219 protein-coding genes, 2 pseudogenes, 2 CRISPR repeat arrays, 2 riboswitches and 2 other annotated features (2 of these 227 running past the window's edge) are annotated in these 230686 nt (G+C 30.1%); of the genes and pseudogenes, 197 read left to right on the top strand and 24 right to left on the bottom strand.

Translation table 11 applies throughout. The features are described 5' to 3' along the window. From P3X86_RS05525 to P3X86_RS05470, 12 genes are all read left to right on the top strand, one after another. On the top strand, window positions 1-1182 hold the 3' portion of the coding sequence (locus P3X86_RS05525; RefSeq protein WP_483291631.1) for a hypothetical protein. The gene continues 456 nt to the left of window position 1, outside the view; only the last 1182 of its 1638 coding nucleotides appear in the window; its start codon lies beyond the left edge, outside the window; its stop codon occupies window positions 1180-1182. A gap of 1 nt (window position 1183) precedes the next feature. Next, window positions 1184-1432: a hypothetical protein gene (locus P3X86_RS05520; protein ID WP_483291630.1), complete on the top strand. Its 249-nt coding sequence runs from the start codon at window positions 1184-1186 to the stop codon at window positions 1430-1432. 2 nt (window positions 1433-1434) lie between these two features. After that, on the top strand, window positions 1435-1590 hold the full coding sequence (locus P3X86_RS05515) for a CD1375 family protein (protein WP_483291629.1): 156 nt from the start codon (window positions 1435-1437) through the stop codon (window positions 1588-1590). Window positions 1591-1809: 219 nt separating this feature from the next. Continuing rightward, entirely contained in the window at window positions 1810-2127 is a 318-nt protein-coding gene (locus P3X86_RS05510) for a DUF898 family protein (protein ID WP_483291628.1), read from the top strand. A gap of 601 nt (window positions 2128-2728) precedes the next feature. Then, window positions 2729-4084, top strand: coding sequence for a hypothetical protein (locus P3X86_RS05505; protein WP_483291627.1), 1356 nt, complete (start codon window positions 2729-2731; stop codon window positions 4082-4084). Between the two features lie 199 nt (window positions 4085-4283). Next, window positions 4284-5699 carry a hypothetical protein gene (locus P3X86_RS05500; protein ID WP_483291626.1) on the top strand — a complete coding sequence of 472 codons (1416 nt, stop codon included), beginning with the start codon at window positions 4284-4286 and terminating at the stop codon, window positions 5697-5699. A 2-nt stretch (window positions 5700-5701) separates the two neighbouring features. Then, window positions 5702-6358, top strand: a complete 657-nt coding sequence (locus P3X86_RS05495) for an ABC transporter ATP-binding protein (protein ID WP_483291625.1) — start codon at window positions 5702-5704, stop codon at window positions 6356-6358. Then, window positions 6348-7553 carry an ABC transporter permease gene (locus P3X86_RS05490; protein ID WP_483291624.1) on the top strand — a complete coding sequence of 402 codons (1206 nt, stop codon included), beginning with the start codon at window positions 6348-6350 and terminating at the stop codon, window positions 7551-7553. The genes P3X86_RS05495 and P3X86_RS05490 overlap by 11 nt, the downstream gene beginning before the upstream one ends. Beyond that, window positions 7546-8577, top strand: coding sequence for an ABC transporter permease (locus tag P3X86_RS05485; RefSeq protein ID WP_483291623.1), 1032 nt, complete (start codon window positions 7546-7548; stop codon window positions 8575-8577). The genes P3X86_RS05490 and P3X86_RS05485 overlap by 8 nt, the downstream gene beginning before the upstream one ends. 318 nt (window positions 8578-8895) lie before the next feature. Next, a complete protein-coding gene (locus tag P3X86_RS05480; RefSeq protein WP_483291622.1) occupies window positions 8896-9303 on the top strand; it encodes a BlaI/MecI/CopY family transcriptional regulator in 408 nt (135 codons plus the stop codon). Further along, window positions 9296-10720 carry a M56 family metallopeptidase gene (locus tag P3X86_RS05475; RefSeq protein ID WP_483291621.1) on the top strand — a complete coding sequence of 475 codons (1425 nt, stop codon included), beginning with the start codon at window positions 9296-9298 and terminating at the stop codon, window positions 10718-10720. The genes P3X86_RS05480 and P3X86_RS05475 overlap by 8 nt, the downstream gene beginning before the upstream one ends. Beyond that, window positions 10713-11594, top strand: coding sequence for a hypothetical protein (locus tag P3X86_RS05470; protein ID WP_483291620.1), 882 nt, complete (start codon window positions 10713-10715; stop codon window positions 11592-11594). Before P3X86_RS05475 ends, P3X86_RS05470 begins: the two co-directional genes overlap by 8 nt. Window positions 11595-11646: 52 nt before the next feature. Here the strand turns inward: P3X86_RS05470 and P3X86_RS05465 are convergent, their stop codons facing one another. Then, entirely contained in the window at window positions 11647-12558 is a 912-nt protein-coding gene (locus P3X86_RS05465; protein ID WP_483291619.1) for a pseudouridine-5'-phosphate glycosidase, read from the bottom strand. Then, window positions 12552-13646 (bottom strand): carbohydrate kinase, encoded by a 1095-nt coding sequence (locus P3X86_RS05460; RefSeq protein WP_483291618.1) that lies wholly within the window; start codon window positions 13644-13646, stop codon window positions 12552-12554. The genes P3X86_RS05465 and P3X86_RS05460 overlap by 7 nt, the downstream gene beginning before the upstream one ends. A gap of 527 nt (window positions 13647-14173) precedes the next feature. Here P3X86_RS05460 and lepB (P3X86_RS05455) point away from each other — a divergent pair. The 10 genes and pseudogenes from lepB (P3X86_RS05455) (at window position 14174) to P3X86_RS05410 (ending at window position 23085) form a co-directional block, all read left to right on the top strand. Next, entirely contained in the window at window positions 14174-14491 is a 318-nt protein-coding gene (gene lepB, locus P3X86_RS05455) for a signal peptidase I (protein ID WP_483291617.1), read from the top strand. A gap of 102 nt (window positions 14492-14593) precedes the next feature. Beyond that, the gene (gene lepB / locus P3X86_RS05450; RefSeq protein WP_483291616.1) at window positions 14594-15190 is read left to right on the top strand and encodes a signal peptidase I; all 597 of its coding nucleotides are present in this window, start codon (window positions 14594-14596) and stop codon (window positions 15188-15190) included. Window positions 15191-15205: 15 nt separating this feature from the next. Continuing rightward, the gene (locus P3X86_RS05445; RefSeq protein WP_483291615.1) at window positions 15206-15781 is read left to right on the top strand and encodes a metal-dependent hydrolase; all 576 of its coding nucleotides are present in this window, start codon (window positions 15206-15208) and stop codon (window positions 15779-15781) included. A gap of 65 nt (window positions 15782-15846) precedes the next feature. Next, window positions 15847-15972: a hypothetical protein gene (locus P3X86_RS05440; protein WP_483291614.1), complete on the top strand. Its 126-nt coding sequence runs from the start codon at window positions 15847-15849 to the stop codon at window positions 15970-15972. Window positions 15973-16137: 165 nt separating this feature from the next. After that, window positions 16138-18015, top strand: coding sequence for a ribosomal protection-like ABC-F family protein (abc-f, locus tag P3X86_RS05435; RefSeq protein ID WP_483291613.1), 1878 nt, complete (start codon window positions 16138-16140; stop codon window positions 18013-18015). Between the two features lie 22 nt (window positions 18016-18037). After that, window positions 18038-18541: a GNAT family N-acetyltransferase gene (locus tag P3X86_RS05430; protein WP_483291612.1), complete on the top strand. Its 504-nt coding sequence runs from the start codon at window positions 18038-18040 to the stop codon at window positions 18539-18541. 235 nt (window positions 18542-18776) lie between these two features. Next, window positions 18777-21380, top strand: a complete 2604-nt coding sequence (gene clpB, locus P3X86_RS05425; protein WP_483291611.1) for an ATP-dependent chaperone ClpB — start codon at window positions 18777-18779, stop codon at window positions 21378-21380. 127 nt (window positions 21381-21507) lie between these two features. After that, window positions 21508-21759: pseudogene (locus P3X86_RS05420) on the top strand (S41 family peptidase); the annotation flags it as partial. A 141-nt stretch (window positions 21760-21900) separates the two neighbouring features. Then, window positions 21901-22044 carry a hypothetical protein gene (locus P3X86_RS05415; protein WP_483291610.1) on the top strand — a complete coding sequence of 48 codons (144 nt, stop codon included), beginning with the start codon at window positions 21901-21903 and terminating at the stop codon, window positions 22042-22044. A 354-nt stretch (window positions 22045-22398) separates the two neighbouring features. After that, on the top strand, window positions 22399-23085 hold the full coding sequence (locus P3X86_RS05410) for a hypothetical protein (RefSeq protein WP_483291609.1): 687 nt from the start codon (window positions 22399-22401) through the stop codon (window positions 23083-23085). A 1440-nt stretch (window positions 23086-24525) separates the two neighbouring features. On the opposite strand, the gene P3X86_RS05405 is transcribed toward P3X86_RS05410, so the two are convergent. Next, window positions 24526-25932: a [Fe-Fe] hydrogenase large subunit C-terminal domain-containing protein gene (locus P3X86_RS05405; protein WP_483291608.1), complete on the bottom strand. Its 1407-nt coding sequence runs from the start codon at window positions 25930-25932 to the stop codon at window positions 24526-24528. 190 nt (window positions 25933-26122) lie between these two features. On the opposite strand from P3X86_RS05405, the gene P3X86_RS05400 reads away from it, so the two are divergent. The 5 genes from P3X86_RS05400 to P3X86_RS05380 all read left to right on the top strand — a co-directional run bounded on the left by P3X86_RS05400 (window position 26123) and on the right by P3X86_RS05380 (window position 31335). Continuing rightward, on the top strand, window positions 26123-26848 hold the full coding sequence (locus tag P3X86_RS05400; protein WP_483291607.1) for an NAD-dependent protein deacylase: 726 nt from the start codon (window positions 26123-26125) through the stop codon (window positions 26846-26848). A 22-nt stretch (window positions 26849-26870) separates the two neighbouring features. Continuing rightward, window positions 26871-27776, top strand: coding sequence for a DMT family transporter (locus tag P3X86_RS05395; RefSeq protein ID WP_483291606.1), 906 nt, complete (start codon window positions 26871-26873; stop codon window positions 27774-27776). Between the two features lie 25 nt (window positions 27777-27801). Further along, window positions 27802-29292 carry a DUF92 domain-containing protein gene (locus P3X86_RS05390; RefSeq protein WP_483291605.1) on the top strand — a complete coding sequence of 497 codons (1491 nt, stop codon included), beginning with the start codon at window positions 27802-27804 and terminating at the stop codon, window positions 29290-29292. A 151-nt stretch (window positions 29293-29443) separates the two neighbouring features. Then, window positions 29444-30481: an endonuclease/exonuclease/phosphatase family protein gene (locus P3X86_RS05385; RefSeq protein ID WP_483291604.1), complete on the top strand. Its 1038-nt coding sequence runs from the start codon at window positions 29444-29446 to the stop codon at window positions 30479-30481. Between the two features lie 164 nt (window positions 30482-30645). Continuing rightward, window positions 30646-31335 carry an L-2-amino-thiazoline-4-carboxylic acid hydrolase gene (locus P3X86_RS05380; protein ID WP_483291603.1) on the top strand — a complete coding sequence of 230 codons (690 nt, stop codon included), beginning with the start codon at window positions 30646-30648 and terminating at the stop codon, window positions 31333-31335. 149 nt (window positions 31336-31484) lie between these two features. Here the strand turns inward: P3X86_RS05380 and asnA are convergent, their stop codons facing one another. From asnA to P3X86_RS05365, 3 genes are all read right to left on the bottom strand, one after another. Then, window positions 31485-32495: an aspartate--ammonia ligase gene (asnA, locus tag P3X86_RS05375; RefSeq protein ID WP_483291602.1), complete on the bottom strand. Its 1011-nt coding sequence runs from the start codon at window positions 32493-32495 to the stop codon at window positions 31485-31487. A 57-nt stretch (window positions 32496-32552) separates the two neighbouring features. Continuing rightward, window positions 32553-32801 (bottom strand) — a binding site (T-box leader). 91 nt (window positions 32802-32892) lie between these two features. Further along, on the bottom strand, window positions 32893-33207 hold the full coding sequence (locus tag P3X86_RS05370; RefSeq protein ID WP_483291601.1) for a YbjQ family protein: 315 nt from the start codon (window positions 33205-33207) through the stop codon (window positions 32893-32895). Continuing rightward, complete coding sequence (locus P3X86_RS05365; protein WP_483291600.1) at window positions 33188-33406, bottom strand: hypothetical protein; 219 nt, start codon at window positions 33404-33406, stop codon at window positions 33188-33190. The genes P3X86_RS05370 and P3X86_RS05365 overlap by 20 nt, the downstream gene beginning before the upstream one ends. 189 nt (window positions 33407-33595) lie before the next feature. Between P3X86_RS05365 and spoIIAA the strand changes: the two genes are divergently transcribed. The 10 genes from spoIIAA (at window position 33596) to spoVAEA (ending at window position 38907) form a co-directional block, all read left to right on the top strand. After that, window positions 33596-33937 carry an anti-sigma F factor antagonist gene (spoIIAA, locus tag P3X86_RS05360; protein ID WP_483291599.1) on the top strand — a complete coding sequence of 114 codons (342 nt, stop codon included), beginning with the start codon at window positions 33596-33598 and terminating at the stop codon, window positions 33935-33937. 4 nt (window positions 33938-33941) lie between these two features. Next, window positions 33942-34379 carry an anti-sigma F factor gene (gene spoIIAB, locus P3X86_RS05355; RefSeq protein WP_483291598.1) on the top strand — a complete coding sequence of 146 codons (438 nt, stop codon included), beginning with the start codon at window positions 33942-33944 and terminating at the stop codon, window positions 34377-34379. Between the two features lie 4 nt (window positions 34380-34383). Then, window positions 34384-35139 carry an RNA polymerase sporulation sigma factor SigF gene (sigF, locus tag P3X86_RS05350; RefSeq protein ID WP_483291597.1) on the top strand — a complete coding sequence of 252 codons (756 nt, stop codon included), beginning with the start codon at window positions 34384-34386 and terminating at the stop codon, window positions 35137-35139. A gap of 88 nt (window positions 35140-35227) precedes the next feature. Further along, a complete protein-coding gene (locus P3X86_RS05345; RefSeq protein ID WP_483291596.1) occupies window positions 35228-35386 on the top strand; it encodes a hypothetical protein in 159 nt (52 codons plus the stop codon). Next, a complete protein-coding gene (locus P3X86_RS05340) occupies window positions 35371-36021 on the top strand; it encodes a stage V sporulation protein AA (protein ID WP_483291595.1) in 651 nt (216 codons plus the stop codon). The genes P3X86_RS05345 and P3X86_RS05340 overlap by 16 nt, the downstream gene beginning before the upstream one ends. Beyond that, complete coding sequence (locus tag P3X86_RS05335; protein WP_483291594.1) at window positions 36018-36437, top strand: stage V sporulation protein AB; 420 nt, start codon at window positions 36018-36020, stop codon at window positions 36435-36437. The genes P3X86_RS05340 and P3X86_RS05335 overlap by 4 nt, the downstream gene beginning before the upstream one ends. Window positions 36438-36451: 14 nt before the next feature. Next, complete coding sequence (spoVAC, locus tag P3X86_RS05330; RefSeq protein WP_483291593.1) at window positions 36452-36895, top strand: stage V sporulation protein AC; 444 nt, start codon at window positions 36452-36454, stop codon at window positions 36893-36895. Between the two features lie 18 nt (window positions 36896-36913). Next, entirely contained in the window at window positions 36914-37942 is a 1029-nt protein-coding gene (gene spoVAD, locus P3X86_RS05325; protein ID WP_483291592.1) for a stage V sporulation protein AD, read from the top strand. Continuing rightward, entirely contained in the window at window positions 37942-38298 is a 357-nt protein-coding gene (gene spoVAE / locus P3X86_RS05320; protein WP_483291591.1) for a stage V sporulation protein AE, read from the top strand. The genes spoVAD and spoVAE overlap by 1 nt, the downstream gene beginning before the upstream one ends. A 12-nt stretch (window positions 38299-38310) precedes the next feature. Continuing rightward, window positions 38311-38907 (top strand): stage V sporulation protein SpoVABEA, encoded by a 597-nt coding sequence (spoVAEA, locus tag P3X86_RS05315; protein WP_483291590.1) that lies wholly within the window; start codon window positions 38311-38313, stop codon window positions 38905-38907. 415 nt (window positions 38908-39322) lie between these two features. Here the strand turns inward: spoVAEA and P3X86_RS05310 are convergent, their stop codons facing one another. Next, entirely contained in the window at window positions 39323-42502 is a 3180-nt protein-coding gene (locus P3X86_RS05310) for a transglycosylase domain-containing protein (RefSeq protein WP_483291589.1), read from the bottom strand. A 405-nt stretch (window positions 42503-42907) separates the two neighbouring features. Between P3X86_RS05310 and P3X86_RS05305 the strand changes: the two genes are divergently transcribed. The 6 genes from P3X86_RS05305 to P3X86_RS05280 all read left to right on the top strand — a co-directional run bounded on the left by P3X86_RS05305 (window position 42908) and on the right by P3X86_RS05280 (window position 49171). After that, window positions 42908-44683: an aminopeptidase P family protein gene (locus P3X86_RS05305; protein ID WP_483291588.1), complete on the top strand. Its 1776-nt coding sequence runs from the start codon at window positions 42908-42910 to the stop codon at window positions 44681-44683. A gap of 60 nt (window positions 44684-44743) precedes the next feature. Next, a complete protein-coding gene (gene yunB / locus P3X86_RS05300) occupies window positions 44744-45427 on the top strand; it encodes a sporulation protein YunB (RefSeq protein WP_483291587.1) in 684 nt (227 codons plus the stop codon). 60 nt (window positions 45428-45487) lie between these two features. Then, entirely contained in the window at window positions 45488-46759 is a 1272-nt protein-coding gene (hflX, locus tag P3X86_RS05295; RefSeq protein WP_483291586.1) for a GTPase HflX, read from the top strand. A 13-nt stretch (window positions 46760-46772) separates the two neighbouring features. Further along, window positions 46773-47420: a HEAT repeat domain-containing protein gene (locus tag P3X86_RS05290; protein WP_483291585.1), complete on the top strand. Its 648-nt coding sequence runs from the start codon at window positions 46773-46775 to the stop codon at window positions 47418-47420. A gap of 532 nt (window positions 47421-47952) precedes the next feature. Next, the gene (locus P3X86_RS05285) at window positions 47953-48384 is read left to right on the top strand and encodes an NUDIX hydrolase (protein WP_483291584.1); all 432 of its coding nucleotides are present in this window, start codon (window positions 47953-47955) and stop codon (window positions 48382-48384) included. A 139-nt stretch (window positions 48385-48523) separates the two neighbouring features. Continuing rightward, complete coding sequence (locus P3X86_RS05280) at window positions 48524-49171, top strand: YigZ family protein (RefSeq protein ID WP_483291583.1); 648 nt, start codon at window positions 48524-48526, stop codon at window positions 49169-49171. A 3-nt stretch (window positions 49172-49174) separates the two neighbouring features. Here P3X86_RS05280 and P3X86_RS05275 read toward each other — a convergent pair whose 3' ends face one another. Together P3X86_RS05275 and P3X86_RS05270 are read right to left on the bottom strand one after the other, a co-directional pair. Next, window positions 49175-49525 carry a TSUP family transporter gene (locus P3X86_RS05275; RefSeq protein WP_483291582.1) on the bottom strand — a complete coding sequence of 117 codons (351 nt, stop codon included), beginning with the start codon at window positions 49523-49525 and terminating at the stop codon, window positions 49175-49177. Beyond that, window positions 49513-49884 (bottom strand): sulfite exporter TauE/SafE family protein, encoded by a 372-nt coding sequence (locus tag P3X86_RS05270; protein ID WP_483291581.1) that lies wholly within the window; start codon window positions 49882-49884, stop codon window positions 49513-49515. The genes P3X86_RS05275 and P3X86_RS05270 overlap by 13 nt, the downstream gene beginning before the upstream one ends. Before the next feature lie 81 nt (window positions 49885-49965). Between P3X86_RS05270 and nadE the strand changes: the two genes are divergently transcribed. Next, on the top strand, window positions 49966-50697 hold the full coding sequence (gene nadE, locus P3X86_RS05265; protein WP_483291580.1) for an NAD(+) synthase: 732 nt from the start codon (window positions 49966-49968) through the stop codon (window positions 50695-50697). A 253-nt stretch (window positions 50698-50950) separates the two neighbouring features. Here the strand turns inward: nadE and P3X86_RS05260 are convergent, their stop codons facing one another. Continuing rightward, window positions 50951-51337: a hypothetical protein gene (locus P3X86_RS05260; RefSeq protein WP_483291579.1), complete on the bottom strand. Its 387-nt coding sequence runs from the start codon at window positions 51335-51337 to the stop codon at window positions 50951-50953. A gap of 252 nt (window positions 51338-51589) precedes the next feature. Here P3X86_RS05260 and P3X86_RS05255 point away from each other — a divergent pair, with 252 nt between their 5' ends. The 4 genes from P3X86_RS05255 (at window position 51590) to P3X86_RS05240 (ending at window position 56986) form a co-directional block, all read left to right on the top strand. Continuing rightward, on the top strand, window positions 51590-52723 hold the full coding sequence (locus P3X86_RS05255; RefSeq protein ID WP_483291578.1) for a DUF3798 domain-containing protein: 1134 nt from the start codon (window positions 51590-51592) through the stop codon (window positions 52721-52723). 64 nt (window positions 52724-52787) lie between these two features. Then, window positions 52788-54386: a sugar ABC transporter ATP-binding protein gene (locus tag P3X86_RS05250; RefSeq protein WP_483291577.1), complete on the top strand. Its 1599-nt coding sequence runs from the start codon at window positions 52788-52790 to the stop codon at window positions 54384-54386. After that, window positions 54383-55420: an ABC transporter permease subunit gene (locus P3X86_RS05245; protein WP_483291576.1), complete on the top strand. Its 1038-nt coding sequence runs from the start codon at window positions 54383-54385 to the stop codon at window positions 55418-55420. Before P3X86_RS05250 ends, P3X86_RS05245 begins: the two co-directional genes overlap by 4 nt. Before the next feature lie 3 nt (window positions 55421-55423). Continuing rightward, the gene (locus P3X86_RS05240; RefSeq protein WP_483291575.1) at window positions 55424-56986 is read left to right on the top strand and encodes an ABC transporter permease; all 1563 of its coding nucleotides are present in this window, start codon (window positions 55424-55426) and stop codon (window positions 56984-56986) included. A 65-nt stretch (window positions 56987-57051) separates the two neighbouring features. On the opposite strand, the gene P3X86_RS05235 is transcribed toward P3X86_RS05240, so the two are convergent. Beyond that, on the bottom strand, window positions 57052-57702 hold the full coding sequence (locus P3X86_RS05235; protein ID WP_483291574.1) for a hypothetical protein: 651 nt from the start codon (window positions 57700-57702) through the stop codon (window positions 57052-57054). 292 nt (window positions 57703-57994) lie between these two features. Between P3X86_RS05235 and P3X86_RS05230 the strand changes: the two genes are divergently transcribed. After that, entirely contained in the window at window positions 57995-58720 is a 726-nt protein-coding gene (locus tag P3X86_RS05230; RefSeq protein WP_483291573.1) for a YebC/PmpR family DNA-binding transcriptional regulator, read from the top strand. A 327-nt stretch (window positions 58721-59047) separates the two neighbouring features. Here P3X86_RS05230 and argH read toward each other — a convergent pair whose 3' ends face one another. Both argH and P3X86_RS05220 read right to left on the bottom strand, forming a co-directional pair. Beyond that, window positions 59048-60424, bottom strand: a complete 1377-nt coding sequence (gene argH / locus P3X86_RS05225) for an argininosuccinate lyase (protein ID WP_483291572.1) — start codon at window positions 60422-60424, stop codon at window positions 59048-59050. Window positions 60425-60489: 65 nt separating this feature from the next. Beyond that, the gene (locus P3X86_RS05220; protein WP_483291571.1) at window positions 60490-61752 is read right to left on the bottom strand and encodes an argininosuccinate synthase; all 1263 of its coding nucleotides are present in this window, start codon (window positions 61750-61752) and stop codon (window positions 60490-60492) included. A gap of 381 nt (window positions 61753-62133) precedes the next feature. Between P3X86_RS05220 and P3X86_RS05215 the strand changes: the two genes are divergently transcribed. After that, window positions 62134-62283, top strand: coding sequence for a hypothetical protein (locus P3X86_RS05215; protein WP_483291570.1), 150 nt, complete (start codon window positions 62134-62136; stop codon window positions 62281-62283). Window positions 62284-63065: 782 nt separating this feature from the next. On the opposite strand, the gene P3X86_RS05210 is transcribed toward P3X86_RS05215, so the two are convergent. After that, entirely contained in the window at window positions 63066-63233 is a 168-nt protein-coding gene (locus P3X86_RS05210; RefSeq protein WP_483291569.1) for a CDIF630_02480 family spore surface protein, read from the bottom strand. A gap of 514 nt (window positions 63234-63747) precedes the next feature. Here P3X86_RS05210 and P3X86_RS05205 point away from each other — a divergent pair. From P3X86_RS05205 to P3X86_RS05125, 17 genes are all read left to right on the top strand, one after another. Continuing rightward, window positions 63748-64479: a hypothetical protein gene (locus P3X86_RS05205; protein ID WP_483291568.1), complete on the top strand. Its 732-nt coding sequence runs from the start codon at window positions 63748-63750 to the stop codon at window positions 64477-64479. Window positions 64480-64624: 145 nt separating this feature from the next. Beyond that, the gene (locus P3X86_RS05200; RefSeq protein WP_483291567.1) at window positions 64625-65206 is read left to right on the top strand and encodes a BofC C-terminal domain-containing protein; all 582 of its coding nucleotides are present in this window, start codon (window positions 64625-64627) and stop codon (window positions 65204-65206) included. Between the two features lie 502 nt (window positions 65207-65708). Then, a complete protein-coding gene (locus P3X86_RS05195; RefSeq protein ID WP_483291566.1) occupies window positions 65709-66260 on the top strand; it encodes a flavodoxin family protein in 552 nt (183 codons plus the stop codon). Window positions 66261-66705: 445 nt separating this feature from the next. Continuing rightward, complete coding sequence (ruvC, locus tag P3X86_RS05190; protein WP_483291565.1) at window positions 66706-67200, top strand: crossover junction endodeoxyribonuclease RuvC; 495 nt, start codon at window positions 66706-66708, stop codon at window positions 67198-67200. An 11-nt stretch (window positions 67201-67211) separates the two neighbouring features. Further along, window positions 67212-67805, top strand: coding sequence for a Holliday junction branch migration protein RuvA (gene ruvA, locus P3X86_RS05185; protein WP_483291564.1), 594 nt, complete (start codon window positions 67212-67214; stop codon window positions 67803-67805). An 11-nt stretch (window positions 67806-67816) separates the two neighbouring features. Next, on the top strand, window positions 67817-68818 hold the full coding sequence (ruvB, locus tag P3X86_RS05180) for a Holliday junction branch migration DNA helicase RuvB (protein ID WP_483291563.1): 1002 nt from the start codon (window positions 67817-67819) through the stop codon (window positions 68816-68818). A gap of 24 nt (window positions 68819-68842) precedes the next feature. Continuing rightward, window positions 68843-70378 carry a SpoIID/LytB domain-containing protein gene (locus P3X86_RS05175; protein ID WP_483291562.1) on the top strand — a complete coding sequence of 512 codons (1536 nt, stop codon included), beginning with the start codon at window positions 68843-68845 and terminating at the stop codon, window positions 70376-70378. Between the two features lie 12 nt (window positions 70379-70390). Beyond that, window positions 70391-71422, top strand: coding sequence for a tRNA preQ1(34) S-adenosylmethionine ribosyltransferase-isomerase QueA (queA, locus tag P3X86_RS05170; RefSeq protein ID WP_483291561.1), 1032 nt, complete (start codon window positions 70391-70393; stop codon window positions 71420-71422). Window positions 71423-71443: 21 nt separating this feature from the next. Beyond that, window positions 71444-72559, top strand: a complete 1116-nt coding sequence (gene tgt, locus P3X86_RS05165; protein ID WP_483291560.1) for a tRNA guanosine(34) transglycosylase Tgt — start codon at window positions 71444-71446, stop codon at window positions 72557-72559. A 76-nt stretch (window positions 72560-72635) separates the two neighbouring features. Next, window positions 72636-72920: a preprotein translocase subunit YajC gene (yajC, locus tag P3X86_RS05160; protein ID WP_483291559.1), complete on the top strand. Its 285-nt coding sequence runs from the start codon at window positions 72636-72638 to the stop codon at window positions 72918-72920. A gap of 354 nt (window positions 72921-73274) precedes the next feature. After that, entirely contained in the window at window positions 73275-73655 is a 381-nt protein-coding gene (locus tag P3X86_RS05155) for a TIGR04086 family membrane protein (RefSeq protein ID WP_483291558.1), read from the top strand. 67 nt (window positions 73656-73722) lie between these two features. Next, window positions 73723-73866 carry a six-cysteine ranthipeptide SCIFF gene (gene scfA / locus P3X86_RS05150; RefSeq protein ID WP_483291557.1) on the top strand — a complete coding sequence of 48 codons (144 nt, stop codon included), beginning with the start codon at window positions 73723-73725 and terminating at the stop codon, window positions 73864-73866. A gap of 146 nt (window positions 73867-74012) precedes the next feature. Then, on the top strand, window positions 74013-75365 hold the full coding sequence (gene scfB / locus P3X86_RS05145; RefSeq protein WP_483291556.1) for a thioether cross-link-forming SCIFF peptide maturase: 1353 nt from the start codon (window positions 74013-74015) through the stop codon (window positions 75363-75365). Between the two features lie 11 nt (window positions 75366-75376). Beyond that, window positions 75377-75880 (top strand): gamma carbonic anhydrase family protein, encoded by a 504-nt coding sequence (locus P3X86_RS05140; RefSeq protein ID WP_483291555.1) that lies wholly within the window; start codon window positions 75377-75379, stop codon window positions 75878-75880. 25 nt (window positions 75881-75905) lie between these two features. Further along, on the top strand, window positions 75906-77165 hold the full coding sequence (gene secD, locus P3X86_RS05135) for a protein translocase subunit SecD (protein ID WP_483291554.1): 1260 nt from the start codon (window positions 75906-75908) through the stop codon (window positions 77163-77165). 11 nt (window positions 77166-77176) lie between these two features. Further along, window positions 77177-78052, top strand: coding sequence for a protein translocase subunit SecF (gene secF, locus P3X86_RS05130; RefSeq protein ID WP_483291553.1), 876 nt, complete (start codon window positions 77177-77179; stop codon window positions 78050-78052). A gap of 183 nt (window positions 78053-78235) precedes the next feature. Then, entirely contained in the window at window positions 78236-78655 is a 420-nt protein-coding gene (locus P3X86_RS05125; protein WP_483291552.1) for a LapA family protein, read from the top strand. Window positions 78656-78723: 68 nt separating this feature from the next. On the opposite strand, the gene P3X86_RS05120 is transcribed toward P3X86_RS05125, so the two are convergent. After that, window positions 78724-79815, bottom strand: coding sequence for a hypothetical protein (locus P3X86_RS05120; RefSeq protein WP_483291551.1), 1092 nt, complete (start codon window positions 79813-79815; stop codon window positions 78724-78726). Beyond that, entirely contained in the window at window positions 79805-80425 is a 621-nt protein-coding gene (locus P3X86_RS05115; protein WP_483291550.1) for a YiiX/YebB-like N1pC/P60 family cysteine hydrolase, read from the bottom strand. Before P3X86_RS05115 ends, P3X86_RS05120 begins: the two co-directional genes overlap by 11 nt. Window positions 80426-80728: 303 nt before the next feature. Here P3X86_RS05115 and P3X86_RS05110 point away from each other — a divergent pair, with 303 nt between their 5' ends. The 19 genes from P3X86_RS05110 to nadA all read left to right on the top strand — a co-directional run bounded on the left by P3X86_RS05110 (window position 80729) and on the right by nadA (window position 105598). Further along, on the top strand, window positions 80729-81340 hold the full coding sequence (locus P3X86_RS05110; RefSeq protein ID WP_483291549.1) for a hypothetical protein: 612 nt from the start codon (window positions 80729-80731) through the stop codon (window positions 81338-81340). A 224-nt stretch (window positions 81341-81564) separates the two neighbouring features. Further along, complete coding sequence (locus P3X86_RS05105; RefSeq protein ID WP_483291548.1) at window positions 81565-82425, top strand: ABC transporter ATP-binding protein; 861 nt, start codon at window positions 81565-81567, stop codon at window positions 82423-82425. After that, the gene (locus P3X86_RS05100; RefSeq protein ID WP_483291547.1) at window positions 82406-83044 is read left to right on the top strand and encodes a hypothetical protein; all 639 of its coding nucleotides are present in this window, start codon (window positions 82406-82408) and stop codon (window positions 83042-83044) included. The genes P3X86_RS05105 and P3X86_RS05100 overlap by 20 nt, the downstream gene beginning before the upstream one ends. 1 nt (window position 83045) lies before the next feature. Further along, complete coding sequence (locus P3X86_RS05095) at window positions 83046-83411, top strand: GntR family transcriptional regulator (RefSeq protein ID WP_483291546.1); 366 nt, start codon at window positions 83046-83048, stop codon at window positions 83409-83411. 267 nt (window positions 83412-83678) lie between these two features. Beyond that, window positions 83679-84524: a hypothetical protein gene (locus tag P3X86_RS05090; protein ID WP_483291545.1), complete on the top strand. Its 846-nt coding sequence runs from the start codon at window positions 83679-83681 to the stop codon at window positions 84522-84524. A 306-nt stretch (window positions 84525-84830) separates the two neighbouring features. Beyond that, complete coding sequence (recJ, locus tag P3X86_RS05085; RefSeq protein WP_483291544.1) at window positions 84831-87284, top strand: single-stranded-DNA-specific exonuclease RecJ; 2454 nt, start codon at window positions 84831-84833, stop codon at window positions 87282-87284. 79 nt (window positions 87285-87363) lie between these two features. Beyond that, window positions 87364-87876: an adenine phosphoribosyltransferase gene (locus tag P3X86_RS05080; protein ID WP_483291543.1), complete on the top strand. Its 513-nt coding sequence runs from the start codon at window positions 87364-87366 to the stop codon at window positions 87874-87876. A gap of 324 nt (window positions 87877-88200) precedes the next feature. Next, window positions 88201-90357 carry a RelA/SpoT family protein gene (locus P3X86_RS05075; RefSeq protein ID WP_483291542.1) on the top strand — a complete coding sequence of 719 codons (2157 nt, stop codon included), beginning with the start codon at window positions 88201-88203 and terminating at the stop codon, window positions 90355-90357. 14 nt (window positions 90358-90371) lie between these two features. Continuing rightward, the gene (gene dtd, locus P3X86_RS05070; protein WP_483291541.1) at window positions 90372-90821 is read left to right on the top strand and encodes a D-aminoacyl-tRNA deacylase; all 450 of its coding nucleotides are present in this window, start codon (window positions 90372-90374) and stop codon (window positions 90819-90821) included. A gap of 28 nt (window positions 90822-90849) precedes the next feature. Further along, window positions 90850-92067, top strand: a complete 1218-nt coding sequence (locus tag P3X86_RS05065; protein ID WP_483291540.1) for a MerR family transcriptional regulator — start codon at window positions 90850-90852, stop codon at window positions 92065-92067. 285 nt (window positions 92068-92352) lie between these two features. Next, window positions 92353-93615 (top strand): MFS transporter, encoded by a 1263-nt coding sequence (locus tag P3X86_RS05060; protein ID WP_483291539.1) that lies wholly within the window; start codon window positions 92353-92355, stop codon window positions 93613-93615. 41 nt (window positions 93616-93656) lie between these two features. After that, a complete protein-coding gene (locus P3X86_RS05055) occupies window positions 93657-94277 on the top strand; it encodes an MBL fold metallo-hydrolase (protein WP_483291538.1) in 621 nt (206 codons plus the stop codon). 14 nt (window positions 94278-94291) lie between these two features. Then, a complete protein-coding gene (hemZ, locus tag P3X86_RS05050) occupies window positions 94292-95755 on the top strand; it encodes a coproporphyrinogen dehydrogenase HemZ (RefSeq protein ID WP_483291537.1) in 1464 nt (487 codons plus the stop codon). A gap of 183 nt (window positions 95756-95938) precedes the next feature. Beyond that, window positions 95939-96156 (top strand) — a binding site (T-box leader). Between the two features lie 45 nt (window positions 96157-96201). After that, entirely contained in the window at window positions 96202-98004 is a 1803-nt protein-coding gene (gene aspS / locus P3X86_RS05045) for an aspartate--tRNA ligase (RefSeq protein WP_483291536.1), read from the top strand. A 188-nt stretch (window positions 98005-98192) separates the two neighbouring features. Next, window positions 98193-98708, top strand: a complete 516-nt coding sequence (locus tag P3X86_RS05040; protein ID WP_483291535.1) for a hypothetical protein — start codon at window positions 98193-98195, stop codon at window positions 98706-98708. Between the two features lie 232 nt (window positions 98709-98940). Further along, window positions 98941-100047, top strand: a complete 1107-nt coding sequence (locus P3X86_RS05035; RefSeq protein ID WP_483291534.1) for an S-layer homology domain-containing protein — start codon at window positions 98941-98943, stop codon at window positions 100045-100047. After that, the gene (locus tag P3X86_RS05030) at window positions 100041-103505 is read left to right on the top strand and encodes a DUF5704 domain-containing protein (RefSeq protein WP_483291533.1); all 3465 of its coding nucleotides are present in this window, start codon (window positions 100041-100043) and stop codon (window positions 103503-103505) included. Before P3X86_RS05035 ends, P3X86_RS05030 begins: the two co-directional genes overlap by 7 nt. Window positions 103506-103855: 350 nt before the next feature. Continuing rightward, the gene (locus P3X86_RS05025) at window positions 103856-104251 is read left to right on the top strand and encodes a hypothetical protein (RefSeq protein WP_483291532.1); all 396 of its coding nucleotides are present in this window, start codon (window positions 103856-103858) and stop codon (window positions 104249-104251) included. 255 nt (window positions 104252-104506) lie between these two features. Next, window positions 104507-105598, top strand: coding sequence for a quinolinate synthase NadA (gene nadA / locus P3X86_RS05020; protein WP_483291531.1), 1092 nt, complete (start codon window positions 104507-104509; stop codon window positions 105596-105598). Between the two features lie 49 nt (window positions 105599-105647). Here the strand turns inward: nadA and P3X86_RS05015 are convergent, their stop codons facing one another. Then, window positions 105648-106373, bottom strand: coding sequence for a Crp/Fnr family transcriptional regulator (locus P3X86_RS05015; protein ID WP_483291530.1), 726 nt, complete (start codon window positions 106371-106373; stop codon window positions 105648-105650). A 255-nt stretch (window positions 106374-106628) separates the two neighbouring features. Between P3X86_RS05015 and tsaA the strand changes: the two genes are divergently transcribed. The 20 genes and pseudogenes from tsaA (at window position 106629) to P3X86_RS04915 (ending at window position 128173) form a co-directional block, all read left to right on the top strand. Then, on the top strand, window positions 106629-107042 hold the full coding sequence (tsaA, locus tag P3X86_RS05010) for a tRNA (N6-threonylcarbamoyladenosine(37)-N6)-methyltransferase TrmO (RefSeq protein ID WP_483291529.1): 414 nt from the start codon (window positions 106629-106631) through the stop codon (window positions 107040-107042). Window positions 107043-107242: 200 nt separating this feature from the next. Next, complete coding sequence (locus P3X86_RS05005; protein ID WP_483291528.1) at window positions 107243-107950, top strand: tRNA threonylcarbamoyladenosine dehydratase; 708 nt, start codon at window positions 107243-107245, stop codon at window positions 107948-107950. A gap of 11 nt (window positions 107951-107961) precedes the next feature. Further along, window positions 107962-108384: a SoxR reducing system RseC family protein gene (locus P3X86_RS05000; RefSeq protein WP_483291527.1), complete on the top strand. Its 423-nt coding sequence runs from the start codon at window positions 107962-107964 to the stop codon at window positions 108382-108384. 14 nt (window positions 108385-108398) lie between these two features. Continuing rightward, the gene (locus P3X86_RS04995; protein WP_483291526.1) at window positions 108399-108719 is read left to right on the top strand and encodes a thioredoxin family protein; all 321 of its coding nucleotides are present in this window, start codon (window positions 108399-108401) and stop codon (window positions 108717-108719) included. A 107-nt stretch (window positions 108720-108826) separates the two neighbouring features. Then, entirely contained in the window at window positions 108827-110056 is a 1230-nt protein-coding gene (locus tag P3X86_RS04990; RefSeq protein WP_483291525.1) for a serine hydroxymethyltransferase, read from the top strand. An 11-nt stretch (window positions 110057-110067) separates the two neighbouring features. After that, window positions 110068-110244, top strand: a riboswitch (cobalamin riboswitch). An 83-nt stretch (window positions 110245-110327) separates the two neighbouring features. Then, a complete protein-coding gene (gene cobT, locus P3X86_RS04985; RefSeq protein ID WP_483291524.1) occupies window positions 110328-111374 on the top strand; it encodes a nicotinate-nucleotide--dimethylbenzimidazole phosphoribosyltransferase in 1047 nt (348 codons plus the stop codon). A gap of 278 nt (window positions 111375-111652) precedes the next feature. Beyond that, entirely contained in the window at window positions 111653-112546 is an 894-nt protein-coding gene (locus tag P3X86_RS04980) for a deaminase domain-containing protein (protein WP_483291523.1), read from the top strand. Between the two features lie 33 nt (window positions 112547-112579). Then, window positions 112580-114679: a binary toxin-like calcium binding domain-containing protein gene (locus P3X86_RS04975; protein WP_483291522.1), complete on the top strand. Its 2100-nt coding sequence runs from the start codon at window positions 112580-112582 to the stop codon at window positions 114677-114679. A gap of 86 nt (window positions 114680-114765) precedes the next feature. Next, window positions 114766-115233: a hypothetical protein gene (locus tag P3X86_RS04970; protein ID WP_483291521.1), complete on the top strand. Its 468-nt coding sequence runs from the start codon at window positions 114766-114768 to the stop codon at window positions 115231-115233. 229 nt (window positions 115234-115462) lie between these two features. Then, window positions 115463-116572, top strand: a complete 1110-nt coding sequence (locus tag P3X86_RS04965; protein ID WP_483291520.1) for a C45 family autoproteolytic acyltransferase/hydrolase — start codon at window positions 115463-115465, stop codon at window positions 116570-116572. A 69-nt stretch (window positions 116573-116641) separates the two neighbouring features. Beyond that, window positions 116642-117511: an AraC family transcriptional regulator gene (locus tag P3X86_RS04960; protein ID WP_483291519.1), complete on the top strand. Its 870-nt coding sequence runs from the start codon at window positions 116642-116644 to the stop codon at window positions 117509-117511. Between the two features lie 277 nt (window positions 117512-117788). Continuing rightward, window positions 117789-118724 (top strand): GNAT family N-acetyltransferase, encoded by a 936-nt coding sequence (locus P3X86_RS04955; RefSeq protein ID WP_483291518.1) that lies wholly within the window; start codon window positions 117789-117791, stop codon window positions 118722-118724. A gap of 134 nt (window positions 118725-118858) precedes the next feature. Beyond that, on the top strand, window positions 118859-120634 hold the full coding sequence (locus tag P3X86_RS04950) for an ABC transporter ATP-binding protein (protein WP_483291517.1): 1776 nt from the start codon (window positions 118859-118861) through the stop codon (window positions 120632-120634). Continuing rightward, window positions 120631-122433, top strand: a complete 1803-nt coding sequence (locus P3X86_RS04945) for an ATP-binding cassette domain-containing protein (RefSeq protein ID WP_483291516.1) — start codon at window positions 120631-120633, stop codon at window positions 122431-122433. The genes P3X86_RS04950 and P3X86_RS04945 overlap by 4 nt, the downstream gene beginning before the upstream one ends. 193 nt (window positions 122434-122626) lie before the next feature. Continuing rightward, window positions 122627-122902, top strand: a pseudogene (locus tag P3X86_RS04940) (CoA-binding protein); the annotation flags it as partial. Between the two features lie 75 nt (window positions 122903-122977). Next, window positions 122978-123463: a hypothetical protein gene (locus P3X86_RS04935; RefSeq protein ID WP_483291515.1), complete on the top strand. Its 486-nt coding sequence runs from the start codon at window positions 122978-122980 to the stop codon at window positions 123461-123463. Window positions 123464-123715: 252 nt separating this feature from the next. Further along, complete coding sequence (locus P3X86_RS04930) at window positions 123716-125062, top strand: DUF512 domain-containing protein (protein ID WP_483291514.1); 1347 nt, start codon at window positions 123716-123718, stop codon at window positions 125060-125062. Then, window positions 125055-126374, top strand: coding sequence for a ribosome biogenesis GTPase Der (der, locus tag P3X86_RS04925; RefSeq protein WP_483291513.1), 1320 nt, complete (start codon window positions 125055-125057; stop codon window positions 126372-126374). The genes P3X86_RS04930 and der overlap by 8 nt, the downstream gene beginning before the upstream one ends. Continuing rightward, complete coding sequence (gene plsY / locus P3X86_RS04920; protein ID WP_483291743.1) at window positions 126344-126982, top strand: glycerol-3-phosphate 1-O-acyltransferase PlsY; 639 nt, start codon at window positions 126344-126346, stop codon at window positions 126980-126982. Before der ends, plsY begins: the two co-directional genes overlap by 31 nt. A gap of 180 nt (window positions 126983-127162) precedes the next feature. Further along, on the top strand, window positions 127163-128173 hold the full coding sequence (locus tag P3X86_RS04915) for an NAD(P)H-dependent glycerol-3-phosphate dehydrogenase (protein WP_483291512.1): 1011 nt from the start codon (window positions 127163-127165) through the stop codon (window positions 128171-128173). A gap of 146 nt (window positions 128174-128319) precedes the next feature. Here the strand turns inward: P3X86_RS04915 and P3X86_RS04910 are convergent, their stop codons facing one another. Next, window positions 128320-128586, bottom strand: coding sequence for a YkoF family thiamine/hydroxymethylpyrimidine-binding protein (locus P3X86_RS04910; protein WP_483291511.1), 267 nt, complete (start codon window positions 128584-128586; stop codon window positions 128320-128322). Further along, entirely contained in the window at window positions 128565-129254 is a 690-nt protein-coding gene (locus P3X86_RS04905; protein WP_483291742.1) for a class I SAM-dependent methyltransferase, read from the bottom strand. The genes P3X86_RS04910 and P3X86_RS04905 overlap by 22 nt, the downstream gene beginning before the upstream one ends. Window positions 129255-129457: 203 nt before the next feature. On the opposite strand from P3X86_RS04905, the gene spoIVA reads away from it, so the two are divergent. The 56 genes from spoIVA (at window position 129458) to P3X86_RS04625 (ending at window position 190943) form a co-directional block, all read left to right on the top strand. Continuing rightward, window positions 129458-130936, top strand: coding sequence for a stage IV sporulation protein A (gene spoIVA / locus P3X86_RS04900; RefSeq protein ID WP_483291510.1), 1479 nt, complete (start codon window positions 129458-129460; stop codon window positions 130934-130936). Between the two features lie 583 nt (window positions 130937-131519). Further along, window positions 131520-131894, top strand: coding sequence for a hypothetical protein (locus tag P3X86_RS04895; protein ID WP_483291509.1), 375 nt, complete (start codon window positions 131520-131522; stop codon window positions 131892-131894). Window positions 131895-132042: 148 nt separating this feature from the next. Beyond that, window positions 132043-133350, top strand: a complete 1308-nt coding sequence (locus tag P3X86_RS04890) for a biotin/lipoyl attachment domain-containing protein (protein WP_483291508.1) — start codon at window positions 132043-132045, stop codon at window positions 133348-133350. Further along, the gene (locus P3X86_RS04885; protein WP_483291507.1) at window positions 133337-134032 is read left to right on the top strand and encodes a YggS family pyridoxal phosphate-dependent enzyme; all 696 of its coding nucleotides are present in this window, start codon (window positions 133337-133339) and stop codon (window positions 134030-134032) included. The genes P3X86_RS04890 and P3X86_RS04885 overlap by 14 nt, the downstream gene beginning before the upstream one ends. Window positions 134033-134048: 16 nt before the next feature. Continuing rightward, window positions 134049-134492, top strand: a complete 444-nt coding sequence (locus P3X86_RS04880; protein ID WP_483291506.1) for a cell division protein SepF — start codon at window positions 134049-134051, stop codon at window positions 134490-134492. A gap of 16 nt (window positions 134493-134508) precedes the next feature. Beyond that, complete coding sequence (locus P3X86_RS04875; protein WP_483291505.1) at window positions 134509-134778, top strand: YggT family protein; 270 nt, start codon at window positions 134509-134511, stop codon at window positions 134776-134778. A gap of 3 nt (window positions 134779-134781) precedes the next feature. Continuing rightward, window positions 134782-135582 (top strand): YlmH family RNA-binding protein, encoded by an 801-nt coding sequence (locus P3X86_RS04870; protein WP_483291504.1) that lies wholly within the window; start codon window positions 134782-134784, stop codon window positions 135580-135582. A gap of 13 nt (window positions 135583-135595) precedes the next feature. Next, window positions 135596-136075 (top strand): DivIVA domain-containing protein, encoded by a 480-nt coding sequence (locus P3X86_RS04865; RefSeq protein ID WP_483291503.1) that lies wholly within the window; start codon window positions 135596-135598, stop codon window positions 136073-136075. Window positions 136076-136231: 156 nt separating this feature from the next. Next, a complete protein-coding gene (aroF, locus tag P3X86_RS04860) occupies window positions 136232-137038 on the top strand; it encodes a 3-deoxy-7-phosphoheptulonate synthase (RefSeq protein WP_483291502.1) in 807 nt (268 codons plus the stop codon). 77 nt (window positions 137039-137115) lie between these two features. Beyond that, on the top strand, window positions 137116-137412 hold the full coding sequence (locus P3X86_RS04855) for a DUF5665 domain-containing protein (RefSeq protein WP_483291501.1): 297 nt from the start codon (window positions 137116-137118) through the stop codon (window positions 137410-137412). Continuing rightward, window positions 137412-138011, top strand: a complete 600-nt coding sequence (locus P3X86_RS04850; protein ID WP_483291500.1) for a TraR/DksA C4-type zinc finger protein — start codon at window positions 137412-137414, stop codon at window positions 138009-138011. The genes P3X86_RS04855 and P3X86_RS04850 overlap by 1 nt, the downstream gene beginning before the upstream one ends. Before the next feature lie 388 nt (window positions 138012-138399). Further along, complete coding sequence (gene lspA / locus P3X86_RS04845) at window positions 138400-138855, top strand: signal peptidase II (RefSeq protein WP_483291499.1); 456 nt, start codon at window positions 138400-138402, stop codon at window positions 138853-138855. A 4-nt stretch (window positions 138856-138859) separates the two neighbouring features. After that, window positions 138860-139777, top strand: a complete 918-nt coding sequence (locus P3X86_RS04840; RefSeq protein WP_483291498.1) for an RluA family pseudouridine synthase — start codon at window positions 138860-138862, stop codon at window positions 139775-139777. Window positions 139778-139883: 106 nt separating this feature from the next. Beyond that, the gene (gene pyrR, locus P3X86_RS04835) at window positions 139884-140420 is read left to right on the top strand and encodes a bifunctional pyr operon transcriptional regulator/uracil phosphoribosyltransferase PyrR (RefSeq protein ID WP_483291497.1); all 537 of its coding nucleotides are present in this window, start codon (window positions 139884-139886) and stop codon (window positions 140418-140420) included. A gap of 230 nt (window positions 140421-140650) precedes the next feature. Continuing rightward, complete coding sequence (locus P3X86_RS04830) at window positions 140651-141922, top strand: dihydroorotase (RefSeq protein ID WP_483291496.1); 1272 nt, start codon at window positions 140651-140653, stop codon at window positions 141920-141922. Window positions 141923-141924: 2 nt separating this feature from the next. Beyond that, a complete protein-coding gene (gene pyrF / locus P3X86_RS04825; protein ID WP_483291495.1) occupies window positions 141925-142833 on the top strand; it encodes an orotidine-5'-phosphate decarboxylase in 909 nt (302 codons plus the stop codon). Window positions 142834-142843: 10 nt separating this feature from the next. Then, window positions 142844-143602: a dihydroorotate dehydrogenase electron transfer subunit gene (locus P3X86_RS04820; RefSeq protein WP_483291494.1), complete on the top strand. Its 759-nt coding sequence runs from the start codon at window positions 142844-142846 to the stop codon at window positions 143600-143602. Then, window positions 143602-144519 (top strand): dihydroorotate dehydrogenase, encoded by a 918-nt coding sequence (locus P3X86_RS04815; RefSeq protein ID WP_483291493.1) that lies wholly within the window; start codon window positions 143602-143604, stop codon window positions 144517-144519. Before P3X86_RS04820 ends, P3X86_RS04815 begins: the two co-directional genes overlap by 1 nt. Window positions 144520-144532: 13 nt before the next feature. After that, entirely contained in the window at window positions 144533-145111 is a 579-nt protein-coding gene (gene pyrE / locus P3X86_RS04810; RefSeq protein ID WP_483291492.1) for an orotate phosphoribosyltransferase, read from the top strand. Window positions 145112-145261: 150 nt separating this feature from the next. After that, window positions 145262-146119, top strand: a complete 858-nt coding sequence (locus P3X86_RS04805; protein ID WP_483291491.1) for a phosphatase PAP2 family protein — start codon at window positions 145262-145264, stop codon at window positions 146117-146119. 28 nt (window positions 146120-146147) lie between these two features. After that, a complete protein-coding gene (locus P3X86_RS04800; protein WP_483291490.1) occupies window positions 146148-146966 on the top strand; it encodes a hypothetical protein in 819 nt (272 codons plus the stop codon). Between the two features lie 130 nt (window positions 146967-147096). After that, on the top strand, window positions 147097-147441 hold the full coding sequence (locus P3X86_RS04795) for a PadR family transcriptional regulator (protein WP_483291489.1): 345 nt from the start codon (window positions 147097-147099) through the stop codon (window positions 147439-147441). After that, window positions 147428-148147, top strand: coding sequence for a permease prefix domain 1-containing protein (locus P3X86_RS04790; RefSeq protein WP_483291488.1), 720 nt, complete (start codon window positions 147428-147430; stop codon window positions 148145-148147). The genes P3X86_RS04795 and P3X86_RS04790 overlap by 14 nt, the downstream gene beginning before the upstream one ends. After that, the gene (locus P3X86_RS04785) at window positions 148140-148658 is read left to right on the top strand and encodes a hypothetical protein (protein WP_483291487.1); all 519 of its coding nucleotides are present in this window, start codon (window positions 148140-148142) and stop codon (window positions 148656-148658) included. Before P3X86_RS04790 ends, P3X86_RS04785 begins: the two co-directional genes overlap by 8 nt. 117 nt (window positions 148659-148775) lie before the next feature. Then, entirely contained in the window at window positions 148776-149651 is an 876-nt protein-coding gene (locus tag P3X86_RS04780; protein ID WP_483291486.1) for a PAS domain S-box protein, read from the top strand. Between the two features lie 314 nt (window positions 149652-149965). Beyond that, window positions 149966-150649 (top strand): hypothetical protein, encoded by a 684-nt coding sequence (locus P3X86_RS04775; RefSeq protein WP_483291485.1) that lies wholly within the window; start codon window positions 149966-149968, stop codon window positions 150647-150649. 746 nt (window positions 150650-151395) lie between these two features. Then, window positions 151396-152031: a class I SAM-dependent methyltransferase gene (locus P3X86_RS04770; protein WP_483291484.1), complete on the top strand. Its 636-nt coding sequence runs from the start codon at window positions 151396-151398 to the stop codon at window positions 152029-152031. A gap of 473 nt (window positions 152032-152504) precedes the next feature. After that, window positions 152505-156293: a CRISPR direct-repeat array (repeat unit 30 nt; unit sequence GTTTAACCAGAACATTGGATGTATTGAAAT). A 150-nt stretch (window positions 156294-156443) separates the two neighbouring features. Then, window positions 156444-157394 carry a helix-turn-helix transcriptional regulator gene (locus P3X86_RS04765; RefSeq protein WP_483291483.1) on the top strand — a complete coding sequence of 317 codons (951 nt, stop codon included), beginning with the start codon at window positions 156444-156446 and terminating at the stop codon, window positions 157392-157394. 99 nt (window positions 157395-157493) lie between these two features. Continuing rightward, window positions 157494-158192, top strand: a complete 699-nt coding sequence (locus P3X86_RS04760; protein WP_483291482.1) for a hypothetical protein — start codon at window positions 157494-157496, stop codon at window positions 158190-158192. Window positions 158193-158197: 5 nt separating this feature from the next. Then, window positions 158198-159946: a hypothetical protein gene (locus tag P3X86_RS04755; protein ID WP_483291481.1), complete on the top strand. Its 1749-nt coding sequence runs from the start codon at window positions 158198-158200 to the stop codon at window positions 159944-159946. Next, entirely contained in the window at window positions 159930-160859 is a 930-nt protein-coding gene (locus tag P3X86_RS04750) for a type I CRISPR-associated protein Cas7 (protein ID WP_483291480.1), read from the top strand. Before P3X86_RS04755 ends, P3X86_RS04750 begins: the two co-directional genes overlap by 17 nt. Before the next feature lie 6 nt (window positions 160860-160865). Then, a complete protein-coding gene (cas5b, locus tag P3X86_RS04745) occupies window positions 160866-161603 on the top strand; it encodes a type I-B CRISPR-associated protein Cas5b (RefSeq protein WP_483291741.1) in 738 nt (245 codons plus the stop codon). 60 nt (window positions 161604-161663) lie between these two features. After that, window positions 161664-164180 (top strand): CRISPR-associated helicase Cas3', encoded by a 2517-nt coding sequence (gene cas3 / locus P3X86_RS04740; RefSeq protein WP_483291479.1) that lies wholly within the window; start codon window positions 161664-161666, stop codon window positions 164178-164180. Next, window positions 164164-164670, top strand: coding sequence for a CRISPR-associated protein Cas4 (locus P3X86_RS04735; RefSeq protein ID WP_483291478.1), 507 nt, complete (start codon window positions 164164-164166; stop codon window positions 164668-164670). Before cas3 ends, P3X86_RS04735 begins: the two co-directional genes overlap by 17 nt. 13 nt (window positions 164671-164683) lie before the next feature. Further along, window positions 164684-165685, top strand: a complete 1002-nt coding sequence (gene cas1b / locus P3X86_RS04730; RefSeq protein ID WP_483291477.1) for a type I-B CRISPR-associated endonuclease Cas1b — start codon at window positions 164684-164686, stop codon at window positions 165683-165685. Further along, on the top strand, window positions 165686-165973 hold the full coding sequence (gene cas2 / locus P3X86_RS04725; protein WP_483291476.1) for a CRISPR-associated endonuclease Cas2: 288 nt from the start codon (window positions 165686-165688) through the stop codon (window positions 165971-165973). A gap of 284 nt (window positions 165974-166257) precedes the next feature. Then, a complete protein-coding gene (gene cmr1 / locus P3X86_RS04720) occupies window positions 166258-167238 on the top strand; it encodes a type III-B CRISPR module RAMP protein Cmr1 (RefSeq protein WP_483291475.1) in 981 nt (326 codons plus the stop codon). 24 nt (window positions 167239-167262) lie between these two features. Beyond that, window positions 167263-168942, top strand: a complete 1680-nt coding sequence (locus tag P3X86_RS04715) for a Cas10/Cmr2 second palm domain-containing protein (RefSeq protein ID WP_483291474.1) — start codon at window positions 167263-167265, stop codon at window positions 168940-168942. Then, window positions 168911-170047, top strand: a complete 1137-nt coding sequence (cmr3, locus tag P3X86_RS04710; RefSeq protein WP_483291473.1) for a type III-B CRISPR module-associated protein Cmr3 — start codon at window positions 168911-168913, stop codon at window positions 170045-170047. Before P3X86_RS04715 ends, cmr3 begins: the two co-directional genes overlap by 32 nt. A 2-nt stretch (window positions 170048-170049) precedes the next feature. Beyond that, entirely contained in the window at window positions 170050-171366 is a 1317-nt protein-coding gene (locus tag P3X86_RS04705; protein ID WP_483291472.1) for a Card1-like endonuclease domain-containing protein, read from the top strand. Window positions 171367-171373: 7 nt separating this feature from the next. Then, window positions 171374-172195, top strand: coding sequence for a type III-B CRISPR module RAMP protein Cmr4 (cmr4, locus tag P3X86_RS04700; protein WP_483291471.1), 822 nt, complete (start codon window positions 171374-171376; stop codon window positions 172193-172195). A gap of 18 nt (window positions 172196-172213) precedes the next feature. Further along, window positions 172214-172603 carry a type III-B CRISPR module-associated protein Cmr5 gene (cmr5, locus tag P3X86_RS04695; RefSeq protein ID WP_483291470.1) on the top strand — a complete coding sequence of 130 codons (390 nt, stop codon included), beginning with the start codon at window positions 172214-172216 and terminating at the stop codon, window positions 172601-172603. 3 nt (window positions 172604-172606) lie between these two features. Continuing rightward, complete coding sequence (cmr6, locus tag P3X86_RS04690; protein WP_483291469.1) at window positions 172607-173806, top strand: type III-B CRISPR module RAMP protein Cmr6; 1200 nt, start codon at window positions 172607-172609, stop codon at window positions 173804-173806. A 41-nt stretch (window positions 173807-173847) separates the two neighbouring features. Next, entirely contained in the window at window positions 173848-174054 is a 207-nt protein-coding gene (locus tag P3X86_RS04685) for a hypothetical protein (RefSeq protein ID WP_483291468.1), read from the top strand. 462 nt (window positions 174055-174516) lie between these two features. Continuing rightward, window positions 174517-176059: a CRISPR direct-repeat array (repeat unit 30 nt; unit sequence GTTTAACCAGAACATTGGATGTATTGAAAT). A 262-nt stretch (window positions 176060-176321) separates the two neighbouring features. Beyond that, the gene (locus P3X86_RS04680; RefSeq protein ID WP_483291467.1) at window positions 176322-177362 is read left to right on the top strand and encodes a 4Fe-4S dicluster domain-containing protein; all 1041 of its coding nucleotides are present in this window, start codon (window positions 176322-176324) and stop codon (window positions 177360-177362) included. A gap of 315 nt (window positions 177363-177677) precedes the next feature. Further along, window positions 177678-177860, top strand: a riboswitch (cobalamin riboswitch). A 152-nt stretch (window positions 177861-178012) separates the two neighbouring features. Then, window positions 178013-178486 carry an ECF transporter S component gene (locus P3X86_RS04675; protein ID WP_483291466.1) on the top strand — a complete coding sequence of 158 codons (474 nt, stop codon included), beginning with the start codon at window positions 178013-178015 and terminating at the stop codon, window positions 178484-178486. Further along, window positions 178479-179180: a hypothetical protein gene (locus P3X86_RS04670; protein ID WP_483291465.1), complete on the top strand. Its 702-nt coding sequence runs from the start codon at window positions 178479-178481 to the stop codon at window positions 179178-179180. Before P3X86_RS04675 ends, P3X86_RS04670 begins: the two co-directional genes overlap by 8 nt. 283 nt (window positions 179181-179463) lie before the next feature. After that, window positions 179464-182568, top strand: coding sequence for a lantibiotic dehydratase (locus P3X86_RS04665; protein WP_483291464.1), 3105 nt, complete (start codon window positions 179464-179466; stop codon window positions 182566-182568). Window positions 182569-182635: 67 nt separating this feature from the next. Then, window positions 182636-182812 (top strand): hypothetical protein, encoded by a 177-nt coding sequence (locus P3X86_RS04660; protein WP_483291463.1) that lies wholly within the window; start codon window positions 182636-182638, stop codon window positions 182810-182812. Between the two features lie 390 nt (window positions 182813-183202). Beyond that, a complete protein-coding gene (locus P3X86_RS04655) occupies window positions 183203-183406 on the top strand; it encodes a hypothetical protein (RefSeq protein ID WP_483291462.1) in 204 nt (67 codons plus the stop codon). Between the two features lie 114 nt (window positions 183407-183520). Further along, the gene (locus P3X86_RS04650; protein WP_483291461.1) at window positions 183521-184285 is read left to right on the top strand and encodes a flavodoxin family protein; all 765 of its coding nucleotides are present in this window, start codon (window positions 183521-183523) and stop codon (window positions 184283-184285) included. Continuing rightward, on the top strand, window positions 184278-185591 hold the full coding sequence (locus P3X86_RS04645; RefSeq protein ID WP_483291460.1) for a lanthionine synthetase LanC family protein: 1314 nt from the start codon (window positions 184278-184280) through the stop codon (window positions 185589-185591). The genes P3X86_RS04650 and P3X86_RS04645 overlap by 8 nt, the downstream gene beginning before the upstream one ends. 16 nt (window positions 185592-185607) lie before the next feature. Beyond that, window positions 185608-187425, top strand: coding sequence for an ABC transporter ATP-binding protein (locus P3X86_RS04640; RefSeq protein WP_483291459.1), 1818 nt, complete (start codon window positions 185608-185610; stop codon window positions 187423-187425). A 213-nt stretch (window positions 187426-187638) separates the two neighbouring features. Continuing rightward, window positions 187639-188685, top strand: a complete 1047-nt coding sequence (locus P3X86_RS04635) for a nucleotidyltransferase family protein (RefSeq protein ID WP_483291458.1) — start codon at window positions 187639-187641, stop codon at window positions 188683-188685. Between the two features lie 113 nt (window positions 188686-188798). After that, window positions 188799-189494: an acylneuraminate cytidylyltransferase family protein gene (locus P3X86_RS04630; RefSeq protein ID WP_483291457.1), complete on the top strand. Its 696-nt coding sequence runs from the start codon at window positions 188799-188801 to the stop codon at window positions 189492-189494. 567 nt (window positions 189495-190061) lie between these two features. After that, window positions 190062-190943, top strand: coding sequence for a PilZ domain-containing protein (locus tag P3X86_RS04625; RefSeq protein WP_483291456.1), 882 nt, complete (start codon window positions 190062-190064; stop codon window positions 190941-190943). Between the two features lie 58 nt (window positions 190944-191001). On the opposite strand, the gene P3X86_RS04620 is transcribed toward P3X86_RS04625, so the two are convergent. Continuing rightward, a complete protein-coding gene (locus P3X86_RS04620) occupies window positions 191002-192774 on the bottom strand; it encodes an Rqc2 family fibronectin-binding protein (RefSeq protein ID WP_483291455.1) in 1773 nt (590 codons plus the stop codon). Window positions 192775-192798: 24 nt separating this feature from the next. Next, window positions 192799-193932, bottom strand: coding sequence for a M20 metallopeptidase family protein (locus tag P3X86_RS04615; RefSeq protein ID WP_483291454.1), 1134 nt, complete (start codon window positions 193930-193932; stop codon window positions 192799-192801). A 190-nt stretch (window positions 193933-194122) separates the two neighbouring features. Here P3X86_RS04615 and P3X86_RS04610 point away from each other — a divergent pair, with 190 nt between their 5' ends. From P3X86_RS04610 to P3X86_RS04520, 19 genes are all read left to right on the top strand, one after another. Next, window positions 194123-195004, top strand: a complete 882-nt coding sequence (locus P3X86_RS04610; protein ID WP_483291453.1) for a YicC/YloC family endoribonuclease — start codon at window positions 194123-194125, stop codon at window positions 195002-195004. A 13-nt stretch (window positions 195005-195017) separates the two neighbouring features. After that, the gene (gene remA / locus P3X86_RS04605; RefSeq protein ID WP_483291452.1) at window positions 195018-195287 is read left to right on the top strand and encodes an extracellular matrix/biofilm regulator RemA; all 270 of its coding nucleotides are present in this window, start codon (window positions 195018-195020) and stop codon (window positions 195285-195287) included. Between the two features lie 13 nt (window positions 195288-195300). After that, window positions 195301-195873 carry a guanylate kinase gene (gene gmk / locus P3X86_RS04600; RefSeq protein ID WP_483291451.1) on the top strand — a complete coding sequence of 191 codons (573 nt, stop codon included), beginning with the start codon at window positions 195301-195303 and terminating at the stop codon, window positions 195871-195873. A 26-nt stretch (window positions 195874-195899) separates the two neighbouring features. Further along, a complete protein-coding gene (gene rpoZ, locus P3X86_RS04595) occupies window positions 195900-196112 on the top strand; it encodes a DNA-directed RNA polymerase subunit omega (protein WP_483291450.1) in 213 nt (70 codons plus the stop codon). An 8-nt stretch (window positions 196113-196120) separates the two neighbouring features. Next, window positions 196121-197332, top strand: a complete 1212-nt coding sequence (coaBC, locus tag P3X86_RS04590; protein WP_483291449.1) for a bifunctional phosphopantothenoylcysteine decarboxylase/phosphopantothenate--cysteine ligase CoaBC — start codon at window positions 196121-196123, stop codon at window positions 197330-197332. 78 nt (window positions 197333-197410) lie between these two features. Next, window positions 197411-199885, top strand: coding sequence for a primosomal protein N' (gene priA / locus P3X86_RS04585; RefSeq protein WP_483291448.1), 2475 nt, complete (start codon window positions 197411-197413; stop codon window positions 199883-199885). Between the two features lie 9 nt (window positions 199886-199894). Continuing rightward, entirely contained in the window at window positions 199895-200338 is a 444-nt protein-coding gene (def, locus tag P3X86_RS04580) for a peptide deformylase (RefSeq protein WP_483291447.1), read from the top strand. Window positions 200339-200362: 24 nt separating this feature from the next. Next, on the top strand, window positions 200363-200806 hold the full coding sequence (gene def / locus P3X86_RS04575; protein WP_483291446.1) for a peptide deformylase: 444 nt from the start codon (window positions 200363-200365) through the stop codon (window positions 200804-200806). 12 nt (window positions 200807-200818) lie between these two features. Next, window positions 200819-201748, top strand: coding sequence for a methionyl-tRNA formyltransferase (gene fmt, locus P3X86_RS04570; protein ID WP_483291445.1), 930 nt, complete (start codon window positions 200819-200821; stop codon window positions 201746-201748). A 17-nt stretch (window positions 201749-201765) separates the two neighbouring features. Further along, on the top strand, window positions 201766-202521 hold the full coding sequence (locus P3X86_RS04565) for a DUF116 domain-containing protein (RefSeq protein WP_483291444.1): 756 nt from the start codon (window positions 201766-201768) through the stop codon (window positions 202519-202521). An 86-nt stretch (window positions 202522-202607) separates the two neighbouring features. After that, window positions 202608-203954: a 16S rRNA (cytosine(967)-C(5))-methyltransferase RsmB gene (gene rsmB / locus P3X86_RS04560; protein ID WP_483291443.1), complete on the top strand. Its 1347-nt coding sequence runs from the start codon at window positions 202608-202610 to the stop codon at window positions 203952-203954. Between the two features lie 144 nt (window positions 203955-204098). After that, window positions 204099-205139, top strand: coding sequence for a dual-specificity RNA methyltransferase RlmN (gene rlmN / locus P3X86_RS04555; protein ID WP_483291442.1), 1041 nt, complete (start codon window positions 204099-204101; stop codon window positions 205137-205139). Window positions 205140-205172: 33 nt separating this feature from the next. Next, on the top strand, window positions 205173-205907 hold the full coding sequence (locus tag P3X86_RS04550; protein WP_483291441.1) for a Stp1/IreP family PP2C-type Ser/Thr phosphatase: 735 nt from the start codon (window positions 205173-205175) through the stop codon (window positions 205905-205907). Window positions 205908-205923: 16 nt separating this feature from the next. Further along, a complete protein-coding gene (pknB, locus tag P3X86_RS04545; protein ID WP_483291440.1) occupies window positions 205924-207951 on the top strand; it encodes a Stk1 family PASTA domain-containing Ser/Thr kinase in 2028 nt (675 codons plus the stop codon). Between the two features lie 11 nt (window positions 207952-207962). After that, the gene (gene rsgA, locus P3X86_RS04540; protein WP_483291439.1) at window positions 207963-208838 is read left to right on the top strand and encodes a ribosome small subunit-dependent GTPase A; all 876 of its coding nucleotides are present in this window, start codon (window positions 207963-207965) and stop codon (window positions 208836-208838) included. A gap of 1 nt (window position 208839) precedes the next feature. Continuing rightward, window positions 208840-209496 (top strand): ribulose-phosphate 3-epimerase, encoded by a 657-nt coding sequence (gene rpe, locus P3X86_RS04535; RefSeq protein WP_483291438.1) that lies wholly within the window; start codon window positions 208840-208842, stop codon window positions 209494-209496. Between the two features lie 14 nt (window positions 209497-209510). Then, window positions 209511-210146 (top strand): thiamine diphosphokinase, encoded by a 636-nt coding sequence (locus P3X86_RS04530; RefSeq protein WP_483291437.1) that lies wholly within the window; start codon window positions 209511-209513, stop codon window positions 210144-210146. 18 nt (window positions 210147-210164) lie between these two features. Next, entirely contained in the window at window positions 210165-210641 is a 477-nt protein-coding gene (locus P3X86_RS04525; RefSeq protein WP_483291436.1) for a hypothetical protein, read from the top strand. Between the two features lie 101 nt (window positions 210642-210742). Next, a complete protein-coding gene (locus tag P3X86_RS04520; RefSeq protein ID WP_483291435.1) occupies window positions 210743-210955 on the top strand; it encodes a hypothetical protein in 213 nt (70 codons plus the stop codon). Between the two features lie 284 nt (window positions 210956-211239). Here P3X86_RS04520 and rpmB read toward each other — a convergent pair whose 3' ends face one another. After that, complete coding sequence (rpmB, locus tag P3X86_RS04515; RefSeq protein ID WP_483291434.1) at window positions 211240-211431, bottom strand: 50S ribosomal protein L28; 192 nt, start codon at window positions 211429-211431, stop codon at window positions 211240-211242. Window positions 211432-211804: 373 nt separating this feature from the next. On the opposite strand from rpmB, the gene P3X86_RS04510 reads away from it, so the two are divergent. The 6 genes from P3X86_RS04510 (at window position 211805) to P3X86_RS04485 (ending at window position 217786) form a co-directional block, all read left to right on the top strand. Beyond that, window positions 211805-212167, top strand: a complete 363-nt coding sequence (locus P3X86_RS04510) for an Asp23/Gls24 family envelope stress response protein (protein ID WP_483291433.1) — start codon at window positions 211805-211807, stop codon at window positions 212165-212167. 13 nt (window positions 212168-212180) lie between these two features. Further along, window positions 212181-213800 carry a DAK2 domain-containing protein gene (locus P3X86_RS04505; protein ID WP_483291432.1) on the top strand — a complete coding sequence of 540 codons (1620 nt, stop codon included), beginning with the start codon at window positions 212181-212183 and terminating at the stop codon, window positions 213798-213800. 374 nt (window positions 213801-214174) lie between these two features. After that, the gene (gene recG, locus P3X86_RS04500) at window positions 214175-216235 is read left to right on the top strand and encodes an ATP-dependent DNA helicase RecG (RefSeq protein ID WP_483291431.1); all 2061 of its coding nucleotides are present in this window, start codon (window positions 214175-214177) and stop codon (window positions 216233-216235) included. A 44-nt stretch (window positions 216236-216279) separates the two neighbouring features. Beyond that, the gene (rsmD, locus tag P3X86_RS04495; RefSeq protein WP_483291430.1) at window positions 216280-216882 is read left to right on the top strand and encodes a 16S rRNA (guanine(966)-N(2))-methyltransferase RsmD; all 603 of its coding nucleotides are present in this window, start codon (window positions 216280-216282) and stop codon (window positions 216880-216882) included. Next, window positions 216860-217339 (top strand): pantetheine-phosphate adenylyltransferase, encoded by a 480-nt coding sequence (gene coaD / locus P3X86_RS04490; RefSeq protein WP_483291429.1) that lies wholly within the window; start codon window positions 216860-216862, stop codon window positions 217337-217339. Before rsmD ends, coaD begins: the two co-directional genes overlap by 23 nt. A gap of 3 nt (window positions 217340-217342) precedes the next feature. Continuing rightward, complete coding sequence (locus P3X86_RS04485; protein ID WP_483291428.1) at window positions 217343-217786, top strand: ATPase; 444 nt, start codon at window positions 217343-217345, stop codon at window positions 217784-217786. Here P3X86_RS04485 and ylbJ read toward each other — a convergent pair whose 3' ends face one another. Next, complete coding sequence (ylbJ, locus tag P3X86_RS04480; protein ID WP_483291427.1) at window positions 217787-219061, bottom strand: sporulation integral membrane protein YlbJ; 1275 nt, start codon at window positions 219059-219061, stop codon at window positions 217787-217789. A 108-nt stretch (window positions 219062-219169) separates the two neighbouring features. Between ylbJ and P3X86_RS04475 the strand changes: the two genes are divergently transcribed. After that, entirely contained in the window at window positions 219170-219781 is a 612-nt protein-coding gene (locus tag P3X86_RS04475; RefSeq protein ID WP_483291426.1) for a hypothetical protein, read from the top strand. 9 nt (window positions 219782-219790) lie between these two features. On the opposite strand, the gene P3X86_RS04470 is transcribed toward P3X86_RS04475, so the two are convergent. Beyond that, window positions 219791-221047, bottom strand: a complete 1257-nt coding sequence (locus tag P3X86_RS04470; RefSeq protein ID WP_483291425.1) for a nucleotidyltransferase — start codon at window positions 221045-221047, stop codon at window positions 219791-219793. Between the two features lie 432 nt (window positions 221048-221479). Here P3X86_RS04470 and P3X86_RS04465 point away from each other — a divergent pair, with 432 nt between their 5' ends. From P3X86_RS04465 to smc, 9 genes are all read left to right on the top strand, one after another. Continuing rightward, complete coding sequence (locus tag P3X86_RS04465; RefSeq protein ID WP_483291424.1) at window positions 221480-222667, top strand: acetate kinase; 1188 nt, start codon at window positions 221480-221482, stop codon at window positions 222665-222667. 181 nt (window positions 222668-222848) lie between these two features. Next, window positions 222849-223355, top strand: a complete 507-nt coding sequence (locus P3X86_RS04460) for a YceD family protein (RefSeq protein ID WP_483291423.1) — start codon at window positions 222849-222851, stop codon at window positions 223353-223355. Between the two features lie 18 nt (window positions 223356-223373). Then, window positions 223374-223553 carry a 50S ribosomal protein L32 gene (gene rpmF / locus P3X86_RS04455; protein WP_483291422.1) on the top strand — a complete coding sequence of 60 codons (180 nt, stop codon included), beginning with the start codon at window positions 223374-223376 and terminating at the stop codon, window positions 223551-223553. A 135-nt stretch (window positions 223554-223688) separates the two neighbouring features. Further along, window positions 223689-224252 (top strand): transcription factor FapR, encoded by a 564-nt coding sequence (fapR, locus tag P3X86_RS04450; RefSeq protein ID WP_483291421.1) that lies wholly within the window; start codon window positions 223689-223691, stop codon window positions 224250-224252. Between the two features lie 101 nt (window positions 224253-224353). Then, the gene (gene plsX, locus P3X86_RS04445; RefSeq protein ID WP_483291420.1) at window positions 224354-225349 is read left to right on the top strand and encodes a phosphate acyltransferase PlsX; all 996 of its coding nucleotides are present in this window, start codon (window positions 224354-224356) and stop codon (window positions 225347-225349) included. Window positions 225350-225397: 48 nt separating this feature from the next. Beyond that, window positions 225398-225625 (top strand): acyl carrier protein, encoded by a 228-nt coding sequence (gene acpP / locus P3X86_RS04440; protein ID WP_483291419.1) that lies wholly within the window; start codon window positions 225398-225400, stop codon window positions 225623-225625. Window positions 225626-225742: 117 nt separating this feature from the next. After that, window positions 225743-226465: a ribonuclease III gene (rnc, locus tag P3X86_RS04435; RefSeq protein WP_483291418.1), complete on the top strand. Its 723-nt coding sequence runs from the start codon at window positions 225743-225745 to the stop codon at window positions 226463-226465. Then, a complete protein-coding gene (locus P3X86_RS04430; protein WP_483291417.1) occupies window positions 226458-227543 on the top strand; it encodes an elongator complex protein 3 in 1086 nt (361 codons plus the stop codon). The genes rnc and P3X86_RS04430 overlap by 8 nt, the downstream gene beginning before the upstream one ends. Before the next feature lie 36 nt (window positions 227544-227579). After that, window positions 227580-230686, top strand: partial view of a chromosome segregation protein SMC gene (smc, locus tag P3X86_RS04425; protein WP_483291416.1) — the 5' portion only. It continues 466 nt past the right edge of the window; the window shows 3107 of its 3573 coding nt (coding positions 1-3107); it begins with the start codon at window positions 227580-227582; the stop codon falls past the right edge of the window.

The raw sequence follows: 230686 nt of genomic DNA, 5'->3' as shown, positions 1-230686 counted from the left end.
ACAGTAGTTCAAAATGGAGGCGCTATTGACATTAAACCAAATAGTATACATTTAGGTGGAGACCAAATAGTTACGGTTGTTAACAGAAAAACTTATGATTTGACTAATGTAGAATATATAGACTTTCATTATAGCGCTAAAAATGAAAAAAATTCTGGTTCACCTATTTTTGGCGTTATATCAAAACCAGATACAGGATGGGCTACTTTTGATCACGAAATACGTTCAACTCACGGTGGAAGTGAATCATCTCCAAATATTGCTCGATTAAATGTAAGAGAATTAAATGGTAATTATCTAATAAAATTTACGAATAATCAAGCTAACGTTGGGATTTACGACGTAAGAATTATTTTCAATTCATCAGTAGGTAAATTACAATGGTTTTCTAAAGGATTAGAGCTAGCAAAGAATATAAATTCTGCTATATTTACATATGATATTATTATGGATAGAGTTTATAATTTTGTTAGTTGGAAATCTATAAATGCTTTAGTAAATACACTGGAAAAAACAGATATAAAATTCGATGTATACGACATCAATGATAATTTATTATTAACTGATTTAAATAGCAATAGTCCTCTTAATAATCTTAAAAATAAAGGAATAAGATTAAAGATTAAATTTTATCGAGAAAACATAAATTCTTCACCAACCCTATCATTGGATTCTTTAAAAGTTAAATATTTATTTAATGTTAACAGTAAATCATGGAGAAAATTAGATGAAATTATAATAGAACAGGATACACATGAATTAGTTATACAAACAAAATACGAATGCTACAATGAATATAGGATAGTCGGAACAAAACTCTCAGCAACAAATTGTAACACATATACTTCATTAAAAGGTTATATAAATAAAGACAATAATGAGTATGGTTATAGATGTTCATATATAGAAGGGACAAATGTTATAAATGAAAGTTGCAATAAATTCATAGTTGGCAAGTATATGATTCCTGAAAATGGACAAGGTTGTTTTGATATGACTATTGTATCACATAAAGATACAAATACAATGATTAGTTATATGTATGCTAGTAATAGCAAATCGGCTGCTATAGGAAGTGGGCAAATACTATGGAAGAAAAAAGATAAAATTGATAGTATAAAATTTATGGCATATAATAGTAAATTACAAACAGGTTCAACTTTCGAGATATGGGGGCGATAATATGAGCAAATATATTCATGATGAAAAAGGAATATGGAAAGTTCAAGGTTGTTGTAAGATGTTAGTGGAACTGTCCGATCAAGAACTAAAAAAAAGAAATATAGAATTTAAAAAAGAAGCACTAGAGTATAAAATAAAGGATGATAAACCCATTAAAATAGAAAAAGATTTTGCAGAATATATACTTGATACAGAAAAAAGAATAGAAAGATTACAAAGTGAGATAAACAATTTAAAAAGGAAGTGTTAATGATGACCAAAGTATTAAATAGATGGAAGATAAGAGCTTATGCAACATTAGTTAAAGCAGAAAAATATATTTTGAGAGAAGAAGATAGAGAGTTCGATAACCAAGAATTAGTGCCAAGAGAATATCAGATTGCAGTTGCTGATTTTTTAGTAGCTTAAAGTATATTGATGCTAATTACAACAGTATTTCAAACACATAGAAATGCTGTTATTACATAACATATAATTTCAAAAAACATAACAAAATTCCATAATTCAAATAAATTCGCTATAAAACAAGATAAAATAATAAAAAATACCAATAAATATATTGAAATTACATATTATCCATGATACTCTTGTATAGGAAATTATAATAAATTGTAGGGGGTTGATGTTATGTCAACAAATAGTATGGCAGAAAGCCAATTCGATGGTAATGTATTAGGTTTTCTGGGAATTCATTTATTAGCAGGCTTGATAGTTATGTGTACGTTAGGAATATGTACCCCTTGGGCTATATGCAAGCTTCAAACATGGTATGCTGAGCATACAATAATTAATGGTAAGAGATTAAAATTTACAGGGACAGCTATGGGGTTATTTGGAATATGGATAAAGATATTCTTACTAACTATAATAACATTAGGTATATATGGCTTCTGGGCTTCATTAACAGTTAAGAAGTGGATAGTTAAGCATACACAATTTGCTTAAATACTGAAGTGAGCAATTAACCCAAATTCTACAACAATGTAGAGTTTGGGTTTTGTTTAACGTATGGGAATATCTATTGATATCCTTCAGACTGTAGACAAAAGTACAATTTCTGCGTTGTTGTTAAAATTTCCGTTGCTCACTTACCTCTAAGTAAGCTGTGCTACTCAATTTTAACACGCCTTGAAATTGAATTTTTACTAAAGTCTGCTATCTTGATGACTTTGTGGAAAATACTACATTTATAATAGTAGTAAGAAAATGTTACAAAAAAATAAGATATCAAGACAACTTGAAAGCTGAGATACATATTACTAAATTTTGAAATCAAAGTTTTTCACTGAACTAGAAAAATAATTGAACTGCAAAACTATTATAATGAAGAGTAACAACACGATTTACAGAGATAACATCATTAAGTAATATTACTTATATACTACACAAAATACACATCAGCGTACTAAAATTAATAGTCTTCTCATATTAATAAGATGTATCACTATAAGGAAATATATGAACACAAATAAATGACTTGACAAAATAATACAACATTTATATGATTGAACTAATAATAATAATCTTTACTGTGGGAGGAAATATAATGAAAAAAAGAAGTTTTGTAGTGTTTTTGTTGGTTTTTGCTTTGATGGTGAGTAATATCAGCTTTGCAGCAATAGAAGATAATAATAAAGCTGCAAATGATTTGTTAAAAGCAAGCATAAATAGAATAAAAGCAAGAAACGTAAGCTCCAACATTGTGATTAAGTTTAGCGTAGACGAAAAAAAGGCTATTGAGAAAGGCGTATTTGAATATTATACAAAAGACCCTAAAGCAATGGTTAAGTATTTGAATACAATACTAAAAAAATTCACATATGAGTACAATGTAAATCTTGTAACCAAAGAAGGATATAAAGATACATTTAAGCTTAATGGTGTAACTGGTGCTTACTATGATAAAAAGGATATAATAGAGGGCAATTTTTACTTTAAGCCTTGGGAGTTTGGTATAGGATCAGATTTATTAGATGGAGTATATGCACTCAACCTTAAAGATATGTTTTCTGACTATTATATAAATAGTAAGATATTTGAAATTGAACTTGATGATTACATAAAAGCGTTGACTAAAACTGACAAAAGTTATACAAAATTAGTTAATAATTTAGATTCATATAAAAATGTATTACTTGATTTTTATAAAGTAAGGATAGAAGATATAAAAAATGATGATATAAGTATTAAAATAGGTAGTAGAAAACGAAATATAGATGTAAAAAAATATAAACTAAAAATAAAAGCGACTGATATGATAGACAATGTTATTAAGTTATTAGAAGTAGCTAGAGATGACGAGAATTTAAAAGCATTTGTTATTGATAAAATGAACGATATAGAAAAGGTTGCAATAAAAAACAAAGACTATGAAAAATTTGGTGTTACATTGGAAGTCTTTAAAAAAGGCATGAATGAAGTTAGAGAGACACTTGATGTATACTGGCCAACTATATGTGATTCGTTAATCAATAAATATTATGACATTTATTATACATTTGATGATACAGAGTATGAAGTATATATAAGCGTAGATAAAAAGAACGTAGTTAGAAGAGTAGAATCAGATATAAATATAGACCATGTTGTAATTAGCGTAGTTCAAGATTTCAATGCTTACGGAAATGATGTAAAAGTAGAAATCGATGAGAAAGACACTAAGCACAATCTAGCAGAAATGTTTAAATCACATTATAGCTCAAACAAAGGTGAGTTTATGTATGAATATGTTAAATGCATTATAAAGATTTTTGAATCAGATGGTTTTGAAAAGTTAATAAAAGATTTGAAATACTATACAAAGATATTACCTTCAGACGAAAGAGAAGAAATCAAAACTCAAATAGATGAAGCTGTAAATGCTATTAAGATGTATTTACCAATGCTTTTAATGAATTATTAGTTGTATAAAGGGTTGGATTTGGGTATTTTGTACTATATTCAACCTTTTTATTTTGTAACGATTTAAGCTAATGAAACATACACTAACAAATATGTATATATTAGTACATCTATATATGCATACTATTAACTTGACAAAAATGTCTGTTGACTATATGATGTTATAGGTCAATATGTATAAAACAAGAGGGGGCAATAAAATGAAAAAAAGAATTTTGATTACAATTCTAGCTATGCTTGTATTAGCTTTTGGAGTTGTTGGTTGTGGTAATGATGACAAAGGAGATGCTAAAGGAGCAAGTTCAGAGGAACTTAAGCCGTCAGAGATATTAGTTGAGGCAATGCTAAATGGTTTTAAATCTAGAAACGTAAATGCAGAAGTATCTATTAAGGCGAAAATTAACGAAGAAAAAGCTGTAGAGAAGAAACTTTTTGAAGGAATGACAAATGATCAAGCAGCAATGGCTAAGTTTGTTAATTCACTCTTAGAAAAAACAGAGTTAAGATATGGTGCAAATATTATAACAAAGGATAATACTGACGATTTATTTAAGTTAGATTTAGGAATAGGATTATACTATGATAAAAAAGACTTGATAAACGGTACAATGTACATGAAACCTTGGGAAGTAGGATTTGCTGTTCCTCAGTTAACAAGTAAAGCGTTAGCATTTGATTTTGGAAAAGTACTAGGGCAAGAAGAAAGTATTAAAAAGCTTGAAGGCATCAAAATAGCTGATTACATAAATTTACTTACTAAAAAAGACAAGTATTATGATGATTTTAAAGCTAATTTTGACAATTATAAAAAAGTAATGGTAGATTACTACGAAGGAAAAGTTGAAAAGCTTAAAGAAGATACTATAACAGTTAATGTTTATGGCAAAGAACAAAAAGTTGATGTTACAAAGTATAAAATGAACTTAGACCTTAAAAATGCAAGTGATGTAAATGTTAAACTTGCAGAAGTAGCTAAAAAAGATAAAGCATTAAAAGCATTTATATTAGCTAGACTTGATGATTTAGAAAAATTAATGCTAGAGAACAAAGATTATGAAAAATTCGATGTTACTGAGAGTGAATTTAAAGATAATATAAAAGAAGCTAAAGAGAGCATAGAAAAAGACTGGGATGAATCCTTGACTGGTATGATAAAAGCATTTAAAGAACAAAACATAGCTAATAAATTTGTAGAAGGAAAAGAAGATTTAGATTTTGAAGCAGAATATATTTGTTCAGTAGATAAAGATGGTAGACTTAGACAACAAGAATGTAATTTAAAAATGGATGTAGTAGATTTATATATGACTATTACAATGAATGCATTTGGAGATGATGTAAAAGTAGACCTACAAGAAGATATCGACAAAATTGATTTAGCTCAAATAGAGACTAATACTGACTTACAAACAGAATTAACTAACGATGTCATTTCAAATCTTGGTAAAGTATTAAGCTCAGAAGCTGTTGAAGAAATATTAAAAGATATAAAAGAAAATTCTAAGATGTTACCAAAAGATGAAAGTGATTCAATTGTGGAGTTTATAGATACACAATTCAATCAAGTTAAAATGATGTTACCTTTTATATTAAGCCAGTATAAATTAGGTAGATAGTTTTGATAAATGTAGAAAATGTATCTAAAAAGATACAAAATAAAAACATCTTAGAAAATATAAATTTTAGATTATTAGATGGAGATGTTTTGGGTATTGTCGGTCCTAATGGGACCGGCAAATCTACATTAATATCCGTAATGTCTTCGGTAATAAAACCAACAACAGGTAATATTTCGTTTTATGAAAATGACAAAGTTATCACTAATAATATTAAGTCTAAGATAGGATATATACCACAAGAAATAGCCTTATATGAGGAGCTAACTATAAAAGATAACTTACTATTATTTGCGCCTTCAAAGTTTACAAAGCATGAAGCTTTAAATAGAGCAAAAGACATATCAAAGAAATTGAGTCTCGTTAGAGATTTTGATACTCGAGTATCTAAGCTCTCGGGAGGAACTAAGAGAAGAGTGAATATAGGAGTTGCACTTATGACAAGTCCTAAATATATTTTTATGGATGAACCAGTAGTAGGAGTAGATTATACTGTCAGAAGAGATATAGAGCAATTCATAAGGAATTTAAAAGATAGTGGTAAGATTATAATCATAGCAAGTCATCTAGTAGAATTCTTGGAAAACACGTGCAATAAGCTTTTAGTCATAAAAGAAGGAAAACAAGAATATTTCGGAGATTTTGAAAATGAATTTTAATATAATTAAAAATCAAAAAAAATTATACATGTTAGTAAAAATGGAACTAAAACGTATTATGGGGCAATTATCTAATCTTGTTTTATTAGGTATAGTGCTGGTCATTTTTATTAACATGTTTATTTTTGTGTTCAACAACAAAGGTTTGAAATTTGATGCTAAAGTAGCATTAGCTATAGAGGATAAATCCTTTGAAGTAGGTACGTTGATTGGAAATATAACAAATAATAAATTAAAAAACATAATCAAGTTTGAAGACACAAGTTTGGATGAAGGATTAAAGCTATTAAGAGAGAACAAAGTGATAGCTATAATAAATGTCAAAAAAGGAACTACAGATACGTTAAATCGTTGTGATAAATCATCGTTTGATTTATATATAAATGATGAATCAAATATACTCGTTAAGTTCCTTGTCGAATATATAGATTCTCTAGTAGAGGTACTCAACGAAGGGCAACGAGGTGCTATGATTTACTGGAACATAATGAAGACAAATGGCTATGACTATAAAGAAAGACTAGGAGAATTAAACAATATCGCTATGAGCTATATTAGTAACTTTTTAAGCAGAAGTAGCGTTTTTGAAGAATCAGAAGACTTGGATAAATACAATGGCTCAGTTATTGATTATTATTACATATCAGCTATATTGATAATAGCTATATTATTGATTAATCTCTATCATGCAGATATAGATGATGATTTTAAAGCAAATAGGATCACTCGGTTGTCTTTTAGTGATATAAAATGGCATGATGTATATATAGCAAAGGCAATAGTAGGTACTATATATTCAACTATAATAATATTACCTTTTATGATAATACGTATGAAATTTCTGGAGCTATTTTCATATTCAAATCTACTTCAAACATTAGCCTTTATAATGCTTGGTAATATAATAATAAACCTTATAGTAATCTCAATGAAGCTAGCATTTAAAAAGAGCAACATCATATCAGTAGTACTGTGGGTTGTAATATCTATTACTAGCGGAATAATCATACCACTTACATCTATGAATAAAATGTTTAGGGTTTTGAGCAGGATAAACATTTTATCAATTAGTCATACAGTTTTAATGAGTTTAAATGTATCTAAGTACGATATAGCAGTATGTATAGCTTATATTTTAACTACAATAGTTATACTTCGCAAAGCATATTATAAAAGGATGTGTAAGTATGATTAGATTATTAAAATACAAGTTTAAAAATAATTTATTAAGTAGAACTAATATATTGACAACAATCATAATGATAATAGTTATAATATCTATATGCGGTATAATAAAAAGCTATCAAACAAGCACGTCATTATACAAGGTGGCTGTAATTGATAATGACAATACACCCACATCTAGTGAATTAATAGATGATATAATAGCTTATAAACAAATAGATGTTACTATTGAAGAAGATAAAGAAAAAAGCATGATTAAACTAAGCAGAGGGAATTACGATGTAGTATACGAAATCAAGGATGGCTTCGAAGATAAAATAAAAAAAGGAAAGTTTGATAATATTTTAGTTGCTAATAAAGAAAGTACATCACTAGGTGTAAAATGGGTTAACGATAAAGTAAGCTTGATTGTCCTTAGACGTTGGATGTTTAGTGATATATATAAAAGAATACAGAAAGTATCAAAGGATTATGACAGAGAGAAACTAGAGCAGAGATTTTTAGAAGATAGCGATAAAACTATACTTGATGTTATTATACACAATGTAAATGATGGTAAAGTAGTAGAGATTAAAAATGATGACAAGAAAATATATAAGATAATATGGGCAAGTGTTATTCTATTTATCATTATTAACATAGGCAAAGAAATTATAGATGACAGGAACAATGGTGTGATTACAAGGCTAGAATTTGCAGGCATCAATAAAATACAATACTATAGCTCATATATAATATATATAGTAATAGATATAATAGTCCCATTCGTAATAACTTACTTTACTTTAGGCTATTTTACTAGCATTAATAGTTTTGTAATAGATATTTTTATTACATTGATGTATATATGCTCTACATGGATTATTTTAATAATCATAACAAAGCTATTTAAAACAAAGAAGGGCTACATTTTGTGTTTACAACTGTATTTTTTAATATCTATTATTTTGGGAACGGGCATATTAAACCAAGCATTTAAATTAGTAGACAATATATCTAAATTTATACCAATGTATTGGTATATACACATATAAATGGAATGTATAAGAGAGAGTATGAAATATACTCTCTTCAGACCGTAGATAAAAGCCCAATTTCTTCGTTGTTGTTAAAATTTCCGTTGCTCACTTACCTTTAAGTAAGCTCTGCTACTCAATTTTAACACGCCTTGAAATTGAACTCTTACTAAAGTCTGCTATCTTGATGACTTTGTCATCAATCTGGAGAGAGTATAAAATATACTCTCTTTTTTTATTGAGGTGATATCTAAGTAAAAAAGTATTGACACTTCCGTGTTACACGTGTAAAATATAGATATGTTACACGCGTAACATGGAGAGGGTGATAATTTGGTGACCAATAATAAAATATCTGATGCAGAAGCAGAGGTAATGCAGGTTTTATGGAAATCAAAAAAAGCGATAACTGCAATAGAAATATTTGAAGAACTAAACAAGACCAAATCGTGGAAAAATTCGACAGTAAGAACACTTGTTAGAAGATTAACAGAAAAAGGATTTTTAAAGAAAGAAAGGCAAATTGGTGTAAAGCAAAATGGAAAAGAACTATTTTATTATAGTCCATTAATTAGCCATGAAAGATACAGACTAGAAAAAACTAGAGATTTTGTTAAAACTACTTTTAATGGTAATGTTAAAAAGTTAGTGGCTAGTTTATTTGATAATAACCTATTGACTGATGAAGATGTGGGAGAATTAAATAGTTTTTGGAATAAAGAAAGAGATAAGTTAAATGAATGATATTCTTAATAGTATATTATCTATGTCAATATCAAGTGGATTAATAGCACTTATTATAGTAGGTTTACTAGCATTATTTAAAAAATATTTTACAAAATCATGGTGTTATTACGTATGGATAATCATATTAATTAGACTGATGATTCCATATGTACCCAAAATAAATATACCAGATAAGCTAGATTACAAAAATTTTATAACGGAAATTACAAATAGCGAAGATAAAACACCCATAAGTTTAATAGATGCACAAGAAATCGAGAAAAGGTCTGTAGAAAAAAGAGTAGATAAAGTATTAATAGCATTTGTGGTTTGGCTTTCAATAGCAATGTACATATTTGTATCAAAAATATTAGACTATATTAGATTTATTAATGATATCAAAGTTGATAGAGAAGAGATAGACGATAGTGATTATGAACAGATAATTAATTCAATAACAAATAAGTTTAATATAAAATCAATAAAAGTTTATGAAAGTAACAATATTAACACACCGATGTTAATAGGTTTATTTAAACCATATATTATACTTCCAAAGGTTCATTTTGACAATGAAAAACTTAAATATATATTAATGCATGAATTGATGCATATGAAAAGAAAAGATATACTATACAAATGGATAATGCAATTAGTAGTATGCATACATTGGTTTAATCCAGTAGTGTATTATATAGCTAAAGAAATAGAAAAATATTGTGAGCTTTCTTGTGATGAAAGAGTATTTGCATATTTAAGTATACATGAAAGAATTGCATATGGAGATACACTTATATATTCAATTAAAGCTACAAAATCTTTACAAAATGAAAAGAAACCCTGCGTATCTTTTAGTAGAGACTATAAAGCTATAAAGATGAGATTAGAAGAAATAACAAAATACAAGCGATTAGATAAGAAGAAATATATAGCTTCTATTTGCATTGCAGTAATTTTAGCGAGCTCGACTAGTTTAATTGGAGTACATACAGCGAAAGCTAGTAAAAACATTATCTCAAATGAAAATATAACTAGATTAAATATAGATAAAATAGCAATAAAAACCGCAAAACTAACTGGGAATGCAAATTACATAAGACCATATTTTAAGTTTATGACAAACGAAGGATTAGATGAAATCCAAGATATTTTGTTAGAAAAGAATAGAAATCAATTTTTTTTCTTACCAACCATTGATAAATATACTGAAATAAATATGACATATACATCATTAGTTGATGAAATAATAACTGAAACTAACGATATATATAGTTGTTTAGTGCTATTTGAGTATCTAGAAAAAAAACAAGTAGAAGATATTGTTGCAAAGTATATGGAAAGAACTAAAGAATATTATAAATTACCAGATTTGTATCATCTATTATCAGATACAGCTATTAAAAAGATAAGCAATGGAGGCGTGAATAATGAATAAGAAAAAATATATCATAATTTTTACAATGATAGTAATGGTGAGCATGTTTATTGTATACTCAGCGGGTAAATCTAATATTACAGATATTAAATATATAAATGTGAGTTTGAATAGTCAGAATTTACCTGAGAGTGAAGCGGTAGTTTTCATTAATGAGAAGGATGAAGAAAAAGTGTATATATCAATTGATGTGTTAAAGGAATTAGGGTACATAATAAACAAAGAAAAAACCAATGTTGATGTTTCAAATATTAAAGTAAATAAAACAAATCTTAAAACTTATAGAAATATAAACAATAGTAATAACATATTGATATTACAAGATAAAGATAAAGAAGCTATAGAAATAATGAAGAAAACAGGTAATTTAAGGTATATAGAACCATATCTACCATATATGACTCAAACGGCAGTTGATGAAGTCTTAAATATATATTTACAAAAAACGGGTAATTTCAATCAAGTAGAGAAGATTAGAGTGAATCTAAAAAAGGCTCAGAATACTGTTGTTAACAGTAAAGAATATAAGCAAAAAAAGATTAAAGAAGTAAAAAGTGGACAAAGTAAGATATCGGATATAATGATTTTTATATCTAAGATGAGCAAAAATGAAGTAGATGATGTGGTAAGAAGCTATATAGAAAATACACAAGATTTCAATTCCATATATTCGGTAAGACAATATATGAGTACAAATGGCATAGACAAAGTCGTAAAAAAATATATTGATGATACATCTGACTTCAATACAGTTGCAGCGATGCTCCAGTTTATGAGTAAAGAAGCAAGTGAATATGTTGCAGAAAAATACTATAGCGAATCAGAAGATTTAAGATTTAGTATGTTCTTTGAAAATTATCGTAATGATAAATAAATAGAGGATAAAAATAGGGAGCTATATCGCTCCCATTATTTTTGCTGGTAACTTACAACTTACATAACTTTTTAGCAATCTTAGCACCTACGCATGCATTATTATATACAAGATGTTTATTAGCATACAAACTCTTACCTTCAGTTAATTCATAGATTGCAGAAAGAATAAATGGAGTTATGTTTTTTCCTCTTATCCCTTGAGATTCAGCATCATCTACAGCTTTATTTATAATACCATTAATAAAATCTTCATCCATTGCATACTCAGATGGTATAGGATTTGCTATTACCATACCACCATTTAATCCAAGGTCTTCTTTGATTTTAATAGCTTTCGCAATAATTTCAGCGGATTCACCATTATAATCAACAGAAAAACCGCTTTTTCTTGTATAAAATGCTGGGAAATCATCAGTCTTATAACCTATTACAGGGACACCATGAGTCTCCAAATATTCTAATGTAAGACCAATATCTAGAATCGACTTTGCACCAGCACATACAACAGCAACATTAGTATTAGCAAGCTCCATCAAATCAGCAGAGATATCAAAAGATTCTTGAGCTTTTCTGTGAACACCACCTATTCCTCCAGTAGCGAATACCTTTATACCTGCAAGGCTTGCAATTAGCATTGTAGTTGCAACAGTAGTAGCTCCATCCATTTTATTTGCAAGTATCATAGCTATATCTCGTCTACTAGCCTTAGGAATGTTTTTAGTTGTACCGAAATAGTTGAGTTCATCTTCTGACAAACCAACTTTCATTTTACCACCTATAATAGCAATAGTAGCTGGTATAGCACCTTCTTTTCTGATCTCTTCTTCACAACGTTTAGCGCTTTCTATATTTTCAGGGTAAGCCATACCATGTGATATAATAGTCGATTCTAAAGCGACTACAGGTTTATTTTCATCAAGAGCTTTTTTAACCTCTGGACTTATATCTAAATATTCTAGCATTCTATCATCTCCTCAATAATTTTGTTTATTTTAGTGTTGCTCATATTTGGGTTAACAGTTTCATGATGTTTTAAAGCCAGTACTGACGCAGCAGTGGCGTATACAGCTATATCTTTAATATTCTTTTCATGAATGCTACCATGTACGATTCCAGCCATAAAAGCATCGCCAGCACCAGTTGCACTTATAACTTTAATCTCAGGTGGTTTTATGATACCAGAAGTTTTGTTATTTGCATAGAAAACACCATTTTTACCTAGTGTGATAAACACATTTACTACACCTTGTGAGATATAGTAATTACCAACACTAACTAAATCGTCGTATTTATTTATGCTCATGTCAGCTAGATACTCAGCTTCAAGTTTATTTAGTTTTATAGTATGGAAACCACCAATTATATCCTTAACTTTCTTTGACTTCTTGATAGATACAGGATCAAGCAGTATTTTCTTATTGCTATAGTTATAAAGAATATATTCAATAACATGTTTAGGCAAGCAAGTATCTAGTATTATCACTTCTGAATTCTTTAAAACATGAGACTTACTTTTTATATAATCTACAGTCATCCTATCCATAATATGCATATCAGATAGTGCTAAAGCCATATCACCGCTTACATCCATAATAGCTAAATATATAGAAGCATTTGCGTCAGGAAGGACAAGTGAGTGATGCATGTCTATACCAAATTGAGAACACTCGCTTATTAGTCGTTTACTATTAGCATCACCACCAGTTACAGTGATAAGCTTAGTCGTAATACCCATACGAGCAGTGTTCTCGGCAATATTTCTACCAACTCCACCTAGGCAAATTTTAATCTCGCCAGGGTTAGAGTCTTTTTCTATAAGAGGTTCCTTAGTAAAGCCCTGTATATCTAAATTTGCTGCGCCTATGACAGTGACATAGTCAGCTTTATTCATGACATAACCACGTCCCTTGATATAACCTTTTTTTATCAAGTTAGTGATGTGGACACCTACAGACGAGCGAGTAATATTAAGAGTACTAGCTATATCCTTTTGTGATATCAATGGGTCTTTTTTAATTAATTCTAATATTTGTTTTTCACGATGTGTCATAAGCTCTCCTTAAACTTTACTTACTATATAAGCTTTTGCTTATAAAATATATTGTATCACCTCTATAGTATTATTTCAAGACTTTAATACGAATATTAATTGTATTTAAAATTTAATAATAAAGGTAAAATAAAGCAAAATACAGTAATTACTAAGTAAGCGTAGATAAAATATAGTAAAATAGCTAACAATGTATTAAGCAAGCTAGTTTACAAATTGTAATTTGGGTGGTATTATGAGTATATTGATGGTTGAAGTTAGGAGGGAAAAATGAAAAAAAGTTTGTTAAGAGAGCTATAGAATGGATAGCGTATTTAGTGTAGTAGTTGTAATAAGAATATTGAACAGTGAAGTTTATAGTATCACACAGGTTAAAAAATGTTCTATGTAGAATACATTAGTGCAATAACATAGACTTTATATAGACAAAATTAAGTATCACTTTACATCCAAAAGTAATAGTGTTTGCAAAATGAAGTAAGAAATGATTTTAAAGACAGATTAGCACTGTAGCTGAAGACTTAAAGATGAAAATTACAAAGAAGGTTAGGAAAAATAGATATGTAAAAAGAGTAATAGCCTTAGCAGGTGATGAGGTGATGATTAAAAACAATAAAGTATACGTTAACGATGTTGCTTTAAATGAATCATATGTAAAAGGAACAACTTATGAAGGGTCATTCGAGTTACCAGCCGTTGCACCAGAAGATAAGATATTTGTTATGGGAGACAATAGAGAGAGAAGTTCAGATAGTAGAGAATTTGGATTTGTTGATTTAGATAGTATAGAAGGAAAGGTCGTATTTAGATTTTGGCCACTAAGCAAGATGAATTCTATAAAGTAACATGGATAAAATATAATAAAATAGCTAATAATCTAATAGGCAAGATGATTTGAAAATTTTATTATGAGTAGTATACCAATGTATCAGATATAGGAGGAAAATATGAAAAGCAAAAGTATATTAAGAGAAGTTATGGAGTGGGTAGTGTATTTAGTAGGAGTAGTTGTAATAGTAATAATATTGAACAGCGAAGTTTATGGTATTACACAAGTTAAACAATGGTCTATGGAGAATACATTAGTGCAAAACGATAGACTTTATATAGACAAAGTTCAGTATCATTTCACAGACCCAAAACCAGGTGATGTAATAGTATTTTTACAAGGTGAAGTAAGAAATGGTTTCAAAGATAGATTGAATGTTGTAATTGATGACTTAAAGATGAAATTTACAAAACAAGTTAGAAGAAATAGATATGTAAAAAGAGTAATAGCCGTAGCAGGTGATGAGGTGATGATTAAAAACAATAAAGTATACGTTAACGATGTTGCTTTAAATGAATCATATGTAAAAGGAACAACTTATGAAGGTTCATTCGAGTTACCAGCCGTTGTACCAGAAGGTAAGATATTTGTTATGGGAGACAATAGAGAGAGAAGTTCAGATAGTAGAGAATTTGGATTTGTTGACCTAAAGAGTGTGGAAGGAAAGGTAGTATTTAGATTCTGGCCACTAAGTAAGATAAGTACTGTAAAATAGACACGGGGGATAGTGATGCAGGGGAAGACACATACAGTAATAGCTACCGCAACAGCGTTACTAGTTTCAAAAAGTTTTTTTACACCTAATACTGCTCTTATATTTTCAGCTGGAGCAGTATTAGGTGCTTTAATACCAGACATAGATCACAATAAGAGTAAGATAAACAATCTTTTACATATTAAGAATAATACATTGAAAAAGCTCATATACGTATTGTTTGGTGCTATATTAATAAGTATAGCCTATTCATATGATTATAAAAATTTGTATTTTGGTGCTATATACATAGGATTACTTGGATTTGCACATCACAGAGGATTCACCCATAGTTTACTGTCGCTAATAATATTTTTGTTAGCAATATATCCGTTGAGAGAAAATAATAATATTTTTTATGATGGGATTGCTTTAGGATATGCCACCCATATAGTTTCAGACATGTTTACAAAACATGGTGTAGAGCTACTTTATCCTTGGAGCAAGAATATAAGGTTTATGTTTACTATGACGACTGGATCAAAAGTAGAGACAATTCTCAATTATTCTTTAAGTGTACTAATTGTTATACTGTTTTGCTATCAAATATAATTATGTTGATTATTTGTGAAATATGTAGTACAATGGTATTGATATTATATAAAGGAGGTGTAGCAGTGAAGACTTATAATTTAGTATATTTAGCAACTGGATTAAGAAGAACAAACTTGATTTTGGCACATATTGGTGTTAACTCCAAGGGAGTAGTCTGTCCAAAACTAAATACACTAAATAATGAGTAATCATCTATACCGATAATAATATAAATATTGCTTTGATATTATCTGGATTTGATGTCCAGATTTTTATATGCGTGTAAAGTTTTATTTTAATATATTTTTTAGAATGTATAAAGCTAGATGAGTAAACTCATCTAGCTTTTTTTAGTTAATTAAGGAGGAGTTAAAATGATAGAATTAAGTTTACAGAATGTTTCAAAAAGTTATGGAGCTACAAAGGTATTAGAGGATATAAGTTTTGAAGTTCATTCAAAAGATAGAATAGGAATGGTAGGTAAAAATGGTACTGGTAAAACTACCATATTAAAAATATTAGCTGAGATAGAAGAGTATAATGGTGGTAATATTTCTATGAGTAAAGGAACTAAAATTGGGTATTTAGATCAAATTCCAAATTACCCTGAAAATTATGTCGTCATGGATGTTTTAAATTTAGCATTTGAAGACGTAATAAATATAAAAGCTCAGATGCAGCAACTTGAGAAGAAAATGTGTGATCCTCAAGATGATTTAGACAAAATAATGAATAAATACAGTGATTTACAAACTGAGTATGAGCATTTGGGTGGATATGATGTAGAAGAGAAGCTAAGTAAAGTGTGCATAGGACTAAAAATAGATGATAAATTTAGAGTAAGAAAATTTAATGATTTAAGCGGTGGCGAGAAGACAACAGTAATACTAGCTAAAATACTACTAGAAAACCCCAATATATTACTACTTGATGAGCCTACAAATCATTTGGATATACAGTCTATTGAGTGGCTCGAGGAATATATAAAAGAATATGATGGATGTGTTATAATAATCTCCCATGATAGATATTTTCTTGATAGAGCAGTTAATAAAATAATAGATATAGAAGAAGGTAAAGCCATAGTATATAAAGGGAATTACACATATTTTATAAACGAGAAAGAAGCAAAGAGACAGTTGCAATTAGATTCATATAAAGTACAACAAAGAAAAATCAAAAGCATGGAAGAAGCAGCGAAAAGATTTAGAGATTGGGCTAATAGAGCTGATAATGAAAGCATGTACAAAAAAGCTAAAAATATGGAACGAAGAATTGAAAAAATGGAAAAGATAGAAAAGCCTAAAGAGTACAAAAAAGCAGACATAAAATTCACTAGTCATAAAAAATCTAGCAAAGATATAGCAAGGATAGAGAATCTAAGTATGAGCTTTGAAGATAAGAAGATATTTAACAACGCTGATTTAATTATAAGAGCAAATGAGAAAATAGCTATATTAGGAAAAAACGGCTGTGGAAAATCAACATTATTTAGACTTATACTAGGGAAACTTAAACCTAATAGTGGAGTTATAACAACAGGCTCTGGGGTAAAGTTTGGATATTTAGAACAAGAAATCAAATTTGAGCAATCAGAAAAGACAGTACTTCAATATATAAGAGAAGAGCTTATACTAAACGAATATGATGCTCGACATCTATTAGTTAAATATAATTTTTATAAAGATGATGTCTACAAGAAAATATCAGTGCTTTCTGGGGGCGAAAAAGTAAGATTAAAGCTTTGTATTATGTTGATGAATAAAGTAAATACACTCATATTAGATGAGCCAACAAACCATTTAGACATAGATTCAAGAGAGATGTTAGAAGAAGCACTTAAAGAGTTTAAAGGTACTATAATATTTATTTCCCATGATAGATATTTTATAAACAAGATGGCTAGTAGAATAGCTGAAATAAATAGAAAGAAAATGATAGTATACGAAGGTAGTTACGATTACTATTTAGAAAAGAAAAAAGACCACAAAGAGGAAGTGTCAAAAAAAGTTAAAGTAAAAAAAGTCATAAATACTAAACCAAATAATGATAACTTAGAGAAAGATAATAGTAAAAAGATACAAAAGCTAGAAGAAGAAATCGCTAAGAAAGAAACTATAATAGGCAGTTTGAAACAAGAATTATTAAAGTATCCAAGTGATTATGAGAAACTTAGTGATATACAAAATGAGATAGAAAAAGTGCAGAAACAGATAGAAGAATTGCTAGAGGAATGGCTACAGTTGTCATAAATAAAAAAAGAGGTGAAGTATAATGAATATTGAAATTGTATCTGTTAAACTTGAAGAAAAAGAAATACTGAAAAATCTTTTAGAAAAATATGATTATGAATTTTCTAGGTATGATAATCGTGATGTAAATGCGTTAGGACTTTATGGTTATGAGTATCTGGATTATTATTGGACAGAAAAAAACAGATGGGCTTTTTTTGTAAAAGTAGATGATAAATTAGCAGGGTTTGTGATGGTTAACGATTATCCAGAGACCGACGAAAAAACTGATTATACAATGTCTGAGTTTTTTATAATGTATAAATATAGACGGTGTGGAGTAGGAAAATACGTGGCAATAAAAGTGTTTGATATGTTTAAAGGTAAGTGGCAACTAAAGAGACATCCAGACAATATTGGCTCAGTATACTTTTGGGATAATGTAGTGTCTAAATATACAGATGGCAACTATAAACTAATAAAGGCACATACAGATGCAGAGTATCCTGAGGGTATTTTAGGAGATGTATTTGTCTTTGAATCATAATAATAGTCTATTTGAACTTATTCTTTAAATATAACTAGGTGTGTATAATCACCTAGTTTTTGTTTGATTATAAATTTCAAGGGTATCAAAATTAAAAAGTATGATAAAAGCGTCATAGGGAGAAACTAGAATAGTGATTATCTATATAGAAATTACGCTTTATGTATGGTATAATTTTGTAATCAAAAGAAAAATAAGAATGCTATAGATAAATAGATAAGAAAGGAGACTTATTATGAATTTAAATGATTTCACTCAAAAATCAATAGGAGCTTTGCAAGAAGCTGAAACTCTAGCAAATACCTTTAACAATCCACAAATATATCCAGAACATTTATTACTTGCATTGTTGTATCAAGATAAAGGTCTTGTTTCTAGATTACTTATGCGAATGAATATAAGTAGTGATGTTTTAGTAAGAGATATAGAAGCTATAATTAACAATAAACCAAAGGTATATAATCAGTCACAGCAGTTAAACAAAATATACGTTAGCAATGAGACTGCAAACATACTACTTAAAGCTAGAGAAGAAGCAAAAAAGATGAAAGATGAATACGTGTCAGTAGAGCATATATTTATGGGGATAGTTGATAGTAGCACAGGAGAATTAAAGAAGGTTCTTAATAGACTTAACATAAATAGAAAGACCATAATTGAAAATCTGATGCAGGTAAGAGGTAACCAGAGAGTTACTAGTGATAACCCAGAGGATTCATATGAGGCATTAGAAAAGTATGGTCTAGACCTTGTAGAGAGGGCTCAAAAGAACGAATTAGACCCTGTAATAGGTAGAGATGAAGAAATAAGACATGTTGTAAGGATACTCTCACGCAAAACTAAAAATAACCCTGTATTGATAGGAGAACCTGGGGTTGGTAAAACTGCTATAGCTGAGGGACTTGCGCACAGAATAGTAAAAGGAGATGTCCCAACTAGCTTAAAAGACAAGAGAATATTCTCATTAGATATGGGTTCATTAGTTGCAGGAGCTAAGTTCAGAGGGGAATTTGAAGAGAGATTGAAAGCTGTCCTCAATGAGATAAAGAGTAGTAACGGTAGAATAATAATGTTTATAGATGAGTTACACTTAATAGTAGGTGCAGGAAAGACCGAAGGGGCAATGGATGCAGGAAATATACTCAAACCAATGTTAGCGAGAGGAGAACTGCACTGTATCGGAGCGACTACACTTGACGAATACAGAAAGTACATTGAGAAAGACCCTGCGTTAGAAAGAAGGTTTCAACCTGTAATGGTAAACGAACCAACAGTAGAAGATACTATATCAATACTTAGAGGGCTAAAAGAGAGATACGAAAATTTTCATGGTGTTAAAATAACTGATGCAGCACTAGTATCCTCAGCTGTATTATCTCACAGATATATAACAGATAGATTTTTGCCTGATAAAGCTATAGACTTGGTAGATGAAGCATGTGCTATGATAAAAACAGAGCTAGAATCTATGCCAGCAGAACTAGACAATATATCTAGAGAAATAATGAGACTTGAGATAGAAGAGGCTGCACTTAAAAAAGAAGATGACAAGTTTAGTAAAGATAGATTAGAGAAACTACAAAAAGAGTTAGCAGAACTTAAACATGACTTTTCATCAATGAAGATGAAATGGGAAAGCGAAAAAAATGCTATATCACAGGTAAATAATATAAGACAAGAGATAGAAAATCTACACAACGAAATCAAAAAAGCAGAAAGAGACTATGATTTAAACAAAGCAGCAGAACTAAAATATGGTAAGCTACCAGAGCTACAAAAGAAACTAGAAGACGAAGAAAAACAGCTTGATAAGATGAAAACAGGCGAAGCTCTTCTAAGAGAAGTAGTAACCAAAGAAGAGATATCAAAGATTATCTCAAGATGGACGGGAATACCACTATCAAAACTTATGGAGAGTGAAAGACATAAACTATTAAACCTAGAGAAAATACTACATCAAAAAGTAATAGGTCAAGATGAGGCAGTACAAAAAGTGTCTGATGCAATAATAAGGTCAAGAGCTGGAATAAAAGATCCAAAAAGACCTATAGGTTCTTTCATATTCCTTGGACCAACAGGAGTAGGGAAAACAGAGCTTGCAAAGACGATAGCTGGAGAATTGTTTGACACAGAGGATAACATGATAAGGATAGATATGAGTGAGTACATGGAAAAGCACTCAGTAGCAAGGCTTATAGGAGCACCTCCAGGATATGTAGGCTATGAAGAAGGTGGACAGCTGACAGAGGCAGTAAGAAGAAAACCTTACTCAGTAATATTATTTGATGAGATAGAGAAAGCACACAGTGATGTTTTCAATATACTTTTGCAAGTGTTAGATGATGGTCGTATAACAGATTCACAAGGAAGATTAGTTGATTTTAAAAATACAATAATAATAATGACATCAAATATAGGGTCACATTTCTTGTTAGCAGGAATAAACGATAAGGGAGAGATAGAAAACACAGCTAGAGACGATGTAATGAGGAGTTTGAGAGCTCATTTTAAGCCAGAGTTCTTAAATAGAGTTGATGAAATAGTGCTTTATAAACCTCTAAGTAAACCAGATTTAATGAAAATATTAGATTTGATTATGAAAGATGTAGCAAGAAGAGTAGAAGAAAAACAGCTTACAATAAGGCTTAGCGAAAAAGCTAAAGAGTACGTACTAGATAGTGCTTACGATCCAGCCTATGGAGCAAGACCACTGAAACGATTCGTGCAAAGCAGGATAGAAACACTACTTGGTAGAAAGATAATTAGTGGAGAAATAGAACCAGGTGATTCTTTAGAAGTGGATGTTGAAAATGATGATTTAGTGATAAATAAGAAGTAAACTTTGAGCAGTTAATTAGAGTCAGTGAATGTGGCTTAGGTTAACTGCTTTTTTTATTATTTGTTAGAAAGAAGTGATGATTTGCTTATTAATGATATAAGCCAAACTAAATTATGCTGTTTTTGCAAAAAATACAGGGTTTGCTACATTGATTGGACAAAGAACTAGTGGAGATGGAATAGGAGCAGATCCGATACTTTGTACTTTGCCAAACAGTGGATTTATATTTAGGTTTCCGAATGGGATGGGATTGACCCAAGATGGTACATGCAATGCAGAAGAAAGAACTACACCAGATATAGAAGTTAATCCTAAAAAGACTGAAAATATGAACAATGATGAAGCTATACAAACAGTGATAAGACTTGAGAGTAAATAAAGTAACCATACATACCTTTCTTATTCACCTAACATGCATAATTTGTAGAACAAAAATTTTTATATAGTACATTGTTTTGCATATTTCTCCTTATTATTTTGATACAATACTTTTAATAAATTTGTTTAAGGAGGAATGTACATGACTTTAAAAAGATTTAATCAATATAAAGGGAGAAATACATTAGGTAATTGTAACAAACCAGTTCCTTATTATTATGAGCATAATTGCAGTGCTTATAAAGATTTAATATGTACAGATTTTGTTAATCCGCTAATGGATTAAGTAATGTTACTACCGTAGGAGGTAAAAGATTTTTATTTAACACCTCCTACTTTGATAAAACAAAGTGCTAGTGCTCATAAGACCTACAGAAATAAGCTATAATAATAAAAGAAAATAAATAAAATAATAAAGAATCAGGATCATGCTTTGTAGTATGGTTCTTTACTTTTGTAAGGAGAGATATCAAAAGCTAATTTGAAGCTGAGGATGTTTTTCGACCACACTTCTAATATGCATAATATGTTGAAAGAAAACATATTCTTAACTGTATTTTCTACATTTTTTTCTTTATGATTTTGATATAATGTATTCACTATATAGAACAATATAAATTGCTAATAAGGAGTGGCTGATTTGCAAACAGATGTGGAAAACATAAGTGATAACACAGTTTTAAACATACAAGAAGTTTTTAATCTCATTCAAAATTATAAGTATGAAGAAGCATTTTTACTATCATCACAAATAATGAAAAGAAGTGAAGATGGAGACCAATTATTTCATGAGTGGGTTAAAGCTTTAGCAGAATTTTATTCATGCGATAAAAAAAAGACAGCAATTAACTTGTTAGAAAAAGTCAAACCAGAAAAATTAATAAATGAAATTCATTTTAGAATAATTAATTCTTTGATGGGATTTTATATAGAAATAGAAGATGAACTAAATTTTCTTAATTATAAAAAAGAGTTGATATCTAATTTATGCAATTTAAATAACAATAAACTTTTGGTTAAGATATTCAGCAATATTGCAAATGGTTATTATGTTTTTAAAAATTATGAAGAGTCATTAAAATATTGCGAAAAAACTATAAAAACTGTACAACACAATAAACATTTTGACATGTCTTTTACAACAACATTAATTTTAAAAATTACAAATATGCACTATCAGGATATGATAGACGAAGCCAAAGTATTACAGAAAGATTTTGAAATCTATCTAAAAATGACGGATGGTTTAAATAATAAGAAGTACTTAGATAAAACTATAGAAAATTATTATAAGGAGGTGGAGAATAATGAAAAAAATATTAGCTAAAGTTTGTAAAAGTCCATTATTTTCGGTTGCTTTAATAGGTTCTATCTATACTAGTAAATATGTTTGTATGTTTATTGATGTACCGATTAATCATTAAATTAGATTTTTTATAGACGCCCCGTGCTGTGCTAGGTTTATCTAGACAGTGAATATATTTGGGCGTCTATCATTATATTACACCTTAAAAAAATGCTACTTTATTTATTTGAAGATGGACTTTTCTAATGATAATAAACGCTTCTATAATAAAATCATTGATAAAAAGGGGCATGAATATCAAGAAACTTGATTGTGTGTCTGAGTAATTTTTTTAAATGTTATAATATTATATTTACCCATCAAGAAAAACAATCGAAAAGCTGAATCAATAAAGCATGGTGTAACTACAAGACCCACAAAGATAATTTAAAACAATAATTAACAATTAAAAAAATTAAGGTCATTCATGCAGTGTGATTCGTTATTTTTTGAGTTGAAGCATTAAAAAACATTATTCTAACTCGGAGAAGCACCTGTTTTTATGATTGTAATAATGATAAAACAGTTACTTCAATGTCGTTTACGAATAATGTTATTTAGCTTTTAGTAGGCTTATTGGTTATTCTCCTTTAGGGTAAGGCTTTGAAGTGTGTAAGAAAAACTCTTTGTAAAGAGAAATTCAATGGTAATGGGAAATCAAAGATAAACTTTGCGGTGCAGTAGAGAAGCTGTTTCTACCATTTAGTAGAAGCTTTGAAGAAACAGCTCCTCAAATTTACCTACAAGTAACATCTTTTGATTTTCCTTGTAACTTTTTTGGTTTTAATTTCTTAGGGTAGGTTAATTTGGGTCAGATTTAGGGTAATTCTACACAATAACTCCGATAACTTCATGTTTTTATCAAAAGCATTACCTTAAAAAGTTAGATATCAAATATCTTGAAGCTGAGATTGTTTATCGTGAGCGACTTTGGAAGTTTGTGATTTAACATTAGTTTAATCAAAAAATAACTATCGAAATGCTGAACTAACAGAGTTATGAGCTACCACAAGACCCACAGAGATAATCTATATTAAAAAAATAACCAATAAAGTAACAAAGAAGCATATCCGTTTTTCTGGAGAAGCGACTTTAGAGGACTTGTTCCTACAAAGCTTTCACATAATAAAGAGGAACAAGTTCTATACGGAGTCCGTAAGAAATTAGGATATGCTTTTACCAATAGGTAATGAATCACTAAAAACTACATGTTTTTACCTCACAAAGCATGACTCTAAAAATGAGATATCAAAAACCAATTAGAAGCTGAGATTGTTTTTTGACCGCGACATTGGAAGGTGTAATTTAACAATAATTAGATTGAAAAATTACAGCTTACGCAGGACAATAAAAACAATCGAATTGCTGAACCAATAAAGTAACGAGTTACACAAGACCTACAAAGATAATCTAAAAATACCACTACAACTTATCAGGTTCAAACTGCTTCTTATTGAGAATATTCGTCACAACCTTATCCTCAAGTATTCCTCCAATATCAGTAACACCAATAGAATCAAATATCTTCATAGCATTCATATTATCAAACGGTGTCATTATAAGCGAATCTTCACTGCTTTCGTTTACAATATCCGTTGCTTTATCCTTGTCTATATTTGTTCTAGGGCCTCCTACACAACCTCCAATACAACCCATACCTTCAATAAAATTATAATCTACAATAGGATTTTTTGATAATTCATCTAATAGCTCTTTACATTGCTTTGCACCAGTTACTTTCTTTGGCTTAAACTGTATAAGTCTGTTTGGAGCAATCCTATTTACAGCTGTTTTAACAGAAAAACTCACACCACCTACTCTAGCATACGCTCTTCCACCAAAAGATGCTTGGTCTTTTTCTTCTGGTTGAAACTCGCTTAGATTAAAATCTAAAGCATCAAAAATTTCTTTCATTTCTCTATAGGTTAACACAAAATCAATAGAACCTTTTACCCTTGGATCTTTAGCTTCTCCTTTTTTAGCTACACATGGGCCTATAAATACCACCTTTGTATTTTCTTCACCGTACAGATATTTAAGTATACGCCCTGAAGCAACCATAGGAGATATAGATAGAGACATGTGTTCATATAACTTAGGATAGTGCTTTTCAGTCAAGTTAGTCCAAATTGGGCAACAACAACTTGTCAAATAAAAATCATCAACTGATTTTACTAGGTGATTAAATTCCAAAGCTTCTTTTATAGTAAGTATATCAGCAAACAAAGCCACTTCAATCATATCTTCAAAACCCATTAACTTAAAGGCTGTTCTAAGTTTACCAAGAGACACATCATCTCCAAATTGACCCACTATTGAAGGAGCAACAGCAGCAAATACTCTGTGAGATTTACCTTTTAGTATATTAACTAGAGGAATGAATTCAATTTTATCTAATATAGCTCCAAATGAACAATCATCAATACACTTGCCACATTGCAAGCACTTATTATGGCTTATCGTAGGGCCAGAGCTTTTTTGATAGATATGAGCTTCATGTTTACATATATTACAATCATTTCTCTGATCGCATTTATCACAAAGTCCAGCAATTTTATTTACAATAGGTGCTTTGATATCTTTAATAGAATTTATATAAGTGATATCATCAGCAAATTCAGAGTTATTGTTTGGTGTAGATCCCATATTAACTCTAATAAAATCTCTGATAAAATTATCGTAACTATCATCTAATTTGTGTTTTTCTTTTATCTCTGATATCAATTCATTTATATAATCATTGTTTAGTTTGCCCTTCCAGTGAGCGCTAGCTAATTTATTAAAGATTTCCATTCTTATTTCTTTAAAGTTAAAAATTTTATTATCCATATTTTACTCCTCTATAAAATATTCACACACATGAATATTTTGAATCTAAAAAACACTAAATATTCATTGATAACGATATATTTTAAATTAATTAAAATATTAGAAAAATATAATAAATAATGTCTTGAAAATATTATGTTAAGATTGTATAGTATAGGTTAGGATGTAAATACATTACGGAAGTGATTATATGAGTATTAGAGAACTTAAAAACATGATTGATAGAAGTAAAAATATAGTTTTCTTTGGAGGGGCAGGAACCTCTACAGAGAGTAATATACCAGATTTCAGAAGCGAAGAAGGTTTATACAGTCAACAATATAAGTACAAATATCCACCAGAAATAATGCTAAGTCATAGCTTTTTTAAAAATCATACAAAAGAATTCTATGATTTCTATATTAATAAAATGATATTTAAAGATGCTAAAGCTAATAAGTGTCATGAAGCACTTGTCAAGCTAGAAGAATTAGGAAAGTTAAAAGCTATTATAACACAAAATATAGATGGGCTTCATCAATTGGCTGGTAGTAAGAACGTAATAGAACTTCATGGTTCAATACACAAGAATTATTGTATGAGTTGTGGAGATTTCTATTCATTAGATTACATACTAAAGAATAAACATAGTGTGCCAAGGTGTGAAAAATGCCAAGGATTAATAAAACCAAAGGTCACACTATATGAGGAAGAATTAGATCAAAAAATGCTATACAAGGCAATCGATTATATATCAAATGCAGATATGTTAATTGTAGCGGGGACATCATTAGTGGTATATCCAGCAGCAGGGCTTATAAATTATTACAATAAGGATAAGTTGGTTTTAATCAATAAAGAATCTACCCCTTATGACAGTCATGCAGATATAGTTATTAATGAAAGTATAGGAAGTGTTTTAGAAAAAGTAATTTAAGTTCAACTTAGGAGATGTTAATATGAAGAACAATAAGACATTAGCAACAATAGGTATAATTTTAGTTATATTAGCGTGGGGTATTTCATTTTTAAGTATTAAAGTTGTAGTTGAGATAGTACAACCTATGACATTAGGTTTTATAAGATTTTTTATAGCTACAATCTTACTATATTTTGTTGTAAAAATAAAGTGTCCTAATGAAAAACTACAAAAAAAAGATTATGTAAATATGATGTTAGCAGGATTTATTGGTGTAACACTATATTTTTACTTTGAAAATAACGGTATAAAAATCCTTCCACCATCTTCTGCATCATTAATTATTGCATTGATACCTATTTTCACATTGATTTTTGATGCAATTATATTTAGGACTAGAATCACAATTATACAGATAATAAGTGTGGTATTATCTTTAGCGGGTATATACTATTTGGTAGGAGTAAATATAACGGATTTATTTGTAAGTGAACATGGAAAAGGTTATCTCATGATGTTTGGAGCAGTTATGGCTTGGGTAGTATATTGTATAACCACAAAGCCATTATTTGATAAATACTCACAGACATTCATAGTTTACTATCAATCACTATTTGGGACTATTTTATTTTTACCATTTGCATTATTTGAAAAGAATTTATGGGCAAGTATCGATTTAAATATATCGTTAAATTTAATATATCTAAGTGTTATATGTTCAGCAGTTGCATTTGTAGTATATGTTTATTCTATGAAAGAGTTAGGAGTGTTTACAACATCATTGTACTTAAATGTTATGCCAATAATTACATGTGTATTTAGCTATATAATATTAGATGATATAATAGAGAAAAATCAGATAATTGGAGGAATAATGATTATAATATCTGTTTATTTGAGTAGTTATCAGGAGTATAAAACAAAAAAAGTGCAGAAATTAAATTAATTAAATTTACAAATGAGGTGTTAGTTTGAAGGATATCATTGGAGTAATTATATCTATTTTTTTCGTTATAATAGTGATAGTATTCTCAGAGATATTAAAAAAATCATGTAACTGGGGAAAAGAAGCTACAAGAAAATTTGTTCACATTGGAGTAGCACATTGGTGGTTAGTTGCTATGTACTGTATTGATAATATATACTATGCTGCTATACCTCCAATGATTTTTATTATATTAAATTATATATCATATGAAAAACAGCTTATCAAAAGCATGGAAAGAGATGGAGGTACATCGGATTTAGGAACAGTATATTTTCCAGTATCACTTTTTATACTGATAATTCTATTTTGGAATAACGGAGTGTTTAATCATGATAACAAGTATATTGGAGCTATAGGTATATTAATAATGGGATATGGAGATGGATTTGCTGCCATAATAGGAAAAAGATTTGGTAAACGAAAATATAAAGTATTCGGTGGAGAAAAGAGTATAGAAGGATCACTTACAGTGTTCTTTTTTGCATTTTTAATAACACTTTGTATGGTATATAATCATACAGATATAGCTTTCAAAATAGCAATAGTTATAGCTACACTTGCAGTATTTATAGAAGCTTTAACACCACACGGACTTGATAATCTTACATTACCAATAATAACTTCATTGTGTGTCTTTAGTTTTATTAACATACCAAAATCAAATATAGATATTTATTATAAAGTAGCATTAGGAATAACCATAAGCTCATTTATAGCAATTCCAGCTTATTATAAAAAATCACTTAAAATGAGTGGATGTTTTGGCGCAATAGTACTGGGGACAGTTATCTACATTACATCATCAAGTTTTGGAATAATAGTTATGCTATCATTTTTTATATCATCAAGTTTACTTAGTCATTTTAAAAAGAGCAAGAAAAATGAATGTGCAAAATTGTTTGATAAAACAGGGAATAGAGATGCACTACAGGTTTTTGCAAATGGTGGAGTAGGACTTATATTTTCCATAGTATACTTTTTTACAGGAAGAGGAATATATCTGATTTGTATGTGTATAGCTTTTGCAGCATCAAATGCAGATACATGGGCTACTGAATTAGGTATCCTAAACAAAAAAGATCCAGTATCTCTTAGGACACTAAGAAGAGTCAAAAAAGGTACATCTGGAGCAATAAGTTTATTGGGTAGTATGTTTAGCATGTTAGGAGCTATATTCATAGCATTAATCTCAGTTGCTCTAATAAAGTATACTCAGGTGAAAATTATAGGTTTTAGTTTATACGAAATATTTATATTTGTTTCAATCGGTGGCTTTTTAGGCTGTTTTATAGACTCTTTACTTGGAGCAACAGTACAAGGTATATATTACAGCGAAGAATTAAATAGAGAAACTGAAAAGAAGGTGCTTGAAGGCAAAAAAACTAAATTAGTAAGAGGATTTGAAATCTTTAACAACGATGTAGTTAATTTTTTGAGTATAGCATTAGCAAGCATTTTGATATTACTTATTTAATAGTAACCAACTGCACTTAAAAGTCCTATTTCTGCGTTGTTCTAAAATTTTCGTTGCTTACTTACCTCTAAGTAAGATTGTCTAATCATATTTTATACAATATATTAATAATATTTAAGTAGGATAATATTAATTCAGGAGGATTAGTATAATGCGAAAGAGTATTATTAATATATTTATTATAATAGGAATAACACTAATATTATTAGTTTCTTTTTTTACATATCATGATTATACTCCAAATTCCGTAGAGAAAATAAATATACGTAGTAAAACTAATATGGTCAAAAAAATAGATAAATCAGTTATAGATATAATGACATGGAATATTGGTTTTGGTGTTCTAAACAGAGATATAGATTATTTCACAGCAGGAGGTAAAATTGCAATAGCAAAAAGTAAAAGTGACGTATATCAAAATCTAGAAGGAATATTGAAAATTATGAATTCAAAGCCAGTAGATTTTTATGTATTGCAAGAAGTAGATATAAAATCTAAAAGAAGTAAATATATCAATGAATATGAGTACATACTAAATTCATTTAGGGAAAGCTGTAGCGCATATGCTATAAACTATAAAGTAAAGTTTGTACCTTACCCAATATTTAATGAACTAGGAAGCGTTAAATCAGGGTTAGTGACAATCGGAAAATACAGTTTTAATAGTGCTTATAGATATAATTTGCCAGGTAATTATATATGGCCAGTAAGAACTCTGATGCCAGATAGATGTATACTAGTTACCGACTGTGATATAGAAGGTAAAAAAGAGAAACTTTACATAATAAATATACACAATTCAGCATTTGATAGAAACGCTAAGAATAGAAAAAAACAAATAGAGTATATAAAAAATTTCATGTTGGAGAAATATAGAGAAGGCAATTACGTAGTAGTCGGCGGAGATTGGAATCTAATATTCAACAGAAATACTAGTACATATAGATCAAATCCAAGTGAGCTAATACCTTATAATTGGAACCCAGAGGGTTGGAAATGGGCAGTAGACTATAAAGTTCCTACAAATAGAAAACTTAGAACAGCATATGATAAAAAACGCACAAGAGTTAAAGTAATAGATGGATTTTTAGTATCTCCAAATATAAACGTAATAAAAGTAAAAGGCATAGACCATGAGTTTAGGTATTCAGACCACAATCCAGTGTTGTTGAGGATAGAATTAAGGTAAAGTTAGTATTGATAGACAGTTTTATATTGTAAAAACATAATATTGACAAATCATACAACAAGAGATATGTTTTAAGTAACAATAAATTATTATAGTTATTTCATAGATATAGTTCCTGTATTCTAACGGTAAAAAATGTTATTATGTTAAAAGGAGGAATAGTTATGGAAGATAGTCAATACTATGTTGCTATGAAGGCTAAACTTATGAAAGAAGCGAAGTCTTATCTAAAGTTTGTAATCCCATTGCTTGAAGATAAATATAGCAAAGAGGATATAAACAAAATACATAATGATACATTAGAAAAATATGAAGAACTAATTCCGAAATTCCCTTATATTGGAGGCAAAGATAATAAGTTAACTTCTACTCTTACTAAAACAAGCGTTATGATAGCGTTATATCGTGCATTATTACCTTACGATGTGACACCTTTAAAGACTGGTGAATATATGACAAAGGCTTTAGAAAATAAAATGGACAGGATACCAAAAGTTATACGTTTACTAATGGGAAGGACGATGTTTTCTAAAAGAAGTATGAAAAAAATTAATAAACGAGCTGAAAAATCACAATTAAGACAATATTCACAGGACTGGGTGTGGAATATTGTAAAAAGCAATGATAATAAATTTGATATTGGGATAGATTATACTGAATGTGGAATTAAAAAATTTGTAGTTGAACAAGAGGTAGAAGAATTATTACCTTATATTTGTAACTTAGACTATGCATTATTCAGGAAGTTTGGATTGGAATTAACACGTACAAAAACTTTAGCTAATAATGATTGTTGTGATTTTCGAATAAAAAAGAAGGGAAATCCACCACCAGCGTGGGCACCAAGAATATAACTCTAATTATGTAACTAGGAGCAAAAATGATTATTAAATTTTGAAAGGCTTATTACTTTAAATTAAAACAATAAGCCTTCATATGATATAAATCTCTTAGCCAGTATATTAATATTGTCATTAGTATTTTTTACACTTGATAAAGCTTACTACAACAATTCAATACTATTCTCAGCACATACATTTCTCATTTCATCAGGCCATATAGATGCTTGAACTTCACCGATATGAGCTTTCTTTAGGAAAAACATGCATATTCTTGATTGACCTATTCCTCCTCCAACAGTGAAAGGAAGTTCATCGTTTAATATCATTTTGTGGAACTTATATTTCAATCTATCTTCGCAATCCTCAGCTTTCAGTTGCTCTTTAAGGGCGTCAGCATCAACACGAATACCCATAGAAGACAGTTCAAGTCCAATTTCAAGAGTATCAAACCAGAATATTATGTCACCATTTAAATTCCAGTCATCATAATCTGGAGATCTTCCATCGTGCTTTTCACCAGATTCTAATTTTCCTCCTATTTGCATAATGAAAACAGCACCTTTTTCCTTAGCAATTGCATGCTCCCTTTGCTTAGTAGTCAAATCTGGGTACATATCTTCTAGTTCTTGAGAAGATACAAAGAATATATCATTTGGTAGAATACATTCTAGTTCTGGATATAACCCATTAATATATTTTTCAGTATTCTTAAACACTTCGTATATACTTGAAACGATAGCTTTTAGTTTTTGCTTATTTCTTTCACTTTTTTGTATCACTTTTTCCCAATCCCATTGATCCACATAAATAGAATGGATATTATCAAGAACTTCTTCAGCTCTGATAGCGTTCATATCGGTGTACAAACCTTCACCAAATGAAAAACCATATCTGTATAATGCCATACGCTTCCATTTAGCTAGAGAATGTACTATTTCAGCACTTTCATTATTGCAGCCTTTTACATTAAAAGAAATAGCTTTTTCAGTGCCATTTAGGGCATCATTAAGGCCTGTTGATTGTTTTACAAAAAGGGGAGCAGAGACTCTTGTTAAAGCTAATTTACTGCTCAATTCCTTCTGAAAACAATCTTTAAGTTTCTTTATAGCTATTTCTGTCTCTTTTAAATCCAACAATTGTTTGTATCCTTTTGGTAATATTAAATCTTTCATCTTTGTAACCTCCATAATATAAAAATTGATAAAATAAAAAAGCCTTCAATCCCAATTACTAGGGACGAAAGACTTATATCTCACGCGGTACCACCCTGATTTGTTTAAAAAACCACTCTAACCAATACAGATTTCTCGATATTGTCCAATTTATAACGGTTTGGCTCCGACTAAGTCTACTCCTTATAGTAAGTTTCGGTTAGTAGCTCTGAGATGTTTTTCAAATTAGATTCCGTATCGAACTTTCACCATCATCGACTCGCTATAACTACCTTCTAATTTTACTCTTCTCTTCGTAGCTTTTATATTTTAATATAGTATATAATTAAAGATGACATATGTCAACAAAAAAATTCAGGAAATTTAAGGGTGACACTCCCTCATGTCACCCAAAGTGTTAATCTAGCTTTACAGCAGTACCATAAACTAATATTTCAGCTGCACCTTGCATAACTGCAGAGGTGGAATATCTTAGATTAATTATAGCATCAGCGCCAAGTTTTTTAGCTTCATCAGCCATTCTGCTTGTTGCTATTTGTCTAGCTTCATTTAGCATATCGGCGTATTCACTCATTTCTCCACCTACTAAATTTCTAAAACCAGAAATTATATCTTTACCTACATGTTTAGCTCTGATAGTGCTACCTTTAACTAAACCAAGAGTCTCTGAAACTTTTTTACCTGCTACATAATCAGTATTTACGATAATCATCTTTATCTTCCTCCTCTTTTCTTTTAATTCTATCTACGATTAAACTAAATATTAAACCGATAGATGAAATTATAATAACATATGTAATAACAGCATAATTATAACTCATATCGTCTAGGTCTATAAAAGGTGAAAGAGCAGCTAATAGTATAATAGATATTATACCTAAAACGACCATCCAACCACAAATTTTAATCATATAATCACACCTCCTCTTATAACTTATGTTATTATACTTATTATAAGTATATGAAGCGAAAAATACAAGTTAAGAATTAATTTTATAAATTTACAAAATAAGACATTTTTCATTGAAGGAAAAACGCTCCTCAGTGAAGAAGTTGAGTTAAAAGGCGCAAGATGAACTATGAGGAGGGATGTTGATAAAATGGAACTTAAATTGAAAAACGTTAGAGATAACTTAGTAGTAAGATTAAATGGAGAACTTGATCATCATACATCTGAAGAAGTCAGAAAAGAAATAGATGATTTTTTCATGACTAAAAGCTTAAAAAATATAATACTAGATTTTAAAGATTTGAATTTCATGGACAGCTCGGGGATAGGCCTTATAATTGGAAGATTCAAATTAGTAAGAGATAGAAAGGGAGAAGTAAAGATAATAAATGTGGATGATAGATTAATGAAAATGATGACCATGTCAGGCATACAAAAAATAGCCAAGTTTTATGATACATTAGAAGATGCGTGTCAAGATGGTAAGGAGTGATTGTATGATTAATAATAGTATGAAATTGGAGATACCAAGTTTATCGCAAAACGAAGCATTTGCCAGAGTGGCAGTAGCAGCATTTGCAGCTCAATTAGATCCTACAATTGAAGAACTATCTGACATAAAAACAGCAGTTTCTGAGGCAGTTACAAACAGCATTATTCATGGTTATGAATCAGGAGAAGGAACAATAACTATTGAGTGTAAAATTATACAAAATAAGATTGAAATTATAATAGCTGATAAAGGTAAAGGAATAACTGATATTAAAGAAGCTATGCAACCCCTTTATACATCAAAACCCGAATTAGAGCGTTCTGGAATGGGATTCACAGTAATGCAGGAATTTATGGACAATATTAAAGTTGACTCGGAGGTTGAATGTGGAACTAGCATAATAATGACCAAAACATTCGATAGTGTTAAAGTAGAGGATTAGCGCTATGAGTTATATAACAAAAAAAAGCGATATATACGAAAATACTATTGGATATATAGTAAAAGCTCAAGAGGGGGACACTGAGGCTCAAACATGGATAGTAGAAAACAATATGGGGTTGGTAAGGAGCGTTGTAAAAAGATTTTTAAATAGAGGATATGAGACTGAAGATTTGATGCAGATAGGTTCAATAGGATTAATAAAAGCAATTAAAAAATTTGATACAAAGTACAATGTAAGATTTTCAACTTATGCTGTGCCAATGATTATAGGTGAGATTAAAAGGTTTATCAGAGATGATGGAATGATTAAAGTTAGTAGATCATTAAAACAAACAGCCGCTAAGGTAAACATAGCAAAAGAAAAACTGTCTAAACAGTTTGGGAGGGATGCTACATTAGAAGAAATATCTAAAGAAATAAAAGTAGATAAAGAAGATATTGTTTTTGCTCTAGAATCATGTCACACACCTGAGTATTTATATGATGTCATACATCAAAACAATGGAAGTCCAATCCATCTTATTGACAGAATTGATTCAAATAGCAAAAAAGAAGAATTAGATATTGTAGACAAAATAACACTAAAAGAAGTTATCGGAAAATTAAAAGCAAGAGAAAGACAAATAATCATCATGAGATATTTCAACGACAAAACTCAAACAGAAATAGCTAGTAAATTAGGTATATCTCAAGTACAAGTATCAAGGATTGAAAAAAAAGTATTAGATAATATGAAAAAAATGTTAAAAAAGGCATAGAATATATGTCTTTTTTTTTGAATTAAATAGAAAACTTCGCAAATAATATTAATATCAATAAATAGCCGATTTGAATGGAGCTGATAATGTGAAAAAACTCAAATTATTAATAATAGTTGTAATAATTTTAAGTGTAGGAGTAACGCTAATTGTGCTAAATAAACAAAAAGCAAACGATACTATAGAAGTACCAAAAAGAGCTAAACTTGTTTATATCAATGAAAATTTCGATTGGGGGGATGCATAATAAAAGCTAAAAAGATATATCTGCAACTTGAAAATAATATATTCGTAGCCAAAGAGCAAAAGATAGAATTAAAAGATATTGCGAAAGTATATAGCGATGATAAGCAAATTGTTAAAGAAGTAGAAAAAATAAAAATCTTTAAAAGCTATAAAAATGAAACAGATTCAATTATTTTAGCAATAGATTTAATAAACAAAATTAATGAATATATCAATGATGCAGATGTGATTATTATAGGAAGTACAGAAGTTCTTTTGAAATATAAAGAAGTTAAAAAACAAAACAAAGTATTAATGTTCTTAAAAATATTCAGTATAAGCATAATTTTATGCTTGGGAGCATCACTAGCTATTATCAATTTTCATGAAGATGCTAACATGGATGCATCGTTCAAATCAATTTATTTTTTGATAACAGGAAAATATGAGGAAAAACCACTTATAATGCATATTCCATATTCGTTAGGTTTATGTAGTGGAGTTTTTGTTTTTTTTAACCATGTATGGAGCAAGAAAAATAAACAAAGAAAAGAGCCAAGTCCGCTAGATATAGAAATACATACATATCAAGAAGACATAAATAAGTACACTATAGATTGTCTTAAAAAGAATAAAAAAGTAGGTAGGACAAAATGAAGGTTCTAATGGTTCTAATGGCATTAAGTATTGGCATAATAGAAGGAACAGGTCTTGCCGCATTTATAACTTTATTGGATATAATTCCTAGACTTGCTCAACTGACAAAAACAAATGATAAAGTTGGAATATACGAAAAGACCATAGGTATATCTATAGGAGTTGTCATATTGGCAAGAGCAATATATATTGATCTTGGCTTAGGAAGACTGATATTAATTCCGATTAGTTTTGTGTTAGGAATTTTTATTGGCTTGTTGGCATCGGCATTAGCTGAAACATTAGATGTAATACCTGTTATGGAGAGTAAACTTAAATTAGGTAAGTATTTAGTAGTGACTGTCATAGCATTAGCTATCGGTAAAGTAGCAGGGTCATTTTTCTATTGGTTAATATTAATGGACGTACCAAAATAGGAGGAGATTATAATATGAGAAATATAAATCCGATTGATTATAATAAATATGCTAACGATAAAGCACCAAAAACTAACTATATTAAAAATTGTATATGGGCTTTTTTGGTTGGAGGAGCTATATGTACAATAGGACAAATAATTATGAATTATTTATTGAAAACAGGATTAAGTAAGCAAGATGCATCAACGAGCGTATCAATAATATTGATATTTATAGGTGCATTGCTCACTGGATTAGGTGTATACGATAAAATTGGGAAAAGAGCTGGAGCGGGGTCAATAGTACCCATCACAGGATTTGCTAATTCAATAGTGTCTCCAGCTATGGAGTTTAAAAGAGAAGGCTATATCTTTGGAGTTTGTGCAAAGATGTTTGTTATAGCAGGTCCAGTATTAGTATATGGGTTTGGTTCATCTGTTGTCGCAGGACTAATATACTTTATACTTAGTAAATAGCAAAAGGAGAGATGAGATTTGACTAGTAAAAGAATTGGAAAACAAACAGTAAGGCTTGAAAACCCACCTTCAATCTTGTCAACAGGCTCTATAGTAGGACCTAAAGAGGGAGAAGGACCACTGGCAAGCTACTTTGATACAATACTAGATGATGATTTGTTTGATGAAAAAAGTTGGGAAAGAAGCGAATCAAAGCTCCAAAGCGAAGCAACAAAAATAGCTCTGAATAAAGGGAAAAAATCAACAGCAGATATAAATTATTTATTTGCGGGAGATTTACTAAACCAATTGATGTCATCTAATTATTCAGCCAGAAAGCTAGCTGTTCCATTTTTTGGGCTATATGGAGCATGTTCAACAATGGCCGAATCCCTAAGCTTAGGAGCTATGACAATAGATGGTGGATTTGCAGATAACGTTCTTTGCGTAACATCAAGTCATTTTAGTTCAGCAGAGAGGCAATTTAGATATCCACTAGAATTCGGAAACCAACGAGCATTGACTACACAGTGGACAGTTACAGGTTCAGGAGCAGCAGTGGTATCTATAGGAAATGAACCACCATATATAACACATATAACAACTGGTAAGGTAATAGATCCAGGTATTAAAGATGTAAACAATATGGGAGCAGCTATGGCACCAGCTGCGGCAGATACTATAATACAACATTTTGAGGATACCAAATTTAAAGTAAAAGATTACGACCTAATAATAACAGGGGATTTAGGTAAAATAGGAAAATCTATAGCATTAGATTTAATAAAGCAAGAAGGATATGATATAGAGAAAATATATCGTGACTGTGGAGTAGAAATATTTGACCATGAAAAACAAGATACTCATGCGGGAGGAAGTGGTTGTGGTTGTTCAGCAGTTGTATTTTGTGGATATATATATAGTAAATTGAAAGAAGGAAGTCTAAATAGAGTGCTTCTTGTATCAACAGGGGCATTACATTCTACAACTAGCATACAGCAGGGTGAATCTATTCCAGGAATAGCACATGCAATAACAGTAACCAATAAGCTAAGGAGAGATGGATAATGGTATATGTAAAAGCATTTATAGTAGGAGGAATAATATGTATGATAGCACAGATTTTGATGGATGGAACTAAACTTACTCCAGCACATGTACTCGTTATATATGTATCTAGTGGTGTCATATTGACTGTATTAGGTATATATAAATATATAGCTGATTTTGGAGGCTCAGGAGCTACAGTCCCATTAATTGGGTTTGGATACTCGCTAGGAAAAGGGGTAATGGAGGCAGTTGATAAAAATGGATTGATTGGAGTTTTTACTGGAGGAATTAGTGCAACAGCTGGTGGTGTTTCAGCGGCAGTAGTATTTGGGTATATAATGGCTGTGATATTTAATCCTAAAACTAAAAAATAGTAGGGAGTAATTATGAATAAAAGAAATGTAATAATTGTTACAGATGGAGATAAAACAGCTAAAAAAGCAGTGGAGTTAGCTACAAAAAACGTTGGAGGTAGGTGTATATCAAGGTCTGCAGGCAATCCTACCCCACTTACTGGTGATGAAATCGTAGATCTTGTATTAACAGCTATACATGATCCAGTAGTTGTAATGGTTGATGATATAGGAAATCCGGGTTATGGAAAGGGAGAACTAGCATTTGATCAAATAATGTCTCATCCAGAGATAAATATACTTGGTGTAGTGGCAGTAGCATCAAATACAGAGAGTGTAATGGGAGTTAAAGTCGATTTTTCAATAACTTGCGATGGCAAGATAGTAAAAGGTTCAGTAGATAAAGAAGGACGCGAAACAGAAGGAAACATAATATATGGAGATACCGTAGATGTACTTAATCAATATAAATTTCCTATAATAATAGGTGTGGGAGATATCGGTAAAATGTGTGGCAAAGATGATTGTCAATTAGGTGCTCCAATAATAAGTATGGCTCTCAAGGAGATTGTCAAATATAATAAAGAAAACAGCAGTAGTGTCAAAGGTGATGAAACTGATTTTGACTAGTTATTTTTAGTTTAGTAATTATGATATAAATAGTACAAATAATATAAGATAAAAAGCGTGATGACTACTATTTGAATCATCACGTTTTTTATGTTAATTAAACATTTTATATCGTTCATTTTGAGTATAACAATTAAAGAGTTTATTCATATAGCTTAAATTGGGATTAAGTACAAATATATTTTAATATGTTTTTTGGATAATACTGAGGTGATTAGGGAGTACCCAATGGAAGTAACTATAGGAATCAAGCTTTCTATTTAATAGATTCTGCCTTCTCATGGTTACAAACATATTATAGTCTCTATAAAATTGTTATATGCACTTTCTTTGATCTTTACTGCAATTTAAAAATGTCATTACTTCTAAAAAAAATAAAAAAATCGACTCACTTTTGAGTCGATTTTTTTCACAACTAATCATCATCATCTGAAGTTACAATATTGTCATTATTAGAGTTGTTACTATTTGTTTCGTTACTATTGTCATTATCTTTGTTCTTTTTACCATTACCGTTTTTGTTCGGCTTTTTATTACCATTATTATTTTCGCTATCTATAATGTTACCATTTTCATCTAAATTATTGTTATCACCATTATTGTTATCTCCATTGTTATTATCACCATTGTTATTATCACCATTGTCATTATCTTCGTTATCATCACCATTATTGTTATCAAAAGGATCTGGTGGAGTTAAGTGCAAATCACATACCTCTGTTGGTACTTGATATTTATAATCCCTAGGGATATAATTCTTATTTTCTTCAGGATTATAAGGCGTTGGCCTTTTTATAAATACTCTGTTTTCAACTAGCTCTGGAGGACAGAACTCCGAGGCAAGTTTATTTGTGGATATATCCACGGCTACCTCAACATGAACATCGTCAAAATCTTTAGGTTCAGTTCCTCTTATGAATTTTTCAGTTCTAACAGTATTTCCTCTAGGATCTTTTCTACTCAATTCAGTAGCAAGTTTACCAGAAGTAGTATCTATAGTTCTTGTTACTAAGCCACCAACAGGATCAAAGTCTTTAGCTGGTAAATTTTTATGGATATCTTTCATAATATGACTCCATAAGATAGTAGCGTATTGACTACCTTTGTCAAGCTTGACACTTTGATTGTCATTACCAATCCATGTTCCAGCTATATAATAAGGTGTATAACCTACAAACCAAGCATCAACTCTATTTTGAGTAGTACCAGTTTTTCCGGCAACAGGTATTTTAGTATTGTAACTATGAAGTTGAGCTCTACTAGCAATACCTCTAGTAACTGTACTTTTTAGTATATCAGTCATCAAATAAGCTACTTGTTCAGATACTACAGTGTTTTTAGTAGATTTGTTTTCTAATATTACATTACCATCTCTGTCTAGAACTTTTGTGTATGCAATAGGCTCTGTATAAACACCATCATTTGCAATAGTTCCAAAAGCAGCAGTCATTTTTAGAGGAGACACACCTCTAGTCATACCACCTAATGCAAGTGCTGACAAGTTTTCATCATAGTTACTACTACCTTTAGCGACAGCTTCTTCCTTAGTTGTAAAGGAATCATTACCTGGTGTATCATAATCAATTATACCCATTTTAGAAAGGTAATCCATAGATGTAGATATACCTATTTTTTTAAGGAACTTAACAGTAGAAACGTTTATAGATTGCTCTACTGAATATCTCAATGTAACAAGACCTCTATAGTCATCTGAAAGATTGTTTCTTTGGGAAGAATTTCTTCTTCCATACCAGTTTCTAGGCCATATATTACCGTTATTATCGTAGTGAGGCACATCATCCACTACACTTGCAGCTGTAAATCCATTGTCTAATGCTGGTAGATATACAGAAATAGGTTTCAAAGATGATCCAGGTTGTCTAGGCCTTAAAGCTCTATTTAATATCTTACTACCTTTGACATTTCTTCCTCCTATAAGCGCTTTAATATGACCGTTATAATCAAGTAGTACAAAAGATGATTGAGGTTGCATAATCCCTTTTTTGTCTTTGTAGAAATATTTACTTTTGATAATCATATCTCCATTAGAGTTTATGCTATAAAAATCCTTATTTTCATCTAAAAAGTTCTTATTAATTATTAATCGTCTGTTTTCTTTATCTGATGTATAACATGTCTTAGGGTCCAAAGACCATGCAGAATGAGTAATCAGATTTTGTTTTTCATCAATAGTATAGAAATCTGTAACATCAGCATTTCTATAATTTAATTTGTTATTTTTGACAGCTATATTTCCATCACTTAAAATTTCAAATGTACCTTTTTCTATTTTTAGATTATAATCTTGATCTAGCAAATTGTCTTTTGCATAAAAAACAATTTTTTTACTTGAGTCAATTATATTTTTTTGTTTATCTAGAGTTCTACTTACTAGCTTTGCACCTCTAATAGTACCAGAATTCGCAGTAAGTATTTTTCCAAAGTTATCATATGCATCTTCAAGCTTACTCTGAATACCAATATCCATAGTAGAATAAATTTTAAGACCCCCAGTTAAGAGAAGATCAGTAGCATCAGCTTTGCTGTAATCATACTTCTTCATCAAGTCTTTTACAACAGAATCTTTAACATAGTCATTGAAGTATGATGTTTCTATTTCTTCGTTTTTCTTTGGATCTGGCTTGATAGCTTTACGCATATCTTCCTTTAACGCATTATCATATTGAACTTTATTGATTTTTCCTAATTCAAGCATCTTCTTAAGTATGATTCTTTGCCTTTCCTCAGCTCTAGGATTGTATATAGGCACATATAAATTGCCTAAAATCTCTATATAATGCATTTCGGTAGGATCATCTACACCAACGACTTTGTGTTTTGTCTTATCAAAATTTTCTGGCTTTATAACCTTATAAAGCTCATAAGCTACTGTTGATTTTGTTGCACCTGCAATCATCGCACTTTCAGCAAGTGTAAGTTCGCTAGCACTTTTAGAGAAATAAGTTTGAGCCGCAGCTTCAACACCATATGCTCCTTGACCAAAAGGACTTGTATTCAAATAAGCCCTCAATATTTGATCCTTAGTTAAGTGCCGTTCAAGTTGCATAGCTATATACATTTCCTTAACTTTTCTTGTTATTGTTTTTTCTTGTGACAGGTACCTATTTTTAGCTAACTGTTGTGTGAGAGTACTAAAACCTTGTTTAAAAGACATACTTTTAAGGTTTGTAAAAACTGCTCTTCCTACACTTCTAAAATCTACTCCATGATGCTCCAAGAATCTTTCATCTTCGATTGCTATAACAGCATCTTTCAAGTATTTAGATATCTGATTAAGTTCAACTTTTGTTCTAAATTCTTGAGTGAGAATCTTTTCAATTACTTCGCCTTTTTGGTCTACAATAACCGAATTTTCATTTAAATAAGCAGTGACTTTAGATGGGTCAATAGGTGGCACGGTCTTGATTATTGCATATAAAATACCACATAAAGATCCTCCAACAATAAAAACAATTAAAGACATAATTATTAATATGAGCTTAAGGGTTTTTCTTTTTTTCTTTGGATTTCTAGCCCTTTTGTTATCTTTATTTTCTTTATTATCATCTGCTTTGTTTGTCCTATTTAGTGCCATAAATAATACCTCCTAGTTATATGAAGTATATGATGAATATAGTCAATGTCCTAGTAATTATACCATAGAAGTTTAGATTTGTTAAATCTAGAGTAAATATTATTATTACATTTGTTAATTTTAACCATAATGCTTCAATAATATAATACAAATTATCAATTTGACTATGTTTTTTGGTATAATAACTATAAGAATATCTTTAATATAGTCTATATCTATGACCAATACATGTAAACAAAGTACAATAAAAAAGAACTTATATGTATTTAAACGTATATTATTTCAGATATTATTTGATGACCTGTAATAAAGATGTAATATAAATGTAATATGTTACAAAAAACATTGTAATTAGTAATAAGATACTATAATATTAAATCAAAGTGATTTTAAGGGGGTTAAAAAGTGGATATTAAAAGTAGAGTTAGTAAACTAAAAAACCTTATGAAAAGTAAAAATATTGATGCAGTGATAATACCAAGCTATGATGCTCATCAAAGTGAGTATTTAGCTGACTATTGGATGAGCCGAAGATGGATATCTGGATTTACAGGATCTGCAGGAACAGCTGTCATTACTGATGACGAATGTGGTCTTTGGACTGATGGCAGGTATTTTATACAAGCAGAAAATGAATTAAGAGATACAGGAATTAAATTGTTTAAAATGAGAGAAAAAGGAGTACCAACATACGAACAGTGGATAGTAGATACATTAGATGACAACTGCACAGTAGCGATTGACGCAAAGGTATTTCCGCTAAAAGTTGTAAATAACTTAAAAGAAAAATTCAAAGACAAAAACATTAAAATTTGTGATTGTGATTTGGTAGATGAAATATGGCAAGATAGACCTTCATTACCAATGTCAAAAGTTTATAATCATGATGTAAAATATTGTGGTAAGTCAAGAAGTGAAAAACTTACTCAATTAAGAGAAGAACTGAAGAAGCTTGGTGCAGATTACAACGTTCTTTCAAGTTTAGATGACATAGCATGGCTTTATAATATAAGAGGAAACGATATACATAACAATCCTTACGTAATATCTTTTGCTCTGATATCAGATGAGGAAGCATATTTATTTGTAGATGATAGGAAACTAGATGACGAAATCAAAAAAGTGCTTACAGGTGATGGTATTATCATAAAAGGGTATGAAGAGATAGGAGAGTATATAAAGAACCTTCCTAAAGATTCATCTATATTCCTTGATCCAATTAAAACTAGTTATTGGTTATACAATTCAATACCAGAAAGTGTAAAGAAAATTGAAGATGTAAATATTACTACTAAATTAAAAGCAGTTAAAAATGAAACTGAAATAGAAAATCTTAAAAATTGCCAAGTAAAAGACGGCGTAGCAATGGTAAGATTTATAAAATGGCTAAAAGAAAATGTTGGGAAAGAACATATGACAGAGATATCTGTAGATGAGAAACTAGAAAGTTTTAGAGCTGAGGGTGATGCATTTGTTTCAAACAGCTTTGATGCAATAGTTGCATACCAAGCCAACGGAGCTATGATGCATTATAGTGCTACCAAAGATAACCACAGTGAAGTCAAGCCAGAGGGATTCTTGTTAGTTGACTCAGGCGGACAATACTATGATGGTACAACTGATATTACTAGAACTATTGTTTTGGGAGAGTTAACAAACGACCAAATCAGGGATTACACATTAACTCTTAGAGGTCATATAAATTTAGCAAAGGCAAAATTCTTATACGGATGTACAGGCGACAATATAGACATATTAGCTAGAAGACCACTATGGGAGCATGGTATTGATTACAAATGCGGTACTGGTCATGGAGTAGGATTCTTTTTAGGAGTACATGAAGGACCTCAAGGCATAAGCATGAGAAAATCTAACGTACCAATAGAGGCAGGTATGGTTACAACTAATGAGCCAGGTGTATATAAAGAAGGAGAGTATGGAATAAGAATAGAAAATACATTATTAGCCAAAGAAGATATAGAAAATGAGTACGGTAAATTTATGAAATTTGAAACAATATCTTATTGCCCAATAGATATAGATGCTATAGATGTGAAACTGATGAATGAAAATGAAAGAAAGTGGCTTAATGACTATCATAAGATGGTTTACGATGTATTATCAGAGCGTTTAAACGAAGAAGAAAAAGCATGGCTTAAAAATGAAACTAGATCAATATAATTAACTATAACAAGAAACATCCCCTAGTAATGTGCATATATTACTATGGGGGTGTATTTTTTGATACTTGATAATGATTATAAAAAAAGAAAATCAAACTATAGTAAAAACAAAACCTTCTTTGTTATAGTTGGTATATTAGTAGTTATAATATATGGTTTTTATTTAGTAGATAAGAGTGTAAAACCAATAGTATTAGCAATGAGTGAAGTAAGAGCCAGAATGATTGCTACACAAGCTATAAACGACGCTGTTAAAGAAAAGATAAAGGGAGATATTAAATATAAAGATCTTATTGATATATCTTATGACAAGGATGGAAAAGTAGCAACTATGCAAGCAAATACTATGCTTATGAATACGATTGCATCAGAAGTTGCACTAGAAGTTCAAAATAAAATGAGAGCAGTATCAGCTAGCAGTATAAGAATACCCATAGGAACAGCATTTAAAAGTCAGATACTATCACAATACGGACCTAAAATAAGCGTTAATATTATGCCACAAGGTTCAGTAAAGGTTGACTTTGAAACAGAGTTTGAACAATCAGGAATAAATCAAACTATACATAGGGTATATTTAACCATACAAGCACAGGTTAGGATAGTAATACCATTAGGTGCAGATACAGCTAAAATAACATCAACAGTGCCTATAGCAGAGACAATTATCATTGGTGATGTGCCACAAAGCTTTATAAATGTACCTAAAGACGATTTTATGAATGTAGTGCCGGGTAGTTAAATATATAAAGATTTGATATAATAGTAGTAAGGCATACAATAAGCAAGATGAGGTGGTATAGTGGAAAACATTAATAGAGAAAGAGTTTTAATAGTTGGAGTTGATTTGGGTAGAAAAGAAGATATAGATATAAAAGTTACATTGGCAGAGCTTAGAGAGCTTGTTTATGCAGCTGATGGAGAGGTTATAGAAGAAGTTTTGCAAAATAGACATAAGATAGACGCTACATACTATATAGGTAAAGGTAAGGCACAGGAGATATCGCTTTATTGTGATGAGTTAAATATAGACACTGTAGTGTTTGACAATCAGTTATCCGGTGCTCAGATAAAAAATCTAGAAAATATCATACAAAGAAAAATAATTGATAGAACTAATCTTATACTAGATATATTTGCAAAGAGAGCAACCTCAAAAGAAGGAAAGTTACAAGTGGAATTAGCACAGCTAAAATATACATTACCTAGATTAATAGGATTAGGTAAAACACTATCTAGAACTGGTGCAGGTATAGGAACAAGAGGACCTGGAGAAAAGAAGCTTGAAACAGATCGTAGACATATACTATCTAGAATAACAGACATAAAGCATCAATTAAAAGAACTTGAAAATGTTAGAGAGATGAAAAGAAAGCAAAGAATAAAATCAGAGATACCATTAGTTGCGTTAGTAGGTTATACAAATGCAGGGAAGTCAACTATATTCAATGAATTAATAAAATCTCACGACGAATATGATGATGAGAAAAGTGTTTTTGCTCATGATATGTTGTTTGCAACACTTGATACTACATTAAGAAAATGCAAATTTCAGGGTGGGAAGAACTATTTATTGATTGATACAGTTGGTTTCGTTAGCAAACTACCAACGGGACTAGTAGAAGCATTTAAAGGGACGTTAGAAGAAGTAATATATGCAGATTTAATAGTACATGTAATAGATGTAACAAGTAAGGATTATGATCTTCAAAAAGAAACTACATTAAAAGTATTAAAACAAATAGGAGTTACAGATAAGCCTATACTCACAGTTTATAACAAAGTAGACGATCTAGAGGAAATAAATACATCTTATAGTAAGGACAATGTTTATATATCAGCTCTAGAAGGGATAAATATTGATATTATGAGAGAGCTTATGGAAGAAAAGCTATTTGGTAGTTACCATAAGGTAAAGCTGGTTATTCCTTTTAATAAAGGAGATATAAGCTCATATTTATACAACAATGTAAACATTCTAGAGTCTTCACATAATGAAAATGGAACAGAATTTATAGTAGAACTCGATGATAAAGATTACAATAGATTTAAGCAATATATTGTAGTTGATTAAAGGAGAAATACTGATGAGCAGAACATATTTTTGTTTTGATAATATAGAAGAACTATCCGAAGAAGAAATAACCTACATGCTATATCAAGAAGGCAAGACAATAAAACAGATAGCTATTATTAGAAGAATGAATGAAAAAGAAGTAAGTGAGCATTTGATAAAGATAAAAGTTAAACGACCTAAAAGTACTAATAATACATTTATAGTTGAATTGTTAAGCATGGTAAAAAATGATAGAATCAAGAAGCTAATGAGTTTAAATGATGAACAAATTAGAGAGTTAAAAATAGAGTTATATAATGATTATACAAAGTACAAAAACTCTGAGGACAGAATGATATTGATATGGCTTATAGGAGAAATTAGAGATATTAAGTTTTTACCATTTTTAAAAATGGAGTTAAGAAGCAAAAAAGTCAACCATAGAAGACTTGCTTGTTCTGCTTTAGGTAAAATAAACGATAAAGAATCAAAAGAGTGGTTAGAAGAAATGCTAAGAGATGAAAATTCTCAGGTAAGGCAATATGCAATAAAAGCACTTAGTAATATTGCTGATGAAAAAACATATAGTTTAATATATAGTATTTACAAAAATGAAAGTGAAAAGCAATATGTTAAAAAGACAGCAAAGGATGTACTAGAAAAATTAAAAATAATATGAAACATGCTTATAATCTATAAAAAATTAGAACATAATAATACCAAAGGAAGTTTAATCTGAAATATTTAAGAAACATCGATGAATATGTTGTAATTAGAAGGATGCAGTATAGTTATTGATTTTCTATGAATAAATTAGGTTTAACCTAAAATGTTCGTGGAACTTTAATGAATATGTTGTAGTTTTCTAAAATACAATGTTTCAGCAGTTTTGAAGGTGTACTCGGTAGTACGGCGAAAAAATGATGAAGTATTGTAATTAGAAGGATGCAGTATAGTTATTGATTTTCTATGAATAATTTAGGTTTAACCTAAAATGTTCGTGGAACTTTAATGAATATGTTGTAGTTTTCAAAATACAATGTTTCAGCAGTTTTGAAGGTGTACTCGGTAGTACGGCGAAAAAATGATGAAGTATTGTAATTAGAAGGATGCAGTATAGTTATTGATTTTCTATGAATAATTTAGGTTTAGTATAGAAAATTTTACTAAATTGAGGTATAATTAAATAAAAAGATAGGGAGGCGGTTATAATGCTTTTTAGAAATTGTGCTGGTGGTGTTGTTTTTTATGGTGAAAAGGTTTTCATATTAAAGAATGAGAAAAGAGAATGGATATTGCCTAAGGGTAGAATTCGTAATGGTTCTTTAGCGACTGAGATTGCTATACAGAGTGTTAAACAAGAGTCAAATTTAACACCTAGAATAGTGTCTACTGCTGGAGAAACTAGTTACGAATTTTTTTCTATGACGAGAAAAAGACCAGTATGCAATGAAATACTGTGGTATATTATGGAAGTTGATGACCCCCAATATAAAATTAACGAAAGTGACGGTTTTATTGATGGGGGATTCTTTTTTATAGATGACGCATTAAAGCTTATAACATACAGCCAAGACAGGGCTTTAGTTAATCTATCATATAAAAAATACAAAAGCTTTAAAGATGAGCAAATAACTGCATAAAACTATATAGTGAATAGAGGATTACTGAGAAACATTAGTAATCCTTTTTTTATGTTTAAATATTAGTATATATATTTAAAAAATAATGTTATACTATAAATAGTTTGCAAGATAAGTTATGTATGCGAGGTGATATAAATTGAAGAATACATATAAAACACTATTTGACTTTGGCAGTGATGAAGTTATAATAAACAAATCTAGGTTTATAGGATATGCTAAGCCTGTAGAAACAGAGGAGGCAGCTATCAAATTTATAGAAAAAATAAAAACAAAGCATAAAGATGCTACGCATAATGTTCATGGATATGTAATAGGGGAAAATAGTAACATACAAAGATTTAGTGATGATGGTGAACCAAGTGGTTCCGCAGGCATACCAGTATTAGAGGTACTAAAGAAAGAAGACTTAAGAAATACAGTAGCGGTAGTTACTAGATACTATGGAGGAATAAAACTAGGCGTAGGGGGATTAATAAGAGCTTATACAAAAGGGGCGAAAATAGCTATAGAAAAAGCTATAGTAGTTGACAAGGTACTGTATCAAAATGTGCTACTAAGAATAAATTATGGATTGTTAGGTAAAGTAAAAAATGAATTATTAAGATTCGATTTTTATATAAAAGACATAATATATGATGACGCAGTGGGTATATATGTTATGTGTGATATGAATAAAGTTCAAAACTTAATTAGCACAATAACAGATATAACAAGCGCACAGGCTGATATCATGGAGCTAGAAGAAGAGTATGTTCATATAAAAGATGGCAAAATACTTGTTTAAACACTAGGTATCTTTTACGAATAATTCGTGTACACCCATTATAAGTAAAAATATTGCAAATATGATTCTAAGAATATCAGAATCAAAATCGACTGCCATTTTAGCACCAACAATAGAGCCAGTAATACCCATCAGTATTATTGGTATGATAGGTTTTAATTTAAGGTTTTTGTTATAAAAATGAGTAATTAATGCAATCGTAGCTGTGGGTAAGTAAATAAATAAATTGATTCCTTGAGCTTGTTTTTGGGTTAAAGAGGTCAATAGTATAAGACCTGGTATTAGTATAGTGCCACCACCAATTCCCATGCCACTAATAATACCGGTAATCAGACCTAAACTTAACAAAAGCATTTTATCAACATCCTTATAGCAACGATAATCATCAAGATTCCAAAGGTTTTTCTTAGCAGTTTCTTAGGAACTTTATTTAGTAGTTTAGCACCAATATATCCGCCTAGAACACTGCCACTTGCAACGATTAAACCTGTTTTTAACTCAACATAATCGTTTTCAAAATATATGAAAGTGCTAATAATAGTTATAGGGAATATTATAGCAATAGCAGTGGCATGAGATTTATGAGGGTCTAAATTAACACAGTATTTTAAAAAAGAGACAATTATGATTCCGCCACCAGAACCAATGAGTCCATTTATTAAACCTGTTATAAGACCTACTATATAAAGCTTATAATTAGATTTTTTATACATATATACACCTCTTTGGTAGTATTAGTATTCCTTATGGATTTATAGATATTCATTAACAAACAAAAGTTAGGAGGAAAAGTTATGAAAGATATAGCAAAACTATGTGATGATTTGACAAACTGGATAAAAGAAAAAGTATTAAGTGATGGGTGTAAAGGAGTCGTATTAGGGATTAGCGGAGGTATAGATTCAGCAGTAGTTGCAGGACTTGCAAAAAGAGCATTTCCAGATGACACACTCGGTATAATAATGCCATGTCATAGCAATGAATTAGATGAAGAGCATGGTATGCTTTTGATAAATAGTTTAAATATAAAGCACGAAAAAGCTGATTTGAGTAGTACATTTGATGTACTGACTAGAGAACTAAAAGATGATAAATCAAATAAGCTAGCAACAGCAAATATAAAACCTAGACTCAGAATGACGACGCTTTATTATTATGCACAAAGAAACAATTACCTTGTAGCTGGAACAGGTAACAAGAGTGAAATAACAGTAGGGTATTTTACTAAACATGGAGATAGTGGAGTAGATATATTACCTATATGTGATTTAGTAAAACACGAAGTTTGGGAATTAGCAAGATATTTAAAAATACCAACAGAGTTAATAGACAAAGCGCCATCAGCAGGTCTTTGGGATAACCAAACAGACGAAACAGAGATGGGATTCTCATACGAAGTATTAGATAAGTATATATTAACAGGAGAAGCTCCTAAAGAGATTAAAGAAAAGATAGATTCAATGAATAGAAAAAGTGAACATAAGAGAGTGTTTCCAGCTAGATATATTAAAGAGGAAAATAAATAGAAAAGATGTGTACGTCTTGAAGGATGTACACATCAGACTGTAGAAAAAAGCCCAGTTTCTGCGCCCGTGTTAAAATTACCGTTGCTCACTTACCTCTAAGTAAGCTCTGCTACTCAATTTTAACACGCCTTGAAATTGAACTCTTACTACAGTCTGCTATCTTGATGACTTTGTCATTAATCTAAGTGTACATCTTGAAGGATGTACACTTTTTTCTTGTGTTTATAATACAAACAGTAGCTATATATAGGATTTATTTTATTTCTACCCAATAAGTTCCAATGACCTCATAAATACTATAAGTGTAGCCACAATGACAATGGTAATAAGTTTCACTTATATACCTTCGCTTTTCCATTTTTTTATAACCAACTATAATACCATCTTCTAATATGGGTCGTGAGCCCTTCTTGATAACTTCATGGCTTATAAATGTGTTACCTTTGTTGCATTTATGGCATCCGTCGGTCCAGTAACTGCAACGGCTACTGCCTCCTCCTTCATCGTCATCATCTTCGTTATCATTTGATAAAATAGTTGTATTTACCATATCAACTTCATTTATTGATTCTGCAAATACAAAGCTACCTAAACTTAAAATTAAAGAACTAATTAATACAAATGCCAATATTCTTTTCATTAAACAACCTCCTATACAATAATATATAAATCATAACATATATTACAAATATTAACAATAAATAATGCGTTATAGGTCTAGTAAATTTTATAATGGTCAACGAAAATTTAAACTAAAAGTAATTTTATACTTATAAAATTAATATAACTAAAGTAAGGAAAAGTTTGTACTATACCATAAAATATTTGAACGAATTTATTTTATGAAAGGAGGAAAAGGTATCAATAAATTTCATTAAAAGGGGATGAAAAAATGATAAAAAGAGTAATAGCTGTTTTATTAATACTAATAATGATATTTAGTTTGTCAGCATGTAAAGATAAGACAAAAATAGAAGGAAAATGGAAGATAGGTATAATGACAGGAACTGTTTCTCAAAATGAAGAGGAATATAGAGCGGCGCAGAGAGTTCAAGAGAAATATGGTGAAGACAGAATACTGTTACAAACTTATCCTGATCAATTCATGAAAGAACAAGAGACTGTTATTCAGAACGTTCTAACACTTGCATCTGACCCAGATGTTAAAGTAATAATCATATGTCAAGGTATTCCAGGTACATCAGCGGCTATAGACAAAGCAAAAGAGATTAGAGATGACATAATGTTCATAGTAGGTGTAGTTGCAGAAGATCCAAAGATGATATCTCCTAAAGCTGATATAATATTCCAAATAGATGAGTTAGGTATGGGACCTGCAGTGCCAAAGCAAGCAAAGAAGATGGGAGCAGAGGTATTTGTACACTATTCTTTCCCAAGACATATGTCATATGCGCTACTTTCAAAGAGAAGAGATATATTTAAAGAAGAATGTGAGAAGTTAGGATTGAAATTCGTAGAAGCAACTGCACCAGATCCAACAGGAGATGCAGGGATTTCAGGAACACAACAATTCATACTTGAAGATGTGCCAAGAAAAGTAGCAGAGTATGGTAAAAACACAAACTTTTTCGCTACTAATTGTGCTATGATGGAACCTCTAATTCGATCAGTACTCAATGAGCAGGCTATATTTGCTCAGCAATGTTGTCCATCACCATATCATGGTTATCCAGGAGCACTTGGTATAGAAATACCTGAAGACAAAAAAGGTAATGTTGAATTTATAATATCAGAAATTGAGAATAAAGTTAAAGACGCTAAAAATAAAGGCAGGATGTCAACGTGGGTAGTGCCAATGGCTATGATGTTTATAGAGGCAGGTACAGAATATGCAATTGACTATATCAATGGAGACACTGATGGTAAGCTTGATGTAGAAAAAATAAACGAGCATTTCAAAGAGTATGCAGATGCAGAAACGAAAATAACACCGTATCACAATGAAGAAACAAATAAAACCTATGATAATTATCTAATGATTATCGCAGATTTTGTAGATTTTTAAATAAATTAAGTTAGGGGCTGGATATATTTATTACAGCCCCAGCTTTAAAGCAGGAGGTGTTTTATTGAGTGAACAATTTGCATTGCAGATGAAAGGGATAGTAAAAGAGTACTTTGGAAATAAAGTTTTAAAAGGAGTTGATTTATGTGTAAAACCAGGAGAGATACACGGACTCTTAGGCGAAAATGGAGCAGGGAAATCTACTTTAATGAACGTTTTATTTGGAATGCCAGTGATATATTCAACAGGTGGATTTAGAGGAGAAATACTAATAGGCTCAAAAAAGCAAAACATAAAATCACCACAAGATGCGATGAATTTAGGAATAGGTATGGTGCATCAAGAATTTATGCTTATAAAAGGTTTTACAATAACAGAAAATATAAAACTTAATAGAGAGATAACAAAAGAGAATATAGTCAGCAGATTCTTTGGAAAAAAATTAGAGACTCTTGATTTTGAAAATATGAATAAAGATTCTAGAAAAGCATTAGATAAGCTTGGACTAGGTGTAGACGAGTATGTTAAGATAGCAGGATTACCTATAGGTTATATGCAGTTTGTTGAAATAGCTAGAGAAATAGATAAACAAAATATTAAACTTTTAATATTTGATGAACCAACAGCAGTATTGACAGAAAGTGAAGCAAGTAAATTGCTTGATTCTATGAAAAAAATAGCAGATAGTGGCATAGCAATATTGTTCATAACACATAGATTAGATGAGGTAATGAGAATAACTGATAATATAACAGTACTAAGAGATGGAGAATTAGTTAAGACTGTTAGGACAAAAGATACAAATATAAAAGAACTTGCTCAAGCTATGGTTGGAAGGAAACTAAAATCATACAAAAAGAATGTAGCTAGAGATATGAAAGACGAAGTAATTATGTCTATTAAGAATTTGAATGTAAATATGCCAGCAGAAATAGTTAATGGAGTAGACATAGACATAAGGAAAGGAGAAATATTAGGGATAGGAGGATTAGCAGGACAGGGCAAGATAGGGATCGCAAATGGTATTATGGGCCTTTATGAGAGCAGTGGAGAAGTAATATATCAAGGAGAAAAGCTAGAACTCAACAATACAAAAGATAGCTTAAAAAAATCAATAGCATTTGTATCAGAAGATAGAAGAGGGGTAGGGCTTTTACTTGATAGTTCAATAGAGCTCAATATAGCTATGACAGCAATGCAGATTCACAAAAGCTTTTTAAGGAATCTAATTTTGATAAGCCAAAAAAATACCGCAAAAATAAGAGCCCATGCACAAGATATGATAAAAAAACTAGACATAAGATGTACAGGGGCTAAACAATTAGTTAAAAGACTAAGTGGTGGCAATCAGCAGAAAATTTGCTTAGCACGTGCATTGACATTGAATCCTAATATTTTGTTTATTTCAGAGCCAACAAGAGGAATAGACATAGGAGCAAAAAAAATAATATTAGAGTTATTATTGAAGCTAAACCAAGAGACTAACATGACAATCATTATAACATCAAGTGAACTAGCAGAGTTAAGGTCTATATGTGATAGAATAGCTATAATTTATGAAGGTCAAGTTGAAGGGATACTAAATCCAGATGATTCTGATGAAGATTTTGGATTAATGATGGCTGGAGAATACAATAAAGTTCATAAGGGGGAGTCAGTATGAATAAAACAAAAAGAATAGTAAGAAATATAGGTTTACCTAGAATAATAATAACTCTATTTTTCTTATTGTTATGTATTTTAGCAGTCATACTAAACCTTCAAACCAAAAGACTCTTTTCAGATGTTTTAGTAAGAATAGGTATGAATGGGATAATGGTATTAGCAATGGTTCCAGCTATTTTAAGTGGTACAGGGCCAAATTTTGGACTTCCACTTGGTATAGTTTGTGGACTTTTGGGAGCAATTTTGAGTATAGAATTAGATTTGACAGGGTTTTATGGTTTTTTTATGGCAATAGCAATAGCAGTACCTATCGCTGTGATAATTGGATGGGTATATGGTAAAATGCAAAACGCTGTAAAAGGCTCAGAGATGATGGTAGCAACTTACACAGGGTTTTCAGTAGTATCTCTGATGTGTATTGTTTGGCTAGTTATACCTCTTAAGAGTGAAGAAATGGTTTGGCCTATAGGTAAAGGGCTAAGAGTTACAATATCACTAAAAGATAGATTTGATAAGATATTAAATAATCTGTGGGATTTTAAGATATTAGGAGTAAAAATTCCAACAGGGCTACTACTGTTTTTCTTGTTAATGTGTATTATTGTATGGCTCTTTTTTAGAAGTAAGAGAGGGTTAGCAATAAAAGCATCTGGCGACAATCCACGATTTGCTAAGGCTTCTGGAATCAGTATAAATAACAATAGAATTATAGGCACTATATTATCTACAGTCTTTGGAGCGATAGGAATAATAGTATATGCGCAGAGTTATGGGTTTATTCAGCTATATCAAGCACCGTTAATGATGGCATTCCCAGCTGTAGCTGCGATACTCATAGGTGGAGCATCAGCAAGCAAAGCAAAAGTATCACATGTGCTAATAGGAACTTTTTTATTTCAAGGATTACTTACAATAGCTCTGCCAGTTGCAAATTCAATAGTAAAACAAGGTCAGCTTTCCGAAATAGCTAGAATGATAGTACAAAACGGTATTATTTTGTATGCATTAACTAAAGTTGGCGGGGGTGAATAATTAATGAACGACAGTAAAAATAGTATAAAAAATGTTCTGACTAACAACATGGTGACTATTATTTTTATAGTAATAGGATTTATAGGTATAAAGCTGTCAAGGTTACCGAGTGCTTTTATATTAAACGAATTAGTTATAAGAATTGGAAGAAATTCCTTTTTAGTATTAGCATTAATTATTCCTGTATTAGCAGGAATGGGACTCAATTTTAGTATAGTAGTAGGTGCTATGGCTGGGCAAATGGCTATAATAGCAGTTACCCATTGGGGAATAACAGGTATACAAGGGCTTTTACTTTGCGCTATACTTGCCACACCTATAGCATTATTAGTAGGAAATTTGACTGGTAGACTTTTAAACAAAACAAGAGGGCAAGAAATGATAGCAAGCATGATAGTTGGTTTTTTTGCAAATGGTATATATCAGCTGATATTTCTATACTTGATAGGAACGGCAATACCGATGAAGAATCCAATGTTAGTATTAGATGGAGGAGTAGGAATAAGAAATTCTATAGACTTATCAGGAGGAGTAAAGCCTACAGGAATAAAATATACACTTGATGGTATATTAAAATACCCATTATTTAAAGCATTATTAATATTAGCATTTATGATGATATTATTCAGTATAATATCCTATTATAAGGAGAATAAGAGATTAAAATTAAAATATTCATATATAGCTTTAGTTATACCTATAGCATTGATTATAACTAGCATTATAAGAGGTATTGGAACATTAGAAGCAGTGATAATGATATATATATATTTTATTTTCATAACTAAAACATACTGGGATAAGAAGCAGTTGATGTTGATAATATTAGCATTGCCACTTTTAGCGGGTTTATCTAATATAAATAACATGCTTTACTATATCATAGTGTCAATAATAGGCTGCTTATTTTTATTCTTTACCTTCTCAAGTAACGTTCGTAAACTAAAGAAAATCAATTTTATTATTTTGATTACGATATGTTTTATTATAAGTGCATTATGTATTTTTAGCTTATTGCAAGAAAATATGCTTAGTAAAGTAAAAATGCCTGTCTTTACATTCATAGTTATAGCGTTACTATGTATATTCAATTTGCTGATTGTTAAAACAAAGATAGGGCAAGACTTTAGAACCGTTGGTCAAAATCTTCATATAGCAAAGGTTTCAGGTATAAACATTGATAAAACAAGGGTATTAGCAATAACAATATCTACACTTTTGGCAGCATGGGGGCAGATAATATTCTTACAAAACATTGGCACGCTAAATACCTATGGAAGTCATGAGCAAATAGGAATGTTTTCTATAGCTGCATTATTAATAGGAGGAGCATCTGTTTCAAAAGCGACTATATCTCAAGCACTGCTAGGAACTACATTGTTCCATATATTATTTATAGTATCACCTCAAGCAGGTAAAAATGTGTTTGGAGATGCACAGATAGGTGAGTTCTTTAGAGCATTTGTAGTATATGGAGTAATAGGGGTTTCATTAGGATTACATGCTTTTAAAAGGAGATTAAACAAAAATCAGATTGCTATAAAAGCTAGCAAAAAAACAGTTTAAAGCAATAGTGAACTAAATCAAAAAAATACCACGATATAGTTAAAACGTGGTATTTTTTAATTATACTATCTAGAATAGGTGAACTGTCTAAAATATAGCCCTATAGGTTTATAGGCTGTTCCAGTACCATCCTTTTTATCGTTTTTGTATACATCAAAAGTATATTTTTTATAGTTACCATAAACTTTTACATTTAGCTTTTTGCCAGCTGATACAGAGGTTCTAAAAGTTTTCTGCTTTGTAGTACTATCTGTTACAGAAAAACCTATACCTGCGCTTATAGAACTTGCACTAATACCAGCATTAGTAGAGAAAGTTGCGCTAACGGATTCACTATATGTTTCTTCAATATCACAAGGACCATCAAACCAATCTGATTGTAGTTCATTATTAGGGAAATAATAATCACCTAAACATTGCTTATTTCTTATAGACCAATTTGTTCCCCAAAAGAATTTAACACTAGAGATGTTTTTGTTTTCAATAAAAGACGGAGTTGATTGACTAGTAGAATAAGTAGTAACTTTGATAAGCTTGTATCCTTCTGGGACATCTAGGTCTTCATTGACAACGATTTTCTTTAACTCGGCTGGATTTGTAATAACTGAGTGAGTATTAATTTCATTTGGATTAAAGTCAGTATTTTGAGCTAAAGTAGTAGTGCTTAGAGTTAAAAGTAATGAAGTTAATAATAAAACAATTAATAATTTTTTCATAAAATGCCTCCAATTATAGTTGTATTTGATTGATCAATCAAGTAATACAATAACATACAAAGTATAAAATAATTGTCAAAACGTGTCAAAAGTGAATAAATTATTAAAAAAATATTAAATTTATTTCATATTTACATTATATTGAAGGAAGCCTAAAATTATTTCAAATCATTACCGTGCAAAATATTTATATGTATTGAACAAATTAGAAACTTTTGTTTTAAAGGCTATTATGGTAGAATAAATAACAGATAATAAATACAAGCAATAATGTAGTTTAGGAGGAGATATAATGGCAGGACATTCGAAATGGGCCAATATAAAACATAGAAAAGGTAGGCAAGATGCTTTAAAAGGCAAGGTATTTACCAAAATTGCACGTATGATCTTTGTAGCTGTTAGAGAAGGTGGTGCAGACCCAGAATATAACTTTAGTTTAAAAAGTGCTATAGATAAAGCAAAGGCTGTAAATATGCCAAATGATAATATAGACAGAGCAATAAAAAAAGGACTAGGATCATCCGATGGAGAAAGCTATGAGGAAATAGTATACGAAGGATATGGCCCAGCTGGAACAGCAGTTATGGTAAAGTGTCTAACAGATAATAAGAACAGAACTGCTTCAGATGTGAGACACTGCTTTAGCAAAAACGGTGGAAATCTTGGAGCAAACGGTTGTGTGTCATTTATGTTTGATAGAAAAGGAATATTGATAATAGATAAAACAGAGAATTTAGACGAAGAAACTGTAATGATGAGTGCATTAGAAGCTGGAGCAGAAGATTTTGAGGCGGAAGATGATTGCTTTGAAATAACATGTTTACCAGAGGACTTTAAAAATGTAAAAGAAACACTAGAAAATGAAAACTATACATTTTCAACATCAGAAGTTGCAATGCTACCACAGAACACAACAAAGCTTGAGAATGAAGATGATATAAAAGCTATGAACAAGCTTATTGATATGCTAGAAGACAATGATGATGTGCAGGAGGTTTATCATAACTGGGAATGTTAATAATGGTATAGATTAAAGGCACAAGTGCTACTTTGTCATCAATCTAAAGCACAAGTGCTTATCTTGTGCCTCAGACTGTAGAAAAAAGCCGAATTTCTGCGTTGTAGTTAAAATTTCCGCTGCTCACTTACCTCTAAGTAAGCTCTGCTACTCAATTTTAACACGCCTTGAACTTGAACTTTTACTACAGCCTGTTATCTTGATAACTTTGTCATCAATCTAAGGCACAGGTGATTATCCTGTGCCTTTAACTATAACAAAAGCGAAATAAAGTACCGAACTTTGGATTAATGATAAGTATTCTATTATTTTAATAGAACATACTATCTAGGAATTTGAGCAATAATCCTCACATGATTCGATAGTTTGCTCAATAGTTTTGATTGCAGGCCCACCAACTATGTTTCTTTTATTCACACATTCCTCTAGCGAAATAATCGTAAAGATATCATCTTCAAAGACATTTGATATAGATTGATATTCTTCTAAAGAAAGATCTTTTAGTTCTAAATTATTATTTATACAATATAGCACGAGTTTGCCAATTATTTCATGAGCATCTCTAAAAGCAAGCCCTTTTTTTACGAGATAATCTGCAGCATCAGTTGCGTTTAAAAATCCATTACTAGCAGCTTTGTACATAGATTTCTTATTTACTTTCATAGTAGTTATCATATCAGTAAAAATAGGAAGACACATTTTAACAGTATCTATAGCATCAAAAGTAGCTTCTTTATCTTCTTGCATATCTTTGTTATAAGCAAGAGGAAGTCCTTTCAAAGTTGTTAACAATCCTAGTAAATCCCCATATACTCTACCTGTTTTCCCTCTAACCAGTTCAGCGATATCAGGATTCTTTTTTTGTGGCATGATGCTACTTCCAGTGCTATAAGCATCATCTAGCTCTATGAATTTGAATTCATAAGAGCACCATAGTACTATTTCTTCACTGAATCTACTTAGATGCATCATTATAAGAGAGAGAGTATTTATTAACTCTATACAAAAATCTCTATCAGATACAGCATCAAGACTATTTATTGATATAGCAGAGAAATTCAAACTTTCCGCTACGAATCCACGATCAATAGGATAAGTAGTGGAGGCTAAGGCACCTGATCCAAGAGGAAGAATATCAGTTCTTTTTAGAGTATCAGACAATCTATCCCTATCACGCTTAAACATCTCAAAATAAGCAAGTAAATGGTGTGCAAAAGTGATAGGCTGAGCTCTTTGTAGATGAGTATAGCCTGGCATTATTGTAATTGTATTCGCTTTAGCAAGTGTTAGTAGTGTTTTTTGCAATGTTTTCAAAAGTTTATCAATATTAACTATTTCTTCTTTCGCATACATTCTCATATCTAGAGCTATTTGATCGTTACGGCTTCTTGCTGTATGAAGTTTTTTACCAATATTACCAATACGATCAATTAGAATTTTTTCTATGTTCATATGAATATCTTCGCTTTGTACATTAAATTGGACATTCCCAGTTTCAATATCATTTAGTATATCTTTTAATGTATTAGATATTAAAACAGAATCATCCTTAGAAATAATATTTTGCTTACCAAGCATAGTAGCATGAGCTATACTTCCTAATATATCTTGTTTGTATAATCTTTGATCAAATGATATCGAAGAATTAAAATCATCTAAAAGTTTATTGGTATTTTTAGAAAAACGGCCACTCCATAATTTCATATATTCACATCCTTCACAAAACTTAAATCAATTTATAGTTTAGATTGCAATAAATTTAGCCTTCCTTAATTTTCCTTTTTCATACTTTGATTCATTAATGCACGAATTTTTAATGGAAGACCGAATAGATTAATAAATCCTTCAGCATCTTTATGGTCGTATAAATCACCAGTTGTAAAACTGGCAATACTTTCATTGTATAATGAATAAGGAGACTGAGTACCCACAGGTATTATATTACCTTTATAAAGTTTTAGTTTAATTTTACCAGTAACAGTTTTTTGAGTAGAATCAACAAAGGCGGACAAAGATTCTCTTAAAGGAGTATACCATTCTCCACTATAGACTAATTCAGCAAACTTAACAGCAAGAGTCTGTTTATAAGCAAATGTTTGTTTATCCAAACATGAACGTTCAAGTTCTTCGTGGGCATAATAAAGTATAGTTCCGCCAGGAGTTTCATAAATTCCACGTGATTTCATTCCAACAACACGGTTTTCTAAAACATCAGCAATACCAATGCCATTTTTACCACCTATATTATTAAGTTCTGCAATTATATCTGCGCCATTAAGAGATTTGTTGTTAAGTTTAATAGGAATACCTTTTTCAAATTCTAATTCAATATAAGTAGGTTCGTTAGGTGCATTTTCAGGTGATACTGACATCTGAAGTAACTTATCATACATAGGTTCAAGACTTGGATTTTCTAGTTCAAGTCCTTCATGACTTAAGTGCCATAAGTTTCTATCACGGCTGTAGCTATTTTCTTCTCTCATAGGTATTTCAATACCTCTATCTTTACAATATTTAATTGCATCTTCGCGTGATTTAATATCCCATATCCTCCATGGAGCTATTATTTTAAGCTCTGGAGCTAGTGCCTTTATTGACAGTTCAAAACGGACTTGATCATTACCTTTACCCGTTGCTCCGTGGCAGATAGCCTCTGCACCTTCCCTAATAGATATTTCAACTAATCTTTTAGCCATAACAGGACGTGCAATAGATGTACCTAGCAAATATTTACCTTCATAAACTGCACCAGCTTTAAGAGTAGGCCAAACATAATCTTCAACGAACTCGTCAATAATATTTTCTACCATAAATTTTGAAGCACCTGATGCTAATGCTCTTTCTTTAAGACCATCTAATTCTTTTCCTTGTCCAACATTGATACATACTGCAATTACTTCATAGTTGTAATTTTCTTGCAGCCAAGGAATAATAACAGTAGTATCCAAACCGCCTGAATAGGCAAGTATAACTTTTTTCTTCACGGTAATTACCTCCTTATAAAACAGAAATATGATTTCATAATTATACATCACAAAATATTAATATTCAACAATTATTTCAAAACAAGCTGTCTTAAGTTTTTTTAAAATGAATAAATATAACCAATATGTTATACGTTATATTGGGAAAAGAGAAAAAGACACGATAAAAAGTAAATTTATATACATTATATTTATATATATAATTTAATATAAGTATCATAAGTTAAATGATTTATTCTTTTGCGTGGGTGGTTAGGGTATGTTTAATCTATTCATATTCTTCTAATGAAGAATCATTATTAAGTAAAACCCTTAGTTAATTATGTAAAAAAGTAAATAGAAAGGGCAGAAAAATATTGACAATATTTACAAAAAATGATATATTGTAATTAATAAAATATAAAAATAAAAATAAAAAGGAGGATTAATATGACATTAAGAAAAAGATTAGCTACTGGTGGCGGAACAGGTACAGAGCCTATTTACATTGCATGTGGATGTATATATGCTGATACTGATAAAAATGATGTACTTTATATGGCAGTACCAGTAGATCCTGATCCAGGATGTGGTGGTTGAACTCCATAGTATGTCAGGTGTACCTGATTAGGACAAACATTGAATTTTAATTATAATACCACATTAGAAAATGGGTTGTTTTATAAACGACCCATTTTCTAATGTGGTATAAAAACAAAACAAGTTTTATTATTTAACACTATAAACCTTTTTTTACACACCTTTTACTAGGCTAGTTCTCTAGATGGGTTTCTCTGCTTTATCTATTCTATATCCGCATATGTTGCAAGTTTATCATTAGCTGTACTTATAGGAGCTTTCTATAAAATTCTTATTTTTTCCATAAAATTAATTACAATTTACTATTGATTGGTTTACCATTTATTTTGTGAACATATCTAAAAGCCAGTTTTTTTAACTCCGTTATTGTAACTTTGTACATAGATTGTTTATTTTTCATAATAGTCATCTGTTTTGCAGGGGATTAATTTTGATCCTGAAACATAAATACAAAAAATAAATGTTGACAATATAGGAAAAATATGTTATATTGGTGATGTATATTTATTTAAAAAAGAGGAGGAAATGATTATGGTATTAAGAAAAAAATTAGTAAGTAGTAACAGAACAGGTCCAGAACCTATTATTAGCGCGTGTAATTGCTCAAGTGGTTTGCATTTCTTTGTATATTTAGATAACTGCGGTGGCTGAGGCAAGTAAGTATATCAGGTGTACCTGATTAGACAAATGAATATTAGTGGTATTTTATAATACTACATTAAAAAATGGGTTGTTTGTAAAACAACCCATTTTCCAAGTTGTATTAAAAAACAAAACAAGTTTTATTTTTCAACATTATCAACCCATTCTTTAGCTTCTTCTACACACCTTTCGCTAGGGATAGGTACTTTAGACGTTTTCTCTGTCTTTTCTATATCCGCCCATGCTGCAAGCTTATCATTAGCTGTAGTCATAGGAGCTTCCTTATAAAAATTTTTATTTTTATCCATAATTTCCTCCTAAATAATATTTATTTACTGTAGTTTATATATATTTTAAGCAAAAACATATTAATTATTTAAATTAATTACAATTTACTATTGATTGATTAGTGATGACTTGTTATAATATGAAATGCGTGTTTTTTATTTTTTAAATTTTTTAGTTATAAAAGTGAGAGGACAAGCATAATATTATATAAGAAAATTTAAAAATAACAGCATTATAATTAATTGTTATAGTTTGTTGTATATGGGATAAGTTTGCAGAAATAATATCAAATATTGTTAATTGTTATTTTAAGGTAATAAGAAAATTTAAATTGACTAAAGTGTGTATTTTAGTTAGGTTTAACAATATTAATAACAAAAGAAATACTTCGATATAATGATTAAGCAGGAATATTAAATTTTACATAGAATGATATATAGAGGCGGTAAAATCTAAATTTATTTGTGCTAGAATTTGTTGAAAAATATACAATTTATAACCATTTGATAATTTTATTTTGAAGGAGAGATTTCTGTGTCACCTTTAACAGATAAGAAAATTGATTTGTATCAAGGTTTAACTGAAAAGTTTTTATATAATTCTGATATAAATTCAATATTTATATTATTATCACTGTATGATTTAGAAGAAAATATGAGCAATATTTACCCCAAATATTTAGGTATGAAAAAAATAAGGACACAGATTATTAGATTCTTAAAAAATAAAAACATAAAAAATGTAAATAAGATCGCTAATTATATTAGCTACATAATACACGAAGATGTAAATAGAATAGAATTGTGTTTTTACATAGAAGGATATAAAAAAGGATTCAATGACATAAAATGGGTAAATGTATTAGAAAAAAAGGCTTTAAACACTCGTACAATGGACGAACTGTATTCAAGTAAGTATTTATTTCATGTAACTAAAAATTACAACATAAAGCAAATAAAAAATCAAATAAAACAAGAACTAGCTTACAAGCAAGCTAGTGAATCTAAATTAGTAGAAATGATGGATTTGTTTGCTGATAAAGTTATTAAGAAGAAGTTATTTAACCTAAATAACCATGCAAATGAACAGCTAAAACTTTGTTTGGAATCATATGATATAGTAGAGGAGAAGTTTGAGCTTGAAAAAGAATATCTAGAAATAATATATAAGAATCTTTATAATATGATAATAAAAAATTTAAAAAATATTTTTAAAGAAGCTTACTGGTTTGGTATAAATGATAGAGTGTTAAAAAGATATATATAAGGTATAATTCTTAAATAATATATAGTGAAAAAGGATGTCTACTAATACAAGACATCTTTTTTAGTTTGCTATACAATATTAAAACAGGTATAAAATATGTAAAAATGGAAAAAATATCTCTCGGAAGGAGTATGGAGGGATATTGATGAAAAATTATAAAAAGGTTTTTGTATTTGTATTTTATATGGTATTCATAATAGTAGGTTTTGCATATGGTTACCATAAAGGAAAGGATATAAGCAAAGATAACCTACAAGCAAAGAAACAACTTACAGAGCAGATAAACCAAGAGAGTGCTGTAATAAAACAGGAAGATAAAATTACTCCTAATACAAAACTAGAGTATGTGTATAACTACACAAAGTGTAATCACACTCTAAAAGAAATCCAAAATCCAACAAGTAATATTATAGGAATGAACAAAGAAGAATATATGTTATATCTTACGAAAAATAATCCACAGTGGGAATTGATAGATTTTTCTAGTGATAGAATAACCATGAGTATAGATAAGAAGCAGTTATGCCCTGAGCACTTTATCATAGGTGTTGAAAATGGATTGATAGCGATACACAAAGTAGATGAAGATGGTAACAAAGTACTCTATAAAATAATTAATAACTCTATAAAACTGCTTAACGAGATAGATCAACAAAAACTTATAGAGGGCATCGTAGTCAATAATGAAGAAGAGATGATAGAAGTATTAGAGAATTTTTCAAGTTAGATTTGTAGATATATAACATACGGATTATAATTGGAAGTTTGTATTATAGTTTGTATCAAATAAAAAAAACAGACATGTTATAAAAAAGACAGGATTTGATTGTAATGATCAAGTCCTGTCTTTTTGGCATGCTCATTGCGGGTTCAAGCCAACAAGATGAAAGCCATGAGAGGAGTATGATACAACATAAAAGCATATATGAGTACGATTTCAAACAAACTGAAGGCACAAACTATTCAGGAGAATGAGATTAAAAATATTTATATAGCATATGTTTTTTATAATAGTGTAGCTAAGGATACATTTAAAACACCGACATGGTATTATAATACATATAAGTAAAAAAATAATTCCGCTATAATATGTATCTTTATTAAATACCGGAGTAAAAGTTAATAGACGATGTTGAGCAGTCCATAATACATTTTAATGTGTAAATTATCAATAAGAGGTTATAGGTTGTTATTATTAACCTAAATATATTATAAAGGAGTATATTAAGATGAAAGTATTAAATGTATTTTACTCGGTTTCAGGTAATACAAAGAAAATAGCTCTACAAATTGAAAAGACAGTTAAAGCTCAAGGTCACGAAGTTGATACCATTGAAGTGACTAAAAATACAGACAAAGATACTATAGACTTTTTAAAATATGATTTCGTATTTGTTGGTACAGGTGTCTATGTTTGGTTACCACCTCAAGATGTGGTTGATTTGTGGAAAAATATTCAAATGAAGTATGTGAAAAGTGGAGACATTAAGATTTATGCACCAAGAAGAGCTAATAAAAAAGCAGTAACATATTGTACATTTGCTGGACCTCATACTGGAAGAAATGAAGCAATTCCTGTACCTAAATATCTTGGTCAATTACTTGATCATTTGGGATTTGAAGTTATTACCGAATGGTTTTTTGAGGGACAATTTAACAATAAAGATAGTTTCTATGACCAGTTTAACACAAAAGGACGCATGGGAAACATTATAGGAAGACCAAATGAAGATGATTTAAAACGAGTTGATAGTATGGTTAGCGGAATATTGCATGTGTAACGAAAGTAAAAAATACAGAGGACTATGTTTATGGCTTTAATAGCCAACTGAAACAATGTTGGGAGCCACTGTTTTGTATTATATCCTACTTCTTTTGATAATAAGAGAAGTAGGATAGTTAGTTTAGGATTAGTTCGATTTTTTATTCTTATCATTTATATAGATATTTAGATTATAGGTTGTTAAAATTAGTATTTATAATTTAATAACATTTTAATTAATTAGATTCTTTAAATAGTATAATTTATTGATTTATATTAATATAATAGATATAATAGTTTGTGTTCAATTAGAAAATGTTCTTTGTTTTATGCACAAATATAAAGGATTATAGATGAATATAACGAATATATGTTTGTATAGAATATATTAATCCAGAAATATTTATAGAATGTTATTAGTTCTATAAATATTCTGGGTTAAGTAAAACAGAGGAGAGTTTATAGTGATCATTTTAGGAATTGACCCAGGTATAGCAATCATAGGATATGGTGTTATAAAATATGAAAAAAGTAAACATAAAGTACTTGATTATGGAGTTATAACAACTCCAGCAGGAATGAGTACGCCGGATAGATTAAAAATGGCTTACGAAGGTATCAGGTTACTTATAGATAAATACAAACCAGATGCAGTTGCAATTGAAGAGCTGTTTTTTAATAAGAACGTTAAAACAGCAATAACAGTAGGACAAGCACGAGGAGTTCTGATATTGGCTGTAGTAAATAGTGGTATAGACTTATACGAATATACTCCACTTCAAGTTAAACAAGGTGTAGTTGGTTACGGTAGAGCTGATAAAAAGCAGGTTCAAGAGATGGTTAAAATGTTACTTAATCTAAAAGAAATACCAAAGCCAGATGATGCTGCTGATGCGTTAGCTATAGCTATCAGCCATATACATTCATCAAATTTTAAAGATATGTTCAAAATGAAATAGGGGGTAGTCGAATGTTTAGGTATATAATAGGAATTATAGATGAATTAGGAGACAGCTATATAGTCCTAAATAACAATAGTATAGGTTATCTGATATTTTCTTCAAAGAATACATTAGATAAGCTCAAAATCGGCGATGAAGCGAAAATATACACATACATGCATGTCAGAGAAGATGAGATGAGTTTATATGGGTTTAATACAATGAACGAACTCGATTTATATAAGCTATTATTGTCAGTCTCTAAAGTAGGCCCTAAGGTCGGGTTGGCGTTATTGTCAGAGTTATCACCAAACGAGTTAAAAAAAGCTATATTAATGGAGGATACAAAACCTCTATCAAGAGCTTCAGGAGTCGGAAGTAAAACAGCAAAGAGAATAATACTTGAATTAAAAGATAAAATTGATAGTGATATACTTACTGGTGAAACATATGAAGAACCTAGTACATCAAATATAAATAATTTTGAAGAAGCTATGATAGCATTACAGACATTAGGATATTCGAAAATAGAGATTAATACAGCATTTAAAAAAATAGATAGTAGCTTAGAAAGAACAGAAGATTTGATTAAATCGGCGTTAAAACAATTAGCAAAAAGATAAAGGGGTAAATTATGGAGAATGAAGATAGAATTATAACCAGTGGCTTTAAATCAGAGGACATTGATATAGAGACAACTCTTAGACCCAAATACTTAAGTGACTATACAGGACAAGATAAGGTCAAGGAGATGCTAAGTATTTTTATTAAAGCAGCAAAGGCAAGAAAAGAACCCTTGGATCACGTATTGTTGTATGGCCCTCCGGGATTAGGAAAGACCACGTTAGCTAGTATTATTTCGAATGAGATGGGAGTAAATCTTAGGATAACTTCTGGACCAGCTATAGAAAGACCTGGTGATTTGGCAGCTATACTTACCAATTTAGGGGATAGTGATGTACTATTTATAGATGAAATACATAGACTTAACAGAAGTGTAGAAGAGATATTGTATCCTGCTATGGAGGATTATGTGCTTGATATAGTTATAGGAAAAGGGCCAAGTGCAAGATCAGTGAGGCTTGATTTAAGCAGATTCACAATGATTGGAGCAACTACAAGAGCGGGATTACTTTCTTCGCCATTAAGAGATAGATTCGGAGTAATATCAAAGCTTAACTACTATAAAATCGAAGATTTACAGAAAATAGTTTCTAGATCAGCAGGGTTACTTAACATTAGTATAACTGAAAAAGGAGCATATGAAATAGCAAGAAGATCAAGAGGTACACCTAGAATTGCCAATAGAATACTAAAGAGAGTAAGAGATTATGCGCAGGTAGTTGAAGATGGTTTTATAGATGAAAAAGTAGCGGATAGTGCTCTTGGTATGTTAGAAATAGATTCCTTAGGACTAGACAATATAGATAGAAAGCTTATGATGACAATAATCAATAATTTTGGCGGAGGGCCAGTAGGTTTAGATACTCTAGCTGCTTCAATAGGAGAAGAAAAAAATACAATAGAAGATGTTTATGAACCTTATTTATTACAAATAGGATTTATTAGTAGAACTCCAAGAGGAAGAATTGTAACACAAAAAGGCTATAAACATTTTAAAATTGAGCGTGACTAAATATGCTTTTAAGGAGAGATTTACTTGAATAAGAGATTTGTTTTTACTTGCCTATTAGTATTTTTGATGGTAACTAGTGTTAGCTATTGTAAAGATATAGATAACAATTATATAAAAGTAGGTTTAAAGAGGGCTACAAATGATAATAATTCTATTAATATAGTCTGTGAAGATATAACTACCGTAGGACAGCTTGATAGTGATGGTAACTTCACAAATATAATTGATAATTTAAATATTAATAATTTTAATGTACAAATCGATAAATATTTACACATTGAAATTAAAAAAGATTTTAGGTCGTATGAAGAAGCAGTTGATTTTGTTAATAGTAACAAAAGAAATGGTATAAACTTATTTATAGTTTATGATGGAAACTTTAAGGTATGGTGTAATAAATTTAATGATATTAGCAATGCAAAAAGTTATGAATCTAAGCTTGATTATATAAATCATAGTAAAAAAGTTGTAAACGGTAGTGGTACAAGAATGATTTTAATAGACAATAATCAAAATATAAGATTTGCATATAATCTAAAGGAAAAATTATATTTAAAAAACACCACTGCAAATAAAATATCAGTAATTGGTGTTACAGGCAAAAAATATAGAGGATATATTTCATTTGGGAATAAAGCAGGATTACTTATACCAATAAATACTTTAAAACTAAATGAATACTTATATGGAGTAGTAGCAAAAGAAATATCAAGTACTTGGCCTATAGAAAGTATAAAAGCACAAGCTGTAGCAGCAAGGAATTATGGCGCTATGTATATAGGAAAAGGTAAAGCGGGAGAATATGATTTAGATGATACACAGAACTCACAATCATATGAAGGATATAGCTTTGAAAAAGCTATAATAAATAAAGCGATAGATGATACAAAGGATGTAGTAATAAAATATAAAGGAGAAATAGTTCCTACTTACTATCATTCAAATAGTGGAGGACATACAGAAGACAGCGAAAATGTATGGGGAGGATATGAAGGATATATAAGAGGAGTAGAAGATGAATTCTCTATAGGTAGCCCGAGTGATACATGGGAGTTAGTACTAAATAAAGAACAAATAAATGAAAAATTGTTAGCAAGTGGCTATGATTTAGGAGCAATAAAAAATATAGAAATAATAGAAGCTTCAAAATATGGAAGAGTACAACAGCTTTTAATAGAAGGATCAAAAGACAAAGCTATATTAATTAAAGGAAAGGCAAGATTAGTATTTGGTACAACCAAGATAAAGAGTGCATGGTTTGAAGTCTCAGGAGGACAGGACTCATATGTATTCGATGTAAACTCAGGTCAAATAACAAAAACTGCAGTAGATAACAAAAAGATATTGAATTCAAAGGGAAATAATGATATTTATATATATGATGGAAATGAAACTATACGCCTTGAAAATGGGAGTGGTAAGTACACTTTTACTGGCAAAGGCTACGGTCATGGTATAGGGATGAGTCAATGGGGTAGTAAAGCTATGGCTGAGCAAGGTTATGATTATAAAGCAATTTTAAGGCACTATTATACAGATATAACTATAGTACAAGAGTAAAGGATGATGAAATTGACATTAAAAAGAACAGACTTCTTTTATGAATTACCAGAAGAGTTAATAGCACAAGTTCCATTAAAACAACGAGAAAAATCTAAACTTATGGTGTTAGATAAAGAAAGTGGAGATGTAAAACATACAGTCTTTGAAAATATTATAGATTATTTAAACGAGGGAGATTGTCTAGTATTAAATAATACTAGAGTGTTGCCAGCAAGGATATTTGGTAAAAGAAAAGAAACAGGCGGAGCAGTAGAGTTCTTACTACTGACAAGATTAGAAGGTGACAAATGGGAAACTTTAGTTAAACCAGGCAGAAAGGCTAAAATAGGAGATATAATAGAGTTTGGAGAAGGTTTGCTAGAAGCTCAGGTAGTGGATATAAAAGAAGACGGTATCAGAATAGTTGAATTTAAGTATGAAGGTATTTTTGAGGAGATACTAGATAAACTAGGAGAGATGCCTTTGCCTCCATATATTAAGGAAAAGTTACAAGATAAAGAACGTTATCAGACAGTGTATTCTAAAAAAGAAGGTTCAGCAGCCGCACCAACGGCAGGTTTGCATTTCACACAGGAACTTATGGATGCTATAAGAAAAAAAGGCGTAAAAATAGTATATATTACTTTACATGTTGGATTAGGAACTTTTAGACCTGTAAAAGAAGATGATCTAAGTGATCACAAGATGCACAGTGAATACTATGAGATAGATCAAGATACAGCAGATATTATAAATATGACCAAACAAAATGGAAATAAAGTTATAGCAGTAGGGACGACTTCTACTAGGACACTAGAATCAGTGTGTGATGATGATGGTCAGGTAGTTTCAAAAAGAGGATGGACAGATATATTTATATATCCGGGATATAAATTTAGAGTTATAGATGCACTGATAACTAATTTTCATTTACCAGAGTCCACGCTAATAATGCTTATAAGTGCACTAACAACTAGAGAAATAATATTAAATGCATATGAGATAGCAGTCAGAGAAAGATACAGATTCTTTAGTTTTGGTGATGCTATGTTAATTATATAAAGACATTAGGAGGAAACATTTATGATAAAATACGAACTAATAAAAGAATGTAGTCAGACGAAAGCAAGACTTGGTAAAATACACACACCACATGGAGTTATTGAGACACCAATATTTATGCCAGTTGGAACAAAAGCGACAGTAAAAACTATGACCCCTGAGGAACTAGAAAAAATAGGTGCTCAAATTATACTTGGAAACACATATCATTTATATCTAAGACCAGGACATAAGTTGGTAGAAGAAGCAGGAGGACTTCACAAATTCATGAACTGGAACAAGCCTATACTTACAGATAGTGGAGGATTCCAAGTATTTTCATTAGGAGATTTGAGAAAAATTACAGAAGAAGGTGTGGAGTTTAGATCTCATATAGATGGTTCAAAACACTTTATAAGTCCTGAAATATCAATAGAGATTCAAAACTCATTAGGTTCTGATATTGCAATGGCATTTGATGAGTGTCCACCTTATCCAGCAGATAGAGAGTATGTTAAAAAATCTCTAGAGAGAACAACAAGATGGGCTAAAAGGTGTAAGGAAGCACACAAAAAGCAAGACACACAGAGTATATTTGGTATTATACAAGGAGGTATGTATGAAGACCTTAGAGCTCAAAGTGCTAAGGAGATTATAGATTTGGATTTCCCAGGATATGCAGTAGGAGGTTTAAGTGTTGGAGAGCCAGCTGATATCATGTACAGGATATTGGACTTTACAGTGCCTTTAATGCCAAAAGATAAGCCTAGATACCTAATGGGAGTAGGAAGCCCTGATTACTTATTTGAAGCAGTTATAAGAGGTATTGATATGGCAGATTGTGTTTTACCAACACGTATAGCTAGAAATGGTACAGCCCTAACTAGTAGTGGTAAAGTGGTAATAAAAAATGCAAAGTACAAGAAAGATTTTTCGCCACTTGATCATGAATGTGATTGCTATGTATGCAAGAACTATAGCAGAGCTTATATCAGACATTTGTTTAAGTGTGAAGAAATACTAGGAGCTAGACTTACGACATATCATAATCTATATTTCTTACTAAAGCTAATGGAAAACATAAGAACAGCTATAAAAGAAGATAGATTACTAGAATATAAAAATGAGTTTTATAAAAAATATGGATATACAAAATAATTTGTTGTTGTATAGAGGATTTTTTGTTGTTATGTTGAATAGTTAATAAGTGATGTATGAAAGGAGGGTAAAGAATATGCAAGGTTTACAAAGTTTATTAATCCCTGTTCTTTTTCTGGGAGTGTTATATTTTCTATTAATAAGACCACAAAAGAAAAGAGAAAAAAATATCAGAGCTATGAGAGATGCAATGAAAATTGGTGATGATATAATTACCATAGGTGGGATTTACGGTAAAGTGACAAAGATAAAAGATGATTCTGTAGTAATAGAAGTAGGAGCAGACAAAGTAAAAATGACTGTTACTAAATGGAGTATAGGTAGTGTAGTTAACCAAGATACATTAAAAGAAACAAAATAGTTAAAACCATATAAAAGATTATGAGAGACTAAATTAACTAATTCTTAATTGGTCTCTTTTTTAATTAAGTATATTTATAAATTACAGCTTTTACAAAAAAACAATCAAGTGGTTAAGTCAATAGAGTAATGTGTACCAAATTCACAGAGATAATTTAAAATAACCAATACTGCCGTAACATAAGCAAGCTTATTATTCAATTTACTTCCTGACATAAAATACTTGATATTTAACCTGAATTAATCATGTAAATATAGTTATTAATTTTTCTATGAGTAATTTAGGTATATTATACAGTAATTAAAAAAGCTCTTGATGCATAAATATTGAGTAAAGACTGTAGGAGGTGGAAAAATGAGAAAATCTAGTCCAGACAGATATATTACAATGCTAACAAAAAGCTTAGTTTTATCCTTTCTTATTACACTAGTTTTCTTTGTAATTTATGCGTTAATATTAACCTATAGTAGTTTGTCAGAAAGTACAATACCAGCAGTAAATACTGCTATAATGATAACTTCAGTTTCAGCAGGGTCTATTAGCATGACAAAGAAAGTACATAATAGAGGTTGGCTAAACGGAGGTTTAGTAGGGATACTGTATATGATAGTAATAGTAATATTCAGTAGTCTTTATAACAGAACATTTTGTATGGACAGCTACGTTTTTATAAAGAGTCTTATAGGTTTATTTTCTGGAGTAATTAGTGGAATTATTGGAATTAATCTAAAATAGCACTTTATAAAGAATATATGTTGTGTTATAATTTTTAAGTAAATTATTTTCTAGGGAGGACTTCAAAATGAAGCATATAAAGACTTTAAACACTAAAAATTTAAATAATACAGCTAAAAACGGAGGTTGCGGAGAGTGCCAAACTTCATGTCAATCAGCTTGTAAGACATCTTGTACAGTTGGAAATCAAAGCTGTGAGAATAAAAACTAGAAAGAAAGTAGTGGAAAACCACTGCTTTTTTAAACTTATAATTAACTAATATAAATAGTATTTTATAAATCCATTTAAATTTCTATTGATTATATAAATAATATGCTGTAGAATGGTAAATGGAATTATAATACAGGAGGAAGCAGATGTTAAAGATACACAAATTTGAGCTTAATGAAAAGAAAATAGTCTTAGACATTAATAGTGGAGCTGTCCATATAGTCGATGATATAATTTGGGATGTATTAGATTTATACGATGAAAAAGATATAAAGGAAATCGAGTCAAAGTTGGAGAATAAGTATAGTAGGCAGTCGATAGACGAAGCGCTAAAAGAAGTGCAGTACTTAGTCAAACAAGGTTCGCTCTATTCTGAAAGCCAATACCCAGAAGACTTGGACTACAACAAAAACAATTTGGTCAAAGCAATGTGTTTACATATAGCACATGACTGTAACTTAAGGTGTAGTTATTGTTTTGCTTCACAAGGAGATTATAATAAAGAAGAAAGATTACTAATGCCTTTAGAAGTTGGTAAAAAGGCACTAGAATATCTTGTGCAAAATTCAGGTTCAAGAAGAAATTTAGAAGTTGATTTCTTTGGTGGAGAGCCTTTAATGAATTTTGATGTTGTAAAAGAATTAGTCTATTATGGTAGAGAACTTGAAAAGAAGCATAACAAGAACTTTAGATTTACCATAACTACTAATGCTGTTTTATTGGACAAACCTAAAATGGAGTTTATCAACGAGCATATGAGCAATGTTGTTATGAGTTTAGACGGCAGAAAAGAAATAAATGATGCTATGAGATTAACTGCAAACAATAAAGGAAGTTATGATTTAATAGTCTCTAATATAGCCGAGATGATAAAGCTAAGAGGAGACAAAGACTATTTTGTTAGAGGAACATTTACATCTAAGAATTTGGATTTTACAGAAGATGTCAAACACTTTTATGATTTAGGTTTCAAAAAAACATCTGTTGAACCAGTAGTTACAGACTTAAAACATGATTATGCAATTAAAGAGGAGCACTTGGAAACAATACTAAATGAGTATGAAAAATTATCTAAATTTTATTTAGATGTAAAGAAAAAGGCTGACAATTTTTCTTTTTTCCATTTTAATATAGACTTAAATCAAGGACCATGTATATATAAAAGACTTGCAGGATGTGGAGCAGGATCTGAATATATGGCAGTAACACCAGAAGGAGATTTATATCCATGTCATCAATTTGTTGGAGACTTAGATTTTAGAATGGGAAATGTATTTGAAGGAATAATAAATAATAATATTAGAGATAATTTTAAAAAAGTAAATGTTCTTAATAAAGAAGAGTGCAAAAAGTGTTGGGCTAGGTATTATTGTAGCGGAGGTTGTCATGCTAATGCATATTATTCCAATGGTGATATAATGAATCCTTATAGTGTTGGCTGTGAAATGGAAAGAAAAAGAATAGAGTGTGCTATATCCGTGCAGGCCAATTTAATATAGAGGGGGATATTATGATTATTGAATTTGATGGTAAGACTCCTCGATATGATGATTCATGTTTTATCGCAGAGTGTGCAGTTTTAATAGGGGATGTCAAATTGGGTGAAAATACAAGCATATGGTATAATTGTGTTCTCAGAGGAGATGCAAATAAAATAATAGTAGGCAAGAATACAAATATACAAGATGGAAGTGTGATTCATGCTAGTGAAGACTTAGCAACAATAATTGGAGATAGTGTAACAGTTGGACACAAAGCAATCCTTCATGCTTGCAAAATAGGAAACAATGTATTAGTAGGTATGGGATCAATTATACTAGATGGTTGTGAGATTGAAGATAATGTACTAATAGGTGCAGGAAGTGTTGTTACACCTGATAAAAAAATTGAGGCAGGAAGTTTAGTATTGGGATCACCAGCAAAAGTAGTTAGAAAACTAACAAAAGAAGAGATATCTCAACTAGAAGCATCTGCTAAAGACTATGTAAATTATGCTAAAAAACACAAAAAATAGTTATAACACTTAAGGAGGAGGAAAAATGAATAAAAGGAATTTAGTAATACTTCTATTGGTATTAGCAGTAGTTGGAGTATTATCATATAGTTCTATTTATGGTTTAAATGTAGGAGATTATGGTTTAAAACCAGTTAGAGATGAAATGAAACTAGGCCTTGACTTAGAAGGTGGAGTATTCGTAGTATTAGAAGCACAAACAGATTTAAAAGGTGAAACACTAAAAACTAAAATGCAAGAAGCTAAAACAATAATATCACAAAGAGTTGATGGTCTTGGAGTTACACAACCAGAGATAGTTTTAGAAGGTACTAATAGAATTAGAATAGAACTTCCAGGAATAAAAAATACTAAAGATGCTTTAGCTATGATAGGTAAAACAGCAAAATTAGAGTTCAAAGATCCAGAAGGAAACGTGATAATAACAGGTGAAGATGTTAGTAAATCAAACTACGGATTAGACAGATATAGAAAACCAGCAGTAGATTTAGAGTTTAGTAAAGAAGGAGCAAAAAAGTTTAAAGATTTAACAGCCAAGTTAAGTCAGAAAGGAACTGCAGAAGAGAGAACAATCCCAATAGTACTAGATGGTAAAATCATATCATCTCCAGTATTACAGCCAGGATTAGTTATATCAGATGGAAAAGCTCAAATAACAGGTAACTTTACACAAGAAACAGCTACAAACTTAGCAACATTGATTAGAGCAGGTGCATTACCTTTAGAAATGAAAGAAGTAGAGTCATCAATAATAGGGCCTACATTAGGTTTAGAATCATTAGATAAAAGTATATATGCAGCTGGTATAGGTTTAGCATGTATTTTCGTTTTCATGGTAATAATGTACAAAATACCTGGATTAATTGCTGATATAGCTTTAACTATATTCATTTTGATAGTACTAGGCTCAATGATAGTAATGAAAGCATCTTTAACATTACCGGGTATAGCAGGTTTAATACTGTCTATAGGTATGGCTGTAGATGCAAATGTAGTAATATTTGAAAGAATAAAAGAAGAACTAAGAGCTGGAAAAACTATACGTACAGCTGTAGATGCAGGATTTAAAAGAGCACTTACAACGGTAATGGACTCAAATATAACAACTCTAATAGCAGGTATAGTGTTGTTCTATTTTGGTACAGGGCCGATAAAAGGATTTGCCGTTACATTAGTAATAGGTATAGTTGCATCATTGTTTACAGCAGTATTTATAACTAAGTTTTTACTTAAAATTATAATAAGTTTAAATATTACTAAAAACAACAAGTTATACGGAGCATAGGAGGGAGAAAAGTGAATATAATTAAGAGAAGAAATATATTTTTCGCATTATCTGGCCTGCTAATAATTGTAGGACTAGTGGTGTTCTTCACAAGCGGATTAAATTTAGCGATAGATTTTACTGGTGGAACATTAATGCAAATAGAATTAGATAAAACAATAGAAGTTCCTGAGATAAGACAGATAACAGATGGATTTGATAAAAGTGCTGAGATAATACATGCAGGTGATAACAAGAGTCAAATAATAATAAAAACAAAAGAAGATTTAAACAATGAAAAGAGACAAAGTGTATTTAATCAGTTTAAAGAAAAATATAAACTAAAAGATGAAGCTTTCTTACAATCAAGAAAAATTGGACCATCTATAGGAGAAGAAATAAAGAGAAGAGCAGTATTGTCAGTAGTAGCAGCTACAATAGGAATGTTAATCTATATAACAATTAGATTCCAGTTCTTATATGGACTATCAGCAGTAATTGCGTTGCTACATGATGTATTGATAGCAATAGCGTTCTATGCGGTATTTAAAGTTCCAGTAAATAGCTCATTTGTTGCAGCGATACTTACAATAGTTGGTTACTCAATAAATGATACAATAGTAGTATTTGATAGAATAAGAGAAAACCTAGGTAAGATGAGAAAAGAAAGTTATGATGATATAATAAACACAAGTATATCTCAAACTATAGTTAGATCAATAAATACATCCTTTACAACACTTATAGCAATATCTTCACTATATATATTTGGTGTTGAAGCAGTAAAAGATTTTGCATTACCACTAATCATAGGTATTGTAGTAGGAACATATTCATCAATATTTATAGCAAGCCCAATATGGTATATCTTTAAAAAAGGTGGACATAGTAAAACTAAAAGAGCATAAATTATAATAAATAAAAGGGACATCTCATTATTTTTGAGATGTCTCTTTTAGAATTGAGGGTAAATTTAAGGATCTTTTTATTAGAGGAAAAAATCAATATTGGTCGAATAATATAAATATATCTGAAATAATTTTGTAAATTCAGATAAAAAATAACACATACATAAATAAAGAGGTGGTTGAATGCAAGCTGGTTTTATAGGTTCGTTGATATTTGCTATATTAATTACAATATTTGCACTGCAAAACGCAACTGCAGTAGATGTAAAAATATTATTTACAACAGTCACAATGTCACAAGCGCTAGTAATACTAGTATCAGCTAGTTTAGGAGCAATCGTAGTTGCAATATTTGGATTGATAAGAGAGTATAAGGCTAATAACAAAATGAAAGAACTTAATAATAATATTAGCGAATTTGAAACTAAAATTAAGCAATATGAGTTAAAAATAAGCGAACTTGAAAGTAAATCTGAAAGTAAAGAAGATACAAACAAAAAACAAAATGTTGAGGAAAAAAAAGACACAATAGGAGAGTCATTAGGAATATTAGCTAAAAAAAATGATGATGAAAATATTAATAGAGGATATGAAAGATTGTAAATTTAAATAACACCCCTCATAGTAGACAATTAAAACAGTTTGATTAGTTTGCTATAAGGGGTGTTTTATTATTTCAAGAAAAATCCTGATACATAGTAATGAAGTGAGTTTGCTTTTTTATTATAAATATCAACTCTCTTTGATAGACTGAAATTTGACCCTTCAATTCCATACACGTACAAATACTTACCATCAGTAGAAAACATCTTATTACCAGATATAATTATTTGTGCAAGGTTATGATTAAAAGTTACTAGTTTATGAGATTTAGATTTCTTATCATATATAGTTAGCTTATTACCAATACCTTGGACAACATTAAAGTGTGAAATATAAAGATTGCCTTGAGTCTGTATAATCTGAAAAGGATAAATTTCCTTGAGTGGTATACTATTTATAGCATATGTTTTTAGATTTAAGATACTAAGGAGATTAGAAGGTACTTCTTTTTCTGAGGTTTTGTTGTATTTCATTGAATTAGTAAAATACATAGAAGTATTATCAAAAACCGCGCCTAATTGGTCATGGCCAAATCTTGACATATTGATATTTTTAATAATAGATAGGTCATTAGTGTTTACTATAAATAGTTTTGATTCAATACCGTTATCAGGTGTATTTCTAAAGCCAAATGCATATAGTTTTTCATCATTAACAGCTAATTTTCCTATAAACATATTTTTAATAGTTAGAGTAGTTAAATTTTGATTTGTTCGATTATATCTGCTAATTATTGAATTTGAATTTAACGTATTTACCGTATATATAAAATCATTGTCAACGCAAAAACTATTCATATTTGATTGCTCAATGTTATGAGTTATGTGTTTACCGTTAACCAGATTAAATTCTAGTACAACGGTCAACTCTTTTATATTACCGATTCCTTTTGGTATAACAAACATAGAGTTTTCATGAATCTGTGGTAAATCAAAATACGAAGACATTGAGCCGTATTCGAGGTTTATAGAGTTTACCTCACTATAGTTATTATCATATAGACTAATAGTGCTTTCGTTGTCTTGAGATGTTGTTTGTATTACACCAACGACGAAATTTGAATTAAATCTATCAGTTTTAAAATGATAAAATACTAATATTACTAACAAAATTAATGTTATAGCTAAAAGCTTATTTTTTATGATTATTTTATTGCTCATAGATAGTATAAGTTTTGTTTGTATTTATAAGCTCAACTGGATGAATTGCAGTCAAATATGAAGCAGTATCAAGATCCAAATCAAATAAATCTTTATAAGCAGCATATACTAATTGAGAGCAATAGAACTTATCACGAGTCCGTTTGTTAAGGAAATTAAAGTTATAAGGTTTGCCTATCTGTTGATAGCACCAATTAGCTGCCTGAGCATCCTCGGAATCATTAGTGTCATATGGAGTAACACCATAGCACGTTTTTCTTGTTACATTCCAATCATTTCTTCCAGTGGAGACACCGCTACTATGAGATTCAACAACGGTAGAAGTAGACCATATAATAGCAGCATGTCCAAGTTTTATTAAACCTTTATACTTATCCTTAGTTACAAGAATAACACCTTTTCTAGTGGGATAGTTACCAAAAGATTTAGTAGATGCACTACAAGCAAAATCATTTAGGTTTTTATGGTCAGCACGAACAGTGGTGGCATCAGCTTTTTCCCAATCTTTTAATAACTCATTTTCATTAAATGTAAATTGATCATTTGCTAAAACAGGTACACATAAAGATAAAACTACTAATAATACTAATAAAAATTTGAATAATTTCATTTAAATTCCTCCTTTAAAAATAATAATAATTGCTAGAAAAATTGCCTCCTTTCTTAAATATTCTATATATATAGATAAACGAATATTTGTTTTTGTTCCAAAAATGTAAAAAAATTATTAAATTAATTTAATAATTATTGGAAATTAATAGTGTATTGACAAATTACTAAGTATAGTGTTATATTGATTATATTGTACATGTTTAATATGCACAATTTTAAATCAATAAGATTGTACTTTACTGAAAAATTATTTTCTTACAACAAATTGAGTATAAAAAATAATCAAATTAGGAGGAATAGTATGAATAATTTAACATTAAGTGAAAAATTCACATTACTTGCAATGAATGAAAAACGTAAAATCAATTATTTTTTAGGATTACAAAATGGAATATACGTAAGCTCTTTGTTAGAGCTATATAAAGAAAAAATTGTTATAAATTATAATTCAGTAAAGGTTGCATCACAGCTACCTGTAAAGCATAGCGAAGTAAGATCCATGTACGAATTTATACAAGAAAACGAAAATGAGCCTCTTGATAAAATCATGAAGAGATTTGTCAGTCCGTTTCGTACGAATCTTCGTAAAGAATTAAAATCTGATGTAATAAACTCAGTAAATAAAAAAGTTTTTGAAAACAATAATTCAAATAAATGTGATGATGTTGTCAAAGAAATAATTGATAATATTCATGAACAGATTTCTAAAACTAATGATGTGGAATCCGTTGTTCTTGCAAAGCTATTAATTGAGTTTAAAATAGCTAAACGATATTTTGATAAAGATAAACGTAAAGAGCTCAAATCGCTACTTAAAAATGAAAGTACATTTAGTAGTGAGATAAAAGAAATGATGAAAGTGATTAAGTCATTGGCAGCTGTAGGTGCTTTAGCAGGTGCAGGAGTAGTATAATTATCACTATCGGAGATATATTATGGTTCTAATAGTCAATTTGACTAAAAAGGGTTTTATTGGATAGGATAGAGCTGATAAAACGGCAACGCTTAAAGCAATAATGAACTTAATAAATGATGACAATGGTTTTATTAAGATATTTGGGAAAGATAATATTATAGATAAAAAAGAGATTTTTAGATTCCAAATATTACTAGAATCATTAAAGATAGGAGGCTGAGATGCTTAAAATCGAGAATCTTTGTAAAAAATACGATAATTTCCAGCTCAAAAATGTTTCATTTGAAGTACCAACTGGCTATATTGTTGGCTTTATAGGTAAAAATGGTGCTGGCAAATCTACAACAATAAAATCAATGCTTAATATAGTTCACCCCGATAGCGGGAGTGTTACTGTATTTGGTAAAGATTATTTTAAAAACGAACTTCAATTAAAACAGCAAATTGGATTATCAATGGGAGGTTTTGATTATTATCGCAGTAAAAAGATAAAAACTCTCACAGAAGTTTATAGACGATTTTTTGAAGAATGGGATGAAGAACAGTATAGGAAGTTAATGGCATATTTTAAACTCAATGAAGATCTTAAAATCAAGGAACTTTCCGAAGGTATGCGTTCTAAATATGCTACTACGCTTGCACTTTCTCATAATGCAAAATTGTTGATTTTTGATGAGCCAACAAGTGGTCTTGACCCAATTGCACGTAACGAATTGCTTGAGTTATTTCAGTCTGTAATTGAAAATGGCGACAAAAGTATTTTATTTTCTACACATATTACATCAGATTTAGATAGATGTGCAGATTATATCGTATTTATTCGTGATGGAGAAATAATTGCAAATATGACGAAGGATGATTTGATTGACAGTCACAGAGTTATTGGAGGGAGCAATAGCCAACTTACAGATGAACTCAGAGCAAAAATGATAGGTGTGCAAAAAAATGCATTTGGATTTAATGGAATGATTCTCACAGAGAATATCCCATCAAATATTAATCTAAAGCAATCAACTCCAAATATTGAAGATATCATACTATACTATAATCTGGAGGATGATCATGAAAAATTTGATTTATAAAGAACTAAAACTTACTATTTCACCGGTTTTATATTTATTCACTGCTTTGACATTGTTTATGTTTATCCCAAGTTTTCCGCCTATTTCAAATATGGCTTATTCTTTAATAGGTCTTATCACTATTTTAAACGTAGCAATAGGCGAGCGTGATTTTGAATTTACAGCTCTTTTGCCAGTGCCACGTAGATACATTGTTGCAAGTAAATGCTTTGATTTGATATATTCACAATTTATACAGCTTTTAGCTGCAATACCATGCTCCATTTTACTAGTACGTGTGATTGCACCAAATGGAAATGCTCTTGGACAAAACACAAATATTTTCTTTTTCGGGATGGTTTTTATTAACTACGCAATATTCAACCTTATCTTTTTACCATGGTTTTTTAAAACTGCCAAAAAAGTTAATAAACCACTATTAACAGGTTTAGGGGCATTTTTAGTAATGTCGATACTATATGCTGTAATAATTAAAATATTTCCCATACTTAACGGTATAAGTGCAACAGGAGCAAAACTAAGAGTTATAATACTTATCATAGCGATAGCCATCTATTTGGGAATAACGTACCTAGCATATAGATTAGCACTTAATAATTTTAAAAAAGTGAGTCTGTAGTATGGATGTATCCATATTAATGTCAGCTGACAAACCTATATATGAGCAAATCTACGAGCAAATAGTCGCACAGATATTAAACGGAACAATGGAGCCAAATTACCGACTTCCTCCAATTAGAAAGATTGCTAAAGAGCTTGGAGTAAGTGTTATAACAATTAAAAAAGCATGGGAAATGCTTGAACAGAGAGGTTTTATTTATACAGTGGTTGGTAGGGGATGTTTTGTGGCAGAAAATATATCACATGAACTAGAAGATAAAAAAATAGCTCTTGCAAAGGAAAAACTCAAAAAAAATCTTAATTACTATCGTGAGCTTGGTATTTCTGTTGATAAGTTATGTGAGTATATCAGGGAGTTATATTGAAAAATATTAAACTCAATAAGATCACTAAGAAAAGACAAAAGCTCCTTCGCAATAGAAAGGAATTTTTTCTTACCATTTACACAGGTAAAAGAAATAACTACTTTGATAATGCAAAGAGAAGAAGCTTAAGTCATATCTAAAAATCAAAGATTAATTTATTAAGATATGGTATAAAACAAAAACTTTCAAAAAACAATATGTCGATGTCATTAAAAGGGGCATCTGCTTGATTGGAAGGTCTATTTTATAAAGAAAGGAAAGATAAGTATGTCAACAAATAAGTTGTTATCAGCAAATCTTTTAAAAGCAGGTCTAATAGGATTACTAGTCATAGTAATAAAACTTATTCCATTAGAAACGATTTGTGGAATAAATGCAACGACAGGAGAAGTCGGTGCAATGCCTAAATTTTATTTTATTCCAATGTTTTTGATCTATGGTGTTATAGCGTTAGAACTTGCTAATATCAAAAGCAATTTAAACATAGGTAAAAAAGGTGCGTTTATCATAATATTTATGTTCTTTTTCGTCATTGATATCTTATTATCAAAATTAGAAGGAAACTTTTTTATAGAAGATTATCCACTTCTATTTAATATCGGTTCTGGATTTTTAGAAAACATATTGATTACAATAGGTATTTTCTATCTATGGAAACAAGAAGATGTTATAAGCAGTGCAAAAGAGAAAGTAAATAATTATTTTAGATCAAGATCACTATTTAGTTGGGTGTGGAGAGTTATAGTAGTTCTTATCTTATCTTTTATAATTTATATGATTATTGGAGCAATGGCGTATCCACTAACAGGCCCGTACATGGAAAAGTTAATTAAAATACCTACTATGTTTGAAAACTTCTTAATTCAAATATTTAGAGGTGTTGCATATCTATTTGTGACAGTACCAATAATAGTTTTTTGGAAGAAAAGCTTAAAGTCGCTTTTACTAAATTTAATTTTTATAAATATATTACTTTATCCAGTTTTAGGTTATGCCTTTGCTTATTTTTTTCCTCCAATGTTCAGATTAATTGATGGAATAGTCTTATCATTACACATGACTGCATTTAGCTGGCTACAAATCAAATTTTTAAAAAAAGGGAACAGTTTCTAATATATAAGTTTTATTTAAGATTTTGTATGTGATAGGATAAAATAAATTATGAAAGATAAATAGAATAAATACAAAAGAGAGAAACATCTGTTGTTTTTATAAAAAAATAGTAGTGTTTTTCTTTTTTTTATAGCCAAAAACCAAACTTTAGTTATAACTGTATTTTACAAGAAATATAAATTTCAGTAAAACATGTTTAACTAGAATTATGAGGAAAAACGTTATAAAAACAATAATAACATTTGAATGAATATAGAATATAAGATATAATTATTATGTGATTTTTAAAGGATAATAGGTGAAGAAATGAATCCATTTTTTATAAACAACAATAAATGTAATGAAGAGCTAGTAAATAAAATTAGCAAGGAATTTGGAATATCTAAGTTAGTTTCTACGGTATTGGTTAAAAGAGGATTAACTGATTTAGAAGATTGCAAGCAGTTTTTGTATGCAAAAATAGAAGATTTGTATGATCCATATTTGCTGAGTGATATGGATAAGGCAGTTGATAGAATAATAAAAGCAATAAAGAATCAAGAAAACATATGGATATATGGAGATTATGATGTTGATGGAGTAACAAGTACATCACTACTAAAAATATATTTACAAGAGTGTGGTGTAGATGCAAATTATTACATACCAAATAGGTTTACAGAAGGATACGGTATAAATAATGAGGCTTTAGATACAATAAAAAAAAGCCAAGGAGATTTAGTCATAAGCGTTGATTGTGGGATAACATCAGTTCTGCAGGCTGAATATTGTAAACAATTAGGTATGGATATAATAATTACAGATCACCATGAATGCCAAGAAGAACTACCTAATTGTATAGCAGTTATCAATCCGAAAAAGACAAACTGTACATATCCATGTAAATATCTAGCAGGAGTAGGGATAGCATTTAAGCTTGTGCAATCATTAGCTATTAAAATGGGGATAGATATAGATTATAAAAAATATCTACCTATAGTTGCATTCGGCACAATAGCAGACATAGTTCCATTAAGAGATGAAAATAGAATCATAGTAAAATACGGTCTGCAAATGATAAATGAGTCACAGAATAAAGGGCTTAGAGAGCTAATAAAAGTATGCGGATTAGAAAACAAGAAAATAACTAGTGGACATATAGGATATATGCTTGCACCTAGGATAAACGCTTGTGGAAGATTAGACTCTGCTTCATATGGTGTAGAACTATTTACATGTGATGACGATGATAAAGCTAAAAAGATTGCAAAGTTACTAAATGATGAAAATATGAAAAGACAAGATATAGAAGCTGATATTTTAAAGAGGGCAAATGAAATAATAGACGAAAAACACAATTTAGACAATGAAAAGGTACTAGTAATTGACTCAGAAAATTGGAATCATGGAGTTATAGGTATAGTTAGCTCTAGAATAACAGAAAAATACTATAGGCCATCAGTGATGCTATCAGTAGAAGGTGAAGAAGCTAGAGGCTCAGCGAGAAGTATAAAAAACTTTGATATGTTCTTGAATCTTAGTAAATGCAAGAATCTATTCATAAAGTTTGGAGGACACGAGCAAGCAGCAGGTTTGTCAATAAAAAAGGAAAATATAGCTGAGTTTAGAAGGTGTATAAATGAAATAGCAAATGAAGTATTGGTTGCTGAAGATTTAACTCCAGAGGTTAGAGTAGATAAAGAGTTAGAATATACTGAGATAAATATAGAAAACATAAATCAATTAAGTCTTTTAGAGCCTTTTGGTATGGGTAATTCTAGTCCGATATTTATGTCTAAAAACGTTAAGATATCATATATAAAAGCAATAGGAAAAGAAGGAAAACATCTAAAGTTATCGCTAGACTTTAATGGAAATTTAATCGATGCAGTATACTTTAACAGAGGACATTTATTAGATGAACTCAGTAATAGGTCAAGCATAGATATCATATACACAATGGATATAAATAGTTATAATGGTGTAGAGAGAACACAGCTTATGATAAAGTATATAGCTTCTACTAATGAAATAATAAATAAATTAAACAACAACTATATTTCTTCTTTTAACCAGTGTTTAATCAATCAACAGCTTATAAAAGAAGACTACACTAATCTTTATCAAACTATAGCTACAAATGAGATCATAGAGCTTCTAAAAGATGAAATACCTACAGTAATAATAACTAATAACTATTTTAGTGCAAAAGCTATTTTAGAAGATATGAGTTATCAGGGTAGAGATTTATATAAAAAGACAGATATACAATATGCAGTAATAAACAATATGAAGAAAGAAAATGCAATATTAATTAACCCAGTGTTTGAGAAAACTATATTTGATAAATTTGATAGAGTTATATTATTTGACGATAATTACAATATAAAATATAAAGATATAGTAGAGAGTAGTAAAATACTAATAGTAGAGCAAGAAGAAAAGTACAAAATAAATGTTCTATTTAATAAAATAACTCCATCTATAGAAGAAATGAGGATTATATACAAATATCTACTTGTCAACAAACAAAAAAAGAAATACAATATAAATTGTGTGACTAAAGAAATAGAAACCAAGTTTAGTTTAAAGATAAATAAATTCAAATTTGAACTAAGTATGTATATATTTGAGGATTGTAACATTATTGATTTACAAAGAGATAAAGAGTGTTTCAGTATAAAGCTCAAACCAGCAAGTAAAATAGATATCTTATCAAATAGATTATATCAGAATTACAAAGCAATAAAAGAAATAAATACTAAAATACTGAGTACGTAGTAATTGGCTCGAATGAAATAATTTAGTAACGTTTTCGAGTAATAAATATATGGTTCAACAGTTCATAAGGAGGTATACAATGGATTTAAAGAAAAAAATAAGAGATTTGAAAGACTACCCAAGAGAAGGAGTGATATTTAGAGATATAACTCCGTTATTGGCAGATAAAGACGCATTTAAATATGCTATAAATGAAATGGCTAATCTATTACAAGACAAAGATTTTGAGTTAATAATTGGCCCAGAGGCAAGAGGATTTATTGTCGGAACACCACTATCATATGAATTAAATAAAGGTTTTATACCTGTTAGGAAGCCTAACAAATTGCCTTATAAGACTATTAAATGTGAATATGAACTAGAATATGGAACAGATATTCTTGAAATGCACGAAGATGCTATTAAACCTGGACAAAAGGTAGTTATAGTAGATGACTTATTAGCCACTGGAGGGACAACTCGCTCTATAATAGAGATGATTGAAAAACTTGGTGGTGAGATAGTAGCAATAGTATATCTTATAGAACTTGAGTTCCTAAACGGAAGAGATAAACTAAAAGGATATGAAGTAAAATCAGTAATTAAATATTAGGATTTTTAACTATGTACTAGGATTAAAAAATATATTTGAACAATTAAGATTGATAACTATGGCAGACTGTAGTAGGAGTTCAAAGCGTGCCAAAATTGAGTAATAGAGCTTACTTAAAGGGAAGTGAGCAACTCAAATTATAGGGTAACGTATAAATTGGGCTTTTGTCTACAGTCTTAATGCATATTGTGCATTTTTGTTTTTTATAATATAATATTAAATTATAAACTTTTATAAAATATAATACTAATATAATTATTAAGTACGTAGATAATAATACCTATACGTATTATTTTGCATTATAAAATAAAAGATGGTGAGCTTATGTTTTTAGAAAAAATGATGGCAAAAATAGGAACATATATAAATCAGCAAGATAAGGATAGAATTGTGAGAGCTTACGAATTTGCTAAAGTTGCTCATGAAGGACAACTTAGAAATTCAGGAGAACAGTTTTTCATACATCCTTGTGAGGTAGCACTCATATTAGCTGATATAAATATGGATGTGGATACAATAATAGCAGGACTATTACATGATGTTATAGAGGATACAGATTTTACTTATGAAGACGTAGCAAAAAATTTTGGTGAAGAAATAGCAGGATTAGTAGATGGAGTTACAAAACTTACAAAAATAGAGTATAGAACCAAAGCAGAAAGAGTCGCAGAAAATATGAGGAAAATGGTTATAGCTATGTCAAAGGACATAAGAGTTATAATCATAAAATTGTCAGACAGATTGCATAATATGAGAACACTTGAATATATGTCAGATGAAAAGAAAAAAGAAAAAGCATTAGAAACATTGGAGATATACGCACCAATAGCGAATAGACTAGGTATATTCACGATGAAATGGGAGCTAGAAGATTTGTCACTAAGATTTATAGACCCTGAAGGATACTATGAATTAGTAGAGAAAGTTTCTAAAAAAAGGAAAGAAAGAGAAGAATATATAAATTTAGTTACAAACAAATTACAAAAAGCACTCGATGAGGTCAATATAGAGCATGAAATAAGTGGTAGACCAAAGCATTTCTATAGTATATATAAAAAGATGGTGTATCAAAACAAGACATTTGATGAAATATTTGATTTAACTGCCGTTAGAGTAGTAGTTGATACAGTCAAGGAATGTTATGGTGTATTAGGAATAGTTCATACGTTGTGGAAGCCAATCCCACGCAGATTCAAAGACTATATAGCAATGCCTAAACCAAATATGTACCAATCACTTCATACTACAGTAATAGGTCCAAAAGGAGAAATATTTGAGATTCAGATAAGGACTATAGACATGCATAGAACAGCAGAGTTTGGTATAGCTGCACACTGGAAGTATAAAGAAGGTAAAGCAAAGAGTGATGATTTTGATAGCAAACTATCATGGTTAAGGCAAATGCTAGAATGGCAAAAGGATATGAACGATCCTGTTGAATTTATGGAATCTCTAAAAATTGACCTTTTTACAAACGAAGTATTTGTATTTACACCAAAGGGAGACGTAATAAGTTTACCAGCAGGTTCAACACCTATAGATTTTGCTTATAGAGTGCATACCGCTGTAGGTAATAAATGTGTAGGAGCAAAAGTCAATGGTCGTATAGTTCCAATAGACTATAAGTTAAAAACAGGTAACATAGTGTCAATACTAACATCAGCTAATAGTAATGGTCCAAGTAGAGACTGGCTAAAGATAGTTAAAAGTTCACAAGCAAAAAGTCGTATAAGACAATGGTTCAAAAAAGAAGGCAGAGATCAAAATATAAATGATGGTAAAGATAGCTTAGAAAAAGAAGTAAAAAAACAAGGTTACAAACTAACAGAGATATTAAAAGACGATTGGCTCAGAAAAATTACTAGAAAATTTAGTCTAAATGAGATAAATGATTTATATGCAGAACTAGGTTATGGAAGTATAACAGTAAAGCAAGTAATGGGTAAATTAAAAGAATTCCATAATGAATATTATAAAAATAAAAAAGAAGAAGAACTGCCAATCAAAAACAATAAAAATAAAAAGAATGCAGAGCCTACTCAAGGTATAGTAATAAAAGGAATTGATAATGTAAAGGTCAGATTTGCAAAATGCTGTAACCCAGTTCCTGGAGATGATATAGTGGGATATATTACAAGGGGAAGAGGTGTATCTGTACACAGACAAGACTGTCCGAATTTAAATGACTTAAGCAAAGAAACTAGATTTATAGATGTGGAGTGGGCATCAGATAAGAAAGTAAGCTATCAAGCCGAAATACAAATAAAAGCAACAGATAGACCGGGATTACTTTCTCAAATAACACAGCTAATAACAGATACTAATTTATTCGTATCATCACTAAATGCACGTACTAGTAAGGATAAGCTAGCGATGATAAATATGATATTAGAGATAAAGAATGTAGAGCAACTAAATAACCTTATGCGAAAAATCAAAAATATGCAAGGAGTAATAGACGTATATAGAGTTGTAACATAGGAGGATTTAAACCAATGAGAGCAGTAGTGCAAAGAGTAAGTAAAGCTAAAGTTACAGTAGATAATGAAGTAACAGGAAGTATAAATAAGGGGCTTATGGTACTATTGGGTGTTGAGGAAGAAGACGAAGACAAAGATACCAAATATTTAGTAGATAAAGTTGTTAATCTCAGGATATTTGAAGATGAAAAAGAAAAAATGAACAAATCACTGTTGGATATAGATGGAGAAATACTAGTAGTTTCGCAATTTACACTTTTAGGAGACTGTAGAAAAGGAAGAAGACCAAACTTCATGCAAGCAGCAAAACCAGACAAAGCAAATAGAATGTATGAAGATTTCATAAAGCACTGCAAAGAATACGGATTAAAAACAGAGGTAGGAGAGTTCGGGGCAGATATGAAGGTTGATTTGACAAATGATGGACCTGTCACAATACTGGTAGATAGCCATAAAGTGTTTTAATGACCTTATGCAAAGGTAGGATATAAAAATGAAAATCGGAAAATTTGCTCAGATTAATAATGTAAGCAAAGATACCATAAGGCACTATATGGACTTAGAACTAATTATACCACAAAAAAAAGGTGCAATATATGATTTTGATAAGCAGTGCCAAAAGAATCTTAAAGAAGTCCTGTATCTCAAAGATATGGGTTTTTCACTGCAAAGCATTAAAAAGATATTAAACTATAATTCTCTTGCAAATCTAACGCCATATGAACAAGATGAGTATTATTTGATTTTATTTCGAGACAGATTAAAACAAATAGAAATAGAAATAGATTTACTTACAACTCAAAAATCTAAATTAGAAACAAAAATAAACGAGATGGCAAATACGCAGGATGAAGAAAGAACAAAAAAAGGAATAGATATTGATTTAATAAAATTGTTCCACTGCACTAAATGTCAAAGCCCTTTGTGCCTAGAAGAAGGTACAGTATCAAATAATCAAGTTATAAATGGAGTGCTGACATGTAGCTGTGGAGAAAGATATACAATACAAGATGGTATATTTATAGTAAGAGACTATAAAAGACAAGAGCCAGTAGAGTATGATTACAAGTACTTATCAGAATACATGCATGTAACAGATTCAACATTTGTTAATAGTTTATTCAAAACTATTCAGTGGGCTAAAAATATGACACATACACAAGATTTTAATAACAAGATAGTTATGGAACTAGGTTCAGGTATTGGTTTCACATTAAGAAATATGATAAATATACTTTCAGATGATACAGTGTACATAGCAGTTGACAATGATATTAATAGGCACAGATTTTTAAAACAATTAATAGAAAAAACAGGTGTAAATAAAAAGGTAATATACATGTGTGCAGATTTCTTAGAGATACCGATAAAAAATAAAACAGTAGACACATTGCTAGATTATACAGGTACTACTAATTATTCATTTGATCATAGTGAATTTCTCTTAAAAGAAATCAATCATTATATTAAAGATACAGCGTCACTTTACTATTCATTTATAGTATTTAGAGATTTTGCAAAAGATAGTCGTATATCACGGAACGTTAGAGAAAATTTTATATACACACATATAAAACAAAATATAGCCTCATTAGGCTATGAAGTTACTGACGAAAAGATATCAGACACAATTGAAAAAGGTGGTAAATACGAAGATTTCTTCGTTGATGGAGAGAAAATAAACGTGATTTTAGGTAGTGCAAAGAGATAGGTTAACCTCATTTCAGACTGTAGAAAAAAGCCCAATTGCTACGCCCGTGTTAAAATTTCCGTTGCTCACTTACCTCTAAGTAAGCTGTGCTACTCAATTTTAACACGCCTAGAAATTGAACTTTTACTAAAGTCTGCTAGATTGATAACTTTGTCATCAATCTAAGATGGGGTTAACCCCATCTTTTTTTATTTTTTGCCATAATCAAGGCATAAATTCCTTATTGATATAGGGTTAAGGCTATTTATTATAATAGTATTACACAGACAATAAGGAGGAATAAACATGCATATTTCAAAAATTAATCAATACTACAAAAAAAGGTCCTCAGAACAAAATTTCTTTTTATTCGTAGTAGGAAGTTTTATTTCATCATTTGGAACAGAGATATATACTTACGCAATAAGCCTTTATGTTCTTAGATTAACAGGGTCGGGTTTAAGCTTTGCTTCCACTTACATAAGTAAGATTATACCTGTGATATTATTTAATCCTATAGGAGGTGTTTTAGCAGATAAGCTAGATAAAAAGAAGTTGATAGTTATTATGGATACATGTAATGGACTGCTTTTTATAACATTAAGTGTGATTGCAATTAAAACTAGATTAACATTACCAATAATATTGGTTAGCATTTTTATATCGTCAACACTGACTACTATTTTTAATATCAGTATAGAATCTGCAAAACCAAACATAGTATCAAAAGACAAACTTTTATCAATTAATTCAGCAAGCAGAATTATAAGTTCAAGTTCCATTATATTAGGACCAGTACTAGGAGGACTCGTTTTTGCATTTATTAAAATTGAATTTTTTATGATTGTAAATGGTGTATCATTTATAATATCAGCTATTATTGAACTTGCTATAGTATTTAAGAGTAGCAAACAAATTAGTAATGATTTAAATATTATAGAAGATATAAAAGAAGGTTTAAATTATATCTACAGCAATAAAGGTATAATAAATCTTTTTATGCTATTTATAATATTGAACTTCTCTCTTACTTTTGGTATATCAATCCCGATGCCTTATATAGTAGATCAAGTATTAGAATTAGGGTCAAAAACATTGGGGATTATTCAAAGTGGTTTTCCAATAGGTATGATTGTAGGCTCTTTTATGATTAAAAAACTATTAAAAGAAAATAATTATACTAAAGTGCTAGTGATAACATCGTTGTTGATAGCAGTAGGTATGATTATATTTGGCTTACCGTTGCTTAGAAGAAATTTGTTCTCAGATATGTTTTATATATCTTTCATTTGGATAATACTATTTTTATTAGGAGTCAGTGTTGCGTGTATAGACATACCGTATTTTTATTTATTGCAAAAACGTATACCAGAGTATATAAGAGGGAGAGTTATAAGTACTGGAATATGCTTTATTAAAACTAGTGTACCATTAGCATCTTTATTAGCAGGGATATGTTTAGATTTTACACCAGAATATATTTTACCAATAAGCTCAGGTACTTTATTGTTGTTTTATAGCATAATATTTTATGTTAAAAAGAAATCATCGACAACATTGAAAATATGATGTAAAATGAGTTAATAGAGATAATAACAAGGAGTGATTTGATGTTAGTAGAGAGAATTCCACTAGGAGTATACGCAGTTAACTGTTACATATATGGAAGTAGAGAGTCAAAAGAAGCTATGGTAGTTGATCCAGGTGGAGATGCTCAGGTTATAGTTGATAAACTAAAAGACTATGGTATGACATGTAAATATATAATATTAACTCATGCTCATGGTGATCACATAGGTGGGCTAAAAAAATTAAAAGCGCTTACAAATGCACCGATATTAATACATAAAGATGATGAAGAACTTCTTATGGATGCATCAAAGAATTTATCAAGCAGGATGTCTATGGAACCTGTTAACATAAAACCTGACAGAGTATTAGAAGATAACGATAAGATAAAAGTAGGAGAATGTACATGTAAGATAATACATACTCCAGGCCATACACAAGGTGGCATATGTATACTAGCAAATGATATACTGTTTACAGGAGATACTCTTTTTGCAGGATCTATAGGAAGAAGTGATTTGTATGGTGGAAATCATAAACAATTGATAAATTCAATAAAAACCAAGCTAATAGATTTAGATGGTGATATAAAAGTTATGCCAGGGCATGGACCATCAAGTACAATAGCAAAAGAAAAACAAAACAATCCATTTTTAAGATAACGGGAGTAGTGTAAATGTTAAAAGTTAGATTAATAGGTCATGACTTTGAGTATGAGATATTTGAGTTGCTAAGATCTTATTATAATACAGAAAATATAAAGTTTGTAGACGAAAAAACAGATAATGATTTATATATAGAAAGTATATTAAAGCAGGACATAGCTCCTGCTATAATAACGTGTGTGTATAAAGATGGTTCTTTAATTTCAAGAGAAACAGCCGATTACAATGAATTTAAACAATTCAAAGATTTAAAGAAGAAGAATAAAACACTCATAAAAAAATCACTACTAAACGCAATATTAAAAGTAAATACCAAAAAAGCACCATGGGGAATACTGACAGGTATTAGGCCAACCAAAATCGTGCATACACTAATGGATGATGAGAAAAAAGATACCGAAATATTAGCTATACTAACTGATGAATACATGATAGCATTAGAAAAAGCAAAGTTACTAGTAGACGTATGTAACCAAGAAAGACAGTACCTCACAGAGGAAAATAGCAAAAAATATAGTCTATACGTCAGTATACCATTTTGTCCAACGAGATGCGTATATTGTTCATTTCCATCAAACAGTATAGATAAATTTAAGGACTATACAGATAGGTATGTTGATTCAGTTATTTATGAACTGTCAAAAACATATGAAATCATGAAGAGTAAAGAATTATATACAGTATATATTGGTGGAGGAACACCAACAGCACTCTCGCATGAACAGCTTGGTAGAATCATAAAATTTATATATAGTAAGTTTGGAGAAGGTATCAAAGAGTTTACAGTAGAAGCAGGTAGACCAGATACGATATCAAAAGAAGTATTAAAAATGTTAAAGCAAAATAAAATAGATAGAATAAGCATAAACCCTCAAACAATGTGTGATGATACATTGTCCATAATTGGCAGAAAACATACAAGCAGTGATATCATCAGGGCGTTTGATATGGCACGTGGATACGGTTTTAATAATATAAATATGGATTTGATAGTTGGTCTTCCGGGTGAAAATATCAGTAATGTAGAAAGAACGATGGACTTAATATATAACTTAAAACCTAGTAATCTGACGGTGCATACTCTAGCTATAAAAAGAGCATCAAAGCTAAAAAGCTATTTAGACAAGTATCCGCTAGCTGACGGTAAGACAATAGAAAAAATGCTAGAGATAACACAAAACTGGACGCACAAGATGGGCATGAAACCATATTATATGTATAGACAAAAGCAAATGCTAGGTAATTTTGAAAACGTAGGATACTCAATAAAAGATAAAGAATGTATCTATAACATAATGATAATGGAAGAAAGACAATCAATAATAGCAGTAGGAGCAGGAGCTGTATCAAAGATAGTAGATATAGAAAAGAATCAAATAACTAGAGTGCCTAATGTGAAAGATTTATATGAATATTTAAATAGAGTAGACGAAATGGTAAAGAGAAAAGAAAAAGCTATAACTAAAGAGTTATAGATATAGATTGATGGCAAAATCATTAAGATAGCCAAGTGCTTGGAACTATAGCATTAGTTTTAATCACTTTATTTATGATTTTTGTTTCTTTGGGCAGAAATAGAAACCTGCTTGTCTTGATAAAAATCAGATTAGACCTTGACAATGTGAAAAAACAAAGCTATAATTAACATTAATTGTATAGCAAATACTTAGATTAGGACATATAAGTCAAATCTTTTTACTTTAGAGAGCTGGGTTAGGTGAAAGCCAGTGTGGAAAATTGATTTATGACACCTATGAGTAGATAATCTGAAAAATCAAACTCTAGTAGGATTATACGCTAGCTGGCGTTAGTAGCTTGAGTGGGAAACATAATCCAATTAGGGTGGCACCACGGGAATAAAACTCTCGTCCCTGTTATTTAGTATAACAGAGGACGAGATTATTTTTTTAGGAGGTTTATTATGGGAGAAAAAATGGGTAACATGAGAAGAACACATATGTGTGGAACTCTTAGAAGACAAAACGAAAATCAAGAAGTAACACTTATGGGATGGGTTCAAAAGAGAAGAAACTTAGGAGGTTTAGTTTTCGTAGACCTTAGAGATACAACAGGGATAGTACAGATAGTATTCGATACAGATATATCAAAAGAGGCATTTGACAAAGCAGAAACTATCAGAAGTGAGTATGTAATAGCAGTAAAAGGGACAGTTAAGATTAGAGAATCAATCAACAAAGACATGGAAACAGGAGATGTAGAAGTTTTTGCTTCAGAGCTTAAAATACTAGACGAAGCACAAACACCACCAATATATATCAAAGATAACGATGATGTATCAGATGCTATGAGATTAAAATATAGATACTTAGACCTTAGAAAGCCATTTATGCAAAAAAATCTAAAGATTAGACATAAAACAATGAAGCTGTTTAGAGATTTCCTAGATGAAAACAATTTCAATGAAATAGAGACACCAATGCTTACAAAACCAACGCCAGAAGGAGCAAGAGACTACTTAGTACCTAGTAGAGTTAACCCAGGCAACTTCTATGCACTACCACAATCACCACAGCTGATGAAACAGCTTTTAATGGTGTCAGGTATGGATAGATATTATCAAATCGTTAAATGCTTTAGAGATGAGGATTTGAGAGCTAATAGGCAACCTGAGTTTACGCAAGTGGACGTTGAGATGTCGTTTGTAGATGTAGAAGACGTTATAAATATAAACGAAAAGCTTATACAAAGAATATTCAAAGAAATAAAGGGGATAGATATAAAGCTACCACTAAAAAGAATGACATACAAAGAGGCTATGGAGAGATTTGGTAGTGACAAGCCAGATTTGAGATTTGGATATGAAATAGTAAATTTATCAGATATATTTACTAATTCAGGATTTAAAGCGTTCGCAGGCACAATTGCAGATGGAGGAAGCGTAAGAGCTATAAAAGTAGAAGATGGAGCCTCGGCTTTCAGCAAAAAGGGAATATCTAAGCTTGAAAAATACGTAAAAACATACAAAGCAAAAGGTTTAGCGTGGATGAAAGTAATAGAAGGTAATATAGAATCTCCAATAGCTAAGTTTCTAAGCGAAGAAGAAATAAAAGCAGTAGCAAGCAAAATGGATGCAAAAGAAGGAGATATCATATTTATCATAGCAGATAAAGATGATGTGGTATTTGATTCTTTAGGTCATTTGAGAATAGAAGTTGCTAAAAAACTAGATGTAATACAAAAAAATGTATACGAAATGCTTTGGATTACAGAGTTCCCATTGTTTGAATATAGCGAAGAAGAAGATAGATACGTAGCAAAGCACCATCCATTTACACATCCGATGGATGAAGATATACACCTATTAGAAACAGAGCCACAAAACGTAAGAGCAAAAGCTTATGATATAGTAATAAATGGTGATGAGATAGGTGGGGGAAGTATAAGAATCAATAACTCTGACTTACAAACAAAGATGTTTAAGGCATTAGGATTTACAGAAGAAGAAGCAAACGATAAGTTTGGATTCTTGCTAGAAGCATTCAAATACGGAGTACCACCACATGGAGGAATAGCATACGGGCTTGGAAGACTAGTAATGATGCTTACAGAGATGGATAACCTAAGAGATGTTATAGCATTCCCTAAAACTCAAAATGCTACATGCTTGATGACACAAGCTCCGACGATGGTTACAGAAAAGCAACTAGAAGAATTGTCAATAGCATTAAATATGAAAGAAGATAAAACAGAAGATAACGAGTAAATATAAATAATAAACACCAATGTATTATAGATAAAGCACTAGTTTCGATTTATTAAAGTAAACTAGTGCTTATTTATCAAAGTGAAGATAACATTGTGATGTGATATTCTATAAGTAAAAAGCAACGGATATGCATAAAGGAATGAAGAAAGGCGAAGCTGTAAAAAGATTAATAAGGAGGATGTAGCATGGTTAGACAAAAGACAAAGCTTTTACTTGAAGAATTTATCGGTAAATTACCAGAAAGCCATAGAAATTTATTTATGGAAGTAGCGCAATACGCAATATCTAAGGGATACACACCTAAAAGAACTAAGTCAAAGAATTTTACATTAGATTATTCTAAAAGTAAAGTAAAAAAGACTATACTAAGAATGGTACTGAACGATGATACTATTGACGAAAATATACCGGGAATAAGATTGAAGTTTTATGCGAGTAGAAAATATTCAGATATATTTAAAAAAGGAGTACAAACTGTTATAGAAGAATTTGATGGTAAATATACAGGGTGTTATGGATGCGGAAGATGTAAAGGAGAGCTTGAAGGGTATACTTTTGTTTATGAAGATGGTAAAAAAGTGTTTAGGTGTGGTAGTGAATTAATACCGATAAAACATATTAGTAAAGACAATATCGAAGAAATAAAAGCCTTAATTAATAATCAAGATAAATATTTTATGAGTAGATTAGAAGATAGTTGATTTGTAGTGTTTGAGAGCACATTTACTGATAGTTCTATAACAACAAATATGGTACTTTAGGATCAGTGTCACGCTTTGTAAGAGTGTGGCTTATTTTTTTGCGCGAAGATATGTAGTAATATAGCACTAATATCCAAAAATATACAAAATTTAAAAGGAAATCGAAGATTTATGAAGAATTATGCATAAATAAGAAAAATATAAAAAATATTCAAAATATAGGGAGGAAACTATGAAAAAAGCAATATATACCATATTAATTGTGTTATTATTCACTCAAACAATACTAGCTGTAGGTTTTAGCGATATAAAAGAAGACCATTGGGCAAGAGAAGCAGTAGAAAAGCTAGTGATAGAAGAAATAGTAAACGGATACCCAGATAACACATTTAAGCCAAATAATAGTGTTACAAGAAGCGAATTTTCAAAGTTAATACAGGAGGTTTTAAAGCTTAAAATTGACACAAGTGAAGAAGTGATATTCAAGGATATAAAAGGAACATGGGCAGAAGGTAGAATAAAAGCACTAGTAAGAGCAGAGATAATAGATACAGAGGACTATAAAGATGGATTTAAACCAAATGAGCCTATCACAAGAGTAGAAATGTCAAAGATGGTGGTAAAAGCCTTGAAACTAGAGATAAAAGATATAGATAAAACAGATTTCACTGACGATGACAAGATAAATGAAAAAGATAAAAAATACATAGTATCAGCTCAAAATACAGAGATAATAAAAGGATACCCAGATGGCTCATTTAAACCAAACAACACAGCAACAAGAGCAGAAACATCAGTAATGATACTGAGAATGATAAACTATCAGAAAAAAGATGGAGTAGAGATAGTAAGTGGTATTAGGTTTGATAGAAAGAATGATGTTATAGTTAGTGATACACAAGACACTAATCAAGCTATGAAGATAGACAAACAACAGGAATTTGTAATGAAGTTTTTTGAAACATTGAAGTTTACAAAAGAAGGCTCTCATAGTTACGTATCTGGGTGTTTGCCAGAAGTGCCTGAAGGATACAGATGGTCATGTGCAATAGAAATATTTTATAAAGATGATACATTTGAATCATTCTATAGTGATAATGGAACAGGTGGAAGAAAAGAAATACTGTTTAAAACAAATGAAAGTTTTAAATTTAAACTAAAACATAATAAAAATAAAATCGAAAAAATAAGTGTAGCGATTAATATAGTTACTAATAAGGGTGCAGAGTACGGATTATTTAAGCTTAAATATCCATTAAAAACTTTGTACAAATATGCAGTTAAAAACTCAGTATATATTAACAATGATATAAAATGGGAGGAAATGTTCGAGTGGTAAAACGAAGGATATTAGCTGTTTGGATTACCATAACTATAGTTGTATCAAATATGACTATAGCTTTAAATGTATATTCAGCAGATAGTCAGAATGTTGAAGATAAAATAGAAGTTCATTTTCTAACCGAAAACGATGATTTGGAGAATTTTGAGATTATAGAAAATATGAATGTAAATAAATCAATAGAGATGTGGCACTACAGTGGCAACTATTGGAAGATTACTATGAGAGGTAGAACCATTAAGCTTAGAGATAACGATATGGCAGACAACTGGGATAAACCTGATTACTTAGGACAAAAACTTATGGAAGAAGATACAGATATACTATTTGAAATAAATTTGCCTCAAAAGGTTAGAGACGAAATTGAAAGGCTCAATGATGGAGAAAAAATACATGTATATATAAATAAGAGCACACTTGATATTGACAGGATATTTCAAAACGAAAAACCTCCTACGTTTGAAATAGAAGGGGACAAGATTATAATACATGCTTATCCTAAGTTAAATTGTTTAAGAAGAAAATACGACTATTATGTATCTGGGTTAGAAAAAAAGATACCTATAGTCATGGATAAATACGGCCATAACGTATACGCAATGTATGGAAGATATGACAACAAAAAACTCGGAATGGCATATGGAACACATAAAGGTGAAGAAGGGAAAATACCATATAATAAAATATTAAATAATAGAGGTTATTTAGAAGATGGATTTATAGTAAATACATTTAAAGACGGCGTTAAAACACCAAAAGAATCATCACAAATAAAAATAGGTATAGATACATTCAAATATGCAGGAGCAGTAGGACTGATGTTTAGGTATCCTATGGAAATAAAGTTCTACAAAAAACCTCTAGGAAAAAAGGTCAACGTCAAACATATAACAGAATCAGGGAGAGCGTTGACTAAATATGACTATAGTAAAGAAGTGACCAATAATAAACCTCTACACATAAAACAAACACTAATAAGTGGATTTGAAATAACTGGGTCAATGATAGCATACGACCAAGTACCAACAAATAAAACTCAGCCAATAGACTATCAAATCACATATAATGAAAGCTATAATGAAGTCAACATAGTGTATATATATCAAAAACATCAAGATGAAGATATGAGCAAAAACAATATGGATCCAGAAGCTTCAGCAGTTATAAAAGCAGATGATAGAGGTATGGAGCTATTTGATGTAGAGAAAGGTATACCAACAACAGAGGATTTATATGTAAACGTACTAGGTAATAAATATCTCATGAAATACACGTTTAAGCAAAAGAGTGATGTAAAAGATTGTGAAGTGACGGCTAGAAAAGAGTATACATTGAGATGGTCAGAGGAAGAAGGAACGGGAAAAGATAAAAAAATAGTTCAAAAAGAAGATGTAGAGGTAGTTACAGAAACAGTAACAGTACCAAGAGAATACTCATATTGGTACATAGATAACCTTGAAGTTTACGAGTTAATAGGATCATCAATAAACAACAAAGCTCTTCCAAGTGGAAAAGTACATCTACAGCCAAATGGTTATAGGTCGCCAATAGTTGAAGTAGAGCAGAGTGATGATTTAGATGATCATATAGAAGAGCCAGAGTTAAATATAGAGATTGAGCCAGAGACTATAACGGGAGGGTTAGGAAATAAACCTTCACCATCAGGAGATTTTCAATTAGAAGCAGATGAAAAGCTAGAGGAACTAAAAGTAAAAAATGACAAACTCGTATTTAATGGTCAAGTCATAATGTCAGATAAACTAGTAGTAAAAGAAGCTCCAAAGCCTATTAGTATAGAAGATAGCAATCAAATATCTAAAGATACATTATACAATAAAAATCTAACAATAGATGCTGTAAAGAGGAACGGAGTTTATGAAAGTACAGGAAACATAAAATATAGAGCGATAACAAGAGTGAATCCTACTTATGGGCAGGAATACACTCATGAGATATTGGATATAAACTCAGTAACAGTTCACACACCAGTAGTATGTTATGCAGATGTATACGATGATAGAAACTTCAATCAAGAGTTAAATCCAATAGATAGCAGAAGGTCACTAATACTAGGAAGACCATCAAGCTTTACACTACCAACAAGTGGAGAGCATAGAAATATAAAGGGTTATAAAAATAGAGACTATAAAAAGTATACTAAATCAAAACAAGTAAGATTTCCATTTGACGTATATATGAATACGACTAAAAGAAATGCAGAGAGTTATCTTAAATCAAATACATGGTTTGATATACCACTAGATAATAATAATGTGGACATATATCTACCGATTTGGGTAGAAGAGGGAAACTATGAGATAGAGGTTAGGGAAATAGCAATAAACTGCAAAAATAATAATTTAACTGAGGTAAATGCAAACTTAGAGCTAGAAAACTACGTAGCAACAAGAAAAATACCAGTAAGAGTAATAGGGCGATTGTATGGTTTTAAAATAACAGATATCACAGATTATCCAACATGGGAGAAGGTTTTTAGAGTAAATACTGGAGATACAAAGCATACAGGAAATCACTATATATCAGGACACAACGATAAAAATGGAGTATTAATAAGAGAAAACAGCAGAGGAATAGTACCAATACTAAGAGGAAGCCATCCATATTATAAAAACGTTGGCCCACTAAATACAGGATACAAATTCAGATATGAGCTAGAGACAGTAGGTGGCTACTTTGGAAAATACGACTGCATAAGAGTTAGACCCCATTTTTATCACGTAACAGAGGATGGTAAGACAAAGACAAAAATAGACTTATGGTATATGAAATGGGACGATGAGAAAAACAAAGAGACGATAATAAAAATAGGTAGTGAAAAGAGTGAAGACAAGAAATATATAGAGCGAATGAAGTTAGGTAACCCGTATAGAAACGTACCCAAAAAAGAGATAGAGTATTCAGCAGGAGTAGAAAGATTAGACGTGAATACAATGAGCTATAGAGAAACTCCAATAGGTTATTTTCACGAATACATACTAGCAAGATTTACGAGAATATTTCTAGGAAACACAGAAAACATACCATATAGAGTAGACTATAATAGAGTCAAGCAGTCTGTTCAGCACTGGCATGGAGATTTTTGTTTACCAAATATGGTATATGCATGTCCGAAAGGATTTGATCTCATGGAGTATGGTAGGACAAACAATGGATTTGATTTCAAAGAATATTTTTGGCTAAAAGAAGGATATATAGTAGTAAATTTTACAATAGAGACGATAAAGAACAAAGACTTTAATAATCCAGTACTATGTTACACATATGCACCAAACTGTAACATGTGGAAAGTAGAAGGATACGATTTAGAGAAATATGGATACAGCTACAAGACAGATTCAAATTCAATAAAGTTTAACTTATACTATGGAGACGTTATGTTTTACAATGCCAGCGGAAGAGCTAGTGATGATTATAGTAGTAATGGGACTCATTAAGGAGATATGAGTAAATTTAAAATACATTGTATATATGTTGTCGATCTCTGGTAATGCAAAAAAACATGGGAGGTCGACAGCACAGATTGGGGGCAGGCTTGAAAACTTGACTTATTTAAGATTAGAAAGCATATTTCTATAACTATTTACGCAGTCTCTAAGGTTAAAAGGACTTTTATGAAGATTATATTTCAAACAGCGTATTTAAGAAGCATATTTTTCCTAAGAGGCTAGATTATATAGTTTAGTTATTAATTACCTTGAAAAACAATCATTCAATACATTCACAAATTTTTATTAGTATTCTATAATGAATGACGAATAGACACTATAATATCTAGCTAGGGGGATTGGTTAATATCAAAATTAAAAGAATTATATTTATTATAAGTTTATTGATGTTTCTTATAATAGGTTGTGGTGGCAAGACATTAGACGAGACATCAGAATGTCAATTTTACAAAAAAGGAATTGATATTGTATTTGAAGGTAGAGAAAACCTTAAATCACCTACTCATGTCATAAGCTTAAAATCTAATTTTTTTACTACATACGACAACTATAAATTAAGCAGTTTACAAAGAGAGTATTATCAATTAATAAAGCGATATTCAATTTCATATAATAATTACAAGGAAAAAAGCTCTATAGACAACTTGGACAGTATTACAGCAAACATGAAAAGAATTAATTCGTTTATGGAGAAAAACAAAGAAGTTGTTACTAAAATTGCCAAGGCACGCTAGCCTTGTTTTTTTTGCTCGAAAATAATACTAAAAAACATAAAAAAATAAAAAGTGTAACATTAGATACTATTTTTGTAAAAAGATTATGCTATAATTGAAATTGTTGACGATTAACCAATTATTGTCAACAAATAAATAATAATCCAACAAATTCATGGAAATATAAAGATTAAAAATATGTAGTGGTAGTGGTCAATTGAATAGAGTCTAGTCGTGATTTTCTATGAAGAATTGGTTAAAAAAGGAGAGGAAGAAATGAACAAAGATTTTTTTAAAATGAGTAGAGAAGCATTGACAGAATTCATATTTGAAAAAAAAGCAGAGCTAGGAGATGAAGTATGCATTTTAGAACATAATTTTCAAATTGATGACTTATTAAAATTTGCAGATATTGTTGGAGATACATCTTCTCTTTTGAAGATGACAATGGAAACAGACGCAGATTATTTATTGTATGCAGGGGCCAAATTTTTCACAGAAGCAGGCTGTATATTATGTCCAGACAAGAGAATTATGCAAGCCAATCTTAAAGCGGATTGTCCATTAACTTATACTATTGATGAAAATGAAACAGAAAGAGTGTTTAATGATATAAGCAAAAAAAATAAAAAAGAGCTAGTACCAGTGTGTTATTTTACAGCAAGTTATAAACTAAAGAGTTTTAGTGGAAGAAATGATGGCACAACATGTACCGCAGCTAATGCGTATAATATAATACTATATTATTTAAACCAAGGAAAATCTATTTTCTTTACACCTATGAGTAATATTGCATTTAACGTAGTTAAAGAGTTACAGTTAGAAGACAAAGACGTAGCATTGATTGATGAAAAAACAGATATAAATTCTATCACAGGAGAAGAAAAGATATATATATGGGATGTAGGATGTTATGTACATTCTAATTTTAAAACACAGGATGTTGACAGATTAAGAAAGAAATATAAAGACATGAAATTCATATCTCATTTAGAATGTTTACCTGATGTTATAGAAAAGTGTGAATTTGCTAGTTTTACAAATGGAATTACTGATATTCTTAGAAACAACCCAAATCAAGATGAGTGGGGATTTGCAACAGTGAGCAATTTTGCCGAAAGATTAGCCAAGCAATATCCAAATAAAACGATATTGCCAGTAAGACCAGACTTAGTCTGTGAGGATATGATACTTACAGATTTACCACACTTAGCTGATAGTTTACAATCTATTGTTGATTATAAGAATGGTAAAGGAGAACTTAGAACAGAATTAAAAGTTCCTGAAGAGCATAGAATCTATGCATTAAAGGCTATAAATAAGATGTATAGCATATTAGCTGGATTGGAAAATGTAAGTACAATATAGATAAAAAAATTAAAACCCGGAATGTTCATGGATTTGTTAGATACATATTCTATGAATCTTTCGGGTTAATTAAGTTAGACAGATTACTATCGTTTAACAATATATTATTTAAAGCATCTATATTTATTATTTTAAAAGAGCGGTTTTTAAAAGATAGAATGTTTTTATCCTGTAAGATTTTAAGCTCTCTAGATAGTGAGGGTCTAGAGACATTAAGGTATTCAGCCAAAGCTTTTTTTGAAAATGGAAGAGTGATTTCTTTAGATTTTTCTTTGTTAAATGAATCTATTAAGTAATGGCTCAGTCTTGCTTGGATAGACCTATGAGATAAGATGCTAATTTTATTTTTTAATGTAATCATTGAATTTGATACAGACTCTAGAAAGTTATGCATAATAGCTGAATCAAGAGTAAATAGTTTTAACAAAGCATTTTTATGTAAAAGGAGAATGGTGCTTTTACCATAGACCGTTACAATAGCATCATAAAATTTAATAGTAGCAAAAATTGAAGGCTCAGCAATCAAAGAATAATCATCTTTTTTTGTTATTATTACAACTTTTCCACAAGGAAGTAATTTTTCAACATGAACACAACCTGAAATTAGTATTCCCATTGTATCAGCTGACTGGTTATAAGAGAAAACTATTTGCTTTTTATCATAACAGTGTATTCTATAGTTTATATTAGATAAAAGGTGTCTAATTTCATCTTTAGTTTTATTTTTAAATAGATTTGACCGTTGTAGAGATAACAATAAATCAGAGTCTTTCATATTAAAAATCCTTTCCCATATTAACAATATATAATAATAGATACTATTTACCCAATTATATTATAGTACAAATAACAATAAATGTAAAACAATAACAAAATTTTTCAGAATATCCCAAATGATTACTATAGTATAAGTTACGAGCAATACTGTTAAAACAATAAATAGACTTTTACTAAAGATGGTCTTTTCATAAGAATCTCTTTGGCATATAATAAAATGGAGATTATAATATAAAAGAATAGGAGAGTGAATATGAATGAATTTATAATTAAACCAATAGGCTATATAGATTCTCCCTATAGAAGATTAAAAGATATACCATCTCAAAGTATATACTCTAAAGAAAAGAGAGCTATAATAAATATAAAAGATGAATACAAAGAAGGGCTGAAAGATTTAGATAAATTTACTTATATAGTAATTCAATTTTATTTTCATGAATCAACAGACTATGATTTGTTAACACCTACACCTTGGAGTGAAGAACTAAAAGGAGTATTTTCAACAAGATCACCTAGAAGACCAAACCCTATAGGGATTACTATTGCTAAACTAATTGAGATAAAAGGAAGTAAACTAATTATAGAAGGAGTAGATATGTTAGATAAAACTCCAATAATTGATATAAAACCATACTTAGAAAATCTTAATCCCAAAATTGATTAGCTTAAGTAGAAGTTAAAAACAGTTTGAGTTGTTTACATAGAACGATTCAAACTGTTTTAGTATTTCAGTATTTTCTATGAAGATGCAAATGATAATTATCGACCAATAGTAGTAGTAAATTCTTAATTAATGTAATATAATAATAAACAGAAAATATAATGATAAATACTATCATATAAATTATAATACGAGGTGTAAATATGAGGGAAAGACTTATGAGAACAGAGTTACTCATAGGCGAAAAAGCACTAGAGAAAATCAATGATTCGACAATAGCAGTATTTGGAATAGGGGGAGTAGGAGGATTTGTAGTAGAAGCGCTAGCTAGAGCAGGAGTTGGAACACTTATATTAGTAGACTTTGATAGAGTGGATGGAACAAATATAAATAGACAAATAATAGCGTTAGATAGTACTATAGATAGATTAAAAGTTGATGTCATGAAAGAAAGAATCAAAGACATCAACAGTGATATAGATGTCAAGACTTATCCAATATTGTTTAATAAAGATAACATGGGTGATATTTTTGATATAAAGATAGATTACGTAATAGATGCAATAGATATGGTATCTTCAAAGCTACTATTAATAGAAAAGTGTAAAGAAAAAAACATACCAATAATAAGTAGTATGGGTACAGGGAACAAGCTAAATCCGACCATGCTTAGAGTAGCAGATATATATAACACTAGCATTTGTCCATTAGCTAGAGTTATGAGAAGAGAACTACGTAAAAGAAATATAAAAGATTTAAAAGTAGTCTACTCAACAGAAGAAGCAATATTGAGAGAAGAAAACAAACCTAAAGATGGCAGTAGGCCAGTGACAGCGAGCATTTCATTTGTTCCATCAAGTGCAGGTCTGATAATAGCATCTGAGGTGGTTAAAGATATAATTAAGAAGTAAGGAGAATGAACATGAAGCAGATAGGCTATGTATTTGGTGTAGAAGGCAAAAGGGCTATAATAGACGTAAAAAGAGTGTCTGCATGTGGCGAAAACTGTGCAGATTGTAGTTCCTCATGTAAGATGCCAACAGTACGAGTAAATGTAGAAAATACACTAGAAGCGAAAAAAGGTGATTATGTAGAAATAAGCTCTGAGAGTAAAACAATCTTAAAATACACATTTTTAATATATGGAATACCATTAATCATAATGTTAGGAGCAATAGCAATAAGCATGGCTTTATTAAAAAAAGTAGGATACACGAATGATTCGCTTAGTCTAGTAATAGGGTTATTGTTTTTAGGACTATCTTACTTTATATTAAAGCGAGTAGATAATAATGCAAAAGGAAAGATAGAGTTTAAGATGACGAGGATTATGAATCAAAAATAATAGGAGGTGTATTTTTGGTAGATGATTTAAATATAAAAGATATAAACAATATCATATTTAAATCAGATAAAATAGTTATAATATGCTTTTATTCTTCAATTTTTAAGCCTAGTTTAACTACTATAGAGTACATATCAGAAGCGGTTAAAAAAGATAACCAATTTGATATATATAAAGTTGATTATTATAAACATAAAGAAATAGTTAAAAATTTCGAGGTAATAACAGTTCCAACCATAATCTTTTTTAAAGAGGGTAAAGAAAAATATCGTACTTCAGGTTCATTTAAAGAAAAACAAATAAAAGATATAATAGGATTTGTTAAAGTTTGTTAACATACTGAAATTTTATGATTGTAACATATTAAAAAATGATATAATCTATAGTGGACAGATACTATAGGAATTATAAAAACTAAACTTTTTAAGGAGGAACTGCTTACATGGAATTTAAAAGAGTAGCTAATTACGACCCTGAAATTATGAAAGCTCTAAACAACGAGATAGATCGTCAAAAAAATGGATTAGAGTTAATAGCTTCTGAGAACCTCGTAACAGAAACGGTTATGGAAGTGATGGGAAGCCATTTAACAAACAAATATGCAGAGGGATATCCAAAAAAGAGATATTATGGTGGATGTGAATTTGTTGATGAGGTTGAAATACTTGCAATAGAGAGATTAAAAAAGCTTTTTGGTGCAGACCATGCTAATGTTCAGCCTCATTCAGGATCAAACGCTAATTTTGGAGTTTATTTTTCAGTTCTAAAACCTGGAGATAAAGTTTTAGGTATGAATCTTAGCCATGGAGGACATTTAACACATGGTAGCCCTGTAAATATGTCAGGAGCATACTTTGATTTTGTAGCTTACGGAGTAGATAAAGATACAGAAGTATTAGACTACGAAGAAGTTAGACAACTGGCATTAAAAGAAAAACCAAAATTAATAGTGGCTGGTACAAGTGCATATCCTAGAATAATAGATTTTGCAAAATTCAGAGAGATAGCAGATGAAGTTGGAGCGTACTTAATGGTAGATATGGCACATATAGCTGGTTTAGTCGCAGCAGGATTACATCCTAGCCCAATACCATATGCTGATTTTGTGACAACTACAACTCATAAAACACTAAGAGGACCAAGAGGTGGAGCAATACTATGTAAAGCTGAGTATGCAAAGATGATAGATAAAGCTATATTCCCAGGAATCCAAGGTGGACCACTAATGCATGTTATAGCAGCTAAAGCAGTAAGCTTCAAAGAAGCATTACAGCCAGATTTTGTAGATTATCAAAAGCAAGTAGTAAAGAATGCCAAAGTTTTAGGGGAAGAGCTAGTAAAAAGAGGATTTAAATTAGTATCAAATGGAACAGACAATCATCTAATATTACTTGACTTAAGAAATAAAAATCTTACAGGTAAAGAAGCAGAGAAAAAGCTAGAAGCTGTAAGAGTTACAACAAATAAGAACACCATACCATTTGATCCACAAAGTCCATTTGTAACAAGTGGCCTTAGAATAGGTACACCAGCAGTTACGACTAGAGGGCTTAAAGAAGAGGATATGGTAGAAATAGCTCAGATAATAGATGATACGTTGACAGAAAAGAGAGATTTAAAAGAAATAGAAAAACAAGTATTAAATTTATGTGACAAATATCCGATTTATTAATATAATAATTATAACCAACAAAGTCTATAGGTGCCTTGAAAAAGGAGAATAGGGAATAGAGTGAAAATCTCTAACGGTCCCACCACTGTAAGGTGGAGCGATATAAAAGATATCACTGGATTCAGTCTGGGAAGATTTATAGAGCAATGAAACCAAGTCAGGAGACCTGCCTATAAGGCTATATATTCATGAGTAATGGTAAAGTTCATGGTTTATTTGATGTACTTCAAATAAGCCGTGAACTTTTTTATTTTACAAAAGGAGGATAAAAATGAAACTACTAAATGAAACATTGAAAAAAATCACATCACTAGATGAAGAGGCAATGAGCATAACAAGAGAAAGAATCGACAATCTAATCAAACCAATAGGTAGCATGGGAAAGCTTGAAGACATAGCAGTAAAATTGTCAGGGATAACAGGAGAACTTCATCCCAAAGTAGATAAAAAAGCTATCATAGTATTAGCAGGAGATCACGGTGTGTGTGAAGAAGGAATCGCAAAAAGTGATCAAATAGTTACAGCTATGCAAACCATAAACTTTACTAAAGGACTGACAGGAGTATGTGCAGTAGGTAAACTAGTGGGTGCAGATATCATATCAGTAAATGTAGGAGTTAAGCATGAGATAGACAACAAAGATGTGATAAATAAAGTCATAAGAAGGGGAACAAACAACATAAAAAAAGGCCCTGCAATGAGCAGAGAAGAAGCAATAAGGTCAATAGAGATAGGAATAGAAGTAGCGATAGAACAGATTAAAAAAGGTAAAAACATACTAGCAACTGGAGAGATGGGCATAGGAAACACAACACCAACAACAGCGATACTAAGTGCTATAGCAGGATATACACCAGAGGAAATAACAGGAATAGGAGCAAATTTGCCTGTAGAGAGATTACAAAACAAAATAGATGTTATTAAGACAGCTATAAAAGTAAACAAACCAAACCCAAGTGATGCAATAGATGTATTAGCTAAAGTAGGAGGATTTGAAATAGGAGCAATGGCAGGAGTGATGATAGCTGGTGCAGCATATAAAACACCGGTAGTGATAGATGGTTACATATCCACAATATCAGCAATATTAGCATGTACATTGGAGCCTAAAGTTAAAGAGTATTTACTACCATCACATAAATCACACGAAAAAGGAGCAAAGTATGCTACTCAGTATCTTGGATTAAATCCAATGCTAGATATGGACATGAGACTAGGAGAAGGTAGTGGTGCAGCTTTAGCGTTTAATATAATAGAGTCAGCAACCTATATGAATAAAGAAATGATCACATTTGCTGAAGCTGGTATCCAGCCCTAATGAGTACACATATTAACAATTTAACTAATAAAAAATCAACTAGAAGTTTTAGTTGATTTTTTTATTTTGCGTTTTATATGAGTTTTTTGATTGTGAATCAAGCCAAGAATTAGAAGTATACAAATTGGAAAATAATGATATCAAATTAATGAAGATATAAAATAAAAAATATTGACAATTTTACAATAAAATATTAAAATATATTTAAATGTAGCAAAAAATGTAATTAGTTACAAGATTTAAGTGATTTAAAACCAAATTAAAAGGAGGAATGTATAATGTCTAAAAAGTTTATATCTATTTTATTATTGGTATTATTACTTATTAACCCAGTAAAACTTCAAGCAACTGATACAAAAGGTATTGATTCAACGCTAGAAAACACACTAAGTAGTACAAGTTCTGGTATTGTTATATCTGATCTTACCAGACCAAGTGTAAATGGTCCAGATCATCCAGATGAAGACAAAAATGATTACGATAAAGGTGAAATAAAAAAGGTAGATGATGTAAGTGTTGCGACTGAGCAAGAAGTTGCAAAGTTACTTGACCAAGAGAACATAACACTTAAAAATGGTCAAAGGATTTCTGTCGCGGATTTGAGAGAAAAATTAGGTGATAATAGAGATCCTGCCTCATTTGAAAGAGCTATCATAGAGTTGAGAATTGAGCAGTTACATGGAGATAATCTCCAACAAAAGGATCAATTAAGTAAAGATGTAGGCGATTTTAAAGCAATGATGAAAGATTATGTAGCTAAAAAAAGTTATACACAAGGTAATTATGCAAGTGCTGAAGTACATGTAGGAGCTTTTAATGGAAACGTTAGAGCATGGAGTCGCTTAAATAATAAAGAATATCTAACAAATAATCCGGGCAAACCACTATCTACACCTGAAAATGTAAAAGTATTTATTGATAAAAATAATATTGCGCTTCTTAGGCCAGAGGAACAACGTGTATTTAAAACACTTTTAGATCCTTACGATCGTGCTGTTGATACAGAGGCTAAAATTTTAGAATTTGTAGCAAATATATTAGGTGATAGTTATAAAGTAGAAGGTACCTTAGATTTATATACAGTGCTTAAGCCTTGTCCTAGTTGTAGCGGGGTGATATCACAGTTTTTAGATAGATATCCAAATATAAAAATTAACGTTTATTATGGGTAATTAAATCAATTTTTAGCCAGAGGAGGAATAAATATGATAAAAAAAATAATAACTATAACGGTTTTGATACTACTAGTGTTTAATACTATGAATGTAAAAGCAACGGTTGAACCAGATACAGATCATGATGGTATATTAGATAAGTTTGAAAAGAATGAATATACGATAAAATGGTTAAAGACCCCTGGTGAAGATGGTAAGCCTTATAAGTTCGAGATTTGGGATGATTCTAAGCATAGTGAACCAAAATTTACTAAGTATAAGACGTCCTATTTAAAACGTAGTACTGATGATGACCCTTATAGTGATTTACAAGAAATAACAGGGCGTGGAATGGATCCATCTGTAACATCAGAAGCACAACATCCTCTTGTTGCTGCTTATCCAGATATAACAGTTAACTTAGAGAAATTTGTTATTTCTAAGAATAATAGTTTCACCGTAGGTAATGGTGGTGCCAATGATATAAGTGTTACGAATGAGAACAGTAACTCCAAAACAGATTCACTTAATTGGCATGTTGACACAACGTTGTCTGTTGGATATAGTGCAGAACAGGGTGTTAATGGTAGTGTTAGCGTGAGTGCTGGTGTAGGTGGAAATAATTCTAAAACAGTTTCCTATAGTAAAGCACATAGCAGTAGTACCTCTAAAAATTGGTCTAAATCCCTAGGTCTCAATACAGCAGAAGCAGCGTATGTAACCTTTAATATACGCTATCAGAATGTAGGGACAGCACCTATACACAATGTAAAGCCAACGAGTACAATGGTTCTTGATAATACAGCTCTTTATACATTACAGGCAAAAGATGGTTTAGTAGCAGTGCAGATGGATCCTAATGCTTATTATCCATCTACAGGACTAGCACCATTAGCAATGGGGCAAAAGGATAATTTTAATTCTGTACCTATTTCCATTAATATTAACCAATTAAATAAGCTACAAAATAATGGAGAATTCCAGATTCAAACACCTCAATTTACAGGTAATATAGAAACTTTTGATGAAGAAGGAACGCCTATAAGTACAACAGAAGCTTGGTCAGAATATATTGATCTAATCAAGGATAATACAGCAGAGATTGTAATTGATTCACAAGAATTAGGTGTTGTAAAACGTAATATAGCGGCTAAAAAGGAAGGAAATGCAGTAGAAAATTCAAAACCTGAAATAACATTAAGAGAAGCGTTGAAAATAGCCTTCAAAACTACAACAGATGCTAATAATAATATATTTTATAACAACAAGAAACTAAATGATAATAACAATATATTGATAATGATGGATCAACCGACAATTGATATATTTAAAAGACAGACTTCTGCAAGCAAATCCATGTGGGATGTGGATTTAAGAGCAGGTATGAAGATTCGTTTTGAAGTTATAGCATCTAATAACCCAGCTAATCCGAACGAAGAACTATTACCTTCTTTCGAGAGAGTTGTTTATGAAAAAGGAAAGGGATTACAAGTAAGAGTAGTTCGACCAAGATATACAAAGCCAGTTGATAAAGTGGAATTATACAATAGTGCAATTAATCAGCCAAAAGTAGAAGGTAATCTATTAACAATTGTACCTTACCTTGATAATAATGTAGAGTTATTCCCAGTAACAGATGAAAAAGGTATGGGATACTATGGTAATCCAAAGAAAGCCTATTTAGCTTATGGTACTACAGGTTATACTGATACTAAGACAAGAGTACAAGTTTCATATAAAATAGGGAATACTGCAAAAACAATTACAAAATATATTACTCCTATTGGAGATCCATCTAAGTATGATACACTAATAGGAAAATCGAATTATGGTTCATGGACTACTGTAAAACCTAATACAGAATATTATTTTTCTGATATAATACAACGATATTCTGGGAACGTGACAATAAGGTTTGCTAATAAAAATGGTATATATAAAACGGGTAAAACGATCAATGTTAAAAATACCATTTCTGATAAATATATTTATATTACTAATTTTTTCACTGATCCTGATACAACCAGTATATCTGTTGTAGCTAATCCGGCTGTTATACCTGCAAAAGGGACTAAACCTTATATAGAATTAAATAGAGTAGGTACTCCATCTAATATTATAGAGTTTGAGTATTCTAATAATTCACAGTAAAACAGACATTTAAGTGATTTTATATCGTAATTTAAACTATTTAATCGTATTAATCAAAAATCATAGATAGATGGTAGGTGACAAATATGTATAGAGAAATACTTCTTTTCTATGAACGAGATACATTAAGAAGAGATTCTTTCATAGATTTAGCTTCATATATGAACATAGACATAGACGATGACTTTATTGATAGAGAAATTTTCTTCAATAGAGATTATGAATATCAAATAGGTAACTATGGTAGGGGAAAAGTGTTCATATTCTATACAGATACGAAGGAAGAATTCATGCTAATCTCAACATATTTATGTGAAACAGATCAATTAGGCTTGATAAGCATTGGCATAAGAAGTAATAGATGCTATGAGATGCTTTTACAGAAATTATGGGCATGTTTTGATGAATCGCAAGGTACTTTTCCACTGAGTAAAAATACGGAAGTTATTGATGATGATAGATTATTATCAATAAGTTCTAATACCTATACCACATTACCATTACTTCATAATTATATAGGAGATGGTAATGAAATTGAGATTGTTAAACCCTAGTGGTGATGGTTTCGACTTACATGCATAGTACCAAAAACTTAAGAAAATCAACTAGAACAGAGATGCTTTAGTTGATTTTTTCTTTTTAATAAGGACCACAGTATGGCTAAAGAATGAGTGAATTACTTGAAAGTGTTCAAGGGTTAAATAAATAGCAGAAAATATCAGGAATAAGTCTTTTAAAAATGATAACTTTATATTACAAAAATAAAGTTAGGAGAATCTATTTATGAAAAATTTAAAGGCTTATTATTATGAATTAGAAGGTACAAATTATGAGGTGGGTAAAGCATTAGGAGAAAAAATGAAAAATGTACCACAGTTTAAGGAGAATAACAGTATACCAAAATCTCCTTTTTCAAGAGAGGAGCAAGAACAAATAATAAATATGTTTGATAAGTATTGTCCAGGAATTAATGAAGAAATAGAAGGCTTTACAGATGCATTAGGATTTAATAAATTTCAAACCATATATTATATAATGTCATTTCTAAGACCAGGTTGTAGTCAAATGGCATTATTACCTGAAAAAACAAAGAACAATCATGTATTATTGGCTAGAAATTATGATTTTAATGATGAAGTCGAGGAACTTATATTGTGTACGACAAAGATTAAAGGCAAATATGCTCATATAGGTACATCTATGGTCCAATTTGGTAGAGGTGATGGGATGAATGAATGTGGTCTTGGAGTTAGTCAGACATCAATGGGCCTACCAGTAGGTAATTTCAAAGGGGCAAGAAAACCTGCAATTATTGGATTACAATTTTGGGCAGTTATAAGATCTATATTAGAAAATTGTAAAGATGTTGATGAAGCTATAAGTTATATGCAAAGTGTGCCAATAGCATATAATATAAATCTTATGGTTGCTGATAAAATGGGAAATGCAGCTTTGATTGAAAGCTTAGATGGAAAAAAAGAAGTTAAACGTATATCAGCTGATTCAAAGGAACAATATTTATGCTCAACAAATCATGTTCATTTGGAGAAATTAAAAAGATATGAGCCTAAGTCTATGAAAAATTCAGTGGTTCGATATAATGTAATTAATGAGTATCTTAATAATAAGGAATTAGTTTCACTGAATAATCTCAAATTATTATTATCTACAATGTATCCAGAAGGATTATGTTGCCATCATTATAAAGAATTTTTTGGAACACTAAGAGGAATGGTGTTTGATTTAAATGATGGTACTGTAGAAGTATGTTTTGGTTCAACAGCTTTAAATGACTGGCATACTTTTGAAATCAATAATCCAAAAAAATATATAGAGTTTGATGTAAAAGTTACTAATGATAAAGCACCAAAAGATTTTTATGAATTAGTATAAAAAAGAGAACAATTAATTTAGTGTCAATGGTATGAAGTGTATGGATTAAGAAAGGATTTGTGATAGGTTATGGATTATACTAGATCGTTAGAAAAAGCAATTATGTATATCGAAGAAAACTTAAAAGAAGATTTCAAAACAGAGGATGTGGCTAAATCTATTGGTTATTCTTACTATCACTTCACACGCTTATTTGAAGGACTATTAGGAGAAAGCATTGGGAACTATATACGTAAAAGGAGAATTACAAAGTCTGCACAGGATTTACTATTTTCAGATAAGAAGGTTGTTGATATAGCATTAGATTTTCAATTCAAATCGCCGGAAGCATATACGAGAGCATTTAAAAAAATATATGAAGTCAGTCCTATGGAATATAGAAAGAATAGAATCGATGTATTAAAAGGAAATAAAAAATATATAGATAATAAGAGATTGAATCACATTTTAAATAATATTACTATAAGACCTGTGATTAAAGTTATACCTGAAGTTAAAGTCATTGGTATAAAGAGAAATATTACTCTTTATAATAATATACTACCTAATCTATGGAGTGATTTTATTACCAGCAGTTCAAAAATAATAAATAGAGCAAAACCACTAAAATATTATGGGATTTGTGAGAATGACAGACCCGATAATCAATTTGGTGAAAATGTAGCATATAGTGAAGTTGTTGGTATAGAAGTTACTTCCTTTGACCATATACCAGCTGGTATGATAACTAAAGTTATTCCTCAGGGGAAATATGTAGTATTTACACATAAGGGGAGTATAGATAAGTTAAAGGAAACTTATGAATATATATGGGGTACATGGATACCTCTGGGGAAGGTTGAGATTGATATGAGAGATGATTTTGAATTATATGATGAGAGGTTTAAAGGAGCAGATAATCCTCTAACAGAAATCGAAATATACATTCCTATAAAATAATAATATCAACATGTCATGGAGATATACTTAATCCAATGAGCCATAAATCAATATTAAATGGGTAAGGGTATTAAGGACTTGTGTTAGTGGTTTGTAAGCAGTATGAGAAAGTTATTATAATACTTAAAAAAGGATGTCTCAAAATTTTGAGATATCCTTTTAGGCACGACTCAATATACATCATATCATAGGCTAAAATATAAGTCTAGTATTTATTTTTATATATGCTAAAATCATAATCAGAAGCTTCTAAAATAAATATACAAGGAGAATCAATATGCTGATTAGATTATTAAAAGAAGAAGATAAAGAAAACTGGATTAGACTTGCAAAAGAACTAGAAGATATTTTTGATGTACCCAATATGTCGATAGATCCTCAATTTCATAAGCACATTAACAATAAAATAAAAAAGCATGAGGCTATAGTAGCAATAGATAGAATATCAGAAAGATGCTTAGGTATCATCAGCTTTTCAAAGACAGATAATTGCATTGCTTGGTTTGGAGTATTTGAAAAATATCGTAAAAAAGGTATAGGAACCAAGTTGCTAAAATGTGCATTAAACCAACTTAATAGAGGTAAAGATATAAAAGTAGATACATTTTTAAAAGATAGTAAAAAAGGTATATCAGCATGGAAGATATACAGTAAATTTGGATTTGTTGAAGGACAGAGATTTCTTGATGAACACAAAAATGAAAGATGTCAAATGATTATACCAAAATCAAACAATAAAAAAGGGAAGAGTTTCCACTTTAATATAGACAGGTTTATAAAATGGGCAGATAAAGAGAATTGTCCAGTATGTTTAAAACAAACTCCACAAATTAAACCTACGCTTATAAAAGAACTTAGTTATTCATGGGTAGAATGTTACAATGGAGCTCAAGGAGGACTTTTTGGTAAATGTCATGTGCTCAGCAAAGTACATTCAGAGCATTTTTATGATATGGATCAACAGGATATGGTCAATTTTATGACAGATGTACAAAATACAGCAAAGGTATTACACCAGATTACAGGAGCAGTAAAGATAAATTATGAAATACACTCAAACTCAATGCCTCATCTACATGTACACCTATTTCCAAGATATCTAGACGATGATTACCCTAGTGCACCAATAGATTATAGAGTGTCCCAGCTATCTCCATATGAATCACAAGAAGAGTATGAGTGGTTTGTGAGTAGCATGAGAAAGTTATTATAATAATAAAAAAGAGACTATCTTGTAATGTCACATTACAAGATAGTTTTTTTATTGCAAAAACCAATAATTTGGCATTAATTTATTTTTCTGTTATAATGAGCTAATATAGCATAGAAGATAAAGGAGAGGTTATATTGGAAAAGAAATATAACATATTTGATTTGTTCAAAATTCCATACAAAGCAAACTCTAAGTTATTTTTAATCAAAATATTTGAGTACATATTGTATAGCGTGTTGCCATTGTTGGAATTTTATGTAATGAGTAATTTTATTAATTTAAGTATAGAAACTGTCAAAGGAAAATCACTTAACAATATAACATTACCATTGATATTATTGATATTAATTGTAGGATTCAAACACTTATCAGAACAGATTTTCAAGTTATCTACATATAAGTTAGAGCTAGAAATTGATAAATATTTAAAAAATATATTTTTAATAAAAAAGGCAAAATTAAACTATACTCATATAGAGAATGATAAAATGTATAACAAAGCAAACAGACTATCTGATAAAGCAGGACAAAGAGTTTTAAATGGTCTAAATGCTTTCTTAAATATAATAATAATATTAATAAAATTAGCGACATCTATTTGTCTAGTAGCTAAATATTTAGGTGCAAAAAGTATAATAATAATTTTGGTTTCTATCCCAATACTTATATTATCTAGTTACAATGGTAGAGCTACATATAAAAACACAAAAAATCTAACCAAGGATAGTAGATTTATGGACTATTTATCTATTGTACTTACTAGCAAAAGATATTGTGAAGAAAGAAGCTTGTTTAACTATTCAGATACAATAAATGATAAGTGGAAAAAATTAAGCAGAAGTAAGATAAAAAAGACATATCGGTTAATTGCAAAGTTATTTTTTAGGATGGATATAAGTGCAATACTTATGATTCTTTTATCAGGAGTTACAATTTATTATTTTGTATTAAAAGCAGTGGAAGGGGTTGTTTCATTAGGAGTAGTAATAGCACTTACAAATCTTCTACGTGATTTATCAGACCAATTCAGATGGGGTATAATGAACAACGTATCAACATTAGCAGAAGACAAAGAATACTTTGGGGACTTTGATGAGTTTATGTCACTTACAGAAAAAAAAGACTCCATTACAGAGCGAGTATACAAAGAAATAGATGTAAAGAAGATAGTACTTACTGATGTTTCTTTTAGTTATCCTACATCAGACAGAAAAATACTTAAAAATATTAATTTTGAGTTCAAAAAAGGAAAGCACTATGCAATCGTAGGTAAAAATGGTTGTGGCAAAACTACTCTAGTCAAATTATTAACAGGTATGTATAGTAATTATGAAGGTGAAATACTTATCGATAATGTGGAACTTAAAAGTTTGGATATAAATACTATTAGAAACATGTACTCTATAGCATTTCAAGACTTTGCAAGATACCCTATAGATATAAAAAGTAATGTTGTTTTTGGAGATATAAACAAAGAAGATAAAGATAAATTAAATCAATGCTTAGAAGCTGTTGATATGTATGAGTATGTAAACAAACTTGATGATAAAGAGAGTACTTTGCTAGGTAAAATAAAAGAAAATTCAACAGAATTATCAGGAGGACAGTGGCAAAAACTAAGTATGGCTAGAGTTCTTTACAATCCATCGAAGATAAGAATATTGGACGAGCCTACTGCAGCTTTAGACCCTATTTCAGAGTCGCAGCTGTATGAAAACTTTAGTATGCTTAGTAAAAATGTTACAAGTATATTTATAAGTCACAGGCTGGGTTCTACAATGCTAGCAGATACTATAATAGTTTTAGATGATGGAGAAATAGTTGAGACTGGATCACATACTGACCTAATGAAAAATAAAGGATTATATTATGAATTATATTCTAAGCAAAGGAGTTGGTATAAAAGATGAGATTAAAATATGACAAAAGTTTACCAATATCCAAAACGATTTTTTATATACTTAAAACCAATCTAAAAGCAAATCCACATATATTGATAACTAGTATGGTCATGAGTTTAATCCAAGGGTTATCATATGGAATAATTGCAAAAAGGCTAAAAATATTTTTCGAATCTGTAAGTCTAAGTATAAGTAAAGGTTATATGATGAGTGATACAAAAGAGGCTCTAATATACCTTATAGCTGTGATTGCTATAGCTATGTTTATTAATGGACTTAATAACGGTTTTCATAATCTTGTAGAAGGAAGAATAAACGAGACAGCACTTTTAAATCTACATCATAAGTCCAAAAAGCTCAGTCCGTATGCGTTTGAAGATATAAAGATATTGGACGATTTAGAAAAAGCAAGAGAAGGAGCAGAGGCTTCGACAGTTTTGTTGTTTGTGATAGTACTTATCTTTACTTTTTATGTTCCTGGCTTACTATACTTAACTCTGTTTTTTTATAGCATATATCCAGCAATAGCATTAATATTGCCTGCTATATTTATACCAACAATTATAAATCAAAGGTTAAGATTAAAAATCTTTAGCCAGCTAGCTAACAAATCTGGGCCTAAGCTTAGAGAACTAAAAAGCTTAGAAGATAGCATAGTAAATAAGGATTTTTACAAAGAAACACGTTTGTTAGGATTGTTCCCTTATTTACATAGAAAATATAAAGTTTGTTTAGACGAAGTATTAGAGCTAAAATGGGATTCAGAGAAAAAAATAGCTATAAAAGAAGGCTTGTTAAGGCTAATATCACTTATTGCATATATAAGCGTTATATTACTGCTTACGTATTTGTTGATTACAGGTAAAATTAGTAGTGGAAGTTTTGCAGCAGTGCTTTCTACTATAGCATTTATGTTTAGTACATTAGAAGAATTAATATTTTATCATATAGAAACAATCTCAAATAACATAGGCTATGTTAATAACTATGTTAAATATATGACGTTACAAGAAAAGAAAACTAAAAGTAAAGCTCAAATAAATATGAAATTTGGGATTAGTTTAAAGGATGTAAGCTTTACTTATCCAAATCAAGAGCAAACAGTATTAAATAATATTAATCTAAATATAAAAAATGGTGAAACTGTAGCAATAGTAGGAACGAACGGAGCTGGAAAATCAACTCTTTCAAAATTAATCATTGGATTATATCCATCTAAAAAGGGAGAGATAAAATATGATGATGTAGTCATTGAAAATGAAAGTCTAGAAGATATATGTCATAATACATCAGGAGTGATGCAAAATTTTAATAGATATAAATTTTCACTTCAAGAGAATATAGCTATTGCAGATATGATTAACGGTATTGATAAAAATAGAGTAATGGATACTATAAATACTTTTGAAATAAATTTAGATAACTACGAAGAAGGTTTAGAAACTATATTATCTACAGAGTTTTCAGGAATAGACCTATCAGGAGGTGAGTGGCAACGTTTAGCATTAGCTAGAGCAGACTATAAAAATAATAGCATAATAGTATTAGATGAACCAACTTCAGCAATAGATCCTGAGATGGAGGCAAGTATATATCAAAGTATAAAGAAAATTATGCAAAATAAAACAGCTATCATAATAACACATAGATTGGGTATAACCCCAGATGTTGATAAAATAGTAGTATTAGATGATGGATGTATAGTAGAAGAAGGCTCACACCAAGAATTGATGGCATTTGATTCAAACTATAAAAAGATGTATACATCTCAGATGAAATGGTTTGATTTTGATGATTATGAAAAATAGATATTGTATAATAATTTAGGCTTATAGGAAAACTAAAATTCTTGACAAAATTAGATTTTTTAAAAGCTATGATTATATTGTGAAGGATGAATAGTATGTTAAGTGATAAAATGTTAAAAATGAAGAAATGGGCTGTTGTAGGAGTGACAGAAGACAAGAGTAAATATGGCTATAAAATTTAGAAAAGCTAAAAGATAAAGGTTATGAGGTTTATCCAATAAGTGTTAAGAACTCAAAAATAAATGGTGAAAAAGCGTATAAAAGATTGTCAGAGTTGCCGATAAAAGTAGATGTTGTTGACTTTGTAGTTAATCCAAGTATAGGTATATCAATTATTTCACAGTGTAAAGAATTAGATATAAAGAACGTGTGGTTACAGCCAGGGACAATCAGCGAAGAGATAATAAAATATGCACAAGAAAATGATATAAACCAATACCAAGGCTGTGTGTTAGTAGCACTCAGTTAACAGCAACAATCTATAAATTATAAGAGGTGTATTTTTGTAGTGAAAAGAGATACTAAACATATAGGAGGGAACATAATGAAACGATTATTATTAGTCATAGTATTTTTTAGTGTTATTAATTTGTTAGTAGCATGTACTTCTGGTAAAAACGAGGCTACATTGAAACTAGGGTTAGATAAAATAGAAAGTAGTAAAGATGCTATAGCATTTATAGTAAATAATCCTACAGAAGAAGAACTTAGCAAAATACGGAATCTCAAAGAGTTTGAATTTGATAAAAGCAATGAATCATTATTAGTAGTACCAGTTAATAATAATTCTAGTGTTAAAGTTATAGAACTTACATTATATAAAGAGGGTATAAAATATGGTAAAGAACTATTTAAAACTGATAGTACATCAAATAATTATGCATTACAAATAAAAGCAACAAGACCAGAAGGAGTACCGGCGATGGAAATCATTGTTGAAAAAGACGGAACAACAGGTGAATATCAAGTGTCTTACAATGGTAAAGAAGGAAACCCAAAAGTAGAAATTATAAAAAAGAACACTAAGTAATGTAAAATAGATTAGAATAATAAGGATTATTATTAAAGAGAGAAGTTGTGTATGATGAATAACGAGAAACTATTAGAAGTATATTGATAGTTTCTTTTTAGTATTGTTAAAGTAGTAAAAAAATAATAAAATAGTACTATAAAAAGTCGGAAAACTATGCTTACTTGATTTTAATGTGATTAAGTGTTAATATTACAAGAGGGTTTAAGGTAAACTAATAACTACAGTATAATAGGTAAAAGAGGAATACATATGGAATTAAAAGATTTTAATACGCAAAATATTATAGAAAATGTAAGAAAGGATAGTATAGCCGAAGAGCTAGGCATAGAAAAAGGAGATATAATACTATCAGTCAATGATAATCAAATCAATGATATCATAGAATACAAATACCATATTTCAGATGATTATGTAAAAATGGAAATATTAAAGCCAAATAATGAAGTGTGGGAGTTAGAAATAGAAAAAGAATATGATGAGGATATAGGAATTGAATTTACAAATCCTCTAATAGATAAAGCAAAGAGTTGTAAGAATAAATGTGTATTTTGTTTTATAGACCAATTACCAAAAGGTATGAGAAAAACACTGTATTTTAAAGACGACGACTCAAGATTATCTTTCTTACAAGGGAATTTTATTACACTTACGAATATGAGTGATGAGGAAATCGATAGGATAGTGAGATATAGAATAAGTCCAATAAATATATCAGTTCATACCACAGATCCAGAATTGAGAATAAAAATGTTAAACAACAAAAATGCAGGTAAATTACATGAACGACTCAAAAAGCTCAACGAAGCAAATATAGATATGAATTGTCAGATAGTACTTTGTCCAGGAATCAATGATGGCAAACATTTAGATAAAACTATAGATGATTTATTTGAGTTTTATCCAAATATATCTAGTGTAGCAATAGTTCCAGTTGGTTTAACAAAGTATAGAGAAGGATTATTTGATTTAGAGATATTTAATAATGAGTCAGCAGGAGAGCTTTTAGATTATATAGAGGAAAAACAAAAAGGATTTATAGAAAAAATAGGAAGTAAATTCGTATTTGCTTCCGATGAATTTTTTATATTAGATGGCAGAGAAATTCCAAGCTATAATGAATACGAAGGTTTTCCTCAGATAGAAAATGGAGTAGGATTAGTTAGGAAATTTAAAGAAGAAATAGAGCGCACGTTAGATGATATAAATATTAAAGGGGAAAAAACCAAAACATATACAATAGCTACAGGAGTATTAGCGTATGAATTTATGAAAGAAGTAGCTGAGCTTGTAACTGACAAAATTGGAGACATAGAGATAAATGTATCAAAAATAAAGAATAAATTTTTTGGTGATAGCATAACTGTAGTGGGGTTAATAACAGGGCAAGATTTGATAGAGCAACTAAAAGATACACATATAGGTGATGGTTTAATAATATCTAGTGCAATGCTCAGAAGTGGAGAAGAAGTGTTTTTAGATGATATGACAGTAAGTGATATAGAAAAAGCTTTAAGTACGAAGATATATATTAGCAATAACGATGGGAAGAAATTCGTAGAGCTATTTTTAAATTTGAGAGGTGAAAAGTTTGAGTAGACCAATTGTTGCAATAGTAGGAAGACCTAATGTTGGGAAATCAACATTATTTAATAGGCTAGCAGGTAGTAGAATAGCCATAGTAGAAGATAAACCTGGAGTAACAAGAGACAGGATATATGCAGAATGTGAATGGCTTAATAAATATTTTACATTAATAGATACAGGAGGAATAGAGCCAGCCTCAGAAGATATAATATTAAAACAGATGAGAAGACAAGCAGAAGTTGCCATAGAAACGGCAGATGTTATATTGTTTATGGTTGACGGAGCACAGGGGCTTACATCAACAGATAGAGAAGTAGCCACTATGCTAAGGAAATCAAAGAAAAAGGTTTTACTAATAACAAATAAAGTAGATACTCACAAGACTCCAGATAGTATATATGAGTTCTATGAGCTTGGGATAGGTGATCCTATAGTAATATCAGCAAGTCATGGATTTGGGATAGGGGATATGCTAGATGTAGTAATAGCATATTTTCCGGATGATAAAGACACAGAGTATGATGATGATGTAATAAAAGTAGCAGTAATAGGAAAACCAAATGCAGGCAAATCTTCACTTATAAATAAAATATTAGGCGAGGAAAGAGTTATAGTAAGTGATATACCGGGTACTACAAGAGATGCAATAGACACACCGTTTGATGTCGGAGATGATAAGTTTGTATTTATAGATACAGCAGGGCTAAGAAGAAAGAGAAGCGTAGATGAAAATGTAGAGAGATACAGTGTAGTTAGATCATTAGCAGCTATAGAGAGGTCGGATGTTTGTCTAATTGTAATCGATGCTTCAGAAGGATTAACAGAGCAAGATAAAAAAGTTGCTGGTTATGCTCATGAAAATGGAAAAGCAGCAATAGTATTAGTTAATAAGTGGGATTTAATAGATAAGGACGATAGAACATATCTTGAATTTGAAAAAGAAGTTGTAAATGGCTTAGCATTTATGAAATACGCGCCTATAATAACAATATCAGCACTTACAGGAAAAAGGGTTAACAGAATCATAGATATGATAAAGACAGTAGCAAATAATCATTCGCTTAGAATAAAAACAGGTATACTCAACGATATCATCGGTGAAGCAGTATTAATGAATCAACCGCCGTCAGATAAAGGAAGAAGATTAAAGATATACTATGGTACACAGGCTAGTGTAAAACCTCCTAAATTCACTATTTTTGTCAATGACAAAGAGTTAATGCATTTTTCTTATACAAGATATTTAGAAAATAAGATTAGAGAAAGTTTTGGTTTTGAGGGAACTCCTATAAGATTCGAGATAAGACAAAAAAGGGGGCGATAGTTATTAAAGACATAATAATAGTAGCTGTTATATCATATTTTTTAGGTAATATCTGTGGTTCTTATATTTTTGGTAAACTTTTTAGACAAAAAGATATTAGAAATCATGGTAGCGGTAATGCAGGAGCAACAAATGCGCTAAGAGTTTTTGGTGTAAAAATAGCCCTTTTAGCGTTTTTATGTGATTTTATTAAAGGAATGATAGCAGTATATTTAGGTAAGTATATTGTTGGCACAGATTTAGGCGTATATATATCAGCTATTGCAGTGGCAGTAGGACATAACTATCCAATTTTATTAAGGTTTAAAGGAGGTAAAGGGATAGCTACTTCATTTGGAATACTAATAATAGTTTGTCCACTAATAGCACTATCATCAGTAGTAGTTTTTGTATCAGTAGTCTACATTACTAGATATGTGTCATTAGGATCAGTAATAAGTGCAATTGCAGTACCAATAAGCGGACTAATTATATACAGACCATTTGATAAACAGTTTTTTATATTTACATTAATAATAGGAGTAATGGCGATATTTAGACATATAGGTAACATTAAAAGGTTACTTAATGGAACAGAAAGAAAGTTAGGTCAAAAAGCAAAAAGCTAAACTAAAGGTATATGTATTTGGCACTTATTGAATACAGACTATTTGACATAAGTTTTTTATATTTACATTGAGAATAGGAGTAATGGCTTTATTTAGACATAAAGGTAATATTAAAAGGTGATTTAATGGAACCGAATCAAAATTAGGCCAAAAGCAAAATAAATTGATTGGGGGATATAAATGAGTGCAAAGATAGGTGTAATAGGAGGAGGAAGCTGGGGAAGTGCATTATGCATATTACTAGCTAACAAAGGATATAAAGTAGATTTTTGGATGAGAAATGAAGAGCAAGTTAATGAAATAAATAGAACAAGGATCAATACTAAATACCTACCAGAGGTCAAAATCCCAGAGACAGTTCAAATATCAAACGATTTAGAGTTAGTCATAAGGGATAAAGATGTGTTAGTGCTTGCAGTACCAACTCACGCAGTTAGAGAAACAGTAAAGAAGATAAAAGACAAAATCAAAGATGGTCAAATAATAGTGAATGTTGCAAAAGGTATTGAAAACGATACACTTATGAGAATATCACAAATAGTTAGAGAAGAAGCTCCAAATTCTAAATATGCAATACTATCAGGACCATCACATGCAGAAGAAGTAGCAAAAAAAATGCCTACAACAGTAGTAGTTGCATCAGAGGATAAAGAAGTCACAAAATATATTCAGGAAATATTCATTACACCGAGTTTTAGAGTTTATGCAGGCTCAGATGTAATAGGAGTAGAACTTGGAGGAGCAGTGAAAAACGTAGTAGCATTAGGAGCAGGAATATCAGATGGATTAGGCTATGGAGATAATACAAAAGCTGCACTAATGAATCGAGGAATAGCTGAAATAACTAGGCTTGGAGTCAAAATGGGAGCAAACAGACATACATTTACAGGACTTTCAGGGATAGGCGATTTAATAGTTACATGTACAAGTATGCACAGTAGAAATAGACGTTGTGGTATAAAAATAGGAGAAGGCATGAGCCTTGACGAAGCAATACAGTCAATAGGAATGGTAGTAGAGGGTGTAAAAACTGCAAAATCAGTACATTATTTATCAGAAGAATATGATGTTGAGCTTCCAATAAGTAATGCTATATATGAAGTTTTATACGAAGGTAAAAACGTCAAGCAAGCAGTAGATGAGTTGATGTTACGTGATAAAAAGAATGAACTAGAAGATGTTGAGTGGTAAATAAAATACAAAGGGCTGGTTTATAAATGTATGAACCAGTCCTTAGATTTTTTTAGGAATTCTTCAACTCTTAAAAGCTGAACCAATAAAATTTGAGTTACCACAAGACCCACAGAGATAATCTAAAAGAAACCTCTTTTGCTTTACTAGCTATCACTACATCCACATAGATTAGAAAGTTTGATATCCATTGAAAAACTACAGACACCATACATATCATTAAATAGTTGGTTTATCAAACTCAATACCACATCTTTGTTTCCATGGACAGTTGTTGACATTAATCCTATAGTGTACTTTACATCATAGGATTTTATAATATCTAAGACCTTGTTTATATCGTCAATATAATCATTGCTAATAATAGGGATAAAGCTGATTTGACAAGTCGCTACTTTTTCCATAGAGCACATAAAAAACCTCCATTATGATTTTGAGAATATTCATTTTCTTTTTCAATAGTTATATTACTTTCATCGATATCAGGTGGCACAAACAAACACTCTTTAATACAAACTAGGTTTTCAGGTTTTATTTTTTCTAAGTCTTCCCTTGATTTTAAGATGGAATGTTTAAAAACTGTATTTTGCTGAAAATAGTCTGATTGATATAAATTACCCCAGTGACTATTTTTATTGATAGTCCCAATTAATATACTCCCTTTGTCTTTTACAACTCTAAATATTTCATCCATTGCTTCTACAGGTTTTTTTACAAACTCAAAAGCAGCAGAGGAAAATACTCCATCAAAAGTACCATCGTCAAAATCGAGATTATAAACATCCATATTATAAAACTCAATATCTAAACCCATCTCTTTTGATTTTTGTCTTGCTATATTTAGCATTTCATCAGATATATCTATAGCTATAACTTTAGCACCTGCCTGAGCGAGTCTGATACTAAAATTACCTGTACCGCATCCAATATCTAGTATAGTATCATTATTGTTAAATTCAAATAAACTCATAGCACAATTGCTTTCTACCTTGTCAACAAATGCTCCAAGTTTTGTATCGTACCATGAATCATAGCTACTTGCCTCTGAATCAAATATTGCCATTAAATCACCCTCTTTAATAATTTCAACTGATATGTACTACTTTATATATCCATTAATAATTTGAGTTTACTATTAAATATAAAAAAAAGCAATATTTCATACTACAAAGATTAAAATTATAGTAATTTTTACTAGTAGCATGTCATATATTTTTATAAAGCAGTATATAAGGTGAAATCAATACATTAAACATTGTATAAAGAATAAAGGAGGGAATTTTTTTGGATAGGTATGATATCTACAATGATATTTCACAGCGTACTCAAGGTGATATATACATGGGAGTAGTAGGTCCAGTACGTACTGGGAAATCTACATTTATAAAAAGATTTATGGATTTACTAGTACTTCCAAATATAAAGAATACGCATAGAAAAACAAGAGCTATAGATTCAATACCTCAAAGTGGAGCAGGAAAGACAATTATGACTACTGAGCCTAAATTCGTACCAAGCGAAGCAGTAGAACTGACAATAAGAGATAATCTAAAATTTAAAATCAGAATGGTTGACTGTGTGGGGTATCTAATCAATGGAGCATTAGGCCATAATGAAGGGGAAATGCCTAGAATGGTGACTACTCCATGGTATGAGAAAGAGATTCCGTTTGAAGAAGCTGCTGAAATCGGTACAAAAAAGGTAGTAACTGATCATTCAACAATAGGCTTAGTGGTTACAACAGATGGTTCAATAACAGATATAGAAAGACATAACTACATACAAGCAGAAGAAAGAGTTATAAATGAGCTAAAAGCGTTAGAAAAGCCTTTTGTAGTGTTACTTAACTCCAAGCATCCAACATTAGACAGTACATTAGCACTAAGAGAAAGCCTAGAGCAAAAATACAACGTTCCAGTAGTGAATTTAGATTGCTTAAATATGTCGATGAGTGATATCAACAATGTATTTGAAAAGATACTATACGAATTCCCTATAAAGCAAATAAATATCAATTTGCCAGGGTGGGTAGACGGTCTTTCAAATAATCACTGGATTAAGAAAAGCATTATAAACACTCTAAAAGATTCCATAGGCGGTCTTCACAGATTAAGCGAAGTTGATAAGTTAAGAGATGAATTAAATGGACTTGATGTATCAGAAAATACAGTTATAGAAGAAGTTAATCTAGGCTTTGGTGACGTAAATATTAAAGTTAATGTAGATAATCAATTACTATACAAAGCTATAGAAGATTATTCAGGTATTAGAATTGATGGAGAGCATCAATTACTAGGTCTCATAGGTAAATTGTCGACAATAAAAAAAGAGTATGATAGAGTAGAGAAGGCACTCAATGATGTAAAAGAATACGGATATGGTCTAGTGCCGCCTTCATTTGATGAATTAGAGTTACTAGAACCTGAAATATTCAAAGAAGGAAAGAGATATGGAGTTAAGCTTAAAGCTAATGCCCCATCACTACATCTAATCAGAGCAGATATAGCAACAGAAGTCTCCCCTATTATAGGAACAGAAAGACAGAGTGAAGACCTTGTTAAATCATTGCTAGACGAATTTGAAAACAATCCTAACAGAATATGGGAATCAAACATGTTTGGCAAATCTCTTCATGATTTAGTACAGGAACAATTACAAATAAAAGTTAATACATTGCCAACAGAGACGAGAGCTAAATTACAAAGGGCATTGCAAAGAGTAATCAATGACGGTGGCGGTGGACTTATCTGTGTTATAATATAAACAAAGAACGAGATGCTTTATGCATCTCGTCAGACCGTAGACAAAAGTCCAATTTCTGCGTTGTTGTTAAAATTTCCGTTGCTCACTTACCTCTAAGTAAGCTCTGCTACTCAATTTTAACACGCCTTTAAATTGAACTTTTACTAAAGTCTGCTATCTTGATGACTTTGTCATCAATCTAACGAGATGCTTTATGCATCTCGTATCTATTTGCAAAATTTGTAAATAGAATAATAACAATAATCCTTTTTATTCATATTATATAGTGACAGTAATAGAAAAGGAGGTATAGTATGTTTAATTTATTAGGTTGTGGTTGGGAAGGTAGTAGTTTATTATTCTTCTTTTTGATACTAGTTGTAATTTTCTGTAGTTGTGGTAAGGGTCACGGTTGCAGTAAAGAATAATTAAATATGTATGAATAAGGGCTGTTTTTCTAACACAGCCCTTTAATAAATGTATTTTTTATTAAGAAATCTTTATAATTTCATTATATTATGATTATAAGATTGACAAGATTTTTACGTATATTTATAATAAACACATAACGTATATACAAAAGAAAGAAAATGAGGACAAAAATATGAATACAATGACAGTTATTTATATATTAGCAATGTTATTATTAGTTAGTGTATGTGGATACGCACTAGTAGTAATAAAAGAAAAAATATATTTGACCAAAAATATAATATTATTAGAAAAAAAATCCGTAACTGAGACACACTTAAACGAAGCAGATATAAAAGAGTTTATGCTTGATGGTGATAAGTATAAAACTGGAGATGAAGTAAAAGTAATGTTTGTGGATAGAAAAAAAGTTTCAGGGATAATAATTGGAGCAATAAAAAAAGAAAATCAAATCTTAATAGTCACACATGATGATCAAATCAAGAAATTTTCAATAGGTGTAATAAAAAGGATACGAGTAGTGAGTAGGTATGGTAAATTTTTCTAACAACTAATATAGGAGTATAAGCCTATATTATAATAAATCATAAAAAATTTATAAAAGTTAGAGGGTATTCGTATTTTTTGAAGAAATATATAATTGGGTTGTTCTAGCCTAAATGCAAAGGATATAAGTAAAAAAACTGGAGATAGATATGGACTTGGATGAAAATAGAAAAAAAAGAAAAAAGAAAAAATTGATGATAAAGATATACTCTGCAGTGGTAATAGCCTTGGTAGTTTTCGTATTGTTCATCACAGTTTATGATTTTGGTTACAAAAAATATGTTGCAAAGCTAGATATACTAGAAGATACAATAAAGTGTGATTCCGTTATTATAGAAAATAGCATAGTTTATAAATCAAACCATACTGGTACAGTTAATTACTTCAAAAACGAAGGGGATAAGATCAGTAAGGGAATATTACTAGCTAGAACATATGCAACTAATGAAGATGATATGCAAAGCAAACTAGATGAGTTAAATAAACAAATAAAAAAAATAGAGTCAAATTCAATAAAAAGTGAAATATTAAGCTCAGATATAAAGAAAAGCGAAAAGATAATTAACTATATAGTAAAAGATTTACAAGAGAGCTTGCTCAACGGAGATTTTAAAAAAGCTAAAGAGATAAAAAGCCAGCTTGTAGAAGGAGTAGACAAACATAACAAGATTACTGGTAATGATTCATACAAAAACGTGACAGTAAGTACTCTAGTAAAACAGAAAGAGAACATAATAAAACAAATGCAGAGTAATACAAAGAACTATTACTCAAAGAATGTTGGAATAATAAGTTACTTAATAGACGGATTAGAAAGTACATTTACATTAGAGAATATACTTAATACTCAGGTAGACAAAATCGAGATAACTGATAGCAAACCAATCAATAATAAAGAAATCGAGAAAGTTAAAATTGGACAACCAGTGCTTAAGGTAGCATACAACAATAAATGGTATATTGGGTGCAAACTGAAAAAAGAGAGTATTAATGGTATAAAGGAAGGCAACAATATAGATATTAGATTTAATGATAAGATAAGACTTAAAGCTGTAGTATATAAAATCAAAGAACAAGGAGACAATGCACTTGTAATTTTTAGTTTTGATGATTATTATTACAAGGTTTACAAAAATAGATTCAATAAAGTTGATATAATAAAGTCTAGCAATAAAGGGTTAAAAATACCTATAGATTCTATTATAGAAAGAGAAGGTAAGAAGGGTGTTTTTGTATCTAATGTTAGTAATATAGTAAAATTTGTGCCTATCAAAATACTATATCAAAACGATGAGTTTGCAATAGTAAAGCAAAAGTATTTCTACGTAAAACAAAAGGAAACAGATAAGGCAGAAAAGATAGATACTATTAGGTTATATGATCAAATAATACAAAGACCAGACAAGGTTAAGGAAAAGGATATACTAAATAGGGGTGGAGACAATGGAGTTAACTAGTAATTTAGCAGATGTAAAAGCAAGAATAGAGAGAGCTGCCCAAAAATCAGGTAGAAAACTGGAAGATATAGACTTAATAGCGGTTACAAAGACAGTTGATGTAGATGTTATAAAGGAAGCTGTTAAGCTTAATCTGACAAAACTTGGAGAAAATAAACCACAAGAGATTAAAAGGAAAAGTGATATACTATCAAAACAAGACATAGATTGGCATATGATAGGTCACTTACAAACAAATAAAGTGAAATATATAATTGATAAAGTTTCACTAATACATTCATTAGACAGACTATCATTAGCTAAAGAAATACAAAAGAAGGCAAATGATAATAATTTGATAGTAGATGTTTTAGTGCAGGTGAATGTTTCAGGAGAAGAAAGCAAGTTTGGTTTAGAGCCAGATAAAGTAGTAGAGTTCATAAAAGAAGTAAGTAAGTTTGATAAAATAAGAATAAAAGGGCTAATGACTATGGCACCATTTTATTCTGAGCCAGAAGAAACGAGATTCGTTTTTAGAGGACTTAAAAAATTATCAGAACAAATAGAAGAGCTTAAATTAGATAATGTAGAGATGAAATATCTATCAATGGGAATGACAAATGATTTTGAAATTGCTATAGAAGAAGGGGCAAACATGGTAAGAGTTGGTACAGGATTGTTTGGAGAAAGAGTATACAAGTAAATAAAGGAGGATTATTATGTCAAGTGAAGGATTATTAAGTAAAGTTAAATATTTTATAGGGTTAGAAGATTATGAAGATGATTATGAGTACGAAGAGGAGTATTTAGAAGAAGAGCAAGAAATACAAACAAGTAAAATAAACATGAACAATAAAGTAGTAAATATACACACAAATAAAAACATCAAATTAGTAGTTCATAAGCCTAGTAAGCTTGAAGATTCAACTACTATAGTTAAAGATTTAAAATCAAGAAAGCCTGTAGTAGTAAATCTTATAGGGTTAGAAGATGAAACAAAAAGAAGTATATTTGACTTTTTAAATGGTGCATTGTATGCGTTAGAGGGAAGCATACAAAAGGTTACAAAAGATATATTTGTATTAGCACCAAACAACGTAGATATAGATGGTAATGTAGAAAAAGAAATAAAAGATAAAAGCACATTTTCTTGGTTAAAATAGATGAGGGAGTAAATTTATGAACTATATGATAATAAGGACTATAGATATTTTTGTGGATGTAGTTAAATACTTGATAATAGCAAGGATATTAGTGGGTCTGTTTTTAAGAGATACTAGACATCCGGTGATGAATTTTTTATATCAAGTTACAGAACCAATATTAGAACCTTTTAGGAGATTATTGTATAAATTGAACATAGATACAGGGATGTTTGATTTTTCACCAATATTGGCTTTTTTGGCATTAGAGCTTATAGAAAAAATAATTATAGGGATACTGTTATAATAGATGAACAGAATAAAAAACAAGACAGAATATTTATCGCATATAAACGATAAGGATCAAATTATTGCTATGCGAAAGATTATAGACAAAATAGATAGTGTATTGATTAAAAGAGATGTCGAATGTACAGAATTTCTAGACCCTTATCAAAGAAGGCTAGCTATATCAATACTCAATAGATTTGATGAGATATCTTATGATGAAGATGGAGGATATAAAGATACTGAAAGAAAAGCTATAATCATATATCCTTCATATTTAGATAAGAGTTATATAGAAGATTTTGTTTGTGCGGTCAAACTAAATATAAAAGGAAATTTTGAAAACATCAGTCATAGAGATTGTTTAGGAGCTCTATTGTCTTTAGGACTAAAAAGAGAAAAAGTTGGAGATATATTTATATTAGATAGTCTTATATATGTGTTTTTGCATAAGGATGTATCATGTTACGTACAATATAATATGAATAAGATAAAACACACTACAGTAGTACCTGAGCTAATAACTAGGGAAGATGTACACATTAAGCAAAGCAATGATTTTGAAATTTCAGTAATAAATATTACATCCTTGAGGTTGGATAACGTTATAAGTTCCTCTTTTAATTTATCTAGATCAGAGAGTGCTAAATACATAAAAGGGGGATACACCAAAGTCAACCACCAGCCTATTGAGCAAGCTTCTCACAATATTGCAGAGGGAGACTTGTTATCCGTTAGGAAAAAAGGAAGAGTATCAGTAGAAGCAATACTTGGACATACAAAAAAGGGAAGATTAAGACTTAAAATAAAAAAATATCTTTAGCGGAGGGAAGATTATGTTAACACCATTGGACATACAAAAAAAAGAGTTTTCTATGGCATTTAGAGGTTACAAAGTATCACAAGTTGAAAGCTTTTTAGATCAAATAATAACAGATTTTGAAAATATAATAAACGACAATATTGAACTAAAAGATAGGATAGAGACATTAGATAAAAGAATAGAGCACTATCAAACAATAGAAGATACATTGCAAAATACATTGGTAGTAGCACAAAAAACAGCTGAAGATGTGAACTTAAATGCGAAACAAAAGCATGATACAATAGTGAAAGAAGCAAAAGAAAAAGCAAGAAAAATAATAGAAGATGCAAACAACGATGTAATAGAAATGCAAAGAAAATACGATAATATGAGAAAAGAAGCACTTATGTTCAAAGCAAAGTTTAGGTCCCTTTTAGCATCGCAAATAGAAGCGACAGATACATACTACAATCTCAATGATATGGACGTAGAGACTACAAGTCTTAAATAACATAGATTTTATCCTTGTGTAAATGCATTGTTCAAAGTATAATGAACAGTGTATTTGTTTTTTATAGCAAATTATGAGATTGATGATTTGTAGATTAATTGGATAAAATATATTTAAAGAAATTATATAATAGAAAGGAACTACAGGAGGAGTATCATGGAGCTTAAACTTATATCATATGATAAAAACAATTTAAAGAGCATAGATTTAGGAGATAATGTAATAATAGATAGAGATAGACTTACAATGATAGCTGGACCTTGCTCAGTAGAAAGCAGAGAGCAGATACTAAGAACAGCAGAGTATTTAAAAAGTCTGGATATTAAGATTATGAGAGGTGGAGCATTTAAACCAAGAAGCTCACCATATTCTTTCCAAGGTTTAGGATTTGAAGGCTTAAAATATCTCAGAGAAGCAGGAGATAAATACAATATAAAAATAGTATCAGAGATAATAGACCCAAGAGACGTAGAAAAAGCGTATGATTATGTTGATATATTTCAAATAGGCTCAAGAAATATGCAAAACTATAGTTTAATAAGAGAGATAGGTAAAGTAGATAAGCCAGTACTTTTAAAGCGTGGTATGAATGCTACAATAAGTGAATGGTTGATGTCGGCAGAATACATAGCATTAGAAGGTAATGATGATATAATACTTTGTGAAAGAGGCATAAGGACATTTGAGAACTATACCAGAAATACACTAGACTTAGCAGGAGTGGCAGTAGCAAAAGAACTGAGTAGATTACCAGTAATAGTAGATCCAAGTCATGGAACAGGCAGGAGAGAGTTAATAGAGCCTATGTCTAGAGCGGCTATAACACTTGCTGACGGGCTGATGATAGAAATGCATGAAAATCCAGACAAAGCTATATCTGATGGTTTTCAGTCATTAAATTTTACTCAAATGAAAGAATTAGTAACAAGAATTAGAAAATTGCACGATTTGTTAGCTAAATAGATAGTTTCATAAATATTTCGTTTTAGATATTTATAATTAACTCTCAAATGGGGGAAAATATAAGTAAGGGGAAGATTATGAATAAAGATGTGGCTAAATCAATTAATAAAAAATTAGATGACATTTCAGACCAACTAGAGAAAGCTAAAATAGCAGAATACGTTGATATGATGCATAATCGAAGAAGATTATTATATGTCAATTTTCTTAGTGGATTAGCAAGAGGTTTTGGTATGGCTATAGGTTTCACAATACTAGGAGCAATAGCGCTTTACATACTAAACAGAATGATAACATGGAATCTTCCGGTAATAGGCGATTTTATAGCTGATATAGTCAAGATCGTTACAGATAATTTGGGAGGACGACGATAATGAACAAATCTATGCTACACAAATACAAAATTAAACTACAGCAAGAAAGGGATAAAATACTGAGCACAATAAATGAAATAAATAAAAATGATTTAGCAGGAGCACTAAAAGAATCTGGCTCAGAACTATCATCATACGACAATCATCCTGCTGATTTAGGAACAGAGACTTTTATGATGGAGCAAAGCATGAATCTAAAAGAAAACGAAGTAAACCTTCTGAGTAACATAGATAATGCACTAGAGAACATAAAAGAGGGCAAATATGGAGTATGTAAAATTTGCGGTAAAGATATAAAAGAAGAAAGACTAGATATATTACCATATGTAGATACATGCACTCATTGTATGGATAAAACATTAGCATCAGAAGTGCAATATAGACCGATAGAAGAATCAGTAATAGGATATCCTTTTTCAAGAATTAGAAGTATGGCAGGAGAAAATGTTGAGGTAGACGGAGAAGATGTCTATCAGGATGTAGAAAAATACAATAAAATGCCACTAGATCCAGATCAAATCGGAGATTTTGATGATTTTAAATCAGGAGTATTAGAAGGAACGCAGAAGATAGAGCAAGAAGAGGATATTTTCAAATAACTAAAGTTATCCCTAATGGCAAATTACTGCGTTATTGAAATCCACATGACTAATCACGTACTTTAGTACGCTCATATCCATCGTATTTCAAAGCCTTGTACTTTACTCATTCTAAAGACAGCTTCAAGCTACCTGAGAATGGCAAATTACTGCGTTATAAAATTTAGAAACATAAAATTGAAATATAGATATAAGAAACGGGTCATAGTTACTTTGTGACCCGTTATTAAGTTACTGAGATTAAAATATAAGGGAAAATCATTATAACATATTAATTAAAGTTGCATGAATATTTAAGGTTAAATATTAAATATTACATATTTGCTTTACAAAGAGATATATTTTATAATACAATTTAACATGGAGATTATATAAAGGAGTGGATTATTTGTTAATTATTTTTTGCATCATAACAGTGTTACTTGATCAAGCATCAAAGTATTATTTTGCAAATTTACTTGCAGATGGAAGGACAATAAAAATATTAGGTGACTTTTTGCAGTTTAACTATGCAGAAAATAAAGGAGCAGCTTTCAGCATACTACAAAACAAGCAGATTTTTTTGATAATAATAACAATTATAGTAATAATCGTGATAGCGTATTATATTAAAAAAGTAAGTTTGACATTTAATGCAAAGCTAATGTTAACATTTATAATAGGCGGTGCAATTGGGAATCTAATAGACCGAATTAGATTCAGATATGTAATAGATTTCATAGATGTGAAATTCGGAACGTTTTATGATTTTCCTATATTTAATATTGCAGATAGCTTTGTTGTAGTGGGAACGATAATATTTACAATTTTAGTGTTTACAGATAACTATATGTTGAAAGAGTGATGAAATGAACCAAGTTGAGATAATAGCATTAGAGGGAGAAAACGGTAGATTAGATAGTTTTCTAGCAAACAAACTAGAAGATGTATCACGCTCGTTTATACAAAAGCTCATAAAAGATGGCAACGTAAAAGTAAATAACATAATAAAAAAGCCTAGATACATGGTAAATGCAGGAGATACAATCATTGTAGAGTTGCCAGAGCCAAAAGAGCTTGAGGTATTGCCTGAAGATATAGAGATAGATATAGTTTATGAAGATGACGATGTAGCAGTAGTATACAAGCCACAAGGCATGGTAGTGCATCCAGCATGTGGGCATCAAACAGGTACATTAGTAAACGCATTGCTTTACAGATTGAAAAATCTATCATCAATAAACGGAGTAATAAGACCGGGAATAGTTCATAGGATAGATAAAGATACTTCGGGATTACTCATGATAGCAAAAAATGATTTTGCTCACAACGAGTTATCAAAGCAACTCAAAGAGCATACAATAACTAGAGTATATTACGCATTAGTAAACAACAATATAAACAGAGAAACAATAGATATAGACAAACCCATAGGAAGGCACCCAGTAGATAGGATGCGAATGGCAGTGACAGATAGAAATTCAAAGAGAGCTGTAACACATATAACAGTAATAGAGAGATTTAAAAACTATACATTAGTAAAAGCACAGCTTGAAACAGGCAGGACACATCAGATAAGAGTACATATGGCTTATTTAAGCCACTCCATAGTAGGAGACCCAGTGTATGGCTCAAAAAAACAAAAATTTAAGCTAGAAGGGCAACTACTTCATGCGAAAGTTTTAGGGTTTAATCATCCGAGAACAGGAGAATACATGGAGTTTGAATGTGACCTGCCGGATTATTTTAAGCATGTACTAGATATATTAAGGAAAAAAAATGCCTAGACAAACGCATTATAATATGCTATCATTATGTAAATTGATGCATTCATCGTTTAAACAAAGTAATAATGATATATAGTTGTTAGGCTTCTTTTGTGGAGGTGTAATATTGAAAACAAAAACTTTAATAATGGATGAGAAGGCTATACAAAGAGCAACAACTAGGATATCTCATGAAATAATTGAAAACAACAAAGGTATAACAGACGTAATAATAATAGGAATTAAAACTAGAGGTATACCATTAGCAAACAGAATAGCAAATAAGATAAAAGATATAGAAGGTCAAGAAGTACAAGTAGAGACACTAGATATTACTCTATATAGAGATGATTTATCAGAGATAGATGAAAAACCAGTAGTGTCAATAGATAAACTCAAATGTGATATAACAAACAAGATAGTAGTACTAGTTGATGATGTGCTTTATACAGGTAGAACAGTAAGAGCAGCATTAGATGCAATAGTGGATAATGGAAGACCAAAAAAAGTACAACTAGCAGTATTAATAGATAGAGGACATAGAGAACTACCGATTAGACCAGATTATATAGGTAAAAACGTACCAACATCAAAAAAAGAAATAGTAAGCGTTAAATTCAAAGAAACAGATGATATGGATAGCGTTCTAATAAAAGAAGTATAAGAAAACATAGCTCTTTTAAAACAGTCCCGTGAGGCTGAAAAAGGGAGAATGATTCTCCCTCCTTAAAAAAGATAGGAGGTTTTATTATGTCTAAATTTAGATATATAAAAGAAAACAAAATAATAATCAAACATGGGTTATATAATAATGTATATGAAGGTGATTGACCTTTAGTATATATTTATTATGTGACCCATTTTTAATGCAAAGAAAAAGTCAGGAGGGATGAAATGATTATACAAAATGGTTATTATATCAATATGAAAGATAAAAAGATTGAGAAAAAAGACATAAGAGTAAAAGACGGGATAATAACAGAAATAGGAGAAAGACTAGAATTAGCAAATGAAGATCAAATAATAAATGCCAAAGAGTTGTATATACTTCCAGGTTTATTTGATATGCATGTTCATTTTAGAGAGCCAGGTTACGAATATAAAGAAACAATAAAGACAGGAGCAAAGGCAGCAGCAAAAGGTGGATACACAGGAGTGCTGACTATGCCCAATACAAACCCAGTAATAGATAGCGTAGAAATACTAAAAGCTCTAAACGAAATAATTAAAAAAGATAGTATGGTAGAGATATTCCCTTCAGTAGCAGTCACAACAGGTCAAAGTGGAGAGGTACTTAGTAACCTTGGTGAGCTAATAGAAAATGGTGCATACGCTATATCAGATGATGGACAGCCAATAATGAATGAAGATTTGATGTATGAGGCACTAAAAGAAAAACACAAACTAAAAATACCTATATTAATCCACAGCGAAGACAAAAGATATGTAAATAATGGTTGCATAAACGAAGGAAAAATTTCTAGAGAGCTTGGAGTAAGAGGAATATCATCAAAATCAGAATATGAAATGATACACAGAGATATAAAGATGGCAGAAGAGCTTGATACGAGTATACACATATGCCATATTAGCACCAAAGAATCAGTCGAGATAATAAGAGAAGCAAAGAGTAAAGGTATAAAAGTTACATGTGAAGTAGCACCACATCATTTCTATGCAGATGAAAGCATAGTACTAAAGAAGAAATCAATAGCAAAAGTAAATCCACCACTTAGAGCAGCTGAGGATGTAGCTGAGATAATTAGAGGGATAAAAGATGGAACAATAGATGCGATAGCAACAGATCACGCACCACATTCAAGCAAGGAAAAACAAAAAGATTTATATGAAGCCCCATTTGGAATATCAGGAATAGAATTAGCACTTCCACTAACACTAACAAAATTTGAAGAAGAAAACATAGATATATTTAGATTAGTGGATATGATGAGCATAAATCCAAGGAAAATATTAGGATTAAAGCCAGAGCTAATAGAAGTAGGAAGTAGAGCAAATATGGTGATAGTAGATTTAACTAGTACACAAGTAATAACAGAAGAATCAATAGTATCAAAAGGCAAGAATACACCATTTATAGGTGAAAAGTTAAAAGGAATAGTAGAGTATACAATATTAGAAGAAAAAATAATATTTAGGAGGAGTTAAACATGTTTGTAGACAGATTGATAGAAAATATAATTTTAAAGAAAAATCATAGTGTAGTAGGATTGGATCCAAGGATTAATTTTGTACCTAAATATATTAGAAAAAATTATGAAACTTCAAAAAAAGGTGAATGTGAAGCAATACTAGAGTTCAATAAGATAATCATAGACAATATCAAAGACATAGTAGCGTGCGTAAAACCACAGATAGCATTTTATGAAAGTTATGGTATTGATGGGTTAAACACATTTATAAAGACAATAGAGTATGCAAAGCAGAACGGATTATCAATAATTGCAGATATCAAGAGAGGAGACATAGGCTCTACTGCAGAAGCTTATGCTAAAGCATACTTTGAAGGAGGATTTGTAGATGTCGATTCAGTAACACTAAATCCTTACCTAGGAATAGATTCAATTAAACCATTCTTAAATTATTGTGATGATAAAAAAGGTGTTTTCATATTAGACAAGACATCAAATAAAAGCTCAAAAGATATACAGGACTTAAAGGTAGACGACAAATATCTATATATGGTAGTAGGAAAGTATATAAATGAATGGGGAGAAGCAAACAAAGGAAGATACGGATATAGCAACGTGGGTGCAGTAGTAGGAGCAACATACCCTAGGGAGATGAAAGTGTTAAGAGAGATAATGAACAGTAGCTATATATTAGTACCGGGATATGGAGCTCAAGGTGGAACAGCGAAGGATATAATCGATTGCTTTAATGAAGATGGACTAGGTGCGGTAATCAACTCATCTAGAGGCATAATAGCAGCTCATACAAAAGAAGAAAACAGCAAATATGGCGAAAAAGATTTTGGTATTTGTATAAGAGAGGCAGCAATAGAAATGAGAGATAGCATTAACAAAGAATTAGAAATAAACAATAAATTAGCTTGGTAGGTGAGCGAAGATGAAATATATAGAGTTATGTGAGATTGTAGAAAACAAAGAAATCATAGATGGCATTTATAAAATGATAATAAAAACAGAAAATATAGCTGGGCAGTCAAAAGCAGGTCAATTTATACAAATAAAAATAAACGATCTTAATGATCCGCTACTGAGAAGACCAATAAGTATAAACGAGATACTAAAAGATGACAGGCTGTGTATCTACTACAAAGTAGTAGGAAAAGGTACAGATTTAATGGCAAGATTAAACAAAGGTGAAAAACTAGATGTGATAGGTCCATTAGGTAATGGGTTTGATGTATCTTTAGGTAACAAAAAAATAGCTATAATTGGTGGAGGAATAGGAGTAGCACCTTTACTAGAGACAGCAAAAGTATTATCAGAAAATAATCAGGTAGATACCTATATAGGATTCAATGATGATATATATCTAGAAGATGAGTTCAGAAAAAATAGTAAAGATGTCTATATAACAACAGTAACAGGAAAAATAGGAGAAAAGGGATATATAACAGAGGTACTAGAAAAGAATATAAAAAGCTACGATTTATTAATATCCTGTGGACCAAATGTAATGCTAAGCGAAGTAAAGAAATTGGCAGATAAGCATGATATAAAGTGTCAACTGTCACTAGAAGAGAGAATGGGCTGTGGCTTTGGAGCATGTGTGGGTTGCTCTATAGAGACAACAGATGGGGTAATGAAAAAGGTATGTGTAGATGGCCCAGTATTCTTAGCAAGTGAGGTGAATATATAATGCATAAAGATATAGATATGAGCTTGAAAATAAAAGACGTAATATTTGAAAATCCAATATTTACAGCATCAGGGACATTTGGGTTTGGATATGAATTTGACGATTTCATAGACATAAGTGAGGTAGGCGGTGTAGTAGTAAAGGGTTTGACATTGGAGCCGAGAAAGGGAAATAAAGTTCCTAGGATAGCAGAGACAGCAGGTGGTATGCTAAACAGTGTAGGACTTGAAAACCCAGGGGTAGAGTATTTTCTATCAGATATACTTCCAAAGCTTAAATCAAAAAATGTCAAGGTTATAGCAAATATAGCAGGTAACAACATTGAGGATTATTGTAAAATGGCAAGTAAAATTAATGATTCTTCATGTGATGCAGTAGAGATGAATATATCATGTCCAAACGTGAAACAAGGTGGAGTAGCTTTTGGAACAAATAAAGATGTAGTATATGAGATAACAAAAGAAGTAAGAGCTTGTTTAGACAAGCCATTGATAGTAAAACTATCACCTAATGTAACAGATATAAAAGAGATAGCAGTGAGCGCACAAAAAGGTGGTGCTGATTGTATAAGCCTAATAAATACACTTATAGGTATGGCAGTAGATACAAAAACACGAAGACCTGTGCTAAGTAATGTGATAGGTGGGCTTTCAGGGCCTGCGATAAAGCCAGTAGCACTTAGATTGGTGTGGGAAGTAAGTAAGGTAGTAGATATACCAATAATAGGAATGGGTGGAATAAGAGATATAGACGACGTATTGCAGTTTATGCTAGTAGGAGCAAGCGGAGTAGCAATAGGAACATCAAACTTTATAGATCCATGTATAACAGTTAAGTTAGCGAACCAACTAAAAGAGTATTTAAAAGAAAATAAATATAAATCAACACAAGATATTATAGGAAAAATTAAATTATAAAGGAGAGGTATAAATGAAAAGAGAAGAGATAATCAATATATTTAAAGAATCAGGAGTATTATTAGAAGGGCACTTTTTACTTACATCAGGAAAACATTCAAAGCAATATTTACAATGTGCTAAGCTATTTCAATATCCAGAGAGCTCACAAATTATATCAAAAGAGCTAGCAAACAAATTTAGAGATACAGAGATAGATGTAGTTATAGGACCAGCAATAGGAGGTATAATATTAGCTTACGAAGTAGCAAAACAGCTTAACGTAAAAAATGTATTTGCAGAGAGAGAAAATGGAGCAATGACACTTAGAAGAGGCTTTTCAATCAACGAAGGAGATAAAGTACTAGTAGTAGAAGATGTAGTGACAACTGGAGGTTCAGTAAAAGAGGTTATAGACATAGTAAAAGAAATGAAAGGTGTTGTAGTAGGGGTAGGAAGTGTAGTGGATAGAAGTTCAAATAATAGAAAATTTGAAGAAGAATTAAGATCAGTAATAAAATTTAACATTGAAACATTTGAAAGTGATGATTGCCCATTATGTAAAGAAGGAATAGAAGTTGTTAAACCAGGAAGTAGAAAAGTATTTAAGTAGAATTGAAAAACATAAAACACACATACATTTGGGGGATGTCTTTAGGGGCAACCCCTCTTTTTTAGAGCATAAAATAAAAGCTCCCTTTATTTGTTGGCTTAAAAATTGTATAATAAAGTGTATTGAAATTTTTATAAATAGGAGGAGAAGATGCAAGTAGACATACTATTATTTTTTCAAAAATACTCAAATGAAATACTGGACAAAACATTTATTGGAATAACAAACTTAGGATCAGAGGCATTTTATTTCTTAATAATGACATTAATATTTTGGTGTATAAGTAAAAGAGATGGTTTAAAAGTTATATTTGTAGTTTTAAGCTCAGAGATACTGAACATATTCTTAAAAGACGTAATAAATACACAAAGACCGTTCCTTGATGACAGAATAAATGGTGTATATATCAAGTCGGCTCCAGGAAATTCTTTTCCAAGTGGTCATACACAGGCTGTGACAGTATTTTGGTATTACTTAATGAGAAATTTTAATCTCAAGTTCTTAAAAGTTATAGGTTGGACGACTATTTTCTTAGTTGGATTATCTAGACTTTACCTCAGAGTACATTGGCCAATAGACGTATTAGGTGGATTTATTATAGCGATAATATTTGTACTACTATTTGAAAAAATTATGGGTTTACTAAAAGGTAAAGAGATAAGTACGTTTTTAAAAGTGACATTATTACTACTCGGTAATATGATATTATTTGTATATAAAGATGTAAATGTAGCAAAAATGCTTGGAGTTTATACAGGAGCAATACTTGGTTATCTAGTAGAGGTTAAGTACTATGACTTTATAGAAAAAACAACTCTTACAAAACAGATAATTAAATTTGCACTTGGTGTAGTATTTGTAGCTTTTACAAAATACTATTTAAAAGCTATATTTCCACAAGAAATGTTATTTGATTATATTAGATATTTTATAACAGGAGCAACAGTTACACTAGTATTACCATTTATATTTGTTAAGGCAAAACTTAGTGATTGTAGGAAGAGTTAGGTAAAAAGCATCATTTTAAGGGGGAGAAATGAGACATAAGAATATTTTAAAGTATATTTTAATCATTATGATTAGTATAATGTTTGCAATGCTTTTACACATAATAACATCAAACTTTAGCACTACACCTAAAAACCCAGAGTGGAGTATAATCGTACAAAATATAGGACTAACAGCTACATTGATACTATGGTATATAATAGCTTTTGGTAGTATTGCGTTGGTGTACAGTATGTTTAGAAGTTCTGTAAGTGGAGTACGCTATGGATTAGGTATAGGTATACTTTGGTTATGGGGTATGCTAGAGGGAGTATCACTATCAGGAAATCCTTATATAAATGAATTCATTACAGGTTTAAGTGATGCCCTACCAATCATATTAATGGGATTGTTACTAGGGAGATTTATCCCAAACTCAGAAAATAAAAAACTGCGAAAAGAACCTATTTTACTTAGGAACAAAATTATATCTTTAGTTAGTTTTTCATTAGTATTTTTAGTAGGTAGAAGTATTTTTTACTATACAGGTGTAATGACCTGTGGATATAAGCAATACCCGTATTTTACAGTTATTTGGACTTTCATAATGGGGACATGTATAGGAATAGCATATATACTGATAGGTCAAACTATGAAGAGAAAGTCAATACTTCATAATGCTATAAAGTTTGGAGTCATAGTATTTGGAGTAAACTGGACAGTGTTTGTCATATTCATGCCATTTGTTTTTAGAGGTAAGGTAGTTGCTAGTATTATAAGAATACTAGTAGATGTAGGTCTTATAATTTGTAGCTGCTACTTATCAGAGAGATTAAGTAAAAAAAGAAAATATAAAATCTTAACATAAAAAGGAGTGTCTATTTAGAGATACTCCTTTTTATGCTAAAATTCATATTTGACATACCTAGAACATCTATGTATAATGATACCTAGATGTTCTAGGTAATAATTCAAGAAAAATAAAGGAGGAACTTTTTATGCAGATAGACAAAGGTTTATTAGGTGGAAGCACTGTACTACTTCTATTAACATTACTTGAAGAAAGCGATAAATACGGGTATGAGATAATAAAAGAGTTAGAAATAAAATCTGACAATACATTTAGTTTTAAAGAGGGTACGTTATATCCAGTATTACATAAACTAGAAAACAAAGGATTTGTCAGCTCTTATATGAACAAAGGTGAGACTGGTAGGATGAGAAAGTACTACAAAATAACTAGGAAAGGAAAAAAACAACTTGCAGAAGAAAAAAAGCAATGGGGAGTATTTTCAAAAACAGTGGACAAGGTAATCGGAGGTGGTTCACATGCCATTGTCTGAAAAGGATAGTTTTATATCAACAGTTCTTAGTCATGTTAAATTCCCTTCTAGTAGAAAAAAAATACAGTTAGAACTAGAGTCACACATATTGGACAAGATAGATTATTATGTAGAACAAGGATACGATGAAAAAGAAGCAGAGCAAATGGCAGTAAAAGATATGGGAGATGCTAACAGTATAGGCAAAGAGCTTAATAAAGAACATAACCCTATATTAGGGTGGATGTGCAAAATAACTATGTACTCAATTATATTGTTGTTAATTTTTATAGTTATATATCTAGAAGGACTACTAATGCCTGTTATTGCTCCTTCGCCAATCGATAGAATATCCAAATCAGACATAGTTTATCATATAAGTGTAGACAAGAAGGTAACGATAGATGATACAGTTATCAAATTTACAGATTTAGCATATAAGAAAGATGGTACTTTAAATTTATTTTATGAATACTATGATAAAAGTATAAGGGGAATTGGATGGAGTACAAATGTAATAAGTAAGATTAAGGATGACAATGGTAATGAATATTTTCACCGACTTATTCAATCAAATAGTGGATATATAAAAAGGGAGCAAGTAGAGATTAAAGACTTTTCACATAAAGCTTCTAGTTTAACAATAAGCTACAATGAATATAATCGCAAATATATAGTTACAATCCCTATAAGCAAAAAGGCCAAGCAAGGAGGCAGTTATGAATAAACAAACAAAAAAACTTATTATAAATACTAGTATTTTGGCTATTATTATTCTTATGTTGTATTTAAGATCAGGATTGTATATATCGCCTATCAAAGCTCACGAGGACTCAGAGAGAGGGTTGCATTACGGGCCATCAAAGATTGTTCATAGTAGAGATTTTAAAGATGGAAAATATTATTTATGTAAATATGACAAATGGATATCAGTAGATGAAATCCTCAAAAGCAAGCTGTTTTTTTGGAGAGCTGGAAGTCCATCATTTGGTCTAGAAAATAAAAAAGATAAATCAGTTGTATTTTCGTGGAGTAGACATGACAGTAGAAGAATCGTATATGGAGCAATTAACGATGCAAGAATAAAGAAAATAGAAGTTCATCTTACTGATGGAACTACTTTGACAGAAACAAAGTTTTACAATAATCTATTTCTAATTAATTGGGAAGCTGTAAACATGAAAAAAATAATAGCACGAGATTCAAGCGATAATATAATATATGAATCCGAGTATTAGAGTATTTGATAGTGAACAAAAAAGCTTTGCAGTATAACTTGTCAATTTAACAATATTATGGTACAATATTGACGAAAATTACTTTGGCAATCAAACTATTATTGTGAGGTGAATAACATGGATACTCTATTAAAGCTAAAAGAGTTGTTAAAATCTGATTCTGTAGGAGTAGCTATCCTGAACATAAAAAATCTCAATAATTGTTTTTATACAATGAATGACACCTTGAAAGAATATTTTAAATACAGCGAAGATGAGATAAACAGGCTAACATTAGCTGATATTACACATTCAGATGATTTGATTAAAACACTTAAAAGTAGCCAAAAAATATTAAACAAAGAGATTCCGAGGATTACATATCAAAAGAGGTATATAAGGAAAGATGGAACTATGTTCTGGGGATCGACAACTCTGTCTAGGATTTCGGATTGTTTTCTTTTGTATATTGTGAAAGATATAACTGTCTTAGAAGAAGTAGAAGAAGAGATAAAACATTTATTAGCTCCATTATCAGATCAAGACAAAAATGAATGTTGCATGAAAGTAAAAAAGCAAACTATTAAAAAAGATGCATCTAAAAAGGATCGTAAATATTACAGAGTAGCATTACGTCAAAGTATTTGTGCTAAGATACATTTACAGCAAAATATGAAAGATTCAGTTATGGGGTTTTCTCCTACAAATGTATGCATAACAAATATCAGTGCAGGAGGATTATGTTTTATTTCAAACGAACGCTTACCAGAATATGAGGAATACGAAATATTGTTTGAATTTAAATTATTAGGTGAACTACTAAATCTAAGAGGAGATATAGTACGTTTTGGTAAAGTGAAAGGTAAGTATGAGTATGGAGTAAGATTTATCATTGATGAAAATGAAAGAGATAAACTCATGAAGATTTTGAATAATGTCACTGTAATCAATAGGAACTTACTAGATTTATACGATACAGATTTATGCACTGAATTATGTAAAAAAGATAATTAAATATTCATAACAAATAAGAGCTGGTTGAGAAGACCAGCTCTTATTTTCTAGGAAATAAAGATATTGTGACACATTTCTATTGTATATTTATTAATAGATATACAAATATCATGAACAAATTAGCTATATAGTGTATTATGTGATGTATATGGTCGAAAGTCAAATTAACTTTTTAATAATTACCTTTTAGGTAATAAAAATTATAACTAAAACTCCATTAATCTACAAAATTTTCTAAAAAATTAATATATTTACAAATAATATTAACCATGATATAATAAAGACAACCAATAATATCACAGGGAGTGACTAATTTGAAAACTAATTTGTCAAATTTAAGTGACAGCAATGTATTGAACATACAAGAAGTTTTCAATCTTATCCAGAGTTACAAATACGAAGAAGCTTTTCTATTATCATCACAAATAATGAAAAGAGGTGAAGACGGAGACCAATTATTCCATGAATGGGTTAAGGCACTAGCAGAATTTTATTCTTGCAAAAAGAAAGAAACAGCAATCAAGCTACTAGAAAAAATTAAACCTGCTAAATTAGAAAATGAAATACATTTTAGGATAGTGAATTCTCTTATGGTATTTTACGTAGAAAATGAGGACAAGCATAACTTCATAAAAAACAAGGAAGAATTAGTATTAAACTTACACATACTTTCTAATATTGATTTAATAGTGAAGATACTAGGCAATATTGGAAATGGTTATTATGAATTTAAAGATTATGTGAAGTCTCTAGATTATTGCGAAAAGACAATAGAAGTTGCACAGAAGTACAAACTGTTTAATTTTTTGTTTTACAAGATTACAATGATAAAAATAATGAATTTGCTATACTTAGGAGAAACCACAAAGGCTATGGAATTAAAAGAAAATTTTGAGTCACTGATAGTAATAACAGATAACTCAAATATTAGAAAATACTTAGATAAAGCTATAAATAATTATTATAAGGAGGTGAATGATAATGAGAAGACTATTTAATAAAGTATATAAAAATCCTTTACTTTCATTAGTTATGTTATTTACACTTAGTACTAGTAGATATATAGTTACCATATTATCAGAATTTCCTTTTGATCATTAATAAAATATAAGTCTTTTTACTCTTTTAGTAATTACTTTAAGTGATATTACGAGGAAGTTGAAGACAATGAAAAGATTAATTAATCAATTTTATAAAAGCCTACATTTATCATTAGTCATGCTACTTACAATAAGTGCTGGTAAATATATATTTTCCTTATCATCAGAATTTTTTTTAAATCATTGAAATAAGCACCCTTGTTTGCTGTTTTATTTTAACAGTAAATTGAGGGTGTTTACAAATATTGTAGGTGAAATAATGATTTGAGCAAGTTAGCTATGGATAAATTTAATGAGGAGGTGGAGGATAATGAAAAAACTGATAAAGAAATTTTATAACCCACTATGTTTAGCTTTTTTTATTACTTTATTTAGTTCTGCTTATAAGTATATTCAACTATTCATAGATATTCCAACTAATCATTAGCTATATTACTTACCCTAAGCACTAGTAGATTGATATACAACATATTATCAAAATTTCCTTTTGATCATTAAATAATATACGATAAAATACCCAGTTTGCTGGTAGGTTACTTACCAGTTAAAACGTGGGTGTTTTTATGTTATCTTATTATAAATCTAGTGTTAAATTATTGTACTCGTGTGATATAATAGAATAAAATTATTTGGGGGAATCATGAATGGAGCAAAAACACTATTGGGACAAAGTAGCTTATGACAAAGAGTTTACAACGGGTTTTAGAATGAATGTTTTTAAACAATATGTTCATATTGATAATAGGATATTGGATTATGGTTGTGGTTATGGGAGAACTTTAAACCAATTATCTGAAGCAGGATATACACATATGATTGGAGTAGATTTTTCTGAACAAATGATTAAGAGAGGACGCTCATTATGGGGTACATTCAAATTTGAAATTATAGAGAGTGGAAGACTGCCATATGAAGATGATAGTTTTGATGCAGTTGTGTTAATTGCAGTGCTGACATGTATACCTGATGATATTGAGCAAATCAAGGTTATAGAAGAAATAAAGCGTGTATTAAAACCTAATGGTGTAATCTATATCAATGATTTTCTGTTAAATGAAGATGAGAGAAATGTTTCAAGGTATCAGAAGTTTAGTGAGAAATATGAAAACTATGGTACATTTGAACTTAAAGAAGGGGTAGTCGTAAGACATCATGATACTAAATGGATAGATAAAATTAGTAGCAGTTTTGAAGATTTGTATTATGAGCCGACTGTATATACTACTATGAATGGAAATCGTTCAAATGGATTTGTGTATATGGGTAGGAATATTGAATAGTTTAGTGGTTTAACAGTAACATTGGATGTATTTAAATTTTTAGAGTTAGGAAAAATAATGCTTATTTAAGCAATAGGACTAAAAAAGATAAAGAGTAGGAATGGGATTTGACAAAAACCGAGAAAGTTGATAGAATACAAATATTAGAGAAATTTAGAAAAATGCATAGATATTGACAAGTTATTAACAAAGATTAGGAGATAAGCAAAAATGCAAGCCAAATATTAAGAAATATCATAGTTATAGCAGCAAGTAAATGTGTATTTAAGACAAGTGCTAAAAAAGACGATGTCAAGAAATTTACATCTCCAAGCTAAAGTGAAACGCTATAAGTGTTGAAATCAGAGATATGGAAGGTAAGAAAATGGACATTGATAAAAAAATATCACTCATGTGTACGAAAATGATATAAATGTGAGTATAAGTGGATTAAAAGGCTCTTTAGCAAAATAAAGAATGTGTATTTTAGGTTGGTTTAACCAGAACATTGGATGTATTGAAATTTGACATCCCATAGCTTTGGTATTGTATGATTAGCGTTTAACCAGAACATTGGATGTATTGAAATGAAGTAGATGAAATTGAGAGCATACACATAGCATGGTTTAACCAGAACATTGGATGTATTGAAATTAGTATATATTATGTTCTCTGCACATACTTTTTAAGTTTAACCAGAACATTGGATGTATTGAAATAAATAAGGAGGAGTTTAAATGTTGGGATTAGAATTAGTTTTAACCAGAACATTGGATGTATTGAAATTTATCTAGTGTTTTATAGGGTTCCTCACTATATAAGTTTAACCAGAACATTGGATGTATTGAAATTACATAATATAGCATCTCCAAATATATGATCGTACTGTTTAACCAGAACATTGGATGTATTGAAATCGCAAGGATCAGCAAGAGTATAGAGAAGCCCTAGAGTTTAACCAGAACATTGGATGTATTGAAATTAAATCAGCTTATGGTTATTTGTGGGAATATGGAGGGTTTAACCAGAACATTGGATGTATTGAAATTTGAATGAAGGGATTAAAAAAAGGTTGGGTACCTTTGTTTAACCAGAACATTGGATGTATTGAAATTTAAATAATGTAACTGTGCCTGTAGATGATATAGCGTTTAACCAGAACATTGGATGTATTGAAATTACAAATGTTTTATATGTGTTCCCTGTGTCTCTATTTGTTTAACCAGAACATTGGATGTATTGAAATTTATTATCTAAGCTAGGACAATTTGTTTTACCATTGGTTTAACCAGAACATTGGATGTATTGAAATTATTCTATTTTGACATCTATTTATAAACTCTTCTTTGTTTAACCAGAACATTGGATGTATTGAAATAAAAAGTTTTGAATTATTTCCATTCTTTTTATCTCCGTTTAACCAGAACATTGGATGTATTGAAATAACTCAAACTTTTGTTTCATTAATTCAAGTTTTTGGGTTTAACCAGAACATTGGATGTATTGAAATTTGTCTGAATTTCCTAAAGTTAATTCTAGCGAACAAGTTTAACCAGAACATTGGATGTATTGAAATTTTAATAAACTTATTATTTTAAATTCTAATTGTATAGTTTAACCAGAACATTGGATGTATTGAAATTCCATTTTATGTCTGTCTCGTGGGAGTCTATTTTGTTTAACCAGAACATTGGATGTATTGAAATTATTTAACCCCTGTTAGTTTTTCTAAATCTCCTATCGTTTAACCAGAACATTGGATGTATTGAAATAGGATTAGAGACGATAGTTCTAAGTGGCGGTGAACCGTTTAACCAGAACATTGGATGTATTGAAATTTAAATCCTGCTACATTTACTATTCCTATTATTGGTTTAACCAGAACATTGGATGTATTGAAATAACTTATCCACATTATACTAATACTTATCCACACTAGTTTAACCAGAACATTGGATGTATTGAAATGTTGATAATAACAAATTTATAAATATTACAAGAGAACGTTTAACCAGAACATTGGATGTATTGAAATGGTATATTATAATCTAAAGGGTCTAGTTGGGTTATGTTTAACCAGAACATTGGATGTATTGAAATCGTGAAACATAAAATTACAATGTTTTTTATAGCAAGTTTAACCAGAACATTGGATGTATTGAAATATTTCTGGGTAATAGATACAGATATCTTGGAAATTCGTTTAACCAGAACATTGGATGTATTGAAATCTAAGATACTTCCCTTTCATTACTAAGCTTGGTATCAGTTTAACCAGAACATTGGATGTATTGAAATAATGTTGATACAGGAATCCATACAGTACCATCACCGTTTAACCAGAACATTGGATGTATTGAAATCCAAAAGAAAAGTCCTCAATGCTAACAGGGATATTGGTTTAACCAGAACATTGGATGTATTGAAATTCTTCAGGGTCCAACAATTCTATTAATGCATCTTCTTGTTTAACCAGAACATTGGATGTATTGAAATCACTTAGAATGACATCCTACATATCGGTCTTCACAGTTTAACCAGAACATTGGATGTATTGAAATCTTAGAGCCTTATTTATACGCAAGAGATATTATTAAGTTTAACCAGAACATTGGATGTATTGAAATCTGAATTGCTGTAATGTTTCTCTTACCTTTGGTATGTTTAACCAGAACATTGGATGTATTGAAATTTACTTCCAATAATGAAAAAAGCACAAGAGTAATAGCGTTTAACCAGAACATTGGATGTATTGAAATTTTAATTCTTCCGATTCTTTACCATAGCTAAACATGTTTAACCAGAACATTGGATGTATTGAAATACAATATGTTGAATGTATTACCACCTTTGAAATGGGTTTAACCAGAACATTGGATGTATTGAAATAGGGGTAGGAAAACAAACTTATGAAATTATAGCTAAGTTTAACCAGAACATTGGATGTATTGAAATAATAATCCTGTGCTACCTGTCTCATGAATCGTAATACGTTTAACTAGAACATTGGATGTATTGAAATGTTTGCGCATTTTTGTATTTTCTTGAATCAGATTAGGTTTAACCAGAACATTGGATGTATTGAAATGAAGCAAATGATTGCACAGGGCTGTTGATGCTTTGGTTTAACCAGAACATTGGATGTATTGAAATTATAAATGTTTTATATGTGGTCCTTGTGTCTCTATTTGTTTAACCAGAACATTGGATGTATTGAAATCCCATATAAAGGTCAATTCTATTTTTCTTAATGAAGCTTTAATTCGAAATCTCGTTTAACCAGAACATTGGATGTATTGAAATGTTGTTTGATTGTTTCAAAAGAATGTCTTAATTCGTTTAACCAGAACATTGGATGTATTGAAATTATAATTTGGGTCAAATGACTAGGAAAGAGGCGCAAGTTTAACCAGAACATTGGATGTATTGAAATATGGTTTCATAATCTTTTAAAAAGTTGTTACTTTGGTTTAACCAGAACATTGGATGTATTGAAATCCCCATGACTCAGAGATGAAATCTTCTTTATATAGTTTAACCAGAACATTGGATGTATTGAAATATCCTTTCTTCTAGGTCTATGTGTTCTTTGTATTCGTTTAACCAGAACATTGGATGTATTGAAATAAACAAAAGAAAATTGTACTTTCAAAACAGGGAGTGTTTAACCAGAACATTGGATGTATTGAAATTTTCTATTTATCCCTAAAATAGTATAGGGACAATTGTTTAACCAGAACATTGGATGTATTGAAATACATGTCTGCCAGTAGTGCTAAATAAAGCTTTTTCGTTTAACCAGAACATTGGATGTATTGAAATGTATTTGGAATATGTCTATCATCTATAGTAATTTGGTTTAACCAGAACATTGGATGTATTGAAATACAGTTGGTTTGTGGTGGGTAGCTTATGGCTGGGTGTTTAACCAGAACATTGGATGTATTGAAATGTTCTTAATGATTCCTTAAATATAATACCTCTTTCAAGTTTAACCAGAACATTGGATGTATTGAAATGTCACTAATCTAAATATTTCCTCCTTGAGCAATTCAGTTTAACCAGAACATTGGATGTATTGAAATTGTAGATGTTTGCCAAGTAGGAGTAAACGTCATATCCGTTTAACCAGAACATTGGATGTATTGAAATTCTAGTTTAAACACAACGTTGTTGTCTCTTGTTAAGTTTAACCAGAACATTGGATGTATTGAAATTGAGCTGTTACTATATCGTCTTTTATTGTTACTAATGTTTAACCAGAACATTAAATATAATCAAAAACCCAAACATTATCCAACAAAATAAAAATATCAATACAATTAACAAAACACTTCAAAAACTTGAGGTGTTTTTAATATGAACAAATAAAACAAGGAGATTTTATTGCTAGCGTCGAAGTCATATTATGACTCAAATTGGAAAAATAAGAGGTGATTGGAATAGGTAAAGTGTATTATTGTATCAAAGTTCTTGAGAATTTGAAATATTATGGGAGGTTAACAGGTAGAGAGCTAGCTGATTTGGTTGGAGTTAGTGAAAGATATGTTAAAGATTTGATTAAAGAACTTGATAGTGGTGATGGTATATATATAGATCATAGCAGAGGTAAGAGGGGATATCAGCTTTTAAGTGATAGTTTTTTGTGTGACTTTGGCTTGGATGATAACGAAATAATGGCACTTGATGCTGGAAAAGTTTTTCTCAAAGAGCAAAATGGATTTCATCTAGAAAAAGAGTATGATTTAGCTGTTGAAAAGATAAGAAATAAAAAACAGATGTGTAAAAGCAATATATTTATGGGGTATTTGAATAATGGTATAAATACAAATGTGAAAAATGAAAAAGAAAAAGTTATAAAGATACAAAAAGCTATTAGAGAACATAAAAAAATAAACATGAAATACTATTCTGTAAATAAAGGGGTGGTTTCATATAGGATAGTGCATCCATATTATGCATATAGTTATGATGGATTTTGGTATATGGCAGCATTTTGTGAAAACAACAATGAATTTAGAGATTTTAAGACTGTTAGAATCGAAGAAGTAAACCTGTGCGATGAGTGCTACCAGCAAAAGGATTTTGATTTTAAAGAGTTCATTAAAGGGTGTTTTGGTATCTTCAAAGATGAACCTATAGATATCAAATTGAAGATAAAAAGCCCTAGAAGTGTATATATCAAAGAGACTGTTTTTATAGAAAATCAAACTATTGAAGAAATTGATGATGGTGGCATTATATTTACAGCTACTATGAAAGGAAAACCAGAAATTAAGTCTTGGATTATGAGTATGGGAGCAGATGTAAGTGTATTAGAACCAATTAGTTTGAGAAATGAAATCATAGAAGAAATCAAAGAAATGAAAAAAATGTATAAATAGGGCATAAATAGTTCCTATGTATACGATATAATTATATTTGAACTGGAAATATTGAAAGAAGTAAAGTTTTATAGTTTAACCACAAGGGAGATGAAAAACATGAACTATTATGAAATCAAAACAACGGTGTATGTAAAAAACGACATACCATTTAGAAGTATAGGACATACGCTTGCTAGACATATAAACTATTGTATGACTAAGAGTGAGTATCTCAGAGACTTACATATAAAAAAGCTACCAAAACTTTATTGTTTTGATTATCTATATCCTTTTGAGAAAAGTAAAGTTTATCAAAAAGGTAAGGTGTATGTTTTTAGGATAAGGACACCAATTGAAAAAATAGCAATGGAACTAAAAAGGACTATAGCTTTTGTAAAAACAGATGAGTTTAACCCTTTAGGGGTAGAGATTAGAGATAAAAAGTTCTACAATGTAGACCAGATGAGTACTGTTACGCCTACGATAGCTACTGTGAACAAAATGAACTGGACTAAAGATGATGGGCTTGATAGTCTGTGGGAAATGATGGACAACAATCTGCACAGAAAAGCTAAAATGATATTTGATGATATAAATGAACTTAAAGAAAGCCCTATAGAGTATCTAGAGCAGAAGAATCATAAAGCTATAGTTATGCAGTATAAGGAAGGTATGGTACTAGGGAATAAGTTTTTGCTTAGATTTAAGCAAGATGATATATCTCAAAAACTAGCTTATATAGCACTAACATGTGGATTACTAGAAAAAACATCATCTGTGGGAGCTGGATTTTGCAATGTAGTAAAGGGGAGGTGAAATGATTGATAAGTAGTTTATTAGATACATTTAAAAAAGCTTATGAAATAAGGGGAGATGATTTAGTTATCGAAAATCATAAGCTTAAAGAAGGGCTGTATATCAAAATATACACAAATCAAGAAATAGAGACAGCTATCATAAAGAAGGATTCTCCAATAAATAATCAGTACAAATGGTTTAGGAAGGCAGATTTTTATTCATCGATAATCAATACAAATAAAAGCATTAAAGATAAGAAAATACATAGTTCAAATTATATGTCTATATTTATTAAAAAAGAAACTATATGTACTGTAAAGAACAAACAGCCACTTTCTATAGATGTGATTAAACAAAAACTAACAGAATACTACGATGTATTAAGAGGGTCAAAATATAACAATGAAGATATGGACAAGGAACTAGGTAAAAAGTTAGATGAAGACAAGTATCAGATTTGTAGAGAGTTTATTTTACAAAAATTTGATATAATCAAAAACTCAATCGATGGATGTGTGGACGACTTTGACAATTATATAAAGATATTCTTTGATTTTAATGATTGGGACTTGTATGTTCAAGAGCTTAATAGATATTTGACTGCTAATGTGTTTTTGAAGAATGATTTTAATATTAAGCTAGATAGAGATTTATATGGACTCTCTAGTATGAATATGGCATTAGACAATAAAAAGACTTTCTTAAAACATAAGACTACAAGGTTCAATGTACCATTTAGAATAAATGCAAAAGATGCGGTAATATTGTTCAAATACTCAAAGTGGCTTAAATCTAATAAGTTGGGAGATAATTTTAAAGCTTATGACTATGATTACAAAGTGCCATTAGAGGATAGAGACATAAAAGATGATGAAGATAAGTACTACATGTTTTTTTCTAATAATCATGACATCATAGAAATACAAGATTTTGATATAATACCAGCTTTTAAATTCCGCAGTGATTTCTTTGTCCAGAACTTTATAGGTGCAAAATACTATGATAAAGATAAAAAGATGAATTTGTTATTTGATTATACAAACTATAATGGGAATGATGCAAAGAGTTTATTAAAAGCATTAGATGAAGGATTGTACAACAAAAGACTTATATACTATTTTAAAAGAAAGCTAAGTGATATCAAACCCTCCAAGTGGGATAGTAAAAGGTTTTGTAATCTGCTGATATTGACTAAACAGTCAGCTTTTGACTTTGTCTATAAAAACGATGTTGTTAGTTTTAAAGAAGCAGTGAGAAAGTATTACTTGCAGTTAGTGTTAGAAAATATAAGTATAAGTTTAAAAAAGGGTAAAAATGCACTGAATGTTTATGTAGCATTGAAGAAATTTTTAGGAATAGGGGGAGAAGTTGTAGTGAAAAAGATTAAAGAGTTGAGAGAGTGTACTGTTGACTATATCAATGAACCTTATACACATGATTTGATAGATATAGACCAATATTCTTTTGTAGCAGGACAGATTGCATATTATTTGATAAATCAATCAGTGTCTGCTAATAAAAACCATGATGTGATAGAGAGGATGATAAATATACAAGCTGTAGCTGGTATAAATGATGAACTAAAATATTGGTTTAAAAGATATGCTCACGCTGTAAGTTTGAACTACAAGAAGTTTAACAAAGCTTTATCTATGGTTCTTGCTTATGATAAGGCACAGAAGATAAACGAAGATATATTCTTAGCTGGATATCTAGGGGACAATATTTTTTATGAGAAAAAGGGGGATGTTGTAAATGAAAATGAACAATAGAGTATATGGAGTAGCTGGTATTAGAGCAAATATGTCGAACTGGAATGCTGATTTTACAGGTAGACCTAAGACCACATCTAAAAATATAATATTTGGTAGTGATAAAGCTTTCAAATACCCTATCAAATACCAATGGAACAATGATGGAGAAAAAGTACTATATTTTAAATCGTACAAACAAGAAAAAGAAAAAGTACAACCAAGATCGTTAAAGGAAAGATATGAATTTGTATTTGATACAAAGATTGATAACAAGACAAAAACATGTGATGTTATGAAAAATCTATTTGATGCAATAGATGTGATGAATTTCGGGGCTACATTTGCAGAGCAAAAGCAAAACATATCTATCACAGGAGCTGTTCAGATAGGGCAAGGTATGAACAAATATGACGATACTAGGGTAGAAGTTCAAGATATACTTTCACCTTTTAGAAATGCTAAGAATGATAATGCAGAAGCGTCATCATTAGGTACAAAAATAATCGTAGATGAGGCACATTATTGTTATCCGTTTACAGTTAATCCTTATGCATATGATGAATATATAGATGTGATAGAAGGATTTGAAGGATATACACAAAAGGCATACGAAAAATTCAAGGATGGAGTATTAAGAGGTGCTACAGCGTTTGCTACAAACAGCAAATTTGGTTGTGATAATGAGTATGCTATATTTATTGCCCTTAAGGAAAACGTTAAACTATCACTGCCTACGTTAGATAGATTTGTTGAGTTTAATAAAGGTGAAGATAAAAAAATACTAGATTGCACTAAACTCAGTAAACTACTTAGTCCTAAAATACTTGAAAATATTGAGAAGATTGAAGTATATATAGATGCATATAATCTTGAGTGTATTGGATTAGAAAATGTAGAAATTTATAATATTTATACGAGAGAAGTGATATAGTTGAGAGTGCTGAAATTTAGGGTATCAGGGAAGACAGCACATTTCAAAAAGCCAGATGTAAATTCTTATGCGTATTATAGTTATAATCACATTCATAAGGTAGCGATTATGGGAATCTTGGGTGCGATAACAGGGCTTAAAGGTTATGCACAGCAAAAAAAAGATGAAGTGTATCCTGAGTTTTATGAGAGGTTAAAAGATATAAAGGTAGGTATAGTTCCACCTATGACTAACAGAGGATATTTTAGTAAAAAGATTATATCGTTTAACAACTCTGTTGGATATGCTAATATAGATGCTAACAAGATGCCTTGCAATTTGATAGTTAGAGAACAATGGCTCGAGGATGTGTATTGGGATATATATATTGATTTGGATAGTATGGATGAGGATATGTCAAACAAGATAGTAGACTATGTGTCAAATTCACTATCAGAGTTTGTTCCATACTTAGGCAAAAACGACCACTATGCAATAATTGAAGATGTCAAGGTTATGGATTGTAGTGAAATATCTGACTTTAAGAAAATCGACAGCTTGTTTTACTGTGATGATATAGAGCTTGGTGATTATGCATATGTAGATGGAGATACACCCTTTTTATTCAAAGACTATTTTCCCTTTAGTCTAGCAAAGATAAACAATATGTATGAGTTTAGAGAGATAGGATTTACTAATAGATGCGTAGATGACGCACATATAAGTGTGATAAGACATGAAAATATGAACATAGCTTTGCTATAAACTTAGATTAAAAGGCTGTCTTCTGATAGTCTTTTATCTTTTCCAAGGAGGATGTGATTGATGGTTTTTGATATAAGTAAAGTACTTAAAAATCATGATAAGTACTTGGCTCACAAAACAAAAGGTAAGAAGGATGAAACTCTTAAAGAGCATCTTGACTGTACATATAGCTATTTTAATAAATTAGATGAATTAAAACGTATAGATAGAACTCTAAATAGTTTACTAGATTCTATGATAATAGATAGAAAAAAGAATATTAATATATCTGTGGATGTAAAGAAATATATAAAGAAGATTTTTCATGGGGCGATATACTATCATGATATAGGCAAGATAAACCCTGCGTTTCAAAAGATAAAAATGAACAACAAAGAATTTGAATCAATAGAGACAAACGACAATTCAAACCATAGCTTGTTATCAGCTTTGTTGTATGTTGATATTTTCTATGATGAGATTTCAGATTTACAAATAAAAAGGTACGATAAAGAGTTTGTCAAAGCAGTAATTTTTTCTTTTTCGTATATTATATCTAGGCATCATGGTTATCTAGTAGATATGAGTGAATTTATGAACAAGTTGAGTGGATTACATAACTCTATAGAGGTAGGGAGTATAGAGATTGAAGATTATGAGTATTTACCAAGGTTGATAGAGAGAAAAAAACTTATAGATAGCTATATATTTAATACAGATAAACTAGTTGTATCGAGTGATGAGTTTTATATATTGAATAAGATGTTGTTTAGTATGATTACTGCATGTGATTTTTATTCAACTAGTGATTATATGAATAAGAGGATAGAAGATTTTGGACATATAGAAGACGTATGGCTGTATAGAGAAGTGTTTGAAAACAATAATATAATTAAAAAAATTAGAAAGCATGAGGAATATAGAAATGGAAACATTAAGAAAGATACAGTAAGTGGTATCAATGTACTTAGGAGTGATATGTTTTTAGAAGCTGAAAAGATAATTAGACAAAATCATGAAAAGAACATATTTTACCTTGAAGCACCTACAGGAAGTGGCAAGACCATCAATTCTATCAATTTAGCATTAAATATGATTGAAAAAAATGAGGATATAAGGAAGGTTTTTTATGTATTTCCATTCAACACTCTTTGCGACCAGACTGCTGGTGTAATAAGTGATTTTTTTGGTAGTGAGAAAGTAGCAGTAATCAATTCGATTACACCTATAAAGACTAGCGAAGAAAGCCTTGACTACGATAAGGTATATTTAGATAAGCTTTTTTTACACTATCCTATAGTGTTGACTAGTCATGTTAATTTTTTTGATATGTTGTTTAGTTGCTCTAGAGAGAAACAATTACCGCTTATGCATCTAATGAATAGTGTGGTAATACTTGATGAAATACAGAGTTATAGAGTAAGTATATGGAAAGAACTCTCAAACATGATAGAAAGCTTTGCGTATTATTTTAACATGAAATTCATAATCATGTCTGCAACTCTTCCTCAGATAAGTGTTTTATCAGATAAAAATATAAAGAATACTAGATTAATAGAAGATTCTAATGTATATTTTTCAAACCCACTGTTTAAAAACAGAGTTAGGCTAGATTTTTCTTTACTTGAAAAAGGCAAGATTAGCCTAGATGTATTGTGTGACTTTGTAGTAGATTATATAAACAAACACAATACAAGGAGAGTGTTGATAGAATTCATAAACAAAAAAACATGTAGAGAGTTCTTTGAGATGATACAAAGTAAATTGAAAGATACACAAAAAATAGTTAAAGAGCTTACAGGTGATGATAGTAGTTTGTATAGAAAACATATCATAAAAAATTTAAAGGAAGATAAAGAAAACGAATATGTGTTAGTTGCTACTCAGGTGATAGAGGCAGGGGTAGATATAGATATGGATGTTGGGTTTAAAGACATATCTACGATAGAGGCAGAGGAACAATTTGCAGGTAGGATAAATAGATCGTGTAACGCTTTAGAATTTGGTGTTATATTTTTCTTTAATTATGATGAAGTGAGTAATGTATATAGAGATGATATCAGGACATCTTATTCTCTAATACAAAAAGAGTTTAAAGATATGTTCATATCTAAGAACTTCACAGAGTATTATCAATATGTGATGAAAGATATAGATGATATGAAAAATGAGTACAACAAAAACTCATACGAAAGATTCATGTACATGCTTAAAAACTTGAAATATGGTGAAGTGCGAAACAGCATGAAACTCATAGATAAACAGAGTCACCAAATATACTTAGAGCATAAACTAAAACTACCTGATGGCAAAGGATATATTGATGGACAAGTAGTATGGAGCGACTTTAAAAGGATATTATTTGATATGGATATACCTTATACTAAAAAGCAAGTACTATTGTCAAAATTAAAAGAAAAAATGAGTTATTTTATATATACGATAGAAAAAGAAATTGAGTCAGATGATGAGGATATCAAAGATATCATATATATTAAAGATGCACACAAATACTTTGACAATGACAAGTTTAATAGAGCAAAATTTCAGGAGGATAGAGTATATCCAAAAAGTAAAGGTGATGATATATATTTATAAGATTAGTGGAACTTTAGTCAATTATTATTTTCACTGTAAGCGTCAATGTTGGCTACATGGCAATAGAATCAACATGGAAGATAACAGTGAACTTGTCAAAATCGGAAAAGAGCTACACATAAATAAGACTATCAATACCAAACAAAAGGAAATAGCTATAGACAGTATAAAGTTAGATAAATTACAAGAAGAGTATCTATATGAATACAAAAAATCGGATGCTGATTTCTTAGCTGCAACATGGCAACTATTGTATTATTTGTATGTATTAAAGCAAAAAGGTATTTATAAAAAAGGTAGGTTAGTCTGCTTTGAAAAGAACAAAAAGACTAAGAAAGTACATGAGGTAAGATTGACTAATGCTTTAGATATGATATTGCGAGATTTGATAGAAGAAATACAGGTGTTTTTAGACTCAAGCCAGCTACCTGAGTTCATATATCAAAACAAGTGTAAAAAATGTGCGTATTATTCGTATTGTATACTATGAAAGGATGTAAGAGATGTCAGAGACTGTTAGATATATCATGTCAGAGGGGGAGTTAAAGAGAAAAGATAACTCTTTATGTTTTAGAAAAAACTCAAAGAATAACTATATTCCTATTAAGGGTATAAAGGAAATATACTGTATGAATGAAGTATCTATAAACACAAAACTTCTAGATTTTTTAGCTTCAAATGGTGTGATAGTACATTTTTTTAATTACTATGGAAGTTATACAGGTACGTTTTTTCCTAGAAGTAAGTATATAAGTGGTAAGTTGACAGTTTTGCAAGCAAAGAAATATATGGAAGATAGAAACAGTATAGCAAAGGCAGTTGTTAGAGGGATTATAGACAATATAGAATCATTACTTAGCCAATACTACAAGCGAGGAAACAAGATACTAAAGGAAAATATCGACTACATTAATACTCAGTCTAAAACAGATATCGAGAAAGCATCAAATATCAAAGAAATACTGGCAGTAGAGGGGCAGGTATGGTTTAGATTTTATGATTGTTTTAAATACATATTAAACAAAGATTTTGAGTTTGACAAAAGGACAAAAAGACCACCAGATAATCCTATCAATGCAATGATATCATTTGGCAATTCCATACTATATACTAAGGTAATTACTCAGATATATCACACACATCTAAATCAAGGTATAAGTTTTTTACATGAGCCATCAGAGGGCAGATTTTCCCTAGCGCTGGATTTAGCTGAGGTATTTAAACCTATTATTGTGTACAAGACCATTTTTCTATTAGCCAACAAAAAAATGATAAGGATTGGAGAGCATTTTGATAGGGATATGGAGTGCTGTTTGCTAAACGAAGAAGGTAAAAAGATATTCATAAGTAATATAAATGCGAAATTTGAAGAGACATTTATTCATACAAAATTAAAGAGAAAAGTATCTTATAATACAGCTATAAAAATAGATGCATATAAACTTGTTAAAACTTTACTTGAGAAAAAGGAATTTAAACCATTTAGTGTAAAGGAGATGGTGTAAATGACGAGAAAAAGATACAACTACAATTATGTATTCTTATTTTACGATGTCGAAGAATGTAGATGTAATAGAGTTTTTAAGATATGCAAGAGATACTTGAGTCATTACCAAAAATCAGTGTTCAGAGGGCAGATATCTCCATCCAAACTAATAAGTCTCAAAAGAGAACTAAAAAATGTTATAGACAAATCTTATGATTATGTGTCTATTATCAAGTTTATGAACCAGAGCTTCGATGAGGAGAACTTAGGGTTAGAACTTCAGATAGGGAATACTTTGATATTGTAGGCTGATGTTTAACCATTTTTTTAAAAGCATTCTTGGGGTAGATAAACTATGGGAGATAAATAGGGTTTTGCAATGATTGTTACTTTTTTAAGAGGAAGTGGTAAAAAACATTTGCCAAACCCTGTGAAGGTAGTGTTTCTTATTAAGATGTAAATACTACTAGATTAGAAAATAAAAAATAAATTCATAAAGAATCCTTAAATTCGACATATTTTGCTTTGGTTTAGTGGTATAACAGAAAAGAGGATTTTTTTGGAGTTTTTGATAATTTGGAGGTGTGTAACATGAACAAGATTATTATACATTGTAAATCTATTACGCCAATATTTATGAAAGGAGCAAGTGAAAAATTTGAATTAAGGGCTTCTTCTATAAAAGGGCTTTTACGTTTTTGGTGGAGAACTTATAATTGCTTTAACGATGATAAAGAACTTAGGAATGCTGAAAATAGAATATTTGGAGGTAAAATTACCGATTCAGATGGTAATGAGAAAAACATAATATCTCCAGTGAGAATTAAAGCATATTTAAAAAATAATTATGAAGTAGATAACTTAGGTAACTTGCTATCAAAACGACAAATAGACAAAGCAAGTATTGGATATATGTTTTATGGTATTAAAGAAAATATGAACGTTATGCTGAAGGAAAATTCAGAATTTTGCATAGAGCTATATTTTAAAAAAGAAGAAAAAATCAAGGAATATATTAAGGCTTTGCAGTATTTTCAAATTTTAGGAGGGATAGGAGCAAGAACAACACGAGGAGCTGGTGCTTTAGAAGTTACAAATATTGAATGTAATAATGAACTAATTAAAAAATATGCTCTAGAAAAATTAATTATAAAAGATTGGGATAACCATATAGAAAAGAAAGATGAGATAAATGTTGAAAGTAAATATATGAATATTATAGGGAACAAATTTGCTATCTATAAGTTGTCGAGTTGTACTGGTTGCCAAAACTGGTATCAAGCACTTAGTAAAATTGGTAGTAAATATAAAGAATTTAGAAATAATCATAAAAAAGATAGTGGGAAAAAAGTTTTTGGGCTTCCTTTAGCGTTTGGAGAAGATAAAGTTAAAGAAAAGGTCAAGGATATAGAAATTGAAAGAATAGTTTCACCTTTAAGATTTAAAGTGATAAAAACAAGAGAACAAAAGTATATAACTGTAGTTATTAGGATGGATGGAGGAATACTGGATGAAGGTTTTAATTATATAGATAAATTTTTAGAACAGGATATATTTGAAAAAATTGTTTAAAAACAAAAATAAGGGGTTGATTAATTGAAAATAATATTATTTAAAATAGGTTCTGTTCAACAGTATATTACAGAGTCAAGAAAACTAAAAGACATTTGTAATAGCAGTAAGTTATTATCTAATATGATGAATTATTTAACGGGCATAGTGAAGCATGATTTTAATGGAGAAATATTATTACCTAAAACGGATAAAAAATTTCAACCAAATTATTTTATTGCTAAGTACGATAGTACAAGTGTTTTTGGTGAGAAAGTAGATGAATATATAGATAATTTTATAAAAGAAAAATTTGAAAATGAGTTAAAAGATATGAATGATTCTAAAGTTATTACTATTATAGAACACTTCAAATCAGCTATAGATATATATTGGGTAGAAAAGACTATTGAAGAAGAGCTAAAAAGTGATAATTACTTAGAAATTTACTTAAATTTGAATAAGACAATGGAATCACTCAAATACTCCAATAAGTTTATTCAAAATCAATACACTTTAAATAATAAGCAACGTTGTAAAATTTGTGGTAAAAGGCATTATGTGATTAAAGATAACGATGAAGGACTGTGTGGAGCATGTTTATTAAAGAGAAAGTATAAGAATGATAATAGTATAAACAATGTTTCTTTAGCGAGGATATGTCTTACATATTGGTTAAGAGAGAATGAAGGTAAAAAAGAATTTGAGGTTATTAAAAATATAACTAAGGATTTAAAGAATAGTAGTAAATATGGTGACGTTGAATTATTATATGAAAACACATTAGTTGCTGAATTAGAACGAATAAAAAATTATAAGGATATAATAACAGTAAAGGATTACTTTAAAACTATAAAAAATAATAAAAAGATAAAACAGGAGAAGTTTTATTGTATTTACAGATTTGACATTGATGATTTAGGGAAATGGATGAGTGAAAAAAATCAAGGTAGTAGTAATTGTAAGGATTCTCAAAACATACTATCAAAAAATATACAAGAATTTTTTGATAATATACAAAAATATTTTGATAGCAACAAAGATAACAATAATATACTTGTATATGCAGGTGGAGATGATTTATTAGCTATAGTACCTGTAAGAGATATATTAAAAGTTTCTAAAAAAATATATGAAGCTTTTGACGAATATGTTAAAAAAGGTGATTACAAAGAAATAACTTTTTCTCAAGGAATATTTATAGCAAATTACAAAGATTTATTTAGTGAATCAATAAGATTATCAAAAGAAAGATTAGATGTAGTTAAAGAAAGATTTAGTAATAATAGTATTTCTAAAAATGGATTAGTAATATCCATACTATCAGAAGGGACAAGCTATAAGGAATTTTATATAAAAAACTCATTAAATAGAGAACCTAGCATTGATATAATAGTTAAAATCCTTGATTATTTTACTAGTTCGTCAACGTATTTTCATTTAGATCTACAGAAAATGTTAAATAAATTAGATCTAGAAACAGACTATAATACAGAATATTTAAAAGATATGATTTTAATTCAGCAAAAAAGATTAATGAAAAGGAAGTTAAAAAAAGAAGCAACTATGTCTGGAATGAAAGAAATGTATGATTATTTTAGAATAATATTATCTGAGAATCGCAGTATTAGCAACTATTTTGATATGTTTCATGTATTAAAGAAGTTCTTAATTGTAGGAGGTGAGACTTATAATGAGTATAATGACGATAAAACCCAAAGATAATTATTACATTGGAGGAGGTATTAAACTTGCAAAGAGGAGTAACAAATGGACTCGTTCTCAACACATGCCTACTCCTACTACTTTTCATGGTGCAATAGCATCGCTAATGCTATGTGCAGATAAAGAAAGAAGAAATAGATATATTATAAAACATGACCTAGAATCTAATCCTAAAAAATATTTAAAAATAAACAACATAATGATTAGAGGAAACGAAGATAGTAATAAATCTAAAGATTATTATGTTCCTGCCCCATTAGATTTGTTCATAGATAGAGGTAAAATTAAATATGGAAAATTCATTAACGAAGATGATTATAAAACATCTATGGATATAGAATTACAATATCTGTTATATCCTGATAGGAATAGGTATGAAAAAATAAATAATGGATTTATTAAGTTACAAAATTATAGAAATAGTTATGTTAAAACAATGAGTGGAATCTCATATTTAGGTAAGGAACAAATATTTGGTTATGAACATAAAGTAAGCATTGAGATAGATAAGCAAACTAAAAATGTTAAAGATGAACATTTATTTAGAGTTGATATGAGTAAATTTAAGAATAACTCATGGGAATTTGTTATTGATTATGAAATAGAAACTAAATGGTGGACTAACAATAATGATTTAGCTAAAAGAGGTTTGTTAAGATTAGGTGGCGAAAATAAACCAGCAATTTATACTATTTTAGATGATAGTATCAAAATCAAAAATATAGAAACTGAAAAAAATGAGACTGAATTTGTAAAATTATATTTTTATACTCCAGCTATATTTAAAAGTAACTCGTATAAGCCAGATTTGTTTTATAAGGAAGATAATAATCTAAGTAGTCTAAAGATAGTGGGGGCATGTACGGGTAAACCTTTATATATTGGCGGTTATGACATGGTTAAACGAGAAGCTAAAAAAATGTATCAGGCTGTGCCAGCTGGGTCTATATATCTTATAAAAGATGAAAGGTTAAAAAATGCTACAATCAAAGACATCGGGGAAAGAATTGTGCAGAATTTTACTATAAAAGAGCATGATGTAGAAGGGTATGGTAAATTTAAGATAATACCTGTAAAAGAAAAACAGTTAAGATGGGATGATTAGATATGGTAAACATAATGGAAATAGATACTATGGTTATTTGCTCTACTTTAAATCAGATAGTAAATTATATACCAATTATGGAACATGAGATAAAGGAAGTTCATAACATATCTGTGAAATATAATAAAAAAAGTGAAAATAAATTTCCTTATGACAAATGGAATGAAAATTTGAAAAATGTTTTGCCCGAAAACATTAATTTTAAAGCTGAAATTTCTTTAACAAGTGAAGAATTAAAAAGCCATAAATGCATATCAAAAAAACTTATGGAAATAGAATTACCTAAAGATAAAAGTGTAGTATGGAATATCACTGGTGGACAAAGACATATTGTAATGGCTATAACAAAATTTGTTAGTGAAAATAGAAAAAGTGACATAATTCTTTATTTTGAAGGGGATGAGGAAAAGTATTATTACTATGGGTCTCAAAATGAAAGGATAGAAGTTAATGGTGTAAGATATAAGGAAATAGAAAATTTAAGCATCAAATTGGTTTTGAATTTAATGGGTTTTTATGATAATAAAAAAACGAATAAAGAAAAAACTAAATACTACTCATTACTTAATAATATAAATAATACTGAACAAAGTGATAGCTTAGTTGAAGAATATAAATATTATAATAAGCTATATGAAACATATAAAGTCAATCTTGATTTGATGAATATTATGATAGCAAATAATTTAATTAACATGAAAAATATTAAGAAAGATAGCAAGAAAAACAGATTAGAGTATTTGATATACATGGTTATCAATAATTTTAAAGATAGTAAAGATATACTCGAACTTTTTACAAGTAATAACGAAAGTATTTTAAAAAAGAGTTTAGGATATAAGAAAAACGGTCAGATATTTGGATATATATTAGAAAAAATGGTGTTCTATAAAATTGTAGATATTATAAATAAAAAATTCTATAAGAACATTGCAGATATAGGGTTAAGTGTTAAAGTTTATGATGATGATTCAACAAAAATGAAAGATGAATTAGATATAGCTATTTTAACTAAAAGAGGAAAGTTAATAATACTTGAATGCAAATCAGGGGGTATGACCGGAGATAATGCAAAAAGCACAAATTATACAACATATTCTTTAGGAGGAGTATACGGGATGCCTTATTTGATATGTCCAAAAACTTATGAGAACCAAGAATTTTCTTTTAAAGAATTTGATGAACTTGATGATTTGAAAGATAAGGAAGATTTATATGAAAATGTTAATAAGGCTAAAAGGAGTGCTACTCGTGCAAATTTAATTGTTTGGGAACTTGATGAATTGGAGAGAAAAATAGAAAAATTATTAGAAAGGTAGTGGGAGAATGTTTAAAGATGTTGAGATATTATTAACTAAAGCAATAACGCCGATACATGCAGGAAGTGGTAGAGAAATAGGATTGATTGATATGCCTATACAGAAAGAAAAGCATACTCAAATACCTAAAATAGAAGCTTCAACATATAAAGGCTCTCTTAGGGCTACAGAGGATAAAGACAAAGCAGATATAATATTTGGAACAGATGATAATAAAAGAGCAGGTTTAATAGGATTTTCAGATGCGAGGTTATTATTATATCCTATAAAAAGTGTACAAGATTTGTTTGTTTATGCTACATGTCCATATCTTCTTGAAAGTTTTATAGAAAATCTAAACATAGTAGAAGAGAAAGACATAGCAAAAATTGATGTAGTTGATGGAAAAGTAATACTATTTAAAAAGGACAATGATGAAGACACAATAAAGAATATAATTATTGATACTTATAAATTTGAAGTAAAAGCTACTGAAACTAATTCAGTTATAGAAAAATTAAAGGATACATTAAAAATAAATAGACATATAGTCATACTATCAAATGATGATTTTAAAGAATTAATGATACTTAATAGAGAAATTATAACAAGAAATCGCATTGGTGATGAAGGAGTAGTAGATGAAAATAGTGGAGGGTTATTTACAGAAGAATATCTTCCAGCAGAAACAGTTTTACATAATCTTATGTTTAGAAATGGTATAGAAGATAATAAAGCTGAAGTTGATACATTTATTAATACTATTGATAAAAAAGTTTGTCAAATTGGCGGTAATTCAAATATAGGAAAAGGAATAGTCAAGATAGTAAAATATAACACAGAAAAATAAGTTAAGGGGTGAAAAATAGTGGCAGTTGCAATAGATTTGAACCGTAAAAAAGCTAGGATAGCATTGGATGTAATTAAAGAAGTGAGACAAGAAGATTACAAAAAAGATTTTGTTTCTCATATAAAAAGTTTACCTATGTACATTTATAATAATGGGTTGATTACGATGTTAGCTTTTATTTTAACTAAAAGCAGAAAAGATGAAAGTTATGAATTAATATGTACAAAGATACTGAAATATTTGAATAGTGATATATGTGCAAATAAGATTGAAACTGAAAACATGGAAGAGTTGATAAGTAAACTTATAGATGAAGATCATAAAAATATAAGAATAGTTTCTGTGGATTTACTTACATATTTAGAATGGTTAATAAAGTTTTCAGATAGTATGCTAAAAGGAGAATAATGTATGGAAACAATAAAAGAAGATACGGGTAAACAGCTGTGTTTTTTACATGGATTACAATATAATGAGTTGTTTAGGGATAATTTCCTAAAGATTAACGATAATTATATAATTAATATAGCTCATTTTATAGAAACTAAGGAAAAAGAACATTTAAAAATTCCAGAAAAAAGTGTAGTAATAAATAATATATATAAAGTGGTAAATAAGAAATATACGGTTTTTAATGCTGATATAGAGCGTATCATTATAGATGATGAGGTGAAAGAATATAATGATTCTATAAATTTATTGTGTAAAAATATGAATTATTATAGTCGATATTATGTCAAAGCTAAAGTAGCAGATAAACTTATTATAGGTTTAGGAGATAATAATGCTAGTGAAACATCAATGACACTACATCATATATATGGTGTACCATATATACCAGGACAAGCTATTAAAGGAGTTTTTAAAAAAGTTATCAAAGATAAAATAAAAGAAGAAAAAGATAAGTATGAAAAAGTTGCAGAATTATTATTCGGTGATAGTTATTTAACTGAACATGAACATGAAAATTATAATGATAATATAATCTTTTTCGATGCATTTCCTAATAAAAAATATACAATAGGTAGAGATGTTATGGCTGTACATTATAAAAATTATTATAATGGGAAAGGATTTCCTAAAGACTATGATAATGTGACACCTATATTTTTTCATGTAGTGAAAAATACTGAGTTTTTTATTAGATTTGCTTTAAAAGAAAGAAGACTAAAAGAAGTAAATAGTAAAGAATTAACTGATGAAGAAGTGAAAAAAGAAATAATAGAATTGTTCAAGATATGTTTTGAAATTCTATTAATAGCACTTGAAGATTATGGATTAGGTGCTAAAAAAACGAGTGGATATGGATATTTTGATGTAATTAATAAAAGAGATGTTAAGAATACTTTATTAAATACCAATGAAAATAATAAAAATAATCAGAGTAAACAATGTAAAATTACCAAGGACAATGAGAAAGAAAAAAGGTTATCAGAGATTTGTAAAATTTTAGAGGAGAGACAAGAAAGTATAGAAAAACTAGAAATGATGGCACGAGAAGGAAAAAATTTATTTGAAGAACTAGGCAAATGGAATTACAAAAAAGCAAATAAGAAAGGGAAGAAAAAAATAGAATTAATATGTAGGTATTCAAAAATAGAATTACCATAATTCTTACTAATAAATATTACTAACCACAGAAAGGACACCCCATGAGAATAAACATAAAACTAACAAACAACAACAAAATAACACTACCACTACAACACAACCACTTAGTACAAGCAGTGATATTAAACCATCTATCAGACGAAAAGTATCAATCATTTTTACATGATGAAGGATATAATTTTGGCAAGAGGAAGTATAAGCTTTATACTTTCTCTCGCTTGTTTGGTAAGTTTGAGCTTGATAGTTAAGGAACAGCCAAGGTTTGTATGTGTACAAGTTAAAAAGCAATAAGTAGATTTAGTAATTCTAATAATTTGAATATATCTAGATATTTTGAGTATAATTTGACAAAAAATGAGAATGTTGATATAATAAAAACATTAGAGAATTTTAGATAAATGCACAGGAATTGACAAAACATTATCAAAAAACTTGATTATAGAATAATAGAACTGCTGATTTAGGATTAGTTGCTTATGACATATTAAATCAAATGTGCATTTTTACAAGATAATCAAATGTTATAAATAAAAAAATCCACATCTCCAAGCTAAAGTGAAGCGTTGAAAGTGTTGGAATCAGAGAGATAGAAGTCAAGAAAATGGACATTGACAGAAAAATATCACTCATGTATACGAAAATAATATAAATGTGAATATAAGCTCATTAAAAGGCTCTTTAGCAAAATAAAGAATGTGTATTTTAGGTTGGTTTAACCAGAACATTGGATGTATTGAAATACGATATTTAGTATTGGGTAAGGTGGTGATATAAATGTTTAACCAGAACATTGGATGTATTGAAATTGAGGTTGTGAATTACTTTCATCAGTTTTAAAATATGTTTAACCAGAACATTGGATGTATTGAAATGGCATACCTTTTGCCTGATAGACCGACCCATGTATGTTTAACCAGAACATTGGATGTATTGAAATTGTATTTCTTGCTTTGTTTGTGTTATTTCTGCTTTTGTTTAACCAGAACATTGGATGTATTGAAATAAAGATAAATTACAAGAAAATACAAGAGTTAGAGACGTTTAACCAGAACATTGGATGTATTGAAATTCCTCACTCTTTGGTCGCTTCAACTCTATATTAAGTTTAACCAGAACATTGGATGTATTGAAATTTTTCTACTTGGTACGTCTGCCAAGCGTTATCCACGTTTAACCAGAACATTGGATGTATTGAAATATATAATTATTCCATTCCTTTCTAAGCGTTAAAGCTGTTTAACCAGAACATTGGATGTATTGAAATGAAGGATTCTGTAATTGAAGTGTATCAAACACTTCTCCGTTTAACCAGAACATTGGATGTATTGAAATTTTTTAATTTTTAACTTTGTCTCTATTTTTGGTATCGTTTAACCAGAACATTGGATGTATTGAAATTGCATTAAATGTATGCTATATATAAGCTTTGTTAAAGTTTAACCAGAACATTGGATGTATTGAAATTTTCTTGTTTTATTCTTCTATAGTTCCAGTTTTTATGTTTAACCAGAACATTGGATGTATTGAAATTTTATGTTTAATGGACATTGGTTTAATGCTTCTTCTGTTTAACCAGAACATTGGATGTATTGAAATACGAAATTAACGGTCAAGTAGTAGCATTTGAATTAGTTTAACCAGAACATTGGATGTATTGAAATAAAGGAATTAAAGCAGCCGAAGCAACAACGTACATGTTTAACCAGAACATTGGATGTATTGAAATTTATTACGGTTATGTCGAAGGACAATTTGCTGAATTAGTTTAACCAGAACATTGGATGTATTGAAATAAACTAAACCGTATGCAAAGAGCACTTGGTAAAATGGTTTAACCAGAACATTGGATGTATTGAAATTGTGGGGTGTAAAGATGAGACTATGGCATAAAGATTGTTTAACCAGAACATTGGATGTATTGAAATAAATAAATGGCTATATATTAGAATTAGCCCAAATAGGTTTAACCAGAACATTGGATGTATTGAAATAGTGTTAATTTAAAGCAGAGTCCTGAACCTCTTTTTTGTTTAACCAGAACATTGGATGTATTGAAATCAATGTTGTCATCTAATTTTAAAAGGTATGTACACGTTTAACCAGAACATTGGATGTATTGAAATATCTCTGGATAATAGATACAGATATCTTGGAAATTGTTTAACCAGAACATTGGATGTATTGAAATTCTATAAGCTTTGTTATACGGAGATACCTAGCTATGTTTAACCAGAACATTGAATGTATAGCTCGTATTTTTGGATAGATGAATTTATTGTATAAAACACCTATTTCTTCGATTGTAAGGAAATAGGTGTTTTTACATATTGTAATCCTACAAAAGCACATTCAATAATATATAAAGTTGAATTGAAGTAAAAAATTATGTCGAATAATAACGAATTTGCAGTTTCATAATTCAAGTATTTTGTTATAATGAATATAAGAACGACGATTAATATAATAGAATAATTAGAATCTATAGTAGTACTACATCATGGAAGGGGACATAAAAATGAAAGTTGCTGATAATAGATTTGAAGAAAAATATATTGAAAGAATAAAAAAATTTCCTAATCAAATTTTAGATGAACATGAATATGCTATTCAGCAAGGATTTTCATATTTTGCTTCTGATAAATATAAAGATAAATTTATTGGTAAACCACCAAAAGGTGTTAAGAAAAAGATGATAAGAGATGCTATTGCTGGGAAAGCACCGCTACTGGGTGTTTTTTCAAATATGTTAGGTACTATAAGAGGTATGATACAAAACTTCAAAGATGCAGAAGAATATGTAGTAGAGCTTGAGAAAACGGGACGTATAGTAGATGAAAGCTCAATATGTAGTGAATCAGTATGGCAGGAGTTACAAAAATATGCTTGGGATAAGCATAATGTCCTTATTGGGTTTACAGAAGTGCCAAGAGAGTATATTTTTAAGAGAAAGGCTTTATTATTTAAATATGCTATCGTTTGTATCCAAGAAATGAAAGAAGAAGCTATTAGTAAAGCACCTTTAATTGAAGCTAGCTATGAGGCATTGCGTGTGTATAACAGTTTAGGCAAAGCCACTAATGATATGACTAGATGGCTAAAAGAAAATTATGGGATTAAATGTATGGCTTGTTCACCTATGGGAGGGCTAGTAGATACTGTACCTTTAGCTCAAAAAGCAGGGCTAGGAGGAGTAGGGCATAATGGATTATTGATAACTCCACAATTTGGACCTAGACAAAGGATATCTGTGATATTTGTAAATAGACCCATATTTGATTTTACAGATAGCAAAGAACATTTATGGATTAATGAGTTTTGTAAAAATTGCAGGACATGTGAAAGAAAATGTGAGGCAAATGCGATTTATACTAATAAAATCAAAAATGATACTACAGGATTTGTTACTTCTATAGATAGAGAAAAGTGCTACCCCTATTTTTCAAAGACTGGAGGTTGTGGAGTGTGTATCAAAGTATGTCCTTTTTCAAAAGGTAATAGTAGCTATGAAAAAATAAAGGATAGATATTTTAGTAAGGAAAAAAAGTATATTAATTAAGGTATATTCTCAAAACAAAATGATTTAGTAAGCTTGTATACAGTCAACCTCCAGCAGTATAAAAAACACAAGAGGTCTACAGCATGAAAGATGGCTTGAGATACCTGTTTCGACAAAGAAATACAAATATTCTATGTATTCACAAAAAATAAGAAGTGTGTTATAATGAAGGTCGAACGTTTTTAGTGTAACTATGAGGAATTTAAATATAAATAAACTTAATGATAAGGTAAATATACTAACAGATAGAGTTGAAAACAAGAGATTAAATTGCAGATATAATAAACTGCTGAGTAATATATGTTATATAAATAAACTGAATATAAATGTATAGGTGCTAATATAATTATTAGATAATAGGGAAGCTAGGTGAAATTCCTACACGGGCCCGCCGCTGTAAATAGCTTATAGTGTTCATATACCACTGCCTTTTTGGTGGGAAGGTTGAATATCTTAGAAAGCTTAAGTCAGAAGACCTGCCTTAACATAGATTGCATGACTCTACGGGATCTAGAGGTAGTATAATCATATTAGATGATGTACATATCCCCACCGTTATTCGTAATGGTGTTTTTTATTTGGTTAAATTCCTAGGACATGCTTTCTAGTAGTATCTATAACATTAATAAATAAAAAATAAGAGGTGGATTATGAACGTCAAAAAAATTAGTATTATAGGGGTATTTATTGCTTTATCAATAGTGGGGTCATTTCTCCCAATACCATCACCAGCAGGGACTGTTGCATTTGATTCAATGCCTGCATTTATTGTTGCTGTTATAATAAATCCAATAATGGGCGGAGTTGTAGGTGTGATGGCACATTTGTTGTCAGCATTATTAAAAGGATTCCCGATGACAGCACTTGTACATTTATTAGTAGCTTGTATGATGTTTTTTACGGTCTTTGTATTTGGAATAATATATAATAAAAATTATAAAGTAGTTTCTGTAATAATAGGAACAGCATTGAATGGGCCTGTGAGTCTAGTACCATTTATATTTATATTTGATGTTAAATTCTTTTACGCAATGTTATTGCCTCTTACGGTAGCTTCATTATTAAACATTGTAGTAGCTGTATTGGTTATACCAAAATTAAAGGAGATAGTTACTAATGAATAGAGATTTAGTTAGTTTTGATATAGGTTTAAATAAAAAACTTGTAGTTACTACAGACTGTAGTGGTAGTTGTGGTATGCTTGAGTTTGATGATGTCAAGGTCAGTAATGAAGTAGTCGCTTACTTTACTGCTAGAGTTGCATTGATGGAACTTATGAGTACAAAGGCTGTCCCGATAGGGTATAGTGTGCTTAATCTCACATCCAAGAGCTATGAGCCTATTCACTTAGGTGTCAAGAGAGCTCTTAGAGAATGTAATATAACAGACCTTAAGAGTATAAGTAGCTCAGAAACTAACTTTATCATGAGACAAACAGCTATAGGGGTAACGTTTTTAGGTATACTAGACTGTTTTCATAAAGAAGATTATAAAGATGATATTGCATATGGTGTTTTTGGTAAGCCTTTAGTGGGCAATGAGGTTCTTGAGCAGATAGATGATGTATTATCTTTAGAAGATTTCAGTAAGATTTTAAAAGATGACGATATATTAGAAATAATACCTGTAGGCTCAAAAGGTATAAAAACAGAGTTTGAAGGGTATTTTGATAAAAAATTGATAGATAATAAAGCTATAGATATAATCAAATCAGCTGGTCCATCTACATGCATTATAGTAAGCTACAAATATGATAGTAATAAATGCTTAAAAGAAAGATATAAAGATTTGTTTTGTGATTTACAAATAATAAAATAGCCACAAATTGAAGTGAGTGTCAATTTACAAATGGACACTCTTTTTATTACAACATTTTGAAAGTTTAATACTTTTTTGTAATGTTTTGCGAATTATTTTTAAGAGAACGTAAAAATATAGTTAAATAAAAATAACTTTTATAGAAAATATTGACATGCAAAAAATCGCTTGGTAAAATTATTAATAACACCAACCAAATAATATACATTCCAATATACAAATCTTTATACTACTTGTACACATATTCAGATATATATCCTATAAAACCAGAGGGGTGATAAATTTGAAATATGAATGTAGTGATATCTTTATGATAAGGACACCGAGCTTACCTATTGAAAAATTTCTATGTTTACAAAATTCCGATAATGATATGAAGAAATTCATTACAGACAATAAGTTATATGATTTTATAAATGAAAGTTTACTATTTTCTAGTAGGTCTTTGCAGAAATCTTTAGACAAAGATATAAAAAAGAAAAAGAAGTTAAATAATTATAATCTTAGTCTTATTAAATATGTTACAAGAGCATCGACTAGACCAACTCCATATGGGTTACTTGCAAGTGTTGGATTGGGTAGATTTATGGATGCTAAAGATACTCAGATAATAATAGATAATGATAAATTTATAAGAGATGCTAATATAGATAATTATTGGATTTGTTGCATTATACAAGAACTAGAAAAGCAAGATGAGATTTTAACGAAATTAAACTTTAAGTTCAATACACTTTGTTATAAATATGGCGATAGGATGAAAAATCCTTACGATTCGAATTATGGTGTTATTAGCGGTAATGAAGAGTTTGTACAAGAGAATAATATTAAGCATTCTGCATTAGTTGATTTAGTTAAAAAATATTCAGAAAATTTTATAAATTTTGAAAAATTAAAACTCATCATTTCTCAAAAATACGAAGGAGTTCCAGATTCTTTGGTAACTAATACTTTAAAAAAGTTAGTTGAAAACGAATATTTACTATCAGATTTGAGAATCCCTGCTTACTGTGATGACTGCTTAGAACATGTTATACAAAAGTTAGAGGAGATAAAATATAATGGCGAGAAAATGTACAAGCTTAAAATATTAAAACAACAGATAGATAAATACATCAAGAGTGATAATTTCAAAGAAGGAGCAGTCGTAATACAGGATATAATTAAAGTCACAGAAAGTATAAGCAAATCAAAAGACTATTTAAAGGTAAATAGGGGATTAGTCTTTAAAGAAAACAATTTACCTTATGAACTAAAAGTGAAAATGGAGAGTTTCGTAGATGTATTAAGCGATATATCTGTAAATCAAAAAGTGTTTTCTAAGCTTGATAAATTCATTGATAAATTCTCAGAAAACTATGGTTTTGGGGTAGAAGTTCCATTAATTGAAATAATTGATGCTAATGGATTTGATGGATTATCATTAATTCAAAGCACTGACAAAAAGACTTTTGAAAAAGAAACAATGGTTAAAGGTATCATTGATAGAAAAATCTTATATGCACTAATGAAGAATGAGGAAGAGATTAACCTAAAAAAGTCTGATTTTGAAGACGTAATAAAAAAATATCCAATAAATAATCATGCTAAATCCTTTGACATCAACTTCTTTATAACGAAGGCAGATGGTGATTACAATATAACTGTTGGACCTAATATCGGAGCATCTAAGGGAGGCAATATGTTCCAAAGATTTGCAAACTGCTTTGATAAAGAAGATTTCAAAGAATACAACAAGATATATGAGAAAGAGAAGATGACCTCAGATGACGAATATGTATTAGTGGAAGCTAGAGAACTCAATGTAAGAGGTAGAGCTAATAATATAACAAATAAGTTCATGAATTATGATTATTATATACCAATAGCGTTAACTGATGAGGATTCATCTAAGCAAATCACAATAGAAGATTTAGTGGTGGGATTATCTCGTAATAGAAAAGTGTATCTAAAAATAAATGGTAAAGATAAGATGTGCAAAATTGTAACAGATAATATGCTAAATACAAGAGCAAATAGTAAGTTATTGAGACTGCTAAAAGAGATATCTTCGAGCTATGAGAGCAATATCATAAATAGATTAGTTTCATTATATGACAACAAGTATACCTATGTACCGAGAATCAAATTAGAGGGAATTACAATACATCTTAGAAGATGGATGCTTTCAGAACATATGGTTGATTTAGAGAACTTTGAGAAATTTAAGAATAGTTTAGAAGGTTTTTGTAGTGAATACTCTGTAGATAAGCTAGTTTATATGTGTGAATATGACAATAGACTGATACTGGATTTAGATAAAGATGAATCTATAAAAATACTTTATTCAACTATAAAAAAACAAAGAGATATTAAACTATGTGAATTAGAGATAGGATTGCTAGATAATGGTATTGTAAAAGATAAAATGGGTAAAAATTATGTGTCTGAAATGATATTTTCATTTACACTTAATAATAATGGGAAGATAGTAACTAATGATAGTAAACAAGGACAAGTTAAGCAAAATCTACTTTTACAAAGCAATAACAGAATATTTGAACCGTTTAAAGATGGATGGGTATATGTAAAACTCTATGGTATAGGAAGTAGAGAAAATGAAATACTTAGCAAGATAGAAGGCGTACTTAAAAGTACCCAGTGTTCTAAGTTCTTTTATCTTAGATATCATGATGAATGTGGAAAACATCTTAGGATTAGATTTAAGTTTAGTAGTGAAAAAAAAGCGATTGAGAAAATCATAGTTATAAATGAGTGGCTTAGAGAGTTAAGACAGAAAGCGCTAATTAATAAATGGGTATATGATACTTATCATAGAGAGTTAAATCGATATGGAGGATTAGAGGTAATAGAAGAAACTGAGAATTTATTCTTCGCTGATAGTATTTTTGCTATAAAAGTATTAGAGTTGGTAGATATCAAGAATGAAAGTGACAGAGAAAAAGCTTATGTGATTGGACTTAGTATGATGCTAAAAGGACTAACAGAGACTGATATGGATATGTTTGCAATCCTAGACACTAATAAGTTTTCTAATTCATATAGACAAGAATTCAATAAAAACAAATCAAAATACGTAAATATGGTTGAAAAAGTTTTATTAAATAATGGAGATTATAAAGATTCAATGTTTGAAAATATGAAAAATAGTGCGCTTTTTAGAGAAAAAGCAGCAAGATTGTTAAAAGCTAAATTATCGAAATATTCAGACAAAAACAATATTACAAATCATAGAGCAAGTATAATACTATCTTTAATGCACATGTATTGCAATAGACTCACTGGTTTTAGAGCATATGAAGAAAGATATCTTTCGATGATTAGGCATTCATTACACATGATTATAGAAAGGAATAAACACTTAAATAAGAGTTTCACAGTTTCATAAGAGTATATTAATCATATAAATAGTTTTTAATTCTTGGGGGGATAAAACTATAGACTAAAAGGAGATGATGCATATAGGAGATTTCAAAGATTTTGAATTAGATCTAAAGCAAGTTAATAATAATGGTGGAGCAACTACGCTATCTACTATTTATCCAACGTATTTTTCATGTGTTTATTCATGTCATTGTACCAAAATTGGATGTAGTGATGATTGCCCTACACAAATTCAATGTATTCCATAGATTAAGCATATAGTGATAGAAAGGTAATAGCTAAGGAGTAGTTCTTTAAAAGATTTTACTCGAGCATACTTTAGATTATTAGCTCAGCTGTTTGCTAAAACGTGTGATGATAATATGAGTATGACTTGAGATTGTAAAATGCATTCATTAACTTCGAGGGAGGTGAAAAATATAGGAACTATAAGGATTTTGACTTAGATCTTAAGAAAGTTAGTGGAAATGGTGCAGAGATTCAAAGTATTTTAACGACTAATGGTCCAGCTTGTCTTGTTCAGCAGTAACAATTGTATATAGCTGTGGAGGTTGCAGTGAAGCTTGCCTACCACCAAATGAATCTCAAGATCAATGTCTGCCATAGTTTGGCATTAGAAATTAATAATTGAAAGGGAGATGATTAAAATAGGAAATTTTAAAGATTTTGATTTAGACATTAAGAAAGTTAGTAATAAAGGTGTAGAAGTAAATGAAGCAACATTAGGTGTTATTTGTACTTATATAATAACTAAAGTAGTAGATTCACTTTTTCAAAGTTGTACAGGTTGTAGTAACGTTTGTCCACCACCGAATGAATCACAAGATCAGTGCCTTCCTTAAACACATAATAAGTTAGTAAGTAATGTTGAGTAGAAGTTGTCCAAGTGCCATTGTTATTTTTTAACATTTAGTTATTCTCCCCAAGAATTATATAAAATTAAATAGGAGTGGACTATGAATAAAAAAAATATAGTTGCAATTATAGGCACTAATAATAAAGATTCAACTACAAAATTGATTACAAACAGATTGTTAGAGAATATAGCAATTAATAACAATGACTATTATTACTCTATATATTGTTTGAGCGATTATGATATAAAATATTGTGAGGGTTGTAATAATTGCTTTAAACAAGGTTTTTGTCCAGTAGATAAAATAGATGATTTAAGAATAATAAAAAATAAATTAAGTAAAGCAAATATAATACTATATTCAAGTCCCGTATATGTTCACAATGTAACAGGTATAATGAAGACATTCATGGATAGAACTGCATTATCATGCCATGTTTTAGATTTTGCAGGTAAATTAGGGTTTACATTAACAACAACATATAGAAGTGGTCATGAAAAAGTAGGAAAATTATTAAGAGAATATCAAGGTTTTGTAGGAATAAAAAGTCTTGATAATTTTACATTCATTCAAAACAAAGATTCAATAGAAGAATTTGTTAAAATAAGCACACAAAAATTTTTAGAAAAAATAGAACAAAATTATGGATATTCTAATAATTTATTGGAACAAATGTTTAACACATTAAAAGATACATATACAAAAATGAGCATAAAAGATATTGAAAACTATGATATAAATAGATACGAATGGAAATATTGGAATCAAAAATGGATAAAAGAATGTAATAGTTTTCAAGAGTTCGCAGTGAAAAACAAAAAGAGATTAAAAGCTGTTAGTAGAAAGGAGAATATACATGGTTGATAAATCATATATAGAGATTCCAAGCGATATTAAATATAAAATGAATGATTTTATTAAAGAGATATATTCTATAATTGAAAAACAGTACGACGAAGAAATACTAAATCCAAAATATTATAATGATATACTTTTACTTATATCAGAAGGATTTTTTATGATAGAAGATAAAGTGAAATTTGAGAAGATAGGATACGACATATGTAAAGCAATAAAATACAACCTAGAAAATTCCATGGTTAATAAAGACCATATAGGAATGATTTCAGGTCTAGGATATACATGTTTTGCTGTGAGAAGATACAATAAAAGCACAGGAAATCTAGAAAACTTTTCTAAAAGTTTAAACAAAGTATTGTTAGAGTTTGCTATAAGTAAAGCAAAATCATTTATGGAGGGTAATTATCAGACCACAATGACTGATTATGATATTATTTTAGGTCTTTCTGGATGTCTTTATTATCTATTGGATTTACCATGGGAAGATGAAGAAAAGGAAGATTTGAAATATCTAGCCAAGTACTTAATTAACCTTACAAATGATTATTCATACAAAGGAAACTCGGTGATGAGATATCACATAATTAGAGAAAAGCAATTTAGAGATGATGAGAAAGAGAGATTTAAAAATGGGAACTTAAACTTTGGATTATCACATGGGATGATTGGGCCCCTTATAGCATTATCAAAGTTTTCCAAGCTAGGATATGATGTTGAAGGATTAGATGAATCAATAAATAAATTATTTAGTGTATATGAACAATTCAAAGTTTATATAGATAATATAGCATACTGGCCAGGGCAGTTACCTTTAGAAGTATATCTGACAGGAAGATGCAGTGAAACTTTAGGATATAAGATTTCAAGTTGGTGCTATGGCAATATCAGTATAGCAAGAGGCTTGCAAAAAGTAGCGCATAATATGGGATGGCCAGACAAAGAGAAGTTATACAAAAACGATTTAATAAATATATTAAATCAACCGCTTGACAAATTTTATTTAAAAAGTCCAGCTGTATGTCATGGATACTCAAGTATACTTTCTTTAAGGACTTTCTCGTATATTAGTGATAAAGATAAAAGATATATAAAAAATATTGAAGAGAATATGAATAAAATACTTGAAGTGTTTAAAGAAAATAATGAATATATAAATGAACACAAAGAAGTGCTGGAAGATAAGGATAATAATATAGAAGGGTATATAGAAGATTTTTCATTATTACAAGGATCATTAGGTATTGCATTAGCTTTTTTAAGTGTGTTATCTGAGGATGTAAAGTATGGTAGATTATTATTAATCGACTAAAAGATAGGTGAAAGATATGAAGAAGATTTACAAAGAAAATAGCAATGTTTTATTTAATTTATTGAAGATAATAAAATATATATTACATGTTGATAAAAAATATATATTTATCGTTGGAGTTTCAACAGTTATCTCAGGTGTTACGCCTGCTATATCTTTAGTTATAATGCAGAATATAATAAACTTTATACAAAAAGCAACGGTAGATATTAGAATCATATTTAAGTATATAGCGTTATACGTTCTTATTGATTTACTTAGTACATTGAAGCAAGGCTTAATAGGGTATTACAATACTAAATTCAGTCTAAAGTTTAATTTATTTATAAAAAACATCATACTCAAAAAAGCTAGTAATCTCAATCTTAAAGATTATGAAAATAGTGAAATTTACGACATGATTAAGAGAGCTCAATACGAGAGTAATGGTAAGTTGCTGTCATTTTTTAACATGTTTGTAGGTGTCATTAGTGTTATTATCACATTGGTTTCATATCTTATAATCTTAATAAGATTTAAAGCATGGATTGTAATAATAGTCATGATTGTGCCAATAATTAAGTATAAGCTATTAAATAAAATCAATACAAAACAGTTTAAAATTAAAAAAGCGAGGACTGATGATGAGAGAAAAGCTTGGTATTACAGCTATCTCATTACAAATGGAGATAATTATAAGGAATTAAAGATATATAAGTTGTTTAAGTATTTTATACACAGGTATGAGACATATATCAAAAAGTTTAATTGCCAAGATATCAAAATAGCAAAAGAAAGAACTATATTTTTATCTATACTGGATCTCGCAGAGCAGATTTTAAATGGAATCATGTTTGCGTATATAGTTTATAATGGTTATCTAGGAATTATACTGATAGGAGATGTAGTTACGTATACAAGGACAGTTATATCTACTAAATCTCAAATACAACAGATACTTCAAACCTTTGCAAATATTCAAAAAGAAAGTCTGTTCATAGATCAATTGTTTTATTTTATAGATTTTAATTCTAAAGAAAATATAAAAACTAAAAAACTAATAAAAATAGACCAAATTAAAGAAATTAGAGTGGAAAATCTATTTTATAGATATAAGCAAAGTCAAGATTATGTGCTTAGAGATATAAACTTAACTATTAACAATAATGAATTAACAGCGATAGTAGGGCGTAATGGAAGTGGGAAAACAACACTTGCTAAGATAATAATGGGTTTTTATGATGATTATGAGGGAAAAATTTATGTCAATGGTATAAATCTAAGAGATATAAGTAAAAAAAGTTACATGAATAGAATAGGGGCACTATTCCAAGATTTTGCTAAATTTGAAGCTACTTTTAGAGAGAATATTGGATATGGAAATCTCCATATCATAAATGATGATGATACTATAATCAATATAGCTAGTAAATTCAACGTAGATAATATAGCTAACAATAATGAGCAGTATTTAGAAACACAGCTAGGTTATTGGTTTGATAAAGGTAAGCAGATATCAATAGGGCAATGGCAAAAGATAGCTTTATCAAGAGCATTTGCAAAAAAAGCCGATTTATATTTTTTAGATGAGCCTAATGCAGCACTTGATGCAATATCAGAATACAACATAGCAAGGCTATATACCGAGTTGTTAGATAATAAACTAGGTGTAATCATAGCACATCGATTTAATAATTTTATTAAGCAAGCCCAGAATATAATTGTAATGGAATCAGGAGAAATTATAGAGAAGGGGACTCATAGAGACTTAATAAGATTTGGTGAATTATACAAAAAATTATATGACCTACAAACACAAGATAGCAAATCAGAGATAGAAATAGCTAGAGCATAAAGCTATCAACCTAGTGATAAGATACTTCCAGTTTATTTAATTAAAATTAGATTGTTTACTTGGAGGTATTTTTTTATGGGTAGAAGTGTAGTTGTAACTAAAGATGTCACCTCACATAAAATAATAAAAGGGATTCCTGCGAAATAAAAGGATATCTCGAAAACTAATACTACAATTAGTGGTATATGTATTATTTAGAGGGGATAACATGCCATGCTTAAATTAGATAATGTATTAATACTTCCAGATACAAAAATAAAAGAGACTATGGAAATAATCGATAAAAACTCTTTGCAGATTGCAGTTGTAGTTGATGAAAACAATAGACTGTTGGGAACGGTAACCGATGGAGACATTCGTAGAGGAATATTAAATGGAGTATCAATAAAAGAAAAAGTAACAAAGATTATGAATGTTACACCAATAGCTACAAATGAAGATGTAACTATAGATGAAATCATAAAAATTCTAAGCGAAAATAAACTGCATCATTTACCTATATTAGATAAAGAAGGTCGTGTTAAGAGGATAGAATTTTTAGATAAATTACTTAAATATCAAAAGAGAGAAAACTGGATTATATTGATGGTGGGGGGATTAGGTAGAAGGTTAAGACCACTCACTGAAAATTGTCCAAAACCTATGCTTAGAATTAAAAACAAACCTTTATTAGAAATCGTTATAAAACATTTTGTGACTCAAGGTTTTTATAAATTTTGTCTATGCATTAATTATAAAGGCAATTGTATAAAAAACTATTTTAAAGATGGTAGTCAATTGGGTATAAAAATCAAGTATATCTGCGAACAGAAAGCTATGGGTACTGCTGGTTCGCTAAGTATGTTTAATGAAAAAATACATGAACCTGTTATTGTCATGAATGGAGATATATTGACCAAAGTAAATTTTAATCTGTTAATAGATTTTCACTTAGAGAACAAAGGCGATGCTACTATAGCGGTTCATAATTATGACTTTCAGATTCCTTATGGAGAAGTGAAAGTGAATAACGGAAAACTTATTGGATTTGAAGAAAAACCTGTGTATACGAGTTATGTAAATGCAGGTATTTATGTTCTTAATCCATATTTATTAAAAAAGATACCAGATTCTTATTTTGATATGAACCAATTGTTCAAAGTAATGTTAGAATCAAATCAAATAATTACAGTATTTCCTATTAGGGAGTATTGGATTGATATTGGTTCTATAAAAGATTTTAATAAAGCTAAATTAGATTACGATGAGGTATTCGAATGAGATGTGTAGAAATAGCTTTGGATCAAAGCAAAAAGACATGTAGATATACGTTATCATGACGAGAGAGATATTGTATAAAAAAGCTATAAAGAATGAAAGGAAATGGATAGAAAATGAAGAGGTTATGCACTATTTGCGCTAGAGGAGGCTCTAAAGGGGTTGAAAATAAGAACATTAGAATAATTGCAGGCAAACCGCTTATTGCGTATAGTATTATACAGGCTAGAGAATCTGGTATGTTTGATGCTATCGTTGTAAGTAGTGATAGTATGGATATTATAGATGTTGCTAGAAAATATGAAGTAAAAAACACTATAAAAAGACCCAATCAATATGCTACCGATGATGCGCCTAAAGTACCTGTAATACAACATGCACTTATTAAGATGGAAGAGGTATTAAGCTGTAGATTTGATGTAGTAGTTGATTTGGATGTCACATCTCCATTGAGAAATATTTCTGATATTAAAAACGTAGTAGAATTGCTTGAAGCAAACAAAGTATCTAATATTATTACTGTAACAAAGGCTAGAAGGAATCCATATTTTAATGTTGTTGAAAAGATAGATGGAAAAGTAAAATTAGTAAAAGAGAATGGTCGTAATATTTATTGTAGACAAAGAGCACCTATTTGCTATGACCTGAATGCTTCTATCTATGCGTGGTATAGAGATGAGCTTCTTAACAGCAATACAGTTTACAATGATAATACTATGATTTATGAAATGCCAGCTCATAGATCTATTGACATAGATAGTGAGTTTGATTTTAAAATCGTCAAATTCCTAATGGAAGATATTAATGAGTAATACCTAAGAATACAAGCCTTGATGTAATATTTTCTGCGAGGTTGTTTATTTTCCAACCTCGTACATATAGTTTAACTGATTAATTTATAGTTTTAATAGATAGTAGATGGAATTACTTGTATTATAATAGAATACTAAGAATATCTAAATTATCTAATATCAATTATGTCGAGTTTTGATTGACAAGTTTTGTAGATAGTTGTAGAATTAATTTAGTTAGATAATGCGTCTAGGTACTAATATATTAATGATAAATGTTAGAAAATAGAGAAATAGGTGAAATTCCTATACAAATCTGCCATTGTGAACTTTAGCATAATTTCTTATTATTTCGTAGGAATATGAAAAATTATGTCTACAAGTCAAAAACAACTGCCCAAACGTTTAGAGGTATACATATTATTTACTATTTCTGTTATTTTCACGTGTTTTTTAAAAGTCTTTGGATTATATTGGTAGCTTTATTTTAATATGAGGCAAGGCATATATAAGTACAAAATGCAAATATCTATGTGTATAGCACTGTTTAGAGGCTTGTATGTCAATATAATTATGAGGTAGTTGCAGATGAAAAATTTAGTTAAATTTGATAAGTTATTAAAGTCAGATACCTTGGGAGTAGCGATATTGAATGTTAAAAATCTGACTAATTTTTTCTTTAAAACAAATGATAAATTTAAAGAATTTTTACAATATGATGAGGATACCCTTAATCAATTAATTTTAACAGATAAAGAATATTCTAATATTATGACTGAAATAATGGAAGATGCAAATGAGATAATAAAAGGTAAAGAATCATATATTACATATCCTAAGGAATATACCAGAAAGGATTTAAGTAAATTTTGGGCGTTAGTAAGTATAACTAGGATTTCTGATAGCTTTTTATTGTACATAATACAAGATAATAGTACAATAAGAAAAATGGAAAAAGATATTAACGAACTAATAGAGCCTCTTTCAGAAGAGGAAGTCAATGAATATTGTCTTAAAATAAAGAAACAAACTATCAAAGAAGGATATTCGGAAAAAGATAGAAGATATTTTAGAGTTGATTTTGGTATTCCTGTATGTGCTAAAATGTATCTATTTCAAAATATAAAAGGTTCAATTATGGGTTTTTCACCTAATAATGTTTGTATTTATAATATCAGTGGAAATGGTTTATGTTTTTATACAAGCTATGAATTACCTAAATATGAAGAATTTAAAATGGTATTTAAATTCTCACTACTTGGTGTAAAACTCAGGCTTATTGGAGAAGTAGTTAGAGTTCGGAGAGTTAAAAACAAAATAGAATATGGAGTTAAGTTTGAAATTAATGAAACTGAGACAGATAAATTAATAGGAGTTTTAAATGAAGTTTCTATAATGAAAAGAAATGGCATGACATTTTATGATACAGATTTATGTACTTCTTGTAAATGTAATGCTAAATTAAAATAGGTTGAGTTATATAGGACTGCTCACCAAGCAAATATAGTTGCTTGGTAGCAGTCCTTTTTTAAACTTCTTTTATTGAGTTAATTATATTTTCATCTGGTGTTACATATATAGTGTAGTTTGTTTTGTAGATTACCATACCAGGTTTAGCACCATTTGGTTTCTTTATATTTTTTTTGTGTGTATAATCAACAGGTACTGTACTGCTTTTACTTGCTTTGCTATGATAGGCTGCTAACATTGCAGCTTCTTCTAATGTTTTATCGGGTATTTCATCATTGTTTAATTTAACAATAACATGTGAACCTGCGATTTCTTTAGTATGAAGCCATAAATCGTTTTTTTGTGCAAGCTTGAGAGTAATGTAATCGTTTTGGTTGTTATTTTTACCTACAAATATATCGTATCCTTCGGATGAAATATAATGCCTTGGTTTAGTAGCTTCATTTGCCTTAGTTTTAGCTTTATTCTTTTTAGTTATAACTTTTTTGATATAATCACCATCAATCAGCTCTTGTTTTATTTCATTAAGCTCGTCAATTTGACTACAGTTGTTTATACTGAATAGTACATTTTCTAGGTATAATATTTCTTCTTTAGTCTTCTTTAATTGCTCAGTTGTATATATAGCAGTGTTTTTGAGTTTGTTATATTTTTTATAATATTTTTGTGCATTTTGAGAGGGATCAAGTCTTTTGTCTAGTTTTATTTCTATAGTTTCTTGATCTTCACTATAATAATTAATACATTCAAAGCTAATATCACCTTTTTCTAATCTATAGATATTAGCAGTGACAAGCTCACCATATATTTTGTACTTATCTCTTTTATGTGATTCTGCAATTTGTTGTTCTTGCTTAACCTTTTTCTTTTTATTTCTATCAAGTTTATTTGTTATAGTTTTCCTTAGTGAATGAGAGCTTTGTTTGATTCTTTCAAGGATGTCTCTTTGTGTGAAAAAATCTTTTAATATATTGCTCATTGAATCACCTTTGATTATAGTTTCAGATGAATACTGTTTAAGGTCTATAGCAGAATAAGCTATTATATCAGTATCATTTCTAGCTATTGTTGGGCTAAAGTTATTATTTACAATATCAGTAAAAATACTTTTAAAGCATGTATTTAATCTATCAACACTATCTACATCCAATTCTGAAACTTTAGATGACATATCTACATTTGCTCTATAGCAGATTTCTTTTGCAACTAGTGGACTTACTCCCATAAAGTGTTTATATATAAATCTAAAGACTTCACTTAGTTTATAATCCTCTGGAATATTAGCAAAAGGATTTGAATCTAAAGCTGTCAGAGGATTTATTTTGTTTTGAGATGGTGGTAGAGCATATGTCATATTAGGAAGCACCTGTCTTATAGTACTAGTATCAGGATATATTCTTTTAATAGAGTCTATAATCTTACCACTGCTTTTTTCTATCAATATGATATTGCTATGTTTGCCCATTATTTCGACAATCAGTCTTTTCTCTGTAAGTTCACCAAGCTCATCTGTACCTTTGACATCGAAGAATACGATTCTTTCGAGTTCATGCTGAGTAATGTTTATTATCTTAGTTCCTTGAAGATGCTTTCTAAGCAACATACAGAACATTGGTGGACTTATAGGGTTTTTCTTTGAAATATCAGTTAGATGCAAACGAGTGTTGTTACTACTAGCTGATATTAGTAATCTATAATTATTCTTATTGCTTCTGATAGTTATGTGAATTTCATCTTTTTCTGGTTGATATACTTTATCTATTTTACCAGTTAAAAGTTTATCATTGAACTCATCTACCAGAGCGTGTATTACTAATCCGTCTAAAGACATTTTTTTTACCTCCGAATTCATTTGTTACTTAAATACATCTAATTCTTTACATATCCTAGTATATACTTCAATACCTTTTTGTAAAATTTCTTCATTAAAATCAAAATAACAACTGTGTAGTGGATAAGTAAAGTTAAGCTTTTCATTTCTTGATCCTAGCATAAAAAACAAACCAGGTACTTTTTCTTGATAGTATGAAAAATCTTCAGATATCATCATTGGTTTTAATTCTAGTTTTTCATTATCAACTAAACATTTATCCATTAATTCATATAGCTTTCTATCATTTATCACAGGAGGATACATATCTGTGAAATCCATATCTATTTCAATACCATACATTTTCATGACACCTTCATTTATTGTATGCATTCTTTGCTTGATTAAATCATATACATCATTATTAAAAGCACGAATAGTACCTTCAAGTCTAACAGTATTAGCGATGATGTTTCTAGCTTCACCACCTTGAATTTTTCCTATAGTTAATACAGAACCTTCATTAGGATCAACATTTCTACTAACAATACTCTGTAAGCTTGAGATTAGCTGTGAAGCTATATATATACCATCAACAGCAGTATGAGGCATAGCTCCATGACCGCTTTTAGCCTTAATAGTTATATCAAACTCACCTGTTCTTGCCATGATAGGGCCATGATTTATTCCTATTAGACCTTCTTTGATAGCTGGTAATATATGAAGACCAAAGATACATGACACATTGTATTTTTCAAGTATACCTTCATCAACTATTACCTTAGCACCACCAGGGCCTTCCTCGGCAGGCTGGAATATTAAAAGTATGTTTTTCTTAGTTTCTTTAGTAGAAATATACTTTGCAAATCCTAGCAAAATAGCCATATGACCATCATGTCCACATGCGTGCATTTTCCCTTTATGTTTAGAACTGTAGTTAGCTCCAGTTTGCTCTAATACATTCAAAGCATCTATATCTGATCTAAAAGCAATAGTCTCAGCTTTAGGGTCAAAATCTTTGTATGCTATTACACCTGTTTTAGCACATATTTCGTATTTAAAACCATATTCGCTTAGTTTATCCTTTATATACCCAGATGTTTTTATTTCGTTAAAACCTGTTTCAGGTATTTGATGTAAGTCACGTCTTATAGTAATTACTTCCTGTAAAATATCCATTTTTATCCCCTCCGATTAAAATAACTATTAACTATTATAGCACGTATAAAGTGATGTGTAAAAATAGTTATCGTAAATATTTATTAAATATTAAGAAAATGTAACAAAAGGTAGATTTATATTTACATTTGGTATATGCTATAAAAGCAAGAACTGTGTTACCAAAGTATAAGATTTTGGAGGAGAGAAAATGATTAAGAGTATGACTGGGTTTGGACGGGGAGAAAGCTGTGATGATAAAAGAAGGTTCACCATAGAAGTGAGAACTATAAATCATAAATACAATGATATTATAGTAAAAAAACCAAAACATCTTAATTACCTTGAAGAGAGAATAAAAAAAGAAGTAAAAGCAAGTTGTAGTAGAGGTAGAATAGAAATATATGTTTCAATGGAAAATATTAACGATCAAGATGTATTCGTAAAACCTGACATGTTGCTAGCAAAATCTTATAAAAGTGCGTTAGACGAATTAGCACAAGAGCTAAAAATTGACAATGATGTTACGATATCTTCTATAATGAGATTTCAAGATATATTTAGAATAGAAAAGGCTCAGATAGATGAAGAGGAAATATGGGTATTATTATCAAAAGCACTTGGTGATGCACTTAAGGAAGTATTACATATGAGAGTTGTCGAAGGAGAAAAGCTTGCTACAGAGATAATTAATAGAAGTAAAATAATCAAATCATATGTCGTAGACATAGAAAAGCTTGCAGATGTAGTGGTAAACGAATATAGAAAGAAACTGAAAGATAGGATAGAAAATATACTAGATCAGACTTATGAACTAGATGAAAGTAAATTAGCCAATGAAGTTGCGTTCTATGCAGATAGAAGCAATATAACAGAAGAAATAGTAAGACTTTATTCTCATATAGATCAACTGCAAGATACTATTACATTAGATAAAGCTGTTGGAAGAAAACTAGATTTCATTATTCAAGAAATGAATAGAGAAACTAATACTATAGGTTCTAAATCTGCCGATATTAGGATTACAAATTTAGTTGTAGAAATAAAAAGCGAATTAGAAAAGATTAGAGAACAAGTACAAAATATAGAGTAGGGAGGTTATCTGATTGGCTATAAAACTAGTTAATATAGGATTTGGAAATATAGTTTCAGCTAACAGAATAGTTGCTATAGTTAGCCCTGAATCAGCTCCGATAAAAAGAATAATACAAGAAGCTAGAGATAGAGGTATGCTTATAGATGCAACTTATGGTAGAAGGACGAGAGCAGTTGTTATTACAGATAGTGATCATATCATATTATCTGCAGTTCAGCCAGAGACAGTTGCACATAGGCTAAATGATAAAGAAATAGCTTCTGAAGCAAATAAGGAGTAAGAAGGGAGTCAATATGAAAGAAGGATTATTAATAGTTGTATCTGGACCATCTGGAGTAGGGAAAGGTACTATATGTAAAAAGCTACTTGCAGGCTTTAAAGGTGTAAACATGTCTATTTCAGCTACTACTAGAAAGCCAAGAGATGGTGAAGTACATGGTAAATCATACTTTTTCCTTAGTGAAGATGAGTTTCAAGAGAAGATAGACAATGATGAATTCATTGAATATGCAAAGGTCTACCAAAACTATTATGGGACACTCAAAAGTGTAGTAATGGATATGATAGAAAAGGGACAAAATGTACTGTTAGAGATAGATGTACAGGGAGCTATTCAGGTTAAAGAAAAGTATGAAAAAGCTATAATGATATTTATATTACCACCGTCGATGAAAGAATTAAAAGAGAGAATTATAGGGCGTGGCTCTGAAAATGATGAAAGTATGAATATTAGATTAGGGCAAGCTCAAAGTGAAATAGATATGATACACAACTACGATTATAGCGTATTAAACGCTGATTTAAAAACAGCATGTAAACAAGTAGAATCAATAATCATAGCAGAAACATGTAAAATAAGAAAGTAAAATAAAAACTAGGAGGTTTTTTGATTATGTTATATCCTTCAATGAGCGATATATTAAAAAAAGTAGATAGTAGATACACATTAGCAATGGCAGTGTCAAAGAGAGCAAGACAAATAATAGATGGTGAAGATGTTCTTACAAAAGTTAAGACAACAAAGCCAGTTACACTAGCACTACATGAAATAGAAGAAGATAAGTTAATCGTATCAGACGTAGTTGATGACATAGAGGACAAGTAGGTGATATAATGCTTAAAGGCAAAAACATAGTGATAGGAGTTACAGGTGGTATAGCTGTATATAAAGCAGTAGATATAGTGAGTAGACTAAAAAAGCTAAATGCTAATATAGACATAATAATGACTGAGTCTGCTACTAAATTTGTTACTCCATTGACATTTCAATCATTAGCACACAATGAAGTCGTTGTAGATATGTTCAAAGAAGTTACAAACTGGAATATAGAACATATAGCACTAGCGAAAAAAGCAGATGTGTTTTTGATAGCCCCAGCTACAGCAAATATCATAGGCAAAATAGCTAATGGTATTGCTGATGATATGCTAAGTACAACTGTTATGGCTACGAGGGCAAAAACTATTATAGCACCTGCTATGAATACTAATATGTACACAAATGTTATAGTTAGGGAAAATATCAGCAAATTAAAAAGTCTAGGATATGAGTTTATTGACCCAGTAGAAGGTAGACTTGCCTGTGGAGACTTAGGAGCTGGCAAATTCCCAAACCCAGAAGATATAGTTAAGCAAGTTTTAGAAATAATGAATAGAGAAGATAAAGATTTAGAAGGTAAAAAAGTATTAGTTACAGCTGGCTCAACAATAGCACCAATAGATCCAGTTAGATTTCTTACTAATCATTCAAGTGGTAAAATGGGCTATGCGATAGCAAGAGAAGCTAAAAGAAGAGGTGCTGATGTAGTATTAGTTAGTGGACATACTACCCAGGAGCAAATAGCCGATATAAAGACAATATATATAGATACAACAGAAGAAATGCTAGATGCAGTAAAGTCAAATTTTGAGGATGCAGATATAGTTATAAAAGCAGCTGCCCCGCTTGATTATAAGCCTAAAACAATAGCACAAAACAAGATTAAAAAGACTACAGGTGATTTATGTGTAGAGTTTGATAGATCACCAGATATATTAAAGACAATAGGTGGAATGAAAAAAGAGCAAGTATTGGTTGGATTTGCAGCAGAAACAGAGAATCTAATTGAGAACGCGAAGAAGAAGCTAGAAAAAAAGAATCTAGACTTCATAGTCGCTAATGATATCTCTAAAAAAGGAGCAGGTTTTAAAGGAGATACAAATGCAGTGACTATGATTAGTAAAGAAGAAATAAAAGAATACGCTCTAATGAAAAAGAGTGAGTTAGCTAAAGAAATAATTAATAATGCAGTAGATTTTATGAACAAAAGGAAACAAAACCACTGAGTTAATATATAAGCAATGTAGTATATCATTGACGGATAACAGTTTATTTATATTATGTATATTATGAGAGGGAATATTATGAATAATAGACTATATGCAGAGATTGTAGTAGACAACAGACACATGAATACAGACGTACTCTATACATATAGAGTGCCATCAGAATTACAAAAAACTATAAATACTGGATATAGAGTATTTGTACCCTTTGGAAAGAGTGGCAAACTTCTTGAAGGTATAATTATTAATATAAAAGATAATTGCGGAGTAGATGATAATAAGATAAAAGAAATACATGATATGGTGGACAATGATAGAGTGTTAAACGATAGCCAAATAAAGTTAGGGCTATGGATGAAAAAACACTATATGTCTAAATATTTAGATGTATTTAGGACTATGATTCCATCAGGAGTTAAAGGGAAAGTTGACTATAATCTTACACTTAACGTTGAGATAGATTATACTAACATAGTTTTATCTAGTAAAGAGAAAAAAATAATTGATTATATTTCTTCAAATAAAACTGTCAAATTGAGTACACTAAAAAAGGAGCTGGATATATCTAATATAAATCCAGCTATAACAAATTTAACAAATAATTTCTTCATTCTAAAGCAGAGAATAGAGAAAGCAGGTATTAAGAAAATAACAGAGAAGATAATAAGTATCAATACCAATACAGAAAATATTGAGGATGTATTATCAAAAAGAGCCAAAAGGCAGATAGATATACTAAAATATCTCAAAACTAACGGGAAAGTAAGACAAAGTATACTAACCAAAGACTTGAATGTAAGTTCTCAAAGTATAAAGGCATTATCTGATAAAGGATTAATCAATATACAAATTATGGACATTACTAGAAATCCTATAAAAGAGGATTATCAGAGAAGCGAGATGCTTAAGCTTACAGCTGAACAAAGAGTATGTCTTAACGAAATAAAGGAGTCTATAAGTCTAGGGGATAGTCAAAGTCGAACATTTCTGTTACATGGGGTTACTGGTAGTGGCAAAACAGAGGTATATTTACAACTAATAGATGATATGCTTAAAGCTAAAAAAGACAGCATAGTCTTAGTTCCAGAGATATCACTTACTCCCCAAACTGTGGAGAGATTTGCAAGTAGATTCGGTGATAATGTTGCAGTAATACACAGTAGGCTTTCACAAGGAGAAAAGTTTGACGAATGGCGAAAAATAAGAGATGGTAAGGTTAAAATTGTAGTAGGAGCAAGATCTGCAGTGTTTTCTCCATTTAAAAATCTAGGATTAATTATAATAGATGAAGAACATGAATCCACATATAAATCAAGCAAAGACCCTAAATACGATACAATAGAAGTAGCAAAAAAGAGATGTGAACTTGAGGATGCATATCTACTACTTGGATCTGCCACACCATCTATAGAAACATACTACAAAAGTAGTATAAATGAAATAAAATTACTAGAGATGAGGAAAAGAGCCAATAAGAGTTTATTGCCAAAAGTGCATGTAATAGATATGAAGAGAGAGCTTGCTAATGGAAACAAATCATTTTTTAGTAGGAAACTATATGATGAGATTAGTGAGAATCTAAAACGTAAAGAACAAACTATAATATTTATGAACAGAAGAGGATTTTCTACATTTGTATCATGTAGGAGTTGTGGCTATGTAGTAAAATGTGATAGCTGTGATATATCTATGACATACCATGCTAATAAAGGTATGCTGATGTGTCACTATTGTGGAAAGGCAGTCAAAGCGCCAAGAATATGTCCAGAGTGTGGCAGTAAGTATATCAAATACTTTGGAGCAGGAACACAAAAGGTAGAAGAAAGTATAAAAAAATACTTTAAAGATGCAAGAGTAATAAGAATGGACAATGATACTACTAGTAAAAAAGGTAGCCATGAAGCAATACTTAAGAAGGTTAAAAATAACGAAATAGATATATTGATAGGAACACAAATGATTACAAAAGGACTCGATTTTCCAAATGTAACTCTAGTAGGAATAATAGCAGCAGATATGTCACTAAATCTTCCTGATTTTAGAGCTAGTGAAAGAACGTTTCAGCTGTTGACGCAAGTATCAGGTAGAGCAGGTAGGGGGACAAGAAAAGGTAGAGTAGTGTTGCAGACATACGAGCCAGAGCATTATGCTATAGAGCTTTCTAAAGAGCATGATTTTATTGAGTTTTATAATAATGAAATAATAATGAGAAGGGAATTTGACTATCCTCCATTTAAAAATATTATAAATATAGTACTCAGAGGTAAAAATGAATCTATCGTAAAAACTGAGATTGAAAAATTCAAACAAAGTATAATAAATAATATAAATTCTAAAGTAAATAGAAATAGATATCAATTAATAGGCCCTATAACAGCTCCAATATACAGAATAAAAGGTTACTACAGATGGCAGTTGATATTAAAAGCCGATAATACAGAGTTAGATAACATTAAAGATAGTATATATGAGGAATACAAAAAATACATAAAGTATAAAATGTGTAGTGAGATACTATTTAATATCAGTATTAATCCCTATACTATAATGTAGGAGGATATAATGGCTTACAGAAAATTGAGATTTGAAGGTGACCCAATATTAAGGAGAAAATCAAGAGAAGTAAGAAAAATAGATAAAAATATATTAAAACTTATAGATGATATGATAGAAGTTATGGCAAAAGAAGATGGTTTGGGATTGGCTGCTGTGCAATTAGGAATATTAAAGAGAGTCATCATAATAGATACTAAAGATGAAATTGTAAAATTAATTAACCCAGTTTTAATACATCAAGAGGGTGAAGATATAGATGTAGAAGGCTGTTTAAGCGTGCCAGGCAGACAAGGTAAAGTTAAAAGACCTTACAAAGTAAGAGTTAGATATACTGATATTGATGGAAACAGAAAAATAATTAAAGGAAAAGGTCTATTTGCTAGAGCGTTGTGTCATGAGATAGATCATCTCAACGGGATACTATATATTGATAAAATAATTGAAGAATAACAAAGTGATATAGGAGGTAATGAAGTGGCATTAAGACAATTGAGATTTGAAGGAGACCCAATACTAAGGAAAAAATCTAGAGAAGTTACTAAAATAGATAAGAGGATACTCTTACTCTTAGAAGATATGGCAGAAACTATGAGAAAAGAAGAGGGAGCAGGACTGGCGGCACCTCAAATTGGTGTATTAAAGAGAATGGCAACAGTAGTAATAGATGATAACATTCTCAAATTGATTAACCCTGTTATATTACATCAAGAAGGAGAAGAAATCGACTATGAGGCTTGCTTAAGTGTACCTAATAGAAGTGAACAAGTAAAAAGACCGAGTAAAGTAAAAGTAAAGTATAAAGATATAAATGGTAATGAGCAAATTATAGATGCAGAGGGTTGGAATGCACGATTATTATGCCACGAAATAGATCATCTTGATGGAATACTTTATATAGACAAATCAATTAAGGGTTAAGGAGTTGAAAACATGAGAGTAGTATTTATGGGTACACCTGATTTTGCAGTATCTACATTAGATAGATTGCATGAAAATGGACATGATGTAGTACTTGTAATAACTCAGCCTGATAAAAAAAGAGGTAGAGGTAAAAAGGTTTCATTTCCTCCAGTGAAAGAAAGAGCATTAGAGCTAGGTATAGAGGTTTTTCAGCCAAGTAAAATAAATAAAGAAGAAAGTGTAGAAAAACTAAGAGAGGCTAATCCAGATGTAATAGTAGTGACAGCTTTCGGACAATTAGTATCACAGCAGATATTAGATTTGCCTAAGTATGGATGTATAAATGTTCATGCTTCTTTGCTACCATACTATAGAGGAGCAGCTCCTATCAACTGGGCTATAATAAATGGGGAGAAAGAATCTGGAGTTACAACTATGATGATGGCTAGAGGACTTGACTCTGGAGATATGCTCTTAAAAGCTAAAGTAAATATTGGAGAAGAGGAGACTGCTGGGGAACTTTATGATAGACTTAAAGAACTAGGAGCTAATCTTTTAGTAGAGACTCTAAATAAACTAGAAAATGGAGCATTACTGGCAGAAGAGCAAAACCATGATATAGCTACATATGCACCTATAATGGATAAATCGCTTGGGCATATTGATTTTAGTAAGTCTTGCAAAGAGATTAAGAACCTAGTGAGAGGTACTCAGCCTTGGCCTGGTTGTTACTGTGAATACAAAGATAATAAAATTAAAATATACAAGGTTGACTATGAGACTGGTCAGTTTAATGGTGAAGTAGGACAAATCCTAAGCGCTAATAGTGATGGAATAAAGGTGAAATGTAATGATGGAATTATAGCTATAAAGGAGCTACAAATGCCAGGTAAAAGAAGAATGAATATAAAAGAATTTTTAGCAGGTAATACAGTAGAAATAGGATCTAAACTAAAATAATGCTTGGAAGTGTTGTCATGAAAAATGATAGAAAAAAATTTTTTGGTGTAATGTTTTTTACCGCTATATTATCAGTTGTATTAGTAGTATTAAGTATTTACTTTTTAGTTAATAAAAACAATAATTTTATAAAAATTGTAATAATACTCGCGATAGCGTTTTTTATGATAGTGAGCATATTTGTGATATTCGGAATTATTATACTGAGTAGATGGGTTTATAGTGGTAATATCAATAAAAAGAGTGCAATGTTTCTAAAGTTCTTACTCAAAACTATTTATCCAGTATTGATGATGGTTTCTAAGGTTATAAATATAGATAAGGCTACTATACAGAGAGCTTATTGTAATATACACAATACTCTTATTGAAAATCTAAAAGTAAAGGTTGATGGTAGTGATATATTATTACTATTACCGCATTGTATTCAAAATTCACAGTGCCCATATAAGATAACAAATGATATATATAACTGCAAAATGTGCGGGAAATGTATCGTAGGAGATATTATAAAATTAACAAGCGCTTACAATATGGAGGCTGTAGTTGCAACAGGTGGAACGCTAGCAAGGCAGTGGGTAAAAAAGAGAAGACCAAAAGCTATAATAGCTGTTGCATGTGAGAGAGATTTGACTAGTGGAATTAATGATATAAGCAAAATACCTGTTTATGGAGTATTCAATATAATAAAAAAGACCCCATGTCACGATACAAGTGTAGATATAGATAAGCTAAAGAACGCGATTGATATGTTTATAAAAGTAGATAATTGATCAGTAAAAGATTTGCTCTAGAGATGATATAGTTACCTGCTCTAGAGCTTGTATTTTAAATAATAATACAGAGTACGGAGGAATATATGAAAAATAATGCTAGATATATTGCAATAAATATACTTAAAAATATCAATGAAGAAAAAGCATATTCAAACATAGAAGTTAATAAGAACATTAAAAGTGCAAAAAATCAATTAGACGAGGGATTAATTAGAGAAATTGTATATGGTGTAATTCAAAATAAAATCATGATTGACTACATTATATCCAAATTTTCTAAAACAAAAATAAAAAAGATAGCACCTATAGTATTAGAAATATTAAGAACAGGTATCTATCAGATAATGTTTATGGATAGGGTGCCTGACAGTGCTAGTTGTAATGAAAGTGTTAAGATAGCTAAAAAACTAGGACATAGGGCAATACCAGGGTTTGTAAATGGTGTGCTTAGGAATGTAACGAGAAAAAAAGCTGATATATTAAAAGATGTAGAAAATCTTAAAGGTATAGAATATTTAAATATAAAATATTCTCATCCTAAATGGATGGTAGAGTATTTCATAGATGAATTTGGATATGATTTTACAGAAGAACTTTTAAAATCCAACAACAATAGACCAAAGTTGAATATTAGAGTTAATACATTGAAAATAGATAGAAAAAAGTTAATGGAGTTATTGAGAGAGAAAGATTTTATAGTAAATAAAGCACCCTATAGTAAATATGGTATTGAAATAGAAAATCCTAAAAATATAACTTCATTACAGGAATACAAGAATGGATATTTCTCGGTGCAAGATCAGAGTTCTATGTTAGTAGCAGAGATTATGAGCCCAAAACCAGAAAGCTTTGTAATAGACCTATGTAGTGCTCCTGGAGGAAAAACATGTCACATAGCTGAGATAATGAAGAACAAAGGAGTTATATTAGCAAGAGATATACATGAGCACAAATTAGAACTAATAGATAAAACAGCTAATAGATTAGGTATAGATATAATAGACACGCAGTTATTTTCCGCTTTAGAAATAGATAAAGCAATCATGCAGAAGGCGGATTACGTTTTAGTAGATGCACCATGCTCAGGTCTAGGTTTACTTAGAAGAAAACCAGAGATAAGATATAGGATGAATATAGACAAGATTAAAGAACTATCACAAATTCAACATGATATACTGATAAATGGTAGTAAGTATGTAAAAAGAGGTGGAACTCTAATTTATAGTACTTGTACCATAAGCACTATTGAAAACTTAAATGTTTTAAACAAGTTTCTAAATGAAAACAAAGACTTTGAGTTAGAACCATTTAAGAAAGAGCTAAGTGAAAAGTTAAAGCTTAAGACGAATAATGGGTATGTGAAACTATATCCAAACATCAACAATACTGACGGTTTTTTCATATCAAAGTTAAAAAGAAAAAATATATAACAAAATTTAAGTATTAGTACAATATTGATAAACACTGCATGTACAATGATTTAACATACCATTAGTGCAAACAAAACTATGAAAATACGTTTTTTTTTGATAATATATAAATAGCTATGTGTTATTGTAGCTTGGAGGGATAATTTGAATAATAGAAGCGATATAAAATCTTATACACTAAAAGAGCTAAGAGATATTTTAGCAAATAAGAACATAAAACCTTTTAGAGCAAACCAAATATTTGGATTTGTGCATAAAAAAAATATAAGATGTATAGATGATATACCAGTGCTATCAAAAGATTTAAAAAGTAAACTAAAAGAATGCTTTTATATAGATAATATAAAGATAGCCAAAAGATATGACTCAAAGATAGATGATACAAAAAAGTATTTGTTTAGATTAAGAGATAATAATATAATTGAGAGTGTGCTAATGAAATATAAGCACGGTAATACGGTTTGTATATCTACTCAAGTTGGATGTAGAATGGGTTGTAGCTTTTGCGCTTCAACCAAACAGGGACTTATTAGAAACTTAACATCAGGGGAAATCGCAGATCAGATATACAAGATACAAAGTGATCAAGATTTAAAAATCAGTAATATAGTGCTAATGGGCTCTGGTGAGCCATTTGATAATTATGAGAATGTACTGAAGTTTCTTGATATAATCCACGATGAGTTGGGTTTAAAGATAGGCTATAGACATATTACATTATCGACATGTGGTATAGTTCCTAAGATATATGATTTTGCAGATAAAAAGTTACCTGTCACGTTGTCAATATCTTTACATTCAGCCATAGATGATGATCGCAAAAAGATAATGCCAATAGCTAATAAATACAAACTAAAAGAGATAATAAAAGCATGTGAATATTATATAAATAAAACTAATAGAAGAATAACTTTTGAATATACTTTAATAGATGCAGTTAATGACAGTAAGAAAAATGCTTTAGAAATATATGAATTAGTAAAAGGGCTTTTATGTCATGTTAACTTAATACCACTAAATAGTATAAAAGAATCAGATTATAGTAAATCAAACAAAGATAATGTAAAAAGGTTTGCTGATGTATTAAATCAAAAGGGTATAAGTACCACAGTTAGAAGAGAAATGGGTTCTGATATAAATGCAGCATGTGGTCAACTTAGAAATAACTATATTAATCAAGACTAGAAATAATTTTTATTTTTGGAGTGGAGGGTTTATATGATCTTTGGTGTTTGTTCTGATATAGGAAAAATAAGAACAGTCAATCAGGATTTATACTATAATTCTGAATGCAAAGAATTACCGTTATTTGTGGTAGCAGATGGCATGGGTGGACATAATGGAGGAGAAACTGCAAGCTATTTAGCTATTAAGACTATAAAAGAGATGATAAATAAACATAAAGAAGAGTTAATAAATAAAGAAATACAGATACCTAAATTTATACAAGATGTTTTTAAAGAAGCAAATAGTGTAATTTACAAGGAAGGTAATAACAACAAAATATTGTATGGAATGGGTACTACATTGACCGCAATTTACTTTAGTGAAAAATCAGCGATAATTGGACATGTAGGTGACAGTAGAGCATACCTTCTAAAAGATAATAAATTAATACAATTGACACAAGATCACTCTTTAGTTGCTGAACTAGTTAAAAATGGTAGTATATCAAGTGAAGAAGCTAAAAACCATCCTCAAAAACATGTAATTACAAGAGCATTAGGTACTAATAAACACCTAAAATTCGATATGTTTGAAAGAGAAATCGAAATTGGAGACACGTATATGCTATGCTCAGATGGTTTAACAAATATGCTTGATGACGAAGAGATTAAAAAAGTACTTAGTACTATAAATGACCCACAGGAAATGTGCGATTGTCTTATAGAGAAGGCAAATCAGCATGGTGGAGATGACAATATTACTGTTTTAACAATAAAGATTGATTAGGAAAGAGGTTATTAATATGATAGGGAAAACTCTAGGCAATAGATATGAAATTATAGAGAGAATAGGCGGAGGAGGTATGGCAGTAGTATATAAAGCTAAATGTCGCCTTCTAAATAGATATGTTGCTGTTAAAGTACTGCGTGAAGAGTTTACAAATAATGAGGATTTTATAAATAGATTCAACAGAGAATCACAATCAGCAGCGAGCTTAACTCATGAAAATATAGTAGGGATATATGATGTTGGCTGTGAAGACAACACATATTATATTGTAATGGAATATGTAAAAGGAAAAACATTAAAACAATTAATAAGAGAAAAAGGGAAGCTAAAGCCTAAAAAAGTAATAGAGATAAGTATGCAAATAGCCAAAGCGCTTAATAATGCGCACAAAAACAATATAGTGCATAGAGATATAAAGCCACACAATATACTAATAAATGAAGAAGGAAAAATAAAAGTAACAGATTTTGGTATAGCTAGGGCAGCTACGTCATCAACAGTTACAGTAACAAGCAATGTAATAGGCTCAGTGCATTATTTTTCTCCAGAGCAAGCTAGAGGAGGATATACTGATGCAAAATCGGATATATACTCACTAGGAATTGTAATGTATGAGATGCTGACAGGGGAAGTTCCTTTTCAAGGAGACAGTCCGATATCAGTAGCTTTAAAGCATATAAGAGAAGATATAGCACCTCTAGGAAATGTAGATGATACTATACCAAAGGCATTGGAAAAAATAGTGACAAAAGCTGTTCAAAAAGATCAAGCACTTAGATATGATAGTGCTGAAGATATAATAAATGACTTAGAGAAAGCAAGCAATAATATGCAAGATGATACAATAGAATTTAAGAATTTTGATGATTCTCCGACAATGGTGATACCAAAAGAAGATGTTTTAATTGAAAGTGACAAGCTATTGAAAGAAGATAATGAAACAAAGGATATAAAAATGCCGATAAAAAGGAGAAGACCTTCTAAAGGAAAAGCTACTAAAACTAAAGATAATGAAAAAGTAGCAAGTAAAGGTTCAAGAGTATTAACAGCAATAGCAGCTGTGGTATTGGCGTTTATAGTTGTAGGTGCATTAGCGTTTGGTTATATACATTTTAAGGATGCATTCATAAAAGATGAAGTAACACTTCCTAATCTAGTAGGACTAGACGTAAAAGTTGCAGAAAAACAAATGCAAGATTTAGGGTTGAAACTAGTTGTCAAGAAAGAAGAGTTTAATGATGAATATGGAGAGGGCAAGATTATAAGCCAATCAGAGGAAGTTGGAAGCAAGCTGAAAACAGATTATCCAGTTGAAGTAAATGTAAGTAAGGGAACAAAGCTAATAGAAGTGCCAGATTTGATAAGTAAATCAGCAAATGAAGCTGAGATTGCACTAAGTGACGTAACACTAAAAGAGGGTGAAGTAACACATGAATTTAGTGAGTATCCTAGAGGAATAGTAATATCACAAAGTCCAAAGGCATTTGAGCAGGTAAAAGAAGGTACAAAAGTTTCATATACTGTAAGTAATGGACCTAAAGTTGAATATTTGATAATGCCAAAATATACAGGAAAAGATGTAGAGGCAGCTAAAAAATTGCTTGTTTCAAATGGGTTTGTAGTAGGAGAGATAAAATACGAAAAAAATAATGATGTCCCTAAAGGAGTAGTAATATCACAAAGTCATCCAGCAGGACAGGAAGTTGAATCAGGAATAAAAATTAGTCTTGTAGTGAGCAATGGGAGTCAAAATACAGATGGCGATAGTGAGGATAATAATGAAGAAGATACAAGTACAGTGGAAACTAATGTACCAGCAGGTTCAAAATCTACGCCTATAAAACTCCAGTTGCCAGAAGGTAAAGATAAAGTAGCAATAAAAATATATAGAATACAAAACGATAAAAAAGAAGTTGTATATGATAAAACTGTGACCAATAACAATGGTGGAATAAAAATACTAGTAACAGGAGAAGGGAAATGTAAATTTGAAATTTACTTTGATGGAGTGAATATAGGTTCGCTCGAGCATACATTTTAGGAGGTTGATATATGCTTGAAGGCATAATAATAAAAGGAGTAGGGGGCAATTACTACGTAAAGACAGCTAGTGGTGTTCTCGAATGTAGAGCAAGAGGATTATTCAGAAAACAAAAAATAAAACCATTAATAGGTGATAAAGTTATGGTAGAAGTTATTGATGGTGATAAAGCTGGTTATATAAAGGAGATAAAAGACAGAGATAACCAGCTAGTTAGACCAACAGTTGCCAATGTGTCTCAAGCAATCATAGTATTTGCTATAATAAATCCGGCGCCTAATCTATGGTTATTAGATAGGTTTCTGATTAATGCAGAAAAAAACAACATTGATGCATTAGTTTGCATAAATAAAATTGATTTAGCAAAAGATGAAGAAGTAAATAATATGGCTGACATATATAGAAAAGCTGGTTATAAAGTTTTGTGTACAAGTATCAAGAAAAATATAGGTATTAGTGCTTTAAGAGAATGTCTCAAAGGCAATATAACAGTTTTTGCAGGTCCATCTGGGGTGGGTAAATCAAGTTTGTTAAATATGGTCGAACCTGGTTTAAAGCTTACGACAGGAGATATAAGCAAAAAAACAAATAGAGGAAAACATACTACTAGAAGTACAAAGTTATTAGAACTAGAAACTGATGGTTGGGTTGTAGATACACCTGGTTTTAGTGCATTAGATATAGATAACATTAAGGAAGAAGAATTAAAAGATTTTTTCATTGATATAAAAAGCTATAGTTATGAATGTAGATTTAATAGTTGTATGCATATTAACGAGCCTGATTGCAGAGTTAAAGAAGCAGTCGAAAATGGAGAAATAAGTAAAGAGAGATACCAAAGCTATTTAAGATTTATGCAGGAAATAAAACAAAAAAGGAGATACTAGAATGATTAAGATTTCACCATCAATATTATCAGCTGATTTTGGTAATATAAAAGAGGATATAAAGAGAGTAGAAGATGCAGGAGTAGATTTACTACATATAGACGTTATGGATGGGTCATTTGTTCCAAACATTACTTTTGGACAGGTTGTAATAAAGGATTTTAGAAAGATTACAGATATCCCTTTTGATGTTCATCTTATGATAGATAATCCAGAAAGATATATAGATGATTTTGTTAAGGCTGGAGCAAATATCATAACAGTACATTATGAGTCTACTCCACACGTACATAGAGCATTGCAGCTTATAAAAAGTCATGGTATTAAAGCAGGGATAGCTTTAAATCCTGCAACGCCAGTTGAGAGTGTTAAACATATACTAGATATGGTTGATATGGTTTTGATTATGACTGTTAATCCAGGTTTTGGTGGACAGAAGTTCATAGAAGCTATGAAAGATAAAATTAAGCAACTAAAGTTTATGATAGATGAGAGAAGCCTTGATATTGATATACAAGTAGATGGTGGTATAAAAGAAGAAAACATAGCGGAAGTTTACGAGTGTGGTGCTAATGTTTTTGTAGCAGGCTCAGCAGTATTTAATTCTGATGATATAAATAAGACTATAAATAAATTTAGAGAGCTTACTGATTTTTAGAAAGAGGGAAAGAAATGAATGTAGCTATATTTGGGAGTGGAAGGACTTTAAAAGAGAATATAGTAAAGAAAATCACAAAGGATGCTGATCTCATCATCTGTGCAGATGGTGGAGTAAAGCACCTTTTTAAATATGGAATTTTTCCAGATGTAGTAGTAGGAGATTTAGATTCCATAAAAATAGAGAATTTAAATATATTAAAGCAAAGAGAAATTGAGATAGTAAAGTTTCCTACAGACAAAGATTATACAGATATGGAGATTGCACTTGAATATGCAATTAAATCAGGAGCAAAAGAGATACATATAGGTGGAGCAACAGGTAGCAGGATGGATCACTCACTAGGAAATGTTTTATTACTAAGCTCAGTACATGATAAAGGAATAAAAGCAACAATTTATGATAATAGCAATGAGATAACAATCCTAAAAGAAGAATCTGGAGTCTTTGATAATACCCATAAATACATATCAATTTTACCAGTTACACAAGATGGAGCAATTGTTAGCACTGATGGGATGAAATATGAAGTAAATCAAAAAAGATATAAATTTGCTTCTTTATTTGGAGTAAGCAATGAAATATTAAAAGAAAGTGCAAAGATCACAATACACAAAGGGGTTTGTATTGTTATAAAAGCAGATGACTAATAAATAGGAGCGAAGAATATGCAATTATTAGAGATAGTACCTAAGAAAAGTATAGGTCCAGTTGAATTAGGAATGGATAGAAAAGAAGTATATGCTATATTAGGAGAGCCTAAAGAAGCAGGAAAAGGCCTGGAATGGGTAAATGATTATCACATACAATATGATGATAATGATAAGGTTATATTTATAGAGATACCCAATTCCTTTATAGACACGCACTTTGTTTTATATAAGGGTGTAGATGTATTTGCCACAGAAGCAAAGATATTGGTTAAAATAGTGTCAGAGGATGGTGATTATGAGGATGAAGATGGAGGATATAGCTATAGTTTTAACTCATTGGGAATAGGGTTTTGGCGACCAGTAGTTTTTGAATATGAAATGGTATACGATCCAGAGTTTCAAGAATTGCTTCCTGAAATACAACTAGACGAAATCAAACATAGATTCTTTGAGACAGTATGTGTGTTTGTAGATGGTTATTATAAAAAATAGTAACAAAAACATAATATGATTAATAATATAGTATTAATAAATATTTAGAGACATTGTGCTTTCGGATATTATTAATACTATTTTTGTTTTGGAGGAGGGAGATGAATAATTTATTATCACGAATAAGTAGAAAGTTTAGTAAAATAAGAGGAAGGAAATTAAGGATTAGCAAAAACATGAAACATATTATAGGAATAGTTCTAGGGGTAGTAGGTGCCATAATTATAATACAAGTAGTACCTATGTCTATATGGTTCTTCTTACTTGGAATACTTCTGTTAGCACTGGCTTGGGCATTGTTTAATATGTTATAGGGGTGAATGATATGTTTATGAGGAGTAAATTGTTAATAGTATCTTTGTTTGCAGTTTTCATGATTATAGGTGTCATATTTTTACCAAGTTGGATAGTTTTAGCTGTCGTTGGAATCAGCTTGATGAAAATAGGGTTACATATATACTGTAGATGAGAGGTTATATAATAACCAATATAGTGGGTAATTTAAAAAAATTCACGGATAGTAGTGTACCATAGTGTACATAACTAGTCGTGAATTTTTTTAATAACGTTAACGTTTAGCTTTTTATTGATTATTTTATTATAAAGCTCTTTTAACTTTTTCTGATCTTAAACATCTAGTGCAAACATTCATTTTCTTAATAGTACCATCTATAGAAACTTTAACTTTATGAACATTAGGCTTCCAAGTTCTTTTTATATGTTTCTTAGAGAAAGTAACTATGTTTCCTGATACTTTACCCTTGCCACAAACTTCACAAAACTTAGACATATAAAACACCTCCTTAAACTGTTACTCTTTAACGAAAACCTGCGAACATTACTATTCTAACATAGTTACACATAATATTGCAATAAAAACTTAAAAATAGTATTATATATTAAGTGAGTTATATATATAATATAATGTAACAACATAATTATAATATGTCTTATGCTAGTATTGGTTATAAAGTAATCTTTGCTTAGTATAACCAATTTATTGAAGTATAATAATAATTGTATTTGTCGACAGAATTTATTATAATTAGAATAACAGAATCAGTTGACTAATGTATATACTTAAAATAAACTTATTAATATTGAATGAGATATGACAATGATGTATTATAATATGAGATAGATGAATAAAGAGGAGGTTAGTTATGCCGAAAACTATTAACAATCAATATGGAGATATAAAAATAGATGAAAATGTTTTTGCGAGTATAGCAGGACTTGCAGCTATGGAATGTTATGGACTTGTTGGGATGGCTGCTAGAGGTACAACAGATAACTTAGTTAGATTGTTAAGAAAAGAACATCTGACAAAAGGTGTTAAGGTAACAATAAATGGTGAAGAAGTAAATATCGATTTATTTATAATAGTTCAATTTGGAACAAAAATATCTGTTGTTGCGGATAATATAATTGGCAAAGTTAAATACAATGTACAACAATTAACTGGAGTTAATGTAAACAAAGTTAATGTATATGTACAAGGTGTAAGAGTTCAAAAGGAAAAGTAGGGAGGAAGCAGTATTGAATACCATATATATTGATGGAGCTATGCTAAAAAAATTATTCATAGCAGGTGCAAAAGCATTAGAAAACCTAAAAGAACATGTAAACGCATTGAACGTATTTCCTGTGCCGGATGGTGATACGGGAACAAACATGTCTTTGACTTTAAATTCAGCATTAAAAGAAATATTAAGTATAGATAGTGATAAAATAAGTGATATAGCAAAGGCAGCATCTAAAGGTTCTCTTATGGGAGCTAGGGGAAACTCAGGTGTAATATTATCGCAATTATTTAGAGGTTTCGCAAAAGGATTGAAGGAAACGGACAAGCTGGGCAAGAAAGAGGTAGCTTACGCATTCAAAATGGCCGCTGAAACTGCTTATAAGGCTGTTATGAAACCTATAGAGGGTACAATACTAACAGTGGCAAGAGAACTAGCTGAGAAGGCAACAGAGCTTTCAGAGAGCGAAACTGATATGTATACTTATTTAGACAAGATATTAAAGCATGGAGATCAAGTTCTAGATAAAACACCACAGATGCTTGAAGTTTTAAAACAAGCGGGCGTAGTTGATGCTGGTGGAAAAGGGCTAATGGTAGTTTTAAAAGGTGCGTATAATGTTCTAATAGGAAAAGAAGATGTAGACATAGAGGGGCTAGAAACAGTTAAAGCACCTAAACAAGTTCAAAACATAGTTTCAGAAGATATTGAATTTGGATATTGTACAGAGTTTATTATAAACGATGCCAAAGGTAATGCAGAAAACTTTAAAAAGCAGATAATGGAACATGGCGATTCCCTACTAGTAATAGGAGATGGAGATATAATAAAAACACATATACATACCAATGACCCAGGTATAGTATTACAAAAGGCATTAGAATTAGGGCAATTAGTAGATATAAAGATAGAAAATATGAGATTACAGCATAAAAACACATTATTTGAAGAGGAACAAATACAGGAAACAAAACCTTCTCAAAAATATGGTCTAGTTGCTGTAGTAAGAGGTAAAGGAATAGAAGATGTATTTAAGGATCTAAATGTTGACTATATCATAGAAGGTGGTCAAACAATGAATCCTAGCACAGAAGATATACTAAAGGCAGTAGATTCGGTTAACGCTGAAAATATAATAATATTACCAAATAATTCAAATATAATATTGACAGCACAGCAGGTTCAAAAAATAAGTGAGAAAAACATAGGAATCATACCTACAAAGAATATACCACAAGGCGTAAGTGCGTTGATAGCATTTGATGCAGATGCAGATTTAGATGCAAATGTTGATGATATGACTGATGCTTTTAGTGAGATAAAAAGTGGAGAAGTTACAACAGCAGTTAGAAACACAGTTATTAACGACTTAGAAATAGCCGAAGGTGATATCATAGGTATCCATGATGGAAGAATAGTCGAAGTGGGAGAAAATCTAGAGGATACTTGCTTTGATATGATAAATAAGATGGTAGATGTAGACAATGATATAGTAACATTGTTCTATGGAGAAGAAGTAACCAAAGAAGAAGCACAAAACTTAGCTTCAAGAATCGAAGAAGAGTTAGAGGATTGTGACGTAGAACTTGTATATGGTGGTCAGCCGTTATACTACTATTTGGTTTCTGTCGAGTAGAATCTTCCAGAATGCCAAACTACTGCGTTACTAAAAATATAACGACTAATCATGAGTAGAGAACAGAAATCTATGATTTCTTGTGAATCACTTACTCCTAGGAACGAAGTGAGTAGTGAGCGCCAATAGAAAAACTCATATACGCTATATTTTTTAGTGCCTTGTATTTCACTCATTCTGAAAAATTCTAAAGAAAAACTAATAATGGAAACTTACTGCGTTACTAAGAACGAAATTTTGTTTATAGTTAAGAATAGTTTTAATAAGTTATATGTTAAAAATTGATATTGTATAAAGGGTCGTCTCATGATCTTTGAGATAACCCTTTTTAAGAGATAATAAATGTTAAATAATGGATTGTAGGAGGTGCGGCGTTGAATCAATTATCTAATTCCATACAGTACATAAAAGGTGTTGGTCCAAAAAAAGCAGAAAAGCTTAGGAATATTGGGATAACAACATTTTATGATGCACTTCACTATTTTCCTAGAAGCTATGAAGAAAAGACAGACAAAATCAAGCTAATAGAATCACAGGATACAAAGAAACAAACATTTGATGTGACTATATCATCCACACCAGTTTTATATAGACCTAATAGAAAACTTTCTATATTAAAAGTCAAGGTCCAAGATGACACTGCTTCAGCACTAGTGGTATGGTTTAACCAACCTTATCTTAAGGACAAGTTTAAGATAGGACAAAAGTTGACATTAACAGGTAAAGTAAAACGATCCTATAACCATATAGAGATAAATAATCCAGTGCAAGAATCAGATGATAAATATCAAAACATAAATAAAATCACACCAATATATCCATTGACAAAAGGTATAAAAAACAGTGATATCATAAAAATAATAGATAGTGTGATGAGTAGTGCTCTAAGTGATATAACAGAGACATTGCCATATAGTGTAATCCATAAAAACAACCTTGTAGGTATTAAAACTGCACTAAGAAACATACATTTTCCTAATACTATGACTAACTACTTAGATGCAAAAAAAAGACTCGTATTTGAAGAGTTTTTCATGTTCCAACTAGGTTTAATGAAGATACGAAATAGAGTAAGTTCAAAAAAAGGTATAAAATTTGATAAAAATACGGACATACAAAAACTCGTAAAGACACTTCCTTTTGACCTTACAAAAGCACAAAATAAAGTATTAGATGAGATAATGGCAGATATGAATTCTACAAAGATTATGAATAGATTAGTGCAAGGGGATGTTGGTTCTGGAAAGACAGTAGTAGCTACAATAGCAATGTATCATAGTGTTTTATCAGGATATCAAGCAGTTATGATGGCACCTACAGAGATATTAGCAAAACAACATTTCGAGTCAGTAAGTAACATGTTAAAACCCTTTGATATAAAATGTGGAATGCTAATAGGGAGTATGACTAAAAACAATAAAAATATAGTAAAAGAAAAAATAATAAATGGAGAGATAGATATCCTTATAGGTACACATGCACTTATACAAGGTAATGTTGAATTTGATAAACTTGGAATAGTAATAACAGATGAGCAACACAGATTTGGGGTTAGACAGAGGTTGTCATTAGCTAACAAAGGTATAAATCCAGACGTTATGGTAATGACCGCAACACCTATACCAAGAACATTAGCACTTATACTTTATGGGGACTTGGATATATCAGTAATAGATGAGTTACCTAAAGGAAGAAAACCTATAAAGACATATCCTGTTGGTAGTGATATGTCTGATAGAGTATATACTTTTGTAAGAAAGGAAATCAAACAAAACAGACAGGCTTATATAGTATGTCCATTGATTGAAGAATCGGAGTCTTTAGAAAATCTTAAATCAGCAAGTCAAATGTACGAAGAATTAGTTAACAGCTATTTTTCTGATTGTAAAGTTAAATTAATACATGGAAAAATGAAAAGTAAAGACAAAGAAGAAATAATGAATAATTTTAAAATTGGAAAAGTCGATGTTTTAATTTCTACAACGGTTATTGAGGTAGGTATAAATGTACCAAATGCTAATATAATGGTTATAGAAAATGCTGAGAGATTTGGGCTAGCTCAACTTCATCAGCTAAGAGGCAGAGTTGGAAGAGGTAGTGAGCAATCTTACTGTATTTTAATAAGCAGAGGAAGTAGTAAGGTGTCCATAAAAAGAATGAATATTATGAAAGAGACTAACGATGGATTCATAATAGCTAAAAAAGATTTAGAACTAAGAGGGCCAGGAGATATATTAGGATTTAAACAACACGGTCTTCCAAGTTTCAAAATAGCAAATGTTTTTACAGATATAGATATACTCAAAGAAGCACAAATAGCAGCAAAGAAAATCATGTCTGATAAAGATTTTCTAGCTTCAGATGAGTTTAAAACTGTTGATTATAATATACAAAAGCTTTTTATAAACATAGAAGAAATAGATAAGAGTTTTTAATTTCGTTCATATGGTTTGTATATATTATCAAAACATGCTAAAATATGAATTGTAGGAGAGTGCAAAACTTGAGAGTAATAACAGGAAAAGCTAAAGGACATAGGTTAACAGCTCCAAATGGAATAAAAACCAGACCTACAACAGATAAAGTGAAAGAATCTATATTCAATATATTGGGGTATATAAAAGAAGATGATTACATACTTGATTTATTTTCAGGCTCTGGTGGAATGGGTATAGAGTTTTTAAGTCGTGGAGCAAATAAATGTGTGTTTATCGACATTGACATAAACGCTATAAACGTAATAAAACAAAATCTAAAAAGTACTAAACTAAATAAACAAGCTGAGGTTTACAAAACAGATGTTAAAAAAGCAATAAGAAAGCTAAAAGAGAGACAAATAAAATTTAACTTTGTGTTTTTAGATCCACCTTATAACAGAGATTTTGTTGTAACTACGTTAGAGCTGATAAAAAAAGATATACTATCAGACAATGCTGTAATAATTGTTGAACACTCAGACGAAGAACAAATACCAGAATTAGTAGAGGATTTGAGAGTATTTGATAGTAGAAAATATGGTAATACATGCGTGACTTTTTTGCATAAGAAGGAGGAAATAGATGATAGTAGTCTATCCAGGTAGCTTTGACCCTATTACATATGGGCATTTAGATATAATAAAGAGATGTAGTAAAAAATTTGATAAAGTAATAATAAGCATACTAAAAAATGATGCTAAAAAGACACTATTTAATGTGCAGGAGAGAGTAGCATTAATAAAAGAAGCTACTAAACACTTAGATAATATAGAAGTAGATAGCTTTTCAGGTCTTTTAGTAGACTATGTAAAACAAAAAAATATCTCACTAATAGTTAAAGGATTGCGCATGGTAGCAGATTTTGAATACGAGATGCAAATGGCGATGATTAATAAACGCTTAAACAAAGAAGTAGAGACTGTATTCCTTATGAGTAGTAGTGAGTATATATTTTTGAGTTCAAGCGCAGTTAAACAAGCTGCTAGGGCTGGTGGAGACATATCAGGATTTGTTCCACCAATAGTAAGGGAAGCTATCAACCAAAAAATTAAGGGGGTTTAAAATATGGATGTATTAAAATTATTAGAAGAAATAGAGGATATTGTAGAAGATGCTTCGGTGATACCTTTAACAGGTAAAGTTATGGTAGATAAAGAAGAAATATTCAGCATTATAAAGGCTATAAGAATAAAACTTCCTGATGAGATAAAGCAAGCTGAATGGATTAAAGAGGAAAGACAAAGAATATTAGCAGAAGCACAAAACGAAGCAGATACTTTAGTAGGTGAAGTAAAAACACATGTAGAAGAGCTAATAGAGAAAGATGAAATAACAAAATTAGCTACAGAAAGAGCTAACGAAATAGTAAGAAAAGCACAAAGTAATGCAAAAGAAATAAGAATAGGTGCAATAGAATATGCTGATGAACTTCTAAAAGAAATGCAAAATAGATTGAAAGATACTATCAGTACACTAGAAGAAAATAGAAGTGAACTAAGAGGAATATAACTATTTTTTATTAATTTGGTTATATAATAGTCCAAGCACAAATAGCGTAGCTATGATGACTCCAAAAATCTTCATAGAAAAAGCAAATACAGCTAAAAAGTTATTAGGAAGTAGACTGAGACTAGTATCATAGCTAAATGTTTCTACATAGTTATTTTTATAATAAAAGGCATTGTATAAAATAAGAGTTAGAAAAGCTGATATAAAACCATGACATAATTTACAAGCTAAATATGGTTTTATTTTCAGCTTTGTGTTTTTTATAACACTCATTACCTGAGAATGTATAGAAAGACCACTCCATGAGATAATAAAGCTTACCATGCAAAGCTTCATCACATAACTCACACCAGAGGTAGTTGCAATAATTTTACAGCCATTAGTCATTTCTATTAATCCACATAATAGACCGTTAAACAACTCTTTAGAGACAGATGGGAATATATAATTTAATCCTGTAGATAGAGCAGTAAATAGTGTAGTATCTGATAGTAATTTTATTATTATAGAATATACTATAACAAATCCGCCTATCATCAAAATACTATTCATAGACTTAACTACAGACGAGCTTAGTAACTCACCTATAGATTTTTTATTTTTTTTATTTCTGTTGTATAGAATATTTAGAGAATCGTGTAAGTTAACTTTACTTATGCTGTTTTTGTCATACCTTCTTTTATATTTGTAATCGTAATAGTGTTTAAAAAGTAACCCTGTAAGTAGCGCTCCAACATAATGACTTATAGCAAGGAGTGACCCAATAGAGGGGTTTTTGAGCATACCAATAGAGACTGATCCAATCAAAAACAATGGACCAGAAGTACTAGAAAAAGACAATATTTTTTGACCACTAATAGTATCTATTTTTCGAGCATCCAATAAATCAGCTACTGTTTTAGCTCCAACAGGATAACCAGATGCTACGCTTATCGAGAATACATAAGCGCTTTGACCAGGAACATTATATATAGGTCTTATAATAGGTTCTAGTAAAGATCCTAAGAAATCAGCGATTCCAAGCCCTATAAGGATTTCAGAACATACAAAAAAAGGAAATAATGATGGAAGTATAATATTTAGCCATATATCAACGCCTACTAAACCAGCGTCTAGTGCTACTTGTGGGCTTGAGAGCATTAAAATAGTTAGAATGATTAGTATGTATAGAGATAAAACAAAAAAAAAGGCTTTTTTGAACTCACCATATTTTACTCTAAAATGATTGAATATATATATAAATGACAATAATATTAATAGATATACAATAATCATAAATACCTCCATAGGTGTTTATAAACATTCATAGTGGTATATTATATTAATACTTGACCCTGCATTATGCTAATAAAATTAAATTAAGTACAAAATTGGAGGAAAGATATGAAAAATAGAGTTATTTACATATTGATATTGATATTGACATGTACATTGATTATAACAAGTTGTGATAAAAATAATAGTGAAAAAGAAGAGATTAGAAAACAACAAGCAGTTATAGATGACTTAAACGATAAATTAAGTTCTGCAGAAGAAAAAGAAACACTACTTAAAAACCAAATTGATCAACTCAGAGCAAAAGCTTCACCTGCTCAGCAGAAAGCTGAACTTTACGAGATAGAGCACGAATATTTTCCATTTGTCACAAACAGTACATTGCTATTTGTTAGAGCACAAACTATAGGAGACATTTCAGCGATAGAAGATATGATAGGAGGAAAGTTAAGTGTTATAAAGGAGGGGAATACACTTAAAATACAAAAAGAAAAAGACGATTCATTAGAGATATACAATGAAGATTCATTACTAGTGTACAAAGATATGGTTATACAGGGGTATGAATACTACCCCAAAAATGATATATTTAGAGTTTACATAAGAGAATTTTACCAAAATAAAGAAGATGAAAAAGAGTTGAGTATTAAGCACCTAAATCTATCTTTTACAAAGATTGATAACATAATGAAAATAGTGGATATAGAATTTGATAGTTAAATTCTTTATTTAAACTTTGTGAATATAAGGAGATGTTGAATAGTCTAGATTAGTTAAGATAACATCTTTTTTAGAGGGCAAGAAATATATATCAGTTGCTCTCTTTTCTATAGATAATAGTTTAGAGCATATAGCAGAATCGTTACTTAACTGTTTATAATTTGAAAATTTAGTTATGATAGGTATATCAGAGTGCTTTTTTAATTGTTTTAGAATCTTCATACCATTTTCATTCATAGCAAGTACTCTGAAATATTGTACATTATCGAGCTTTGAGCTAGATAAAAGATTACTGTCTATATTTAATAGCAAGTACATCAAAATACGTTTAATCCTAGTATAGGTGTATCTTTTTGTTTTGATAGATTCAATAATATCTGAAATATGGTTATTTTTAATGCTTGCTTGATAGATTCTATCATCTAACCCTTTTTCAATATCAAGGGCATTAGCATATAAAGCTCTGTTAGTCCTAAGTAAATATAGTAGTATATCATTATAATTTTCTAAACAATTAAAAAAACCATATTTATTGTAAAAGTCATTGAGTACTTTATATGTATTAGTTGAAATGTGCTTGCAAAGTTTCTTATTAAAATTATCTTTCATACTTTTTCTAATTGAGGTAGCGCTTGAAAAAGAACTTGAAAGATTTTCTGAGTTATAAGATGAACCAACTCGTTTGTATGTATGAGCAGTTATATTACTATCAAGTTTTTGTAAAGCTTTGAGATATTCTAAGCCTAAAATATTATTTGAGCTAGATAATACAGAAGATATATCATCACAATTAAAATCATCAGTGTATTTTTTTATATAGTCACTAAGAGCAATACTTCTTGCCTTTGGAAATGATAAGCCTTTATTTAGATTATCTTTTAATAGCTTTTTATAATAAACTGGCTCGTCATACAATATTTCAGATAATTGTCTTAAAATTTCTATATCACCACATTCACTACCAAAAGATATGCTATCAATAATATTCATAGAGTTTAATAGAGCAATACCACCATAAGCAAAAGCCTCTGCACTTCTTAATGCGTATACTACTGGCAACTCAATGACCAAATCTATACCATTAATAACTGCCATTTTAGCTCTATGGAATTTGTCTACAATTGCAGGTTCACCACGCTGCACAAAATTTCCGCTCATTATACATACGCTATAGTCACAGCCTGATATTTTTTTAGACATGTCTAAATGATATTTATGTCCATTGTGAAAGGGGTTGTATTCAGTTATTAATCCAACAATTTTCATATTATTCACCTAATTTCATAATTATAATATAACTTGAATTATTCATAGAAAATCAATAACTATACTGCATCCTTCTAATTATAATACTTCCATCAATTTTTCACCGTACTAATGAGTACGCTTTCAAAACCGCTGAAAGATTGTAATTTAGAAAACTACAGTATATTCATCAAAGTTCCACGAGTATTTTAAGTTTATTTTTTCCTTATTTTGATAGTTTATTATAAAAACTCAATAAAAACAAGGAAATAAAAATTTCTATGTTGCAAAGAATACATTTTAAATTATGAGAAATAATAAAATATGTTAATTTTAGTAAATTAGTGTCTGAATCTTTCAAAAATATACTAACAATCATGTAGAATATATTGATTTTTTTTAGTACTTGTATTAATATGAATAATGATGGTAAGAAATTTTAGGAGGTTGACAATGAAGGTATTAGTAATTAATTGTGGAAGCTCATCTTTAAAATATCAATTAATTGATATGACAGATGAAAATGTGTTAGCTAAAGGATTAGTTGAGAGAATTGGTATAGAAGGATCTAAAATAACTCATAAAGCTAATGGTAAAAAAGCAGTTATAGAGCAGCCTATGGAAAATCATAAAGTTGCTTTAGGTTTAGTTATGGAGGCTCTATTAAATGAAGAACATGGAGCTATAAAATCAACAGATGAAATAAATGCTGTTGGACATAGAGTTGTTCACGGTGGAGAGAAATTTGCTACATCAGTAATTATTGATGATGAAGTAATTAAAGTTATGGAAGAATGTAGTGATTTAGCACCATTACATAACCCACCAAACATTACAGGAATTAGAGCATGTCAAGAACTTATGCCTAGCACACCTATGGTAGGAGTATTTGATACAGCGTTCCATCAAACAATGCCAGAGCAGGCATATATTTATCCATTACCATATGAATTATATGAAAAATATGCTGTTAGAAGATATGGTTTCCACGGTACATCACACAAGTATGTAGCAGAGAGAGCTGCAGCTATATTAGGAAAAGATATGAAAGATTTAAGAATCATAACATGTCACTTAGGAAACGGTGCAAGTGTAGCAGCTGTTAAGAACGGTGAGTGTGTTGATACAAGTATGGGACTTACACCTTTAGAAGGATTAGCAATGGGAACTAGATGTGGAGATATAGATCCAGCTATAATCCCATTCATCATGGAAAAAGAGGGTCTTGATATAGCAGGCATCAATAATCTTGTTAACAAGAAGTCAGGTGTTTTAGGGATATCAGGAGTAAGCAGTGACTTTAGAGATATAGAAGGCGAAGCTGAAAAAGGAAATAAAAGAGCACAGCTTGCTTTAGATATATTTGCATATAGAGTTAGAAAATATATAGGATCATACGCAGCTGCTATGGGCGGTGTTGATGCAGTAGTATTTACAGCTGGATTAGGTGAAAATTCTGCAATGACAAGAGCAGATATCTGCAAAGGCTTAGAATTTATAGGAATCAAAGTGGACGCAGATAAAAACAATATAAGAGGCGAAGAAAAAGTAGTTAGCACTGATGATGCATCTGTTAAAGTATTGGTTGTGCCAACTAATGAAGAGTTAATGATAGCTAGAGATACAAAGAAATTAGTATAAATAGAGTATATCTATTTATATTTTATCTGTAACGCCTTAAATACAAGGCGTTACAGATGTTAGCTATTATTAATTTATATAATTATAATCTTATTTTTCTAGAAATAATTAGCGTTAAACTTGACAAAATGGCAACTTATTTATTATAATTAGTTTTGGCTATGTTCATGAGGTGAATATAATGAAAATTGATATAACGAATATCATTAATGATGAACAGTTAAAAATTTCTGTAAAAGAAAATATTCCTATTGAACCCTTAGCGTTAGATGCTAAAATGATTGAATTTGATGGTGGTGTTGATATAGAGTTTGACATCTATAAAGTAGATGGCAAAGATATATGCATTATTGGAAATATTCAATATAAATGTGGTGACGTATGTGATAGATGTCTAGAGACTTTTAAAAGAGAGGTTCAAGAGAAATTTTCAGGACAAATTATAGAAAAAAGCGAAGATGAAGATATATATGAAAATATTATATTTTTTCATGAAAGTGGCAAAATCAACATTGCTGATATAGCAAGAGCAGTAATACTGTATAATTTGCCTATGAAAAGCTTATGTAAACAAGATTGTAAAGGAATTTGCCCAAAATGCGGACAAAATCTTAACACAGTACAATGTGATTGTGATATTGAAGATATTGATCCAAGATTGAGCGAGTTAAAGAATTTTTTAAAGTAATTAAGGAGGTGTTTACAGATGGCAGTACCTAAGCGTAAAACTTCAAAAGCAAGAAGAGATAAAAGAAGATCTGCAAACTCAAAAGCAGTTGCACCTACAATTGTAGAGTGTCCACAATGCCATGAACCAAAAGTTCCTCATAAAGTTTGTCCTGAGTGTGGATATTATAAAAATAAAGAAGTAATTGAGGTAGAGTAGTAAAAAAAGATAGTGATTACGTCGCTATCTTTTTGTTAATATAACGGAATTTTAAATATTATCTTGAAATTATCATGTTCTTATTATAATCTTAATAATAGGTGGTATATTTAGTAATAAATGAGGTGAATGCTTATGACAGCAAAGCTACCAAAAAAACAAAGACAGATTAGATTAAAACAGAGCCTAAAGGAAGATCCATTTCTAACGGATGAAGAACTAATGCAAAAATACAATGTAAGCATACAAACTATTAGACTTGATAGGTTAGAACTGGGTATTCCTGAGCTTAGAGAAAGAATAAAGAACGTAGCTGAATTAAATTACTCTAAAGTAAGAGCAATTGGTGGAACAGAGATAGTAGGAGAATTGGTTGACTTAAATTTAGGTAAAAACGGTATTTCAATACTAGAGACTGATAGCCAGATGGCATTTAAGAAAACTAACATAGTTAGAGGACATTACATATATGCACAAGCTGAATCAATAGCTATGGCAGTTATAGATGCTGACGTTGCGCTGACAGGAGTAGCAAATATCAAATACAATGAACCAGTAGAAGCAGGTGAAAAACTAATAGCTAAAGCAGAAGTAGTCAGAACTAGAGATAACAACAAGTACTTTGTTCATGTATTTATATACTCTAACCAAAAGCAAGTATTCAGAGGTAAGTTTATTTTAGTTGCTTTAGAGAAATAATTCTGAATAATTTATGGAAATTTGATGAATATGTTGTAGTTTTCTAAAATACAATATTATTGATTTTCTATGAATAATTTAGGATAATTAAGGAGGATAACATGAAAATAGTTGTTGACGCTATGGGAGGGGATCATGGTGTAATTTCTAATGTCAAAGGAGCAATAGATGCTACTTTAGAGTTAGGAGTAGATGTCGTATTAGTAGGAAAAGAAGAGTTAATCAGCCAAGAGCTAAAAAAACATGATTATAATGGTTCTAGAATCGAGATAGTAAATGCAGATACGACAATAGAAAACGAAGATAAACCAGCAAAAGCAATTCGAAGAAAGAAGGATTCTTCATTAGTAGTTGGAATGCAATTAATTAAAGAGGGTAAAGCAGATGCTTTTGTATCAGCTGGTAATACCGGAGCGCTTCTAGCAGGTGGACTGTTTATAGTAGGCAGGATAAAAGGTATAGATAGACCAGCAATAGCACCATTTTATCCTAGTAAAGGTGGTCCAAGTGTACTATTAGATGCAGGAGCAAACGCTGATTGTAAAGCTAGGTATTTAAAACAGTTTGCTATAATGGGTTCAATTTATGCTAATAAAATTTTAAAGATTCCAAATCCTAAAGTTGGTTTAGTCAATATAGGTACTGAAGAAGGTAAGGGAAATGAGTTAGTTAAAGAATCCTACGAATTATTAAAAAATACAGATATTAATTTTGTTGGGAACGTTGAGGCAAGAGATATACCAGAGGGTATAGTTGATGTAATGGTTTGTGATGGTTTTGTAGGAAACACTATACTTAAACTATCAGAAGGAATTGCTAAGATGCTGTTTTCTCAGATAAAAGATGTGTTTATGAGTTCGCTAAAAAATAAAATAGGTGCTTTAATGATAAAATCAGGATTGAAAGAACTTAAAGCAAAAATGGATTATAGTGAATATGGTGGGGCATTACTGATAGGACTAAAATCACCAGTTATCAAAGCACATGGTAGTTCGAATGCTAAAGCTATAAAGAATGCCATAAAGCAGGCGAAAAACATAGTAGATGCAAATGTAGTAAATATTATAAAAGATGAAGTAGAAGACTTGAATAATTAGCTAAATATTGTATAATATAATCTAGTAAGACATGAAGGAGGTGGCAAGATGGTATTTGAAAAATTGGTAAAGATCATACATGAACAACTATCTGTTCCTGCTGAAGATATAACCTTAGAAACTTCATTACAAAATGATCTAGAAGCTGATTCATTAGATATTGTAGAACTAATTATGGCTATTGAAGATGAGTTTAATATAGAAATATCAGATGACGAAGCTGAAAGCATAAAGACTGTAAAGGATGCAGTAGAGTATATAGAGAAACTCGTTTAACAAGACAGCCCTGAAAAAATAATCGGGGCTTTATATTTATAAAAATAGATAATATTATCAATATTTTAAGAAGCATTAAGGTATTTATAATATTATCAAACATAGTTGGAGGATAGTATGAATAAAATCAAACCGAAACGGATGCATGAGTTAAATTCATTGCAAAATATAATAAAATATAATTTTAAAAATCTAGAATTATTAAATAGAGCACTTACACATAGTTCGTATGCAAACGAACACAGAAGATTAAATATAAAATACAACGAGAGACTAGAGTTTTTAGGAGATGCGGTACTTGGATTAGTAATAAGTGATTATATATTTAAAAAATATAACCACTATCCAGAAGGTGAGCTAACAAAACTTAGAGCTATAGTTGTATGTGAACGTTCGCTTGATTATATGTCAAAGAAGCTTGAGTTTGGCAAATACCTATTGCTAGGTAGAGGAGAAGAGGCAACAGGTGGAAGAGAGAGAGTTTCAATACTAGCAGATACATTTGAATCAATAGTTGGTGCTATATACCTAGATGCTGGTTTGGAAAAGGCTAAGATATTTATACTCAGTAATATGATAGAGATAATAGATAGTGCAGTAGAAGGCAAAATATTCTTAGATTATAAAACACAATTACAAGAGCATATGCAACAAATGGAAAAATGCAATATCAAATATACCGTAGTAAATGAAGAAGGTCCAGACCACAACAAAATATTCTATGTTGATGTAAGTAATTGTGATATAGTAATAGGAAGTGGTAAGGGTAAAAGTAAAAAAGAAGCAGAACAAAACGCTGCAAAGCAAGCACTAGACAAAGAAGGGTTATTAAATGAGTAAAAAAATAAAAATAATTCCTATTTTCGTGCCACATCAAGGGTGCGTTAATGATTGTGTGTTTTGTAATCAGAAAAAGATTACTGGATTAAGTACGAGTATGACAAAAGAGCAGGTAATTTTTATCATAGAAAGAAATCTTAAGACAATGAGTGATGATTGCCAGAAGCAGATTGCATTCTATGGAGGTAGCTTTACAGCCATAGATTTAACTATTCAAAAAGAACTACTAGCAGTAGCTAAAAGCTACAAAGACAGTAAGCGGATAGATAAGATAAAGCTTTCGACTAGACCTGATTATATAAACAGACATATACTAGATATATTAAAAGAAAATAGAGTAGATATTATTGAGTTAGGAGTACAATCGTTAGATGAAGAAGTCCTCAGGTTAAGCAATAGGGGTCATAGCATTAAACATGTATATGATGCTGTAAAACTGATAAGAGAGTATAAATTTACATTGGGATTACAAATGATGATTGGCTTAGCAGGAGATAACGAAGAAAAGTGTATAAAAACAGCTAAAGAGTTTATAAAGTTAAAGCCAGATATAGTTAGAATATATCCTACATTAGTATTAAAAGAAACACTACTTGCAGATATGCTTTCATCAGGAGAATATCAACCAGTAAACTTAGAAGAAGCTGTGAGAATAAGTGCAAAGCTATTGATGATGTTTACTTTTAATGGAATCAATGTCATAAGAGTAGGTTTGCAACCGACAGATAATATAACAGAAGGAAATGATGTATTAGCTGGACCATTTCATCCAGCATTCAGACAGCTTACTGAGAGCTATATATACAGGTTAATAATAGATGAATCATTCGCTGAGAATGATATAAAGGATACAGAGAGCATATCGGTCGACATATCTAGTAAACAAATATCTAACTTTGTTGGCAATAAAAAAACAAATATAAATCATATAACTAAAGTATTTAGGATAAATAAGGTTAATATTAAGGCTAATAACGAATTAAAACAAGAAATAAAAGTGTATATTAAAGATGAGATAATTGATATAGATATAAAAAAATATACTAAAAAATACTTAAAAGAAAATGGATTAATATAGTAATAAAAACCGTAATAGCGAATGAGGTGGTTAAATTTGTATTTAAAGAGGATAGAGCTAAATGGTTTTAAATCCTTTGCAGATAAAACATCCATAGAGTTTAAAGAAGGTATAACAGGTGTAGTAGGGCCAAACGGAAGTGGTAAAAGTAACATATCAGATTCTATAAGATGGGTACTAGGAGAACAGAGTGCAAAAACCCTTAGAGGTGGTAAGATGCAGGATGTTATTTTCTCAGGAACCTCTACTCGTAAACCTGTAGGATATGCTGAGATAACTCTAGTAATGGATAACAAAAACAAAAAACTTCCATTAGATTATTCAGAGGTTAATATAACAAGGCGTGTATTTCGCTCAGGAGATAGTGAGTATTATATAAATAAGACTGCATGTAGACTAAAAGATATTAAGGAACTCTTTATGGATACAGGAGTAGGTATAGATGGATACTCAATAATTGGACAAGGTCGTATAGATGAGATACTTAGCACAAAATCAGAAGATAGAAGAAATTTATTTGAAGAAGCTGCGGGTATTGTTAAATATAAGACTAGAAAAAAAGAAGCAGAGAGAAAACTAGAAAAGACAAAGGATAATCTTTCTAGAATTAATGACATCATTTTTGAGTTAGAAAGTCAAATAGAACCACTAGAAAATCAGTCAAGAAAAGCGAAGAAATATTTAGAGCTAAGTGAAAGGCTTAAGAAAAATGAAATAAATTTGTTTGTACATGAGATAGATCACATAGAAGAAAAAAAGATGGTCTTAAAAAGACAAATAGAATCATTACAAAAACAAAAAAGCTTTTATACAATAGAAAATGAAACAATAGAAAAAAAACTAAACGACTATAAAGCTAAGATAGATGAAATAAGCAAGGTAATAGAAATAGATTCAGATATCAAATATGATATGCACAGTAAAATAGAGAAAAAAGAAGGAGATATTCTTTTAATAAATGAAAGAAATATCTTTTTGAATGCTGAAAATGAGAGATTAGAAAAAGAATCTGTACTTGCAAAACAAAATATTTCTGATATAAAAGAGAAGAAAGGAAAGACACATTTAGATTTAGAAACTTTAACAAAAGATATATCAGCGATTGAAAACCACCTTGAAAGTGGCAGAGGTGGATTAGATGAAGCACAGATAAAAATAACAGAAAATCAAAATCTGATAGAAGAAAAAAAATCAGAGTTAATACACAACTTAAATCTAGAAGCAGAGAAAAAAAGCAAAATAAATATGATGGAGTCATTTAACAAGAACATAGACAAAAGAATTGACCAGCTTAACACAGAAATAAAGGAATATGAAAGTAAAATAGATGAGAAAAATGTGCATCTTGCGGGTAACAAAGACAAGGTTGATATTGAACAAAAAAGACTTACAGATATCAGTATTGACATAGATTCAAATAGAAATAAAAGAACAAATCTAGTGAATTTATTTAATGATAAAGTAAAACAAATGGATAACATAAAAGGGGAGCTACAAGGTGCAATATCAAAGGCTAGACTTTTAAAAGATATGGAGGATGAGTATGATGGATTTTACAAGAGTGTCAAGAACATACTCGTTGCTTCCAAAGGATATCATAGCTTTTCAAAAGGGATTAAAGGAGTAGTAGCAGAGCTGATAAAAGTAGATCAGAGATATGAAAGAGCTATAGAGATAGCATTAGGTGCTAGTATACAGAATGTTGTAACAGAAAATGATGTATCGGCAAAATCAGCGGTAGAATATCTCAAGAAAAATAAGCTTGGAAGAGTAACTTTTTTGCCAATGAACTTAATAAAAGGCAATAGAATAAATCAAAGATGCAGTAATGAAGGTTTTATAGGCATAGCATGTGATCTAATAGATTATGATAGTAAATATAAAAATATATTTGAGCATTTGCTTGGCAAGACTATAATCGTTGATAATCTAGACAATGGCATAAAGCTATTAAAATCTCTAAATAAGTATGCTAAGATTGTAACACTTGATGGAGACGTACTTAGTCCGGGGGGGAGTATAACAGGTGGAAGCTATAACAAGAAAAATACAAGCTTGCTATCTAGAAAAAGAATAATTGATGAATTAGAAGAAAAAATAACAGAAAATAAAAAACAATATAAAATAATAGAAGATGAGTGTATAAAACTTAAAAATGATATAAAAGAAACAGAAGAAGATAGCAATGACAAGAAGGATGAGTTAGATGCATTAAAGGTCAAAATAATTAATCTTAAAAATGAAATAATAAAAGATGAAGAAAGCATACAAAACATCGAGTTGTCTATAAATAAATTGAATCAGCAAAGGGAATCATTAACTGAAGAAAATATTGGTTCTAGAGATGATTTAGATAGATTAAACGAGGAAATATTGAAACTAAACGATGAAAATGTAATAATTAAAAAACACATCGATGAAATTGAAGAAGCTAATAATAGAGCTAAAGAGGAGTACCAGCAAAAAAGTAAAGAAATAATCCAGATGCAGATGAAGCTGGCTTCGTCTATAGAAAACAAGAGACATATAAGTGAGAGTATTGTTAGATTAGATGAAAGTAAAGATGATAGTACAAAAAAGTTAGAAGAGATAGGTTTATTATTAGAAGAGAATAATAAAAAAATCAATGAAAATAAAATAAATCGAGATAACTTTATAAAAGAAAAAGAAGAAATGGAAATTGCTTTAGAGAAGTTAGCAGAAAAGCTAGAAGACTATAAAGAAGAAAAACAAGAGCATATCGAAGTATATGATAAAGCGCAAGAAAAGTTTAAATTGGTTATGAATAAACTTAATGAGTACAATGAAGAACTTCAAAGAGTAGAGCTAAAAAGTGAAAAATATAATATTCAGTTAGAAAACTACAACAATAGACTATGGGAAGAATACGAGATGTCTTATCAAATGGCATCAGGTTACAAAGAAGAAATAGAAAATATCAATATTGTTAAGAGTGAAGTTAGTAAATTGAGAAAATCAATAAGAGCATTAGGAAATATAAATTTAGACTCTATAGAGCAGTTCATAAGTGTAAGTGAAAGATACGAGTTTATGACAAGTCAGAGAGATGATCTAACAGATGCTAAGACTTCATTAAATCAAGTAATAAGAGATATGGAAACAAAGATGAAGGACAAGTTTAA

The organism is Abyssisolibacter sp. ZYX002 (genome assembly GCF_056892235.1).
This window is presented reverse-complemented; position numbering and strand designations above follow the sequence as displayed.

Bases quoted from the DNA above. Each gene is read 5' to 3' on its own strand.
- P3X86_RS05080 (WP_483291543.1), top strand. From the start codon at position 87,364: ATGGATTTAAAGAAAAAAATAAGAGATTTGAAAGACTACCCAAGAGAA.
- P3X86_RS04965 (WP_483291520.1), top strand. From the start codon at position 115,463: ATGAAAAATTTAAAGGCTTATTATTATGAATTAGAAGGTACAAATTAT.
- P3X86_RS05120 (WP_483291551.1), bottom strand. From the start codon at position 79,815: ATGAGCAATAAAATAATCATAAAAAATAAGCTTTTAGCTATAACATTA.
- P3X86_RS05220 (WP_483291571.1), bottom strand. From the start codon at position 61,752: ATGTATAATTATGAAATCATATTTCTGTTTTATAAGGAGGTAATTACC.
- spoVAE (WP_483291591.1), top strand. From the start codon at position 37,942: ATGGTATATGTAAAAGCATTTATAGTAGGAGGAATAATATGTATGATA.
- P3X86_RS05385 (WP_483291604.1), top strand. From the start codon at position 29,444: ATGCGAAAGAGTATTATTAATATATTTATTATAATAGGAATAACACTA.
- P3X86_RS04705 (WP_483291472.1), top strand. From the start codon at position 170,050: ATGGTAAACATAATGGAAATAGATACTATGGTTATTTGCTCTACTTTA.
- P3X86_RS04610 (WP_483291453.1), top strand. From the start codon at position 194,123: ATGATTAAGAGTATGACTGGGTTTGGACGGGGAGAAAGCTGTGATGAT.
- P3X86_RS05310 (WP_483291589.1), bottom strand. From the start codon at position 42,502: ATGGCACTAAATAGGACAAACAAAGCAGATGATAATAAAGAAAATAAA.
- scfB (WP_483291556.1), top strand. From the start codon at position 74,013: ATGTTAAAGATACACAAATTTGAGCTTAATGAAAAGAAAATAGTCTTA.
- P3X86_RS05125 (WP_483291552.1), top strand. From the start codon at position 78,236: ATGCAAGCTGGTTTTATAGGTTCGTTGATATTTGCTATATTAATTACA.
- P3X86_RS04680 (WP_483291467.1), top strand. From the start codon at position 176,322: ATGAAAGTTGCTGATAATAGATTTGAAGAAAAATATATTGAAAGAATA.
- P3X86_RS05100 (WP_483291547.1), top strand. From the start codon at position 82,406: ATGAAAAATTTGATTTATAAAGAACTAAAACTTACTATTTCACCGGTT.
- yajC (WP_483291559.1), top strand. From the start codon at position 72,636: ATGCAAGGTTTACAAAGTTTATTAATCCCTGTTCTTTTTCTGGGAGTG.
- dtd (WP_483291541.1), top strand. From the start codon at position 90,372: ATGAGAGCAGTAGTGCAAAGAGTAAGTAAAGCTAAAGTTACAGTAGAT.
- P3X86_RS05400 (WP_483291607.1), top strand. From the start codon at position 26,123: ATGAGTATTAGAGAACTTAAAAACATGATTGATAGAAGTAAAAATATA.
- P3X86_RS04470 (WP_483291425.1), bottom strand. From the start codon at position 221,047: ATGAAAATTGTTGGATTAATAACTGAATACAACCCCTTTCACAATGGA.
- recJ (WP_483291544.1), top strand. From the start codon at position 84,831: ATGAATCCATTTTTTATAAACAACAATAAATGTAATGAAGAGCTAGTA.
- rsmD (WP_483291430.1), top strand. From the start codon at position 216,280: ATGAATTGTAGGAGAGTGCAAAACTTGAGAGTAATAACAGGAAAAGCT.
- ruvB (WP_483291563.1), top strand. From the start codon at position 67,817: ATGGAGAATGAAGATAGAATTATAACCAGTGGCTTTAAATCAGAGGAC.
- P3X86_RS04820 (WP_483291494.1), top strand. From the start codon at position 142,844: ATGAAATATATAGAGTTATGTGAGATTGTAGAAAACAAAGAAATCATA.
- P3X86_RS04915 (WP_483291512.1), top strand. From the start codon at position 127,163: ATGAGTGCAAAGATAGGTGTAATAGGAGGAGGAAGCTGGGGAAGTGCA.
- lepB (WP_483291617.1), top strand. From the start codon at position 14,174: ATGAAAATTACAAAGAAGGTTAGGAAAAATAGATATGTAAAAAGAGTA.
- gmk (WP_483291451.1), top strand. From the start codon at position 195,301: ATGAAAGAAGGATTATTAATAGTTGTATCTGGACCATCTGGAGTAGGG.
- P3X86_RS05210 (WP_483291569.1), bottom strand. From the start codon at position 63,233: ATGGATAAAAATAAAAATTTTTATAAGGAAGCTCCTATGACTACAGCT.
- P3X86_RS05005 (WP_483291528.1), top strand. From the start codon at position 107,243: ATGAGGGAAAGACTTATGAGAACAGAGTTACTCATAGGCGAAAAAGCA.
- cmr6 (WP_483291469.1), top strand. From the start codon at position 172,607: ATGGAAACAATAAAAGAAGATACGGGTAAACAGCTGTGTTTTTTACAT.
- P3X86_RS04865 (WP_483291503.1), top strand. From the start codon at position 135,596: ATGTTAACACCATTGGACATACAAAAAAAAGAGTTTTCTATGGCATTT.
- cmr4 (WP_483291471.1), top strand. From the start codon at position 171,374: ATGTTTAAAGATGTTGAGATATTATTAACTAAAGCAATAACGCCGATA.
- P3X86_RS05365 (WP_483291600.1), bottom strand. From the start codon at position 33,406: ATGATTAAAATTTGTGGTTGGATGGTCGTTTTAGGTATAATATCTATT.
- P3X86_RS04795 (WP_483291489.1), top strand. From the start codon at position 147,097: ATGCAGATAGACAAAGGTTTATTAGGTGGAAGCACTGTACTACTTCTA.
- P3X86_RS04975 (WP_483291522.1), top strand. From the start codon at position 112,580: ATGATAAAAAAAATAATAACTATAACGGTTTTGATACTACTAGTGTTT.
- P3X86_RS04625 (WP_483291456.1), top strand. From the start codon at position 190,062: ATGAAAAATTTAGTTAAATTTGATAAGTTATTAAAGTCAGATACCTTG.
- P3X86_RS04675 (WP_483291466.1), top strand. From the start codon at position 178,013: ATGAACGTCAAAAAAATTAGTATTATAGGGGTATTTATTGCTTTATCA.
- P3X86_RS04430 (WP_483291417.1), top strand. From the start codon at position 226,458: ATGAGTAAAAAAATAAAAATAATTCCTATTTTCGTGCCACATCAAGGG.
- lepB (WP_483291616.1), top strand. From the start codon at position 14,594: ATGAAAAGCAAAAGTATATTAAGAGAAGTTATGGAGTGGGTAGTGTAT.
- clpB (WP_483291611.1), top strand. From the start codon at position 18,777: ATGAATTTAAATGATTTCACTCAAAAATCAATAGGAGCTTTGCAAGAA.
- spoVAEA (WP_483291590.1), top strand. From the start codon at position 38,311: ATGAATAAAAGAAATGTAATAATTGTTACAGATGGAGATAAAACAGCT.
- P3X86_RS05240 (WP_483291575.1), top strand. From the start codon at position 55,424: ATGAACGACAGTAAAAATAGTATAAAAAATGTTCTGACTAACAACATG.
- P3X86_RS05510 (WP_483291628.1), top strand. From the start codon at position 1,810: ATGTCAACAAATAGTATGGCAGAAAGCCAATTCGATGGTAATGTATTA.
- P3X86_RS04750 (WP_483291480.1), top strand. From the start codon at position 159,930: ATGAAAATGAACAATAGAGTATATGGAGTAGCTGGTATTAGAGCAAAT.
- P3X86_RS05105 (WP_483291548.1), top strand. From the start codon at position 81,565: ATGCTTAAAATCGAGAATCTTTGTAAAAAATACGATAATTTCCAGCTC.
- P3X86_RS04930 (WP_483291514.1), top strand. From the start codon at position 123,716: ATGGAATTAAAAGATTTTAATACGCAAAATATTATAGAAAATGTAAGA.
- P3X86_RS05110 (WP_483291549.1), top strand. From the start codon at position 80,729: ATGAATAATTTAACATTAAGTGAAAAATTCACATTACTTGCAATGAAT.
- rpmB (WP_483291434.1), bottom strand. From the start codon at position 211,431: ATGTCTAAGTTTTGTGAAGTTTGTGGCAAGGGTAAAGTATCAGGAAAC.
- fmt (WP_483291445.1), top strand. From the start codon at position 200,819: ATGAGAGTAGTATTTATGGGTACACCTGATTTTGCAGTATCTACATTA.
- P3X86_RS04815 (WP_483291493.1), top strand. From the start codon at position 143,602: ATGCATAAAGATATAGATATGAGCTTGAAAATAAAAGACGTAATATTT.
- rpe (WP_483291438.1), top strand. From the start codon at position 208,840: ATGATTAAGATTTCACCATCAATATTATCAGCTGATTTTGGTAATATA.
- P3X86_RS05470 (WP_483291620.1), top strand. From the start codon at position 10,713: ATGAATAAGAAAAAATATATCATAATTTTTACAATGATAGTAATGGTG.
- P3X86_RS05040 (WP_483291535.1), top strand. From the start codon at position 98,193: ATGGTTAGACAAAAGACAAAGCTTTTACTTGAAGAATTTATCGGTAAA.
- P3X86_RS04980 (WP_483291523.1), top strand. From the start codon at position 111,653: ATGTCTAAAAAGTTTATATCTATTTTATTATTGGTATTATTACTTATT.
- sigF (WP_483291597.1), top strand. From the start codon at position 34,384: ATGAGTTATATAACAAAAAAAAGCGATATATACGAAAATACTATTGGA.
- P3X86_RS04630 (WP_483291457.1), top strand. From the start codon at position 188,799: ATGAAGAGGTTATGCACTATTTGCGCTAGAGGAGGCTCTAAAGGGGTT.
- P3X86_RS04520 (WP_483291435.1), top strand. From the start codon at position 210,743: ATGAATAATTTATTATCACGAATAAGTAGAAAGTTTAGTAAAATAAGA.
- cobT (WP_483291524.1), top strand. From the start codon at position 110,328: ATGAAACTACTAAATGAAACATTGAAAAAAATCACATCACTAGATGAA.
- P3X86_RS04485 (WP_483291428.1), top strand. From the start codon at position 217,343: ATGGATGTATTAAAATTATTAGAAGAAATAGAGGATATTGTAGAAGAT.
- P3X86_RS05285 (WP_483291584.1), top strand. From the start codon at position 47,953: ATGCTTTTTAGAAATTGTGCTGGTGGTGTTGTTTTTTATGGTGAAAAG.
- P3X86_RS04990 (WP_483291525.1), top strand. From the start codon at position 108,827: ATGGAATTTAAAAGAGTAGCTAATTACGACCCTGAAATTATGAAAGCT.
- P3X86_RS04850 (WP_483291500.1), top strand. From the start codon at position 137,412: ATGAACAAATCTATGCTACACAAATACAAAATTAAACTACAGCAAGAA.
- tsaA (WP_483291529.1), top strand. From the start codon at position 106,629: ATGAATGAATTTATAATTAAACCAATAGGCTATATAGATTCTCCCTAT.
- P3X86_RS04655 (WP_483291462.1), top strand. From the start codon at position 183,203: ATGATTAAAATAGGAAATTTTAAAGATTTTGATTTAGACATTAAGAAA.
- pyrF (WP_483291495.1), top strand. From the start codon at position 141,925: ATGTTTGTAGACAGATTGATAGAAAATATAATTTTAAAGAAAAATCAT.
- P3X86_RS05275 (WP_483291582.1), bottom strand. From the start codon at position 49,525: ATGCTTTTGTTAAGTTTAGGTCTGATTACCGGTATTATTAGTGGCATG.
- fapR (WP_483291421.1), top strand. From the start codon at position 223,689: ATGACAGCAAAGCTACCAAAAAAACAAAGACAGATTAGATTAAAACAG.
- P3X86_RS04650 (WP_483291461.1), top strand. From the start codon at position 183,521: ATGAATAAAAAAAATATAGTTGCAATTATAGGCACTAATAATAAAGAT.
- P3X86_RS04840 (WP_483291498.1), top strand. From the start codon at position 138,860: ATGAACCAAGTTGAGATAATAGCATTAGAGGGAGAAAACGGTAGATTA.
- priA (WP_483291448.1), top strand. From the start codon at position 197,411: ATGAATAATAGACTATATGCAGAGATTGTAGTAGACAACAGACACATG.
- P3X86_RS04960 (WP_483291519.1), top strand. From the start codon at position 116,642: ATGGATTATACTAGATCGTTAGAAAAAGCAATTATGTATATCGAAGAA.
- P3X86_RS04640 (WP_483291459.1), top strand. From the start codon at position 185,608: ATGAAGAAGATTTACAAAGAAAATAGCAATGTTTTATTTAATTTATTG.
- P3X86_RS04870 (WP_483291504.1), top strand. From the start codon at position 134,782: ATGAACAGAATAAAAAACAAGACAGAATATTTATCGCATATAAACGAT.
- P3X86_RS05155 (WP_483291558.1), top strand. From the start codon at position 73,275: ATGAGAAAATCTAGTCCAGACAGATATATTACAATGCTAACAAAAAGC.
- P3X86_RS05465 (WP_483291619.1), bottom strand. From the start codon at position 12,558: ATGCTAGAATATTTAGATATAAGTCCAGAGGTTAAAAAAGCTCTTGAT.
- P3X86_RS04955 (WP_483291518.1), top strand. From the start codon at position 117,789: ATGCTGATTAGATTATTAAAAGAAGAAGATAAAGAAAACTGGATTAGA.
- nadE (WP_483291580.1), top strand. From the start codon at position 49,966: ATGAAAGATATAGCAAAACTATGTGATGATTTGACAAACTGGATAAAA.
- P3X86_RS04800 (WP_483291490.1), top strand. From the start codon at position 146,148: ATGAGACATAAGAATATTTTAAAGTATATTTTAATCATTATGATTAGT.
- P3X86_RS05095 (WP_483291546.1), top strand. From the start codon at position 83,046: ATGGATGTATCCATATTAATGTCAGCTGACAAACCTATATATGAGCAA.
- P3X86_RS04670 (WP_483291465.1), top strand. From the start codon at position 178,479: ATGAATAGAGATTTAGTTAGTTTTGATATAGGTTTAAATAAAAAACTT.
- P3X86_RS05445 (WP_483291615.1), top strand. From the start codon at position 15,206: ATGCAGGGGAAGACACATACAGTAATAGCTACCGCAACAGCGTTACTA.
- P3X86_RS05270 (WP_483291581.1), bottom strand. From the start codon at position 49,884: ATGTATAAAAAATCTAATTATAAGCTTTATATAGTAGGTCTTATAACA.
- P3X86_RS05060 (WP_483291539.1), top strand. From the start codon at position 92,353: ATGCATATTTCAAAAATTAATCAATACTACAAAAAAAGGTCCTCAGAA.
- P3X86_RS04615 (WP_483291454.1), bottom strand. From the start codon at position 193,932: ATGGATATTTTACAGGAAGTAATTACTATAAGACGTGACTTACATCAA.
- P3X86_RS04780 (WP_483291486.1), top strand. From the start codon at position 148,776: ATGGATACTCTATTAAAGCTAAAAGAGTTGTTAAAATCTGATTCTGTA.
- P3X86_RS05415 (WP_483291610.1), top strand. From the start codon at position 21,901: ATGACTTTAAAAAGATTTAATCAATATAAAGGGAGAAATACATTAGGT.
- P3X86_RS05035 (WP_483291534.1), top strand. From the start codon at position 98,941: ATGAAAAAAGCAATATATACCATATTAATTGTGTTATTATTCACTCAA.
- P3X86_RS05055 (WP_483291538.1), top strand. From the start codon at position 93,657: ATGTTAGTAGAGAGAATTCCACTAGGAGTATACGCAGTTAACTGTTAC.
- ylbJ (WP_483291427.1), bottom strand. From the start codon at position 219,061: ATGATTATTGTATATCTATTAATATTATTGTCATTTATATATATATTC.
- P3X86_RS05335 (WP_483291594.1), top strand. From the start codon at position 36,018: ATGAAGGTTCTAATGGTTCTAATGGCATTAAGTATTGGCATAATAGAA.
- coaD (WP_483291429.1), top strand. From the start codon at position 216,860: ATGATAGTAGTCTATCCAGGTAGCTTTGACCCTATTACATATGGGCAT.
- aspS (WP_483291536.1), top strand. From the start codon at position 96,202: ATGGGAGAAAAAATGGGTAACATGAGAAGAACACATATGTGTGGAACT.
- P3X86_RS04890 (WP_483291508.1), top strand. From the start codon at position 132,043: ATGGACTTGGATGAAAATAGAAAAAAAAGAAAAAAGAAAAAATTGATG.
- P3X86_RS04565 (WP_483291444.1), top strand. From the start codon at position 201,766: ATGAAAAATGATAGAAAAAAATTTTTTGGTGTAATGTTTTTTACCGCT.
- P3X86_RS05140 (WP_483291555.1), top strand. From the start codon at position 75,377: ATGATTATTGAATTTGATGGTAAGACTCCTCGATATGATGATTCATGT.
- P3X86_RS04620 (WP_483291455.1), bottom strand. From the start codon at position 192,774: ATGTCTTTAGACGGATTAGTAATACACGCTCTGGTAGATGAGTTCAAT.
- P3X86_RS04475 (WP_483291426.1), top strand. From the start codon at position 219,170: ATGAAAAATAGAGTTATTTACATATTGATATTGATATTGACATGTACA.
- spoIIAB (WP_483291598.1), top strand. From the start codon at position 33,942: ATGATTAATAATAGTATGAAATTGGAGATACCAAGTTTATCGCAAAAC.
- P3X86_RS05500 (WP_483291626.1), top strand. From the start codon at position 4,284: ATGAAAAAAAGAATTTTGATTACAATTCTAGCTATGCTTGTATTAGCT.
- P3X86_RS05370 (WP_483291601.1), bottom strand. From the start codon at position 33,207: ATGATTATCGTAAATACTGATTATGTAGCAGGTAAAAAAGTTTCAGAG.
- P3X86_RS05090 (WP_483291545.1), top strand. From the start codon at position 83,679: ATGTCAACAAATAAGTTGTTATCAGCAAATCTTTTAAAAGCAGGTCTA.
- P3X86_RS05230 (WP_483291573.1), top strand. From the start codon at position 57,995: ATGGCAGGACATTCGAAATGGGCCAATATAAAACATAGAAAAGGTAGG.
- P3X86_RS04790 (WP_483291488.1), top strand. From the start codon at position 147,428: ATGCCATTGTCTGAAAAGGATAGTTTTATATCAACAGTTCTTAGTCAT.
- P3X86_RS05490 (WP_483291624.1), top strand. From the start codon at position 6,348: ATGAATTTTAATATAATTAAAAATCAAAAAAAATTATACATGTTAGTA.
- rsmB (WP_483291443.1), top strand. From the start codon at position 202,608: ATGAAAAATAATGCTAGATATATTGCAATAAATATACTTAAAAATATC.
- P3X86_RS05260 (WP_483291579.1), bottom strand. From the start codon at position 51,337: ATGAAAAGAATATTGGCATTTGTATTAATTAGTTCTTTAATTTTAAGT.
- P3X86_RS04635 (WP_483291458.1), top strand. From the start codon at position 187,639: ATGCTTAAATTAGATAATGTATTAATACTTCCAGATACAAAAATAAAA.
- P3X86_RS05200 (WP_483291567.1), top strand. From the start codon at position 64,625: ATGAAAAATTATAAAAAGGTTTTTGTATTTGTATTTTATATGGTATTC.
- tgt (WP_483291560.1), top strand. From the start codon at position 71,444: ATGATAAAATACGAACTAATAAAAGAATGTAGTCAGACGAAAGCAAGA.
- secD (WP_483291554.1), top strand. From the start codon at position 75,906: ATGAATAAAAGGAATTTAGTAATACTTCTATTGGTATTAGCAGTAGTT.
- P3X86_RS05475 (WP_483291621.1), top strand. From the start codon at position 9,296: ATGAATGATATTCTTAATAGTATATTATCTATGTCAATATCAAGTGGA.
- def (WP_483291447.1), top strand. From the start codon at position 199,895: ATGGCTTACAGAAAATTGAGATTTGAAGGTGACCCAATATTAAGGAGA.
- P3X86_RS05075 (WP_483291542.1), top strand. From the start codon at position 88,201: ATGTTTTTAGAAAAAATGATGGCAAAAATAGGAACATATATAAATCAG.
- P3X86_RS05380 (WP_483291603.1), top strand. From the start codon at position 30,646: ATGGAAGATAGTCAATACTATGTTGCTATGAAGGCTAAACTTATGAAA.
- P3X86_RS04885 (WP_483291507.1), top strand. From the start codon at position 133,337: ATGGAGTTAACTAGTAATTTAGCAGATGTAAAAGCAAGAATAGAGAGA.
- P3X86_RS05515 (WP_483291629.1), top strand. From the start codon at position 1,435: ATGACCAAAGTATTAAATAGATGGAAGATAAGAGCTTATGCAACATTA.
- plsX (WP_483291420.1), top strand. From the start codon at position 224,354: ATGAAAATAGTTGTTGACGCTATGGGAGGGGATCATGGTGTAATTTCT.
- rsgA (WP_483291439.1), top strand. From the start codon at position 207,963: ATGCTTGAAGGCATAATAATAAAAGGAGTAGGGGGCAATTACTACGTA.
- argH (WP_483291572.1), bottom strand. From the start codon at position 60,424: ATGAAATTATGGAGTGGCCGTTTTTCTAAAAATACCAATAAACTTTTA.
- P3X86_RS04935 (WP_483291515.1), top strand. From the start codon at position 122,978: ATGAAACGATTATTATTAGTCATAGTATTTTTTAGTGTTATTAATTTG.
- P3X86_RS05065 (WP_483291540.1), top strand. From the start codon at position 90,850: ATGAAAATCGGAAAATTTGCTCAGATTAATAATGTAAGCAAAGATACC.
- spoVAC (WP_483291593.1), top strand. From the start codon at position 36,452: ATGAGAAATATAAATCCGATTGATTATAATAAATATGCTAACGATAAA.
- P3X86_RS04875 (WP_483291505.1), top strand. From the start codon at position 134,509: ATGAACTATATGATAATAAGGACTATAGATATTTTTGTGGATGTAGTT.
- P3X86_RS04970 (WP_483291521.1), top strand. From the start codon at position 114,766: ATGTATAGAGAAATACTTCTTTTCTATGAACGAGATACATTAAGAAGA.
- nadA (WP_483291531.1), top strand. From the start codon at position 104,507: ATGAACAAAGATTTTTTTAAAATGAGTAGAGAAGCATTGACAGAATTC.
- P3X86_RS05405 (WP_483291608.1), bottom strand. From the start codon at position 25,932: ATGGATAATAAAATTTTTAACTTTAAAGAAATAAGAATGGAAATCTTT.
- P3X86_RS05460 (WP_483291618.1), bottom strand. From the start codon at position 13,646: ATGACACATCGTGAAAAACAAATATTAGAATTAATTAAAAAAGACCCA.
- P3X86_RS05015 (WP_483291530.1), bottom strand. From the start codon at position 106,373: ATGAAAGACTCTGATTTATTGTTATCTCTACAACGGTCAAATCTATTT.
- P3X86_RS05195 (WP_483291566.1), top strand. From the start codon at position 65,709: ATGAAAGTATTAAATGTATTTTACTCGGTTTCAGGTAATACAAAGAAA.
- pyrE (WP_483291492.1), top strand. From the start codon at position 144,533: ATGAAAAGAGAAGAGATAATCAATATATTTAAAGAATCAGGAGTATTA.
- cas1b (WP_483291477.1), top strand. From the start codon at position 164,684: ATGTCAGAGACTGTTAGATATATCATGTCAGAGGGGGAGTTAAAGAGA.
- rnc (WP_483291418.1), top strand. From the start codon at position 225,743: ATGAATAAAATCAAACCGAAACGGATGCATGAGTTAAATTCATTGCAA.
- abc-f (WP_483291613.1), top strand. From the start codon at position 16,138: ATGATAGAATTAAGTTTACAGAATGTTTCAAAAAGTTATGGAGCTACA.
- P3X86_RS04770 (WP_483291484.1), top strand. From the start codon at position 151,396: ATGGAGCAAAAACACTATTGGGACAAAGTAGCTTATGACAAAGAGTTT.
- cmr1 (WP_483291475.1), top strand. From the start codon at position 166,258: ATGAACAAGATTATTATACATTGTAAATCTATTACGCCAATATTTATG.
- scfA (WP_483291557.1), top strand. From the start codon at position 73,723: ATGAAGCATATAAAGACTTTAAACACTAAAAATTTAAATAATACAGCT.
- P3X86_RS04855 (WP_483291501.1), top strand. From the start codon at position 137,116: ATGAATAAAGATGTGGCTAAATCAATTAATAAAAAATTAGATGACATT.
- P3X86_RS04530 (WP_483291437.1), top strand. From the start codon at position 209,511: ATGAATGTAGCTATATTTGGGAGTGGAAGGACTTTAAAAGAGAATATA.
- P3X86_RS04830 (WP_483291496.1), top strand. From the start codon at position 140,651: ATGATTATACAAAATGGTTATTATATCAATATGAAAGATAAAAAGATT.
- pknB (WP_483291440.1), top strand. From the start codon at position 205,924: ATGATAGGGAAAACTCTAGGCAATAGATATGAAATTATAGAGAGAATA.
- cas3 (WP_483291479.1), top strand. From the start codon at position 161,664: ATGGTTTTTGATATAAGTAAAGTACTTAAAAATCATGATAAGTACTTG.
- coaBC (WP_483291449.1), top strand. From the start codon at position 196,121: ATGCTTAAAGGCAAAAACATAGTGATAGGAGTTACAGGTGGTATAGCT.
- rpmF (WP_483291422.1), top strand. From the start codon at position 223,374: ATGGCAGTACCTAAGCGTAAAACTTCAAAAGCAAGAAGAGATAAAAGA.
- P3X86_RS04525 (WP_483291436.1), top strand. From the start codon at position 210,165: ATGCAATTATTAGAGATAGTACCTAAGAAAAGTATAGGTCCAGTTGAA.
- P3X86_RS05000 (WP_483291527.1), top strand. From the start codon at position 107,962: ATGAAGCAGATAGGCTATGTATTTGGTGTAGAAGGCAAAAGGGCTATA.
- P3X86_RS04895 (WP_483291509.1), top strand. From the start codon at position 131,520: ATGAATACAATGACAGTTATTTATATATTAGCAATGTTATTATTAGTT.
- P3X86_RS05505 (WP_483291627.1), top strand. From the start codon at position 2,729: ATGAAAAAAAGAAGTTTTGTAGTGTTTTTGTTGGTTTTTGCTTTGATG.
- cmr3 (WP_483291473.1), top strand. From the start codon at position 168,911: ATGAGTATAATGACGATAAAACCCAAAGATAATTATTACATTGGAGGA.
- P3X86_RS05485 (WP_483291623.1), top strand. From the start codon at position 7,546: ATGATTAGATTATTAAAATACAAGTTTAAAAATAATTTATTAAGTAGA.
- P3X86_RS04550 (WP_483291441.1), top strand. From the start codon at position 205,173: ATGATCTTTGGTGTTTGTTCTGATATAGGAAAAATAAGAACAGTCAAT.
- P3X86_RS04805 (WP_483291491.1), top strand. From the start codon at position 145,262: ATGCAAGTAGACATACTATTATTTTTTCAAAAATACTCAAATGAAATA.
- asnA (WP_483291602.1), bottom strand. From the start codon at position 32,495: ATGAAAGATTTAATATTACCAAAAGGATACAAACAATTGTTGGATTTA.
- P3X86_RS04880 (WP_483291506.1), top strand. From the start codon at position 134,049: ATGTCAAGTGAAGGATTATTAAGTAAAGTTAAATATTTTATAGGGTTA.
- ruvA (WP_483291564.1), top strand. From the start codon at position 67,212: ATGTTTAGGTATATAATAGGAATTATAGATGAATTAGGAGACAGCTAT.
- P3X86_RS04645 (WP_483291460.1), top strand. From the start codon at position 184,278: ATGGTTGATAAATCATATATAGAGATTCCAAGCGATATTAAATATAAA.
- aroF (WP_483291502.1), top strand. From the start codon at position 136,232: ATGGAGCTTAAACTTATATCATATGATAAAAACAATTTAAAGAGCATA.
- P3X86_RS04760 (WP_483291482.1), top strand. From the start codon at position 157,494: ATGAACTATTATGAAATCAAAACAACGGTGTATGTAAAAAACGACATA.
- hemZ (WP_483291537.1), top strand. From the start codon at position 94,292: ATGTTAAAAGTTAGATTAATAGGTCATGACTTTGAGTATGAGATATTT.
- acpP (WP_483291419.1), top strand. From the start codon at position 225,398: ATGGTATTTGAAAAATTGGTAAAGATCATACATGAACAACTATCTGTT.
- P3X86_RS04660 (WP_483291463.1), top strand. From the start codon at position 182,636: ATGCATATAGGAGATTTCAAAGATTTTGAATTAGATCTAAAGCAAGTT.
- P3X86_RS04910 (WP_483291511.1), bottom strand. From the start codon at position 128,586: ATGTGCTCTATGGAAAAAGTAGCGACTTGTCAAATCAGCTTTATCCCT.
- spoIIAA (WP_483291599.1), top strand. From the start codon at position 33,596: ATGGAACTTAAATTGAAAAACGTTAGAGATAACTTAGTAGTAAGATTA.
- P3X86_RS05520 (WP_483291630.1), top strand. From the start codon at position 1,184: ATGAGCAAATATATTCATGATGAAAAAGGAATATGGAAAGTTCAAGGT.
- P3X86_RS04735 (WP_483291478.1), top strand. From the start codon at position 164,164: ATGATATATATTTATAAGATTAGTGGAACTTTAGTCAATTATTATTTT.
- P3X86_RS05290 (WP_483291585.1), top strand. From the start codon at position 46,773: ATGAGCAGAACATATTTTTGTTTTGATAATATAGAAGAACTATCCGAA.
- P3X86_RS04945 (WP_483291516.1), top strand. From the start codon at position 120,631: ATGAGATTAAAATATGACAAAAGTTTACCAATATCCAAAACGATTTTT.
- P3X86_RS05115 (WP_483291550.1), bottom strand. From the start codon at position 80,425: ATGAAATTATTCAAATTTTTATTAGTATTATTAGTAGTTTTATCTTTA.
- P3X86_RS05215 (WP_483291570.1), top strand. From the start codon at position 62,134: ATGACATTAAGAAAAAGATTAGCTACTGGTGGCGGAACAGGTACAGAG.
- cas2 (WP_483291476.1), top strand. From the start codon at position 165,686: ATGACGAGAAAAAGATACAACTACAATTATGTATTCTTATTTTACGAT.
- P3X86_RS05235 (WP_483291574.1), bottom strand. From the start codon at position 57,702: ATGAAAAAATTATTAATTGTTTTATTATTAACTTCATTACTTTTAACT.
- P3X86_RS04685 (WP_483291468.1), top strand. From the start codon at position 173,848: ATGAGAATAAACATAAAACTAACAAACAACAACAAAATAACACTACCA.
- P3X86_RS05395 (WP_483291606.1), top strand. From the start codon at position 26,871: ATGAAGAACAATAAGACATTAGCAACAATAGGTATAATTTTAGTTATA.
- P3X86_RS04460 (WP_483291423.1), top strand. From the start codon at position 222,849: ATGAAAATTGATATAACGAATATCATTAATGATGAACAGTTAAAAATT.
- P3X86_RS05245 (WP_483291576.1), top strand. From the start codon at position 54,383: ATGAATAAAACAAAAAGAATAGTAAGAAATATAGGTTTACCTAGAATA.
- P3X86_RS05430 (WP_483291612.1), top strand. From the start codon at position 18,038: ATGAATATTGAAATTGTATCTGTTAAACTTGAAGAAAAAGAAATACTG.
- P3X86_RS04465 (WP_483291424.1), top strand. From the start codon at position 221,480: ATGAAGGTATTAGTAATTAATTGTGGAAGCTCATCTTTAAAATATCAA.
- rpoZ (WP_483291450.1), top strand. From the start codon at position 195,900: ATGTTATATCCTTCAATGAGCGATATATTAAAAAAAGTAGATAGTAGA.
- P3X86_RS05255 (WP_483291578.1), top strand. From the start codon at position 51,590: ATGATAAAAAGAGTAATAGCTGTTTTATTAATACTAATAATGATATTT.
- P3X86_RS04510 (WP_483291433.1), top strand. From the start codon at position 211,805: ATGCCGAAAACTATTAACAATCAATATGGAGATATAAAAATAGATGAA.
- P3X86_RS04785 (WP_483291487.1), top strand. From the start codon at position 148,140: ATGAATAAACAAACAAAAAAACTTATTATAAATACTAGTATTTTGGCT.